Consider the following 230,686-nt stretch of genomic DNA (forward strand, 5'->3'; position numbering starts at 1 on the left):
GACGTTCGCCGTGTCGCTGACGCGCGTCGTTGCGGTGCTCGCGATGCTCGCGGTCGCGACCGCGGCATCCGTCGCCGAGCTGGCACCGGATCCGGTGGAGGTGACGGTGGCGGTCACGGTCGACGAGCTCGCGAGCCGCACGGCTCCGAGTGCGTCGAGCACGGCGGCGCCGATCACGGAGACGAGTGCTGTGGATGCCGCGCTCAGCACGTTCTGTCCGACGACCGGCGTTCCCGATGGAGTCTGAGTCGCCGTCGCCGTCAAGGTGATCGAGTTGCCGTGGATGGTTGCGCCGTCGACGACGACGGAAGCCGATGCCGGCGAGCCGGTCTCGGCATCCGTCGCGGCGAACATCACGTCGGCGGCGGATGCTCCTGAGCGGGTATCGATCGTGATGCCGGTTGCGACCGTGATCGTCGCGGCATCGATCTCGAGGCGGGCGCCCGGCAGGAACAGGTTGCCGGTGACCGTGACGGTGATGCCACTCGCCGTCGCCTGGATCGTAAGCGATCCGGTCGGGATGTCGATGGTCTGCGTTTCCATCGCCGGCGAGCTGACGATGATGTGGCCGGCGCCGTCCGAGGTGACCGTGACGGTGTCGTTCGCCGTCGACGGGTTGACCACCACGTCGGCGACGCCAGTGATGGTCACCGGCTCGAGTCCCGTGTAGCGGATCGTGCTTCCGCCGAGCGAGACGGCGCCGCTCGACGGGTCGCTCGGAGTGGACACCGCCCGACCGCCGCTCCCGTTCACGACGAGCGTGTCGTATCCGCCGGCGCCGCCGTCGACGATGCCGTCGACCGAGCCGGCGGATGAGAACACGAACGTGTCCTTGTTGCCGGATGCCCCACGCAGGTTCGTGAAGCCGCTGAAGCTCTGCACTCGGCCCGCCCCGCTACCTGAGCTGGTACCCGTCGCGGCGGTGCCCGTGGCCTGCGTTGCGATGGTGCCGGTGCCGTGACCCGTGACGTTCCAGGTCGTGTCGGCCGCCGGGCCGTGCAGGTTCGCGCCCTGTCCGGAAGCGACGATGGTCTGCGCCCCCGCGTAGCTGACTCCGGCGAGCCCCGACGATGCGACGGTGCCGGACGAGGTCGAGTCGGCGGTCCAGTCGAGGTTGTTCCCGATCACGGCGACGGTGTCGGCGCCCGAGCCGGTGAAGGTGATCGGCACCGTCACGGGATCTGCCGACGTGTCGATGGTCAGCGTCATGGCGTTGCCGCCTGCACTGCGGATGTTCGCCGACACGAGCGAGCTCAGCGGAACCCTGGTGAGCACCCCGCCGTCGTCGATCACGAAGTCGGCACCGTCGACGTAGACCCGAACGCTGTGTGCCGCGCTCGTCGTGTCGGCGGTGTACGTGTACGCGCCGGACGTGGTCGACGCAGCGGCCGCGGTCTGCGTCGCCGAGCCGGTCGCCGCCGCGCCGGCAGTTGCCGTGCCGTTCGCCGCCGTGCCCGTCTGCGCCGTGCTCGCCGCGTCGGCCGCGGTGCCGGTTGCTGCTGCGCCAGCGGATGCTCCGGCTGCGGAGCCCACCACATCGGGAGTACCCGAGTCAGCAGCGCCCGTGCTGGTCGCATCCGTTCCGGATGCGCTGGACCCGGCTGCACCGGTACCCGACGAAGCGTCGCTCGATGCCGGCGTCGATGCCGGCGAGGTCGACGTGTCGCTTCCGGAAGCCGCGGCGCCCGAGTCCGACGCACCCGAGTCAGACGTGCCCGAGTCCGAACTCGACGCGGCAGGTGCGGGGGCGCCCGTCGCGGAGCCGTCGGACGCCGGAGCCGACTGCGTGTCGGTCGCCCGGGCGGTGGTCGATTGGGTAGTGGTCGACTGGGTTCCGGCGTCTTGCGTCGCGGTGCCCTGAGATCCCGTGTCGTCGAAGGCGAAGCCTGTGCCGAGCGATGACCCCTGGCCGCCGTGGATGACGGTGCCGCTGTCGCCGGACGACGGAGTGGGTGTCGGAGTGCTGCTCGATCCGGGGTCGGGGGTGGACGTCGGGTCGGGAGTCGGCGTGGGGTCCGAAGTCTGCGTCGGAGTGGGGGTCGGCGTGGGCGTGGGCGTGGGGGTCGGCGTCGGCGTGGGCGTCGGCGTCGAGCCGCCTGTCTGCGTCGAACCGCCGACCGTCGCTGGTCCGGTGGTGCCAGGACCGCAGACGAGGGTGCTGCTCGAGGTGCTCGTCGACGACGAGCTCGTGACCGTGCCGGTTGCGGGATCCACCGTGGTCGTGGGTGTCTGCGTCGGTGCCGAGCCGTTGGTCATGTGGCAGTTCGAGCCGTACGGCGACGACGTCTGAGCCGGCTGCTGCGTGATGGTCGCGGTCACCGGCTGCCGCGCCTTCGCGAGTGCTGCGAGCAATGCGGCGAGGATCGACGGGTTGAGCTGCTGGCTCACGCTCGTGGTCTGCGGTGCCGGTGTGGAAGCATCCGCCGGTGCTGGTGCTTGCGAGGTGGATGCCTGTGCCTGGCCCGGCGCTGGCTCGGACACCTGCGGAAGCGTCACGCGCACGGTCACGGTGCGCTGCGTTGTCGGTGAAGACGCCTGTGCCGGCGCTCCGATCACGACGGATTGTGCAAGGGCGAGGGCGAATGCCGCGATCACGGCGGCGAAGACCAGGCCCAGTCGTCGGCGCAGTCGTGGAGGGCGCGCGAGAGAGCTTCTCGAACCAGAGACCCGGTTCGCTCTCGTTGGCATACCCCGTGCCACGCCTCAACCCCGAACTGCCCGTCCGTTCGCAGCGCCCCGAAACGCCTCGACCCGGACGGTCGACACGGGTGACGCTAGACCCGGGCAGCACCGGGTGCAACGAATATTCTGGGCGCCGTTCCGGCGACCGCCTGCCGCCGTCGGCTCCTCTGCCGCTCGTGGCGCGCGCTTGAGCGGATCTTGCGAAATCGCCGTCTCGTGGTCCAACCCCGAAGAGGGGGTGAGCGGTTCGGCTGCGTTCCGCACCCATACTGCTCATATGAGCACTCCGCCAAGACGGGCAAGAGTGCCCGACGGCAGTCGCCGTCCGCGGCCGAAAGCGCTTTCTCGCCCCTTTTCAGCGCAAGAAGTGCCCCCTTTTCAGTGGAAGAAGTGGCGCTCTCCCGTGAGGTACATGGTGACGCCCGCGGCCTTCGCAGCATCGATCGAGAGCTGGTCTCGAATGGATCCGCCCGGCTGCACGATGGCCTTCACGCCAGCCTGAATCAGGATCTCGGGGCCGTCCGGGAACGGGAAATAGGCATCCGATGCAGCGACCGATCCGACGGCCCGTTCGCCCGCGCGCTTGACCGCGAGGTCGCACGAATCGACGCGGTTCACCTGGCCCATCCCGACCCCGACGGATGCCTCCCCCGAGGCGAGCAGGATGGCGTTGGATTTCACCGCGCGGCACGCGGTCCAGGCGAACTCGAGGTCTGCCAGGGTGGCCGCGTCGGCCGGTTCGCCTGCCACGAGCGTCCACTCGGATGCCGGTGCGAAGTGGTGGTCCGCCACCTGCAGGAGCATGCCTCCGGAGAGCTGCTTGACCTCAGCGACCGGTGCCTGGAAGCCGGGCTGCAGCTTGAGGATGCGCAGGTCTTTCTTGGTCTGCAGCAGCTCGAGCGCTTCCGGCTCGTAGTCGGGTGCGACGATGACCTCGGTGAAGATCGGCTTGACGGACTGCGCCATGGCGAGTGTGACGGTGCGATTGGCCGCGATGACGCCGCCGAACGCGGAGGTGGGGTCGCACTCGTGTGCTTTGCGGTGGGCATCCGCTATGTCGTCGGAGACGGCGATGCCGCACGGGTTGGCGTGCTTGATGATGGCGACCGCGGGTCGTTCGAAGTCGAATGCGGCGCGTAGTGCGGCGTCGGCGTCGACGTAGTTGTTGTACGACATCTCTTTGCCGCCGAGCTGCTCCGCCTGAGCGATGCCGTTGCCTCCAGGCGATTCGAACAGTGCGGCGGGCTGATGGCTGTTCTCCCCGTAGCGGAGGGATGCCTTCCGCTGCCAGGTTGCTCCTACCCACGCGGGCAGTTGCGCGCCCTCGGCGTCGTCCGCATCGTCGGGCGCGAGCACGTTGCCGAGCCATGATGCGACGGCAACGTCGTAGCCGGCGGTGTGCCGGAATGCGTCGCGGGCGAGCTGTGTGCGGAGGGCGAGCGTCGTACCGCCCGAGGTGATGGCATCCGCCACGTCCTCGTACCGCGACGGGTCGACCACGACGGCGACGTTCGCGAAGTTCTTCGCCGATGCCCGCACCATCGCGGGACCCCCGATGTCGATCTGCTCGACGATCTCGATCGGCTCGGCTCCCGACGCCACGGTCTGTGCGAACGGGTAGAGGTTCACGACGACGAGCTCGAAGGGGCGGATGCCCAGCTCTGCCAGCTGCGTCTCGTGATCTTCGAGGCGCAGGTCGGCGAGCAGGCCTGCGTGCACTGCGGGATGCAGGGTCTTGACGCGTCCTCCGAGCGACTCGGGGAATCCCGTCAGCTCGGAAACGTCGGTCACGTCGATGCCGGCATCGCGGATGGTGCGCGCCGTGTTGCCTGTCGAGACGAGTTCGACGCCAGCCCTGTTCAGCACGGTGGCGAGCTCCACGATTCCGGTCTTATCCGTGACGGAGAGCAGAGCCCGACGCACCGGGATGACGTTGCGTTCGCGATAGAGGCTCGGGTCGGCTGCGTGGGCGGCGCTCATGCTGTTGCCAGTTCCTTCAGGTCGATGTGTCCGTTGGCGATGTCGAGAACGGCCTGTATGAGAAGGCGGCGCTCCACGATCTTGATGCGCTCGTGCAGCCCGGCTTCGGTGTCGTCGGACAGCACGGGTACGCGCTCCCGGGCGATGATCGGACCGGTGTCGACTCCGTTGTCGACGATGATCACGCTCGCCCCGGTCTGGCTGACGCCGGCTTCGACGGCATCCCGCACGGCGTGCGCACCAGGGAATTCGGGCAGGAACGCCGGATGCGTGTTGATCATGTTCGGGCTGAGCGCTTCGACGACCCGCGGTGGGAACAGCCGCATGAATCCGGAGAGAATGACCAGGTCAGGGGCCCATTGCGTGATCTGCTCGAGCATGGCGTCGCCCCACTCGGCCCGGTCGTCGAATGACGAGAACGCGACGGTGAACGTGGGGATGCCGAACTCCTCGGCGACCTCGAGGCCTCCCGCGTCGTCGCGGTCGCTACCTACGGCGACCACGCGTGCCGGGAACTGCGCATCTTCGGATGCCTCGAGCAGCGAACGCAGGTTGGATCCCTGGCCCGAGACCAGCACGACGAGCGACAGCACGCGTCAAGCCTACCGGCGGCGGGCGGCCGTTCCGCGCGGATGAGCGGAAGGTGCCGGGCGGCAGAGCGGGAGAGCGGGAGGTGCTGGGCAGGAGCGAGTGCGGGCGACGACGCGGCTGGAGAGATAAACACACACATCACGTGCGATGCGGGATGCGCCTCATGCTGCGCCGAGAGCGCTGCGCCGAGAGCGCTGCGCCGAGAGCGCTGCGCCGATCGCGCTGTGTCGATCGCAAGAGGAGAGCAGGGCGAGAGAAGGGCGAGAGCAGGGCGAGAGGATCCCCGAGGCGAGAAGACGGAGCGAGACGACCGAGACGACAAGAGCGAGACAAGCTGACCGAGACGACAAGACCGAGACAAGCTGACCGAGACGACAAGACCGAGACAAGCTGACCGAGACAAGCTGACCGAGAGGACAAGGCCAGACGCTCCCACCGTCATGTGCGCATGACGGTTGTGGTGGTCTTCTTTCCTGGTGGTGTGAGGGCGCGGGATTTGGTGGTGCGTCGCCATTGTCGTGTGCGGTCGATCCACACCGGTGGTCGTACGTAGGGGATGCCGTCGTGGATGGTGATCTGCCATCCGGAGGTGTCGATGGTGTGGTGGTGGTACCAACACAGCAGCACCCCGTTGTCGGTGTGGGTGGGTCCACCGCGGGACCATTCTTGGACGTGGTGGATTTCGCACCATCCGGCGGGAATTGCACAGCCGGGGATGGTGCAGCCGCCGTCGCGGAGGCTGATGCCGCGGCGTTGTTGTGGGGTGAACCCGCGTTCCGGGGACCCTAACGCGATCAGACGTCCGCCCGGGCTGAAGTACCCTTTCTGCACCCCGCCGGTGCAGATGAACTGCTTCACCGTACCGATCGAGACAGGTTCTGGGATTCCGTCGATCCACCCCGCACCGGTGCCTGAGGTGAGCTCGTCGGCGGATACGGACACCAGCACGGTGGGGGCAGCACCGCCGATGGTGGGCATGTCGGCGCTGCGGGAGGCGGCATCCAGGATGCTGATCAACGCGTCATGCCGTTGCTGCGCCGGGGTGCGGGGATCCCCGGACACCAGCGCTTCGGCGTGTTGTTCGGGGGTGAGGAAGCGGCCGGTGGTTTTCGGGGACAGGAACGCATCCAACAACCGGTCCAGTCTGCCGGCCAGTTCCGGAATTGCCGCCAACCGGTACACCGACACGTCCCCCCGGGTCCCGGTTTTGCTGAACCCGCGGTGCAGCATCGCTGCCGCCTCCCGCGGTGCCACACCATCCGGATCCAGGGCAACCTGCCATTGCAGGGCCTGCACTCGCGTCTGGTCCGCGGTGAACGGGGTGATGCGTTCCCCGGTAGCCGTGTCGACCCCGAGCACACATCCGACCAGGGCGTGTTCGGCCGCCTCGAGCAGCACTGGTTCTGCCCGGTTCTCCACCGCACCAAGGCAGCTGATGATCACAGCAGCGGCGTCAACACCGATTTCGCCGTCGCCCATCGCCTCGGCGACAGCTGGGAACTTCCCCGGCAGGGCGTCGCCCGTCAGCGTCTGCCGGCCGCGAACCCCAGCCCCAAGGCGGCATCGTTGCACGGCGGTGCGTTCGGCGACCTGCGTGACCCGGGCGATCAACTCGTAGGCGGTGCGGCAGCCATGCTTGGCCGACAACCGGTCGGACCCGAGCACGGGGCGGGAGCGTTCTGCTGCTTCGGCCGCCACCGCCACCCGCAGCGCATCCACGGTACGACCGAGGTTCTCGATCGCCGCCATCGCCGCCAACAACACCGCATCACTGAGGGCGGGAACCTCGTCAACGGTCACCGTGGCACGAGCAGCAGCAGTGACTGCTTCCAGCTGTTCGGTGATCTCGTTCATGGTTCCACCCAACCACCACCCACCGACAATCCCGCAAACAAACCCCAGATCAACCCCTGTTTCCTGTGGACAACGATGCGAGCCAGTGGGCTGTGGAGGACAAGACGTCGAGCGGTCGTGGGTGGACTGGACGTCGGCGGACTCGACGTCGGCGGACTCGCCGACACGACTTTCATGGACTCGAGATGCCACGAGGTTAGGCGGACGACCGCGCAAAGACGTTCTGGACGAAGGGCGCACAAACACTCAACCGCACTACCCGCACGCGTCGTCCAAGAACAACCGCGGGATCGTCACCGAGGGACCTGTCGGGACCAATCGGGACCCGAGGGACCCACCGGGACCTAAAGGATGCCCAGCTGACCGCACCCGTCGCATCGGTCATACGGCCCCGAGTCGCCTCGGTCGTACGGCCCCGATATCCAACCTGAACCACGCATCCGGCCCCACAGGCACCCAGCCCAAGGGCACGAGGTCGTCCTACCCGTCGTCCCCGTCAGACGTCTCGTGCCGGGCGAACTCGGGTTCCGCGAAGTCACGTTCCCGGTAAGCCCGCGGAAGTCGCCCTCGGGGAGTCGGCACGCGCGGCGCCGACGGACGAACCAGACCCCTCGCGCCTATGCGCGAGCCGCCATCCGGACCTGTCTCCCGGTCAGAAGGCTCAGCGGCGTTCCGCGACCTTCCCGACTCCGAGGTCCGCGACTTGCTGGGCTCTGGCCTCCCCGACTCCGCCTTCCCAGCCTTGGAGCTGCGCGCCTTCCGATCTTTCGTCGACGGCGCATCCTTCGCACCGCGAGCGTCGGCGGCAGACCTATTAGCCGTCGCCGCGCGGCCGTCCTCCCCGCCACGAGCATCCTCGGCGGCCCAAATGTCCTCAACACCACGGGCGTCCCTCGCGCCCTTCGACGACCCGGAACTCAGGTCAGACTCTCTCCCGTCGGCGGCAAAGGACCACACATCGTCGGCGTCGTCGTCCAGGTGCGCGAGCCATCCGGCCATGGCGCCGGTGCCAGCGGATGCCTGTCCACTCGTCGCCGCTCGCGTCGGCTCTGCAGCGAAACCGCCGATCCGACGCTCACGCAGACTCACGCGAGCCGCGGCTTCCGCGGGTTGTCTGCGCACCGCGATCCCGATCGCGGCACCGACCCCCACCTCGACCACGATGGCTGCACCGACCAGCAGCGGATTCGGTCCGGCATGCTGCAGACGTCCGGGACCAATCGCGCCCGCGGACCACCACGCGAACAGTCCGAGCACGATCCCGGAGCAGACCGCGCTCAGCACCACGACGAGCGCGAGGCGTCCAGCGCCCCACCCCGGCATCCGGTCGAGTCGGCGTCGCGACAGGATGCCCGCACCCACGCCGCACAACACGGGAATGAGTACCGCGACGAGCCCGAAGGCCGGGTCTGCCTGAGGCAGCACCCCGAACAACGGCACGTTCGGCAGCGGTCCGAGCGACGTCTGTGCGACGTCGACGGACGACCCGGTACCGATCGCGAATCCCGGTCCCGCCATCCACGACGCACTCCAGATCACGGCATTCGGCAGCAGCGCCAGCTGTGCAAGCGTGAGCACGATCGCTCCGAGCACTCCCGGCTGCAGCGCCTCGTAGAGGCCAACGATGCGGCCGTAGTTGAGGAGCATGAGAACGGCCAACAGCACAGCGGATGCCGCGACGACGAGAGCGGATGCCGCGACTCCCCCACGCAGGCCGGCCGCGATCACCGCGCGTACCACCGGACTCCACCCCCGCACCGGCCATGGCAGAGCGGGGGCACCAGATGGCCGCTCGCCCCGTGGCGGGTCCGAGCGCGCCCGATCCGCTCGATCCTGCAACTCGGCCGCCACGACGCCGATCCCGATCCCGAGTGCGAACACCATCGGGGGAAGCAGCGATCCCTGCAGAAGCGACGGCACCGCCGGCCCGGTGTGCACACTCAGCGTGACGAGCGCGGAGAGCACGGCGAAGGTGGCGACACCCGAGACGGCGGCCGAGAGCGGGTGCGGAGTGGCCCATGCGCGTCGGCCGGTGTGCAATCCGAAGACGACGGTCAGCAGGGCGATGCCCAGGGCTGCAACGCTCACCGTGAACACGTTCGTGCCGCTCAGCCCGAACGTCGCAGACGCCACGGGGTCGAGCGTGAGCGTGACGTCGGCACCGTGCCCGAGCAGCCAGATGTCTGCCCCAGCCCGCCAGAAGGGCGTCCAGTCGCTCGTCACATCGAACTGCAGGGCCCACGCGACGGTGAGCGGCACGAGCGGTATCGCCAGGCCGACGCCGAGCGCAATCACCGCGTCGAGCGCGGCGAGCAGGATGACGGTGATGCGGTTCATGCGGTGACGACCCTACCGGCGCCCGGCCCGGCCACGGGGCGGGCGCGCCCGCTCACAGGCATCCTTCATCGAAGGGGCTGCTCAGGATTACGCCGTCACGTGTAGCGGTGCTCCCGAATCCAGGGCACTGTTCGAGCCCTGGTCGTTGCGTGGCAACTCTACTGCGGGCAGCCGTGCTGGCTACGGATACCCTCGATCTCGATGGATTGGCGACAAGACCGGATCGGCTCGTGCGCACGCGGCGAGAACCCGACACTGCTGGCGGAACTCTCGAGCGGGTACGCCGTCATGGGCGACGTGCAGTTCCTTCCCGGGTACTGCGTTCTCCTCAGCAAGAACCCTGCAGCAAAGGCACTAGCCGAACTCCCCCGAGCCGAGCGGGTGGGCTTTCTCGCCGACGTGGACCTGCTCGCGACGGCCGTCGAGCGCGCGTGCCGACGCTTCGATCCCGCGTTCCGCAGAGTGAACATCGACATCCTCGGCAACGCGGATGCGTTCGTGCACGCACACGTCTGGCCGCGCTACGAGTGGGAGCCTCCCGAGCTCGTCTGGCGACCGGTGTGGCTCTACAACCTGGAGAACTGGCGTGATCCGGCGACCACCCTCGGGCCCGACCAGGATGCCCTGCGCGCCGCCATCGCAGACGAGTTGCGCTCGCTCGCGCAGCACGACCCGATTCACGTAACAAGCGCCTGAACCGGCGGCGATACTCGCACGATCCCTAAAACGGTTGCGTACCGCTCCCGACTCGCGAAGTCACGCCATCCCCAGATCGCCGGACGGCCCTCTTCTGCACAGAGGTGCAGAAGTCGGTCCCCCCAGACGACGGCCACATGAGCTCCCCACGGGTCGTCGGTGGCGTTGAACAACGCAAGATCCAGATCCTCACGTGCCTCAGGCGAGACGTGAACGAAAGCGGGGTCGGCCCAGAGCTCGCTCGAACGTTGCGGTGGAACCGATCGACCGAAAAGGGCCAACAGCCCGTACGCATACCGCTGGCAGTTTGCGCCTTCGCGTATAGGCCGAGGATGCCTTTGCCCGGGGTGCGCAGCGGTGACATAGGGAACCGCCGTCACCCACTCCGGCCAACCGCCGACGGGCCGCAACCGACTCAGGTCGTCGCTGGTGACTGCTGTGTCCGTGCTCATGTTCCGATTCCAGCACAGCCCCGACCCGTCGCCCGGCGCCCTTCGAGCTGCACCCGGCCCCGAAACGAAAAGCGCAGCCGCCTCCCGTCGCGCACCCCCCGCTCATGCGTGGTGCCCTCAGGGAAGCGGCTGCGCTCTGATCTCTCGGTGCGACGAAGCCGTTGCGTCGCGCGCCGCGGCATCCGCCGTTCCGGTCTACAGCCCTGCGACGACCTCGCGCAGCAACTGTGCCGTCTCGCTCGGGGTCTTTCCGACGCGCACGCCCGCTGCCTCGAGGGCTTCCTTCTTGGCCTGCGCAGTGCCAGCCGAACCGGACACGATTGCGCCGGCGTGGCCCATCGTCTTGCCTTCTGGCGCCGTGAATCCGGCGACGTAGCCGACGACCGGCTTTGTCACGTTCGCCTTGATGAAGTCGGCAGCACGCTCCTCGGCGTCGCCGCCGATCTCGCCGATCATCACGATCGCCTTGGTCTCGGGGTCGGCCTCGAACGCTTCGAGAGCATCGATGTGCGTGGTGCCGATGATCGGGTCACCGCCGATGCCGATAGCGGTCGAGAATCCGAGGTCACGCAGCTCGTACATCATCTGGTAGGTCAGCGTTCCGGACTTCGAGACCAGCCCGATGTTGCCTTTGCCCGTGATCGTGGCGGGCGTGATGCCCACGAGCGACTCGCCAGGCGTGATGATGCCAGGGCAGTTCGGTCCGATGATGCGGGTCTTGTTGCCCTTCTGCTTGGCGTACGCCCACGCCTCCGCGCTGTCCTGAACGGGGATGCCCTCCGTGATGACCACGAGCAGCGGGATCCCGGCGTCGATGGCCTCGACCATCGCATCCTTGGCGAAAGCCGGCGGCACGAAGATGATCGAGGCATCCGCCCCGGTCTTCTCGATGGCCTCGACGACGGTGCCGAAGACGGGCAGTTCGACCGCCGAACCGTCCGCAGCGGTGTGCGCGACAGTGGTGCCGGCCTTGCGCGCATTGACGCCGCCGACGACCTGCGTTCCGGCCTTGAGCATGAGCGCCGTGTGCTTGGTGCCTTCGCCGCCGGTGATGCCCTGGACGATGACCTTCGAGTCCTTGTTGAGGAAGATCGACATGAGTTCTGTGTTCCTTTCCGGCGCAGCTGCCGCTACGCGGCGGCCAGCTCGGCGGCCTTGTCGGCGCCCTGGTCCATGGTCTCGGCGAGCGTGACCAGCGGGTGGTTGTAGTCGGTGAGGATGCGACGACCCTCCACCACGTTGTTGCCGTCAAGGCGCACGACGAGCGGCTTCGACGCCTCCGGCCCGAGGATGTCCAGCGCACCGACGATCCCGTTGGCAACCGCATCGCAGGCGGTGATTCCACCGAACACGTTCACGAAGACGCTCTTCACCTGCGGGTCGTTCAGGATGACATCCAGGCCCGCAGCCATCACCTCGGCGGATGCTCCGCCTCCGATGTCGAGGAAGTTGGCCGGCTTCACGCCGCCGTGGTTCTCGCCTGCGTAGGCGACCACATCCAGCGTGCTCATGACAAGTCCTGCGCCGTTGCCGATGATGCCGACCTCGCCGTCGAGCTTGACGTAGTTGAGGTCGTGCTCCTTGGCCTTCGCCTCGAGGGGGTCGGCGGCCGCCTTGTCCTCGAGCGCGTCGTGCTCCGGATGCCTGAAGTCGGCATTGGCGTCGAGCGTCACCTTGCCGTCGAGGGCGATGATGTTTCCCTCACCGGTGAGCACCAGCGGGTTGACCTCGACGAGGGTGGCGTCCTCGCCCTTGTACACGTCGTACAACTTGATGAGCACTGGCGCGACGGCGTCGATCAGGTCATCGGGGAACCCGGCGGCCTTCGCGATGTGCTTGGCCTTCGCCTCGTCGATACCGGTGATGGGGTCGACCTCGACACGAGCGAGCGCTTCGGGCTTCTCCACCGCGAGCTGCTCGATCTCCATGCCGCCCTCTACGCTGGCCAGCGACAGGTACGAGCGGTTCGCACGGTCCAGCAGCACCGAGAAGTAGAACTCCCTGGCGATGCTCGCCCCCGCCGCCACCATGACCCGGCGCACCACGTGCCCCTTGATGTCGAGGCCGAGGATGGCCTTGGCTGCGGCCTCCGCGTCGTCCGGGGTCTTCGCCACCTTGACGCCGCCGGCCTTGCCGCGACCACCCGTCTTGACCTGCGCCTTGACGACGGTCACGCCGCCCAGCTTCTCGGATGCCGCGCGCACCTCTTCTGGAGTGTCCGCGACGATACCCGGCAGCACCGGGACCCCGTATTTCTCGAACAGGTCACGTGCCTGATACTCGTAAAGATCCACTGCTTCCCAATCCGTTTGCGGTGAAATGGCGGTCGGTGCGGGCCGGGCCGCAGACGACCTTCTGTCGCCGGCGGTGTGGGCTGATGGGCACTTCAGTCAGATAGCTCGACGCCGAGATAAATTGCCACCGACAGCCTACCCGAGCGCCGCGGCGGTTCTCTCTGCGGGCGGTTCAGCAAAAGCGGCTACGTTGCCGCCATGGCGGAGCGACACGGCGGCCCCATCGGGCTGCAGGATGTCGGCGGCGAGTGGATCGTGCTCGCCGGCGGCGGATGCGCCATCCTGCTGCAGCTCGCGCATCCTTCGGTCGGGCGGGGAGTCGCCGAGCACAGCGACTTCGCCTCACGTCCGTACGACCGTTTGGTCGGAACGCTCACCTACGTGACAGCGGTCGCGTGCGGAACGCAGGACGACGTGCGTGCGATGCGTCGCGTCGTCGACCGCGCTCACGGTCCCGTACACGGCGGACCGAACCGGGTGGAACCCGCCTACACCGCCTTCGATCCAGATCTGCAGCTCTGGGTCACGGCGACGCTGTACTGGACCGCGGTGCGCGTGTACGAGCGGGTTTTCGGGCGGCTCGACGAGGCATCCGCCGATCGCGTGTACCGAGAGTTCGCCGCGGTCGGCACGTCGCTTCAGCTGCCGACGGATGCCTGGCCGGCGACCCGTGCGGATTTCGACGAGTACTGGCGCGACGCGCTCGAGCACTTGAGCGTGCTTCCGGCGGCCCGACGCGTGTCCGGCGACCTGCTACGCGCTGAACGTGCTCCGCTGTGGATGCGCGCGCTCATGCCCTGGGCGAGACTCGCGACCGTTGCACTGCTGCCTGCGGAGTTGCGTGCGCAGTACGGGCTCGCGTTCACCGAACGCAACCGGCGGCGGTACGAACGGATGATGTCGCTCACTGCAGCGGTCTACCCACGTCTGCCCTTGCGCATCCGTCACGTCGTGCGGGATCGGCTGCTGCGGAGGCTGCGCTCCGAGGCGAGCCGACACGGTTGGATGCGCCGGGCATCCTCGCTCCCCTAGGCTTTCGCCGACGGGACGGCCGCCACCGGAGACCGCGGCGCTGTCGGATGAAAGGCGATCGGTGTCCTCCTATTACGACTGCTTCATCGCCGGCGATCACGAGGCAGCGAAGCACCTCATCGCGAGCGCCCTGAACTCTCAGGGATTCGTCGTCGAGGTGCAGTCCGATGGCAACTGGTATGCGCGCCGCGGCAACATGACCACCACGGTGTTCGTCGGTGCCCTCGCCGGCGACAACTTCCAGATCACGTTCGGCGTGCAGTTCTTCGTGGATGCCGCCGGCCAGCTGGTCGCGCGCCTCGATAAGAACCTCGCGGTCGGGTTCTTCAAGGGTGGCGTGCTCGGCCTGAACAAGATCGACACGGCGTTCGGCCAGACAGCGACGGCGATCTACAACACCCTGATGTCGGCCGGCGTGCTCACGAACACCGTCCAGGACTGAGGCCGCAGACCAGGCTGCGCTCAGCCGTCAGATTCCGGCCGGTCGATGCCGAAGAGAGAGCACGTGGTGTTGTAGTAGTCGTCCGTGATGCCCATGTCCTTCATTCCAATGCGCTGAGCGACACGCTGCGAGGCGGTGTTCATCGGGTGCGTCACGGCCAGGACCCTTTCGATGCCGCCGTCGAATGCGTGCCGCAGCACGCGCGACGCCGCCTCGCTCGCAAAGCCGCGCCCCCAGGCATCCGGGTGCAGGTGCCAGCCGATCTCGGTCTCCCCAGACGCCTCAAGAGGGGCGGATGGTCCCGATGCGGGAAGGTCTTTCAGTAGGAGGGCGCCGTATTGCCGCTCCGACGTCGCGTCGGTGATGGCCCAGACTCCGCGCACCGGATGCTCGAGCGCGGCCAGGCGCTCTGCCCGCGCGATCGCCTCGGTGCGATCTTCCATGACGCGCGGATCCCGCCCGATGAAACGCTGCACCTCCCAGCGGGAGTACATGTCGAAGAGGAAGTCGACGTCGTCGAGGGTGAACGGGCGCAGCACGAGGCGCTCGGTGCGGAGAACGACCATGCGTCAGGCGGCTCTGGCCGGTTCCGCCCGTTCAGCGGCCTGCTCCTCCTGCTCGCGCTCGTCTGCGCAGCCCGCACACAACCACAGCATCGCCCCGTCCGGCGTGAGCACCTCGAGAAATGCGTACTCCGCACAGTCGGCGCAACGGTGGGTGGCGAGCAGCAGGTCGAGGTCGTCGTCTGCCGCCGCGTTCTCGATGATGAACTGCTCGTCTTTCGTCATGCATCCATGGTGCGACCACCCACTGACATGCGATTGAGGCTTGCCGGGGAATGCTTGCATTCATCGGCAAGCCGATTGAGCATGTTGAGCGCGAAGCGCGATCACAGACGATTGAGGCTTGCCGGGGCAATGCTTGCATTGTCGGCAGGGCCGGTTAAACGCCTCGAGCAGCACCACCGCGTGCTGTCGGAGGTTCCGGGTAGAACCGGACCATGAGCGAACGAGTACAGAACTGGATCAACGGTTACGTCCGGGCGTGGCAATCGAATTCGCCTGACGACATCCGCACGCTCTTCACCGACGATGCCGCGTACTACACGGCGCCGTTCCGGGAGCCCTGGCGAGGCAGCGACGAGATCGTGCGGCAGTGGCTGGAGCGCAAAGACGAGCCAGGCGACGCATCCTTCACGTGGCAGCAGGTGGGAGAGGATGGGGACCGCGCGTTCGTGCAGGGCGAGACGGTCTATGCGGACACCACGTTCAGCAACCTCTGGGTGATCGACTTCGCGCCAGACGGACGCGCCGTTTCGTTCACCGAGTGGTGGATGGACCGGTCTGCCGGCTGACTTCCCGGCCCGGATTCCGAGGACGGCCGCCGCTCAGCCCGCCTGTGCTGCGCCGATCGCCTCGCGCAGCATTCCGTCGTGCTCATTCAGCAGACGCACGGCGGCATCGCCGTCGAGACCGGTGAGCACCACGAGGATCGCGGCCTTCACCCAGCCGTCGACCTCGGTGAGCGCGTCGGCGGCCGTACTGGCGTCGGTGCCCGTCGCCAGCATCACGATGCGCTCGGAGCGCGCTCGGAGCTTCTCATTCGTGGCCCGCACGTCGACCATGAGGTTTCCGTACACCTTGCCGAGACGCACCATTGCGAGCGTCGAGATGGTGTTGAGTACCATCTTCTGGGCGGTTCCGGCCTTGAGTCTCGTCGAACCGGTGACGACCTCGGGTCCCACCACGGTCTCGATCGCGACATCGGATGCCTCCCCGATCGCCGACCCCGCGTTGCACGCGAACCCGACAGTGCTCGCTCCGAGCTCACGGGCACGTTTCAGCGCACCGAGCACGTACGGGGTGCGACCGGATGCCGAGATCCCGACCACCGTGTCGTGCTCGCCCACCGAGAGATCGTCCATGGCGTCGGCACCGGCGACGTCGTCGTCTTCTGCGTTCTCCACCGCGGTGCGGATGGCCGCGTCCCCGCCCGCGATCACGCCCACCACCCGCGACGGATCCATGCCGTACGTGGGCGGTATCTCGCTCGCGTCGAGCACGCCGAGCCGTCCGGGCGTTCCGGCGCCGACGTAGATCAGCCGACCGCCAGCTCGCATCCCGTCGACCACGAGGGTGATGGCCGAGGCGAGCTGCGGGGCGCACGCGGCGACGGCATCCGCCACCGTCGCGTTCTGCCGGCACATCAGCGCAACCTGCTCATCCAGTGAGAGCCGGTCGAGATCGCGGGTTGCCTCGTTGACCGCCTCGGTGGCGAAGGATTTCAGGCTCTCGCGCAGCGCGCCGCGTCCGTCGGAATCGGGCGCGCTCGTGCTGTTCGTCATGTCTACACCGTACGAGACTTCAGGCATCCTCCCCTCCTCCGCAGTCGACTCCTACACAGTCGACTTCTCCACGGTCCCGTCCTCCACAGTGCCCCCCTCCACAGTCCCCACCTCCACAGTCCCCTCCTCCACAGTCGAGGCGGAACCTGCGTTGTGCACCTTCGGGCATCCGACCGGCTTCTGCCCGTCGCAGGACTGCCAACGTTCCTGGCATGACGAGCATCCATCACGGCCATTCACACCCTTACCCCAGACGCTCCCTTTTGGTCGCGCTGCTGGCGGTGCTGCTCGCCCTCACGGGCGTTCTCCTTCTGCCCTCCCCTGCCAGCGCCGTCGCGGCAGCCGGCACGGGTGTCGGCTTCAGGTCGCCGGACGGCTGGTGGATCGGCTCCTGGTCGCTGGCCGACGGCACCCGCGGCTTCTGCATCGATCTCGGCGGCCAGGCGCCGACCGGGCACGAGCTCGAGACCGTAGACGCCGCGGACCTCAGCCGATTCTCCGACGACGATCGTGCGCGACTGGCGTACATCTCGCGCACCTGGGCCGGAACCGACGACCAGGTGACGGCAGCGGCCGCGCAGCTGGCGACCTGGACGATCACAGGCCTCAACGGCCACAGCCTGGAGTCGCTCGCGGCGCGCGCGGGCGACCGAGCGGGTGCTGTCCTCGACACCGCCAATCGGATGCTCGCTGAGCTGAATGCACCGAAGGGGGCGTCCAGGTCCGTCGTCGCCCGACTCGCAATCGACCGCGATCCCACCGGTGCAAGTTCCCTCTTGGCCGGTCTCGAGGTCGAACACCTGGCGGGATCGGCGACCGCGGAGCCCGGTGCGTTCGAGGGAGTCGCGACGGTGCAGGGCGCCGTTTTCGCCGACGGCTCGCACGAGCACAAGGTGCGCAACGGCGTCGCCTACCCGCTGACGCCCGACACCGGAGACGGCGTCGTGAAGCTCACGGCGTCGGTGTCATTCGCGAACCTGCCCTTCGGCAACAGTGTCACCGTTGCACGGGCGCAACCCGGAGTACAGAGCGTGCTGACAGCCGGTCCCGGCCGGGCGTCCGCGCAGGCGGAGCTGTCGACGCAGCGCCCCTCCTCACTCCCGTTCCAGCCCGTGGTCGCCACGAAGGCAAGCGATGTCATCGCCGTCACCGGCGGGCAGGTGCACGACATCCTGCAGGTCGGCATCGGCGCTGCGCCCGGCACCACGTCGGAGTGGGGCGTGTACGGCGAAGACGGCGGACCATACGTCCCTGTCCCGGTCACGGTTCGGAGCACGCTGCTCGGACCGTTTGCTTCGCAGCCGATCCCGGCCGATACGCCGCCCGCCGATGCTCCCGTCGTGTGCGAGGTGACGACGCCGGTCGATCATGGACCAGGCGAGTACGTGACACCACCGTGCACACTCCCGACCGCCGGGTACTTCGTCTGGGTGGAGACGGTCACGCCAGACGACACCAAGCCGGAGGAGGGCCGTAGCCGAGTCAGACCGTGGACCTCACGATTCGGCGAAGCGTCGGAGACTGTGCTGGTGCAGGCGCCGGCCTCCCCTGCGGCCGAGATCGACCGGCTCGCGGCGACCGGCTCAACCGACGGTCCGGCACGTGCCGGCGTTGCGCTGGGCGCGACGTCAGCACTGCTATTCGGGATCTCGGCGCTGTTCGCACGGTGGGCTCGCCGCAACTCCCGTCAACCGAACGGCGGCGTGTAGTGCGGAGCCGACGCGCGCCGATGGCCGGACGATCAGAGCTTCTCGATCGGGGCGATCTTGATGAGCAGCTTCTTCGTGCCCGACGTGTCGAACTGAACGTGGGCAACTCGCTTCGCCCCCTCGCCCGTGACAGCGGTGACACGTCCATCACCGAAGTCGACGTGACGGATGCGATCGCCGGGCTCGAGCGTGAGATCGCCGTTGTCGCGCACCTGGGCCGTGACCCGGTTGGGCCAGGCGGCTGCGGGGATCTCCGGCTTGGCACCGAACGACCCGCCTGCTCCGGTGAGGCCCCGGTCCGGACCGCGCTCGGGACGGCGAGCGTTCAGCGCACGGGACTGGGTACCGCCGCGCGAGTTGGCGAAGCCGGGCGACTGCCTCCAGTCGATCAGCTCCCCGGGAATCTCCTGCAGGTACCGGCTCGGCAGCGCGACTGCCACATCTCCGAACTGGGCACGCGTCATGGCCAGCGAGAGGTACAGCCGCTTGCGCGCACGCGTGATTCCCACATAGAACAACCTGCGCTCCTCGGCTGGACCGCCCGGCTCGTTCGCAGACATGCGGTGCGGCAGCAGTTCCTCCTCGACGCCGGTGATGAAGACGACGTCGTACTCGAGGCCCTTGGCGGTGTGCAGCGTCATGAGCGAGACCGTTCCGCTCGCGTCGTCGATCTCGTCTGCGGCCGCCACGAGCGACACCTCGGTCAGGAACTCGACGAGTCCTCCGCTCGGGTTGTTGCGCTCGAACTCCTTGGTCACCGCCACGAGTTCCTCGACGTTCTCGGCCCTTGCCTCGTTCTGCGGGTCCCGGCTCGCGCGCAGGGCATCGACCAGGCCGGAGCCCTTCAGCAGGTGCACGAGAACGTCGCTGACCTTCGCCGCGCCGCTCGGGACATCCGGGTCGATCATCGCGGCGCCCTCGTCGAGCAGGGTGGCAAGGTCGACGATGGCTTTGGTGACCTTTGGACCGAGACCAAGGGATCCGGCATCCCGCATCGCCTGCCTGTACGTGAGGCCGTTCGCTTCCGCGTACGACGCGAGTTGAGTCTCGGTCGCCGGCCCTATGCCGCGCTTCGGTGTGTTCAGGATGCGCCGCAGCGCCATCTCGTCCGCGGGATTCGCTACCGCGATGAGGTAGGCCATCGCATCCTTGATCTCGGCACGCTCGTAGAACTTGGTGCCGCCCATGATGCGGTACGGCAGAGCAGATCGGATGAAGATCTCCTCGAGTGCACGCGTCTGGGAATTGGTGCGATAGAACACAGCGATCTCGTTGTAGGGCACGCCCGAGGAGTGCAGCTTCTCGATCTCGTCGGCGACGAACTGGGCCTCATCGTGACCGGAATACCCGGTGTAGCCGACGATCTTCTCGCCGTCGCCTCCCGACGACCACAGCTTCTTGTCCTTGCGGTCGAAGTTGTTGGCGATGACGGCGTTCGCCGCCGAGAGGATGTTCTGCGTCGAGCGGTAGTTCTGCTCGAGCAGCACGACCTTGGCGCCGGGGAAGTCGCGCTCGAACTCGGAGATGTTGCGGATGTCAGCACCACGGAACGCGTAGATCGACTGATCCGAGTCGCCCACCACGGTCAGCGAGGCCCCGGGTACCCGCCCAGACCCGTCGACCAGGCCTCGCATGGTGAAGTCCTTCGCCTCGAGCTCGGCGACCTCTTCAGGCTCGATGGGGCGCGTAAGCATGTGGATGAGCTCGTATTGCGCGTGATTGGTGTCCTGGTATTCGTCGACCAGGACGTGCCTGAACCGTCGCTGGTAGAGCGCCGCAACGTGCGGGAACGCGCGGAACAGGTAGACGGTCTGGCCGATCAAGTCGTCGAAGTCGAAGGCGTTGGCCCGCTCGAGGTCGCGGCTGTACTGCCGGAAGATCTCGAGGAAGATCGCCTCCTTGGGATCCGACCGGTTGGCGGTGCGAGCGAACGAGTCGGCGTCGGAAAGCTCGTTCTTCAGCTTGGAGATGCGAGCTGCCGCACTGCCGGGCGTGAACCCGTACGTGTCGGCCTCGAGGTCCTTGATGATGCGTTTGAGCAGAGCCCTCGTGTCGCCCGAGTCGTAGATCGTGAAGTTTCGGTTGTAGCCGAAGTGCTCGGCCTCCCTGCGCAGAATGCGCACGCACGCCGAGTGGAACGTCGAGATCCACATGCCCTGTGCGCTCTCGCCAACCAGGGCCTCGACGCGCTCCCGCATCTCGGCGGCCGCCTTATTGGTGAAGGTGATGGCGAGGATCTGGCTCGGCCACGCCTCCCGGTTGGCCAGCAGGCTCGCGATGCGGTGCGTCAGTACCCTCGTCTTGCCAGAGCCGGCCCCCGCAACGATGAGCAGGGCCTGGCCACGGTACTCGACGGCCACACGTTGCTGCGGGTTGAGACCGTCGAGCAACGAGTCGCCGCCTCCTCGCGGACGGAAGGAGTGCCCGTCTCCGACCACGTCGACCCCGTCGAGAATGATCGGCGCGGATGCCCGAAAGGCCTCGGGATCGCGCGTCGCGCCTTCCAGAGCAGCGTCGTCGAGAACAGGGGTATCGGGAGGCGTCGTCATGCTGCGACAAGTCTAGGCGGCGCCCCCGACAGGGAGCCTGGAGGCGTCCGACCGCACCCGCCGCTTCTCGCTGCACGCGGCGCCTGGCGCCGAAGGCGCAGCCACCGTCAATGTTGAGTAGCGCCGAAGGCGCGTATCGAGACCCCCAGGGCCTCACTCACAGCGAATCGCGCACCACGACGGCGAGGTCCGGCTGATCGGCGAACACGGCGTCGACACCGGTGGACATGATGGTCTCGAACTCGCGCTGCCAGTCTCCGAACTTGTCCGCACCCGCTCCGCGCCTGAAGCGTCTCGACAGGAACCGGTTCTCCGGCCGCAGCGTCCAGGCATAGATCTCGAGCCCGACGCCGTGCGCACGGTCGACCAGGTCCGTCGTTCCGTCACCGGCGGGATCCTGCAGCAGCGACTTGCTCACGCTGATGCCGTCTATGGCCTGCTCCCCCGTCGCCGTGGCCAGCGCGTACAGCCCGGCACCGTCGATCTCTTGGGCGTACCCGCGAGCGGCCGAGCCATCGCGGGCAACCGAGTCGTAGGGCGCGCCGCCCGCTTCGATCAGATAGACGTACTTCGCCCGCACTCCTCGTGCACGAACCTGGGACAGCACGGTCCGCTCGAACGACTCCACCACGAGCCGGCTCCGTGCGTCGTCCCATCCGGAGTCGCGCACGGATGCCGAGAGCAACTCGTCCACCGGCAAGCCCAGCCCTTCGAAGTACGTGGCGTGCTTGATCTCAACGACGAGACCCAGCCTCTCACCGCGGCGCTCGGACTCCCGATCGACGAGGTCGAACAACTGCGACAGGCGCATGACCGGATACCTTCCGTCGAAACTCGCGCTCGCCTGCCGGAGGGCGGGCATCCGCTCGACAGCCCGAAGTGAGGACAGCTGCGCCCACGTGAAGTCCTCGGTGAACCAGCCAGTTCGTTTGACGCCGTCGACGATCTTCGTGGTGCGGAGGTGCGCGAATTCGGTTCGCGACGCGACATCGGTAGTGGCCGAGATCTCGTTCTCGTGCCGAAGCACGAGAACGCCGTCCTTGGTCGGAACCACGTCCGGCTCGACCGCATCGGCGCCGAGAGCGAAGGCGAGCTCGTACGCTGCGCTCGTGTGCTCGGGCCGATACCCGGGCGCACCGCGATGGCCGATGATCAGCGGCGAGGGCTGGGAAGGCATGCGGCAGATCCTAGTCAGCCCGGGTTGCTGCATCGTGAGGCGCCACTTGCACAGCAGAACCCCAGCCGCGACATGAGCCTTCTTCGGTAACGTTTCATCATGGCTCTCTCGAACCCCGCCTTCTCGCGCAATCCGGCCTTCAGACCGAACAATGCCGCCGCGGTCGCCACGACGACCGAAACCGAGCCGCTCGCCACGGCAGGGGGCATCCAGTCGCTGTACGAGGCGCCCGCCGCGACATCGACCGACACCGGTCGCATGACCTACGAAGACACCATCGTGAAGACGGTGCTGCTCTTCGCGGTCATCCTCGCCGCCGCCGCCGTCGGCTGGTTCTTCCCCGTGCTCGCGCTGCCAGGAGCCATCGCCGGCCTCGTGCTCGGGCTCGTCAACTCGTTCAAGCGCACGCCGTCGCCCGCGCTCATCCTCCTGTACGGAGCAGCACAGGGTCTGTTCATCGGCGGCATCTCCGCCATATTCGAGCAGCTGTGGAACGGCGTCGTCATCCAGGCCGTGATCGCCACGCTCGCCGTGTTCGCGGTGACCCTCGTGTTGTTCGCGAGCGGCAAGGTGCGGGCATCCGCTCGCGCGACGAAGGTGTTCCTGGTCGCGCTCATCGGCTACGCGCTGTTCGGACTCGTGAACCTCGTCGTCATGCTCTTCGGCGGCTTCGGTCAGTCCGCGACCGGCGGGCCGTTCGGCATCTACTCCATGCACATCCCATGGCTGTTCAACCTGCCGCTCGGCGTCGTCATCGGTGTGGTCGCGGTGCTGCTTGCGGCCTACTCGCTCGTGCTCGACTTCGACTTCATCCAGAACGGCGTGAAGAACCGCGCACCCCGCGTCATGGGCTGGTACGGCGCGTTCGGCCTCGCGGTCACGCTCATCTGGCTGTACGTCGAGTTCCTGCGCCTCTTCGCCATCATCGCTGGCGGCAGTCGAAACTGATCGCCGAAAGCTGACGTAAGAGCGGGCCGCCCTTCGGGGCGGCCCGCTCTTCGTTACGGTGCAGGGGAGCCGAGCGGCCGCGCGCAGGCAAGCCGGCGGCTTCGTGCGGCACCGCGACCGAGACGGCCGCGGAGCAAGGCCGCGTGGAGGCCGGAAATGGCCGCCACCTCAAGCGACCTCACTCCCACTCGATGGTGCCCGGCGGCTTCGACGTGACGTCGAGCACCACCCGGTTCACGCCCTCGACCTCATTGGTGATGCGGTTCGAGATGCGGGCAAGCACGTCGTAGGGCAGCCTCGTCCAATCCGCGGTCATCGCGTCTTCGCTCGACACCGGACGCAAGACGATCGGATGCCCGTAGGTGCGCCCGTCCCCCTGCACGCCGACCGAACGCACATCGGCCAGCAGCACGACGGGGCACTGCCAGATCTGGGAATCGAGGCCGGCGGCGGTGAGCTCGTGCCGCGCAATGGCATCCGCTTTGCGCAGCAGTGCGAGACGCTCTCGCGTCACCTCGCCGACGATCCGGATGCCGAGCCCTGGACCCGGGAACGGCTGCCTCGCCACGATCTCCTCCGGGAGGCCGAGCTCGCGCCCGACGGCCCGAACCTCGTCTTTGAACAGTGTGCGCAGCGGCTCGATGAGCTCGAACTGCAGGTCCTCGGGCAGACCGCCGACGTTGTGGTGGCTCTTGATATTGGCGGTACCGGTACCGCCTCCGGACTCCACGACGTCTGGGTAGAGCGTGCCCTGCACGAGGAACCGGATCGGGTCGCCCGCAGCCTTCGCCTCGTCGACGAGTTCGCGCTGCACCTTCTCGAAGGCGCGGATGAACTCCCGGCCGATGATCTTGCGCTTCTGCTCCGGGTCGCTCACGCCCGCAAGAGCATCCAGGAACGTGTCGGCGGCATCCACTGTGATGAGCCGCACGCCCGTGGATGCCACGTAGTCCTTCTCGACCTGTTCCCGCTCGCCCTCGCGCAGCAGCCCGTGATCCACGAACACGGCCGTCAACTGGTCGCCGACCGCCTTGTGCACGAGCGCGGTCGAGACGGCGGAGTCGACTCCACCGGAGAGCGCGGAGATGACGCGGCCGCCTCCCACCTGCTCGCGGATCGCGGCGACCTGCGTCTCGATGACGTTCTCGCTGTTCCACTCCGCCGGAATGCCGGCGGCACGGTGCAGGAAGTTCTCCAGCACTGCCTGCCCGTAGGCGGTGTGCTTCACCTCCGGATGCCACTGCACCCCGTACAGTCGGCGCTCGTCACTCGCGAACGCCGCGACCGGGGTCGAGTCGGTCGAGGCGAGCACGTGGAATCCCTCTGGCGCCTTCGTCACGGAGTCGCCGTGGCTCATCCACGCAGTCTGGTCGGCCGGCTGATCGGCGAGCAGCGTGCCGGCATCCGCAACGCGCACGGCGGTCGACCCGTACTCCCGTGCTCCGGTCTTCGACACCTCGCCGCCCAGTGCGTTGGCCATCACCTGGAAGCCGTAGCAGATGCCGAGCGTGGGCACGCCGAGGTCGAAGATCTCGGAATCGAACGCGGGAGCGCCCTCCTCGTACACGCTGGACGGGCCGCCGGAGAGCACGATGCCTGCCGGCTTCTTCGCCGCGACCTCCTCGGCCGTGATGGTGTGCGGCACGATCTCGGAGTAGACGGATGCCTCGCGCACCCTACGCGCGATCAGCTGCGCATACTGCGCCCCGAAGTCGACCACGAGCACGGGGTGCTCGCCGACCGCCGCGTGCTGGTCGTCGACCTTCGTGCCTTCAGCTGCAGTGCCTTCAGCTCCATCGCCTTCCGCTGCCGTGCCTTCCGCTGCTGACCGAGCCTGCTCGCTAATGGGATGCCTCCACGGTGGTCGTTGCTGCCTTGGATGGGGCGGCGCTCTCGGCAAGGAACCGCCTCACCTGCCGCGTGATGAAGTGCTCGACGATGAACGACATGAACGGCACGACGCCACCGAGGGCGATCTGCACGAACTTCGTGAACGACATGCGCATGAGCGACCACAGGCGGAAGTCCGCAACGAGGTAGAGCACGTACAGCCATCCGTGCGCGATGAGGATGCCCGTCGAGACGTCGACCCCGGGCAGTTGCGCTTCGGGGTTGGCCGCGTTGTATGGGACCAACGACACCACGGCTTTGCCTGGCACGAACGCGTACACGGAGTAGCCCACCGCGTACTTGAGGATCATCTCTGCCACCAGGAGCAGAAGCATGACACCCGTGATGTAGGCGGTCACCCGGTAGAACCGCAGAGCGCCATGGATCTTCGGAATGTCCACGGCCCGTGGCCTGGCCGAATCCGCCGACCGCAACTGTTCGATCGTGCGCTTGAGGAGGCTTCCGCCGTCCTCGTTTCGGGGGGAGTTCGGCATGGGTTCAGTTTACGGGGCGGTCGCTGGAGGATTCCCACGCGGCCAGGGCCTGCTCGTACTCGGCCTCGGCGTCTTCGCGCTGCTTCTCCCAGGCATCCTTCACCAGCCGATACCAGAGGAAGATGGCGAAGCCGGCGAAGATCGCCCATTCGGCTGCGTAGAAGATGTTCAGCCAGTTGACTGTGGCCTGCTCGATGGGTGGCGGCGAGTAGATGGCATCGAGCCCCGCAGGCGGCGTCCCGTGTTCCACCAGGTACGAGCTGTAGATGTCGGAGTCACCGATCCCGTGCCAACGGTTCACCAGCGCAGCGACCGACATGTCCTTCATGGCGAAGGGATCGCCGCCGGCCTTCGGCGCCTCTGGCGCCTCGGACGGCAGCAGCCGTCCCACCAGCGTGACGGTGGTCGGCCGCTCGCTCTTCAGGCGCGCGATCGCCGCTTCCGCCTTCTGCTGCGTCGGCGCCCAGCCCCGGGCGACGGCGAGCTGCGCCGTTCGGCCTTCGCGGTCATCCGATGAGGGCGTGAACCTGGCGATCACCCAGTAGCCGGCGGTTCCGTTGTTGAGGCGACCGACGAGCGTCCCATAGTCCTGCTGCGCGAAGACGCCGTCGGCGCGCACGAGCTGGCCGACCCCGGCGGTGGTGGGCGGCGAGTTCACCGTTGCGATGTCGTCGAGCGGTTTGACCGTCTCCGTCGGATGCTCCACGACGTGCCCGGACTCGACCGCGCGTTCCAGCTGCCACTGTCCGAGCCAGGCGAACGCGGCGGCGACGGCGAGGGCGAGCAGAAGCGCGGCGATCCACTTCGGGCGCACCATGGTGCGCGGGAGCGATTCGGTCTGCGGCGGCGCCGGCTTGGCCGCCTGTCGGGTATCGCCGGAGATGTCAGTTCTACTTTCGTCTGTCGTCGGAATCCGTCTGCCGCATGGCCTGCTCGATGACGCTGTCGAGGTCGGCCCTGGCCGATGCTCCCTCTGCGTCTTCGGCCGGTCTCTGCCCGCTGCTGACGGCGTCGACGAGGTCGATCTCCTCGTCGAGCACTGGGTCGCGCTGCTTCGGTTTGACCCTACGTCGCGGCCGGATCAGTGCAGCACCGATCTTCTCAGAGTTGGCTGTGAGCACGGGCCCGAGGATCGCCATGATGAGCACGTAGAGTCCGGCGAACGGCTCGAGCTTCTGGTTGAGCCCGGCGGCCAGCGAGAGCGTCGCGAGGATCAGCGTGAACTCGCCGCGGTTCATCAGAACGGCTGCGATGTTCAGGCCGGCGCGGGCATCCAATCGGTTGAAGAACGCGATGAGTTCGCCGGAGAGCACGTTCAGGGCGACGGTGAGCACGATCGCGATGACGACGATCCATGCGACGCTGCCGAACTGCGCCACGTTCAGCGCGAGGCCGAAGTTGAGGAAGAAGAAGGCCGCGAAGACGTCGCGCAGTGGTATCGAGATGCGCTCGACCTTGCCCGAGAAGCGGGTGGCGCCGAGCACGAGACCGATGAGGAACGCGCCGATGGCATCCGTGACTCCGATGAGCTCGCCGATGCCCGCGAAGAGCAGCGCCAGCCCGAAGAACAGGATGGTGAACAACTCGTCGTCGCGAGTGCGGAAGAACCTGGAGACGACGCGTCCGCCCCATCTGGCGACCGTGAACATGGCCACGAGGAACGCCGCGGCTATCGCGAGCTGAAGCACGACTGGCCAGAACTGCGTCTGTCCGCTGAGCACCACCGAGACGATCGCGAGGTAGACGGCGATGAACACGTCGCCGATGACCGTTGCACCCAGGATGGCCGGCGTCTCGTTGTTAGCTAGGCGGCCGAGCTCGATGAGCATCTTGGTGATGATGGCGCTCGATGACGTTCCCACCATGCCCGCGATGATCAGAGCCTCGCGCGTGCCCCAGCCAACCAGTTCGCCGAACAGGAAGCCGACGCCCATGTTCAGCACGATGTACGTTCCGCCCGAGATGAGAAGGCGGCCAGCGTTGCCGAAGAACTCGTCCTGGTCGAACTCGAGCCCGAGGTTGAAGAGCAGCAGGATCAGCCCGAACACCGCGATGAGTCCGATGTCGGCGGAGTCGAAGTTGAGCGGGAAGAAGCCGGTGTGCGGGCTGGCAAGCAGTCCGACGATCATGTAGATCGGGATGGCGGGCAGCCTGATGAGCTTTCCGAGCCGGCCGAGGCCGTACGCGATGACGAACAGCGCGCCTAGCACCATCAGGTCGGTGGCGATGGAGTCGGTGTGCGCGGCCGCGGCGGCAAGGAGCGCAGTGGGGCGGGCATCCGCTCCTGAGGATGCCACTGCATGCACGGCGGTCCCATGGGAGGAGAGCCCCTGGGACAGGGGCGCGTGCGACGCGGCGAAACGAGCGACGACGTCGTCACCGAGGGTGGAGAGCAGGGCGGGCACGGCGGCGACGGACATGCGTCACACTCCGGGTGGCGCGTCAGCGAGGGCGGGCTTGCCTACCTCTCCAGTGCGGAAATAGGTGAACGCTTTTGCGACCTTCTCGGGCGATCCGGCGACCACGAGTGTGTCGCCTGGGAACACCTTGAAGTCGGCGGCGGGCGCGGGGTTCGTCGACTCACCGCGCACAACCGCGACGACAGTGAGTCCGACCATGCCGACCTCGGCCGGGCTGCCGAGCTTCTGGCCCGCGATGTAGTCCTCGTAGTCGACCGTGAACCAGTCGATCGACAGGCCGGGGATCTGGTCGAGCGCCGTGAGCGACTCCGTGATCTGCGTTCCGCCGAGCAGCTCGGCGAGAGTGTGCGCTTCGTCTTCATTCAGCCGAAGCGACACCTTGGTGACGTTGGTGGAATCTTCGTCGTCCGAGAACGTGATCAGGTCCGAGTGTCCGGAGCGGTGGGCGATCACGCCGACTTTGCCGCCGTCATCCGTCACGAATGTGTGCAGCACACCGACCCCGGGAAGCTTCACTCGTCGAACATCAACCATCGTCAAGGACTCCCGTGCATTTGCGTGATTCCAGTCTAGTCAGCGCGCCGCGGGGCACCGCCTGCCACCGCTCCGCCCTGGGTGAACGCGGCCGTGCGGGAGGTGCGGGATTCCCGTGTCCGTGGCGGCGTACGTGTCGGCGTCCACGTCCGTGTCGGCGTCCTCGTCGCCATCCGCGTCGGCGTCCGTGGCTGTTGCGCCAGGTTCGAGCAATTGCGCCACATTGCCTGGCGCAGACACGATGAAGTGGCGCAACTACGAATCGGGGAACCGCGTGGCCTTCCGTCCACAGGGTGTCGGCCTAGGAGTCCTCCACCGATCGCCACCTGGCGCCCGTTCAGTAGAGCGCTTCGGCTCAGCCTTGTCGCATGCCTTACGGATTCCGTTCGACCCCGGACTGCGATCTGGTTCTGGCGCGTGATCTGAGAGAGACCGGCATGTACGACCCTGCTCGCGCGGCCACAGGACCCGACGCGCTCACACGACTGAGATGGGGCGCATATGCGCCGGCGTCGGCATTCGATCGTCTCGGCCTTGCGGAAAAGCATGCGATGCTCGTGCTCGCCGCGGCTGCGACAAGGAAGAGCCCGGTTGTGAGCGGCGTCTCCGCGGCCATCCTGCATGACCTTCCGCTCGTCGCGCATACCCCTGACTCGGTTCACCTCCTGGCCCCGGCCTCGAGCGGGCGACGGCGAAACGGAATCATCGAAGTCGCACGGTGGTCTTCCGTGCACGTCGTCAGCGGCGAGCCGAGTGTGACAGCGCTTCCCGACACGCTCATCGAGGTGTGCCGCACGGCACCGTTCCTGACGGCTCTGACGATGGTCGATCACGCATTGAGGATCGACCGTTTCGGGCGACGTCAGCCGCTGATCACTATCGAGGCACTCCAGGAGACATTCGAGCGACGGATGCCGTTCCGCGGCTTCGCCCGCGTGCAGCGCGTGCTCTCCTTCGCCGTCACCGGAGCGGAGACTCCGTTCGAGACCATGAGCAGGGTCACGATTGGAGAGCTCGGCTTCCCAGAACCGCTCCTTCAGCATCCCGTCGTCCTGCCGAGCGGACGGATCGTCTACGCCGACTTCGGATGGCCGGAGTTCGGAGTACTCGGTGAAGCAGACGGATGGGGGAAGTACATCGACCCGCGTTACGGAACAGCATCACTCGAAGAGCGCGTGCGCGCTGAGAAGCAACGGGACAACGCCCTTCGAAGATTGGGTTGGACACCGGCGCATTGGGAATGGGATGACGCCTGGCAGCGCGACCCGCTGGAGACGATCCTTCTGGATGCCGGCCTTCGGCAGGTTGGTCGACGCAGGACCTGGCGGTGATCAGCATGCGTGATTGCGCCAGGTTGCCCGAATTGCGCCAGGAAGCGTGGCGCAATCACGACAAGGTGGCGCAATTGTGGGCGACGTGTGGCGCAGTCACGGCAAAGCGGCGCAATTGTGGGCGACGTGTGGCGCAGTCACGGCAAAGTGGCGCAATTGTGGGCGACGTGTGGCGTTGGGCCGCGCACGGGCCGGCGGCGGCGCGGCGGGCGCGCGGCGCGCCGGGTCAGCCCAGGTCTGGGGCCTCGAGGCGCACGCGGTCGGCGGATGTGTCGTCGGGCTGCTCCTGCGACGCCCGTTCGGCGGCGACGCGGCGCAGGTAGCCGGCGATCTCCCGTTCGATGCGCTCCTCGTCCCAGCCGAGCTCCTCGCCCATGAGTCTCGCAGCGACGGGCGCGGCAGAGACCCCCCGATCCCAGGCCTCGATCGAGATGCGTGTGCGCCTGGCCAGCACGTCGTCCACGTGCAGAGCGCCCTCGTACGATGCGGCGTACACGACCTCGGCTGCCAGATAGTCGTCGGCGCCGGGCAGGGGTTCGGCCAGCTCGGGCCTGTCCGCCATGAGGTCGATGACCTGTTGCGCCAGCGTGCCGTAGCGATTCAGCAGGTGCTCGACCCGCGAGACATGGATGCCTGCCTTGCGCGCGATCCGTGCCCTGCGGTTCCAGGCGGCCCGGTAGCCGACGGAACCGACGAGCGGTATCTCGGCCGTGGCAGACGCGGGAACCTTGCCGTCGAGAGCGCTCGCCGCCGCATCGATGGCATCCTTCGCCATGACGCGGTAGGTGGTCCACTTGCCGCCGGCAATCACGACGAGGCCTGGTACGGCGTGCGCGACGATGTGCTCACGGGAGAGCTTGGACGTCTCATCCGACTCGCCCGCCAGCAGCGGACGCAGACCGGCATACACACCCTCCACGTCTTCGCGCGTGAGCGGCACCGTGAGCACGCTGTTCACGTGCTGGAGCAGGTAGTCGATGTCGGCAGCGGTCGCCGCAGGGTGCGCCTTGTCGAGGTGCCAGTCGGTGTCCGTCGTGCCGATCAGCCAGTGCCTTCCCCATGGGATGACGAAAAGCACGCTCTTTTCGGTGCGCAGCAGCAGCCCGCTCGCCGATTGGAACCTGTCCCGCGGGACGACGAGATGGATGCCTTTGGATGCGCGCACCTTGAACTTGCCGCGTTCCCCCACCATCGACTGCGTGTCGTCGGTCCAGACGCCGGTCGCGTTGACGACCTGCTTCGCCCGAATGTCGAACAGCTCGCCCGTCTCGCGGTCCCTGGCGTGCACGCCCACGACGCGCTCGCCCACCTTGATGAACCCTTCGACCCGCACGCGATTGGCGACGTGAGCGCCGTAGTGCGCTGCAGTCCGAGCGACCGACGCCGTGTACCGGGCGTCGTCGACCTGCGCGTCGTAGTAGGTGATGCCGCCGATGTAGGCATCCGCCGCGAGGGAGGGCGACAGCCTGCGCACCTGCGCGCGTGTGAGGTGCCTGTGGTGCGGCACGCCCGGCGGCCGGAGCCCGGTGTAGCTGAACACGTCGTAGAGGAGCATGCCTGCTCCGATGTAGAGGCGCTCGAACACCGGACGGCGCAGCGGGTACAAGAACCGCACGGGTTTCACCAGGTGCGGAGCGAGTTGCTGCAGCAGGAGGCCGCGCTCCATCAGCGCCTCGCGAACCAGCCGGAAGTCGAGCTGCTCGAGATAGCGGATGCCGCCATGGACCAGCTTGGACGACCTGCTTGAGGTGCCGGATGCCCAGTCCCGCTGCTCGACGAGACCGACGGTGAGGCCGCGAGTCACGGCATCCAATGCGGATCCGGTGCCGACGATGCCTCCGCCGATGACGAGCACATCGAGTTCTTCGCCGCTGCGCATGGCTGCGATGGCGGCGGCGCGCTCGGCCGGTCCCAGCTTCGCCGCCTGCTCGTTCGGCTCCCTGACTCCCACGACGGCCTCAGTGCCCCTGGTACGGCGCGACGACGACCTCGACGCGCTGGAACTCCTTGAGGTCGGAGTATCCGGTCGTGGCCATGGATCGCCGCAGCGCTCCAACGAGATTCGCGGTGCCGTCCGCAACGCGTGCGGGGCCGTACAGGATCTCTTCGAGCGTCCCCGTCTGCCCGACCTCCATGCGGTACCCACGCGGCAGTTGCGGGTGATGCGCCTCTGCTCCCCAATGCCATCCGCGGCCTGGAGCATCGGTGGCGCGCGCGAGGGTCGTGCCGAGCATGACGGCATCCGCCCCGCAGGCGATCGCCTTGACGATGTCTCCTGATGATCCGAGCCCGCCATCGGCGATCACGTGCACGTATCGCCCGCCGGACTCGTCGAGGTAGTCGCGACGCGCGCCCGCCACATCGGCGACGGCCGTGGCCATCGGCGCATGGATGCCGAGGGTCGCCCTGGTCGTCGACGCCGCGCCTCCCCCGAATCCCACGAGCACGCCCGCCGCGCCGGTGCGCATGAGGTGCAGGGCGGCCGTGTAGGTGGCGGCGCCGCCCACGATGACCGGAACGTCGAGCTCGTAGATGAACTTCTTGAGGTTGAGGGGCTGCTGGTTCTTCGACACGTGCTCGGCCGAGACGGTCGTGCCGCGGATGACGAACAGGTCGACACCCGCGTCGACCACCGTCTGGTAGAACTCCTGGGTGCGCTGAGGCGAGAGGGATCCGGCGACCGTCACGCCCCCGGCGCGGATCTCTGCCAGCCGATCGCGGATCAGCTCGGCCTTGATCGGCTCGGAGTAGATCTGCTGCATGCGCGTGGTCGCCTCAGCGCTCGGCATCGAGCGGATCTCGGCAAGCACGGACTCGGGGTCTTCGTACCGCGTCCACACGCCCTCGAGGTCGAGCACCCCAAGGCCGCCGAGCTGCCCGATCATGATGGCCGTCGACGGTGAGACGACCGAGTCCATGGGCGCCGCGAGGATGGGCACCTCGAAGGTGTAGGCATCGATCGACCACGAGATCGAAACGTCTTCGGGGTCACGCGTGCGCCGGCTCGGCACCACGGCCACATCGTCGAACGCGTAGACGCGGCGGGCCCGCTTTGCGCGGCCGATCTCGATCTCCATGGTCACCGGCCCAGCCTAGATGAGTGATGTGGGCGGCATCCGAAAATCGGAGATCCGCGGCGACACGCGGTGCCCGGCGGGCGGCAGCCGTGCCTGCCGCCGTGTCTTCCGATTTTCGGACGGCCATTGGACAGGCAACGGGACGAGCAACCGGCCCGATCGCGATCACAACACGTCGGATGCCGATGGCAAGCTGGCAGGCATGGATCGCGTCGCCGCTCAGCCCCTCGACCTTCTCCGCACCCGCACCAGCGAGAAGTGGACCGCATACCCGTCCGACGTGCTTCCGCTGTTCGTGGCAGAGTCCGACTTTCCGCTCGCCGAGCCCGTTGCATCCGCTCTGCACGCCGCCATCGACCGTTCGGACACCGGCTACATCGGGCACGATGGCGGCGCCTCCGTCGGCGCGTTCACCGATTTCGCGCGGAGGCGCTGGGGATGGGACGTCGACCCCGAGCGCGTCAGCACGACGACCGACGTGAGCGTGGTCATCGTGGAGGCACTCCGCGCGCTCATCCGGCCTGGCGACGGCGTCGTCATCACGCCTCCCGTGTACCCGCCGTTCTTCGAGCTGATCCCGGAGGCCGGCGGACGCGTGGTGGAGGCTCCGCTCGCCCACACCGCCGATGGTGGTTACGAGCTCGATCTGGACGCGATCGATGCCGCACTGGCGGCCGGCGCGCGCGCCGTGCTCCTGTGCAATCCGCACAACCCGCTCGGACTCGTGCACTCCCGCGAGCGCCTCGCAGAGCTGAGCGAGGTGGTCGACCGCCACGGAGCCGTGGTCGTGAGCGATGAGATCCATGCGCCGCTCACGCACTCGGACGCATCCTTCACGCCGTATCTCACGGTGTCGGAGGCCGCGAGGAACCACACCATCGCGGCCCACTCGGCGAGCAAGGCGTTCAACCTCGCCGGGCTGAAATGCGCCATGTTCGTCACGGCATCCAACCGTATGAGCGACCTCGTGCGCGGGATGCCGCAGGAGGTCGAGGAGCGCACCAGCATCTTCGGGCGCATCGCGAGCACTGCCGCATTCGAGCACGGCGAAGAGTGGCTGAACGGCGTGCTGGCCTCGATCGAAGACAACCGGCGTCTGCTGACACACCTGCTTGCCGAGCGGATGCCCGCCGTGCGCTACCGGGAACCGCGCGCCAGCTACCTCACCTGGCTCGACCTCACCGACGTCGGCTGGGGCGCGGGCCCCGCCGCCGTCGCACTCGAGCGCGCCAAGGTGGCCGTGAACAGCGGGCTCACCTTCGGCGCGCAGGGTGCAGGGCACGTGCGCTTGAACATCGGATGCTCGCCGGAGGTGCTGACCGAGGCGATCGACCGACTGGCGCGCGCCGCCGGGTGACTGCGGCAGGGCGGCGCGCTGTGCTTGCTGAGCGAGGTGCGCCGCTGCCGCTCTTCCGCGGAAAGTGGCGCCGGGCGCGCCTCAGGCCGCTGAGCTGTCCGCCCGGCCGGTCGCGCCGTGGTCTCGGCCCGTGGCCGATGCCGCGGTGTCGGACGTCGCCATGCGCTCCATGATGTCGGCCGCGAGCTCGAGCACACCGCGTTCGGTGGCCGAGAGACTCATCATCGCCTGCTCCAGCCAGGCATCCCGCTGCGCGAGGTCGGCCCCGAGCGCCGCACGACCGGCATCCGTGATCGACAGGATGTGCTCGCGCCGGTCTGCTTCGCTCCGTTGACGCGATACCAAGCCCTCCAGCGCCAGCTCGGCGAAGACCCTGGTCAGCGACTGCGGTCTCTGCCGTTCCACCTCGGCGACGGCGCCGGCGGGAAGCGGCCCGAGCCGCGCGAGCGTGCCGAGCACACTCAGCTTGTTGCTGCTCAGGGCGCCCATCGTGCGCTCGCTCCTCAGCCGGCGCGCCAGACGCATCACGCCGCGGCGGACCGTCTGCGCAGGGGCGACCGCGCGCTCATCGTCAGCTCCGGCGTACGCCGGAGGGTCGGGGAGCGACGAGAGGTCTCGAGTGCGCGCTTGGTTCATTAAGGGATATCTTACTATCGATCCCGATCTTCCCGCGAACTCTTCAAAGACGTCCCTCGAATTGGTAACACCATGCGAACTTTCTTGGCCAGAGCGTTGCGCACGCTCGCGGACCCCGGCCTGCTGCGACTGCGGACCGCAGCTGTTCAGCACGTCATCGCGGTCGTCAGCGGCGTTGCCGCGTGCATTCCCGCCGTCGTCTTCGGCGCGGGACCGTCCGTCGTCGTGCTCGCCGTCATGCTCTCGATCAGCTTCACTGCCGAGCGTGCAGGGGCCACCGCAGCGCAGCGGTGGTCGTCGGTCGCGACCTTGCCCCTGGTCGGGATCGCCGCCGCGGGCGTCGGCTACCTGCTGGTCGCGGTTCCGCTCGTGGGCGACCCGCTCTTCGTGCTGGTGCTCTCCGCGGCGATCTGGGTTCGGCGCTTCGGGCCGCGCGCCAGGCGAATCGGAACCCTCATCGCACTGCCCTTCATCGCGGTGCTCGTCGTCCCAGTGCCCGTGCCGGCGAGTGCAGCGGAGCATCCTGGGCAGGGCTTCGTGTTGTGGGGCGCTGCGGTTGCACTTGTCGTCGCCATCGTGGCAACGGGTGTGCAGTGGGCCGCAAGGGCGAGCGGCGTCACCCCGCGGGCGAACAGCGCCGCTGCTGCCGTCGCGCCCACGACCCCCAAGCGGTCGAGCCTGAGGCCCATGGCAAGCACGCGCATGGCGGTGCAGATGGCGGTGACGCTGTCCGGCGCATTCCTCATCGGTCACGTCGTCTTCGGGGAGCACTGGTTCTGGGCCGTGCTCACCGGTTATGTCGTGGCCAGCGGCAACCGCGGGCGCGGTGACGTGCTGTACAAGGGCATCCACCGCACCATCGGGGCCCTGGGCGGAACCGTTCTCGCCGCCCTACTGTCGCTTGCGGCGCCGGCGACACCGCACGCGGCAGGAGGAGCAGGGATGCCCGTGCTCGCCATTGCCGTGATCCTGGCGCTCGGCCTGTGGCTGAGGCCCGCCGGCTATGGATGGTGGGCCGCAGCGATGACGGCCATGCTGTCCATCCTGACCGAGCTGGAAGGCACGTCGCCCGGTCCCGTCATGCTCGTGCGCCTGGCCGCCATCGCGGCATCCGGCGCCTTCGCGGTCGCCGTCGCATGGTGGGTGCTGCCCGTTCGAACGGGCGACTCGCTCCGGGCGAGGACCGCCGCAGCCCTCGCCGCGCTCGGAGACCTGCTCGTCGCGTGCATCCGTGAGCGCGAGGCGGTGCCGCAGCGAAGGGCATCCTTCGACGCGGCGCTCGCGGGCCTACGCCAGCTGGGGCCGACGATGAAACTGGATCGCCTTGCCCGGCTGCGCGAAAGGGGCAGCGCACAGCGAGCAGACGTCATCCCCGCCATCGAGGGGTGCTGGCAACCCGCTGACAGCATCGCAGCCCGGGTCGAACACGGGCATCGGCTCACCGGCCGGGAATCGCGTGAGCTCGGCGCGCTCGCCCGGCTGCTGGGAGAGTACAGACGGATGCTCGTCGGCGCGCCACCACCGCAGCCCGCCCGCGAAGCGGTCGAGTTCCCGGAACTCTCCGCCGCGATCGAGTGCCTGCTGCCCGCGCTGCGAACGGTCGCGCGCCCCGCGGTACTGGCATCCGGGCCGCCGACCGGGCACTCTTGAGGCATGGTCGACTACGCCAATCCGCTTCGCCCGCACGAACGCATCGCCGATCACGACAGGCAGGACGCGGTCTCGGCGCTCTCCCTGGCCCGCGACGAGGGGCGGTTGACGGCTGATGAGTTCGAGCAGCGCGCCGCCACCGCACGGTCCGCCGTCACCTGGAGCGACCTCGCTCCCCTGTTCTCCGACCTGCCGCGGCCGTCGTCGGTCATGGCGCCCGACGACTACCGGCAGTCCCGCGCGCTCGGCGGCAGGTGGGGCGCCACGATCATGGCGTTCGTGCCGTTCCTGGCCCTCGGGCTGTTCTTCATCGCGGGCTTCGTGTGGAACGGGTGGGCATGGGGTTGGCTGTTCTTCCTGCTGATTCCGGTGCTCGGCATCCTGATCTACGGGCCGGGAGCCGACAACCGGCGCCGACGGTACTGAGCCGACCGTTCCGTGACCATACCGAAGCGATGAACGTGGACAAGGTCGACCGCGCGATCATCGCGCAGCTCAGCGCGGATTCGCGCCTGTCAGTTCGAGCCCTGTCCGAACGCGTGCACGTCTCGCGCAGTGCCGTCGCCAGCCGGTTGCAGCGGCTCATCGCCGACGGCGTGATCGAGGGCTTCGGCGTGCGTGTCGATCGCAAAGCGATCGGTTTGCACGTCACGGCGCTCGTGATCGTCAAGGTGGAGCGCCAACCCGGCTGGAAGGATGTCGCGGCCTCGCTTTCGGCCCTCCCGTTCGTGGAGAGCGTGCTCGCGGTCAGCGGCGACATCGACTTCGTGGTCACCGTGAGCGCGCCAGACCATGAGCACCTGAGCGACGTGATCATGCGGCAGCTGCACGAGGTGGAGGGCGTGGCATCCACCCGCTCCTACATCGTGCTCGAGTCGTGGGACGGCACGGCGCCCGGCATCGCACGCGATCGCTGGGACGACGCGGAGTGACCGCGCAGCCCAACCGCTCTCGGACGGGCGACAGGCCGGCTGAGACGTGGGCTGAGCACTCGGCCGAGATAGCGCGGACAATCCGCCTCGACGCAGCTCTTGGCAGCTCTTTACGCGGCGGACGAATGGCACGACTGAGCGTGCGATTCGTGCCTAATTGACCGCGTACTACGGCCACAACTGCCGACTGAATCGACCTTGCCGCATTCCGGTGCGCCCCGGGCCGGCACATCGCACCATGGCAGTGTGAGTGACGACGAGGTCATGGCAGAGGCGCGCGCCGCAGGAGGCCGCCCGAGCGTGCGCGCGGCATCCGTTGCACTACCTACCGCCGAGCCCATCAGGCTCATCGACGAGCGCGGGAGGCCGGCCGCTGCCGAGCGGACCGCGGGATTCTCGCTGCCGGATGCGGGCATCCTTCTCGACCTGTACCGCCGCATGGTCGTCGCGCGGCGGTTCGACGTGCAGGTCAGTGCGCTCACGAGACAGGGACGGCTCGCCACCTACCCGAGTGCCCTCGGCCAGGAGGCGTGCGAAATCGGTGCGGCGGCGGCGCTGGCGGATGCCGACTGGTTGTTCCCGACCTACCGGGACTCGATAGCACTGCTCACCAGGGGCGTGCCGCCCGTTGGCATCCTGTCGTTCTTCCGCGGCGACTGGCACTCGGCGTTCGACCCGACTGAGCACCATGTCGCCCCGCAGACCACACCGCTCGCCACCCAGGCCCTGCACGCGGTCGGCTTCGCCATGGCGGCCAAGCTCAAGGGTGAGCAGACGGTGACCCTGACCTTTCTCGGCGACGGTGCGACGAGCGAGGGCGACGCTCACGAAGCGTTCAACTTCGCGGCCGTCTGGCAGACGCCGACCGTGTTCGTCATCCAGAACAACGGCTACGCGATCAGCGTGCCCTTCGCCAAGCAGTCGAGGGCACGCACGCTGGCCGACAAGGCGATCGGCTACGGGATGCCAGGGCATTTCGTCGACGGCAACGACGTCGCGGCGATGTATGCAGTTGTGGCGGATGCCCTCGAGCGCGCGCGGCGCGGCGAGGGTCCCACGTTGATCGAGGGCCTCACCTACCGCATGGAGGCGCACACCAACTCCGACGATCCCAGCCGGTACCGGGACGACGACGAGGTCGAGCGGTGGCGGGCTCTCGACCCCGTCACCCGGCTCGAGACGTACCTGACCGACGATGGAACGCTCACCGAGCAGCTGCGAGCCGAGATCGCGGATGCCGCTGAGCAGCTCGCCGCCACCACCCGCGAGGCCATGAACGAGTCGCCGCACCTGGACCCGCTCGAGCTGTTCGAGCATGTCTACGCAACACCGCGGGCATCCATGGCCGAGCAACGGGCGTACCTCGCCGACGAGCTGGCGGCATCCGGATCGCACGTGTATGCGGGCGGCACGGGGACGACGGGAACGGGTGTGACTGGCATGGGCGCGACTGGCACTGGCACGCCCAGCACGGGCACGACCGAGACGGGAAGGGCGTCATGACCATCGCGCATCACACGGACGCGCCGGCGCAGGGCAGTGCCGCGGCGCCGGCATCCCGCAGCCTCGCCGGAGCGCTCAACGCCGCACTCGCCGACGCGCTCGATGAGGAAGACTCGGTCGTCGTCTTCGGTGAGGACGTCGGCCCGCTGGGCGGCGTGTTCCGTGTCACCGACGGGCTGTCCGCCCGCTTCGGCGAGCAGCGCGTGTGGGACTCACCGCTTGCCGAGGCCGGCATCGTCGGCACGGCCATCGGCATGGCCATGAACGGCATGCGCCCGGTCGTCGAGCTTCAGTTCGACGCGTTCAGCTACCCGGCGTTCGAACAGATCACCTCGCACCTGGCCAAGATGCACAACCGCACGAAAGGACGCGTGAGCCTTCCCGTGGTCATCCGCATTCCGTACGCGGGTGGGATCGGCGGCGTCGAGCACCACTCGGACTCCTCCGAGGCGTACTGGACCCACACGCCCGGGCTCACGGTGGTGACGCCATCGAACCCGTCCGACGCGTACTGGATGCTCAGGCAGGCCATCGCGAGCGACGACCCGGTCGTCTTCCTCGAGCCGAAGAGCCGGTACTGGATGAAGGATGCCGTCGACCTCGCGCAGCCGGCGCGGCCGCTCGACCGCGCGCGTGTCATCCGCTCAGGGACCGACGTGACGCTGCTCGCGTACGGACCAACGGTGAAGACCGCGTTGGATGCCGCGGAGCTCGCCGAACTCGAGGACCTTTCCATCGAGGTCGTCGACCTGCGCTCGCTGTCTCCGTTCGACGACGAGACCGTTGGGGCATCCGTGCGAAAGACGTCGCGGGCGGCGGTGATCCACGAGGCGGCTCAGTTCGGAGGGTACGGTGCCGAGGTCGCGGCTCGGGTCACCGAACGCAACTTCTTCTACCTGGCCGCGCCCATCCTGCGCATCACGGGCTTCGACGTGCCGTACCCGTCGCCCAAGCTCGAGGAGTACTACCTGCCGACGGCCGAGCGCGTGCTCGCCGCGCTCGACACGTGGGAGTGGTGAGCGGCATGGCTCACGGCGACGAGCCCGGCGGGCAGCGCGAACGATTTCTGCTTCCCGATCTCGGTGAGGGGCTGACCGAGGCGACCATCGTGTCGTGGCTCGTGCAGCCTGGCGACACGGTGGCGGTCGATCAGCCGGTGGTCGAGGTGGAGTCGGCCAAGTCGATCGCCGAGCTGCCGTCGCCGTACGCGGGCAGGGTGCACGAACTTCACGCGGCGGTCGGGGACGTCGTGCACAAGGACGACCCGCTTGTCACGATCACGGTCGGCGCGGAGGCAGAGGAGCGCGACGAGCTCGTTCCCGGCACAGCGCTTTGGGCGGAGGGACACGCGGAGGCCGGTGAGGCGGCCCCGCAGCGCGTCGACGAGCAGCCGGAGGCATCCGGAGCCGTTCTCGTGGGTTACGGCGTCACCGAGTCCACCCGTCGGATCGGTCGCCCCGCGGGCGGACGCTTCGGCCGTGGACGCCGACACGTTGGCATCGCAACGCGGCAAGACGGCTCCGGCGGCTCACAAGACGAACGTGTCGCGGCCGCGACCCCGTTGCCGCACGATGGTGTGCGGTCGCCGGTGGTGTCGCCGATCGTGCGCAAGCTCGCCAGGGACAACGGCTTCGACGCAGCGGAACTCGAGGGAACGGGGCCCGGATCGCTCGTCATGCGGCAAGACGTGGAGGCCGCGATCGCCGCACGACGGGAGGCGCCCCGGCTTGCGGAAGACGGAGGCTCCGACACGCGCATCCCGATCGTGGGTGTGCGCAAGATCATCGCCGATCGCCTCACGAACTCGAGGCGGAGCATCCCCGACGCCACCATCTGGCTCGACGTCGACGCGACCGAGCTCGTGCGCGCGAAGGAGCGTCTCGCCGAGGCGACCGGCGAGCGGTACAGCGTCACGGCGCTCGTGGCGCGCTTCGTCGTCGCGGGCCTGCGACGGTATCCGGTGCTGAACTCGTCGGTCGACGAGGCGGCCGGCGAGATCGTGCAGCACTCCGCGGTGAACCTCGGACTCGCCGCACAGACCGGCAGAGGCCTCATGGTGCCTGTCGTGCGCGGCGCAGAGCGCTTGAGCCTCAGCGAGCTGCGGGATGCCCTCGCCACCCTGGTCGCGCACGCGCAGGCCGGCGATTACCCGCCCTCCGCGCTCTCCGGGGGCACGTTCACGCTGAACAACTACGGCGCGCTCGGCGTGGACGGCTCGTCGCCCATCATCAACCACCCCGAAGTGGCCATGCTCGGGCTGGGGCGGCTTATGGAGCGGCCCTGGGTGGTGAACGGGCAGCTCGCGGTTCGCACTGTGACGACGCTGTCGCTCGTGTTCGATCACCGCGTGTGCGACGGCGACGTGGCATCCGGGTTCATCACCTACGTTGCGCGGTGCATGCAGGAGCCGCTGCTCGCGCTGACCGAGTTGTAGAAACTGCTCCTACCGTGGGAGGAGCAACTTCGCCTCCCGCCGGAGGATGCGCAAGGCAGGCGTGCGCGGGAGGCTGGTGCCATGACATCCTTCCGATTCGGCGTGGTCAGCGGTTCGCACGGCGACGCTCGCGCCTGGGGCGAGACCGCGAGGCGGATGGAGGCCAGCGGCTACTCGGCTCTGCTCGTGCCCGACACGCTGTACACGCCGTCGCCGTTCCTCGCGCTCACGGCCGCCGCCGCTGCCACGACGGAGCTGCACCTCGGAACGTGGGTGCTCGCCGCGCCGCTGCGCAGCCCCTCGGAGGTGGTGCGCGAAACCAGGACGATCGTCGAGCTGTCGGCCGGACGGTTCGAGCTCGGCATCGGTGCCGGGCGGCCGCAGGGCGAGCAGGATGCCATGGCGCTCGGCAGGCACTGGGGCACCCCTCGGGAACGGGTCGACCTGGTTCAGGCGACGCTGGAAGCCGCACGCGCCGAACTCGGCGATGCGCTTCCGATCACGTTGGCCGGCAGCGGAGACCGGATGCTCCGTCTCGCCGGTCGACTGGCCGACACGGTGGCGCTTCCGCTGCCGCCGACCGCCACGATGTCCGACGTGGCGGCGCAGGCCGAGCGGGTGCGGGCATCCACTGCGGAGGGCAGAGCTCAGCTCGGGCTGGCCCTGCAGATCTCCGGCGTCGGCGACGATGTTCCTGAGTGGTTGCGACGCAGTTCAGGCGTGACGCCCGAGGGGTTGCGCGATGCGGGAGCAGTGGCGCTGCTGTCCGGCGATTCTGCCAGCGACGCCGACGCGCTGCTCGGGCTTCGCGAGACGACGGGCGTGTCGTTCATCACCGTCTCCGAGGAGTTCGCGGAACGCCTCGCCCCGCTCGCGGCGGCCCTCAGCGGCCGCTGAAGCGCGGCAGGCGCCACCGAACACGACACGTTTTCAGGACCTGAGCAGGGCCGTCGACATACTGGCCGCCGATGAGGCTCTGTCCTGAAATCGCGTTGGGGCGGCGGCCCTCAGCGGCCGCTGAAGCGCGGCGGGCGCTTGTCCTGGAACGCCGCGAAGCCCTCCGCATAGTCGATTGTGCTCGACAGCGCGACCTGAGCATCCGTCTCGTCGGCCATCGACTGCCACAGTCCGATCCTCTCGTCGCGGATGCGCGCGACGAGCCGCTTCTCCGCCACGAACGCGGCCGTCGGTCCCGCCGCGACCGCCGCCGCCTTCTCCCGCGTGAACGCCAGCACCTCGCCGGCCGGCAGAACGCGGCTGAAGAGGCCGGATGCCACGGCATCCGATCCGCTCATCAGCTCGCCCGTGTAGACGAGGTCGAGCGTGCGATGCGCGCCGAGACGCTCCACGAAGAGGGCGTGCCCGCCGGAGTCGAGCGCGGCACCCAGTCCCGCGAACGGCGAGCCGATCTTGGCGGTGTCGGCCACGTACACGACGTCGGTTGCGATGAGCAGCCCCAGACCGACGCCGAGGCACGCGCCGGTCGCAACGCCGAACGTCGGAGCAGGGAACTCGGTGAGCCGGTGCAGGAGCGTCGTGAGTCGATCGAGGTAGCCGCGCGGGTCATCCGTCGCGGGATCCACGTGCGACACATCACGACCCGCGCAGAACGCCCGGCCCTCGCCGCGCACCACCAGGGAGCGCGCCCCCTCGGCGGAGTCGAGTGCGGCATCCACCTCGTCGAGAGCGTCGCGATCGAGCGAGTTCAGCTTCTGCGGCCAGTCCAGCACCACTTCGGCGACATCGCCGTCGCGCTCAACGCGTACCGGCATGGTTCTCCCCTCCTCGATCACGTGTCGTAGTCGACGACGACCTTCTCACTCGTCGGAATCGACTGGCAGGTCAGCACGTATCCGCGGTCCAGCTCGTCCTGCTCGAGCGCGTAGTTCTCCACCATGTCCACGGTGCCCTCGCGCAGAACGGCTCTGCACGTGCCGCACACGCCGCCGGCACAGGCGAACGGCACATCCCCCCGCACCCGGAGCGCCGCGTTGAGGATGCTCTCCCGCGCGTGCGCGGCGCTCGTCACCGTCGACGTGGTGCCGTCGAGCCGGAACGAGATCGTGCACGTCTGCTCGCCCGGGTCCACGGCGATCGGCCTGCCGCGCTGGGGTGCCGGGCTTCCGGGCTCCCCCGTGGTGAAGAGCTCGTAACGGATGCTCTCCGCCGGCACCCCGCGCGCCCCAAGCACGTCTCTGCACAGCTGCACCAGCTCGAACGGCCCGCAGAGGAACCACTCGTCCACATCCGCAACCGGCAGCAGCCGGTCCAGGATCAGGTTCAGCTTGTCGGCGTCCAGCCGGCCGCTCAGCAGGTCGGAGCTGCGGCGCTCCCTCGTGAGCACGTGGTACAGCGCCAGTCGTGACGGGTAGCGGTCCTTCAGGTCGGCCAGCTCATCGACGAACATCGTGTCCATCGCGGTGCGATTCGAATAGACGAGCGAGAACCGGGTGTCGTCCGAGGCGGCGAGCACGCTCTGCGCGAGCGCGATGACGGGCGTGATGCCGCTGCCTGCCGCGATGGCCGCGCAGTGTGCCCGGCTGTCGTGAGCCGGGCTGTCGGCGACCACGCGCGACGTGAACCGGCCCTCCGGACTCATCACCTCGAGCGTCATCCCCGGTTGCAGCTTCTCCAGCGCCCAGGTCGAGAACACGCCGCCCAGGTCACGCTTGATCGCGACCCGCAGTTCGCCGAGCGGTTCGTCCGGGGTCGGCGCCTGGCAGATCGAGAAGCTGCGGCGCAGCATGTCGCCGCCGATCCGCGTGCGAATGGCGATGTACTGCCCGGGCTCGTAGTCGTACGCATGCGCCAACTCATCGGGGACGGCGAAAGCGACCTCGATGGCATCCGGGGTGAGCCTGCGCACCGCCGAGACCGTAAGCGTGTGGAACGCGCCTCGGCGCTTCGACTGGGAAGGGAGGGGGGATGATGCGGTGGTCGCAGCGCGCATCAGTGCGCCTTGAAGTGGTCGAACGGCTCGCCGCACCTCTGGCACACGTACAGTGCCTTGCACGAGGTCGACCCGAAGCGCGACACTTCGCGCGTGTGCAACGACCCGCAGTGCGGACAGCGGATGCCCAGCCCGAGCCCCACTCGACCCTCGCTTCGAGCGGCGGGCGGTGCGATGCCGAACGCCTCCAGCTTCGCCTTGGCGCTGTCGCTCATCCAGTCGGTGGTCCACGCCGGTGCGAGTACGGTGCGCACCTCAACGCGCGGATACCCGGCGGCGGCGAGCGCCGACACGATGTCGTCTCGGATCGCGTCGACCGCGGGACACCCTGAGTACGTGGGCGTGATCTCCACCCGCACGGTGGCGGCCTCGCCATCGCCGACGACCCGCACCGAGCGCAGCACGCCGAGGTCTTCGATCGTGAGCACCGGAACCTCCGGGTCGCACACCTCGGCCGCAAGCGCCCATGCGCGGCGCTCGGCGCTGTCCACCGGCTCCCGGCGCTCGGCCGCGTCCGCCGACTCCATCACCATGTCGCCCCCGGATGCCGCCTAGCGAGCACCTGCATCTCCGCCAGCAGGTGCCCGAACGCCTCGGTGTGCACGCCGTCGCGTCCGCCTCCCCTGGCACCCGGAAGCCCGGGCACCTCGAGTCCGGACTCTGCGATCACGGCGGGCACGGTGCGGTCGAACGCGTCTCGCAGGCTCTCCGGCGGCACCGCGATGCCGTCGAGCGTGGCGAGCGACGCATCCGAACGGAACAGCTCGTCGACGAACGGCCACATGGCATCCAGACCAGCCTGCATGCGCTCGTGGGAGACATCCGTTCCCAGGCCGAGGCGCCGGACCCACTGCACGCTGTGATCGACGTGGTACTCGACCTCCTTCGCGGCCTTGGCGGCGATCGCCGCGAGCGTCGGGTCGGCGGATGCCTGCAGCCGCCGGTACAGCGCGTCGAAGTACACGGAGGCGATGAGTTGTCTCGCGATGGTGTGGGCGAAGTCACCGTTGGGGCGCTCGAACAGCTGGTGGTTGCGGAATTCGGACTCGTCGCGGAAGTACGCCAGGTCATCCTCTGTCTTGCCCCACGCCGAGCCGGCGTAGGTGAGCAGCGACCTCGCGTGGCCGAGCAGGTCGAGGCCGATGTTCGCGAGCGCGACGTCTTCCTCCAGCTCGGGGGCGTGCGCGATCCACTCGCCGAGGCGCTGGGCCAGGATCAACGCGTCGTCGCCGAGCGCGAGTGCGTATCGGGCTACCTCGTCGCTCGGGCGGTCGAGGCCCTCGGCGAGTTCGCGCTCGATCGTTTCGGCCGAGACGGCGGTGGAGATGGGTCGGCTGGTGTGTCTCATGGCTAGAGGTGCGGCACCCCCTCTGAGTCGGTGTAGTACGTGGCGTGACGGAATTCCTTGCCCTCCGCTGACTCGAAGAACGCCCCGCGGGCATCCACGTCCGAAGCGGTGATCGCGCTCGAGGGCACCACCCAGACGGAGACGCCTTCGCCGCGCCGGGTGTAGACGTCGCGGGCGTTGCGCACGGCCATGACGGCATCGGGCGCGTGGAGGGATCCGGCGTGAACGTGCGAAAGGCCTCTCGCAGAGCGGATGAACACCTCCCACAGCGGCCACGTCTCCCGGCCGCCCGTCGTGCCTTGCGCCTGCTCGTCGGAGGCGGCCATCACGCGATCCTCACCAGGCGGGCCGAGCGGTCGGCATCCTGCCGTTCGGCATACGCCCTCGCGGCCTCGCGCACCCAGGCGCCGTCCTCGTGGGCCGCCCGGCGGTTCTCCAGTCGAACGGTGTTGGCCTGGCCGTGGCCGGCGAGCACGTCGTAGAACTCGTCCCAGTCGAGTTCGCCGAAGTCGTAGTGGCCGCGCTCCTCGTTCCACCTCAGATCCGGGTCGGGCAGCGTGACGCCGAGCACCTCGGCCTGAGGCACGATCATGTCGACGAACCGCTGCCGCAGGTCGTCGTTGCTGAAGCGCTTGATCTTCCACCCCATGCTGCGCTGCGAGTTCGGGGACTCGCCGTCGGGCGGCCCGAACATCATGAGTGCAGGTGCGTACCAGCGGTTCACGGATTCCTGCGCCATGCGCCGCTGTTCCTCGGTGCCGCGCATGAGCGTGAGCAGAATCTCGAAGCCCTGCCGCTGATGGAACGACTCCTCCTTGCAGATGCGCACCATCGCCCGGCCGTAAGGCCCGTAGGAACAGCGGCAGAGCGGCACCTGATTGCAGATCGCGGCGCCGTCGACCAGCCATCCGATCGACCCCATGTCGGCCCACGTGGGAGTGGTGTAGTTGAAGATCGACGAGTACTTCGCCTTGCCGCTCAGCAACTGCTCGTACATGGTCTCGCGATCGATGCCGAGCGTCTCAGTGGCCGAGTACAGGTAGAGCCCGTGGCCTGCCTCGTCCTGCACCTTGGCCATCAGGATCGCCTTCCGCTTGAGGCTCGGCGCCCGGGTGATCCAGTTGCCTTCCGGCTGCATGCCGATGATCTCGGAGTGGGCATGCTGCGACATCTGCCTGATGAGCGTCTTGCGGTACGCCTCCGGCATCCAGTCCGTGGGCTCGACGCGGGAGTCCTGCTCGATGAGCCGCTGGAACGTGAGCTCCTCCGCGGTCGGATGGGCCACCGGCGAGTCGGAGGCAGCGGTCCGCGAAACCGCCGTCCGTGATTCGGATGCGGCACCCGCGGCGGCCGGTCGCGTCTCATCCCCAGGCATCCCGCTTGCTGTCGTCATCGTTCACCCCTGTCGGTGCGGTCTTTCCTCCGGCCCATCTGGCGCCGGCACTTCGTCGTGCCCTGCCGCATTCGCACGTGAATCGCTCCATCCGCCGTTGGACTGCCGCATTAGCCCGTGAACTCCACCCACCATTAGCCCGTGAATTCCACCACCACAGAACCTTATACTGACCGAACGTTCAGTTAGTATATTGTGCCATGCGGGACACGGACAAGGTTCGTCCCCGAGCCGCCGGCCACGGGCATCCGCTGTTCCGCCGGCGCCTGCGGCGTTCGACGATGAGCGAGGAGCGTGCATGAGCAGCCAGACGATGATGCAGCGTGACAGGGCGTCCACGGGTCTCGGCATCGAGGTGATCACCGACGAAGCCGGCTACGCCGTCGTGCGGATGCCCGTGCGCGACGACATGCTCAACGGTTTCGACATCATCCACGGCGGCCTGGTCTTCGCGCTGGCAGACACCGCCTTCGCGATCGCGTGCAACGAGGACGACGACGTCACAGTGGCCGCCGGCGCAGACATCACCTTTCTCAAGTCCACGACCGCCGGCTCGGTTCTGACCGCGACGGCACGGCGAGTGGTACGGCGCGGTCGCACCGGTGTGTACGACGTCAGCGTCGTCGACGAGACGGGCGACGCCGTCGCCGAGTTCCGCGGGCGCTCGGTCACCACCCGCCGCACCGCACCGCCCACCACCCTCACCCCGGCCCCTACCCCCAGTCCCAGCCCCAGAGACCGCCACTGAGACTTGGCGTACGCCAAGTCAGGTGGGGAGACACCAGCACCACCGAACGCGGGAGACGTCGATGACGACGACACAGGCAGCGCCGCTGCGGATGACCCCGGCCGATCCGGACTCGCTCGATCCCGAGGAGCGGCTCGACGTCGATGCCCTGCGCGCGCTCCAGCTCGAGCGGCTGCAGTGGACGGTGCGCCACGCGTACGACAACGTGCCGCTGTACACGCGCAAACTCGACGAGGCGGGGGTGAAGCCATCAGACATCCGCTCGCTCGACGACATTCGGCTGCTGCCCTTCACCACCAAGGCCGACCTGCGCGAGACGTATCCGTTCGGCATGTTCGCCGTGCCGATGTCCCGGGTGGCGCGCATCCACGCGTCGAGCGGCACGACCGGCCGCCCCACCGTGGTGGGTTACACACTCGGCGACCTCGACCGCTGGGCGTCGCTGGTCGCGCGGAGCCTGCGGGCATCCGGCGTGCGGCCAGGCATGAAGGTGCACAACGCCTACGGTTACGGACTCTTCACCGGCGGACTCGGCGCGCACGCAGGCATCGAACGGCTCGGCGCCACCGTCATCCCGGTCTCCGGCGGGCAAACGGCACGGCAGGTGCAGCTCATCGCGGACTTCGAGCCCGACGTCATCATGTGTACGCCGAGCTATCTGCTCACGATCGCGGATGCCATGGAGCAGGCCGGAATCGATCCCCGCTCGACGAGTCTGAAGGTCGCGATCCTCGGCGCAGAGCCCTGGACGAACGAGCTTCGGCACGCCATCGAGCAGCGCATGGGCATCGACGCGGTCGACATCTACGGGCTCAGCGAGGTCATGGGACCGGGAGTCGCCAACGAGTGCGTGGAGACCAAAGACGGACCGCATATCTGGGAAGACCACTTCCTGCCGGAGGTGATCGGCGAGAACGGCGATCCGCTGCCAGACGGCGAGCGCGGCGAGCTCGTGTTCACCTCGCTCACGAAGGAGGCGTTCCCCGTGCTGCGCTACCGCACGCGCGACCTCACGCGCCTGCTGCCCGGCACGGCGAGGCCCGCCATGCGCCGCATCGAGAAGATCACCGGACGCAACGACGACATGATCATCCTGCGCGGGGTCAACCTGTTCCCCACGCAGATCGAGGAGCTCGTGCTCGGCATCGAGACGCTCACGCCGCACTTCGTGCTCGAGCTGACGAAGGCTGGGGCACTGGATGCCATGACGGTGCGCATCGAACGTCACCCCGGTCTTCCCCGCGAGACGTGCGAAGCAGCCGCCGTCGTGCTGGCCGAGCGCATCAAGAGCCGTCTCGGCTCCACTGTGGACGTCGAACTCGAGGAACCGGGCACGCTTCCGCGCAGCGAGGGCAAGTACAAGCGCGTGTACGACCTGCGATGAGCATCCGTTTCCACCCTCACGGCCCCGTGCGAAAACAGGCAGGAAAGCGCGTTCCTCGTGAGAGCAGGCAAGATGCTCCTGTCCTTGCGCGGTTTGCCTGTTTTCGGGTGATGCCGAGTTGTGCGCGGACGCCCACTCACAGGCTGGAAGACTGAGGATGATGACCGAGACGAAGCCAGAAACTGCGACGAGGCGCGGGCGTCCGGGGTACGACCAGCGGGGCATCCTCGAGGTCGCCGTCGCCGCGTTCAACGAGTTCGGTTACGACGCGACGTCGGTCGGGGTGCTGGCCGAGCGGCTGGGCCTGTCGAAGTCCGCGATCTACCACCACGTCGCATCCAAAGACGAGCTGCTGCGGCTGGCGCTTGACGAGGCGCTCGATGGGCTCGAGGGCGTTCTGCTCGAGCCCGGCGCACGCTCAGGTGCCGCCGCCGACCGCCTCGCACACGTGCTGCGCGGCGCCGTGCTGGTGCTGGTGGAGCGACTGCCCTACGTCACCCTGCTGCTGCGCGTACGCGGCAACACCGAGGTGGAGCGAGCCGCTCTCGCGAGGCGCCGGTCGTTCGACCGTTCGGTCGCCGCGCTCGTGGAGGATGCCCGCGACGAGGGATCCCTGCGCGCCGACATCGACCCAGGCGTCGTCACCCGGCTCCTGTTCGGCATGATCAACTCGATCGTCGAGTGGTACCGCCCAGGCGGCCCGGAGGGCGCGGAACAGCTCGCCGACGACGTACTCACCGTCGCCCTCGACGGACTGCGGGTCGCTACTCCTTCGCCACGAGCGTGAGCACGTCGTAGGTCGCCACGGCCTCGTCGCGCTGGTTCGTCAACACGGCGTCCCAGCGCACCTCGCCGTAGCCGTCGGTCTCGCGCGGCGTTATCTGCTTCGCCGTGAGATCCACGCGGATGCTGTCGCCAGGCGAGACGGGCGTGAGGAACCGCAGGTTCTCCAGGCCGTAGTTCGCCAGCACCGGGCCCGGATCCGGGTCGACGAAGAGCCCGGCCGCGAACGAGACCAGCAGGTATCCGTGCGCCACGCGCCCTGGGAAGAACGGGTTCGCCGCGGCCGCCTCTTCGTCCATGTGCGCGTAGAACGTGTCGCCTGTGAACTCTGCGAAGTGCTCGATGTCGGCAAGCGTCACCTCACGAGGCTGCGACGACACCCGGTCGCCGATGCGCAACTGGGCGAGCGACTTGCGGAACGGATGCCCGTCATCCGAGTTCGATGCGGCTCCCGGATGCCACTCTCCTGTGATGGCCGTGAGCATGTCGGGCGAGCCCTGGATGGCGGTGCGCTGCATGTGGTGCAGCACCGCACGGATGCCGCCAAGCTCCTCGCCCCCACCAGCGCGCCCCGGTCCGCCGTGCACGAGGTGCGAGACGGGCGAGCCGTGGCCCGTCGACGTGCGGGCATCGTCGCGGTCCAGCACCAGGACACGCCCGTTGTACGCCGCGATGCCGGTGACGAGCTCGGCCACCTCGGTCGCATCGTGCGATGCGACGCTCGTGACGAGCGAGCCCCGGCCCGCGGCGACCAGGTCGATGGCCTCCTGCGTGGTGTCGTAGCCGAGCACGCTGGCGGCAGGACCGAACGCCTCGATCGTGTGCACGGCATCCGTCCACGGATCGTCGAAGGCGAGCAGCACTGGCGCCACGAACGCACCGCTCGGATCGGCTGCCTCGGTTCCATCCGCCCGCCGCACGACCGGGTCGTCCAGGTCGCCGTACACGATGCGGCCGCCTGCGTCGACGAGCCGTCGGAGCTGACGCAGCACCTCGTCGCGTTGCTGCGCCGACACCAGCGGACCCATGGTCACACCCTCCGCGCGCGGGTCGCCGAGCACCACCTTGCTGTCGAGCCGCTCGCCGATCGCCGTCACCACGTCATCCCGCAGCGCGCTCGGCACGATCAGGCGCCGGATCGCCGTGCACTTCTGCCCGGCCTTCACGGTCAGCTCGATGACCACGCCCCGCACGAACGCGTCGAACTCGGGTGTGCCTGGACCGGCATCCCTGCCGAGCACCGACGCGTTGATCGAATCGGTCTCGCTTGTGAACCGCACCCCTCCGGTCTGCACCGAATCGTGTGCGCGCAGGCGCTCGGCTGTCGAAGCGGAGCCCGTGAACGACACGATGTCCCCCAGCCTCAGGTTGTCGAACAGGTCGGGCACGCCTCCGGTCACGAGCTGCAGCGAACCGTCTGGCAGCAGCCCGGAGTCGACGAGGATGCGCACGAACGCCTCGGTCACGTAGGCGGTCGGCGTCGCGGGCTTCACGAGCGACGGCACGCCCGCGAGGAACGCGGGGGCGAACTTCTCCAGCGGTCCCCACATCGGAAAGTTGAACGCGTTGATCTGCACAGCCGCGCCGGGCAGGCGCGTGTAGACGTGCCTGCCGAGGAACGACCCGTCCTTCGACAGCCGCTCCGGTGCACCGTCGACGACCAGCTGCGTGTTCGGCAGCTCGCGCCTGCCCTTCGAGGAGTAGGTGAAGAGCACGCCGATGCCGCCATCGACATCGACCATGGCATCCGTCTTCGTCGTACCGCTCACCGCACACAGCTCGTACAGCTCCTGCTTGCGCTCGGTGAGCGCCTGCGCCAACTGTTTCAGCAGGATCGCGCGCTGATGGAAGGTCAGGCGGCCGAGAGATGCCTGCCCCACCGTTCGTGCATACTCGAGCGCCCCTGCCAGATCGAGCCCGTTCGTGCCGACATGCGTCACCACCTCGCCGGTCGACGCGTCGCGCACGGCCACGACGTCGGTGTCGTCGCCTGGCGTCCACCAGGATCCCTGCACGTAGCTGGGCAGTATGTCGGTCATGCTGTGCCTCCCTTGCTGCTGATCACACTCGCGAATCGGCTCTCGTGCGCCCGGACTACGGGTGACGCCGACGGTCGCGGCACGAGGCTGTGGTCTCGCGGAATCGGACGGTGCTGATACCCTGCCGAACGTTCGGTCGGTCCCTGACGGACCGACTGCGGCTCACTCGGCCGACTCGCGGTCGGCAAGACGAACGGATCGGGGTGCACGGTGGCACACGCTGCAGACGACGAGGGCACGTGGCGCATCGTGCTCGGCGAGCTCGACGTGAAGATGGGCGTCGAGATCCTCGAGCAGTCGGCGGAGCGGGTCGTGGCGACCATGCCGGTCGAGGGCAATCGCCAGTCGTTCGGCCTCTTGCACGGCGGCGCATCCGTCGCGTTCGCGGAGGCTCTCGGATCGTGGGCCGCGGTCATCCATGCCGGGCCCGGCAGGTCCGCCGTGGGCCTCGACGTCAATGCCACGCACCACCGTTCGGCGAGGTCGGGGCTGGTCACGGGAGTCGCCGAGGCGATCAGCCTCGGACGGCGCGTCACCTCCCACGCCGTGACGATCACAGACGAGAACGGCCGGCTGCTCTGCACCGCACGCATCACCAACCTCATGGTGGACGCGCGCCCAGACGCCGGGTGACCCAAGGACTTGTTCACTCCGGCTGCTCCGGCCAGTCGAAGAAGCCGCGACCGCTCTTGCGGCCGAGCTCACCGGCATCCACCTTGTCGCGCAGCAGCTGCGGAGGTGCGAAACGGTCACCCAGTCGCCGCTGGAGGTACTCGGCGATGCCGAGCCGCACGTCGAGCCCCACGATGTCGGTGAGCCGCAGCGGCCCGACCGGATGCCGGTAGCCCAGCACCATCGCGCTGTCGATGTCGTCGGCGCTCGCGACGCCCTCCTCGAGCATGCGGATCGCCTCGAGGCCGAGCGCGACGCCGAGCCTGCTCGAGGCGAAACCGGGTGCATCGGCCACGGTGATCGCGGTCTTACCGATACCGGCCACCCAGTCCTGCGCTGCCCCCACGGTGTCGTCCGTCGTCGCCGACCCTCGCACGACCTCGACCAGCTTCGATGCCGGAACGGGGTTGAAGAAGTGCAGCCCGAGGAATCGCTCGGGCCGCGTCGCGGCCTCGGCAAGGTCGTCGATCGAGATCGCGGATGTGTTGCTGGCAACCACGGCGTGCGGTGCCGCCCGCTCGATGCGGTGCAGCGACTCGACCTTCAGCTCGAACTGCTCGGGCACCGCCTCGATCACCAGGGCGCACTCTGCGAACGCGTCGTCGGTCGCGCCTACGAGAAGCCGGGCGGCAAGGGCGTCCACGGTCTCCGCAGTGGTGCCGCGTTCGACGCTCGCCCGTACGGCGTGCATCACGCGAGCGGATGCCGCCGCGCACTGCTCGGCGTCGCGCTCGACGACGCGCACGAGGCATCCGGCGAGCAGGAAGGCGTGCGCGATGCCTGCACCCATCGTTCCCCCGCCGAGCACGCCGACGACTGGCGGAAGCGGGGTCGTCATGGCGTGCCTCCGTCCGCTTCGGCCCCTGCGGTCTGTGCCGCTCCGTCGGGGCCCGCGTGCGCGTTCCTCTTCCTGTGTTCGAGGAACTCCGTCATGCGCCTGTGCTTCTCCGGGGAGTCGAAGAGCACGGCCTGCTCGCGGAGCTCGGCCTCCGGGTGCGCCTCCGCAGGAGCGGCAAGCAGTGCCTTCGTCGCGATCGTGGCCGCGGCATCCATGGATGCGATGCGGTCGGCGAGCCTGTGTGCCGCAGGCAGCAGGTCGGCGGGCTCCACGATCTCGCTGAGCAGCCCGGCACGGAGCGCCTCCTCGGCGTTCAGCCGGCGTCCGGCCAGCAACAACTGCTTCGCCAGCGACTCCCCCACGAGCGCAGGCAGCCGCCAGGTGGCGCCGGCGGCCGCGACGATGCCGAGGCCGGTCTCCGGATTGCCGAACACCGTGCGTGGTGTGCCGATGCGGAAGTCCGCGGCGTAGGCGAGCTCTGCACCTCCGCCGAGAGCCCATCCGTCCACGGCCGCGATCACCGGCATGGGCAGCCGCGCGATGCGCAGGAACAGACGCGTGTTGATACCGGCGAGCGCATCCTGGGCCGTGCGGTCGCGCAACTCGGCGATGTCCGCACCCGAGGCGAAGACGCCATCGCCTCCCACGATGATCAGGATGCCCGGGTCCCGTTCCAGCTCGGCGCACAGCTCGTGCAGTTCGTCCACCATCGCCTGATCGATGGCGTTGCGGGTGTGAGGGCGATCGAGGGTGACGACCGTACGGTCTCCGGCGCGTTCGACGCGCAACGTCCGCTGCCGGGTCATGCGCTCTCCACGATGAGCGAGGTGCCCTGGCCGACGCCGACGCACATCGTGGCGAGGCCGTATCTCGTGCCCTCTCGAAGCATCCGGCCGAGCAGCGTGACCACGAGCCTGGATCCGCTGGAGCCGAGCGGATGCCCGAGCGCGATCGCCCCGCCGTCGGCGTTCACGATGGAGTCGTCGAGCTCGAGCTCGCGCATGACGGCGAGCGATTGCGTCGCGAAGGCCTCGTTCAACTCGACGCTCCCGATGTCGTGCATGCCGAGGCCGCTCCGCTGCAGCGCCTTGCGCGTGGCGGGCACGGGTCCGATGCCCATCACCTCGGGTGCGACTCCGGCGCTCGCGCCGGCAACGACTCGGGCAAGCGGAGTCAGCCCGTACCGCTCGACGGCAGAGGCGCTGGCGACGACGAGCGCGGACGCTCCGTCGTTGAGCGGGCTCGAGTTGCCGGCCGTCACCACGCGCCCGCCCGCAACCACGGGACGCAGCCGGGCGAGGGCATCCATGCTGGTGTCTCGGCGCGGACCCTCATCGACGATGACGGGACCGGCCTTGGTCGGCACGGAAACGAGCTCGTCGTCGAAACGTCCGGCATCGGCAGCCGCAACGGCACGGAAGTGGCTGCGCAGGGCGAACGCGTCGGCATCGCTCCTGCTCACGCCGTACACCCTGGCGACCTCCTCCGCCGTCTCCGGCATCGAGTACGTCGCCTTGTCGCGGGCAGCGAGCACGGGGTTGACGAAGCGCCATCCGATCGAGGTGTCGAACTGGTCGCCCGGCTTCGCGAACGCCCGCTCCGGCTTGGCCTGCACCCATGGTGCGCGACTCATCGACTCGACGCCGCCCGCCACCACGACATCCGCGTCCCCTGCGCGAATGGCCTGCGCGGCCATGGTCACCGCCGTGAGCCCAGATGCGCACAGCCGGTTCACCGTCACACCCGGCACCTCGTCGGGCAGACCGGACAGCAGCACGGACATCCTTGCAACGTTGCGATTGTCCTCGCCCGCCTGATTCGCCGCACCGAGGATGACCTCGTCGATCGCCTCGTCCGGCACCCCGGAGCGACGCACGGCCTCCCGCACCACGAGCGCCGCCAGATCGTCGGGACGCACGCCGGACAGCACGCCTCCGTAGCGGCCGACGGGCGTGCGCACGCGCGAGACGAGGTACGCGTCGGACATCGTCGCCCGCCCTTCATCGCGCCGGACCAGCCTGCAACGACGGTCGAATTAGTTACCGACCGTTCGGACAGTAATTCTGGCAGAGGCGCGCGGCCCGGTCAACCGGGCGGCGTCGACCGACCCGAACCGCTGAAACGGGCCAAGACCTCAGACGACGCTCAGCGCGTGTAGTTCGGCGCCTCGACGACCATCTGGATGTCGTGCGGGTGCGACTCCTTGAGACCAGCCGGCGTAATGCGCACGAACTTGCCGCGCTCCTTCAGCTCGGGAATGGTACGTGCACCGACGTAGAACATCGACTGGCGAAGGCCGCCGGTGAGCTGGTAGGCAACGGCGGACAGCGGGCCGCGGTAGGGGACGCGACCCTCGATGCCCTCAGGGATGAGCTGCTCGTCGCTCGGCACGTCGGCCTGGAAGTAGCGGTCGCGCGAGTACGAGGTCTTCTTGCCGCGGGTCTGGAGCGCGCCGAGCGACCCCATGCCGCGGTAGTTCTTGTACTGCTTGCCGTTCAGGAAGACCAGGTCGCCGGGGCTCTCGTCGCATCCGGCGAGCAGGGAACCGAGCATGACGGTGTCCGCGCCAGCGACGAGGGCCTTCGCGATGTCGCCGGAGTACTGCAGCCCGCCGTCCGCGATCACGGGAACGCCCGCCGGGCGAGCGGCGAGGGATGCCTCGTACACGGCGGTGATCTGCGGAACGCCCACGCCTGCAACGACGCGCGTGGTGCAGATGGACCCGGGCCCCACGCCGACCTTGATGGCGTCGGCACCTGCATCCACCAGGGCCTGGGCACCGGAGCGAGTGGCGACATTGCCGCCGATCACCTCGACGTGTCCTGCGCGAGGCTCGTGCTTGAGGCGGTGGATGATCTCCAGCACGCCCTTGCTGTCCCCGTTGGCCGTGTCGACGACGATCACGTCGACACCCGCGTCGACGAGCGTCATCGCGCGGTCCCATGCGTCGCCGAAGAAGCCGATCGCGGCGCCGACGCGAAGCCGGCCCTCGGCATCCTTCGTGGCGTTGGGGTACTTCTCGCTCTTGTCGAAGTCCTTGACGGTGATAAGCCCGCGGAGCTTGCCCTCCTCGTCGACGAGCGGCAGCTTCTCGATCTTGTGCTGCGCGAAGATGGCGATCGCGGAATCCGGGTCGATGCCGACGGGAGCCGTGATGAGCGGAGTCTTCGTCATCACGTCGCGCACGAGCGTCGTCGAGGTCTCGAACGGAGAGACGAAGCGCATGTCGCGGTTGGTGATGATGCCGACGAGCGTGCCGTCATCCTCCACCACGGGAAGGCCGGAGACGCGGAACTGGCCGCACAACGCATCCACCTCGGCAACAGTCGCGTCTGGGCGCGTCGTCACGGGGTTGGTCACCATGCCTGACTCGCTGCGCTTCACCTTGTCGACGTAGGTGGCCTGGTCTTCGATGGAGAGGTTGCGGTGCAGAACGCCGAGGCCGCCCTGGCGCGCCATGGCGATAGCCATGCGTGCCTCGGTGACCGTGTCCATCGCGCTGGAGAGCAGCGGCGTTGCCACCGTGATGCGCTTGGTCAGGCGCGACGACGTATCGGCCTCGCTCGGAATCACGTCGGTATGCCCCGGCAGGAGCATCACGTCGTCGTACGTCAGTCCCATGAAGCCGAACGGGTCCGCCTGGTCCATCTCTCCCCTGTCCTCGCTGTCGCCTTCACCCTCGGCGTCGGGAAGGCGGATCGCGGTGCAATCCCCCTGCACCAGCGCGACAAGGATGTTCCAGGATAACGCCGCGCACCTGCGAGGAATTCCCCGAGCGCGCGGCGGACGAGAGCGCCGCTCACGCAGGCACGGGCGCCGCTGCTCCTGGCCTCGGCGTCAACGCCGCCGCGAGCCGGCGAAGGCCGGAACGGATGCGCCGCCCCGCGCGCTTGAACCAGTCGTCATCGTCCTTGTCGCGGTTGAGTATCAGCACCACGACACGCATGGCCGCGATCGCGAGCCAGATGGCTGCGAAGAACGTGTCGCCTACCATCACGTCGGCGACGGCGATGATCGTGGCAAGCAGCGCAACGAGCGAGGCGAGCACGATGTAGCGGCTGCGCCACACGTACCGCTCGTGCGAGCCGCGCACAGCGCGCCGGTACAACGCCAGCGCGTACGACTCCGCGAAGCTCACCCCGAGCGCAGCGCTGACGAGCAGCAGCATGCCGATCGCCATGGTACAACTATGCGCTCTGCACCCGACGTCCGACCCCGTGAACCCTTACGTCGTGTGCGGAGCGCCCGGCGTGGGACGAACTCCGGGTCTCTTGTGCGCTACTCGGGAAGCGGGTCGGCGGACACGGCATCCTTCGACGCCCCGCGCGAGGTCGCTCCGGCCGCTGAAGAACGGCGGTCGCGGCGCACCGCGAGAACCATGTCGACGGTGAGCACGACCAGCGCAGCCCAGACCAGCGCGAACCCGATCCAGCGCTCGAACGTCATGGCCTCATGCAACAGCACGACGCCCACGATCAGCTGCAGGATGGGCGTGAAGTACTGGATGAACCCCATCACGATGAGGGGGAGGCGGCGGGATGCCGCAGCGAAGAACAGCAGTGGGATCGCCGTGATCACCCCGGCCCCGAGCAGGCCGATGGTGTGCAGCACGCTGACGTGCCCGAAGGTGATCCCGGTCGTCGCGCCCACGACGAAGAGCTGCACGATCGCCACCGGCGTGAGCCAGGCCGTTTCGAGGGTGAGGCCGCTGAGCGCGTCCACGTCCCGCCCGACCTGCTTCTTCACGAGGCCGTAGAGGCCGAACGAGAACGCCAGCGCCAGGGCGATCCACGGCAGGCGTGCGTAGCCGACCGTGAGCACGACGACGGCGACCACGGAGATGCCGATGGCGATCCATTGGGTGATGCGCAGGTGCTCGCGCAGCACGATCACGCCGAGCAGCACGGTGACGATCGGGTTGATGAAGTACCCGAGGGATGCCTCGACCACCTGGCCGGACGTCGTCGCGTACACGTACGTCTGCCAGTTCACGTAGATGAGCACGCCTGCCGCACCCATGACCAGAACGATGCGCGGCCGCTTCAGGATGACCGCGAACGGACGCCATGCGCGCGTCACGACTATCGCGATGCCGCAGAAGACCAGCGAGAACAGCACGCGCCACGCCACGATCTCGAACGGACCGGTCGGCGCGAGCGCGATGAAGTAGACGGGCAGGAAGCCCCAGATCAGATACGCGGCAAGTGCGAAGACGATGCCACGGCCGGCCCGAGAGGGAGCCGCGCCGGTGACGCGGCCGCCGGACGTTACAGAGGAGGCAGGCGCTGTCGCGGCGCCGTTCGCCGGCTCTTCGGCGGAATGGTTCACGGCTGGATCAGGCACCGATCCATCGTAGGTTCCACGACCGACGTCCGCGGCCGATCTGCGCATACAGCCGGGCCTTGCAGCCCGGGCCTGCAGCCGGGCATCCAGGCAGGCCTGCAGCCGGGCATTCAGGCAGGCCGGTACCCGAGACTCAACCACCCGTTTTCAGGACATGCGCCGAGCCGGCGTCACTATCCGGTCGCCCCGCCGCATGTCCTGAAAACGGATGGTCAAGGCCCGTTGACACCGAGCCGGGGCAGGAATGTCACCGTTCCGGGGCAGGCCAATGCCAGCGGGCATGCGAAAGGGGTCCGGATGCACAGGCATCCGGACCCCTCTCGAAGTGCTGCGGGTCACCGCAGCGACGCGAGCGTCAGCGCTCGATGACCGCCAGCACGTCGCGGGCAGAGAGCACCAGGAACTCGTCTCCGCCGAACTTCACCTCGGTGCCGCCGTACTTCGAGTAGAGCACCTTGTCGCCGACGCTCACATCGAGGGGCACGCGGTTGCCGTTGTCATCGATGCGGCCGGGTCCGACCGCGATGACCTCGCCCTCCTGCGGCTTCTCCTTGGCGGTGTCCGGGATGACCAGGCCGGACGCAGTGGTCTGCTCAGCCTCAACCTGCTTGATAACGATGCGATCCTCGAGCGGCTTGATGGAGACCGACACGGTTGACCTCTTTCTGTACTTTGTACTGAAGACGTAGTTAGCACACTGACAGTGAGAGTGCTAATCAGCAGTGTAGGCGCACGGCTGGCACTCGTGCAACGTGAGTGCAAGCAGCGGATGCTCGTCCGCGGCACCCGGCGGGAGCACGGCCGGCGTGGATGCCATGGCGATAGGTTGTCGCAGGTGGAACGCGCGGAACTGGTGGAGTTGCTGAGCCCGGAGGGCCTTCGGCTGCTCGACTCGTTGCCGAGGTACGAAAGCGCGGCAGACGTGGTGCGCATGGTGAGCGACTTGCGCAAGCAGGGGCATCCGCCCGGGCTGGTGGCGACCGTGCTCACCCAGTCGAAGCTGCGCGCGAAGGCCACCGCCAAGTTCGGGCCGTTCGCTTCCCGCATGCTCTTCACCGAGGCGGGGCTGGAGCAGGCGACGAGGCTGTCCGTGGGCGCGAGGCACGCCGGCAGGTACGCGCAGGCCGGGCTGGGCCGGGTTGCAGACCTGGGCTGCGGCATCGGCGGCGACGCCATGGCGCTGGCGGCACTCGACCTCGAAGTGACGGCCGTGGACGTCGACGAGGTGACCGCGGCCGTCGCCAGCTACAACCTCGCTCCGTTCTCGAACGCGCAGGTGCTGTGCTCGCGGGCGGAAGACATCGACCTCACCGCACAGGATGCCGTCTACCTCGACCCCGCGCGTCGCACGGCTGGGCATTCGGGCACCACGCGCCTCTCCGACCCCTCTGACTGGTCGCCAAGCCTGGACTTCGTGTTCGGCCTCGCCGAGCGGATGCCCGTCGGCGTCAAGCTCGGACCAGGCCTCGATCGCGCGCTGCTGCCCCAGAATGCCGAGGCGCAATGGGTCTCGGTCGACGGCCAGGTGGTCGAGGTGGGCGTCTGGACGGGGCCGCTGGCGAGGGACGGCATCCGCCGGGCAGCGCTCATCGTCCACGGAGACTCGGTCGCTGAGCTGACGGCTGCAGGCGACTCGGACGACGAGCCGACGGGGGCGCTCGGCGAGTACCTGTACGAACCCGACGGCGCCGTCATCCGAGCACGGCTGATCGGTGACGTGGCGCGCGGTCTGCAGGCCAGGATGCTGCGACACGACATCGCCTACCTCACCTCAGACAGACTCACGACGACACCGTTCGCAACGGCCTTCAGAGTCATCGAGGAGTTGCCCGGCAAGGAGGCGGAGCTGCGCGCGGCGCTCGCGAAACGCGGAGTCGGGACGCTCGAGATCAAGAAGCGCGGTGCAGACGTCGATCCGGCGGCGCTGCGGAAGCGGCTCAAGCTGAAGGGCGGGGCATCCGCCACGATCGTGCTCACCAGGATCGGCGCCAGGCACGCCACTCTGCTGGTCGAGCGGGTCGACGACGAGCAGCCGGCGTGACGTCGTCCGCTCGGGCGATACAGCGCGTGTGATGGGTGCGATCGCGGGCGACCGCCGTTCTGGCTGACGACCACGCACTCGCCGACAACGACCAAGGGCCGCCCCGCTCCGGGGACGGCCCTCGTACCGTGATGCCGGCGAGCCGCGCCGGCTCAGTAGTTGTAGCTGTAGTTCGCCGAGGCGATGGCGCTGATCACGATGATCAGGATCCAGAACAGGATCAGGGCGACGGATACGAAGCCGAGAATGATTCCCGTCAGCCAGAACCCCCTCGCCTGCGGCTCACGCGACTTGCCCAGGAATCCGAGCACGATGCCCGCGATGCCGAAGAGCGCGCCCCAGCCGAGCGAGATCACGCCGATGATGCCGCCGATCAGCGCGAGGATGCTCAGAATCGGCGACTTGGTCGGAGCTGGCGCGTACGGCTGGCCGTACTGCGGAGCACCGTAAGGCGGCTGCTGAGGAGGAGCCCCGTACTGCGGGCCAGGCTGCGCGCCATAAGGCTGCTGCGGCGCACCATACGGCTGCTGCGGCACGCCGTACGGTTGCTGCGGCGCACCCTGCGGCGCACCGTACGGCTGCTGAGGCTGCTGCTGTGGAGCCCCGTACCCGGGTTGCGGAGCCCCGTACGGCTGCTGCGGCGGCACCGGCTGCTGCGGCGGCACGGGCTGCTGTGGCGGCACCGGCTGCTGTGGCGGCACCGGCTGCTGTGGCGGCACCGGCTGCTGCGGCGCGCCGTACGGCTGCTGCGGCGCGCTCGGCGGCGGAGGCACCTGCTCCGGGTTCTGTGGAGCATTCGGGTCGGACATTGGTGCTTCCTTTCTCGAAGCCTGATGCACGAGCGAGGGGTGAGGAGCGGCAGCTGCCTGCTCCTCACCCCGAACGCGTCTGGGCGAACCTGATCAGTAGTTCTTGAGCGAGGTGCCCAGCGAGGCGAGCACGACCACGGCGATGATGATCACGATGATCTCGAGCGCGATCGCGACGAAGCCGAGGATGATACCGGTCAGCCAGAAGCCCCTGGCCTGCGGCTCCTTGCTGCGGCCGAGGAACCCTAGAACGACTGCAGCGATCGCAAACAGACCGCCGAAGTAGAAGAACGACCCGACGATGCCGATGATGCCGCCGATCAGCGACAGGATGCTCAGGATCGGCGTCTTCTGCGCCGGAGCTGCGTACGGCTGTCCGTAACCCGGGGCGGGCGCGCCGTACTGCGGAGGCGCGGGCTGCTGCGGTGCGCCGTACTGCGGAGGAGCCGGCTGCTGCGGGGCCCCGTAAGCAGGGGGCTGCTGCCCGCCCGCCGGCGGCTGCACAGGCTGCTCGGGGTTCTGTGGTGCGTTGGGATCAGTCATTGTTCAGTTCCTTTCGGCTTTCGGCCGTCTAACGATCGTCGGCTAGGAGTGCATGGACATCACGAGAACCACGCCGACGATCCAGAGGATGACGCCGAGCACGATTCCGATGAAGCCGAGGATGATGCCGGTGAGCCACAGACCCCTTGATGCGGTCTCCCTCGTCCTGCCGAGGAACCCGAGCACGACCGCGGCGATGCCGAGGATGATCGCGATCAGCGGAACCAGGAACGATACGACGCTGATGATGCCGGCGACCAACGAGATGATGCTCAAGACCTTGGACGAACCGCGCCCTGTCGTCCCTGCGTACTGGGGAGCGCTGGGCGCACCGTACTCCGGAGGGGCCGGCGGACGCGGCGTTCCCGACGGGTCCTGAGGAGCGTTGGGATCGGACATGAGCTGGATCCTTTCGAGTTGGCCGGCACGTGAGGCGCCGGTCGTGCGTCCGCTCCGGCTGAACCTGAACGAAAGCTGTGTATGCCAATGCTGGCATCCGCCTTGGGGAGTGTCAATGCACCCCGGTTGTGGCGTGTCGAAGTACGACGCGCCTGAGCGGACGCTCATGCCGCAACGCTAGGCCGGTCGGCTCGCCTCCGACATGGGGAGCGCTCCCCATTCGTGCGCTGCCGCAGACGAACGTCAGACCTGGATGTCTGTGACCGGCAGCGTGGAATCCGCTCCGAAGTCGAGACCACTCGCCTCGTGACCGGCCATGATGCGCTGAGCGGCAAGAGCCGCGATCATGGCGCCGTTGTCGGTGCACAGCGACAGCGCGGGGATGCGCAGGGTGATGCCCGCGGCATCCGCGCGTTCCTGCGCCAGCTGCCGCACCCGCGCGTTGGCGACGACGCCGCCCCCGAGGAGCAGGCGAGGCACGTCGCGGTCGATGCACGCGGCGATGGCCTTGCGCAGGAGCACGTCGGCGACAGCCTCCCGAAAGCTCGCAGCCACGTCGGCGACGGGAACGGGCTCGCCCGCGTCCTCCTTGCGCTCGACCCAGCGCGCGACGGCCGTCTTCAACCCCGAGAACGAGAAATCGTAGCGATGCTTGGCCATGTCTTTGGGGAGGGTGAGTCCGCGTGGGAAGCGGATGGCTTGCGGATCGCCGTCGGCCGCCACCCGGTCGATCTGCGGACCTCCTGGGTACGGCAGCCCGAGCACGCGCGCGACCTTGTCGAACGCCTCGCCTGCGGCGTCGTCGATCGTCTCGCCCAGCAGCTCGACATCGTCGGTGAGGCTGCGAACGTGCAAGAGGGACGTGTGGCCTCCCGAGACGAGGAGCGCGATGGTGGGAAGTTCGATGCTCCTGCCGGGTCCCCCGTCGGCGTCGAGCAGGTCGGCGCCGACGTGCCCCACCAGGTGGTTTACGCCGTACAGCGGCTTGCCGAGTGCGACGGCGAGTGCCTTCGCCGCGCCGACGCCGACCATGAGGGCGCCGGCGAGACCTGGACCGCTCGTCACGGCGACGGCGTCGAGGTCGGCGAGCCGGATGCCTGCCCGCGCGAGCGCCTCGGTGATGGTCGGCTCGAGAGCCTCGAGGTGTGCGCGTGCTGCGACCTCCGGCACCACTCCGCCGTAGCGCGCGTGCTCCTCCATGCTCGAGGCGATCACGTTGGCGAGCAGCCGAGTGCCGCGCACGATGCCGACGCCCGTCTCGTCGCACGACGTCTCGATGCCCAGCACGAGGGGTTCGGAGTTCACGGGCGGTTTGGGGTTCAGCTCGAGGCGCATGACGATCGCATCGACGTCGTCGGGCTGGTAGTAGTGCGGCCGCACGGCGATGGGCTCGAATCCGAGCGAGGTGTAGAGGCTCTGTGCTTGCGGGTTGTCGTCGCGCACCTCGAGGAACACCGTGCGGGCGCCTCGGCGTGCCGCCTCGTCGATCATGTCGTGCATGAGCGAGCGGCCGAGGCCGAGCCGTCTCGCCGACGGGGCGACCGCGATCGTCTGGATGTCGGCATCCGTCGCCCCGCTCACGCAGCGGAGGCCGGAGTACCCGACAACTGCTCCTTCCCGCTCCGCGACGAGGTAGTAGGAGTGGGGTGACGTGAGCTCGCCGTGCATGAGGTCGGGCGACCATGCGTCGCTGACGAAGACCGACGTCTCAAGCGCCATGATCGCGTCGAGATCGTGCACCGAGGCGCGGCGCAGCAAGGCATTCATGCCGTCACCCGCTTCGGGCCGCTCGACGGCGTGACGTCGGGCGAGCGCAGGTAGAGCGGACGGTCCTCGGCGAACGGCCGTCGCGCCGCATACAGCCTTTCGGCGAGCATGCCGAGCTGCCCGGCCGAGACGGATGCCGCGTCGAACCTGGGCACGTCTGCCCGCGTCGCTGCACCACCGTGTCCCGCTTCGCGCACCGCCATCTCGTACAGCTCGTCCGGCTTCGCGAGGCCCGGTCCTCCGGTTCGCAGTGGTAGGCCCAGCTCGTCCACGCCGCCGTACGTGCTCCAGTAGAGCTCTCGACGGCGGGCATCCGTCACCACGAGCAGTGGGCCGGAGTGCCCGGCGCCATAGCGCCCCAGTGCGACGGCGTCGTGACTCACGATCGGTACCAGGGGCTTCGCGATGCCCAGCGCGAAGGCCTTGGCGGCCGCGATGCCGACCCGGAGCCCGGTGAACGGGCCCGGGCCCATGCCCGCGACGACGCCGGAGAGCCGGCCCGGCGCGACGGATGCCTGTTCCAGGGCATCCAGGATCATGCGCCCGATCACTTCCGCGTGCCGCATGGTGTCGGTCGTCGTCACCTCGCTGAGCACGCCGCCCTCCAGGTCGACGACGGCGACGGACGTGCCTGCCGAGGTGTCGATGGCGAGGAGCATCCTTTCAGCGTAGCGATCGCCTATCCATCCAGGGTCGAGCTGCCCGTGCAGCGACAGCACCTACCGCGGGTCGAGTAGCCGCGAAGCGGCGTATCCACCGCGGGTCGAGTAGCCGCGAAGCCACCCATGCCGAGCTGATTCACGAGAACCCGACGTGTTTTGCGAGAGGATCCTCCGCTTGGCTGCTGCAGCCAGCGACTGTCCTAAATGCCTTCGGCGGTAATAGCTACGGCCAGCCGCTGATGGGCGTCGATCGTCATGCTCATTAGATTTTGCGGATCAAGGCTGAGTTCGGGGATCACCCCATCGAGCCAGCGCAGACCGGCCTTGGTGAGCAGTTGCTTTTCGTTCGTGACCCATTCGCCTCGGTGAGCGAGGATCGCATGAGCGGCGTAACAGGCGCCCTCGCTCAACAGGCCCGCGCACTGCGCGGTACGCCCGCGCCTGGCATGTCCCTCCTCGGCGTAGTGCAGGGTCGAATCGGCCCACCGCCACCAATTGCCGGGAGCCGCGCGGCGCAGCGCCTCGGGGTACTCCCACTGCGGCAGAAGCCCTCGCAAGGTTCTGTTGATCCCCAACTCAGCCAGCAGGATGTAGCTCGGGAGCCCCGCTTGATGGAAGAGGAGGCGTTCGACGGTGTACTTTCCCCGGCAGGCGTCGTCGTGGATCCGCTCGATCAGCTCCAGGTCGCGGTAGTGAATATCGATCAACTGCCCGTCCACGGTGAGCTTGCCGCCGCCGTTGAAGATCGGGCTCCACTCGCCGAGTTCGCTGATCTGACCAGACCAGCCGAGATCACGGATGTGTTGCGGGTCAAAGTCTCCCCGGTAATACACGGCGACATCCCAGTCGCTATCGGGACGACTTGTTCCCTGCGCACGAGAGCCGCCGAGCGCGACGGCTTCTACCCCAGGCAGATTCCGTAGCGAATCGGCGACGTAGTCGACAAAAGGCGCGAAAGCGTGGTCAAACGTAGACAAGGTGGGCTCCTGGCATGCCGGATCGATCAACTCGCACGCGAGAGCGGCGAGGACTGAAACAACAGCTAAAGGATCACGAACTACAGCTTTACACGGCCCTCGTCCCAAGCCAAGCGCCGTGTTCCGCGGCGAACCGACGGACAACCGGACTTGCCGGGTAGACCGTTGCCATCTCCTCGATGACGCGTCCGGTCGCCGCTGCGTTATTCAGGTTGCCTCCGAAGGAGTACGGCGAGCTCCGTGCTCTCCCGGCACAGCAAGTCGTTTCCTCCTGGCGCGAGCCGTACGAATAGCGACCACTCACCGAGCGATGCGCGTCGTGTCTGCTCAGCTCAGCTCAGCTCAGGACAGTTCGAAGTTCGGCTTCGGTGAGCGCGCGGCTCGAATAGATCAGGCGAACCGCAGTCGGGTCCGGATTGCCTGCATCGGGGCCGCGGTACGCGAGATCGAAGCCGAGTTTGACCGCGACGCGGGCCGAGGCGGTGTTGTGCTCGAGTAAGTAGGCCACTATCGGAAGGCCCGGGAGAGCGAGCGTGGCCTGGCCCACGGCTTCATGGGCGACTTCGCTCGCATAGCCCTGACCATGTTCCTCGGCGGCGAGCCGGTACCCGAGGCTCCAGACCGCGCCGCCGGTCATCAGCGTGCAACCGCCGTATCCGATCACGCGTGACGAACCGCGCGGGCGAACGATCCAGGGGCCGAGCCCGACCTGTTCCCAACTCTCCAGCCAGCGGGAGAGGACGGCGCGCGTCTGTGCGATGTCCCGGTGGCGGCCGCTCGGAAAGTGGCCCCACACTCGCGGGTCCTGGTTGATGGCGAACAGTTCCTCAGCATCGCGTTCCGCAGGACGCATCAGGTCGAGCCGGGCGGTTTCGACTGGCAGCATTCCGTCGAGGCTACGCGAGACCCATGACAGCCCCTCGGACGAGCGCGATGGTGCATCCCTGCACCGCGCAGAGCCACACTGCCCATCTGCCTTCCGCGAAGCTCGCAGACTTTGACATGGCCACGAGCGTCGGAGCGAACGACCTAACCGCTAGCCGCCCTACCCGGAATTCCGCAGCCCTAGACGCGGTTGGCACCAGAGGCCGCGGCTCTCGCGCCGATCATCAGTGAACGCATCCATAGGGGCAATATGACAACTCTCGGCATCATCGGAAGTGGCAACATCGGGACTGCTGTCGCGCGGCTCGCAGTCGCCTCGGGGATGAACGTCATCATCGCCAACTCTCGAGGACCGCAATCCCTGCAGGATCTCGTCGCTGAACTCGGAACGCACGCCTCTGCCGGGACGGTCGGGGACGCGGCTCGGGCCGACGCGGTCGTTCTCTCGATCCCACTCCTCGCAGTGAAGGATCTACCCGATGGACTGCTGCACGACAAGCTGGTGCTAGACACGAGCAACTACTACCCGTCTCGTGACGGTCGAATCCCGGAACTCGACAGCGGAGCCCTGACAACGAGTGAGCTCGTGCACAGCTGGCTCGGCGGCGCCCGCCATGTCAAGGCGTTCAACAACATCCTCGCTCACCACATCCCTGTCCTCGCCCGCCAAACCGGGGACCCGGACCGCTCGGCGTTGCCCGTGGCGTCCGATGACGCGGATGCAAAGACAGAAGCCGCCGCGATCCTGGATCGTCTCGGCTTCGATGTTGTCGACGCCGGACCACTCGCCGATTCCTGGAGGTTCGAACCTGAATCGGCTGGATACACGCCGATATATCTGGCCGACCCAGCCACGCGTCTCGACCGGCTCATGTCCGCCCCCGCCGGCCCCACCCCCGCCAGCGAGGTCAAGGCTGCATTGGCATCGGCCACCCGCGTGAACATCGCCGAGCGCGTGTAGCGAACCCCGGATGGGCCGATCTCTTGTGGTCAGGTTGTAGTGATGTTTTCTGCCGCGTCCCTGAGCTGATCCGCCGCTTCCCGAATCCGTGACGGCAATGTGCCTTCACGAGGGGCGGCCGCCCACCGATCGAAGCCTCTGCGGAAGATTGCGACACCGACGTCCGCGAATAGCTCAGCTGCTGATGGATCGGCGCCGCGTTCACGCAATCCCGCCGCGAGGGCAACCGCGACGGCGGCGAATTTCGCGTGCCCGCGCTCCTGTAGTTCAGGGCTGGCAGCAATGACCTCACGACGCTGCGATGCGTGCTCGGCGACGTGCTCGGCGAGCATCTCGCCGACGTCAGTCATGGCCTGGAGCATCGCCTGGAACGGCGCGAGCGTGGGGTCCACCCGCCGCATTGCGTCTGCGAGCGCGCCTGGCAGTTGTTCCGAGCCGGCGAAGAGCACGTCACGTTTGTCGGCGAAGTAGCGAGAGAATGTGCGCCGAGTCAGGCCTGCACGTTCCGCGATCTGCGCGACGGTGACGTTCTCGTAACCGCGCTCGAGGAACAGCTCGATGGCGGCCGTGCGCAAACGTTTCTCGGCGTCTGGCTCCCATCTGGTCATGAGCCCAACCTAGCAGTTATGTCGCAATGAGACATGACTGTGCTAGCGTCAATGACTCAATGAGACATCACCTTGGATGGAGCCAGACATGAGCATGGACGGACAGCGGGTCATCATCGTCGGAGGAAGCTCCGGCATGGGGTTGGCGACGGCGCGAGCGGCAGCACGTGAAGGTGCGAACGTGACCATCGCATCGAGCAGCCGGCAGCGCATCGACGCAGCGTTAGGCGAACTGCCCGAAGGATGCGCGGGTGCAGTACTCGACGTGCGAGACGAGGCCCAGGTCGCGGCCGTCATCGAGCAGTTCGATGAGATAGATCACCTGGTCTTCACCGCCGGCGATGAGTTCACGCCGCGGCCGCTGGCCGAGCTCGACCTCCGGGATGCGCACTCGATCCTCGACGTGCGATTCTGGGGAGCCGTGACCGTTATCAAGCATGCGATCGGGCGACTGCGGTCGACGGGCTCCATCTCGCTGACCACCGGCACGGTGGGGCAACGCCCGATGCCTGGCGCCGCGCTCGCGGCCGCAGGTGCCGGTGCGACGGAGGCACTCGTACGTGGCTTGGCCGTGGAGCTTGCCCCGATCCGCGTCAACGCCGTCCGGGCGGGCGCAGTCCGGACCCCGATGTGGGACCGCGTAGCCGCCCCGCAGAGAGACGCCATCCTCGCTCGCCTCTCGCAGCACACGCTTGTCGGAGCCGTCGGCGAGCCGGAACAGATCGCCTTGGCACACCTCTATCTGATGCACAACGGCTACGTCACCGGCACCACTCTCGCGGTCGACGGAGGCTCACTGCTTGCCCCGAGCTGAGACCAGTGCGACCGTGGCCAGTGCCTGCAAGTCCGTCCGCTAGCGCGCGATCCCCAAGCGCCCGCCGCCGATCGTGGAATCCGCCGCCTTCGCCGCGAACCTACAGCTGCCAGCGCGACCCGTGCGGCGTGACCGTGACGACGCGCGGCTCCTCCGGCACGTCTTCCGACTGTGCCGCGTCGTCCGCCGAACCGTCGTCCGCCGGACCTTCGCCCACGACATCATCGCCCGCGCCGCTCGGGCGCTCGATCGTGACATCCAGCCACGACTCGGCCACGCCGTCGAGCAACCCGCTTCCCCACTCCACGACCACGACGGAACCGGCGAAGTCGATGTCGAGGTCGTCGAGTTCGACGGCGGAACCGAGCCGGTAGGCATCCACGTGCACGAGAGGCGCACCGCCGGAGAGCGAAGGATGCGTGCGCGCCAGCACGAAGGTCGGGCTCGTCACCGGACCACGCACGTTCATCGCCTCGCCGACGCCCCTGGTCAGGGTGGTCTTGCCTGCACCGAGCGGGCCGGAGAGCACGACGAGGTCACCCGCCTTCAGCAGGCCGCCGAGGTCACGGCCGAACGCCTCCATCGCCTCCGACGTCGGCACCGTGTGAGTGCCGGCAACCGGCATCCCCCGTGGCACTCCGCCGCCTCGCCGCTCACTCGCCGACATAGCGCCTCGACACTCGCCTCCCCAGCCGTGTGACGATCTCGTAGCCGATCGTGTCAGCCGCACGCGCCCAGTCCTCGGCCGACGGCACGCCCGTCTGGGGGTCGCCGAACAGCGTGACCTCGTCGCCGACGTCGACTCGGCTGTCTCCCACGGCCACGACGATCTGGTCCATGGCCACGCGACCCGCGATCGGATGCCTCACCCCGCCGATCGAGACCTCAGCCCGCCCAGAAGCCTGCCTCGGAATTCCGTCGGCGTACCCAACGGGCACGAGCACTACCGTCGTCTCCCTCGGCGCGCGGTACGTGTGGCCGTAGGAGACGCCCTGCCCCTCTGGGATGCGCCGAACGGCCGCGACCCGGGACCTCAGCGTCATGGCGGGACGCAGACCGAATTCGGCCGGCTCCCGATCGGAGAACGGAGACAGCCCGTACACCGCGATGCCCAGCCGCACAGTGTTGTACCTGGTGCGGGGCAGCGTGAGCGCTGCGCCGCTTGCCGCGAGGTGCACGAACTCCGGGTCGAGACCGGCACGGGATGCCTCGGCCAAACCCCTGTCGAAGGCGGCGGCCTGCGCGGTGTCGGAGTCGGCATCGGTGCCCGACAGGTGGCTGAAGACTCCAGCGACGTGCACGAGGCCGGCCGCCTCGGCGGCGCGGGCGGCGCTGACGGCGGAGGGCCAGGCATCCGGGGTCACGCCGTTGCGGCTGAGTCCGGTGTCGAGCTTGAGGTGCACCACCGCCACGCGGCCGGCACGTTCAGCGGCGGCGGCGACGGCGTTGAGCTGCGCGACCGAGGAGACGCCCACCTCGATCTCTGCGGCGAGTGCGGCGTCGAAGTCCGGATCGGAGTCGTGCAGCCATGCGAGCACGGGTGCCGTGATGCCCGCCGCTCGCAGTTCGAGGGCTTCGGCGAGGTCGGCGACGCCCAGCCGGTCGGCACCTCCGGCCAGCGCTGCTCGCGCTGCCTGCTCCGCGCCGTGCCCGTAGCCGTTCGCCTTCACGACGGCGATGGTGTGCTCAGTGCCGATCGCGTTCCGCAGTGCTTGCACGTTGCCGCGGATCGCGCCGAGGTCGACGACCGCCTCGCGCAGCGGGGCCAGCTCGCTCACGCGCGCCCCTCCCCCGGTACGCCCCGCGACTGGGCGTGCGCTGCGCCTCCACCCGTCACGTCGTCGGTTTCCGCGACGACGAAAGCGCACGCCACTCCGCCGTCGTGCGTCATGCTGAGGTGCCAGCGACGGATGCCCCGCCCTGCCGCCACCTGCGCGACGGCACCGTGCAGCACGATATCCGGGTTACCGTGCTCATCGGAGACGACCTCGATGTCGACCGCGACCACCGAGTCGGCTCGGCCGAGCGCCTTGACGACCGCCTCCTTCGCCGCGAACCGGGCCGCGAGCGAATGGCTGGGCAACTCCCGTTCGGCCGCTGTGAAGAGACGCGTGAGGAGTTTCGGAGTGCGCGCTATCGCCCGCTCGAAGCGCTCGAGATCGACGATGTCGACGCCGATGCCCGCGATCACGGCGTTCCTTGCGCGCTGCTGCCAGGCATCCTGCCGCCCTATTCCACCGTGACCGATTTGGCCAGGTTGCGCGGCTGGTCGACGTCGAGACCCTTGGCCGTGGCCAGCTCCATGGCGAAGATCTGCAGCGGGATGACCGCCAGCAGCGGCTCGAAGAGCGGCGCCGCCAGCGGGATGCGCACGACCTCGTCGGCGAAGGGCAAGACGGATGCGTCGCCCTCCTCCGCGATCGCGAGCACGCGTGCGCCGCGGGCGCGGATCTCCTGGATGTTGGAGACCACCTTGCGGTGCATCTCGTCTGAGCCGCGGGGGCTCGGCACGACGACGAACACCGGCTGCCCTGGTTCGATGAGGGCGATCGGTCCGTGCTTGAGCTCACCCGCCGCGAATCCCTCGGCGTGGATGTACGCGAGTTCCTTGAGCTTGAGCGCACCCTCCAGCGCTATCGGATACCCGACGTGCCTGCCGAGGAACAGCACGGCACGCGTGTCGCTCATCCAGTGTGCGAGTTGTGCGACGGAATCGCTGGACTCCAGCACGCGCTCGAGCTTCTCCGGGATGGCCGCCAGTTCCTCGAGGTTCTCCGCCTGCTCGGCATCCGACAGCGTGCCGCGGAGTCTGGCCAGGTGCAGGCCGAGCAGGTAGAGGGCCGTGATCTGGGCGACGAACGCCTTGGTCGATGCCACCGCCACCTCCGGCCCGGCATGCGTGTACACGGCGCCGTCGGACTCGCGCGGGATGGTCGCACCCTGCGTGTTGCAGATCGACAGGGTCTTCGCCCCCGCCGCCCTGGCGAACTTGACAGCCATCAGCGTGTCCATGGTCTCGCCGGACTGGCTGATCGACACGACCAGGGTCGTCGGAGTAATCACGGGCTCCCGGTAGCGGAATTCGTGGCTGAGTTGCACCTCGACGGGAATTCGTGCCCACTTCTCGATGGCGTACGAACCCACCTGGCCCGCATACGACGCGGTGCCGCAGGCGATGATGACGATGCGGTCGATGTGCATCATCAGATCGTCGAGCGCGGCGAGCTCGGGGATGACCGCTTGTCCCTCGTGCACGCGCCCGCGCAGGGTGTTCGCGACGGCATCCGGCTCCTCGGCGATCTCCTTCGCCATGAAGCTCGACCATCCGCCCTTGTCGCTTGCCGCGGCATCCCAGGCCACCTCGAACGGCTCGACCTCGACGGTCTCGCCGTCGAAGTCCGTGACGACGACGTCGGTCGGCGTGATGACGACGATCTGGTCCTGGCCGATGGCCACGGCGCGCCTGGTGTGCTCCACGAAGGCCGCGACATCCGATCCGAGGAAGTTCTCCCCATCGCCGAGGCCGATCACGAGCGGCGAGTTGCGCCTGGCTCCCACGACGACGCCAGGCTGATCCTGGTGCACAGCGAGCAGCGTGAACGCGCCGTCGAGCCTGGCGACGACGCGACGGAACGCCTCGACGAGATCGCCGGTCTGCCGGTATTCGCGTCCGAGCAGCAGTGCAGCCACCTCGGTGTCGGTCTCGCTGGTGAACGAGAGCCCTTCCGCGGAGAGCTCATCACGCAGCCCAGCGAAGTTCTCGATGATGCCGTTGTGGATGACGGCAAGTCGACCATCGTCGCCGACGTGCGGGTGCGCATTGCGGTCGGTCGGCCCGCCGTGCGTGGCCCAGCGCGTGTGGCCGATTCCGGTCGCACCGTTACCGATCGGATGCCGCTCCAACTCGTCCTCGAGCACGCCCAGCTTGCCGGCGCGCTTGGCCACGTTCAGCTGCCCGTTCTGCGCATCGATGACGGCGACGCCGGCGGAGTCGTAGCCGCGGTACTCCAGCCGCTTCAGGCCGCCGAGCAGCACCTCGAGCGACCTGTCGCTGCCGACGTAACCGACGATTCCGCACATGAGGGTCGATTCTACCGGCGGGAGGTGCTCAGCCCGTCTGCCGGATCGTGCACGTGCCGCCAGGGTGGCCCTGCGGCGGGGCGGCGTGAATGCGGCCGGTAGGATTGTCAGCCATGGCGACGAACGGCGCGGCGCAGTCCGCGCGCATCACCCCGTTCGTCGAACTCGATCGCTCCGACTGGGCAGAACTGGCCCAGAGCACGCCGCAGCCCCTCTCCGAGTTCGAGGTCGCTCAGCTCCGCGGCCTTGGCGACCGCCTCGACATGCGCGAGGTGGCAGAGGTCTACCTGCCGGTCAGCCGGCTGCTGAGCATGTACGCCACCGGCACCCAGCAACTGCAGCGCGCGACCACCGAGTTCCTCGGCGAGCGCACCGCGCGCACGCCGTTCGTGATCGGCGTCGCTGGATCCGTCGCCGTCGGCAAATCCACGACGGCGAGGCTTCTGCGCGAGCTGCTGAGCCGCTGGCCCACCACTCCGAACGTGCAGCTGGTGACGACAGACGGATTCCTGCTGCCGAACGCCGAACTCGAGCGGCGCGGCCTGATGACCCGCAAGGGATTCCCCGAGTCGTACGATCGCCGCGCACTTCTACGCTTCGTCACCGCCGTGAAGAGCGGTGTCGAGGAAGTGCGTGCGCCGTTCTACTCGCACCTCAGCTACGACATCGTGCCCGATGCGCAGGTGGTGGTCAGGCATCCGGATGTGCTCATCGTCGAGGGCCTCAACGTGCTCCAGCCCGCCGGCGGGGGCAACCGTCTCGCCGTGAGCGACCTCTTCGATTTCAGCGTCTACGTGGATGCCCGTACCGCCGACATCGAGCGCTGGTACGTCGAGCGATTCCTGAAGCTGCAGCGCGGCGCGTTCGCGGATCCCCAGTCCTACTTCCACAGGTATGCCAGCCTCACGGAAGAGGAGGCGACCGCGCAGGCGCTGTCGATCTGGCACGCGATCAACGAGCCCAACCTGGTGCAGAACATCCGACCGACCAGGTCCCGAGCCAAGCTCGTGCTGCGCAAAGACAGCGACCACACCGTCTCGTCGGTACTACTGCGCAAGCTGTAGCCGCTGCACCCCGTCCGGCATCTGTAATTGCGCCAATTCGTGATGATTGCGCCCGGAAAAGTGGCGCAACCACGACGAAGTGGCGCAATTGCCGGAACGCCGGGTGGAGGTGGACGGCGCTACTGGGCGAGGCGGATGCGCACGACCTCGGCGAGCTCGTGCGCGTGCCGGTCTGCGGTCGCCTGGTCGGCGGCCTCGACCATGACCCGCACCATGGGCTCGGTGCCGGACGGGCGCAGCAGCACACGGCCGGTCGAACCAAGGGTGGCCTCCGCCGAGCGCACGGCTTCGGCGATGACGTCGTCCTCGTGCAGGCGGTGATGGTCGACTCCGCGCACGTTGACCAGGATCTGCGGGTACACCGTCATGCACTTCGCCAGCTCGGCGAGGGTCTTGCCCTTGCGTGCGATCTCGCTCACCAGGTGCAGCCCGGTGAGGATGCCGTCTCCTGTCGTCGCGAACTCGCGCATGATCACGTGTCCGGACTGCTCGCCGCCGAGCGAGAAGTCGTTCTCGTTCATCTGCTCGAGCACGTACCTGTCGCCGACGCTCGTCTGCACGACGTCGATGCCGTTCTCGGCCATGGCCAGACGCAGGCCCAGGTTGCTCATCACGGTCGTGACGAGCGTGTTCTTGTTGAGCACGCCACGCTCGGCCATGCTCAGGGCCAGGATCGCCATGATCTGGTCGCCGTCGACGATATTGCCGTCCGCATCGACGGCCAGGCAGCGGTCGGCGTCGCCGTCGTGCGCGATTCCGACGTCTGCGCCGTGCGCGACGACGGCCTCCGCCAGCTTGTCGATGTGTGTCGAGCCGACACCGTCATTGATGTTGATGCCGTCAGGATCGTCACCGATCACCGTGACGCGCGCGCCGGCATCCGTGAACGCCTCAGGCGAGATGCCCGCGGCCGCGCCGTTGGCGCAATCGAGGAGCACGTGGATGCCGTCGAGCCGGTGCGGCAGGCTCGCCAGCAGGTGCAGCACGTAACGGTCTTCGGCGTCGGCGAAGCGGCGGATGCGCCCGACCGCTGCGCCGGTCGGCGTCAGCTTGGGGAGTCCCAGCGCCGCCTCGATGCGGTCCTCGACCACGTCGGGCAGCTTGGCGCCGCCCCTGGCGAAGATCTTGATGCCGTTGTCTGGCGCCGGATTGTGCGATGCGGAGATCATCACGCCGAAGTCGGCGCCGATGTCGGCGATCAGGAATGCGGCGGCCGGAGTGGGGATGACCCCGGCGTCGAGTACGTCGACGCCGGAACTCGCCAGCCCGGCGGCCACCGCAGCCAGAAGGAACTCGCCGGACACCCGAGGGTCGCGCGCCACAACCGCGACGGGGCGTTTGCCCTGCGCGCGGCGTGCTTCGGCGCTGCGGCCCTGCCCGAGAACGACGGCGGTCGCCTGGGCGACGCCCAGGGCGAGGTCCGCCGTCAGTTCTCCGTTCGCCAGGCCGCGAACACCGTCCGTACCGAAAAGGCGTGCCATAGAAGGTCTGCCCGCTTTCGGCAGGATCAGCGCTTCGAGTACTGGGGAGCCTTGCGGGCCTTCTTGAGGCCGGCCTTCTTGCGCTCGATGACTCGAGCGTCACGGCTGAGGAAGCCGGCCTTCTTCAGCGTTGCTCGGTTGTTCTCGCGGTCGATCTCGTTCAGCGCACGAGCGATCGCCAGACGCAGCGCTCCGGCCTGACCGGAGGGGCCGCCGCCGGTGATGCGGGCGATGACGTCGTAGCTGCCGAGCAGGTCGAGCACCTTGAACGGGTCGGTGATGAGCTGCTGGTGCAGCTTGTTGGGGAAGTAGTCGGCGAACTCACGGCTGTTGACCGTGATGCTGCCTGAGCCCGGAACGAGGCGCACGCGGGCGATCGCCTGCTTGCGGCGGCCGACGGCCGCACCGGGAACGTTGAGAACCGGGCGGGGCGCCGCGGGCGCCTCGGTGGCCGGAGTTTCGGTCGTGAAGCTCTGCGGCACGTCCTGGGCCTCGAGCTGGTCGGAGATCTTCGCCACGATGGATTCAGTCCTTGTCTAAGTCGAGAAGAGTTCTTGTTTGACCGGTGCCTACTGGGCGACCTGGTCGAAGGTGTACGGCTTCGGCTGCTGAGCGGCGTGCGGGTGCTCGCTGCCCGTGTAGACCTTGAGCTTGCGCAGCTGCGCGCGCCCGATGGAGTTCTTCGGCAGCATGCCGCGGACGGCCTTCTCGACGGCGCGAACCGGGTTCTTCTCGAGAAGCTCGGAGTAGGAGACGGCCTTCAGACCACCCGGGTAGCCCGAGTGGCGGTATGCCTTCTTCTGCAACGCCTTCTGGCCGGTCAGGGCCACCTTGTCGGCGTTGATGATGACGACGAAGTCGCCGGTGTCGACGTGCGGAGCGAACGTCGGCTTGTTCTTGCCGCGCAGAATGGCGGCGGTGTGGCTGGCCAGGCGGCCGAGCACCACGTCGGTGGCGTCGATGACGACCCAGTTGCGCTGGATCTCGGATGCCTTGGGGCTGAAAGTGCGCGTCACAGTAGTGGCTGCTTTCTTATGTCGTGGTTGGGTTGGTCGTGAATCCCGCTCCGGTCGGGAGTTACCGCTTCGATGAACCGGGAACGCCGCAGGTGGAGGGCTCAACTACGGATGCCGCGCCGCAGTCGGCGGACACCAAAGGTCAACATTACCCGACGCGGGTCGGCCCGTCCAATCACGCCCACCGCCTCGTCTCTGGTGCTTCGCCGCGCGTTCACTTCAGCGCCACGCCGGGGTCGGATCCGCTGCCTAGCTTGGGCCCATGCGCAGCCCAGTCCGTGTCGTCGCCGTCATCCCAGCGCGAGCCGGTTCGGTCGGCGTGCCCGACAAGAACCTCCGCACCGTCGGCGGCGTTCCTCTCGTGCAGCGGGCGGTGCGCACGGCGCTTGCGACGGCATCCGTCGACCATGTCGTCGTGTCGACCGACGGACTCGAGATAGCGTCTCTCGCCGCGGAAGCCGGTGCCGGGGTCGTCATGCGGCCGGCCGCGCTCTCCACGGGTGTCGCCTCGAGCGAGAGCGCGATCACGCACACGCTCGACGTGCTCGAGGAGCGAGGCGCGGAGCCCGAGGTCGTCGTCTTCTTGCAGTCGACCAGCCCGTTCACGCGCCCCGAGGACGTCGATGCGGCGGTCGCGCGGGTGAGGTCAGGCGAGTGCGACTCCGTCTTTTCCGCCGCCCAGACGCACGCGTTCATCTGGGAGGTGGACGCACGAGGAGCGGCGTACGGCGTCAATCACGACCCGAACGTTCGGCGCATGCGGCAGGATCTCGCGCCGCAGTACCGGGAGACCGGCGCCTTCTACGTACTCGACGCTCAGGGCTACCGCCGGGCGGGCCACCGGTTCTTCGGTCGCGTGGGCGTGGCCGTCGTGGCCGAAGAGATCGACATCGACACCGAACGCGACCTCGCGGTCGCCGACGCGCTCGCTCCCCTGCTCTCCCCCGCTGTCACGGCCGCGGATGCCACGGCGCGCGAGGCCGCCCCGGCTGCAGTCGGTGCATCGCTGGCCGTTGGCGCCGCGGTGCAGGCCGCCGACGGAGCCCACGGGTCCGTCGGCCGAGCGCCCATGCCTGCGGCAAGCGGCGCGGCGACCATACCTGCAATGTGGAGTGCGAACGACATCGGCGCCGAACTGGATGCCGAACTCGAGTCCGCGGCGCGCGGGGCAGAAATGGACGGCCTGGCAGGCATTCAAGCCGTGGTGACCGACTTCGACGGCGTGCACACCGACGACACCGTGATCGTCGATCAGAACGGCATCGAGTCCGTTGCCGTCGATCGCAGGGACGGACTCGGGGTGCGCATGCTGCTCGAGGCGGGCATCCCCGTGGTCATCCTCTCCAGCGAGACCAACCCGGTCGTTGCGGCGCGGGCCGCCAAGCTCGGCGTCCCCGCCATCCAAGGCGTGCACGACAAGGGGTCTGCGCTGCGCGAATGGGCGGCGGATGCCGGGGTCGAGCTGGACCGGATCGCCTACCTGGGAAACGACGTCAACGACCTCGGCGCGCTACGCGCCGTCGGCTGGCCGTTCGTCGTGCGCAACGCGCATCCCATGGCGGTCGCCGTGTCCCGTCGAGTGCTCGACTCGGCCGGCGGCGCTGGCGCCGTGCGTGAACTGGCGGAACTCATCGTTCAGCACAAACGGAAGGCGCAATCATGACAGCATCGACCAACCACGTGCGCATCGGCGTGAACCTCATCGGCGACGGCCTCCCGGTGTACGTGATCGGCGAGATCGGCCTCAATCACAACGGCGATGTCGACATCGCCAAGCGGCTCATCGACGTCGCCGCCGATGCAGGCGCGCAGGCCGTGAAGTTCCAGAAGCGCACCCCGGCCGTCTCGACGCCTGAGCACATGAAGAACACTTCGCGGCAGACGCCGTGGGGCGAGATGACGTACCTCGAGTACCGCTACCGCGTGGAGTTCGGGCGGGAGCAGTACATCGAGCTCGGCGACCACGCGACGATGCGCGGCCTCGACTGGTTCGCATCGCCGTGGGACGTGCCGTCGGTCGAGTTCCTCGAAGACCTCAACGTGTGCGCATACAAAGTGGCGTCCGCGTCCGTGACCGACCTCGACCTGCTGTCCGCCATAGCAGCCACCGGGAAGCCGGTCATCCTCTCCACCGGCATGTCGACCATCGACCAGATCGACGCGGCCGTCGCAGCGCTCGACGGCTCACCGCTCGTGGTGCTGCACGCGACATCCACCTACCCTCTGCCGCCCGAGGAAGCGAACCTTCGCATGATCGGCACGCTGCGGGGCCGGTTCCCCGGCGTTCCCGTTGGGTACTCGGGCCACGAGCCGGGCCTGCAGATCTCGCTGGCGGCCGTCGCGCTCGGCGCGGTCGCGGTCGAGCGCCACATCACGCTGGATCGCACCATGTGGGGCAGCGACCACGCTGCGTCTCTCGAACCGCAGGGTCTGCAGCATCTCGTGCGGGACATCCGCGTGATCGAGCAGGCGATGGGCGACGGAGTGAAGCGGGTCTTTCCCGGCGAGCTCGCACCGCTGGCGAAGCTTCGCCGCGTGGAGGCCTGAGCCGTGCCAAGAAGCGTGCTCGCGATCGTCGACTCGGACTCGTTCGTCAAATGGGGTGCGAGCCTTGTGGGCACGCTGCCGGACGACTGGAAGACGTCGCTGATCGCCGTCAACACGGCCGCGACGGCGAGCGACGCGCAATTGGATGCCGCACTCGCGCACGCTCCCGTCGCTGCGGGCGGCCCCGAGTCCGATCCCGTCCGGCTCATCGGCCCTGGCGGCCGCAGCATCGAGCGACTGTCGCACACCGAGATCGTCGACCGCGTGCGCAGGCAACGCCCCGATGCCGTGCTGGTGGCGACCCGAGGACCCATCGCCGAGGTGCTCATCGACGAGATCATCCGCAGGGTCCCGAGAAGGCCCGTGATCGTGACGGGGCTCCCCGGTATCTCGACGCCGGCGAAGTGGAAGGGCCTGTTCCTGCGGGCCCGCGCCGACCTGTTCGTGCTGCACAGCCACCGCGAGATCCGCGAATATCGCGCGCTGGCGGCATCCCACGACCTGTCGCATCGCTTCGGACTCGCGACGCTTCCGTTCCTTCATGCCGCTCGAGGCATACATCCGCCGGTCGAACGCGACAGCATCGTGTTCGCCGCTCAGCCGACGGTGCCTGCCGGCGTGGAAGCGCGGCGGATGCTCATGGGCTGGCTAACAGAGACCGCGCGCGCACACCCGCAGCTGCGCATCGTGGTGAAGATCCGTGCATCGGGCGGCGAGGGGCAGACGCACAGGGAACCGCATCCGTACGCAGACCTCGTGCCGATGGATGCGCCTGCCAACCTGGTCGTGGAGGGAGGCCCCATGGGCGAGCATCTGGCTCGCGCCGTCGGCTTCGTGACCGTGAGCTCCACTGCCACGCTCGAGGCGATATCGCACGACGTTCCTTCGCTCGTGCTCGCCGACTTCGGCGTAAGCGGCAAACTCATCAACGAGGTCTTCATGGGGAGCGGGCTGCTCGGCACGTCTCGCGATCTCCTGGCCGCGCGGTTCAAGCACGTGGTCGACGGCTGGCGTGAGGACAACTACTTCCATCCGGCCGAGGACGACGACTGGGCAAGGCAGCTGCAGATGCTGGTCACGCTGCGCGAGACGTCCAGGCTGACGGTGCGGCCTGCGGTGCGCGTGAGCCGTGGCGGACCCCTGCGGCGAGCGTGGGAGCGCAAGCGAGCGTTCGGCAGGCACGACCACAGCGCTCTGGGCTACGTCGCGCTGGCGGTCGGCACCCCGTTGCGCGTCGCGCGAAACGCAGCGCTGGCCGCGCTGCCGGCTTCCGGACGCGAGGAGCGCGGCGACGCCACTGCGGCCGAGGACGCGCTCACGCCCGAGTACTCACCCGCCGGCTGAGCAATGCCCGCTGGCAATGCCCGCTGGCAGCGCCGGCTGTGCAATGCCGGCTGTGCAGTGCCGGCTGTACAGCCGAGATCAGAGCACGCGCCTCGCGCGGGTCTGCTCGGCGCGGGCGGCGAGCTCGGACCCGTGCGGGTATCCAACCTCGATGAGGGTCAGGCCCTTAGCCGGCATGACCTTGAACGCGCTCGTGCGCGTGCCGACGTCCCGTAGGAGCGCGAGGTCCTCGATCGCGAGTCTGCCCTCCCCCACCGCCACGCACGCGCCGACGAGCGCGCGCACCATGCTGTGGCAGAACGCGTCGGCACGCACCCCGGCGACGAGCACGCCGTCCGGCTCGCGCCGCCAGCCGAACTCCTGCAACGTGCGGATCGTGGTTGCGCCCTCGCGCGGTTTGCAGAACGCGGCGAAATCGTGGAGTCCGAGCAGCGTCTCGGCGGCCGCATGCATGGCCGCCACGTCGAGGAGAGCGGGATGCCACACCGTGCTCGTGCGCGTGAGCGGGTTCTTCTGCGCCGCGGCATCCGCCACTCGGTACTCGTACCTGCGCCACACGGCGGAGAAACGGGCGTCGAAGCCTGGCTCGGCGACCTCGGCCGAGGTGACGACGACATCGGAGCCCGCTGCGCCGAGGATGCCGGTCAGACGCCTGCGCAGCGCGGTCGCGGCATCCGGGTCACCCGCCTGATTCCTGGCCTTGCGCGGTCGCAGGAGTGAACGGAGCTGCTCGTCCGTGAGGTCGACGTGAGCGACCTGTCCCAGCGCGTGCACGCCGGCATCCGTCCGCCCAGCCACGGTGAGCGTCGGCGCGGGCTCGTGCGTGCGGAACAGCGTGCGCAGCGCCTCCTCGAGCACGCCCTGCACGGTGCGCAGGCCGGGCTGCCTGGTCCAGCCGCTGAACAGGGTGCCGTCGTAGGCGATGCCGAGCCGGATGCGAGTGCCCTTGTCTTCGCCCGCCGCACCCCCGACCGCCACCCGGTCATTCTATGTATGCCGGCTCGCGCTCATGATCGCCGGGTTGAGCTGCTGCCACTTCTGTGCGGTCTGTCCGAGCCAGAACACCATGAAGAAGATGATGAGGGCGAGCTCCCCGACCAGGACCCATGGCTGTCCGCGACCTGCGCCGTTCAGGTGCGAGACGAACACGACGGCGAGGTAGGCCAAGCTCATGCACATACCCACCGTCACGACGATGTACAGCGCGCGCCAGGGGCGGTGCGCGGTGACCGCGGAGATCACCGAGACGGCGATCATGATGCAGAAGAAGGCGGCTGTTGCCACAAGGTGTCCGAGCGCGAGCAAGGTCGACGCAGCGACGCCGAGCCAGAAGAGCCAGCCGATCGACACGAGGACGACGACGACCACGGGCGCCAAGACTCCGGGCGCCAGGGCGTGGCCCGCCGCCTGCCTGGCTGCCGGGAGGCACACGGCGGCGGCCGAGACGAGGATGCCCATGACAGCGACCACGATGACGCCCACGAACGCCCCGCGCGCGTCCGTCGCGGGCACGCACACGGTGCCGTCCGGGCACCGGCCACCCGTTCCCGGCGCGTCGTGGGCTCCGAGCGGGGTGGGCACCACCGCGATGAACGCCGCGAACACGGCAGCGACGTCGAGGAGAACCTGCTCAACGCTGTGGCCGGACAGGGCGACGAGCGCCAGGGCGATTCCGAACATGGCCCCGGTGAACATCGTGCGGCCCGGCGTGTAGTACAGCGCACTCAGGCTGGTGACGGGACCAACGACGACCGTCACCACGACGAGTGCCACCAGCACCATCGCCGCGGACGCGACGATCGCCAGACGCAGGTGCCGGTATGTGCGCTGCGTTGACGTACTCGACAGCTCCATGGTCCCGATCCTGCACCCGGAGTGTTCGCGGACACCCGTACTTCAGCGCGTGGTGGGCTGCAGCACCGCCAATACGGTGCGGCGGTCAGCGAGCGGGGAGTCCCACCCCGAACGCCGCCGCCAGCTCGAGGATCTTGCGGGCGCGCCCGAGTCGGGGTAGGTCGCTGCCGTCGCGGATGATGCGGCCACGGGCCTCGAAGTCGCCGAGGAACTCCTCCGCCCAGGCCACGTCGGTGGGGGTGGGGCTGATGACCTCGTTGATGACGGGAGCCTGGTCGGTCGACAGGCACAGCTTACCGGTCATGCCCATGGTCACGGTCACCTGGGACTGCTCTCGCAGCACCGGGTGACTCGTGCCTACGGTCGGACCGTCGATGGGCCCGGGAAGCTTGCCACAGCGGCTGGCGACCACGAGCTTTGCCCTCGGGTAGGCCATGGCCATGTTGTCCGCCGCCATGCCAGTGTCGCGCCGGAAGTCACCCGAGCCGAACGCGAGCCGGAACGCTCCCTCAGCACGCGCTATGTCGGGCGCGCACTCGATGCCTATCGCCGACTCGACGAGGGCGATCACCTGCGTGCGGGCCCCGAGCACGTGATAGGTGTTCGTCACCTGCGACGGGTCCTCCGTCTTGGCGAGCATGACCCCCTGCAGGCCGGGAAGCTCGCGCAGTGCGCGCAGATCATCGGCCCAGTACGGCGTGGTCACGTCGTTGACACGCACCCAGGCCTCGCCGCCTCCGACGAGCCAGCGGGCGACATCCTCGCGTGCCTCGTCTTTGTGCGACGGGTCGACTGCGTCTTCGATGTCGAGGATGACTGCGTCGGCCGATCCGTTCGCCGCCGCGTCGAACTCCTCCGGCTTCGTACCCGGCACGAGCAGCCACGAACGCGCATGCTCGGCCTGCGGCCGCGGAAGACGCTTCGCTGTCGAAGCGGAGGTCATGGACTCCTCCGCAATCATGTCGTCCACACTGGCTCCTTGGATTCGCAATTCGGTCATGAGGACTACTCGCTGGGTACCGGCGGAGTAAGTCGGCGTTCAGTGTTCTCGGCAGTCGGAACACTCATCGTCTGCTCGTCGAACGGCAACTCGCCGTCAAGCACGCGCTGCACGCGGTTCTTATCGATCTCTCGCGTCCACGTGCCGACCAGCACGGTCGCGACCGCGTTCCCCGTGAAGTTCGTCAGCGCACGTGCCTCTGACATGAACCTGTCGATGCCCACGATGAGACCGACGCCGTCGAGCAGCTGCGGCCGGTAGACCTGGAGACCGCCGGCCAGGGTCGCGAGGCCGGCACCGCTGACGCCTGCGGCACCCTTCGAGGCGATCATCATGAACAGCAGCAGGGCGATCTGCTCGCCGATGGACATCGGCTTGCCGACCGCGTTCGAGACGAAGATCGACGCCATCGTCAAATAGATCGCTGTGCCGTCGAGGTTGAACGAATAGCCGGTCGGCACGGTGATGCCGACGACCGGCTTGGAGACGCCCAGGTGCTCCATCTTCGCCATGAGACGTGGCAGTGCCGCTTCGGACGACGACGTCGAGAAGATGATGAGGTACTCCCGCGCCAGATACTTCATGAGACTGAAGATGCTGATGCCGCTCGCAAGGCGAAGCACGGTGCCTAGCACGAGCACGATGAACACGACGCACGTGATGTAGAAGCCGCCCATCATGGTCGCCATCCCGACGAGCGCCTTGCCGCCGCTGGCACCCACGACGCCTGCGATCGCTCCGAACGCGCCAAGGGGTGCTACCCACATGATCATCATGAGGATCCGGAACACCAGTGCCTGCGCCGTTTCGATCACCTTCAGCACGGGCCGGCCCTTCTCTCCCATCCGCTGCAGCGCGAACCCGGTGATGAGGGCGATCAGCAGTGCCTGCAGCACGTTCCCGCTCGTCAACGCCGAAAGCAGCGAGACGGGAATGATGCCGAGGATGAAGTCGGATGCCGTCGATTCACCAGTCGCAGCCACCTGATAGTGCGCGCCCGACAGATCGAGACCGCTGCCCGGGTTCAGCAGGTTTCCGACGACGAGCCCGATGGTCAACGCGAACGTCGACATGACGATGAAGTAACCGAGAGCAAGTCCGCCGATCTTGCCCACGGTGGCCGCTTTCGCGATGGAACCGACCCCGAGCACGATCGTGCAGAAGATCACCGGCGTGATCATCATCTTGATCAGATTGACGAACCCCGCGCCGATCGGCTGTAAACCGACTGCGAAGCCGGGGAAGATCAGCCCTACGGCGATGCCGGCGATCACGCCGATGATCACCAGCAGGTAGAGGAGATGCGATTTGTCCAACCGCTTCTGTCGTAGTGGCGCCGTTGCCATCTGAGGTTCCTTTGATCTGAGCCCGCACCTGCGCGGGCCATCGAGCAGGGTCGACCCATGCTCGCTCGGGGCGGACCCGTGTCGATGCTTGTGGTCATACTGTTCGCGCAGGGATCCACGCCAAGGCGGGAGAATGACGTGTGATCAAGAGGCTGATCGGGCGAGGAAGCGTCGCCTCGAGGCTCTTCGCTGCGCAATCGGTCTTCGTGCTCGCGCTCAGCGGCGTCGCATTGCTCGGCCTCTGGCTGGATGCGAACCAGCGCGTGGACCAGGATGCCCGAGCGCGCACGCAGTCGGTCGCGGCATCCGTCGCTGACGACCCCTACGTCGTGACAGCCGTGCAGAAACCGGATCCCTCGCGCCTCCTGCAGCCGTTCGCCGTGCGGCAGATGCGGGACTCCCATGTCGACTTCATCACGATCATGAGTACGTCCGGCATCCGCTACACACATCCGGATCCCGCCGAGATCGGTAAGACCTACATCGGCACCATCGCTCCGGCACAACGCGGCCACGCGCTGACCGAGACCTACACGGGCACCCTGGGGCCGTCGGTACGGTCTGTGTATCCGGTGTTCGGCACCGGCGGAAAGGTGGTGGCCCTCGTCTCCGCCGGCGTCACCGTGGGGAGCGTGGGGGCCACCGTGAACGCGCAGCTGCCGTTCGTGGTCGGTTCCGCGCTCGTGCTGCTTCTGCTCGGCGGGCTCGAGGCCCTGCTTCTGCACCGCTACCTGAATCGTGTGACGCACAGCATGGGTCCGGAGGAACTGGAGCGCATGTTCTCGTACTACGAGGCTGTGCTCTATTCGGTGCGCGAGGGGCTGCTTCTGGTGGACGCCGGCGGAATGGTCACGCTGTACAACCAGAGGGCTGCACAACTGCTGAACCTACCCACGCCCGATGTGAACGATCGCCGGGCGAGGATGCCCGTGGCAGAGATGCCGATTCCGGAGACGTTGCGCGCGCTGCTGGCCGGCGGGGACCGCGTTCACGATCTGGTGCAGCTCACTGACGATCGGGTGCTCGTCATCAACCAGGAGCCGGCGAAGGCTCCCGGCCGCTCGCGGCTGCCCGGCAGGCTCGGAACGGTGACCACGATCCGAGACCACACCGAGCTCCAGCAGTTGACCGGGGAATTGCAGACCATGCGCACGCTGGCCGACTCGCTGCGCTCTCAGACACACGAGTTCTCCAACAAGCTGCACACGATGGTGTCGCTGATCGAGCTCGATCGAACGGCGGAGGCTCTCGAGTTCGCTACAGAGGAGCTCGCGGTCAATCAGCTCTTGGCCGATCAGGTGGTCGGCTCGATCGACGAGCCCGTGCTGGCCGCTCTGGTTCTTGGCAAGACGAGCCAGGCCCAGGAACGCGGGGTGCAGCTCAGGGTGAGCACCGCCTCGACGAGCATGCGACCGGACGTGAACACGGCAGATCTGGTCACCATCGTCGGCAATCTGCTCGACAACGCCATCGACTCGGCCGCGGATTCAGCCGAGTCCTGGGTCTCTCTCGAACTCTCGACGGAAAGCGAAGAAGGCGGCACCGGCTTCGTGATCAGGGTGTCCGACAGCGGTCCGGGCGTCGCTCCGGAACACGAGGATGCCATCTTCGAGCGCGGCTACTCGACGAAGCAGTCGGGACATAACCGGGGATACGGCCTGGCTTTGGTCGCCCAGGCCGTCCGGCGCAGCGGAGGCTCGATCCGTCACCTGAACGGCGCACCGGGTGCTGTCTTCGTCGTGGCTCTGCCGCTGCCGACGACGGCCGAGCAGGCCGCGGGGGCAGCATCCCGCGGGTCAGGGTCTGGCGAAGCCGGGCCACCGCGGCGACTGGAACGGTTTCAAGATCTGGCGGCGTCCGATGATTAGCGTCCTCGTCGTCGAAGACGAGGAGATAGCCGCGGCCGCGCACGCGGAGTATGTGCGCCGAGTAGACGGGTTCCGGCTCGCGGGCATTGCCAGGACCGGCGAGGAAGCCGTGCGGATGCTGCGGGAAGCGCGTGCCGGCGGAATCGACCTCGTGCTGCTCGACATGAATCTTCCGGACATGCCGGGGCTGGTCGTCGCGGGGAGGGTCCGCGCGCTCGGCATTCCGGCAGACATCATCGCTGTCACCGCCGTGCGCGAGCTCGGAATGGTGCGCAACGCGCTCTCGCTCGGCGTCGTGCAGTACCTGATCAAGCCCTTCACGTTCTCCGCGTTGCGAGACAAGCTCGAGCACTATCTGCAGTTTCGGCAGTCGCTGCCGCGCGGAGCGATGCAGACGTCGCAGGCGGAAGTCGATCGGGCACTCGCGGCGCTGCGCACCCCCTCGGCGCCGTCGATGCCCAAGGGCCTGTCGTCTGACACGCTCGAACGGGTGACGGCGCTGCTGCGGGCCGAAGACCACGCCTTCTCGGCCGCGGAGGTCTCTTCAACGCTCGCCATCTCTCGAGTGACAGCGCGCCGATATCTGGAGCACCTGGCCGACAGCGGCCTCGTCTACAGGACGCCTCGGCACGGCACGCCTGGACGTCCCGAGCTCGAGTACCGCTGTCGCTGAACCACGCATCCCGGCACGCTCTCCGACGAGAGGCGTGCCAGGGCGTCACCCGGCGCGGTTCAGCCCTTCGCAGGCTTGTGAACCACGAACACGCGCTTCACGGATGCCGCAGGGGTGAACCCGCTGCCTCCAGCCTGCTCGGCCGTGATGTGGCACACACCCGTGCTGATCACGTGCACCGTGCTGCCGTCGATGGTGCATGATCCGGTCGCGGAGAACGAGACGGGCAGCCCCGAGCTCGCGGTCGCCTGCAGCGAGAAGTCGGGCGCCCCCAGGTCGACCGGTTCGGGTTTCGGGAACGAGATGGTCTGGGCGACCGGCGCGGCGTACACCTGCGCCTCGACGATGCCTGCGGCCCAGTCTGCCTCGTTGCCGTTGTGGTCGTTGACCACGTCGGCGACATCGACGCGAACGTACCGATACGAGCCGGTCAGGTCGTCGCTCGTGAATCCGGTGCTGCGGTTGGCGAGGCGGGCGACGATCCGCGTCCAGTTCGTGCCGTCTGCACTTCCGTACACCGCGTATCCGCTGTACGTCTCCGACCCGTTGTAACTGCGCCAGCTCAGGTCGATCCGGCTCACGTCGAACGCACGACCGAGATCCACCTGCCAGGAGTACGGAACGCTCGAGGGTTGGAAGTAGTTCGAGTCGTCGCCGCTCAGGTTCAGGTTGAAGACGTTCCCGTCGTTCGCAGCTGTTGCCGGATGTCCGTCGACTGCGCTGCTCGCCGTCGCAGGTTTGCCCTGCGAGACCAGTTGCACAGACGGCTGCTGAACCAACCCCGTCTTCTCAGCGAACGACACCGTCGGCTGGTACTGCATCGAGACGGACGGCGTGGCACCCTCGAGGCCGTCGAAGTCGAGCGGGAGCCATACGTAGGTCGACGTGCCCAGCGCCGCCGGGTTCCAGTGGTCGCCCTGGTAGAGGTACTGGGTTCCGCCTTTCGCCTGCAGGGTGAGGATACTCGTCGGCTGGCTGTAGAAGGTGCTGTTGTTCCCTACGGGCTGCAGCGCTGACCATCCGTTGGGGTCAGCGATGTTCTTCGTGTATGAATACATCGCCTGGTTGGGGTACCAGCCGGACTGACTGGAGGTGAACACGAAGTAGTAGTCGCCGGCCTTCACGAGCGCCGGCGCCTCACGGCGGCCGCCGGCGAACAGCACGTAGGAGTTCTGCCAGTCCACGTCGGTGTCGCCGTCGATCAGGCGGTACACGCGCATGTCGTTGCCGTTCTGGGCCGAGACGATGTAGGCGTCGCCGGTCGACGGGTCCTGATAGACGGTGAAATCGCGCGATCCGTACCCCCACAGCTTGTCCGTGCCGGTGTAGGTGGGGTCGGCGTCTGGGCTCGTGACGTGTCCGGCACCCGGCCGGAAGTCGCGCACGAAGGTGTAGTCGCCATCGATCGTCTTGCTGGTGGCGACCATGAGGTGCGACGCGGAGTAGTCGCTCGAACGTTCCCAGTGCGCCCACAGTACGAACGTCTTCGATGCCGCGTCGTAGACGATCTTGGGCCGTTCCACCTTGGAGTCGGTGAGTTCTGGGGAACTCGCACGGGTGAGCACGTCGTGATCGAACGCCCAGTTCTTCAGGTCGCTGGACTTGTAGAGGCTGAGTGTGGAGAAGTTCGAGGAGTTGTCCGACTTGTTCTCGCCGACCCAGTAGTACCAGGAGCCGACTTTGATGATGCCGCCGCCATGGGCCTGGATGGGCGAGCCTGAGGTGTCGTACCAGGTGTGGCTATTGGGGATCGCGGTGTAGGTGCCGGGGTCCGGCTCGATGTCGTAAGCGACCTGGGTGTCGGTGCTGGCCGTGCCGTCGCTGAAGGCGATCGTGTCGATCGTTTCGGAGTCGGAGACCGTGATCGCACCGGTGTACAGGGTGCCGTTGGTCGCGGAAGCCTTCGATCCGTCGGTCGTGTAGTAAATGGTCGAGCCGGGCGTCGTTGTCGCGAGTTCGACCTTCTGCGCGTCTTTGTACGTGCCACCCGCGACGCTCGCCGTCGGGGGCGCCACCACGAACGGGGTGGTGTCGACTTTCACCGCACCCGACGCGATGCCGAACCAGCTGATGACGGGTGCTCCGCTCTGGCCGCCGATCGTCACCTCCAGCTTCTCGGGCCCGGCGGCGGCCTGCGCCGCCGTCACCGTGAACCCGCCGGTGACCATGGTCTTCGACGGTCCCTGCTTGCCCGACGTGCTGATCATCACGCCGGTCGCGATGGGCGTCGACGTGCCGTCCGCCGCGACCATCGCGACGTTGAACTGCCGGTTGTTCCACCACTCCTGGAAGCCGGCGGTCACGGTGTAGGTTCCGGCCTGGAGAGGCAGGTCGTACACGATCGGCTTCGAAGTGCTTCCCGCGCCGAGCGCGTACAGGCCGTCGGCGTAGGGATCTGTACCGGTCGCCGAGCGCTTGGCGACGTACGCGTTCCCGTCGTTGAGGTATCCCCAGGTCGCGGAGCCGGTGAACTGCTGATCGGCCACCGTGTTCACCAGGCCTGTGCCGAGCGCCTTGGCGACGGCGTCGTATGCCGGTGTCGAGGCCGACATTCCGCTGTCGACGTAGTACAGCGTGCTCGCAGGCACGACCTGCACCTGTGCCGTGACGTTCAGACCGTTCACGTCTCCCACGACGGAGTAGCTCTGGTAGGTGCGTGCGAACGTGTACCCGGAAAGGTTCCAGCTCACCGCCTCGGTCTGCTGTCCCGTCGCCGTGTTCACGGCCACTTCCGACGGCAGCTTCGGGGTCTCCCTTGTTGTCGTCGCGACGACGATGGGCGAGACGAGCGAGGTGGGCACCGGCTCGGCCGCCTGCGCGCCACCCTGGGTCAGCAGTGTCGTCAGCACCGCGGATGCCGTCACCAGCGCCGCCCCCGCGACGCGACGTCGCGTTCGCCGCGTTCGTCCGGGTGAACTCGTCGACTTCTTCGTCATCGATGTGCCTCTCTGCATCATCACTGGGAGCATCTCAGCTCGGGCGGCGTCGTGATCGCGGACTTGGGCCCGGAATGTTTACGCAAACATTGTGACCTTATCGATCGAGGTCGCGCGACGTCAAGGAATCGAACACGCTCGAACGCGCGGGACATACCTGCGCGGTTTCGCGAACGCGGGGCGTTGTGACCGTCGTCGCCTCTGCCAGGTACGAGGCCGGCCACGACGAGCCCTCGCATGGGATGCCCCTCCTGCCCCGATCGTCTCGGTGGGGCCGGAGGGGCATCGTCATGGGGCCGCGCCGGCCGAGATCATCCCTTGACGGCGCCTGCCGCGATGTTGGCGATGAAGTGCCGCGAACCGATGATGAAGATCGCGATCAGCGGCAGCACGCTGATCAAAGCCCCCGCCATGACCCAGCCGTAGTTGGTCGAGTACAGGCTGTTCAAAGCAGCGAGCGCGGTCTGAACGGTTTGCGTTCCCGGATTCACCAGCACCACCAACGGCCACACGTAGTCGTTCCACGCGCCGATGAAGGTGAAGATGCCGAGGAAGGCGACGCCGCCACGCACCATGGGAAGTCCGATGCTCCAGTAAGTACGGAAGAATCCGGCCCCGTCCATCCGCGCCGACTCGACGAGCTCGTTCGGCAGTGACGACTCGAAGAACTGCCGCAGCAGGAAGATGCCGAAGGCGTTGGCCGCGCCAGGGATGATCAACGCCTGAAGCCCGCCGACCCACCCCAGCTTGCTCATGAGAACGAAGCTCGGCACCAGCGACAGGCTGCCCGGGATCAGGAACGTGGTGAGCAGGATGCCGAACAGCACCTTCTTTCCGGGGAACTCGAACTTGGCGAAGGTGAAAGCGGCCAGCGAGTCGAAGAACATCACCAAAAGGGCGCACGAGCCGGACACGATGAAGGAGTTCAGCACTGCCCGGAACAGGTCGATGCTTCCGAGCACGCCCTTGATGTTCGGCCACAGCTGGTTGCCCGGAAGCAGATCGGGCGGATAGCCGAAGATCTGCGCTGTGCTCTGGGTAGACATCGCGAACAGCCAATAGAACGGGAACAGCGAGAGGAGAACGCCGACCCAGATGCACGCGTGCGTGACGATACGCCAGACAAGCCGCTTCTTGCGCGCTGTTCGACCCTCGAACTCACTCACATTGCGCACGGCCGCCGGCTCAAGGGATGGAGTCATCGTGGTCACCGTGCCACCTCCTTCTTCGCCTTTGAGCGCTCGGACATCCGGGTGAACATCCCGGGGACCGCCGTTCCGAACTCGTTCTCTTTGCGTCCGTTCACAAGTCGCCAGTTCACGATCGCGAACAACAGCACGAGCACGAACAGCGCCCATGCGATGGCCGACCCGTAACCGAAGTCGAAGTGAGTGAACGCCTGGTTGTACTGGTAGAGCACGATCGTCATACCGGCGTTGTTGGTGCCTCCGTTGTTCCCGAGCAGCACCTGCGGCTCCGTGAACAGTGAGAGGCCGCCGATGGTGGACGTGATGACCGTGAAGAGGATCACGGGGCGCAGGAGCGGCACCGTGATGCGCGAGAAGATGCGCCACGTGCTCGCGCCGTCGACCCGTGCCGAGTCGTAGAGCTCGGTGGAGATCGCCTGCAGCCCGGCGAGATAGATGATCGCGTTGTACCCGGTGTAGCGCCAGATCACCATGATGGCGATGGTCACCTTGATGCCCCAAGGGTCCGACAACCACTGCACTCCGGCGTCCGTTCCCCCGAGCCATTTCAGGAACGAGTTGGCAAGGCCGAACTGGTCGGAGAACACCGAGCCGAACACGACCGCCATTGCGACCATCGAGGTGACGTTCGGAACGAAGAACGCGAGCCGGTAGAAGGACTTCAGCCGCAGGTTCTGGTGCAGCAGGAAGGCGATCACCAGTGCCATGAACAGCATGGGGACGGTCGAGAGAAACCAGATGATGAACGTGTTGCCGACGGACTGCCAGAAGATCGGGTCAGCCACAAGGTAGAGGTACTGGTGGAGGCCGACGAACTTCATCGCCCCCATGCCGTCCCAGTCCGTGAACGAGATCACGATCGAGAAAACGATGGGAAAGGCTCCGAACACGAGGAACAGGAGGTAGAACGGCGCGATGGCCACGTACTGCGGCCAGAACCGACGCGCGGGTGTCTTCTTGGCAACGGCGAGAGGAGTGTTACGGGGCTTGGGTCGTAGCGGGATCCCCGTCGTCTGTGCGGTCATACGTTCACCCCGTGCTTCTGAAGGACTCGGTTCGTCTGGGTCACGGCGTCATCCCATGCCCTGTCGGGGTCCTTACCCCCGGCCTCCACGTTGGTGATCTCCGTCGTGAAGAAGTTCGCGATCTGCTCGTACGGCGAGACGAAGGCCGTCGGCACCGTCGCTGCCTGCTTCTTGAAGAACTCGAGCGAGTTCTGCGATCCGAAGAACCCGCGGCTGGCATCCTTCATGATTCCGCTGGTCAGGGCGTCTGGTGCCGAAGGGAAGAGCTGCACCTCGTTGTACGTCTGCGCCTGATGAGTGGCGGTCTGCGACCAGGCGATGAACCTGTACGCGGCCTCCGGATCCTTGCAGGTGTCAGGGATGGCGAGGAAGGAGCCGCCGCTGTTTCCGGCCCTGACCGGCTGGGACGCCAGGCGCCACTTGCCCTTGGTGGCCGGCGCGGTGCTCAGCAGGATCTGTGCCCACCAGACAGCCTCGATATGGCCGGCGGTCTTGCCGCTGATCCACGCAGCGTTCTGATCCGTGGCCAGTTGCTGGTTGCCCAGCACGCCGGCCTTGATGGCCTTCACCGTGGTATTCCAGGCGTCCCGCACTGCGGAGGTCTCGTTCATGTACAGGGGCTTGCCCGTGCGGCTGAAGTAGCGCTCCGGCGACGCGTTGACGATCTGGCTGAACAACTGCACGGAGTCCATCAGCATGTGACTGCCGACGTTCGCCTTGAGCTTGCGGCCGAACTCGATCCATTCGTCCCAGGTACGGATCGAAGCAGACACAGCGTCGGGCTCGGAGGGAAGGCCGGCTTTGGCGAAGATGTCGTAGCGGTAATAGAACCCCGTCGGACCGCTGTCGATCGGGAAGAAGCACATGCGTCCGGTCGGTGTGATGCCGTAGTCCCATTTCCACGGGAAGTACCTGTTCTTCAGGTCTTGTGCGCCGAACTGGTTCAGGTCGACGAACATCGACTCATCGGGGAAGTACAGCGAGACGTTCGAGTTGATGGCGGTGATGTCGGGAACGTACGCGTGGCCGGCCAGGCTGGTGCGGAGCTTCGTGTCCCAGTTCGAATTCGGCGGTTGCTGCGAAATCAGGGACATGTTCGTGCCCGGAATGCCTGCCGCCGCTTGTTTGAGCACGCCTGGACCCATCGAGCGGTTCCAGTACCACAGCACCAGCTCTTTCGGATCGGTAGAAACGGATGTCTGAGATGCGCATCCGGTAAGGCCGCCGGCGAGGGCGAGAAGACTCACCCCCGCCGTTCCGGTCAGTAGCGATCTCCGTGAAAGTGCGGTCATAAGCCCCTCGCTTCTCGACTCTGAGTTCCTGGGGATGGGCCGGTCGGAGACCGAACCCGAACGATGCCGCGGGCTCCCGTTCTACTCGATCGGAAGCGGTACGGTGTCGCCCACCTTGGTTTCGTGAACGTTCACGATGCGGTCACACTGGCACCCCCCATATGGGGCTGTCAAGACTTCTGTCGCGATTCGCCGGCATCGACGCTTGTCGTTCACGGCGAAGCGCATGCGTGCGCCGGTGGCTCCGTCCACGTCGTTTCAGGAAACGAGAAGGGGCGATGGGCCGTGTCGCTGACACGGCAGCGTCGGTGGGGGCGATGGTCGCCGTCCCCGTACAATCGGCAGCCATGGAGATGAACCGCAGGGCGACGATCGTCGACATCGCGTCCGCTGTCGGTGTCTCCCGGCAGACCGTGAGCCGGGCCATGAATGACATGCCTGGAATCCGGGCGCAGACCAAGGAACGAGTTCTCGAGGCCGCGCGGACTCTCGGCTATCGACCATCCCGCTTTGGCAGAGGCCTCGTCAAGCGCGGACAACAGACGGTCGGCCTCATGGTGAACAACCTCACCAACCCGTACTTCCCAGAACTGGCAGCGGCCGTCGTGGCGAGCGCCGCGCGTCTGGACTGGTCCGTCGTACTCCTTGACACCAGCCTCATCGACGACCAGCGCGCGCTCCTGACGGCGCTCGCGCCGCAGATCGACGCGCTCCTCGGCTACGTGAGTCTGAGCAGGCGGGAGCTCGAGCCGATCCTCCCCGGCGTACCCGTGATCGGCATCGATGCGGGTTTTCAGCAGGGCGGACCGAACTGGGGCGGCGTCGAGTTCGATTTGGCGCCCGGCGTTCGCGAAGCGGTGGCGCATCTGCTCTCGCGGGGCGTCAAGCGTCCGCTCGTCCTCGACAGCTCCGAGGTTGGCGCACCGATGACGGGCCGGGCCAGGCTCATCGCGGACGAGTGGCGGGCCAGCGGCATCGAGGTCGCGCTGGTGCAGACGGGCAGAGACGACGTCAACTCCGCCGCCGAGTCCACCGCGTCGAACCTCGATCTCGTCCGCCGGGCCGACGCCATCATGGCGTTCAACGACTACTCAGCGTTCGGTGCGATGAAGACGATGCATCGCAACGGCATCCGGGTGCCCGAGGACGTACGCCTGGTCGGCATCGACGGCCTGGCGGCCGGCACGTACACGATCCCGGAGCTCACGACGCTAGGCGTCGACATGAGCGAAGCGGCCGAGGCTGCCATGTCGGTCGCCCGCTCCCTGCTCGATCCCGAGCAGCCGTCGACGGGACGCTGGCTGCGGGTGCGGCATCGGCTGATCCTGCGCGAATCCGCCTGAGTCGGCCTCGACTGGTCCCCGGCGTGCCCGCCAGACGACGGAACCCCCGGCATCCATGGATGCTCGGGGGTTCCGTTCGTGCGCTAGGTGTTACTTGGCTTCCGACTCACCGGCGTCGACGTTGTCGTCGTCGGTCTCGGTCGCCTCGACGGCCTCAGCCGCCTCATCGGCCGCCTCGGTCTCGGCGGCAGCCTCTACCGGCTCGCTCGCCGGAGTCTCCTCGACCTCGGTAGCCTCGGCATCCTTCGTGGACTCCTCGGCGGCCGCGGCCTCTTCGGCGGCTACCTTCGCGGCAGGCGAGGGCGGTGCGGCCGGGGTCTTGCGCTTCGGCGTCACGGGCTCGAGCACCAGTTCGATGACAGCCATGGGCGCGTTGTCGCCCTTGCGGTTGCCGATCTTGGTGATGCGCGTGTATCCGCCCTGGCGGTCCGCCACCTGGGGTGCGATCACGTCGAAGAGCTCGTACACCACGCCCTTGTCGTGGATGACGCCGAGCACGCGGCGGCGAGCGTGCAGGTCACCGCGCTTGGCGAAGGTCACCAGGCGTTCGGCGAGCGGACGCAGGCGCTTGGCCTTGGTCTCGGTGGTCGTGATTCGCTTGTGCGTGAACAGCGCAGCGGCCAGGTTCGCGAGCAGGAGTCGCTCGTGGGCAGGGCCGCCTCCGAGGCGAGGACCCTTGGTCGGCTTAGGCATTGTCGTATTTCTCCGTTGTCATTCGAGATGTGATGAGCGTGCGTGGCGACGAATCAGCGGTATTCGTCGTCACCGGCGCTGTAGAAGTGGGTGCCGTCGAACCCGGGAACCGAGTCCTTGAGCGACAGGCCCATCTCCGTCAGCTTGTCCTTGACCTCATCCACCGACTTCTGACCGAAGTTACGGATGTTCATGAGCTGCGTCTCGGAGAGCGAGACGAGTTCGCTGACGTTGTTGATGCCCTCGCGCTTGAGGCAGTTGTACGAGCGCACCGAGAGCTCGAGGTCCTCGATCGGCATGGACAGCTCCGAGCTGAGAACGGCGTCGACCGGCGCGGGGCCGATCTCGATGCCCTCGGCCTGCGTGTTGAGCTCGCGGGCCAGGCCGAAGAGCTCCGTCAGGGTGCGTCCCGCCGAGGCGATGGCATCCCTCGGGCTGATGGCCGGCTTGGTCTCCACGTCGACCACGAGGCGGTCGAAGTCGGTGCGCTCACCGGCACGCGTGGCCTCCACGCGGTAGGTGACCTTGAGAACCGGCGAGTAGATCGAGTCGATCGGGATCTGGCCCGCCTCTGAGTACTCGTTGCGGTTCTGCTGCGCCGAGACGTAGCCGCGGCCGCGCTCGATGGTCAGTTCGACCTCGAAGCGCGCGTTCTCGTTGAGCGTCGCGATGACGAGCTCGGGGTTGTGGATCTCCACGCCGGCCGGGGCGGAGATGTCCGCGGCCGTGACCTCACCAGAGCCGGTCTTGCGCAGGTACGCGGTGATCGGCTCGTCGTGCTCGCTCGAGACGACCAGACCCTTGATGTTGAGGATGATCTCGGTGACATCCTCCTTTACGCCCGGGATGGTCGTGAACTCGTGCAGCACACCGTCGATGCGGATGCTGGTCACCGCTGCGCCCGGAATGGACGACAGCAGCGTGCGGCGGAGCGAGTTCCCGAGCGTGTATCCGAAGCCCGGCTCGAGAGGCTCGATGACGAACCGTGAGCGGAATTCCGAGATGTTCTCTTCGGTGAGCGTGGGGCGCTGTGCGATGAGCACTATTGATTCCTTTCGGCTAAGCGTCCGCTATATGACGCTTGCTCTACGAGGTATTGAGTTGTGAAAAGGCGGATTCTTAGGCGAGGCGAGCCAAGGGCGCCGGTCGGCGGCGGCATCCCACCCGCCGACCGGCAGTGCTCGGATGCCTCAGACGCGGCGACGCTTCGGGGGACGGCAGCCGTTGTGCGCCTGCGGCGTCACATCGTTGATGGAGCCCACCTCGAGGCCGGCGGCCTGAAGCGAACGGATGGCCGTCTCACGACCGGAGCCCGGTCCCTTGACGAACACGTCGACCTTCTTCATGCCGTGCTCCTGCGCCTGGCGGGCGGCCGACTCGGCGGCCAGCTGAGCCGCGAACGGCGTGGACTTGCGGGAGCCCTTGAAGCCGACGCCGCCCGAGGACGCCCAGCTGATGACGGCGCCGTTGGTGTCGGTGATCGAGACGATCGTGTTGTTGAACGTCGACTTGATGTGGGCCTGGCCCACTGCGATGTTCTTCTTTTCCTTCTTGCGCGGCTTGCGTGCGGCCGTCTTGGGTGCTGCCATGTTTTCCTACTCCTGAGATCTCGAAGCGCTGGCCCAGGCCTAGCGGGCCTTCTTCTTGCCGGCGACGGTGCGCTTCGGTCCCTTGCGGGTGCGCGCGTTGGTCTTGGTGCGCTGGCCGCGCACGGGCAGGCCGCGACGGTGGCGCAGCCCCTGGTACGAACCGATCTCGACCTTGCGGCGGATGTCGGCTGCCACCTCGCGGCGCAGGTCACCCTCCACCTTGTAGGTGCCTTCGATGTGGTCGCGAAGGGCGACGAGCTGGTCGTCGGTGAGGTCCTTCACGCGGATGTCCCCCGAGATACCGGTGGCCTTGAGCGTTTCGAGCGCGCGGGTGCGGCCGATTCCGTAGATGTAGGTGAGGGAGACTTCCACGCGCTTCTCGCGCGGAATGTCGACGCCTGCCAGACGTGCCATGTGTGGCTTCTCCTGTTGTCAGGTGGAGGTGTGGAACACGCCCGGTGCCTCGGCCTCCAACCGAAGGTGTCCCCTCGAGGGATGCGGGGCATCCGGATCGAGGTTCTTGGGTGTGCTGTTCTTCGCTGTCTTCAGTTGTGTGCGCGGATGACTGGCATCCGCAAGTCTGTGCTGCTCTCGCTTGTCACGACGCAGCGGCGAGGCGTCAGCCTTGGCGCTGTTTGTGACGCGGGTTGCTGGAGCAGATGACCATGACGCGACCGTTGCGGCGGATGACGCGGCAGTGCTCGCACATGGTCTTGACGGAGGGCTTGACCTTCATGAGTTGTTCCTTATCGCTGTCCTCGTGCACCGCGACCGATGGATGCTTCGCGCATCCCGTCGCGGGCCGTTACTTTCCGGCGACCGATTACTTGTAGCGGTAGACGATGCGGCCACGGGTGAGGTCGTAGGGGCTCAGCTCGACGATCACGCGGTCCTCGGGGAGGATGCGGATGTAGTGCTGACGCATCTTGCCCGAGATGTGGGCGAGAACCTTGTGTCCGTTGGTGAGCTCAACACGGAACATCGCATTGGGCAGCGCCTCGATGACAGATCCCTCGATCTCGATTACGCCGTCTTTTTTGGCCATAGCCTCACTATCGCTTCAGGCACATCGGTGCCGGTCGTGCGGTGGATGGATGGTGTCGGATGAACCGAGCGGATCACCGCCGGCTGCACACCGCAAAACGGGTGCAAGACACCAAAGATCTATCTTAGGGGATCCCGGGCGTGTTCGCCACTCGGATGCCGCGTCGTGCCTGGTGCAACGCCGGCTCGCGTCGTAGAATTCCCGGCTGCGGCCTCGGCGGGCGCCCGGATTCCGTCGCGCTCGGAGTTCGGTTGGGCACGACAGCGCTGGTGGCAAGAGGTGGGACAGGGACCGCTGGTCAGTTCTCGCGGGCGAGGAGCGCGGCGTTCATGGCGCGGGTCAACTCGATGTCGACAGGCACCTCCGCACCGTCGATGTGGGTGATGGGAGCGGCGAGGCGCACGCTCGAGACCAGCCACGAGGCATCCGCTCGGGCGAGCTCGACCGCAGGGACCAGGGCCTCCTCGGTTCGCAGGCCCCGTGCCGCCGCGAAGGCGAACACGCTCAACTGGCTCGTTCCTGGCAGGATGCCGATATCGGTGCGCGGCGTGACGATGCGGTCCCCGAAGCGGAGGATGACCGTCGATGTCGGCGCCTCCATGACGTAACCGTCCGAGCTCAGGAAGATGACATCGTCTGCACCGCGCCTGCGCGCCTCGCGCAGCGCCGCCATGTTGACGGCGTAGGACAGGGTCTTGGCACCGGGCAGAAGCCAGGGAGCGCGCTGCGCGACGTCGCTGGAATAGCCGCGGTCGAGCGTGACGACGCGGATGCCCGTCTCCCGCTGCGCGAAGTCGCCATCGGCAGGTGAGGCGACGATCCAGCCCGTCGGCGTGCCGCTGCCCTCGACGCCGCGCGTCAGCACGACCTTGATGCCACCCTGGCGATCGACGGGAAGGGATGCCGCGGCCAGGGTGATCGCCTGCCGCCACTGCGCCTCGTGCGGGGCGGGCAGATCGAGCAGAGCCGCCGAATTCGCCAGACGCGCCAGATGAGCGTCGAGCGCCTGAGGATGTCCTGCCACGACGCCCAACGTCTCGAACACGCCGTCGCCGCGTGCGGCTCCGAGGTCGCGCACGTCGAGCGTCGCCACGCCCGCCTCCACGCGATGGACGGTGGAATCGAGGTCTTGGCTCGGGGCGTCGGCCGGCAGCACGTCGATCATGAACACAGGCACGGTTTCGAGCCTACGGGGTCGCCGACGCTGTACTAGGCGGGCCGGACAGGCGTGATGCCGAACGGCTTCAGGCCCTCGGCCCCGCCGTCGTGTGCGGTCAGAACCCAGATGCCGTCCTTGTGCACCGCCACAGAGTGCTCCCAGTGCGCGGCAGACGAGCCGTCTTCCGTTGCCACCGTCCAGCCGTCGTCCCGCACGTACGTGTCGGGCGACCCCGTGACGACCATCGGCTCGATCGCGACGACGAGCCCCGGACGCACCTCTGGGCCCTTCTGGCGAACGCTGTAGTTGAACACGGGAGGCGCCTCGTGCATGCGCCGCCCGATGCCGTGGCCGATGTAGTCGGTGAGGATGCCGTACTCCCCCCGCGACAGGATGTACTCCTCGATCGCGTCCCCCACCTGGTTGAGATGGGATGCCCGTGCGAGCGTCGCGATGCCGTGCCAGAGCGCCTGCTCCGTGACGGTGCTGAGCGCACGGCGCTCGGCGACGAGATCCGGACGCTCCGGGTCGTCGAGCACGACCGTGAACGCCGCGTCGCCGTTCCACCCGTCGAGGATTGCCCCCGAGTCGATCGAGAGGATGTCGCCCGGCTTCAGAACGCGGTCACCTGGGATGCCATGCACGACCTCATCGTTCACCGATGCGCAGATGGTGTGCCGGTATCCGGGCTCGAGCTTGAAATTGGACGAGCCGCCGCGGGCTTCGATGGCCCGCTCGGCGAGGCCGTCGAGGTGCAGCGTGGACACGCCCGGGTTTGCCGCGGCTCGCACCGCATCGAGACTGTCGGCGGTCGCAAGGCCGGGCTCGAGCATGAGCCTCAGTTGTGCTGGCGATTTGTAGATGGAACGCCGGATGCCTGGCACGGCCCTGCCTCAGGCCGCTGCGGTGTCGCCGGCGTCGCCGATGCCGTGAGCAGCAAGAGCCTCGCGGATGCGCGCGGCTACCTCGTCGACGCTGCCGATCCCGTCGACCTCGACAAGGAGTCCGCGCTCGCGGTACACGTCGACGATGGGCGCAGTCTGCTGCGTGTAGACGTTCTGGCGGTGACGGATGGCCTCTTCCGTGTCATCCGCACGCCCCTGCTCGTGAGCGCGGTGCGTGAGCCTGCGCACGAGCTCGTCCTGGTCCGCCGTGAGGCGCACCACGGCCTCGAGCTTCCCGTCGGAAGCCAGCAGCTCGTCGAGGAACCGCACCTGCTCGAGCGTGCGCGGATACCCGTCGAGCAGGAACCCCTTCGCGGCGTCTGGCTCGGAGAGCCGGTGCGCGACGAGCTCGTTGGTGAGGTCGTCTGGAACGTAGTCGCCGGCATCCACGATCTCCTTCACGCGCACACCGAGATCGGTCTTGTGCGTGATGTGGTAGCGGAAGATGTCACCGGTGGAGATGGCGGGGATGCCGAACGCGTCCGCGATGTACGTCGCCTGGGTGCCCTTGCCCGAGCCGGGCGGGCCGACGATCAGGAGGCGAGCACCCCGCTCCCGGTTGGACTCTTCGTGCGCGGTCAACGGAGCAACCCTTCGTAATGCCTCTGCTGCAACTGCGAGTCGATCTGCTTGACCGTCTCGAGTCCGACGCCGACGATGATCAGGATCGAGGTGCCACCGAACATGAAGTTCTGGCTGGTGCCGAGCAGCGAGAAGGCCACCAGCGGGATGAGCGCGACGATCGCCAGGTAGATCGACCCTGGCAGAGTGATGCGCGTCAGCACGTAGTCGAGGTATTCGGCAGTCGGCCGCCCGGCACGGATGCCTGGGATGAAGCCTCCGTACTTCTTCATGTTGTCGGCGACCTCTTCCGGGTTGAACGTGATGGCCACGTAGAAGTATGTGAAGCCGATGATGAGGAGCGCGTACAGCAGCATGTAGAGCGGGTGGTCGCCCTTTGTCAGGTAGTCGGTGATCCAGGAGACCCACGGTGCGGGAGCCTTGCCAGGCGCCGGCTGGTTGAACTGGGCGATCAGCGCCGGCAGGTAGAGCAGGCTGGAGGCGAAGATCACCGGGATGACACCGGCCATGTTGACCTTGATCGGGATGTAGGTGTTGTTGCCGCCGTAGGTGCGCCGCCCGACCATGCGTTTCGCGTACTGCACGGGGATGCGCCGCTGCGACTGCTCGACGAAGACCACGGCCGCCACGATGAACAGGCCGATCACGATCACGATGAGGAAGACCTCGAAGCTCTGCGTCTGCTCCACGGCCCACAACGAGGCGGGGAACTGCGCGGCGATCGAGGTGAAGATGAGCAGCGACATTCCGTTGCCGATGCCCTTCTCGGTCACCAGCTCGCCCATCCACATGATGAGGCCGGTGCCCGCGGTCATCGTGACGACCATCAGCAGAACGGCGTACCACGAGTCATCCGTGATCAGCTGCGAGCACTGCGACGTGCTGTTGGAGCCGAACAGGGCGCCGCTGCGCGCCACGGTGATGAGGGTCGTCGACTGCAGCACGCCCAGCGCGATCGTGAGGTAGCGCGTGTACTGCGTGAGCTTCGACTGCCCGGCCTGGCCCTCCTTGTAGAGCGCCTCGAAGTGCGGGATGACCACGCGCAGCAGCTGCACGATGATCGACGCCGTGATGTACGGCATGATGCCGAGCGCGAAGATGGAGAGCTTCAGCAGCGCACCGCCGCTGAACAGGTTCACCAACTCGTAGAGGCCCGTGGTGCCCTGGTTGGCCGACAGACACGCCTGAACGTTGCTGAAGTCGACGAACGGTGCCGGGATGAACGAGCCAAGACGGAACAGCGCGATGATCCCCAGCGAGAAGGCGATCTTCTTGCGGAGGTCAGGGGTGCGGAGAATCCGCCCGATGGCGTTGAACAAGTGAGGTCCTGCTTTCCGGTACAAGGCCCTGGCAGCAGTCGGAGTCGACCGGCTGGTGGCAGAACCCAAAGGAATCGGGCCGGGGGCCTGTGCGGCCACCCGACCCGACTACTTTACGGGGTGAATCCGGATGCATCGCATCCGTGGATTGCCGCCGACGAGGAGGCTACTTGACGGAGCCCCCCGCGGCGAGGATCTTCTGCTCGGCGGAGCCGGAGACCTTGTCGACCGCGACGTTCAGCTTCACGGCGATGTCTCCATCGCCGAGAACCTTCACCTTTTCGTTCTTGCGAACGGCACCCTTGGCGACCAGGTCGCTCACGGTGACGTCGCCGCCCGCCGGGTAGAGCTCGGCCAGCTTCTCCAGGTTGACCACCTGGTACTCGACGCGGAACGGGTTCTTGAACCCGCGCAGCTTCGGGGACCGCATGTGGAACGGCAGCTGACCGCCCTGGAATCCGGGACGCACCTGGTAACGAGCCTTCGTACCCTTGGTGCCTCGACCGGCCGTCTTGCCCTTCGAGCCCTCACCGCGTCCGACGCGGGTGCGGTCCTTCTTCGCGCCGGCGGCCGGGCGGAGGTGGTGCACCTTGAGAACCTGCGGGCGTGCGACCACGTCAGCGTCCTTCTTCGCGGCGGGCTTCTTCGCTGGGGCCTTCGCGGCCTTCGCGTCGTCGGCCTTGGCGGCTGAGGTCTCCGCCTTCTTGGGCTTGGCGTCTGAGCTCTTCTCGCCCTTGGCCGCTGTGCTCGCCTTCTTCGCAGCGCCGGCTTTCGCCGCCGTGCTCGACGCTTCGGCCGTGCCGGCCTCAGCTTTTGCCGTGGTCACCTTGTCGGAGTCGTCCGACTTCTTCTGTGTGGCCATTAGTCGATCTCCTCAACCTTCACCAGGTGAGCGACGGTCTTCACGTAGCCCCGGTTCTGCGGGGTGTCCTCGCGAACGACGACGTCCCCGATGCGCTTCAGCCCCAGGCTGCGCAGCGTGTCGCGCTGGTTCTGCTTCTCACTGACTTTGGACTTGATCTGGGTCACTTTGAGCTGCGCCATTACGCACCAGCCTTTGCGGTCCGTGCGGCCTCAGCCGCCTGTGCCTCTGCACGCAGCAGGCGCGCGGGGGCGACCTCGTCGAAGTCGAGCCCACGGCGGGCGGCGACGGCGCGAGGCTCTTCGAGCTGCTGAAGCGCCGTCACGGTCGCGTGCACGATGTTGATGGTGTTCGACGAACCGAGCGACTTGCTCAGAACGTCGTGGATGCCTGCACACTCCAGCACGGCACGCACCGGGCCACCGGCGATAACACCGGTACCGGCTGCGGCCGGACGAAGCAGCACCACACCGGCGGCGGCCTCACCCTGCACCGGGTGCGGGATGGTGTTGCCGACGCGCGGGACGCGGAAGAAGTTCTTCTTCGCCTCCTCGACACCCTTCGAGATCGCCAGCGGCACCTCACGGGCCTTGCCGTATCCGACGCCGACGAGACCGTTGCCGTCACCGACCACGACAAGCGCGGTGAAGCTGAAGCGACGACCGCCCTTGACCACCTTCGAGACGCGGTTGATGGTCACGACGCGCTCGAGGAACTGGCTCTTGTCTGCGTCGCGGCTGCCGCGGTCACGGCTCTGGTTGCGGTCACGGCCGCCGCGGCGGTTGTCACGCGCGTCACGGCTCGTGGTGTCCGTGCCTGCTGCAGTCTCAACGGGCTTGTCCGTAGTCGCCTGCTCCGCAGTCGTCTGCTCGGCCACGTCCTGCTCCTTCTTGTTCTCTGCGTCGCTCACAGGCTCAGCCCACCTTCCCGGGCTCCTTCTGCGATGGCCGCGACGCGGCCCGCGTACTTGTTGCCACCGCGGTCGAAGACGACCTCGGCGATGCCCGCCTGCTTCGCGCGCTCGGCGACCAGTTCGCCGACCTTGCGGGCCTTGGCGGTCTTGTCACCGTCGAACGTCCGCAGATCCGCCTCGAGGGTGGATGCCGACGCAAGGGTGTGGCCCTTGGAGTCGTCGACCACCTGCACGAAGACGTGCCGCGCGGAGCGGGTCACGACCAGGCGCGGACGCGTATCGGTACCGACGACCTTCTTGCGAAGTCGTGCGTGCCGGCGGTCGCGTGCCGCTGACTTGCTCTTGACGCTCATGCTTACTTACCAGCCTTTCCGGCCTTGCGGCGGACGACCTCGCCTGCGTAGCGGATGCCCTTGCCCTTGTACGGTTCCGGCTTCTTGATCTTGCGGATGTTCGCCGCCGTCTCGCCGACGGCCTGCTTGTCGATGCCGGACACCGTGATCTTGTTGTTGCCCTCGACGGTCAGCGTGATGCCGGCAGGCGGCTCAACCGTGACCGGGTGGGAGAAGCCGAGCGCGAACTCGACGGACGAGCCCTTCTGCGCGACGCGGTAACCCGTGCCGACGATCTCGAGGCCCTTGGTGTAACCCTCGGTGACGCCGATGATCTGGTTGTTGATCAGAGTGCGCGTGAGGCCGTGCAGCGAACGCGAGTTGCGCTCGTCGTCCGGACGCGTGACGAGAACCTGGTTCTCCTCGAGCTTCACCTGAATGGGCTGCGCCACGGTGAGCGACAGTTCGCCCTTCGGGCCTTTGACGGTCACATCCTGGCCAGCGACCTTGACGTCGACGCCTGCCGGGATGTCGATGGGGAGTCTTCCGATTCGGGACATCTTGCTACCACACGTAGGCGAGGACTTCCCCGCCGACGCCCTTCTTCTCGGCCTCGCGGTCGGTGAGCAGACCGGAGGAGGTGGACAGGATGGCGACGCCGAGGCCGCCGAGCACGCGAGGCAGCTCCGTCGACTTCGCGTACACGCGCAGTCCCGGCTTGGAGACGCGCTTGATGCCCGCGATGGAACGCTCGCGGTTCGGGCCGAACTTCAGGCTCAGCGTGAGGGTCTCGCCGACGCGGGCCTCGCTGATCTTCCAGTCCGAGATGTAGCCCTCGTTCTTCAGGATGTCGGCGATGTTGGTCTTCAGCTTCGAGCTCGGCATCGACACCGAATCGTGGTACGCCGAGTTCGCGTTGCGCAGTCTGGTCAGCATGTCTGCGACCGGATCTGTCATGGTCATGGGTTGTTTCCTTCGTTCACCAGGTTTCGGGGCCCTTTACAAGGGAACCGACCTGCGGTGGTCCCGCTGCCGGTCGGCAGCGGGTGGGTTGGGTCTCAGTCGTTCGACTTGAACGGGAAGCCGAGCGACTTGAGCAGCGCGCGGCCCTCGTCATCCGTCTTCGCGGTCGTCACGACGGTGATGTCGAATCCGCGAACCCGGTCGATCTTGTCCTGGTCGATCTCGTGGAAGATCGCCTGCTCCTGCACGCCGAACGTGTAGTTGCCGTGGCCGTCGAACTGGCGGTCAGACAGGCCGCGGAAGTCGCGGATGCGCGGCAGCGCCAGCGCGAGCAGGCGGTCGAGGAACTCCCAGGCGCGGTCGCCGCGCAGCGTGACGTGTGCGCCGATCGGCTGGCCCTCACGCAGCTTGAACTGCGCGATGGACTTGCGTGCCTTGGTGACCTGCGGCTTCTGACCGGTGATCTTGGTGAGGTCGGCGATGGCGCCGTCGATGATCTTGCCGTCGCGGGCGGCGTCGCCGACACCCGTGTTGACGACGACCTTCACGAGGCCAGGGACCTCGTGAACGTTGCCGTAACCGAACTGCTCCTTGAGCTGCGCGGCGATCTCGTTCTTGTACTTCTGCTTGAGGCGCGGCTGGATCTTGCCAGCCGGCGCGGCAGTTGCGGTGTCGGTCATTACAGGTCCTTACCTGACTTCTTGGCGTAGCGGACGCGAACGGTCTTGGTCACGCCGTTCTTCGTCACCTTCTCCTCGCGGAAACCCACGCGGGTCGGCTTCTTGGTCTCGGGGTCGACGAGCGCCACGTTCGACACGTGGATCGGCGCCTCGTGCGTCTCGATGCCACCGGTCTTGGATCCGCGCTGGGTCTGCCCGACCTTGACGTGCTTGGTGACGTAGTTCACGCCCTCGACGACGACACGGTTCTGCTCGACGAGCACCTCGATGACGCGTCCCTGCTTGCCGCGGTCTCCGCCGCGGGCCTGGGTCGCGCCCGAGATGACCTGTACCAGGTCGCCCTTCTTGATGTTCGCCATGGGTCAAATCACCTCCGGTGCCAGCGAGATGATCTTCATGAACTTCTTGTCGCGAAGCTCGCGACCGACCGGTCCGAAGATGCGGGTTCCACGGGGGTCGCCGTCGTTCTTCAAGATCACTGCTGCGTTCTCATCGAACTTGATGTACGAGCCGTCTGCACGGCGCGTCTGCTTCACGGTGCGGACGATGACCGCCTTGACGACGTCGCCCTTCTTCACGTTGCCGCCTGGGATGGCATCCTTCACGGTCGCCACGATGACGTCGCCGAGGCCGGCGTACCGGCGGTTGGAGCCACCGAGCACGCGGATCGTCAGCAACTCCTTGGCGCCGGTGTTGTCGGCGACCTTGAGTCGGGATTCCTGCTGAATCACTTCTTACAACTCCTTGTCACAAGCAAGCCGACGGCCTACTTGGCCTTCTCGAGGATCTCGACCAGGCGCCAGCGCTTCGTGGCGCTGTACGGGCGGGTCTCGTTGATGATGACGAGGTCGCCGATGCCGGCAGTGTTGTTCTCGTCGTGCGCCTTCACCTTGTTGGTGCGGCGGATGACCTTGCCGTACAGCGGGTGCTTCACGCGGTCCTCGACCTCGACGACGATGGTCTTGTCCATCTTGTCGCTGACGACGTAGCCGCGACGCGACTTGCGGTAACCGCGGGCGTTCACGTCCTTGACGTCGTGCGCCGCGTGCTCGTGGCCGGTGGCGGTGGTCTCAGCCTTCTCGGTCTCAGCCTTGGTGGCAGCCATTACTCCGCCTCCTCCTTCGTCTCGGTCGACGCCTCAGCGGCGTCGGCCTTCTTGCTGGTCTTCTTAGTGGCCTTCGCAGGAACCTCGGCCGGGGCCGGCGTCGCACGGATGCCGAGCTCACGCTCGCGGATCACGGTGTAGATGCGGGCGATGTCGCGCTTGACTGCACGCAGACGGCCGTGGCTCTCGAGCTGGCCGGTTGCCGACTGGAAGCGCAGGTTGAACAGCTCTTCCTTGGCCTTCTTGAGTTCGTCGACGAGCCTCTCGTCGTCGAACGTGTCGAGTTCAGAGGAGACAAGCTCCTTGGATCCGATCGCCATTACGCGTCGCCCTCCTCGCGCTTGATGATGCGTGCCTTGAGGGGCAGCTTGTGGATGGCACGGGTGAGTGCCTCGCGGGCCAGCGTCTCGTTGACGCCGGCGACCTCGAAGAGCACGCGGCCCGGCTTGACGTTCGCGACCCACCACTCCGGAGAACCCTTACCAGAACCCATGCGGGTCTCGGCGGGCTTCTTCGTGAGCGGACGGTCGGGGTAGATGTTGATCCACACCTTTCCGCCACGCTTGATGTGACGCGTCATGGCGATACGAGCTGACTCGATCTGACGGTTCGTCACGTAAGCGGGCGTGATGGCCTGGATGCCGAACTCGCCGAAGGTGACCTTCGTGCCACCGGTCGCCTGGCCGCTACGGCCGGGGTGGTGCTGCTTGCGGTGCTTGACTCTGCGGGGAATCAACATGGTTATGCACTGGCTCCTTCTTGCGCGGGCGCCTCGGCCTGTGCACGCGGGGCACGGCGCGGGCGGTCGCTGCGCTCCGGGCGGCCGGACTTGGCGGCAGCCTGCTCGCGAGCGAGTTCCTTGTTCGTGATGTCGCCCTTGTAGATCCAGACCTTCACGCCGATGCGGCCGAAGGTGGTCTTGGCCTCGTAGAACCCGTAGTCGATGTTCGCGCGCAGCGTGTGCAGCGGCACACGACCCTCGCGGTAGAACTCCGACCGGCTCATCTCCGCGCCACCGAGGCGACCGGAGACCTGGATGCGAACACCCTTGGCGCCTGCGCGCTGAGCACCCTGCAGACCCTTGCGCATCGCACGGCGGAATGCCACGCGAGCGGAGAGCTGCTCGGCGATGCCCTGAGCGACGAGCTGGGCATCCGCCTCCGGGTTCTTCACCTCGAGGATGTTGAGCTGGATCTGCTTGCCGGTGAGCTTCTCGAGGTCGGCGCGGATGCGCTCGGCCTCTGCCCCTCGGCGACCGATCACGATTCCGGGACGTGCGGTGTGGATGTCCACACGCACACGGTCACGGGTGCGCTCGATCTCGATGCGCGAGACGCCTGCTCGGTCGAGCTGCGTCTTCAGCAGCTTGCGGATCTTGACGTCTTCGGCGATGTAGTCGGCGTAACGCTGACCGGGCTTCGTGGAATCCGAGAACCAGCGCGACACGTGGTCCGTTGTGATTCCCAGACGGAAGCCGTAGGGGTTTACCTTCTGACCCATTACTTCGTCCCCTCGTCAGGAGTGGCCAGCACAACGGTGATGTGGCTGGTGCGCTTGTTGATGCGGAACGCGCGGCCCTGCGCACGGGGCTGGAAACGCTTCAGCGTGGTGCCCTCGTCGACGAAGGCGCGGCTCACGTAGAGGTCCCGCTCGTCCAGGTACTGATTCGAGGCGTCGGCCTTCACCCGGGCATTCGCGATTGCGGATGCTACGAGCTTGTAGACCGGCTCGCTCGCACCCTGCGGCGCGAACTTCAGGATGGCCAGGGCCTCCTGTGCCTGCTTGCCGCGGATCAGGTTGACGACGCGACGAGCCTTCTGAGGCGTAACGCGGATGTGTCGCACGCGTGCGATCGACTCCACCATTTCTTTCTCCTCCTTATGCCACCGCGTCAGCGGCGGCGACCCTTCTTGTCGTCCTTCACGTGTCCGCGGAAGGTGCGCGTCGGGGCGAACTCCCCGAGCTTGTGGCCGACCATCGTCTCTGTGACGAAGACGGGGATGTGCTTGCGACCGTCGTGAACGGCGATCGTGTGGCCGAGCATGGCCGGCACGATCATCGATCGACGCGACCACGTCTTGATGACGTTCTTGCTGCCGGACTCGTTCGCACGGACCACCTTGGTAAGCAGGTGCTCGTCGACGAAGGGGCCCTTCTTGAGACTGCGAGGCATCTTCTTCTAACTCCTACTTGCGCTTCTTGCCGGTGGTGCGGCGGCGGACGATCAGCTTGTCGCTTTCCTTGTTCGGGTGGCGCGTGCGGCCTTCCTTCTGACCCCACGGGCTGACCGGGTGGCGACCACCTGAGGTCTTGCCCTCACCACCACCGTGCGGGTGGTCGATCGGGTTCATCGCGACACCGCGGACGGTCGGGCGAACGCCCTTCCAGCGCTTGCGGCCGGCCTTGCCCCAGTTGATGTTCGACTGCTCGGCGTTGCCGACCTCGCCGATCGTGGCGCGGCAGCGGGCATCCACGTTGCGGATCTCGCCTGAGGGCATGCGCAGCTGTGCGTACGGGCCGTCCTTCGCCACGAGGCGAACGGATGCTCCCGCGGAGCGGGCGATCTTCGCGCCGCCACCCGGCTTCAGCTCGATCGCGTGCACGACGGTACCCGTAGGGATGTTGCGCAGCGGCAGGTTGTTGCCAGGCTTGATGTCAGCGCCGGCGCCCGACTCCACGATGTCGCCCTGCTTGAGCTTGTCGGGAGCGATGATGTAGCGCTTGGTGCCGTCCACGAAGTGCAGCAGCGCGATGCGCGCGGTGCGGTTCGGGTCGTACTCGATGTGCGCCACCTTGGCGTTGACGCCGTCCTTGTCATTGCGACGGAAGTCGATGACGCGGTACTGGCGCTTGTGGCCACCGCCGATGTGGCGAGTGGTGATGCGGCCCTGGTTGTTGCGGCCACCGGTCTTCGACAGGGGGCGCAGCAGCGACTTCTCGGGCGTCGACCTGGTGATCTCGGCGAAGTCGGCCACGGACGAGCCGCGACGACCCGGGGTCGTCGGCTTGTACTTGCGAATAGCCATGGTTGTTCCCTTGCTCCTTAGCCGACAGCCGTGAAGATGTCGATGGAACCGGACTTGAGGGTGACGATGGCGCGCTTGGTGTCCTTGCGCTTGCCTGCACCGAAACGGGTGCGGCGCGTCTTGCCCTGACGGTTCAGCGTGTTGACGGATGCGACCTCGACCTTGAAGATCTTCTCGATCGCGAGCTTGATCTCGGTCTTGTTCGAGCGGGGGTCGACGAGGAAGGTGTACTTGCCTTCGTCGATGAGCGAGTAGCTCTTCTCGGACACGACCGGAGCGATGATGACGTCGCGCGGGTCCTTGTTGATGCCGGCCATTACGCGTTCACCTCTTCCTTCTTCGTCGCTGCTGCCTTCTGCTTGGCTGCGACGAAGGAGTCGAAAGCAGCCTTGGTGAAGACGATGTCGTCGGAGACGAGCACGTCGTAGGCGTTGAGCTGGTCGAACGTGATGTTGTGCACCGTCGGGATGTTGCGCACGCTCTTGACACCCGTCTCGTCGCCGCGCTCGGTCACGACCAGCACGTGCTTGGAGGAGGAGATGGCCGAAAGCAGCGAGACGGCATCCTTCGTCGAGGGAGCGTCGCCTGCGATCAGCGACTCCACGACGTGGATGCGCTGACCGCGTGCGCGGTCGCTCAGAGAACCGAGCAGAGCGGCTGCGATCATCTTCTTCGGGGTGCGCTGGGCGTAGTCGCGCGGCGTCGGGCCGTGCACGATGCCACCACCGGTCATCTGCGGTGCGCGGATCGAACCCTGGCGGGCGCGTCCCGTGCCCTTCTGCTTGAACGGCTTGCGGCCGGCGCCGGAGACCTCTCCGCGGTTCTTGGTCTTGTGCGTGCCCTGTCGCGCTGCTGCGAGCTGCGCGACGACCACCTGGTGGATCAGCGGAACGTTGACCTGAACGTCGAAGATCTCCGCCGGCAGCTCGACGGTGCCGGTCTTCTTGCCGGCTGCGTCGAGAACGTCGATCGAGGTAGCCATGTGACTACGCTCCCTTCACTGCGTTGCGGACGAAGACGATGCGGCCGCGAGCGCCGGGAACCGCGCCCTTGACGAGCAGCAGGCCCTTGGCCGCGTCGACCGAGTGCACCGTGAGGTTGAGCACGGTGACGCGCTCTGCGCCCATGCGACCGGCCATGCGCATGCCCTTGAACACGCGGCTGGGCGTCGAGGACGCGCCGATCGAACCGGGCTTGCGGTGGTTGCGGTGCGAACCGTGCGAGGCGGAGACGCCCTTGAAGTTGTGGCGCTTCATGACGCCGGCGGTGCCCTTACCCTTCGAGGTTCCGACGACGTCGACCTTCTGGCCGGCCTCGAACGTGGCCTCGACGGTCAGCTCCTGGCCAGGGGCGTAGTCGGCGGCGTCCGCCGTGCGCACCTCGGTCAGGTGACGACGAGGCGTGACGCCCGCCTTGTCGAAGTGACCGGTGGCCGGCTTGTTCACCTTGCGCGGGTCGATGGCGCCCGTGGCGATCTGCACGGCGCTGTAGCCGTCGACCTCGGGCGAGCGCACCTGCGTGACGACGTTCGGCGCGATCTCGACGACGGTCACCGGAATGAGCTTGTTGTTCTCGTCCCACACCTGGGTCATGCCGAGCTTCTTGCCGAGCAGACCCTTGACGGTCTTGGTCTCAGTAGTAGACATGGATGGACCCCTACAGCTTGATCTCGATGTTGACGTCGGCCGGCAGGTCGAGACGCATGAGCGAGTCGACGGCCTTCGGAGTCGGGTCGATGATGTCGATCAGCCGCTTGTGCGTGCGCATCTCGAAGTGCTCGCGGCTGTCCTTGTACTTGTGGGGCGAACGGATGACGCACACCACGTTCTTCTCGGTGGGGAGCGGCACCGGCCCGACGACCTGAGCGCCGGCACGGGTCACCGTGTCGACGATCTTGCGCGCCGAGGTGTCGATGACCTCGTGGTCATACGACTTAAGCCGGATGCGGATCTTCTGTCCCGCCATATCTGACTCTCTCTCTACTGTTCAGGCGTCTTACGGCGGTCAGGGCCGCATTGGACGCGTTCGCGTGTCAACGCTGTGTTGTCAACGCTTATTTGGGGCGCCACGTGGTGCCGCACCGCTGTTCATCTGTCAAGGGCGAACGGATGCCTCTGCTTGCGCTCAGGCATCCCTCGCCTCTCACCGACCCCCGCTCCCGGGCGTGTCGCCCTGGAGGAAAGCACATGGATATCCCATGGGCTTGCGAATGTCGGTCAGCTTTTCGTTCTTCTACCCGCGGCCTAGCCTGAACTTCGAGGACACGATCCGCGGTCGGTACGACCCTCGGAATCAACCAGCTCGAAGCGGCTATGCACTGCCTGGCAGTGATCCGGTGAGCAGCGCGGGGGCGCGCAGCACCGAAATGTTGAACCCCAAAAGCTTGCCAGATTTCGGGGGTTCGTGCAACTCGGGCGTGTCGCGGTCGACGACGCGTCTGGCAGCAATCTTCCGCACGGTGAGAATGTGCGGTCAGAGGCACATTATCCTGGGGAGACGGTCGCGGCGCCGTCGGGGAGACAAAGTGACATTTCGGCAAGCTTTGAGCGTCATCTGGCAACGACGGCTTTTGATCATCGCCGTTGTCGTTCTGGCGGTGGCGGTGGCCGGCGTCTTCCTTGCGCGGCAGACGCCGGTGTACACGTCGTCCACGACGCTGCGCATGAGTGCGCTCGCGACGAGCGCGTCGTCCAGCGGCCAGATCGGCACGGCAGCTGTGGACTTCGATGCGGAGAGCATCACCTCTCCTGCCGTGCTCGACCCAGCGGCGAAGAAGCTCGGCGAGCCGCTGGCAGCCTCCGCCTCGTGGGGCGCGGCCTACAGCCTCGCCCAGGCATCGTCGCAGACGCAGGCGAACGTGATCACGGTCACGGTCAACGGAAGCAGCGCAGCGCAGTCGCAGGCCAGGGCGAGCGCCATCGCCACGTCGTACAACACCTACCTCAAGGGTCAGCTCGCGAAGGCGCGAGCTGCGGCACAGGCGCAGGCCGCCAAATGGAACGCGTCTGCCGAGGCCTACCAGGTGCAGGTCACGGCGAATCCGGCGAACTCGATAGCGCAGTCCAACCTCGCCAACGCCATCAGTTCGCTCGCCAGCGCGAACAACACGATCAACAAGATCGACAACGGCGGCGAGCCCCTCACCGTGACGAAGGCGGCAGCTCCTGGCGCGTTCCAGGGCACGAGCCCCGCGATCGCGTTGGCGGTCGCCATCATCGCCGGGCTTGTCGCCGGCATCGGCATCGCCCTCATCTGGGACGCGTTCGACGACCGGCTGCGCCCAGACGATGACCTCGAGGCACTGACCGGCGCACCGGCGCTCGGCGAGCTGAGCCTGGACAAGCGGATGCAGCGGCGCGGCGATTGGCTCCCGGCCGCCGGCAGGAAGCGCACGGCTCTGAACGAGGGCCTGCGCGCGCTGCGCACGACGCTCCAGGTGCTGCTGCCGCAGGGCAACGACGTCGTCGTGCTGACGAGCGTCGAGCCGGGGGACGGCAAGACGTTCATCTCCTCCAATCTCGCTCTCGCGTGGGCCAGGACCGGCAAGCGGGTCGTGCTCGTGGGCGGCGACCTGCGCAAGCCGGGGCTGGACGAGTATTTCGGCGAAGTGGCGAACGGTCCCGGCCTTACCGAGCTGCTGCAGGCCGCCGCCGTGCACGGGTCGGCGCCGAGCGTCGACGAGATCGCCGCCAATCTGAACCGCACCAAGTTCCGCGGCCTGAGCATCCTGCCCGCCGGATCGGAGCCCTGGGATCCCGCCGACCTGCTCGCCGTCGACGGACTTGGCGAGATCATCGCCGCGCTGCGCTCCCTGTGCGACATCGTCGTGATCGACTCGCCGCCGGCCCTTGCGCTGGTGGACGCGAGTCTTCTGGCCGCGCATGCCGACGGGGCCGTTCTCGTGGCATCCATCAGACGCACGAGGCGCAAGCTGCTCGGCGAGACGGTGCACGCCCTTGCTGGCAACGGCATCTCGGTGCTCGGCGTCGTGGCCAACCGCTCGAAGCGGCGCATCCCGAAGTCGTATTCCGCCTACTACGGCGGCTCGGGAGGAGCCGCGAAGCGCCGTCCGCCTGTCGCCACCACAGCCGAGGAGCAGGAGCCGGAAGCCGCGTTCGACTTCGACGAGGACTTCGTGAGTGAGCCGGCCGAGCCCGCAGAGCGGAACGTCGGCCGCGGGACGACGCGGAACGCTCAGCAGCACGACGACCGGTCGGATGCCCATCGCGGCTCCTCTGAGGACGAGAAGGTCTGACCATGCCAGGCTCGACGTCATCCGACGTGGGAAGCCCCGGCGTCGAACGCGATGTGACGAGCATGCTGTTCGTGTGCACCGCGAACCAGTGCAGGTCGGTCATGGCCGAGGCCATCGCCCGTCGCAGGTTCGCGGGAGCTCCGTTCGTCTTCGGATCGGCCGGTCTCATCGAGGGCGGCAGGCCCATGCCCCCTAACGGTCAGCTCGTGGCCAGGGAATCGGGCTTCGACATGTCTGCTCACGTCAGTAGGCGGGCCGCGGCGAGCGACCTCGGCGGGTGGGACGTCGTCCTCACCATGACGAGAAGTCACGCCCGTGAGCTCGTGGCCGCCGATCCGGGGCTGTGGCCCCGCGTCTTCACACTGCCGCAGTTCGTGCGGTGGCTCGACGAGCATCCACCCCGTAGGCATGTGCTGCTGAAGGAGTGGATCGAGCAGGAGGCCGAGGACCGCCCGCGCTCGGAGATGATCGGATCGAGTTCGGACGACGACATCGCCGACCCGGTCGACGGGCCACCCGATGCGTGGCGGGAACTCGTCGCCGAACTCAGCGATCACATCGACCGGCTGGCCGGGCACCTCATCCCGGGTGGCGGCTCTGCGCTCACGGGCACGGCAGCGGCGCGCAGCTCGAGGTCGCGGTAGGCGCCCTGCGGCACCACTGCTGCCACCGCTAGACGCCCATCCAGTCGGAGATGCGGGCACCGAATGTGGAGCCGTCGAAGACCTGGGCTCGCCGGCGGCAGGCATCCGCGTCGGCCTGAAGCGCCGTCTCGACCGCACGCCGCAGCTCGGCGGGGTCGGTGGAAGCGAACAGGGAACCGGTGACACCGTCGAGCACGGTTTCCGCTGCCCCGCCGATGGCATTCCCGACGACCGGCGTGCCTGCGGCCATCGCCTCGACCGGCATGATGCCGAAGTCTTCGATCGGGGCGAAGAAGAAGACCGCAGCCCTGCGGTACAGGGCGCGAAGCAACGCGTTCGACGGACGCGGCACGAACGTGACGCGCCCGGGATGCTCGGCCGCAAGAGCCGCCAGCCGCTCCCGTTCGGGTCCGTCGCCCGCGATCACGACGGGCAGGTCGGCCGCCACGCCCGCCGCGATCGCCAGGTCGAGGCGTTTGTAGGGCACGAAGCGGGAAGCGCCCAGCAGGAATCCGGCAGGCAACGCGTCGAGCACCGCCAGCTCGCTCGGCGTGAGTTCCTCGTCACCGCCTGGGAAGACGCTGAGGTCGACCGGCGGGTAGATCACCGTGCTTTCGCGGTCCCAGCACCGCTCGACCCTGGCGGCGATGAACCTGCTGTTCGCCGCGATCTTCACGGGCTCCTGGGCGCGTCTGCGGTCGATCGAACGCAGCGGGGCTGCGATCGCCCTGGCGAGCGCGCCGTCGCCGCGCTGGTCGATCTCGGGCTCCCAGATGTACCTGGCGGGACTGTAGGTGTAGACGAACTTCGGAACGTCTCGCTCCGGCCGTCGCATGCGCGCGTGATGTGCGAAGAGGTGGGTGCAGCACAGCAGCCAATCGGCATCCGCGACCGCGGGCAGCCTGCGCCACCACTCGAGCAGGAACGGCATCGACGCAGCCTTGTGCCTGCGCAGCGGGGTCTTCGCCAGCCAGCTCTCGCTGACCCGGCCCGCGCCGTACCTGTCTGGAACGTCGTCCCACGGGACGACGATGGGGGCGCCTGGGAAAGCCTCGGCGAGGGCATCCACAACGCGTTCGCCACCGCCCACCGACTCCATCCACTCGTGCACGATGACACCAGTCACTGACGCTCCCCCGATCGCGCTCCGCCGCGCGCGGAGTGCTGCAACGCGCGCCTCACCTCAGCGGCTCCTGCGCGCGCGCAAGCAACGGTGCCAGCACCGCGCGGTATTCGGCGACGCGATCCGCCCAATCCGGCACGTCGACGGGCGGCGCCGTCGGCTGCCAGTGCCCGAGACAGGCGGCGACGGCAGCGGGGAATGCGTCGGGCGCAGCGGTCGTCACCCGAGCCTCGTCGCGGAATCCCGCAACGGCCGTGCTCACGACCGGTCGCCCGACCGCCAGGTACTCGTACAGCTTGAGCGGGTCGAGGCTTTCGGTGAACTCGTCGACGACGTGCGGAACGATCAGTACGTTCGCGTGCTGCAGGTAGCCGGGCACCTCGTCGCGCGGTCTCGCACCCGCCAGCAGGATTCGCGGATGCCCGCTGAGCCTTCCGGTGTTCTCCTGCGTCAGCGCGTTCGGGCCGACGAGCACGACGGCGCCTTCGGTCAGCGCGTCGGCGGTTCGCACCACGAGGTCGACGTCGAGTCTGTCCTCATGCAGCGTACCGACGTAGAGCGCGATAGGGCCGGCTGGCAGGTCGGAGGGCCTTGGCACCTGGCGACGGTACCTGGCGACGTCGACCGCGTTGGGAATGAGCCGCACCGACCTATGGCTGCTCTTCGATCGTTGTAGACCGGGTGAGCAGACGACCACCTCGTTGCAGCGACGCAGCAGCTCGGCGTCGGCGTCAGCGATGCGCTCGTGTTCGCGTGCCCCGCGCTCGGCAAGCACCCAGTCGTCCGTCACGTCGTACAGGCTCGGCCAGCCGAAGGCATCCAGAAGCGGCGACTGCCCAGGGTCGTTGATCCACAGCACGCCGTGCCGCCACCCCGAGCGTGACACCGCCCGCCGGATGCCTGCGCTCACCAGCTCGTCAGCCATGCGTCCGACCCGGCGCGGAAGCACCTTCGTCGGCTGGTACAGCCGCAGCCGTCCGTCGTAGCCGTCGGCCACACGCAGGCCTCGGCCGATCGACGCACGCCTGTGCGACGCGAGCGCGTAGAGCGGGTCGGCGGCCGGCTCGACGAACAGCACCTCGAGCTCGTCGTCGGCCCTGAGCAGACCGTCGATGAGGTATTGGTTGCGACGCCACACGTCGTCCCAGGGCTCGAGCGATGCGACGACCACACGCTTCGATCCCCGCGAGGCGTGCGCTGCGTCGTCGACCGGACGCCTCAGTGCCGTGTCGTTCACGAGGCCGCCACTCGCGTCGCGGCAAAGCGGCGTCGTGAGGCGTCAGCGCGCGCAACCGAGTCGAGCAGCGCCACGGTCGCCGCCGTCTGGGCGGCCACTCCGAACTCCTGGCGCTGGCGCGACCTGAGCTCTCTGCCGTACTCGTGCCGCCGCTCCGGATCGGCGAGCAGACGGGAGATCTCGCGTGCCGCTTCGTCCGCGTCGCCCGGGGCGAAGAGCGCGGCATGCGGCACGGAGCCCACAGTTTCCAGGTGGCCCCCACCCGCCGCGGCGACCACTGGGAGACCGTGCGCCATGGCCTCGAGCACGGCGAGACCCAGTCCCTCTCTCGGGGTGGGTGCAACGAGCACCGACGCACGGCGCAACCAGTCGGACACGTCGTTCTGAAAGCCCGCGAACTCGACCGAATCGGCCACGCCGAGTTCTGCGGCGAGCGCGATCAGGGCATCCTTCTCGGCGCCGTCCCCCACGATCACGAGACGCCATCCGGGCGGCCGTTCCGCTGCCGCCCACGCGCGGACGGCGACATCGGTCGCCTTCTCGCGCTCGAGCCGTTGCAACACGAGCAGGAACGGCTCGCGCACGGCGTCGTCGACGTCGGGAACCTCGCTCACCCCGGTGTGCACGACGACGCTCTCACCCTCGATGCTGTCGGCGACGAAGCGCGAGATCGCCAGCTGGGCAGCGATCCGCCGGCGTGCAGCCGCCGCCAGGACTTTGTTGACGGCGTTGCTGCCCCTGCGCGCTGCGAAGTGCCGAACGCTCACGACCGGTGCACCGCCTGCGGCTCTGGCCGCGGCACCTGCCAGATCGGCGAGCGTCATGTGCGTGACGACGACATCCGCGTCGGTCAACCGCCGAAGGGTGCGGAACGCTGCAGCAGCCGTCGCCGCCGGATGCCAAGCGATGTCCGCTGAACCGAGCGCGGCGCCCATGGTGTCGGGGCCGCCCCCGATGACGGTGACGCGGCATCCCTCCGCGGTCAGGGCGAGGGCCGACTGCAGCACGTAGCGTTCGACTCCCGCGAACGCCTCGGAGCAGACGACATGCACCACGTGCATCGGCCCACCCGGAGGCCTCACCGTGCGTCGCGGCCCGACAGCCCCCGTCTCGACGGCCACCGGCCCGTGCCGGAACAGTGCCGCCCGCCTTCGCGCAGCCGCCCCGCGCTCCCCGGGCAGAACGGATCCGCGCACGGCGGCGCCGACGAGCGTTCCTGCCCGGTAGAGCTGCCATCCCGCCGGCCCGTAGTGCTTGCGGATGTATCGCTCGGCGCTTCCGTAGAAGTGGCGTTCGCGCTGGCGCGGGTCTCCACCCGTGCCCCCGCCCTCGTGCGTGGCGGCGACGTCGGCGACTGCTATGTCCCAGCCACGTGACCGAGCTCTGCGCTGCCAGTCGGTCTCCTCTGCGTAGAGGAAGAACCGCTCGTCGAGCCGTCCGACCTCCTGCAGCGCCTCGCGCCTGAGCAGGAGCGCGGAGCCGATGGCGAAGTCCCGCCTGCGCCGCAGCCCGCCGAGGCCGACGGCCTCGATCCATGCGCCGGCGGGGGTGGGGAAGGGCCACCACACTCGCACCCCGGCGCCCGTCTCGGGATCCGTCTGGGTCGCGCCGACTGCTGCCCGCCGCTGTGCAGAATGCAACAGCTCGTGCATCGTGCGCACGCCTTCAGGGGAGATCCTGGCATCCGGGTTCAGCAGGAGTACGTCGCGCGTGCCCTCTCCGCATGCCTCGATGGTTTCGAGTCCGAGGTTGACGCCGCCGGCGAACCCGAGGTTGCGCCCGGCGTCGACGTAGCGCGCACCGTGGCGTTCGGCGAGCGTGCGCGTCTCTGGAAGCGACGAGTTGTCCACGATGGTCACAGGCAGGCCGCTGCCCAGTTCGGCAAGACATCCCTCGAGCGGTGCGGGCGACCCGTACGCCACGATCAGCACGTGCGGATCCTGCGCGGCGCCGGCGTCCCCTCCACCCAGGACCGACTCGTACATCGCCTTCTGCATGCTTGCCACGTTCTCCCAGGTGAATCGCACAGAGCGCTGCAGCCCCCTCGCCCGCAGGTCGGCCCAGCACGTGGGCTCGAGAGCGCGCGCGATGGCGTCGGCGAGCCGACGCGGGTCGGCCGACGGCACCAGCAGGCCCGCGTCGCCCACCACATCGGGGATCGCGCCCGTGTCGCTCGCGACGACGGGCACGCCAGACGCCATCGCCTCCACCGCCACGCGGCAGAACTGCTCGAGCCACGTGGCGCGGGCCAGCGACGGCACGGCCAGCACGTCGAGTTCGCGGTACCGGTCTGCCAGTTCCGGCCCACTCGCGAAGCCGAGGAAGTGAACCCGGTGCGCCATGCCCAATTGCACGGACAGTGCCTCCAGCTCGGCGCGCTGCGGCCCGTCACCGGTCAGTCGCACCTGCCAGTCCTCGTGGCCGGCCGCGGCACGCAGCAGCACGTCGACGCCCTTGTGCGGCTCGAGTCGCCCGACATACCCGACGACCTTCGAACCGTCTGCGGGAGGCACGCGATCAGCAGGAGCGAACGTGCGAACGTCGACGCCGAGCGGGATGTGGACGGCCGGACCTCCGAGTCCTTTGGCCGTGAGGATCTCTCCGGCCTCGACATTGCAGACGTATGCACCTGAGGCACCATGGAGCGCTGCGCGTTCCAGCCATCTGAAGGGGATGGGAAAGCGCTTGCGGATGTTCTGCGCCGAGTAGAGGACGTACGGCGCGGTGGAGCGGCGCAGCCGCCCGATGAGCAGCACCTCGGCCGTGGCGAGAGAGTTGGGCTCCTCATGCAGGTCGATCAGGTCTGGCCGCTCGCCGATCGCTCGCCAGATGGGGCGAGGATCGTAGGCGAAGACACTCGGATGCCCGCCCACAGTGGCGGCGCCGCGCACGAAGTCGTCACCGCCCGGCTCGAGCGCGACGTCGCGGCCACCCTCGTTCCACACCTTCGACGACACGAGCTCGACATCGACGCCGAGGCGCCGCAGCTCCCGCTCGCGCTGCCGCCACGCGGACACTACCGCGTGGTGGGCGATGCGGAGCACCTTCATGGCTGGCCTGACGGTCGGGTGAGTGGTCCTCTTACCTTATGGGCGCCCTTGAAGTCTTCGGCACCTGAGCGGACCTCCCAATTGTGGTGGGTTTCGCGGCCGTGACCGGCCTGGCCACCGGCCGGCTCCACCTCGTGCGCGGCCGCTGCGGCGGAGGTAGCTCCCAGGAGACGGGCTCGCCGCGTTCCCTCTTGTCGTCGTCGAGCGCCTTCACGCCGTAACAGATGCCTGCCACGATCCAGAGCAGGGACGCCTGCCCGGCAACCCAGTAGAGATCGAACTGCGCCTGCGTGAAGCGCATGGCCACCACCGCGACGCCGACCGTGCCGTACACCGGGTCCATCTTCCACAGGTACCAGCCCGCCACGGCGAACAGCGCGAGGAATCCGATCAGCCCGAACACGCCGACGGTGGTCAGAACCTCGAGTTCAGCGTTCGGCGGCTGGAAGGCGTCGAACTGCCCGGCGAAGTGGTTGGTGTACCACCAGCGCATGCCGACACCGAAGACGGGCGACTTCAACCAGATCTCGAACGACTGCGCGTACCAGTCCACGCGCTGGTGCGCCGAGTTGAACTGGTTGTTGTCCGCCAGCTGCGAGGTCAGTTGACTGACGACCCACGCGACTCCTGGGATGGCAGCGAGCCACACGATGCGCACCCGCCTGCCCGTCTGCGGCCTGGCCCTGATGCTGACGATGAGGATGCCGACGATCTCGCCGACGAGGCCCTGCCTGGACTGCGCCGCGACCACACCGAGCGACGCGATGATGACGACGGCCCACGACCAGGCCGGAGACCAGCGCAACCACACCGGGCGGGCGAAGGCGATCACGGCGGCCGCGCCGAGCATCCCGCCGATCGTGTTCTTGTTCAGGTCGGGCAGGAACACGGGCTGGAACGACCTGGTGTGCAGGTAGGTCGTGAGCGACACGAAGATCGTGACGATGCCGATGCCGCAGCAGCCGAGTACGTAGAGCGTGAGCGCGAGTCTCGCCCGGTCGGCGCGGCCGATCACGAAGCCGACGACGAGGCTGCCAAGCACCAGGAAGACTTCGTGCACCCACTCGATGACGTTGGCGCTGTACGGGTTCAGCAGCTGCGTCGGGATTGCCGTGGCGAGGTAGAAGACGCCGGCCCACACCAAGGGCAGCAGCACGCCTGCTCCCCTGCCCCTGAGGGCGAACAGCGAGACGATGGATGCCAGCGCGAGCACGACATCCGAGACGCTGAGCGCCCCGCCCACCCTCGTGAGCACCAGTGTCGCCGGAACGGCGAGCACGGGGATGATCGTCGCGTCGCGCGCTGCGACGCCCGCCATCAGAACGACGACGCCGACCGCGAGCGCGATGAGACTGCTGTTGACGCTCAGCACGCCGAGCGCGACGCCGACGACCACCGCGAAGGCTCCGATGGCGACCAGCGAGGGCGCATTCACTGCGAACCTCGGCTTCACGCCATCCATGCACACATGCTAGGCGACACCCTTTGCCTCCGATCGGCCGGAGCTCGACCGCGCCCAGGCCCGGCGGCTGCCGCGGTCAGATGCTGATCTCGTCGAGCACGGCGGCGAGGTGCCGCCAGGTCCAGGTCCAGTCGCGTTCCGTAGCGCGAGCTCGCGCCGACGCCGCGTACTGCGACCGCAGGCTGGAGTCCGAGGCGAGCCGGCCGATAGCCTCCGCCAGGTCCTCTGGGCGCTCGTGGTGGAACAGCACTCCCGCGTCGCCCAGCAGTTCGGGGATGCCCCCGCTTTCAGCCGCGATGATCGGCAGCCCGGTCGCCATACCTTCGCCGACCGTGAGGGGGCACGGGTCGGGCCAGCGGGAGGGGATCACGAGAATGTCCGCGCGCCGCAGGAGTGCGGGCAGCTGCTGTCTGTCGACGAATGGCTCGAACCGTACATTCGCGCGAACCCGGCCCGCCAGCTCGCGCAGTCGCTGCTCGTACGGCGACAACGCCGCATCCGGATCGAAGCCGTGGCTGCCGACGATCTCGTACTCGAGCTCGTCGCCGCCGAGCTCGGTGCCATCGACCATGGCTGCCGCCTCGAGCAGGATGTCTGCGCCCTTCTCCGGGATCGCCCGCCCCAGGAACATGACGCGCAACGGTCCGGGCGACCGCAGGTCGGTTGGCGAGAACTGCGCGGCATCCACGCCGTTCACGACGGTTCGCACGCGCTCGTGCAGCGATGGCGGAAGGTGCTCGCGCAACTGAACGGCGAGCGAATCGCTCACGCTCACGATGCGCGCGGCATCCCCGAGCACACGCGACGCCTCGGCTTTCGTGTAGCTGCGCAGCACGTCGTTGTGCGCGTACAGCACGGAGGCATGCGGCTGGTCGCGCAGCAGCCAGGGCACGATCGGGGCGTTGTGTGCGAGCACGATGCCTGGCGGCTGGTCGCGCAGGCTCTCGGCTGCCTGGCGGAAGTAGGCGGCCGCCGATCGTCGTGGAAGGCCGATCCGGCCCAGCGCGGCGTCGATCGCGCGGGCGCGGGAACCGGGCGCTGCCACGCCGTCGTACTCGACGGCGGCCGCCGAGTCGTATCGGGGCGAGTAGGTGTCGCGCTGCAGCACCACATGCTGCGGATGCCGGCCGGCATCGCCGGCGACGGTGGCGCCCGTGGCCAGTCCGTGCACCACGGTGGGTATCGCCGAGCCCGTCCGCGGCGAGAAATGGTCGCCGGGCGTGATCAGGTGGTACACCGGCACGACGCCGCGGTCGATCTCGCCGTGTGCCGTCATGCGCTCATCGTAGGGGTTCGCGCAAGCGGCTCAGCCGGCCGCCTCGTTCCAGATCGCGGCGTGCTCTGCTGCACACCTCTCCCACGTGAACTCGGATGCCCGCAGCCTGCCGCGCTTCAGCAGGTCGCCCCGATCGACGGCATCCTCGAGCACCGCCGCGATGCCCTCGGCCAGCCCTTCGCCCGTCGGCGGCACCAGCACGGCCGCCCCGCCTGCGACCTCCGGCAGTGAGCTCGTCTCGGCGGCGACGACGACGGTGCCGGCGGCCATGGCCTCGAGCACGGGAAGCCCGAAGCCCTCGTGCAGCGATGGCACCACGACGGCCTCGGATCCCGCGATGAGCCCTGGCACGAGGGCGTCGTCGACTCGTCCGAGAAGTGCGACGCGCGGCAGTCCGCCGAAGAGCTCGGTGCGCCGCGGGTGAGGCGGCCCGGAGAGCGCGAGCGTGACATCCGGATGCCGGTCGGCCAGTCTCCGCCATGCCTCGGCGAGCGCAGGCAGGTTCTTGCGCTCGCTTGCACCCCCCGCGTGCAGGATGTACCTGCCCCGGATGCCGATGCGCTCGAGCGTCGCGGGAACCAGCGGCACCGGCTCGCGAAATCGATCGTCGACGCCCAGGTGCACGACACGCACGTTGTCGAGTGCGAACAGTTCGACGGCGTCTGAGGCGGTCGCTTGCGAGACGCACACCACGGCTGCGGCCGCGCGGAGTTCCGCTCCCGCGCTGGCGATCGGCGTGCCCTCGTCGGGAAAGCGCCACGCCACCACGTCGTGCAGTGTGACGACCTCGCGTGGCGCGGGGGGAAGCATGAGGCTCATGCGGTGCACGAGCGTTCGCCGTGGGTAGATGAGTCGGCCGGCTGCGCGACGGATGCCCGGTCCCGCCTTCTCCAGCAGCCCGACGGGAACGCGTCTGTCGCCCGGCAGGTCCGACCGCAACGACCGCGCCGCCAGCTGCCGCACGGACCACGGTCGCCCCGTGGATGCCAGGGCCGATACGGCGCGTGATGATACCTCGCGCTCGTACACCTGGGCCCCCATCGGGGCGGCTGTCGCCACGGTCGCGATCGCGAGCCTGTTCATCCGCTCTCCTACGCCCTTGGGCGACATGAGGCGCCAGTCTAGCCCCGGGCGGTCGGGACACCGCCAGCGGCGCGGTTAGGCTTACGCCCGTGGGGCACAGCGACTTCGCCGTCAAGGCGGAAAATATCGGCAAGACGTATCGTCTTGGCGTCAGCAACGCCAGCCATTCAACGCTGGCAGAGGCCGTGCTGTCGCGGCTGCGGCCGCAGCGCACGCCCGAGTTCAAGCGTTTCGACGCGCTCGATGAAATCGACTTCGAGATCCCGCAGGGCGAGGCGCTCGGCATCGTCGGCCGCAACGGAGCAGGCAAATCGACGCTGCTGAAGATCCTGACCCGGGTCACGGCGCCCACCAGGGGCCGCATCGAATTCCGGGGGCGCATGGGCAGCCTGCTCGAAGTGGGCACCGGTTTCCACCCAGAGCTGACCGGCAGGGAGAACATCTTCCTGAACGGCGCGCTCCTCGGCATGACACGGTCGGAGATCCTCAGGCAGTTCGACGCGATCGTCGAGTTCTCCGGCATGGAGCGGTTCCTCGACACGCCGGTGAAGCGGTACTCGTCCGGAATGTACGTGCGCCTCGCCTTCTCGGTCGCTGCGCACCTGGAGACCGAGATCCTCGCCATCGACGAAGTGCTGGCGGTCGGCGACGCCGAGTTCCAGCGACGCTCGCTCGACAAGATGCGGCAGGCCGCGCAAGAGGGCCGGACGGTGCTCTACGTCAGCCACATGCTGCAGACGGTCAAGACGCTCTGCACCTCGGCGATCCTGCTCGAGCGCGGGCGCCTGACCCATCACGGCACCGTCGACTCCACACTGCACGCGTACACCGCGAGCTTCGATCGCTACGCGCAGGACCAGGCCGACCCGGCCAACCGCCAGGGGTCTGGCGGTGTGCGGTTCAACCGTGTGTGGATGGACGACGATCATGTCGGATCCGGCGACGCGATCGCGGTGCACTTCGACGCCGCCGCGACGACGAAACCGCTCGGCGTGCGGGACTACTGGGTCTCGGCCCACATCGTCGACGAACAGGGCACGATCATCGTGCAGTGCGACTCCAGGTTGAACGGCACAACGCTGAGCGTCGACGAGCGGCACAACGGCCGCCTCGAGATCAAGAATCTCTGGCTCAAGCCCGGCACCTACTCGGTCGACGTGTTCGCCTGCCAAGCGGGGAACATCCTCGACGTCTGGGATGCCGCCTGGCGCTTCGAGGTCATGCCCGACCTGAGGTACGAATCCGGCGCGACGACCGACGCGACCTCGGCCGGTGTCGTGCTTTCCGACTTCCAGTACGAGGTGGAGTGACCCGATGAAGACGATGGTCATCGAGCCGCCACGGCGGCTCAATCTGCCGAGGTGGCGGGACCTCTGGCAGGCCCGCGAGGTCGTCGTGCGGCTCGCTCTGCGCGACATCATCGTGCGCTACCGGCAGACGATCCTCGGCATCGCGTGGGTCATCATCCAACCGGTTCTGTCGGCAGGTGTCTTCTCTCTCGTGTTCGGCACCGTCGCGGGCCTCTCGAGCGGAAAGCTGCCGTACTTCCTGTTCTCACTGGCCGGCATGCTGCCGTGGAACCTCTTCAACGGGGCGCTCACCAGGTCGTCCGCCTCGCTCATCGCCAACCAGGCGCTGGTCTCGAAGGTGTTCTTCCCGCGCATCCTGGTGCCGATTTCGACCATCGCGAGCGTGCTGCTCGACTTCGTGATCGGGCTCGCCGTTGCGGTGATCCTGCTCTTCGTCTACGGCGTGAACCCGGGCCTGCCCGTTCTGCTCATCCCGGTGTGGGTGGTGCTCATCGCGCTGATCGGCGAGGGCATCGGCATGGCGACGGCCGCCATGATGGTCAAGTACCGCGACGTCGGGTACATCCTGCCGTGGGTGCTGCAGATCCTGCTGTACGCGAGCCCGGTGGCGTATGCGATCTCGTCGGTTCCCGAGCGACTGAGGTGGGTCTTCGACATCAACCCCATCACCTGGTTCCTCGAGGCGTTCAGGTGGTCGTTGGTCGGAACCGAACCGCCGGCGGCATGGCAGGTCGTCGGACTCGTCGTCTTCGCGTTCGTGGTCTTCTTCCTCGGCACGCTGTACTTCCAGAGCCACGAACGGGAGTTCGCGGACATCATCTGACGCCCCGCAGCTGTGGCCCCTCTGTGGGTGACTTCTGACCGCTCGGCCTGTCGGCATCGCCAGAACCGGAATACTCTAGGGATCCTCAGGTTCTGGCGAATCGCCCCTACGAGACGCTCTGCGTTCGCCGCAGGGGCTATCGGCGAGAGGCACGACGATGACGCACATCTCCACGACCGGGTCAGCGGCAGCATCCGCGCCTGCCGCCACGGATCCCTCCGCGTCCGCTCCTCCGACATCGGCACCCGCCGCGGCCGACCTCATCCACTTCGTGGACGTCGTCGCCGATGTGATCCACCACCACGCCGATGATGTCGCGGTGGTGGGTCCGTCGATGCAGCTCACGTACGGCGAATTGGACAGCTGGTCGGATGAGATCGCCGCTGCCGTCTTCTCGGCTCTCGGTGGCGGCAAGGACCCCGTGCTGGTGCTGGCAGCACACGATTCGCCCGCGGTCGCCGCGTTTCTCGCCGTCGCCAAATGCGGTCGACCCGTCGTGATGCTCGACGGCACCACCCCAGTCGGCCGCATGCAGGGCATCGCTGACGTGGCCGCCCCCGCAGCGATCCTCTACACCTCGGAGTTCCGCGAGCAGGTCGGCCTTCTCGGCGCGATCGGCGGCATCCCCATCACGATGCCCGACCGCCCGAAGCATGAGGTTCCGCACTTCGATCGGGTGCCTCTCGACCACGACGACCCGCTCTCGATCGTCTTCACCTCCGGATCCACGGGCAAGCCCAAGGGAGTGATCATCGGATCGGTGGCGTTCACCGTTGCGCTGACGTCGGCCGGACTCGCCGAAGGAAGCGGCGAGAAGGTGCTGTGTCCTGTGCCGCTCGGATTCGTGTTCGGCCTCGGGCTGCTCGCCCGGACCCTCGCCGTCGGGAGCCAGCTGCACCTGCACGACCCACGCGTACTGGGAGTCGAAGGCCTCGCCGACCGCATCGACGCCGCCCGGATCACCGAGCTCGGAGCCACGCCGTTCGTGGTCCGCAGCCTTGCGAAGTCGGTTAAGGAGGGCCGCGTCTTCGACTCGATCCGCAGGGTGTTGCTGGGCGGTGAGGCGGTCCTGACCAGAGACGTCGTCGCTGTACGCGGATTCACGAACGAGGAATGCATCGTCGCCAACTCGCTCGGCTCCTCGGAGGCATGGGGAGTGGCGAGCCTCGTCATGGACCGCGATTTCGTGCTTCCGGACCAGACCTTCCTTCCTGTCGGGGTGCCGACCGCCGGGCGTGAGGTGGCCCTGATCGACGAGTCAGGTGAGGAGGTCACCGAGCCGATGCGGCCGGGCATCATCCACCTCACTGCCGAGCACATGTCCGGCGGGTATTGGCGCGACCCGGATTCGACGGCGGCGCGCTTCCGCACCCTTGGAGACGGACGCAAGTGCTACATCACGGGCGACCTCGGTCGGTGGAATGAGAGCGGGCAGCTGGAGTACCTCGGTCGCGCCGACAACATGGTGAAGGTGCGCGGCTACCTCGTGGAACCGGCGGAGGTCGAGTCGCACATCCGCGCCGCGGGCGAGGTGGAAGACGTCGTCGTGGTCGGGCGCCCATCGGCTCGGATGGACGGCACCACGGTGCTCGTCGCGTACGTCGTGCCCGCGCTCAACGCGTGGGTTTCCGGCGCCGCCGTCAGGCGCAGGCTCGCGACCGAGCTGCCCAGCTACATGGTGCCAGGACAGATCGTCGAGCTCACCTCGCTCCCCCGCAACCCGAACGGCAAGATCGACAGGCTGCGGCTGCCTGAGCCCCCTCGCTCCCCGGAGCCCAAGCGGGTGAGCAAATACGAGTACGAGGAGGCGATCGCCGATGTTGCAGCGGCGACGCTGGGCCTCGAAGCCGTCGGAGTCGACGACGATCTGTTCGAGCTCGGTCTCGACTCGCTCGCCGTGGAAGAGATGGTGGCGATCCTCGAAGATCAGCTCGATCTTCAGATCACATCGGCCACCATCATGCAGAATCCGACGGCGGCGCAGCTCGCGCGCCTGCCGCACGGCAAGGCGGATCACCTCGTCGACGGGATCATGACGATGATCGCCGCGGGCACCGGCACACCCGTCTTCGCCATCAGCGGCGCAGGAGGGCTCGCACTGCAACTGCGGGAGCTCGCCCAGCAGTTGAATTCGGGACGACCCGTGTACGGCATCCAAGGCCACGGGCTGGAGGGCAACGCACTCCCCGACGTGACCATCGCGCAGATGGCGCGTCGCGACCTGCGCACTATCCGCCGGGTGCAGCCCACCGGGCCGTACGCGATCATGGGTCACTCGCTCGGTACGTTGATCGCCTTCGAGGTGGCGAGAAGGCTTGTGGAAGCCGGCGAGGCGGTCACCTACCTCGGGCTCCTGGATCCGCCTGACCCGACGGCCATCGAACGCTCATCCGTGCTCGCTTCGCTCGTGCAGGAACACGAGTCCGAGCCGGTCGATCACAACGTGCTCGCCCGGCTGAGGAATGAGATCGCGGATGCCTACCCGTTTGCGACCCGGTCGTTCTGGCGTCGCGTGCAGTCCGACGGGCGTTTCCACGCCTGGTTCGAGGCGGGCGGCTCGGCCGCGCGACGCTACCAGCTGAAGCATCCGCTCGCCCTCGACAACACCTACGTCTACCTCGCTGAGGGGACTCCGGCCTCGGTCGCGGAGGGATGGTTCACCCAGCCGCCGCACATCGTGCCCGTGCCGGGCGACCACCTCTCGATGCTCCGGCGGCCTTACGTGACCGAACTGGCAGCCGCGGTCTCGCAACACATCGCCGTGCCTGCCTGAGGCATATGAGCGGCATCCGCTCACCGGCTCGGCTAGCCTGAACCGGGAGCGGGAGGGGCCGACGTGACGCGCATTCTGTGGGTGAGCGCCGAGACGCCGTCGCGCGACGGGCAAGGCGGGCAGCGCAGGCAGTTCCATCAGATCAACGCGCTCGTCTCGCGCGGGCACGAGGTCACGGTCATGGTCCCGACCGCGGGACAGAGCGACGCGAGCATCCGCACGATCGTTCCCGTGCTGCGACCGAGGCTGACCGTGTTGGGACGCATGTCCCGACGAATGGTCGAGCGGATGCGCCGCACCATCGCTGCCGGCGAGTGGGACGCGATCGTCGTGTCCCATCACGAGTCGTTCTGGCTGCTGCCCGAGCACGTCCGGGTTCCCGTGCTTCTCGACGTGCACAACGTGATGAGCCACTGGCACCACGCGGCGGGCAGGATCGAACTGGCCGACCAGGCTCGCGGCATGGAGGTGCATGCCGTTCGCAAGGCGGACGGCGTCATGACGTGCTCCGATGTCGAGACGCACCGGCTGCTCGCCGTGCACCCTGAGGCGGAGGGCAAGGCCTTCACCGCCCCGCTCGGGGTCGACCCTGCCGAATGGCCCGACCGCGGGTTCGACCGCAGCGAACCACGCGTTGCGCTGTTCGGGAGCTGGGGCTGGCATCCCAACCGGCTGGGGCTCGAGTGGTTCGCGGAAGAGGTATGGCCGCTCGTGCAGCAGCGGGTCTCCGATGCCGTCGCGCTCGTCGCAGGTACGGAGGCCGAGCCGAAACCGACGTGGCCGACGGGCATCCGCATCGTCGGCCGTGTTCCCGACCTTGCACAGTTCACATCCTCGGCGACGGTCGTCGCTGTGCCGGTCAAAGACGGGGTCGGGGCATCCGTCAAGTTCGCCGAGGCGCTTGCGACCGGGGCCGCGGTGATCGCGACAGCGGACGGCGCCAACGCCTTCGAACGTCCCCCCGCGTTCGTCTCCGACGAGCCTGCTCAGTGGGCGGAGTGGATCGCGGCGCGCCTCGAGCAGCGGGGTACCGAGCCCGCGCCGTCAGCGGCGAGGGCCGTGGCGCTGTCGAGCATGACCTGGGATGCCGCGGCGGCGCCCATCGACGTATGGCTGCGTGCCAACGCTCGGCAGCAGGCATCCGTTCCACCGCTATCGTCGTGACGTGGTGATCGCCAACGACAGTGCCGGCGCCGGGGAGAGTGCTCGACCCGACAGTGGTGCGCACGCACCTGCGAGGAGCCATGGGGGGAAGCGCGACCAGAACTCAACCGCCGAAGAGCAACCGAGCGTCGGCCCGGCGCCTGCTCCGTCCGTTTCGCTGATCGTGTGCACGACGGGAGCGCCCGGGCGACTGGCCGACGTGACCCAGCGGCTGTCGGCCGTGCTCGACGCGACGGACGATGTGGAGGTGCTCCTCATCGACAACTCCGCCGACGGCGGTGTCACGGTTGCGGACGAGCGCATCCGCGTCGAGCGCTGTGCGCTCCCCGGTCTCTCGCGAGCCCGCACGACGGCGAGCGCTCTCGCCCGCGGCACCGTGCTGGTGTTCACCGACGACGACGTGGAGTTCGGTCCTGAGTGGCCGACGTCGATGGCCGAGCTCGTGCTCGACGGGTCGTTCGATGCCGTCGCCGCGCCTGTTCGGCTGGGGCCGGAATTCGACGGACTCAGGTCGGTGCTGCTGAGGGAGTGGCTCGCCGAGGGGAATCTCGGAGATGAACCGCGCCTCATCGGCGCAGGCATGGCCATCCATCGCCGCGTGCTCGGCCTCGGCCTGTGGGACGAACGCATCGGTGCAGGGCGCCCGGACTTCGCCTTCGGCGAGGAGAGCCTCTTCGAGAACATGATCAGAGCTGGCGGCGGCACCGTCGGTCTCGCCCGCGACGCCACGGTCATCCACCACCCGGACCCTTCGCGCACGACCGCGCAGCACTTTCGCCGCATCGCGCGGCAGAAGGGTCTCTCCGGCGCCTATCTCGGCTACCACTGGTGGGGTGAGTCGATGAGGATGCCCCGGCTCCGCCAGGCGCGCCGCGTACTGCGGCTGCTGGGGCACCGGTTGGGCCGACGCGGTCGCGCCGGTATCGATGAGGACGAGCTGAGACTCGTGCAGTCCGTCGGGGAGGCGGCCGGCTACGCGATGCTGAGGGGCGAGACCAGGCTGTACGCGCGGGCATCCTGATCGCCGAACAACGACCTTCACCCCCGATCGGGAAACTGGGCAATCCTCACATTGCCGCGCATACTGGGATGAAGCCGCCGCGCCCAAGGCGTCGCGGACCGATCCGCAGTTGAATGGCGGCGACGAAACCCGATGCGCGCGCGACACTGGTGGGGCCTTGCGGCCGCCGGAACGACGACCGTGGTCGTCGTCGCCCTGACCTGGGCGGTGATCGGGCTGGGCTCGAGCGGCGACGCTGCTGCGCCGTCAGCTGCGAACGCGTCCGACGTACCCGTGTCGACGGCGTCGGCGTCGTCCTCCACGGCGGTCTGCGGTTTCGGCGGCACGCTCGTGAACAAGATCACGGCGAACCGGCCCGCAACGGTCGACGCCCCAGCTCTCACAACGTGGAAGATCGGCGGCCAGGGCACTCTCGGTGCTCTCGCGGTCGCCGGCGACACGGTCGTCGTGGACCGTGACCTCGACAACGGCACCTCCGACTTTCTGCGCTACTCCCTCTCCGGAAAGCTCAAGGGCACGACCAGCATCGCAGTGAAGCACGAGGGCAGGTGGGCGCTCGCCGACGACGGGTCGCTGTACGTGGTGGACGCATACCACGGCTCAACGCGACGGGTCGTGCACTTCGCCGCGGACGGCTCCAGGCTCGGCTCCTTCGACGTGCCCAAGAGCGACGAGAGCACAGGGCATCCGCTCGACCTGCAGTACCTCGTGTGGGTTCCCGCCTACGAGGGCTCACCCGCGCTGCTCGTCGGGGAGGGCACGCATACCGTGCACATCATGCGGCCATCCGGACAGAACCTCGGGCTGTTGAAGAACGGCCCGGACGTGATGGGCAACAGCCTGGGCGGCCCGCTGGTCTCCGGATACTCCACGTCGGGCGGCTCGTCACCCCTCACGACGCTGGACGTGATGGACCTGGGCTCGAGCAGCACGCCGTTGCACACCGTGTACCCCGCAGAGCAGAACGACGGCGGCACGGCCACCGACACCACGACCTCGACGACGCCCTCTCCGCACCGGCTGGCATCCGTCGAGCCTGGGCCGCACGGAGACGGCTTCGTGCTCAGCACGGCGTACGGCGTGCAGTGGGTCGACGGCGTCGGGGTGCGAAAGGGTGTGTGGCTGGCTGGCCAGGACGGCTTCTCGCCTGCAGACCCGGCGTCCATGGCGGAGTCGAACGGTCGTTATTGGATGCTCGTGAAAACGGGAGACGCCGCCGTGGAGAGCGTCGCGGCGCTCACCTCCGACCAGCTGGCCGCCCGTTTCGCCTCGCCCCTGCTGCCGACCGCCGACGTGGAACCCGACCTGGCGCAGCTGGGTCTCGGAATCGGCGCGATCACGCACGCGCCGTTCAATCACTTCGACTCCGGGCAGAGGCCGGCCGTCTACCTGCGCACGGAGAAGGGATGGGGTGCCGTGACCGGATCCGCGAAGCCGCCCATCGAGGTGCGCTACACGGTCACGGGAGACCCGACGCTTCCAGACCCCGTTTCATCAGACGAGAAGACCGCAGCCATACCGTGGGGCGGCGGTGAGACCGCCCTGGCGCTGCCCAAGACGAGACCAGGCCCTTACGAGGTGAGCCTCGAGGTGGTCGACACCTCGACGCACGCCGTGCTTTCCGGCTCGTGCCTGCACTACTCGGTGGGTGCACAGGGAGCCGACCTGAACCTCGGTTCGCTGGCGGCAGGAGACGACTGGGGCGGGCCGGCGCCACTGCGCGGAGCCGAGCTCGCCGCGACGCTCGGTGTCGGTAGCTCGCGTGTTCAGCTCGACTTCGGCAGCCTGGTGCCCGACCCCAAGTCGACGCCGAGCGAAGCATCCATTCAGTGGGCTGCCCTGCCGGGCGCGAACCTTTCGCCAGACAACGACCCGTTCCAGAACCTGCGCAAGGCGGGCGTGTATGCGGCGCATCACGGGGTGCGGCTCATCGTGCAGGTCGGCAGCGGGGGCGACGCGGAGAAGGCGGCAGCGGCATCCGGCACCTGGGCGGGCTGGACCGCGCTGATCGTGGCCACGTTCGCGCGCGAGGCGCCGGCCATCTCATCGTGGGAGGCGTTCAACGAGCCGAACAGCTTCTACGACTCCGCCGACGAGTATTGGAAGACGGTCGAGCTGCCGTTCGCCGAGGCGGCGCACGCGGCCAAGGCAGGCTCGTACGTCATCGCAGGCAACCTTCTCGGCTTCGAGACGGACTGGTGGAAGAAGGCGGCAGCCGACGGGGTGTGCTCGCACGTGGACGCGATAGGAGTGCATCCGTACACCGGTTGGAACAGATCGTGGGAGGAGGAGGGCTTCGACGCGAAGGGCGCCGGCTACGACGCCCTCCGCCAGGCGCTCGGATCCTCGTGCGCGCGGCTTCCGCTCTGGGACACCGAGTCGGGCTGGACGTCGGACAGCGCCACGGCGTACTGGGCCCAGGGCTCGAACATCGCCAGGAAGCTCATGTGGTACCAGCAGGACGGCATCGCGGGGTGGACGTACTTCTACAGCGAGGGCGGCTGGGGTGAGAACGACTCCAGCTGGTCGCTCATCCAGTACCGGGCGTATGTGAAGCCGGGCGGCCTTGCGTACGCGACGGTGTCGCGGATGCTGCACGGCCGGGGCGCGCCCGTAGAGGTGGCCACCGGCATCCCCTTCACCCACGCGATGCGTGTGCCAGGGAACGACACCATGCTCGTCGCGTGGACCGACGAGGCCCGCATCCAGGCAAGAGTGACAACAGGCGCGTCGTCGCTTCGCGTCACCGACGAGTACGGCGCGACGGATGCCGTGGGTCTCTCGGGCGGGTCGGCGCAGGTCACACTCACGGCAACGCCGCAGTTCTTCCGCGCACCGGCCGGCAGCACGATCGCCCTCGGCGCCACCGAGACGTTCGGCGCCGATCTGCTCAAGGGGCAGAGCGCGCAGGCCTCATCGACCTACAAGGACTCGAAGGCACAGACCGTGACCTCCGGCACGGCAGACCCGTACCGCCCGTGGCGTTCTGGCGAGGTGAAGGGTGGTGTCGACCCGCACCCGAGCATCACGGTTCCGCTGCGCTCTGCGACCACCATCGACCGGATAGCCGTCGCGACCACCAACATCGCGTGCTGCGAGGCGGGGCTGCGCTCCTACACCGTCTCCGTGCAGAAACCGGATGGCACGTGGCAGGTGGTCGCCCGACCCCAGGACCAGTTCTGGGAGCGGACCGTCGTCTTCCGGTTCGACCCGGTCGAGGCGAAAGCGGTGCGCGTCGAAGGCGTGTGGACCACGATCCGCGACGTCAAGATGCTCGCGATGAACTACACCGGGTTCGCAGGTGGTCTGCCGCCGCCGTTCATGGGCCTGCAGACGACGACCAACTATGTGATGTCGGTGTCGGCGGTCTCCGCGTGGGCGGCGGGAAGATCGCCGTAGACCGACTCGTAGGCATCCACCGCGCGCTCCCAGGTGAACGACCGCACACGCTCGGCGCCCGCCGCCGAGAGTTGTGCCGCGAGTCCGGGCTCGTCGGTCAGCGTGCGGAGCGCGCCGGCCAAGGCGTCGACGTCGAGCGGGTCGACGAGCAGCCCGTCCGAGGAATGCGTGACGAACTCGGGTGCTCCGCCGTGCGTTGTCGCCACGAGGGCCGACCTGCCGCGCCACACCTCGAGCGCTGCGATGCCGAACGCCTCGAACCGGCTCGGCATCACGCCGATGTACGCGCCCTCGCGCAGTGCGCCGACGGTCGGCCTGTCGAGTCGTCCTGGCAGCACGACACGTTCGCCGATACCGAGCCGGTCGGCCTGACGACGCAGCGCATCGAGCTCGGGCCCGGCCCCGCCTATGATCAGCCGGATGTCGGGCGGCAGTTCCGCGCGCGCGAACGCCTCGATCAGCAGGTCGAACCCCTTCATCTTCTGCACTCGGCCGACCGCGCAGATGTAGCGGCCGTCGACGCCGGCCGGCGGCACGCCGACGGGTTCGTCGAGGTCGATGCCGTTGAACACGACGACGCCGCGGCCGGGTGCCAGCCCGAAGCGCACCGTGAGGTCCTCGAGCACGACACGCGAGCATCCGGTGACGGCTGCTGCGGCGGCGAGTCCTTTCCGCAGGCTGTCGATCGCGAACCGGGAATGCGTGAACACCCCTGCATCGTCGGCGACGGTCTCGCCGTGCGATGTGATGACCAGTGGCGTTCCCGTGCGGGCCGCGAGCAGTCGTGCGTAGGTGCCGTTGGGGCCGAAGCAATGCACGTGGATGACGTCTGGCCGGTGAGAGCGGAACGCCCGGCGCCAATGCAGCGCGGCCTGCGGCATGCGGATGGCGAAGCGCAGCATCGACGGGACCGAGCGGGCGGGCAGCGGCGCAGGGAGATCCCAGACCTCGATGCCGTCGACCTCCCGCACGCCGAACCGCCCATCGCGTTCGATGGTCCAGACGACGACGTCGTGACCCCGGGCGCGCAGGATGCGGGCGACATTGCGCACGTGCTCCTCGACGCCGCCCACGTATGGGTCGTACGAGCTCGTCGCCAGCGCGATCCTCACGACGCGATCCTCCGTGCGAACCTCGGCGCCGCGGTGCTCGCGGCGCGACTCTCGTACCCAGCAGCCGCCACGCCCTAAAGCTAGCGTCTGGCTGCGGCGCCCACCGCACCGCCTACTGTTGTCTCGTCACGAGCGAAGGGGGAACGATGCCGCGACCGCGCGTGCTCGTGCTCGACCACACGGCTCAGGAGGGCGGCGCAGAGCTGGCTCTCGTCCGGCTCCTCGACGAGCTGCACGACGAGGGCGAGTTCGACCTGCGCGTGCTGCTCTTCGGGAACGGACCCCTGCAGGCGCGGTTGACGTCGGCCGGCGTGCAGGCCGCCGTGCTTGTGCTGGACGAGGACGTCGCGACTATGGCGCGAGACACCGCAGCGGGCGGGGCGGCACGGTCTGCGCTGAGCGCCGCCGCGTTCGTGCCAAGGCTCGTGCGAGCCATCCGCGGCTCGGGCGCCGACCTGGTCGTCGCGAACTCGCTCAAATCCGCGGTCTTCGCCTCCATCGCAGCACCCCTTGCGGGCCGCCGGTGGGTGTGGCACCTGCACGACCGCTTGGCGCCCGACTATCTGCCGCGTGCGCCACGAACCGCCATGCGCTGGCTCGCCGCGCTGGGTCCGCGAGCCATCGTCGCGAACTCGTTCGCCACGCTCGAGACGCTGCCAGCGCTCGCAATGCGCAAGGCGGTGGTGGCCTATCCGGGGCTGGCTCCCGAGGCATTCGAGGTCGACACGCGCGCGGAACGCGATGGGACCCCCCTCGTCGGCATCGTCGGCAGGGTCAGCCCGACCAAGGGGCAGCGCGAGTTCCTGCAGGCAGCGGCAGCGGTCGCCGTCGGGCATCCCGACGCGCGGTTCTCCGTCGTGGGTGGCGCACTGTTCGGCGAGCACGACTACGAGTCGCAGCTGCAGAGTCTCGCCGACCGGCTCGGCATCGCCGACCGAGTCGAGTTCACCGGGTGGGTCGCCGATGCCGCCGTGCGGGTCGCCTCCCTCTCCGTGCTCGTGCACGCATCGCCCGTGCCCGAGCCGTTCGGCCAGGTCATCGTCGAGGCCATGGCCGCCGGCGTGCCCGTCGTGGCGACGGCCGCAGGCGGAGTGCCCGAGATCCTCGATCCCGAGGCCGAAGGATCCGTCTGGACCGCAGGAACGCCCGACGCGACGGCCGGCTGGCGCGCGACGCCGAACGGGGTGCTGGTGCGACCTGGCGACCCGGACGCGCTCGCGGAGGCCATCGCGTACGTTCTCGACGACAAACAAGCAGCGGATGCCCGAGCCCTGGCCGCGCGCGCAGCCGCCGGCTCGCGCTTCACGATCGCGCGCACCGCATCCGTGGTCTCGGCAGCCTGGAACGGGGCACTCCCGGCCCGCCGACGCGTCCGATAGCCTGTGACGGCCCGAGGTGTCGGGCCGGCTGAGCGAGACGAGGGCCCGTCATGAAGATCATCGAGACAGACATCCAGGGACTCATCGTCCTCGAGCCGACGCCGCACCGCGACGAGCGTGGCTACTTCACGCGCACCATGGACGTGAACATCCTCGCCGATGCCGGCATCGACCCTGCGGGCTTCAAACAGGAGAACCAGTCCCGCTCCTATCAGGGCGTCGTTCGTGGGCTGCACGGGCGCACGAACAAGGGCGAGGCGAAGCTCGTGCGCTGCGCGCACGGCGCGGTGCTCGACATCGCCATCGACGCGCGGCCGGGTTCGCCGACGTTCGGCGAGGTGCGCACGTTCCTGCTCGACGACCAGGTGCACCGTCAGGTGTACATCCCGCGCGGATTCCTGCACGGCTACCAGGCGCTCACCTCGGTCACCGACTTCTGCTACCGCATCGACGACTTCTACGGTCCTGACGAAGACATCACGATCGCGTTCGACGATCCCGATCTCGCCGTCGTCTGGCCGGCGCCGATCACGATCGTGAGCGAGCGCGACCGCAACGGCATCTCCTGGCAGGAGTACAAGCGGGTCATCGGCGTCGACTGACTCCGAAACCCGCGCCGCCGCCTACTCCGGCTCGATCTCGGTGGGCTTCGGGTCGACGACGACCCATTTGCCGCCGTTCTGCTCGACGCCCGGCATGGCGCGCCTGACCTCGGGCAGCAGGTCGGAGATGAACAGCAGCACGCGGTCGGGGCTGGCGGCGACCAGTTGCTCTGGCGAGACGATGGGGATGCGCGTGCCCGGCATGGTGCGGCCGTGTTTCGCCGTCGAGGCGTCGGCGATCATCGCGACGTCGTCCGTCGTCACCTGCGCAGAGGTGAGCAAGGCCGCCGTGCGGGATGCTGCGCCGTACCCTGCGACCGTGAGCCCCTCGGCTTTGGCACCGTCGAGGTAGGCCCTGATGGCCGAGACGGACTCGAGGAGTGCAGTGTGCAGCGACTCGGTGATCCGCTGAGGGTCGAGCACGCCGAGCGCGTTCTCCTCCTCGATGAGCCGTGCGACGGACTCGGCCGTTGCCGAACCCCACTTGCCGCCCTTCTTCGCGAAGGCGAGCATCGTCGTGCCGTTGTTGTAGAGCGGATACGACCAGGCGCCGATGGCCACCATGTCGATCTCCTCGGCCATGCGAACCATGGCAGGCGTCGTGTAGTACGCGAAGTGCCCGTTCTTCAGAGCGTTCCACATGCCCTCGCGCACGATGGCAGAGGCGTTGTGGATCATGAAGAGGATGACCCCGTCGTCGGAGAGATGCCCTCGCCGCTCTAGGAATGCGGCCCGCTGATCGGCGGCGTGCATCATGCCGTGCACGTCGACGATGAGTTCGGCCTCGCCTTCGGTCACCTCGACGAGGTGGAACGGCTCGAGCTGTTTGTGCCACGATCCGCCGTGCGGGCTCGGGTAGTGCAGAACGCGCGATCCGGGCACGATCAAGCCTGCGGCATCCGCGTCGGCGACGCACAGCTCGGCCTGCCGGACAAGCGCCGCAGGCTCGACGCCCATCACTTCCTCCGGCGTCGTCGGGTCGTCTTCGAGCTGCAGCAGCCCGCTCACCGGGCTGAAGACCATGCGCATGCTGTAGCGCGGGTCGGGGCCAGGGTCGGTGGGCTTGGGGAAGAGATCGGATGCCGGCTGCTCGCCCAGGTCGAGAACGACGACGCCGTCCGGATCCTGCGACCAGCGATCACGCCAGCTGTCGATGGGTCGGGTTTGTGATGCGGTCATGATGCTTCCTTCGCTCGGGTGCGAGACAGATAACGATCCACCTGGTCGGATGTCACCGACAGCGGCGCTTCGCCACGACGCACGCGCTGCTCCCAGTCCACGGTGAAGGCGATGGCCTCGTTCACGCGAAGCCTCGGGCGCCATCCCAGTTCGGAGCGAGACTTCGCCGAGTCGACCATGAGCAGCCCAGCTTCGTGCGGTCCGCCGTCGTCCTCGTCGATCCACGAAGCGCCATCGTCCCACAGCCGGGCGGCCTCGTCGGCCAGAGCGCCCACCGTCCAGCCGTCCTCGGCCGCTGGGCCGAAGTTCCACGCCGAATCGTGCCGCCGGCCGTCGAGGTGCTCCGCCAGCGTCAGATAGCCGCTGAGCGGCTCGAGAACGTGCTGCCAGGGTCGCGTCGCCCTCGGCCGGCGCAGTCGCGCGGGGCGGTTCTGCGCGAAACCGGAGATGAGCTCGGGGATGAGTGCGTCCGGCGTGGCATCCCCTCCCCCGATGACGTTTCCCGCGCGAGCGGATGCCACGGCGAATCCGGCCCGCGGAAACGACACCGCGAACGAGTGGGTGGCGAGCTCCGCCGCCGCCTTGCTCGCGCTGTACGGATCGTCGCCGCCGAGGTGGTCGATCTCGCGATATCCCCAAGGCCACTCGTTGTTGCGGTACACCTTGTCGGTGGTCACGACCACAACGCGCTCCACCGACTCGGCGTCGCGCGCCGCCTGGAGCACCGAAAGGGTGCCGTCGACGTTCACCGAGAACGTCTCCCTAGGGGTCAGATACGACTCGCGCACGATGGACTGCGCGGCAAGGTGCAGAACGATATCCGCTCCGGACTGCCTCACCGCCGCTCCCAGCGCGTCGCCGTCGCGGATGTCGCCGCGTGCGTCGCTCTCCAGGAGATCGGCTACTCCAGCACGGTGATAGAGGAAATCCTGCGGGGTCTCCATCGCGTACCCGTGGATACGCGCACCCATCCGGTGAAGCAGAACACACAGCCACGCGCCCTTGAAGCCGGTATGGCCGGTGATGAAAACAGAGCGCTCTGCCCAGTACGCTGTGTCCATAGTCACACCGTAGGCCATAGCTGTCATACCGACACCGGCCAGGGGGTATGCAGTGAACGCACAAGGCGACGACATCCCGAACCGTTTCGCCCGATCGGCCGAGTTGCAGCGACGCCTGCACGAACTCGTGCCGGGCGGCGCGCACACGAACGCGCGCGGATCCGACCAGTATCCGGAAGACCTCGCTCCCGTGATCGTGCGCGGCGAGGGCGCCCGTGTGCTCGACGCGGACGGCAATTGGTTCGTCGAGTACGGCATGGGCCTGAAGGCGGTGACCCTCGGGCACGGCTATGCGCCGGTCGTCGACGCCGTGTGCCGGGCCGCAGCAGACGGCGTCAACTTCTCCAGGCCGACGGTGCTGGAGGTCGAGGCCGCCGAGCGGTTCCTGACGATGGTGCCGACGGCCGACATGGTGAAGTTCGCCAAGAACGGCTCGGATGTCACGACAGCGGCCGTGAAGCTGGCGCGCGCCGCCACCGGGCGCGACCTGGTCGCCGTCTGCCGTACGCAGCCGTTCTTCTCCGTCGACGACTGGTTCATGGGCGTGAGCGCCATGCCCGCGGGCGTTCCAAGGGCCGTGAGCGACCTGACGGTCAGCTTCGCGTACAACGACCTCGAGTCGTTGGAGGCCGTGGTGGCCGCGCATCCGGGTCAGATCGCGGCCGTCGTCATGGAGGCGGCCACGGGCACGGTCGAGCCCGCGCCCGGCTTCCTCGAGGGTGTGCGCGAACTGGCTGACCGAGACGGCTTCGTTCTGGTCTTCGACGAGATGATCTCGGGCATGCGCTGGTCGTCGGCAGGCGCCCAGTCGGTGTACGGCGTCACGCCCGACCTCTCCACCTGGGGCAAGGCGCTGGGCAACGGCTTCAGCGTTTCGGCCCTGGCCGGCAAGCGCGAGCTCATGGAGCTCGGCGGCCTGAACACGGATGCTTCGCGCGTCTTCCTGCTCTCCAACACGCACGGGGCGGAGACGACGGGTCTCGCCGCATACCTGGCGGTCGCCGAGGCATATGAGGAACGAGACATCGTCGGGATCATGGAGTCCCAGGGCGAGAAGCTGCGGGCAGGTCTGCTCGAGGCCGTCGCCGAAGCCGGCGTCGCCGATCACATCGCAATCCTCGGCAGGCCCTCGGCACTCGTCTTCGGCACGAAAGACCACGAGGGCAAGCCTTCGCAAGCGTTCCGCACGCTGTTCATCCAGGAGCTGCTCCGACACGGCGTGCTCGCGCAGTCCCTCGTGATCTCTGCTGCGCACACCGACGACGATCTCGAGACGACGATCACGGCGGTGCGAGAGGCATCCGCGGTCTACGCCCGCGCGATCGAGGCCTGCACCACCGACGGGTATCTGCGCGGCAGGCCAGTGGCTCCTGCCATCAGAGAGTTCGCCGCGCCGCGGCGGCTGGGGGTTTGACATGAAGGTCGTTCTGTTCTGCGGCGGCATGGGAATGCGCATCCGCGCCGACAACCAGTCGGCGCCCAAACCCATGACGCCGATCGGCGACCGGCCCATCCTGTGGCACATCATGAGGTACTACGCCTACTTCGGGCACACGGAGTTCATCCTGTGCCTCGGCTACGGCGCGAGCGTCATCAAGGACTACTTCCTCAACTACCGCGAGACGGCCTCCAACGACTTCGTGCTGGCGAACGGCGGCCAAGACGTCACGATGCTCGAGTCCGACATCTCGGACTGGAAGATCACGTTCGTCGACACGGGCCTCACCACGGCCATCGGCGAGCGCCTGCGACGGGTGCGCAAGTACCTCGGCGACGATGAGGTCTTCCTCGCCAACTACGGCGACGGCGTCTCCGACGTGGACATGAACGGCCTGATCGAGGCCCTTCCCGGCGACCACGTTGGCAGCCTCCTGGCCGTACCACCCCAGGACTCCTTCCACGTCGTCGGTCTCGACGGCGACGGCGGCATGACCGGCATCGTGCCGGTCGGCACCATGAACATGTGGATCAACGGCGGCTTCTTCGTGTTGCGGCAGGGCATCTTCGACTACATCGACGAGGGTCAAGACCTCGTGATGGACGGCTGCATCAGGGCAGCAGCAGACGGCAGGTTCAGCGCCAATCGTTACGAGGGCTTCTGGGCCTGCATGGACACACTGAAGGAACGCGCGTACCTCGAAGAACTGCACGCCACGGGCACCGCCCCATGGGAGCTGTGGCGGCAGAGGGAACGGGCATGAACCCGGCCCCGCTGTCGGGGCACCGATGATGCAAGCGGCGGCAGGCTCGAAGACGCGCCTCGGCATCTGGGGCGTGTTCGGCCGTGGGAACTTCGGCAACGAGGCCACGCTCACCGCGTTCCTCGAGCGGCTCGACGCCGACGTGTACGAGCCGGTGCTGTTCTGCGAGGATCCCGCCGTGGCATCCGCGCTGCACGGCATCCCGGCGACGAGCCTCGGCCGTCCCGTCGAAGGCAGAGCCAGGTCGGGCCTGCATCGCGTGCTTTCGGCCGGGCTCAACCGGCTGCACCTGTTGCGCGGGGCGATCTCCGCCGCGCGATCAGTCGACGTCGTCGTCGTCGCGGGTACTGGCGGACTCGAGCGTTACGGCTCGGGAGCCTTCGGCACCCCGTTCGAGATCTGGGCGCTCGCCAAGGGCAGCAGCCTGATGCGCCGCCCCTTCGTGCTGCTGGACATCGGCGTCGAGGTGCTCCCCCGACGTCTCGCGCGCTTCTTCGTGCGGGGCGCGGGAAGTGCGGCGAGCTATCGCTCCTATCGCGACGCTGTCGCCAGGTCGAGCATGGTCGTGAACGGACTGCACAAGGCGGCCTCCGACGCAGTGGTCACCGATCTCGCGTTCGGGCTGGAGCCCGCACGCTCTGCCGCGGCCGAACATCCGACGGTCGCCCTGGGCGTCATGGACTACTGGGGCCGCGACAGTTCGCATGAGACCAGCGAGGCCGTGCACAAGCGCTACGCGGCGCAGCTCACGGCTCTCACGCGCGAGTTCCAGAGCCGCGGCTATCAGGTGCGGCTCATCGGGGGCGACGACGGCGATCTCGAGTTCGCGCACGTGCTGTCCGCCGGTCTCGCCGACGGCACCCCCGTGGTGGAGGCCCGCAGCCCCGATGAACTCGTTGCCGAGATGTCGTCTGCGCACGTGGTCGTCGCGTCGCGCTACCACACGCTCATCATGGCCCTGTTGGCCGGCACACCCTCCCTCTCGATCGGGTACGCGGACAAGCACCGCGCGATCCTCGACCAGCTCGGACTGCCTGGGCAGCACCGCGACATCGAGAGCTTCGACGCCCACGAAGTGGCGGACGCCGCGACCGCGCTGGCCGCCGAGCGCACGACATGGACCGAACGGATCGACGCGGCGATCGACGCCGCTCGTGAACGGCTCGACCAGGAGTGGGATCAGGTCGCCCGGGTCCTGACGCCGAGCAGGAAGGCACGATGACCACCCTCACGCTTCCCTCCGGTCCCCTCGTCGTGCTCGCCGTCGGGGCGCATCCTGACGACATCGAGATCGGATGCGGCGGCACGCTTCTCGAGCTGGCCAGCCGACGCGAGGTCGACCTCCGCACCCTCGTTCTCACAGGCGTGCCCGAACGTCAGGCCGAGGCGGAAAGGGCGGCAGACGCATTCGGCGCCTCGCAGCCCCCGGTCTTCGCTGGTCTGCCGGATGCGAGGCTCCCTGAGCACTGGGGGGCGGTGAAGGATGCCGTGCACGCCTTCCGTGACGCCAGCCCGCGCCCAGACCTGGTCTTCGTGCCGCGCAGCGACGACGCCCACCAGGACCACCGACTGCTTGGCACCATGGCGCCGACGGTCTGGCGCGGTCCGCTCGTGCTGCAGTACGAGATCCCCAAGTGGGACGGCGATCTCGGACGGCCGAACCTCTACGTGCCGCTGCCCAAGCGGATCGCGAGGCGGAAGGTGGAACTGCTCCATTCGAGCTTCCCCTCGCAGCACGACCGGGATTGGTGGGACGATGAGTTCTTCCTGAGCATCATGCGGCTGCGGGGCGCCGAGACGCAGAGCAGGTACGCCGAGGCGTTCTTCGCCTCCAAGCTGACCATTTCGATGGAGTGACGATGACACGGCTGACGTTCGGCGTTCCGGTCTACAACGGCGAGCGCTACCTCCCGGCGGCGCTCGAGTCGTTGCAGAGCCAGACGCTCTCGGACATCCGCATCGTCATCTCGGACAACGGCTCGACGGATGCCACGCAGGACATCTGCCGCACGGCAGCATCGCACGACGACCGCATCAGCTACCACCGCTACGACGACAACCGGGGCGGCATCTGGAACTACCAGAACGTGATGGCACTCTGCGACACCGAGCTCTTCAGTTGGATGGCGGCAGACGACATCAAGCTCCCCGAGTTCACCGCCGCGACGATCGCCGCGCTCGACGACGGCGGCCCGGGAACCGTGTTCGCCTGTCCCCGGACCAGGCTCATCAACGGCGAGGGCGTGATCTACGAAGATCTCGACGACGTCGACCTGCGCATGGACGCCGCCACGGCGCACGAGCGCGTGCGCAACATGCTGCGGGCGCAGGCGTCGCATCCCATGTACGGGGTGATCAGGATGTCTGCACTGCGGAAGACCCGCGGCATCCGCTCGGTGCTCGGCGACGACATGGTGCTGCTCGTCGAGCTGCTGTGCGCAGGCAAGATGGCCACCGCCAAGGAGCAGGCGTTCCTTCAGCGCCGGCACGATGCGCAGGTGTCTGTTCAGGGCGCCGCAGCTTCATCGTGGTTCGCACCCGGCCAGCGGGGGGACCGGTCGTTCGCGGAGACCCGTACGAACATCGAGATGTACCGCGGGGTCGCCCACAGCGAACTCCCGTTCTCTGAGAAAGTACGCACCTGGTCGGTGCTCGGCCCGTCGTGGGTGTTCCCACGCTGGCGAGCGATGGCTCGTGACGTGGCGAACGCGGTGGGTATGAGCCCGGGAGCCGGCCGATTGCGGGCTCAACAGGCGGCGCAGGCCGCCGCCGCGACCAGGTCTGGCGAGGGTGGTTCCGGGGCGGAGTGACGCCGCCTGGCTCTTTCCGAGTGCAGTCAGCGAGCCGGAAGCTGCGGGCATGCTGAGTACAGCCCTGGGTGCAGCGCAGGATCTGCGCAAGATCCGCCCAAGACCTCCCTTCGGCTGGGAAGGGATACTCGCCGCTGAAGCATGCGGCGAGTAACATGAGCGTCGCTCATTCTGCGCAGGCGAATGGGTACGCGAGTACCGCCCGACAACGACAGCCCGCCGCCGTGTCGTGCACGCTCCTCGTGGGAATTCTCGAGGAAACGAGACACCATGGCAGCATCCAGCCTCGGCCAGGTGAGCGTCATCTGTGCACCGCCCAATGGGCGTAACCCCGGGATGACGTCGGTCGACCTAGCTTTCGAGAAGGTCGCGCACGCGGCCGGCGCAACGCAGGTGACGTACTGGCGGCTGTGGGACGTCAGTGAGTGGAGCGAGTTCCGCGGAGCCGGCGACCTCGTAGCATCCTCGTCGTACCGCGACCCCGACTCCCTCATCGCATACCAGTCGATTCGCGGACGGCTGGACGAGGCGTTCAGCGCAGACCGCATCGTGTTCTGGGGCGACTTCATGCACATGGCGGTGTACCAGCGCCACATGGCCGACGTGCTCGCGAGGCGAATCGGAGTCTGCTCGCGGGAAGAGGCAGACGAGCTCGTGGCGCGCACGCTGATGCTGCGCGACGCCGATGAAGGCACGCTCGGTCGCGTCTTCTCCTACGGCAGCACGCTGGGCATGAACACCGCTGCCGACTACGCGGGACGATACGGGCACGACCTCGACCGGTTCATGGCGGCGGCGCGCGATGTGTGGATGCGCGATCCGTACTCCGCCCAGGTCGTCAGAACGATCAGGGGGCCGGAGCGCGGGGCCGCGCAGGCACTGGATGCCGCATTCCTGCTTCACGACGGCACCCACCGCGGCGGAAAGGGACTCGGCGTCTTCATCGGCCGCTCGCAGGTGCGCCCGGAGGTCGTCGCATTGTTCGGCAAGCGGCTGGCCCAGCGCTTGGGCGCACGCGCCCGCTGGATCCCGTGGGGCGGGTCCCCCGCGTTCTGGCCCGTCGATTCCCGCCGCCGGTTCCGCGCCTCCTGGCCGGCCCTCGAGCACGAGAACGACGAGCCATCGCGCATCGATCTGCTCGGCACATCGCTCCGGTCTCTGCGCGGCGTCCCCAAAGAGCCGAGAAGGCCCGTCGACGCCGCCGAGTTGATTTACGGGCTCGGCGACCTGGACTTCGTTCTCACTGACACTTACCACCTCGCGATCAACGCGTGGGCGCAGGGCACTCCGACGATCTGCCTCGTCGACGGCGGGGGTGTCGACTGGAGCGTCAACTCGGGCGAGCCGAACATGCGGCGCGACAAGCGAGTCGACCTCTACTCCCAGCTCGAGGCGTTGGGCCTGATCGTGGATCTGGCCAAGCTCGGGCGCCGTATACCTCAGGAAGTGGACAGGCTGGCTGAGCTGCTGGCTCAGCCCGAGTCCCTCGCCGTCACGGCGGGCCGCATCGAGGCGCAGCGACGGCAGAGCATGGATGCCGTGCTGGCCGCACTGGGGCAGGCGCTTCCCAAGCCGCCTCGGCGCCAAGGCCAACTGCAACTCGGCCTCGGCTGACCGAAGGGCCGTGCAGACCACGTGCCCGGGTAAGGTGCCCTGGCCAGGTGTGCAGGTCAGGTGTGCAGAGCGTCGGCGACGAGCTCTGCGATGTCCGCCGGCCAGCCGTGGCCAGCACCGAGGAGTGTGCGCAGTTGCACTGACGCTCCTGCGCGGCATCCGCCGTACGAGGTGACGCGTACGCCATCGGACGGCTGCGTCGTCGTCGCCTGCGCGTTGCAACCGTCGAGTGCGGCCCAGCGCTGGGCGGCGGCCGGCGCCGACAGCACTGTGGTTCCACCTCCGATGCCCGCGAAAGGGCCGCCATCGTAAGGGATGGAGTCATCTGCCGTGCCGTGCACCTGCAGGACCGAGGCCGGCCTGCTCGGCGAACATGAGCTCGCGACCGACACAGGTAGCGGGCCCGCCACCGGGACGATGAGGTCGACGACGTCGGCCATCCGGCAGCCGAGAAGATCGACCATGAGCGCGCCGTTGGAGAAGCCGACCGCGGCCACGCGCTCCCGGTCGACGGGAAGCATCCCTTCGATGCGTTCCACGGCCGCGCGAGCGAAGGCGACGTCGTCGATTCCGGCGACTTCGGCCGGCGTGTGCCCGGCGCCCTCGTTCCACGTGTTCTGGTAGCCCTGCAGGAAGGCGACGATGAAGCCGCGCTGGTCGCCGACGTGCTCGAAGTCCGTGGCGGATGCCGTGCCCTCTGCCGTGTCTCCAGCGCCGTGGAACACGAGCACGAGGGGCAGCGCACCGGAATGCGCCGGCGCGTGCACGAGCATCGAGCGTTCGCGCCCGCCCACCTGCATGGTCACTTCGCGGTCGACGGGGCCGGTCGAGGCGGAGCTCGCCGGCGCGGAGCTCGACCCAGACGCGGCGTGCGTCTGCGGCGAGGACGGGGCACCGCCCTGTGGCGGACGGGCGGCGAAGACGACCGCGACCGTGCCTGCTACCAGGACGGCGGCCGCCACGACGACGGCGACCGCCACGAGGCGACGCCTGGGTCGTCGGCCGCCTTCAGACGCCATCGATGCGCACCAGCTCCGTCACCCGGCCGATCGCCGCCCGTAGCCCGTCGTGGTCCCCGGCTGTGCCGAGCACCGAGTACACGTGACCGTGGTTGCCGTCGCGCCAGTCCACGGCGTGGCCTGGCCCGCGATTGAGCACGACCTCCTGCACGCCTGGCATGACCCTGAGGTCGTCCAGCCCCGTGACGGCCGTGATGCGGTGGATGTCGTCGCGCGCCTGCACATAGAGCAGGTAGCCCAGACCGTTCGGCTGCACAGGCCCGACCTCCACCGACTCGCCGAGCGCGAGCCGCAGGGCGATGCCGAGGAAGTCGATGCCCGTCGTGAGGTCGAGCAGTTCGGGTACTCCTCCCCCGATGCGGCCGTTGACCTCGATGACGACCGGCCCCGTGGGGGTGAGCTTCACTTCCGTGTGCAGGCAGCCGACCGTGATGCCGAGCGCATGCGCCGCAGCCGTCGCGGCGTCGACGATGGGCCCGGCCTGCTCCTGCGAGATGGCGGCCGGGATGAAGAACCCGGTCTCTCGGAACGGCCGTGCCGGCGGGGTGCGACCCGTGATGGCCAGGGTTGTGACCTGGCCGGCCGCCACGAAGCTCTCGACCGAGACGTAGTTGGCGAAGCCTTCCCCGCAGAGCTCGGCATCGACATCCTCGATGTATTCCTCGAGCACCCATTCCCGTGCTTCGGACCCGTGCTCCGCTTCCCCGGACCCGGCGACGATCGAGCGCACCTCGGCGATCGAGCCCACCGCATTCGTGTTCCTGCTGCCCTCGCCCTGCCGCGGCTTGAGTACGCCGGGGAACGGCTCGTCCTCGGCCACACGCATCCACTCGTCCTCCGACAGGCGCCTGTGCAGCACCCAGCTGCGCGGCGCAGGGAGGCCTGCGGCTCGCAAGGCGGACCGTTGGGCGAACTTGTCCGTCAGCAGCCGTGCCGTCTGCACGCTGTGGAAGGGCAGGCCGAGCCGGTCGGCAAGCTCGGCCGTCCACTCGAGCAGATCGTCTGCGAGCGCCAGCACCCCGTCGAGCCGCTCGTCACGCACCATCTGTGCTGCCTCCGCCCCGGACACGCCGGCCACGTCCACGACGGTTCCCACGCGCGCGAGCAGCCGAGTCATGGAACCCAGGCGAGCGTCGGCCGTGTCGACCAGCCAGACGACGTCGCAGAGGTTGCGAGCGGCATCCACGATCGCAAGCGTGCCGAACGATCTGGGGTGGAAGACGAAGCCAAGGCGGGGCCGCCGCCGATCATCCGGCGACGCCACGTTAGAGCGCCTTGCGGGCGACGAGCAGCTGAGCGTTGTCGTTCATGAGGCGGTCGTTGCTCACCATGACGAGACCGCCGTGCGCGTCGCGAACGATGCGGTCGAGCGCGAACGGGGTGTCGCGGCGGAACCCCGCCATGCCGCAGATCGACAGGGCTGCGGTCGCCGTCTTGACCGCCAACTCGGACGTCGACACCTTCAGTCCGCGCAGTCCGACGACCAAGCCGGGGTCTTCACCGTTTCCCGCCCGGTCCAGCGCCTCGTACCGCAGCGCGGAGCCGACGAGCAGGCTTCGCACCGCCTGCAGTTCGCTGGCGAGCTCCGCGAGGCGCAGCGCGGACGGCGGCAGCGTTCCTATGCTCCTGCGAGCGGCCGCGTTCACGAACGAGTGCGCCTTCGCGCCGGCCGCCTCGGCAAGCCCCACCCATGCGGCGCTCAGAAGGATCTGCCGTGCCTGTCCGGCCCCGTCATTGGCGATGACGGAGAAGGGCACGGGAAACAGAGCATCCGAACTGATATCGGCGGACAGGTGGAACCCAGACGAACACGTTCCCCGCAGACCCATCGTGTTCCAGTCGCTGGTGCGCTCGAGGGTGGTGTCCTGCTTGCGGCAGATCATCATGACCTGATCGGTCTCCGCGGCATCTGTGTTCGGGCGCGCGATCGTCACGATCGCGTCGGCGTACTCGCCGTAGGAGATGGCGAGAGCATCCTTCTCCAGGTGCCAGCCGCCCTCGCGCGGCTCCAGTGCGCAACGGCTGCGCGACACGTCGCCGCCGATGCCGACCTCGCTGTTGGCGTTCGCCAGCAGAAGGCCGTCTGCCGCGACCTCGTGCAGCACTGCACGCAGTGCGGGCGTGGTGCCGTGCCTGACCAGGTTGAAGACCTCGATGCTGTGCATTCCGAGCACGAGCGCGCTCGAGGTGCAGTGCACAGCGAGCGCCCTGACGGCGCCGGCCACCTCTGCGAGCGAGGCGCCCCTGCCGCCCAGCTCGACCGGAATCAGCGCCGCGAGCAGGCCGGACTCGCGAAGGGCGGCCACCGCCTCCTCGGGGAATCGCGCCTCGGCATCCACCTCGTCTGCAACGGGCCCGGCAACCTCGACCCCGATGCGCCAGGCCTCCTGCTCCATCCACCCCGCAGACGTGGCGGGCGCGGAAAGACCGTCGAGCAGTACTTCGTCGAACCGGTCCGACCCTTGCGAAACGGTGTTCTCCATCACAACGACTCCTTTCGTCGCCACAACGACGGCATCCTTGTCGAAGCACTCGAACCGGGGTCGGGTCTCGGGCCGTTGATCGCGAGTGGAACTTGGCTCATGATCTCACGCGAAGGCGCGTTCGAACGCGCTCGCTCACCCGCTTCACAACCTCATCCTGACCAGCGCTCACACGGAGGGAGTGATCGGCATCGGGGGCCGGTTCCACCCGGAATCGACGCTCAGAGCTGAGCGGACGCCCCCACACGAGTCGCCACAGCGCACTGTGCCGCATCCTGGCGAGGTCTTCAGGGCCCCCGACAACCGTCAGGTCCACTCCGCGGGATACCGCCCGTGCCGTCGTCCACATCGGATCGCGTCGCGGGTCCACTACACCCCATGCCTTCCACAGCAGGGTCGCCTGGCGCTTGTGCCGAACGGCGAATCTCCGCAGCCAGCTCGGTTTGCGCGGGAACAGCGTCCACGCAGGGGGAAGCGCAGTGTTGAGGTCGGTGTCGAAGACCACGTTGACGACGATGGCTTCGCGCAGTGCACCGGTGACGGTTGCCTGCAGCACGCTCGTGCCCGACGAGCACAGGCCGACGCCGATCACCTCGTGCCTCCGGTTGTCGGAGAGCTCCTCTACGACATCGCGCACGTCGTCGATCCAGCCTTCGTCATAGACGGTGTCTGGCGTGTGTCCTGGGCGGGTGCCACTGTCCCCGACTCCTCCGTGGTCGACTCTGACCGATGTGGCGCCGTCGCGAGCGAGTGCCCTGGCGATCCTGACCCACGTGCGCCCCTCGCCAAGGTGCCGCTCGGCCGCGACGTTGAACATGGCGATCCTCGGGCCGGCCTGATGCTGTGGGATGCCCGTCGTCTTGACCCCGAAGAGCAGCCGGTCGGGGCCGAACAAGCAGGCCTCCTCCTCGAGCTCGACTCCGTCTTCGTTCCATCGAGCTCGCGGCTGCAGCCGCGGAAGGATGTCGACGGCCGGCTCTGGCGCCGATGCCGAGAGGCGAGCGACGATCGTGTCGACGGTCTGCTCGGGAACGCTCGCGTGAAGAGTGGGCACGTCGAGCAGTTCCGCCTGCCCGCCGGCATCGATCCACGATGCAGTCTCTGTGGGCAGCGCGGCCAGCAACGATGTCGCCCGCGGCCGGTCGACACGGGCGACGACCGTCGTGCGGCGAGCGAGGTCGTCCACGGACGCACGACCGTCGACGGCCAGCGCACGGATGCCTGACGCCGCCTCCGGCGTGAAGCGGTACGACGGCGTCTCCACCCAGCCCGAGGGAGCGGTGCGCCTGCCTTCCAGGAACACGCTGTGCACCAGCTGCAGTTCGCGCAGGAAGCCGCGGCCCGTGACGCACGGATCCCACAGCACCAAATCGTTCAGGTCGAGGCCGCCCTCGGCCGCCGCGACGTAGGCGAGCGTCGCTCCCATGCGCATCCCGATCACGCTCACGTTTTCGGTGCCCCACCTTCGTGCCTCGCACACGGCCTCCCGCACGGACGCGACCCACGCTTCGGCCCGATGCGTGTCTTCGAAGGATCCTGCGCTGTCACCTGTTCCGTCGTAGTCGAACCGAATGCTGAGGAAGCCGTCGGCCGCCAGCCGCTGGGCGAGGGTGCGGAACGTGCGGTACGCCATGTTGCCCTCTTCGGCGATCGGCTGGCACAGCACCACGGCACCACGCACGCGCTGCGAACGCGGGTACGTGAACCAGCCCAGCAGCGGGCGGTCTCCCGGGCCGAACCACGTCGGCGCCTCGATGACGCCGTCGTGCTCCAGCACCACCGGCTCGCTCACGCCTGCAGCGCCTCGCGCACGGGAGCCGGCCACCGTTCCTGGTCGGTGCCGTGACGCTTCACGAGCGCCAGCGCGATTCTCTCCAGCCCGAAACCTATGCATGCCGAGTGGGCGGCGAGGCCATCAGGGGTGCGGATCGCGAACGACTCGCCGAAATGCGATTCGTGGCAATTCGCCGACGCGATGGCGGTGCGCGCGCTCACCGAACTGACGGGCGCCGTGATTTCGAACTTGAGCGCCGTGGCCCGCTGATTGGCGGCGAGCATGCGTCCGGCCCGACCGAAGAAGGGGTCGTTCGCCTCCTCGACGGCCACGTCGAGGCCGAGCGAAGCCAGCAGCTCCGCCCCGCGCGCGAGCCATTCATCGCGATGCGCTCGCGCTGCATCCGGCTCGCCCACGTACACGAACTCGTGCTGCCTGAAGCTCTGCATGCGCACCGGATCGAGGCTGGGCTCGTGCCGGAAGCAGTAACCCTGCACCTCGTAGCGCACTCCGCCCTCTGGAAGCGTGCCGGTGAGGGTGGAATAGAGCGGATGACACGCGGCGGACGACAGCGCCACCTCGGCCACCGCGAGCAGCTCGGTCCAGTCCTCGGCCTGATCGAGGGCGAGGAGCAGCGCTGCGTGCTCGGCGTCGCCGCCGCGGAACACCTCGATGGCGCCCGCCAGGTCGGGGAACGAGCGCAGATAGTCGGTGCGTTCGAAGGCATCCCTCGCCATGATCGGCGGGAAGTACAGCTGTGTGCCGCCACGACCCGCAGCGGACCGGGATGCCAGCGCCTCCACCCCGCGCACGATACGTTCGAACGTGCCAGATCGTTGGTACAGCCCGTCGACGCCTGCGTGTACGAGCAGGCCGGACGCGAGCAGCTCCGCCCGGAATGCGGCCCGTTCCGTGTCGGGGTCGGGCGCGGACATCAGCCCTCTGCCACGCGGAGGCCGCTCACCGCGGCTTCGATGCTGGCGATGGAGCGGAAGGTGTCTTTGCGCAGAAGGTCGTCAGGGAACTCGACGCCAAGGGCATCCTCCAGCCCCAGCATCACGTTCACGCTGGCGTGCGACGTCAAACCGAGTGTGTACAGGTCGGCTTCACGGTCGACGCCCGTCAGGTCGACGCCCAACCTCGCGTACTCCGCGAGGACCTTGCGAATCGTCTCTTCCACGACATTCCTGTTCTCTCGTGGACCGCGTGCCTGCTCGCGCGTCAGCTCATTGTACGAGGTCATCGAGACGCCACCCGATGGCATGCAGTCACCCGTCCTGGGGGCGTCGACGCGCCGGAAGCCTGCGACCACACCACTTCGCTCACACTGCCACGACGACGGCGATCGCCGTCTCGCTCGTGTGCGTGAGCGATACTTCGAAGTCCACCAGCCCGGCAGCATCCGCCAGCTGCCGCGCCACACCGGTCAGCCGCAGAGACGTCCACCCGCCCTGCTCGCGAACCACTTCGATGTCGGTCAACGGCGGCACCACGTCGGTCACGCGCAGAACCTTGAGTACCGCCTCCTTCGCCGCGAACCGCGCGGCAAGGCTCTCGGCCGCTCCGAGCGCGTCGGCCCCCCAGCCGCCGCAGGATGCCACCTCCTGCTCCGTGAAGACGCGACGACGATAGTGGTCACCGTGCGCAGTGAGAGCCGCCAGCACGTCGGCGACCGGCTGTGCATCGACCCCAACGCGCATCAGGCAGCCGCGCCGATGGATCCGATCGCCCACTCGGTGCGAATCGCACTAGCCGGATGACCGCACTCGGACAGCATCTCGGCCACCGACTCGACGAAGGAGCCTGACCCGCAGACGAAGCACTCCGGGTTGCTCGCTGCGGGGAATCCGAACAATTCGAGATCGCGCCGGCTGATCCGACCGCGGGTTTCGCCACGCGAAAGCGCGCTGGCTCGAGTGATCACCGAGGTGACGCGGGCGCCGCATTCGATCTCCAGAAGCGCGATCTCCTCGTTGTACGGCTGCTGCCGCCTCGAGCGCACGGAATGGATCAGGCGAAGCGGGGCAGGGCCGGGCCGCGCCGCCCACGCGCACGCGATGGCGAGCAGCGGCACTATTCCGCTTCCCCCGCCGATCAGAAGGAGCGGCCGGTCGCCTGTCTGTTCCGGCTGCCACGCCATGCGATGACCCTTGGGCCCGTCGACCTCGAGACGCGCACCCTGCATGAGGTGGTCGCGAAGCTCGGCCGGCACCGCGAGCCGAAGCCAGGTCGCCGGCGTTCCGCCCGTGCCCGGCGCGTTGGCTATCGAGTAGCTGTGCGCACGATCCCACCGGCCGGCTCCTGGAACACGGATGTCCACGTGCTGGCCCGCCAGATGCCCCGGCCAGGCTTCCACGTCGATCGTGATCTCGCAGAGGCCCGGCACGAGCGGTGCCGTGGTGACGAGCCTGGCCTCGTGCCAGCGGCGGCCGATCGCGACGGCTTCCGACAGCTGCTCAACGGACATCCGATCCCCCCGCCGCATTCAATCGCGCGTCCACGGCGCTCCCCGAGACCATTGCTCCGCCGGACGGGCGGCAGGGGCGAAGAACACGACGGCCACGACGGGCGCGGCGCACAACACGAGCCAGCCCATCGCCTCGAGGGCGTCGCCCGGCGGGGCCGCAACCACAGACAAGGGCCGCCCCACCGCGATGAGCGCTGCCGACAGCAGCACGCACCACGCGAGCGCCGTTCGCAATGGTCGTGGAACCGAGTCGGGTGGCCGGTCCAAGGAAACCGCCGACATCACAACGGCCACGACCAGGCCTGCACCCATGACGTCGCTCGGCCGATGGGCGAATGAGATGGTGGATGCCCACCCCACCACGATCGTCAGGCCGAACGCGCACGCGACGACCTGGCGCCGCCATCGTGGCAGCGGATCCGTGATGGCGATCGCGAGCGCCGCCGAGAACGCCAATGCCATGTGTCCGCTGGGGAACGTGTTGTCGTCGTAGCCGATCACGCCGAGCGCCGGTCGCGGCAGCACAACCTTCAGCGCCTCGCAACTCAGCGTCGAGATCGCGACCACGAGTGCAGCGGTCAGAGCATCGCGCCACCGGCGACGCACCACTGCCGAGATCCAGGCCGCTATCGCGCCTGCGGCCAGTAGGAAGACGCCTCCCCATCGGATCGCCTCACTCTCCGAGCCGAACGGCACGCCGAGTATGCCGAGCGCGCCGAACGCGCCGCTGTCCAGCCACTGTCCCTGAGGGGTCAGAACGAGCACGACGTACACGAATGCGAGGGCTGCCAGAAAGACCGCGATCACGGTCGCCTGGCGACGAACGGCGGATCGAGACACCGCGGTGTTCGTCACATTCCATCCCGTTCTCCGCGACCCTATGGGACCGCAGCAGGAGCATCATCTCATCCGCGGGCATCCGCGACCCCGTCCCTCCCGCTCGCAGGGACGGGATCGCGTGCCCCGCGGTTGGCGCGTGCTTCATCAGTAGGCGCCGACCGGGTTCAGGAGCACTCGAACGGTGCGCCAAAGGATGATGAGGTCGCCGGTGAGAGACCAGTTCTCCACGTAGTAGAGGTCGAGACGCACACTCTCGTCCCAGTCCAGATCGCTTCTGCCGCCGATCTGCCACATCCCCGTGAGGCCTGGCTTGATGAAGAGCCGGCGGTGAACATGGTTCTCGTACGCCGCGACCTCGCGGGGCAGCGGCGGCCGCGGGCCGACCAGGCTCATGTCACCGACGAACACGTTCCAGAGCTGGGGAAGCTCATCAAGCGAGTACTTGCGGATGAAGCGCCCGACCCGAGTGACGCGCGGGTCCTCTTTCATCTTGAAGAGCACGCCTGAGCCCTCGTTCAGGGCGGCGAGCTGCCTGACGTCGGTCTCGGCGGTGGTGACCATGCTGCGGAACTTGTGCATGGTGAACGTCTCGCCGTTGCGGCCGACGCGTTTCTGGGAGAAGAACGCTCCACCCGAGCTGTCCATGCGAACGAGCACCGCGAGCATGAGGAACACCGGCGACAGCGCGGCCAAGGCGATGCCGGAAAGCACGACGTCGAGCGCCCGCTTGAGCGCGTGCTTGGTGCCGTCGAACTGCGGGATCTCCACGTGGATGAGTGGGAGGCCCTCGACCGGGCGGAAGTGGATCCTCGGGCCGGCGACATCGGTCAGACCCGCCGCGAGGACCAGGTCGGTCGCCGCCCCTTCCAGCTCCCAGCTCAGGGTGCGCACGAACCCGCGGTCATCGGTGGGCTGACCGGCGAGGATCACCGTATCCACCTGCAGATTGGCGGCGGCCATGGCGAGGTTGGCCAGATCTGCGACTACAGGAACGCCGAGTTCGGGGTACTCGGCGTTCCGCTCTGTACCATCGATGGCTGCACCGATGATGTGGTAAGTGGCACCCGTCTTCCGTTTGAGCTGGTCGACGACGTATGCCACGTCTGAGGCCGATCCGCCCACGAGAGCGCGGGAGAGGTACCGGTCGTTCGACCGCTGCCTGGTGAGCCAGCGCCGCCAGAACCACCGGCTGAGCGTCAACGCGATCAGGCCGATCGGGAGCGTCAGCACGAAGAATCCTCGCGCGATCTCCACCTTGCCGACCACGAAGACGATTGCCAGCGATCCGAACGTGAACGCGCTCGCGCTCGCAACCCTTCGGTACTCGGAGAATCCGACGCCGAGTGCCCTCGGGTCACGGGTGCGGCAGGCTGCGAGGAGCACGAGCCAGGTGGCGACGACGCCGAGCGAGATCAGCCAATAGAGCTCGTCGAGACCGCCCAGGTCGTCCGGCGCGATGCCGAAGCGGGCGAGGAAGGCGCCGCCGACCGAGGCGGTCACGATGATGAGATCGCTGATCACCAAACGGTTGCGGTAGCTGCGGCTCCAGCGCTGTTCAGGCGAGAGCTGGCCGGTTCGTCGAGCGCTACCGATCCGGCCGAGCGAGGGCCGTCCGAGGGCGATCGACCTGCGATCGTCGAGCCCGGTCATGCTGCACGCTCGCAGGCGGACGGCATGCAGGCGCGGCAGGAGAAGGCGCGACTGTGCTGGGAATCGGGGCGACGCGTGGTTCGGGTTCCACGCGCCGCCCCCGTGGATGAGGCCACTTCGGGCACCTCTGGTTCGGGTAAGCGGGTACCGGGTGTGGGATGCCGCCTTGGCTCCTTTTCGAAGCCATCGGAATAGGCGAACGACCCCAGCTATGCTGAGTCTATCGATTAATGAGGAATCCTCATGTCCCTAATAGAGGGGCTCTCCCAAAGTGGGGACATGCGGAATCAGTCGGGCGCGAGCAAGCTGCATCGCACCCGCTCAGCGGGTCGACTCGAGTTCGGGAATCAGGGAGTCAGTTGGAGTTGTGCGCGCGACGACGCGAAAGGGCGATGGCCCCTCCGCCGGCGAAAACCGCCACGCCGGCCAGGCCGACGATAGGCCACGCGATGGAACTGCCGGTGTCGGCTAGCGATGGGCCTGCGTCTCGTTGCGGGACGTTGACCACAGTGCTACTGCAACTGGTTTCGCAGGGATCTATGGGTACGTAACTGTCGGCTGCTGCGGCAAGGGGAGCGGAGAGAGTGACTGCTGCCACTACTGCGGTCCCGCCGAGGCACGCCAAAAGATGGCGTTTCATTGGGTGGCCTACCTTTTTCGGGTTCGGGAGGCAATTCGGGTAATACCCACTCTACCTAGACGCAGGTCTTGCGCCACACCCCCGATGGGGTGTATGTAGCTCAAGATTGCCGCAGAGGGCGCAGGTTCACCGCATTATGTCTGCACAGGAGAAGGGAACCGCCTGCACTCGGGTCGGCCAGACGCCGGGAGTCGCCTGAACCTGAGCTCCATGCGCCTTCTGAGAGGGCTGCTTCGCCTGCGCGCCCACGAACTGGAACGAGTAGACCGAGCTCTGACCAGGGTGGAGCTTCACCAGAAGCTGGGCTACGCCGTGCTTCGCATCGGTCACCCGTTGAATGGGGACCTGCTTTCCGGAGGTCGTGGCGCCGACCACGACGAAGCCGGGCGGCGCGTACACGGCGACCGTCGTATACGTGTCTCCGGCGGGAACCCCGGAAAGCCCGGCGCCGGTGACGTAGCCGGGGAGGGATTGCGCAGCGTCGGCCGGCGCGTCACTGGAGAGCGTCACCCGCACCAGGTAGTCGGGCCGGCCGTCCTTCCGGCAGCTCGCCGCGCCAAGTCCGATTCCGGTGTGCAGGTAGTAGTCCATCTTGGCGCCCGTTGCGTCGTTCAGGTACACACCGAATCCGGCGCTGCCGCCTGAGCTGCCCGGCAGGCCGCCTGCCAGGGGCGTGCCGGCCAGAATGGCCTGCTCCTTCTTGTCACCACTCCACACCAGCACCCGACGCTCTTCTCCGGCCTGCGTCAACGCCGACAGCATCGCCGTGCTGTCGAACTGGCCGCTTGCGACCTTGTTGAAGACGGCGGCGGCCGCCGAGGCGAAGAAGGCGTTCTGCTGCAGAGGATCACTGAAGCGCGCGTAGGAGGTGCTCAACAGCACCTGCACCGCGTTGTCGCTGGAAAGCTGCTCGCCATCGCCGAGGCCCACCGGGCCGGTCGCCTTGAGCAGGTAGCTCAGCGCCACGGGATCCATCGAAAGCACGCCATCGACCTTCGTACCGAACCGCTTCTGCCACATCGCCTGCACGACTGCGCCCGAAGTGGCGAAGTCGGGCGTCAGCGTGGCGTCTTGGATGTACTCGCCGACGATGGATCCGTACAGCTTCTGCGTCGCCGCAGGCAGCGGAATGACGGGGCTGTCGAGCGCAGGGAAGTCGGCAGCGGACGCCTGGCTCACGAGCGAGATTCGGCCGTCCTGTGCGCGCAGGAGCGCCAACGCGCCGACGATGCCCCCGGTCGCGCGAGCCTCGGCGTTGTTCTGGATGACGAGCACGTAGTCCCGCGGGCCGCTTGCGCCGAGCATCGCAGGGAGCAGCCTGACCCCGCGACTGGCGGCATCCGTCACCGCGGCCGCCTTGGCGAGAGCATCCGTCAGCTTCTGCACCGCGTTGCGAACGGGCGTGATGGTGGCGGACGCGTCGATGCCGCGCACCAGCGCGAGGTCCGATTGCAGCGCCGAGTCGGCGCGCGTCACGATGGGCGCCGCTTCGACGAGAGGCTTCAGCGGCACGGCCCCGTTCACCGGTTTGAAGCTCGCGAGATTGATCGTGCCCGCAAGCTTGGCGAGCGGTGCGACCGCGCGGTCGGTGACGTCGGACGTCGCCCACGCGATCTGCCGCACCGCCGAAAGGTTTGCGCCGATGCCGGGAATGAGCTCGGCGACACGCCAGATCGGGTCCCCCGTATCGTCGCGTGCCGCGTGAAGGTGCGCGGCGAGCACGCGCGTCGTGGCCGACGCCGCCGCCGAGTCACCCAAGGAGATCTGCGCCTGCGCCTTCTGAACGAGGGGAAGGGATGCCTCGAGCTGGTTCTTCGCGTCGAGCGCCCTCACCGTCACCCACGCCGCGCACGCGAGCACGAGCACGATGATGCCGACGATCGACCAGCCGATGACGCGCCGGCGCACGCGACGCGAAGCGCGCGGTGCGGCTGGCGAGTCGGACATGGGGGTATTCAACCAGACCCATGTCGAGCGGCTGTCAGGAAGAACAACTCCGCGGATGCGAAAAGGGGCCGGGCCCGAAGGCCCGACCCCTTGTCGAGATCGATACGCCGCCTTCGGCGGCTACTCGATCTGAGTCGTCCGGGCTCAACGCGCTTCGCGCATTGAGCCCTGCCGACTCACTTGATGATCTTGGTCACCGTTCCGGCGCCGACCGTGCGGCCACCCTCGCGGATGGCGAAGCCGAGGCCCTCCTCCATGGCGATGGGCTGGATCAGCTCAACCGTCATGTCGGTGGTGTCGCCGGGCATGACCATCTCGGTGCCCTCGGGCAGAGAGATGACGCCGGTGACGTCGGTGGTACGGAAGTAGAACTGCGGACGGTAGTTCGCGTAGAACGGGTTGTGACGCCCACCCTCGTCCTTGGACAGGATGTACGCCGTGCCCTCGAACTGCGTGTGCGGGGTGACCGAGCCGGGCTTGGCCACGACCTGGCCGCGCTCGACGTCCTCACGCTTGGTGCCGCGCAGCAGCAGACCACAGTTCTCGCCGGCCCACGCCTCGTCGAGCTGCTTGTGGAACATCTCGATACCCGTGACCGTGGTCTTCTGCGTCGGGCGGATGCCGACGATCTCGACCTCGGAGTTGATCGCGAGCGTGCCACGCTCGGCGCGGCCCGTCACGACGGTGCCACGACCGGTGATGGTGAAGACGTCCTCGATGGGCATGAGGAACGGCTTGTCACGGTCACGCACCGGGTCGGGGATCGAGTCGTCAACGGCCTCCATGAGGTCGAGGATGGACTGCGTCCACTTCTCGTCACCCTCGAGCGCCTTCAGACCGGACACGCGCACGACCGGCGCGTTGTCGCCGTCGAAGCCCTGGCTCGACAGGAGGTCGCGAACCTCGAGCTCGACGAGCTCCAGGATCTCCTCGTCGTCGACCATGTCGGTCTTGTTCAGCGCGACCAGCAGGTAGGGAACGCCGACCTGCTTGGCGAGCAGAACGTGCTCACGGGTCTGGGCCATCGGGCCGTCGGTCGCCGCGACCACGAGGATCGCGCCGTCCATCTGAGCGGCACCGGTGATCATGTTCTTGATGTAGTCCGCGTGACCCGGGGCGTCGACGTGCGCGTAGTGGCGCTTCGGAGTCTCGTACTCGACGTGCGAGATGTTGATCGTGATACCGCGCTGGCGCTCCTCAGGAGCCGAGTCGATGGACGCGAAGTCACGCGGGACGTTCACGTTCGACGGGTACTTGTCAGCGAGCACCTTGGAGATCGCCGCCGTGAGCGTCGTCTTTCCGTGGTCGACGTGACCGATCGTTCCGATGTTGACGTGCGGCTTGGTCCGCTCGAACTTGGCCTTAGCCACTGTGGGTCCTCCTCAGGACTCTCGTGTAGAAGCTGCGGACGGCGTGGACCGGCCGGACATTCTACGGGGATCTTGTATATGTTACGGGATGTTGAGTGCGGGTCGCGCGTCTGCGCTCTCCGACTGGAAGGACCCTTCGACTCGCTACGCTCGCTCAGGGACCCGGAAGGGTGCTACTCGCCCTTGCTCTTCTGGATGATCTCGTCGGCCACAGCCCTCGGGACCTCCGCATAGCTCTCGAACGACATCGAGTAGACGGCGCGACCTGAGGTCTTCGAACGAAGGTCTCCGATGTAGCCGAACATCTCCGACAGCGGCACGTGAGCACGCACGACCTTGACGCCCTGCGCATCCTCCATGGCCTGGATCTGACCACGGCGGGAGTTGAGGTCGCCGATGACGTCGCCCATGTACTCCTCGGGCGTGCGCACCTCGACGGCCATCAGCGGCTCGAGCAGCACGGGGTCCGCCTTGCGAGCGGCCTCCTTGTACGCCATCGAACCGGCGATCTTGAACGCCATCTCGGACGAGTCGACCTCGTGGTAAGCACCGTCGAGCAGGGTCGCCTTGACGCCCACCGTCGGGTAGCCGGCGAGAACGCCGACCTGCATGGCATCCTGGATGCCCGCGTCGACCGAGGGGATGTACTCGCGCGGAACGCGGCCACCCGTGACCTTGTTCTCGAACTCGTACGTGGTCTCGGCCGTGATCTCGAGCGGAGCCAGCGCGATCTGCACCTTCGCGAACTGACCGGAACCACCGGTCTGCTTCTTGTGGGTGTAGTCGTGCTTCTCGACCGTCCTGCGGATGGTCTCGCGGTACGCGACCTGCGGCTTGCCGACGTTTGCCTCGACCTTGAACTCGCGCTTCATGCGGTCCACCAGGATGTCCAGGTGAAGCTCGCCCATACCGCCGATGACGGTCTGACCGGTCTCCTGGTCCTGCTCGACGCGGAACGTCGGGTCTTCTTCGGCCAGCTTCTGGATGGCTGTACCCAGCTTCTCCTGGTCGGCCTTGGTCTTCGGCTCGATGGCGACCTTCAGCACGGGCTCGGGGAACGTCATCGACTCGAGCACGATCTGGTGCGTCGGGTCGCAGAGCGTGTCACCGGTCGTGGTGTCCTTGAGGCCGATCACGGCGTAGATGTGACCCGCGGTCACCGAGTCCACCGGGATCTCCTTGTTGGCGTGCATCTGGAAGATCTTCCCGATGCGCTCCTTCTTCTGCTTGGTCGAGTTGATGACCTGCGCGCCGGAGTCGAGGTGACCCGAGTAGACGCGGATGTACGTCAGACGACCGAAGAAGGGGTGAACGGCGATCTTCGAGACCAGCGCGGCGAAGGGTTCGGTGGCGTCGGCGTGACGCTCGAGCACCTTCTCCGGGTCGCGAACGTCGTGGCCCTGGACGGCAGGCACGTCGAGCGGGCTGGGCAGGAAGTCAACGACGGCGTCGAGCATGGGCTGAACGCCACGGTTCTTGAACGCGGAGCCGCACAGAACGGGGTAGATCTCGTTGTTCACCGTGAGCTTGCGGATGGCCGCCTTGATCTCGGGAACCGTGATCTCCTCGCCGCCGAAAAACTTCTCCAGCAGCTCGTCGCTCGTCTCTGCGACGATCTCGAGCAGCGCGTTGCGGTACTCCTGCGCCTTCTCCTTGAGGTCGGCCGGGATCTCCTGGATCTCGTACTTCGCCCCCATGGTCACGTCGCCCTTTGCGTCGCCGGGCCACACCAGTGCGCGCATCTCGATCAGGTCGACGACGCCGACGAAGTCGTTCTCGGATCCGATCGGCAGCTGCAGCACGAGCGGCTTGGCGCCGAGGCGGTTCACGATCGTGTCGACGGTGAAGTAGAAGTCGGCGCCCAGCTTGTCCATCTTGTTGACGAAGCAGATGCGCGGAACGTTGTACTTGTCGGCCTGACGCCACACGGTCTCGGACTGGGGCTCGACGCCCTCCTTGCCGTCGAAGACGGCGACGGCGCCATCGAGGATGCGCAGGCTGCGCTCCACCTCGACGGTGAAGTCCACGTGACCCGGCGTGTCGATGATGTTGATCTGGGTGCCGTTCCAGAAACAGGTGACCGCGGCGGACGTGATGGTGATGCCGCGCTCCTTCTCCTGCTCCATCCAGTCGGTGGTCGAGGCGCCGTCGTGCGTCTCGCCGATCTTGTGGTTGACGCCCGTGTAGAACAGGATGCGCTCGGTTGTGGTGGTCTTACCGGCATCGATGTGAGCCATGATGCCGATGTTGCGGACCTTTTTCAGGTCAGTGAGCACGTCTTGTGCCACGGGGATTCCTCCGGAGAAAGATTGGTGTGAGTGCCGGCTGATCGAGCCGGCGCGCGGGGCGGGGAAAGGCATCCAGCCGCCCCGTGCGTCTGACTGTTACAACCGGTTTCGGGCCGGAATTGTTCCGGCGGCGAGACGGATGCGCGGCGCCGGCTTTGCGGCCTGCGCTACTACCAGCGGTAGTGCGCGAATGCGCGGTTCGACTCGGCCATCTTGTGCGTGTCTTCACGACGCTTGACGGCAGCGCCCAGGCCGTTCGAGGCATCCAGGATCTCGTTGGTGAGACGCTCGGTCATCGTGCGCTCGCGACGGGCCTTGGCGTAGCTGGTGAGCCAGCGCAGGGCGAGCGTGTTGGCACGGTGCGGCTTGACCTCGACCGGAACCTGGTAGGTCGAACCGCCGACGCGGCGGCTCTTGACCTCGATGGTGGGGCGCACGTTGTCGAGCGCCTTCTTGAGCGTGGCGACGGCATCCTGACCGTTCTTGGCGGCAACACCCTCGAGCGCGTCGTAGACGATGCGCTCGGCGAGGGCCTTCTTGCCGTCCTTCAGGATCTTGTTGACGAGCTGGCTGACGATCGGTGCGCCGTAGACGGGGTCTGCGACGACGGGGCGCTTGGGAGCCGGACCCTTGCGAGGCATTACTTCTTCTCCATCTTCGCGCCGTAGCGGCTGCGAGCCTGCTTGCGGTTCTTCACGGCCTGGGTGTCGAGCGCGCCGCGGATGATCTTGTAGCGAACGCCGGGGAGGTCCTTCACACGACCGCCGCGCACGAGCACCATCGAGTGCTCCTGCAGGTTGTGACCCTCACCCGGGATGTACGCGGTGACCTCGGTGCCGTTGGAGAGCTTCACGCGGGCGACCTTGCGGAGCGCGGAGTTCGGCTTCTTCGGCGTGGTGGTGTAAACGCGCGTGCAAACGCCGCGCTGCTGCGGGTTGGCCTTCAGGGCCGGCGCCTTGGTCTTCGAGACCTTCGGCGAACGGCCCTTTCGGACCAACTGCTGAATGGTTGGCACTATTTCTCCTATTGATGCTGCACGGTGACAGCGTTGATGATCTGTTTCACATCACGACCCACCGGATGCCGCAGAGAAGCGGCCTCGTGAATATGGTGGGTATGCCGTGGGGGTGACCAGCGAATGCATGGTTCCCTGAAGCGCGCGCAGAGCGCACACCCGCAACAGCTTACCTGATACAGGCGTGTCGCGACAAACGGGACCGAGCCCGTGCGATACACGCCTTGAAGTGTCAATCGGATTGCGCCAGTTCGACACCTTTGCGCCACACTTTCGGGCGCAGTCAGCAGCACCTGGCGCAGACAAGGGAACTGGCTCCAGAACCGAGTCGGCGGGGGCGCGGCAATCCCCTGAGCGCCCGCGCCCCGGTCGCTAACGTGGTGCCATGCGCTTCGGAACCTTCCTCCCCCAAGGCTGGCGATTCGACCTCGTCGGCATCGATCCCGTCGACCACTGGTCCACCATGCGGGGCCTTGCCGAGGCCGCGGACGCCGGCCCATGGGAATCCCTCTGGGTCTACGACCACTTCCACACCACTCCGGTGCCGAGCGAAGAGGCGACGCACGAGGCATGGACGCTGATGTCTGCCTTCGGTGCGTCGACGTCGCGCATCCGCCTCGGGCAGATGTGCACGTGCATGGGCTACCGCAATCCGACCTATCTCGCCAAGGTCGCCGCGACGGTCGACCACGTCTCGGGCGGACGCATCGAGATGGGCATCGGCGGCGGCTGGTACGAGCACGAGTGGCGTGCGTACGGCTACGGGTTCCCGGAGGTGCCCGACCGGCTTCGGATGCTGCGCGAGGGCGTCGACATCATGAAGCAGGCGTGGACCACAGGCACCGCAACGCTCGACGGACAGCACTACAACGTGGACGGCGCGATCGTGCGGCCTCTTCCGCTGCAGGAGGGCGGCATCCCGATCTGGGTGGCCGGTGGCGGCGAGAAGGTCACGCTCAAGATCGCGGCTCAATACGCGAGCTACACGAACTTCGCCGGCTCCCTCGAGGAGTTCGACCACAAGGCGCAGGTGCTCCGCGGCCACTGCGAGCGCCTCGGCAGAGACGCCGCCGAGATCACGTTGTCGTCGAACTTCAACACCATCGTCGGCTCCACGGAGAAGGAGGCGAGGGAGCGGCTGGATGCCGTCGTCGCGCGAGTGCGCCCGCACGTGGGCGACGAGCGAGCCGACCGGATCGAGCAGGAGTACCTCAGCTCAGACGGATTCGGCACACCCGAGCAGGTGGCCGAGCGCCTCGCGACGCGAGCGGAGCACGGGCTGGGGTACAGCATCCATTACTTCCCCGAGCTCGCGTACGACACGTCGGGCTGGGAACTGTTCGAGCGCGAGGTGATTCCCGCGCTCTCGTAACCGGCGGGGGACGGCCAGCCATCGTCCTGGCGCTGGCGCAGCGACCGGCCGGACTGCACGGTGCCGGTAGTAGCGCCGGCCTAGCTGCCGGCGCTCAGAGCGGCCAGCCGCCGGAACGACGGTTCCCAAGGGGATGGTCCTCAGCAGGTCCTGTCGACGGGACCGCGCGGCCCTGCTCACTGCTCGAGCTTTGCGCCCATGACCGTCGCACCGAACTCGAACCCGTCGGCGCTCTTTCGCCTCAACGGCCTACTTGGTACTCGTATCCCCGGGCCAACGGTGTAGTGCTGCACGTCATTCTCATCGCCGGTCACTCGGAACCGGAACTCGCGTTCGTATTCCTCACGACCGCATGTGGCGGTAACCCGTAACGCGAAGCCGGACCCGATGGCTATGCCAGGCGAGAAAGGGCTGAATTCACCCATCCGCCGAGTCTTCGACACAGCCCGGTCTCCGACCCCGGAACGGACTTCGATGACGCCCCTACGCTCGACGCCGTCATCCGGCCAGTGGATGTCGTCCCGAGGATAGACCGCAACGATGAGAGCCTCCGGCTTCTGCGGCCGCCGACCTCCGGTTGTGGCTCCTGCGGTCGACGTTCTCTGACCGTGCCGATATGCCAGGAGAACCGTCGCACCGATCTCCAAACCCGCGACATAGACGAAGAAGGCCGACCCGAAGCGCGCCGGAACGGACCAACTCAGCAGCACTGCGACAAGCACCAAGCCGAGGAACAGCCACAGCACGAAGAATCGACGCGGAAGGAACGGGACGACGATGCCCATCGCGACGGCGATCCACAGCCAGGACAGATTCTGCGGGAATGTCGATCCCGGCCACGGAATGACAATTCCTAGCAGCAGGAAGACCACGGCGAGCGCACCACCGAGCAGGATCTTGCTGCGGACCTCCAGGTGAAGTTCCCCTTTGCGCCGCCCGACCCGTCCGGCCGTCATTGGCACCCTTGCCTTCACAAGACCATCAGAGCGGCCACGACGCGTCGGGAATCTGCAGGTCCGGGCGACGCGCGCGGAGGAACTCGATCAGTTGCTGATACCCCAGCAGGACACGGGATGCGTGGAACAGCCGCTTCGACGCCGAGCGTGCTACCACCCCGCCGTAGTTGTTAGAAGCGAGCGGTGCCAGCGCGCTGATGTCGCTAAGCGCAACCTGACGGGGCGCTCCGATTCCGGGGATGACCCACACGGTGTCGGCGGTCACCTCGAGGCGTGATCTCGCCATGCCATGCGCCAGCCAGACGAAGAGGGCTCCGCCGATCGCCATCGCAATGCCGGCGATACCCATAGCCAGGGTCTGGGAGTCATCCGTTGCGGTGAGTGCGACGAGAAGCAGGAATCCGCCGAGCACGATCGCGACGATGCCCACGGTTCGCACCAGCACACGCTGCCAGCGGCGGGAGCACACAACGAACAGCACGCCCGCGCGTGATGACTTCCACCTGGCCGTCGACGGCGTCCGGCGAACCAGGCTCGACACGATAGCGGTCACAAGGGACAGCACGACAGCACTGATGACCAGGCTCAAGATGACCGTGGCGACGGAACTCACGTGCGCGCGTTCTTCCGGTTCTTGCGCTGGAAGAGAAGCGAGCGCACGAACAGACCGAAGAAGAATCCCGCCAGAACACAGCAGATCATTGCGATCGCGTCGAATCCCGTGATCGTGGACACCCAGAGGAAGACCAGGATCGCGGCCAATGACGCGATCAGCGGGAACCTACCCGGAAGCGCGACCGTGAGAGCACCCACGACGAACGCCAGGACCACAGCCCACCAGTCCTGACGCAGCGCATCGCCGAGGTGCGCCTGTTGCAGGAACCCGAAGGCGATGAACGCCGCGGGAACGACCGTTCCCAACGGGATGGTCCTCAGCAGGTCTTGTCGACGGGACCGCACGGTTGAGCTCACTTGAACCATTCTGTAGCCTTGTCGATCGCTGGGCTCTCACTCGCCGCAACACTACTGCCGATCAGCGCACCTCCCCACAGTGCTTTCGTGTTCCGTCCAGCGAAGTTGAGAACCCCGTCGTTGCTCCGGACTCCGAAGTGGGACGCCTGCTCCAGACTGTTCATTCCCTTGGGATCCGGCGGAAGAACGTGGTCGGCACCCGGCACGCTGCTGGCATAGGGGAGCACCATGCTCGTGCCGCCAGCAACGGTGCCAGCCGTCGCGACGTGGGTCCAGTCGATCGGCTCTCCGGGGTGTGCGACGACCTGAGTCACGATGTCGCCGCCGGCTCCGCCCGCAGAGTTGATTCCGGCCGTGAGCAGGTGCGCTGTCACGCTCGTTGTCGCACCCCGAGTGCCGTCCTCGAGGAGGTTCCGCGCGATCGTGCCGCCGGCCGGCCCCGCACCGCCGCTGACCGCCCCCGCGAAGGTGCCGCCCGCGAACGCCCCTGCTGCGCCCTGCCAGGTGAGGTGGTTGTGGTTCAGGATGACATAGCTCGCCTCGCTACCCGCGCCGCCGATCGCTCCGTTGATTCCGACGGAATAGGCCAGAGCGGTCGCGCCGTTCGCGCCCGCGGACACTCCGGCGGCCCACGCCCCGGCCCCTCCCGTTGCGGCACCGATCGCCATAGTGACGCCGACCTGTGTCCAGTTGACCTTGCCGGTGGTGAACTTCTGGATCGCGGTGTCCGCGCCACCCGCGATGAGTGCACCGGCTCCTGCCATCAGCGCAATGCCCGCCGGGCCTCCGACACCGGTGCACATCAGCGCAACGCCGGCGACGATCGCCGCCCCTGCGGCGATGTACTCCCAGTTGTGGCTCACCCAGTTGGTCGTCGCGTCCCACGCCTCGGAGGCCCAGCCCCGCGTCTGCGCCCTCAGCTGAGCATCCGTGAGCGGATGAAGGCCGGTCGGGTCACTGAAGGCCAACGGGTTGTTCCCCGCGTAGCTGTACGGGTTTGCCGCCCAGCCAGCCCCGATGACCGGCGGAAGCGGGTCGGTGGCGAGGAACCCGTGCGTGGCGGGGTCGTACGTGCGCGCACCGAGCCACTCCAGCGGTGCCAGACCGTCAGGACGGCTCAGAGACAGGGTGCCTGTGGCGGTGAGACCGAACCCGTCAGGCAGCGAGACCACGGAGTCGACCCGCCATGGGTTCACCGCGTCTTGCCGGGTGCCGCGCCATCCGACGCTGGTCCACCCCTCGCCTATGCCGGTGACCGGGCCGAGCGGAAGAACCGGGGTGTCGCCGACGCCGACCAGGGTGGGGACCGCTGAAGCCGTGTCCCACCAGAGGCGGTTCGAGCCCGCCTGGGCGAGCTGGCCGAGGGCGTCGACGCGCAGTACGGTCGAATCGACCGCGCCGTGCCCTGCCGCGCCAGACATCCGCGTGAGCCAGCCGGTGGGCGTCCACTCGTACTCGAGCGTCGCGCCGTCCGGCCCTACGGTGCGGATGCGCCCACCGCTCCCGTCGTATTCGTGTGCGGTGGAGCTGCCGTCGTCGTGGTGCACCGCGACGAGCTGCCCGGCCGGGTCGTACCCGTACGACTCCTGAACACCGTTCACCGTCTGCTGGGCCACCCGCCCGGACAGATCGAAGGTCAGGGTCTGCGCGATCCCCTCGGAGACCACCTCGGTGAGCTGCTCGGCAAGGTCATAGCCGTACCGCGTGACCGAGCCGTCCCGGATGATCGAGGTGATGCGCCCGTCCGCGTCCCGCTCGATCTCTGTGGTGACCTCGTCTCGGTCCCTCGCGGTCGTGTGCACGGTGATCATGCCGTCTGCCCACGTCCACGACTGACGGGTGACGTTGCCGACGGCATCCGTTGCGACGGCCGTCGTCAGCTGCCCCACCTCATCGTGCGCCAGTACGACCGTTCCGAGACTCGGGTGCTCCACTCGTTCCAGCCGACCCGCCGCGTCGTACTCGTAGCGGGTGGTCCGGCCGAACGCGTCGACCATGCTCGTGCGACGCCCGGCCCTGTCGTAGCTCCAGGTGAGTCCGCTGGCGCCTTCGTCGCCGGATGCCTGGGTGTGGCGAATGAGACGGCCCGCGCGGTCCCACTCCTTCACGTGCCTCACCGCGGCGTCGCCCGTGTAGTCGTCGACGATCACGCGCCGGTGAGAGAGGTCGTACGTGTTGGATGCGATCACCCGCTCATCGACGCTGGTGGATACGGCTTGCCCCGACGCGTTGTAGGTAAAGCCCAGACGGTGCCCATCGCCATCCTGCTGCCACAGCAGGCGGCCTGCGGCGTCGTACCCCGCGGTCGTCGTGCGGCCGAGGGGATCGGTCTTGGTCACCAGGCGATCCATGCCGTCCCACGACTGCGACGTCACACCGCCGGCCGGATCGATGGTTCGCACCAGCCGACCGTTGTCGTCGTATTCGAACCGGGTGACGGCGCCCAGTCCGTTCGTGACGGATGTCAGCTGTCCCGCCAGGTCGTACCCGAAGCAGCGGGTGCCCCACCAGGTGTCGACCGCGGAGGTAACGCGCCCCGTCTTGTCGAACGTGTAGCTGGCGGTGCCGGATCCCGGCTGACGCACTTGCACGAGCCGCCCGCAGGCGTCGTACTTCGCCCAGGCCACGTCACCGTTCGGCAGGATCTGCCGCACCAGGAGCGAATCCTCGTCGTACTCTCTCGTCGTCACGTCACCGTCGGGGCCGATCACCTGAGCCAGTCGCCCGCACTCGTCGTAGACGTATCGAGTGGTCACACCGGTCGGGTCGGTTGTCTCCACCGGCCTGCCGGCGGCATCGCGGCGGATGACCGTCAGCGCACCCTCGGCATCCAGCACCTCGACCACACGGCCGCAGGCGTCGTACACGTACGTCAGCGAGTCCTCTTCGCTCGACCCGACGCTGCGCGGGCGCCCGAGAGCATCCAGTCGCAACGTGGTAGCGAGCAGACCCTCGTCTACGGTGACGGTGTTGTCGGCGTGGTTCGCCTGGACGCCGCTGACGACGCCAGTCGGGTCGATTGCCGCGGTGCGCGTCCCATCCTTGTCGTACCGGTTCTCCCAGACGCCGCCGGTCGGATCGATGGTCGTGACTAGACGGGACAAGGCGTCGTGGGTGTACGCCCAGGTGGACCCGTCGGGAAGCTGCAGCGTCTTCAGGTTGCCGAGGTCGTCCATGACTCGGGTCGTCGCCCGGCCGAGCGGGTCCACGATGCGGGACTGCGACCCATCCGCGCCGTATTCGAACTCGGTGCGGCCGCCGTCCGGGGCGATCTGCGCGGCGAGCCGGCCGGCGGCGGTGTGCTCGAACCGCCACACGCCGCCATCCGCATCGCGACGGCTCACCAGCACGCCGGTTTCATCGTAGGAATACGTGGTGCGATGACCCGACGGAGTCACGGCCGCAACCGCCCTGCCCGCAGCGTCGCGCTCCAGCCGGGCCACATCGCCGACCGCGTTCGTCGTCGATACGAGGTCACCGTGCTCGTCGTATCCGAACCGAAGGACCACCCCGGTCGGATCCGTCACCTGCGACAGCAGCCCGTGCTCCCAGACCATGACGGTGCGACCGCCGGCCGGATCGACGATGACCGAGGGGTTCCGCGTCTCGCCCTCGTACTCGTAGCTGGTGACGGCATCCGGAGTGCTGCCGTCGGTGGATCCGGTGACCACCGTGATCAGGCGGTCCAGGTCGTCGTACCCGTACTGCAGGTCCGCCCCGTCGGGAGTGATCTGATGGATCAGGCGCCCCCGGTCGTCGTACTCCTTGACGGTCTTGCGGCCGACGCGATCGGTCGCCTCGACCATGTCGCCGTGGTCGTCCCAGGCATACGATTGCTGGTTTCCGTCGGAATCGATCACGCCGATCAGGCGGCCGAAGCCGTCCGCGATCCAGGTGTTCGCTCGTTCGCCGTCTGTGTCAGCGACCTCGGTGACGCCACCGGGCAGGTACGTGTACCGGCTCGTGCGGCCGAACGGAGATCGCTGCCAGGTGACTCGGCCCTGCTCGTCGTATCCGTTCACCAGGAGGATCACGCCGTCGCCGTCGATCACCTGCTCGATGAGGCCCGGATTCTCGCCCCAGACATACCGGCGCACGCCCGACGGACCGGACGCGGAGACCAGACGGCCCGCCTCGTCATAGTCGTAGGCGACGCGACGACCATCCGATGCCTGAATCGCGGACACCTGGATGCCGTCCCACTCGATGGAGATCGAACGGCCGCGTTCGTGCACGAGGCCGATCAGCCGCCGGTTGCCGCCGTACATCAGGTCGACACGGGTGCCGGCTCCACGAGCGAACGACTCCAGACGACCGGATGCCGTGAACATCCAGGTGCCGCCCGCGTTGTCGAACACGACGAAGCCGTCGCCGAAAAGGTCCAGCCAGTACGAGGAGCCGGTCGCCCGGTCCCACCCGTCCTCGCCACGGGGGAACACGATGTGCCGCCCGTCCGGCTGGACCCAGTGCGCGGTCTCATCGACGAAGAGCAGTGCGCTCTCGGTCCACGACGACCAGCCGGGGCCGAAGGCCCCAGGCGTCGGGTCGACGGAGTTGTACATGCGCGTGAAGACGAGCTCGCTGCACGCCCCGTCGAACGCGAGGTCGGTCTCCGGCTCGATGAAGTTGCCGGTCGCGGTGTTCACCGGGTCGTCGGCGTAGCCGCTCGTGACCAGCCCGCCCTTGACGGTGGGCATGCTGATGGTGAGATCCTGGCGCGTTGCCGACACGTGAGCGGCGGCGAGCGCCGCGGTGAGGGCCGCGTTCGACAGGGTGCACACGCTGCCCGACCCGCCGGCCCGCTCGAACGCGGCGGCCACCACGTTCGCCCAGCTGACCTCCTGGGTGTTGCCCTGGATGAACTGCTGGAACGCGGTCAGCACGCTGCCGGCATCCAGGCTCCCCCAGCCGCACGACGAGGTGAACGCCGTGTACGCCTTCTGCACTGCGGAGTGCTGGGCGGTGAGTGTGGAGTCGTTCGTGCCGGTGGTGGTCGCGAACGACGTGAGGTTGTCCGGGATCGCCGAGGATGTTCCCGACGAGGCGCCGCCGCCGGACCCTGGTTGCGGGGTCTCCCTCGCTCCGACCGGGGGCTTAGGAGCAACGGGATTGAGCGGCGGAGCCGGAGGACCCACCGGAGGCGTGTCGCTCTGGCCGAGCACGTTGTGCTCCACCCAGCCCCACGCGGAGCTCAGCCCGCTCTGGTGCTTCTGGTCCTCTTCCCACTTCCTGGCCTTCAGGCGGCGCTGCTGCTCGGCGTCGGCGGCCTTCTGCAGCTCCCCGGTGAGCGTCGCGACGGCACGCAGCGCGGTGGACAGCTCGCCGGCATCCTTCACCTGTGTCGTGCCGTTCGATGCGAACACGGTGGAGAAGTAGCCCTTGAACTGCTCCTCGCCCTTCGTTCGCGCCGACTGCATCGAACCCTTCTGGCCGTCGATCACGCCCGCGGCGGTATTGCACGCGGTGATCAACGCCTGAGCATCCGAATCGGAGAACTTCACGTTCTCCTTGTACGCACCCAGATCAGCCATGGAAGCCGCCCACTCTCCTACGAAGTCCGAAACTCACCGATCATCGCGCCGAACCGGCGCGGTCGCAGACCGGTCCGGTTTCGGCCCCGGCCCTGTTTCGGGCCGACACTCCGCGATGACTCAGTTGCCGCCACCGGCAGTGAAGATGTTGGTCGAGATCGTCTTCAGCTCACGATGAAGCTCGTCCAGCTTCTGAATCGCGTTCTTCAGCGCCGTGTTCGTGCTCGGCCACGTGTCATTGCGGAACGTCTCGGCCAGAGGACCGTCCCAGTTGTTCGGCTCCGACAGGATCTTGCCCTGGGCGTCCAGAGCGCTGATCTGGTCCGTCAGCCCGCCGTTGATGATCGTCTGAATCTGCGAGATCGCCGCCTTCGCGGCCTCCGTCGACAAAACACGAGAAGACATGGATATCCCCTATTCCAAGTTGCCTGCTGAACGCAGGACGAAACGAAACTCCGTACCACCCGGGCACGAGGATGCACGAGCGACACGAAAACCTTCAAGCCATCAGCCCGCTCGATCCGAACCGACTGACAGGACCGATGCTAGCCAGCCAAGGCGACGGGCCGGAATGGGGAGGACTCCCCATGCTCACGGAAGAGGCAGCTGCACTCGTTCGAACGCGCCACGCGCCACGTACACGCCACGCCCGGGAGGGAACTCGCTGCGAGCCGCACGCGGCAATGGGGTATTCAGGATGATGTCGCCGTCTGTCGGCTCCGGCTGCAGCAGGAGACCGCGCCTACTCGACTTGGCCTCGCCGATCATCCCCCAGCTGGATGCCCACCCGCTTTGGTCGCCTTCGGCAAGAAGGAAATGGTCGCTGCGGTTGACCGCCTTGATGAGCTCGGTCAGGGATGAGTCGGCGGCCGACTGCGAGAAGTCGCCAATCGACTCGATGAAGACGCCGATGCGGGTGCCGCCCTCCTCACGCACGGATGCGCTCAGCCTGGCCGCGAGCGCGTCCGCGGCCTCCGCCGTGGTGGCACACTCGGCCCACATCGACTCGCGCGAGGCGACCGACCGCGCATTGCCGATGTAGTAAAGACGCGCCGCATGGTCGAAGCGTCGCAACGAGCGAGCCATCGCGATGAACGCGGTCGTTCGTCCGCTCGCCGGCGGACCGGAGAGCACCATGGCACCGACGGGGTCGAAGCCGACCGGCACGAGGTCGGTCTCACCGACGCCGAGGACAGGCGCATCCCCGACTCGGTCGGGCAGCGAGGATTGCGGGTACTCGACGGGCAGGGATCCGACCTCCGGAGCCAGCTTCACGCCGGCCCGGTTCATGGCCTCGGCGAGCTTGGCGACATTGGCGGACTGTTCGGACACCACGGAAGAGCCGCCGAGCACGGCGATCTGCGTCTCCAGGCCGTCCACGATCGCTCTGCCGGCGGGCGACGTTGAGGAGAGCACGTCGGCCGGGGCGTCGAGCATGCGGTACCCGTCATCGTCGGCGAGTCGCAGCACGACGTTCCGCTGCACGCTCGCGGAGACCGAGCTGGGTACCGCGCCGCCTCGATCGGCGGTGAACGCGACGTGTATGCCCAGCTGCCGTCCGTCGGTGAGGATGTCGCGGAAGATGTCGTACCACTGCGCGCGGTTGCCCATCGCCTCGAAGTCTTCACGGAAGCTCGGGAAGCCGTCGATCAGGAGCAGGATGCGCGCTTCATCTGGCTGTGCCGCGAGTGCGCGGTACTCGGTGATGTTGGATGCGTTGGCCGCGGCGAAGCGCGCCGATCGATCCTCCAGCTCCTTCCGCAGCATGCGGAACAGCCTCGCGACCCGTTCGATGTCGTCGCCCTTGACGACGGCGCCGACGTGCGGCAGCTGCTCGAGCATCCGCAGGCTTCCGGCGCCGAAATCCAGCGCGTAGACCTGCACCGGACCGCCCCGCGGCGTGATCGCCGCCGAGCAGGCGAGTGTGCGGAGCACCGTGGACTTGCCGGAGCCTCCCGTTCCGTAGACCGCGAGGTTGCCGTCGACATCCGGCTGGAAATAGATGGGCACCTGCTCCTGCAGCTCAGGCACGTCGGCGACGCCGAGCAGCAGCTCCGAGTCGGTCCGCTGCCGAAGCAGACTCAGGTCGTATGCCGGCGCCAGCTCGTCGAGCCATGGGCGCCGCGGAGCCGGGATCGCCGCAACCCGCTGCGCATCGATCATGGATGCCACGAGACGCTGCTGATCGGTCGGGCCCGGGTCGCGCTTCAGGTCGGCATCCGGATCCGGCGCCGCCGGGTCCTCCCAGCGCACCTCACCGCCGAACCGAAGCTCCGCAACGTCGATGCCCGCCCGCTCCGGTTCCCGGGTCGTCCACCCTCCCGCGTAGCCGGACTGGAACAGGGTGAGCCGGCCGGGACCGGTCTTCGCCATGCCCCTTCCCGGGATGCCTGGGTCGAAGTGGGCGGCATCCTTGATGCCGACGACGTCGGTGGAGTCCGATTCGTCCGCCATGCGCAGCGCGACGCGCAGGTTGGTGTTCGCGCGCAGGTTGTCCCTGATCACACCGGCCGGCCGCTGCGTGGCCATGATGAGGTGGATGCCGAGGGAGCGGCCGCGCTGGGCGATGTCGACGACACCGTCCACGAACTCCGGCACCTCGCCGACGAGCGCGGCGAACTCGTCGATCACGAGCACGAGCGCAGGCGGGCTGTCGGGGTCTCCGCGCCGCTCGAGCTCCAGAAGGTCTTTCGCCTTCTTACGGTTCAGCAGGTGCTCGCGGTGCCTGAGCTCCGCGCGCAGACTCGTCAGGGCCCTCCGCACGAGGTGCGGACTCAGATCGGTGACCAGGCCGACGCAGTGCGGCAGGTTCACGCAGTCGGCGAACGCGGATCCGCCCTTGTAGTCGACGAACAGGAAGGTGACCCTGTCTGGGCTGTATTCGGCGGCCATGCCGAGCACCCAGGCCTGCAGGAATTCGGACTTTCCGGATCCCGTCGTTCCGCCGACCAGCGCGTGCGGACCCTGGGTGCGCAGGTCGAGGTGCATGGCGTCGATGCCCCCCGACCCGACGGTCGCCCGCAGGGTTCCCGCCCGACGGGGAACGGGGGCTGCGCCGCTGCGGTCGTGCACCGAGTTGTTCTGTCTCCAGCGGTCGACCACCGCGTCGCTCGACTCGACGAGGTCGTGGCCGAGCAGCGTGACGAGCGAGATGGATCGAGGCAGGTCGCTGGAATCGGCCGTGACCGCGCCCGCGTCGATGACGGCGGCCATCCGACGGGCGAACTCGAGCGCTTGGCGGCCGTCGACGGCCTCGGTCACGATGTCGTCGATGACCTCGCCGAGACGCACGAAGCCGACGCGCCCAGTGCCCTGCTCGTCTCCCAGCTCGAGGTAGGTGCGGCAGACGGCGGGGAGGGCGGGCACGTCGTCGGCGATCCAGATGGGGTAGACACCGGCATCCGCCGCCCGCTCCGCCACCTGCACGAGGCGGGCGCGGTCGACCGCGGCGTCATCCGAGATCAGCACGACCATGGCGGGAATGGGGGCCTGGGTACCCTGCACCGTCTGCCCCTTGCCTACCTCTGAGCCGCGGTCGAGCTTCGCCTGGTCGGCCTCGATGGCGCCGCGGCGCTGGGCCGACCCCGGCTGTGAACGCGACTCGATCAGGCCCTCCAGTGCCGAGACGAGCGTGGCGCCACTGGAAGCGCTGTCGGCGAGATGACCGACCCCGATCGGCGATTGCGGGCTCGAGGTGTGCGGGATCCACTTCAGCCACTCCAGCTCGGCCGACCAGCGCGGAGAGACGACGGCGGCAACGGCGAGTTCGGCCGGCGAATGCAGCGACGTGAGCTGCACCATGATCGAGTTGAGGCTGCCGATGGCCTGGTGCGGCGATCCGGCGATGCCGAGCGCGCCGGAGTCGAAGAGGTTGTCGACGATCGGCACCTGACCGATCGTCTCGTGCTCGCCGACGACCTCGTCGAGGCGCTCCTGGTAGGCCTTGAGGATCTCGCCGCGTCCGCCCGTCTTGATCGCGTTGCGGCTCTTCATGCGCCCGACACCGAGGCGAACGTTGAGGAACGACCAGTGCTCGGGTCGGCGAGTCCAGAGCAGCGGTCCGCGCAGGATCGCCTGGTTGAAGGCATCCTCGGTCGACGGCGACTCCTTGGTGCGCAGCTCGTGCTCCTTCGCGAGCTCCGCGTCGAGTTCCTCGCCGAGACCGCTCAGGCGCTCGTCGAACTCCGCGACCGACTTCTTCAGCCGGCGCTTCGCGCGCGTCTTCTCCGTGAGCGAGTTGCCCACCATCATCACGGGCGACATGAGGATGAACAACAGCGACGTGATCTGCTGCGAGAACGCGAACATCAGGCCGCCGACGAGCAACGGCGCGATCATGGCCAGGAGCGGGAACGGCTGCGGCTCCGGCTCCGCTGGCACCTCGGGTGCCGCGAATTCCTGGCCGGCGTAGCGCACCTCCACCTTGGGCGAACGATTGAAGAAGACCGGGCCGGCCTTCGGCACCATGCCTGCCACGTCCGGATGCGTGACGGTGATCCTCACCTCGGAGTCGCCGATGAGCAGCGTCTCTTCGCGCTTGATGCGCAGCCGAGGGACGATGCCGCCGTCGACGACGATGCCATTCGCGCTGCCCAGATCGACGGCCTCCACGGCGTCCGAGGTCTCGAAGCGAACGTGACGCTTGGAGACCAGGTCGTCGTGCAGCACGATGTCGCAGCCCTGGTCGCGGCCGAGCACCGTCGTGCCGAGCATGAGCGGAAAGCTGTTGCCGGCATCCGGACCGCTCAGCACGGCGAGAGTCGCAACCTGGATGCGGCTGCCGACCTCCTTTGGCGCGTAATGGATGTCTGCTGGTGCCAACTGCACGACCGCCCCGCTGGCGATCCAAGCCTCCCCGACCGGCACGTCGGGCGGCAGCGGCACCGACTCGGACTGGCCAGGGAGCGTCGCGCGCAGCGTCAGCGGTACACCGTCGGCCGCTGGTGCACCGGATGCCTGCGCCGAGGAAGCGCCTTCGGGATCGAGGCGCGCGATCGCCGATGCGATCTCTGAGATGCTCGCGGCGGCATCCGCTGTGACGACGATGTCGGCCGGCGCGCCCGAAGGCCGCTTGAGCGTGAGCTTGAGGCGCATGCTGCTGGACTCCTGGGGCCTGGCCGCGCTGGACCACGGACGGGAAGCGTCGCGGAGCCCACGCCCCGCGACGCTTCCCTACCCTAACCGGCGCACAGGCGCCGAGGCGTTTACAGCGACCGTTGGTATGCCCGCAGCGCACGCACGGACCAGATGTAGGCCAGCACGCCGAGCACGAGCAGCCCCCCGACGTGCCACAACGCGGAGGCGTCGACGGTGCCCGCGAGGGTGTTGCGGGCGAGGTCGACCGACCACGTCATGGGGTTGTACTTCGACACGTTCTGCACCCACTCCGGCATGAGCGACGCCGGCATCATGGTGCTGGACAGGAACGTGGCAGGCAGCACGACGATCTGCGAGATGCCGATGAGAGCGACATGGCTGCGCGCGGTGAGCGCGACGGCCGTCGACAGCGAGCAGAAGATGGCGCCGAGCAGTAGTGCCACCAGCAGCGCGAGCGCCATGCCGCCGATGCCGCCCGGGTAGCTCGCCCCGCCCAGCCAGCCGATGAGGAGCACGACGATCGACTGCGCGAGGCAGATGACGAGCTGCTGCACCAGCTGACCCGTGATGATCGCCGTGCGGGCGACCGGCGCGGTGAGGAGCTGGTCCATCACACCCGACTTCATGTCATCGATGTAGCCGGTCCCCGCCCACGCGCCGCCGTAGAGCACGGTCATCATGAGCACTCCGGGCACCAGGAAGGTCGCGTAACCCGTGTCGCCGAAGCCGGGCAGCTTGCCGAGTGACGAGAAGACCTGGCCGAACAGCAGGATCCACACGATGGGCTGCACAAGCGAGAACGCTGCGCCCCACACCTGCCTCCTCGTGTTCGTGAGCCAGCGCCCGGTGATCTGCGCCGCCTGGGTGAGCCATCCGGCCCGCACCGGATGCGCCGGCACGCCGCGCGTTGCCGCGGCGATTGTCGTGGTGGTCATGCTGCTTCTCCGTTCGGGATGATGTCGTTGCGGCCGCCCGCTTGGGTTCCCGATGCCGCCTCGTCTGCGCTCGTCGAGGCATCCGCGGTGTCGAATGAGCGGCCCGCGTAGTGCAGGTACACATCGTCGAGGCTCGGGCGGGATGCCGACACGGCGCCGAACACGATGCCCGCGGCCTCGAGTGCCGCGATGGTGGGCGCGACGGCGGCCGATGCGTCGTCGGTGCGGGCGACCAGCTGGCCGCTCGTGCCCTGCGACTCGACGACGACGTCACGCAGCCCAGCAACCCGGGAGGTGGCGGCGCGTACCGACTCGACGTCCGGCTCGATCAAAGCCACCCGAAGGGTGTCACCGTTGAGGGATGCCTTCAGCTCGTCAGGACTGCCGCTCACGACCCTGGTGCCGTGGTCGATGATCATGACGTCGTCTGCCAGCCGGTCCGCCTCCTCGAGGTAGTGAGTGGTGAGGATGACCGTGATCGCGCGTTCGGCCGACAGCCGGCGGATCTCCGCCCACATCGCGGCCCTCGCCTCGGGGTCGAGGCCGGTCGTGGGCTCGTCGAGAAAGAGCACGCGAGGTGCGTGCACGAGCGCGGCCGCGACATCCAGCCTTCGGCGCATGCCCCCGGAGAACTTGCCGACCGGGCGGTGCGCTGCCTCGGCCAGGCCGAACTCGGTGAGCAGAGCGGATGCCCGCGCCCTGGCATCCGCGGAGCTCATGCCCCGCAGTCGGCCGGCGAGCACGAGGTTCTCCGTTCCGGTGAGCAGGGGGTCGGTGCTGGCGCCCTGCGACACGTAGCCGATGTGCTGACGCACCTCGGCCGGCCGCCGCACCACGTCGATGCCGTCGATGCGTGCGGATCCGCCGCTCGGGCGGCTGAGCGTCGTGAGGATCTTCGTCGTCGTGGACTTGCCTGCGCCGTTCGGGCCGAGCATCGAGAACACGATGCCCGCAGGCACCTGGAAGGTCAGTCCGCGCAGCGCGTGAACGGGTGCACGACGTGCGCCGCGGTAGGTCTTCGTGAGGTCTGCGACATCGACCGCGATGCGCGCGGCTGCCGCCTGATATGCCGTTACGTCGTTCATGACCGGCTCTCCTTGTCGTCTGAAGTGAAGTTGTGGGTGGAGCGCTGGGCGGTGGCGGAACCGTGTTCGGGAACGAAGAGCATCCGCGCAAGCACGAGGAAGAAGACGACGAACCCCGCGACGAGCGCCAGCCACGACCAGAGGAATCCGATAGTGAGGCTGAGCACGACGAACCCGGCGATCGACAGCACCATGATCACGACCGTGTAGATGCCGAACCTCGCGGCGGCTGCCGGGTCTTTGCTGAAGCGGTCGCCCCCGTCGTAACCGGCGTATTCGGTACGGAGTCTGGCCGCCCACGGCTTCTTGCGGTTCGTCTGCGTGGCTCCTAGATAGCTGAACCAGGCGATCGAGATCACGACGAGAGGCGCCGCGACCACGAGCAGCCACACGTCCCGCATGGTGCCGAAGAACAGACCGGCGAGGGCGAGCCCGGCCAGTCCGAGGAATGCGCCGGCGCCGTAGCCTACGGCACGCCGGCCGGGCAGCGGGTAGTTGGTGGTGGTCTCCTGGTGCGTTCCGTCCCCGACGATCACGCCCACGGGTGCGGCGAGCAGCACGACGGCTACTGCGACGGATGCGGCGAGCGGCCACCCGAGGATGCCCAGTGCCGCCAACACTGTCAGCGCGAGTCCCGCCGCGGCGACGACCGCGAGCACCACGGTGCGCACCACGAACAACGGCCGAGGACGCACCTTGTGGCGGCGGAGCAGCTCGAACGCGTCGCTCGCGCGGGAGGCGGCATCCGTCGGCTTTCGCGAGGCATCCGTTGGGGGTGCGGGGTCTGCTGCGGACACCGGCTCACCCGTCACCTCCGCGACGAGCTGGGCAAGATCGCCGAGCTCGTCGAAGGCTGCGGTCACGGCAGCGGTGGGGCCAGAACCGGATGCCTCCAACTCGGCGACGCGGGCCGCCAGGCTCGCCCGCAACTCGTCTTTAAGGTCGTGGAGCTCGTCGGTGTCGGGAAAGCGTCGGAACGCCTCATCGAGGCGCGCGTCGAGCTCTCCCTGGTCACGGGCGCTCATGAGCGGCCCCCTTTCAGATTCAGGAGTCTGTTGATGATCTGCTGCGTCGCCAGCCAGTCCTCGACGTTGCGTCGATAGACAGCGCGGCCGGCGTCGGTGATGCGGTAGTACTTGCGGCGACCGCCCTGGGTCTCGTCACCCCAGTACGGCTCGATGAGTCCGTCCTTTGTCAGACGGCGGAAGCTGGCGTACAGCGTCGCCTCCTTGATCTCGTACTCACCGCCCGCGGCGTCGCGGATCGCCTTGTGGATCTCGTAGCCGTAGCCGTCTCCGCGCTGCAACACGCCGAGCACGATCGTGTCGGTGTGCCCACGCAGCAGATCGGACGCGAACGCAGCGGATGCCCCGAGCGGCTCCCGTTGGCCGCCCCGCTGCCCGCCGCTCGCGTCTTCGGCGTCTGGGCCGCCGGAGGGATGCGCACCGGACGGGTGCCCGCCGGAGCCGGTGTTGTCTTCCATGTCGAGTACTGTAACAGATATAGTACTTGCGCTGTCAAGAGTGAGGGCAAATCCCTCTTCGAACGCTCGAAGCACCCGTTGCATCCGTTGCATCCGTTGCATCCGCTGCATCCGCTGCCGTCTACCGGCGTTCCGCTGTCACAAAATGCGGGTCCTCCTCCGCCGTACCCACGTTTTGTGACAGCGGAAGGGCAACACGAACGCGCGCGACTCCAACGGACGGGATGCGCGCTGGCCGGGCCTGCGGCGCCGGCGTGGGCTACCGCGCTGAGTCGCAGGCCGAGCGCACCCGCCGACCAGTTCCTCTGGGTGACGGAACAGCAGTCTGGGCGTGACCCTGATCACCCGCCACCCGCGCTCGGCCAGCCTGTCTATGCGGTCCACGTCTTTCGCCCACTGGGCCGGATCGCTCCGATGGTGATCGCCTTCGTACTCGATGGCAACCCGCAGCGCCGGGTAGGCCATGTCGACGCAGGCGAGGAAGGTTCCATGCGAATCGAACACATCGTGATCGAGCTCGGGCTCCGGCAGGCCGGCGGCGACAAGTGTGAGTCGCGTCCACGTCTCGGGTCGCGACGACGCGCCCGTACGAACCAAGGGCAACGCGGCGCGCAGCGCTGCGCCGCCGACCCGTCGCCCTGAGTTCGCGGCGTCATGCAGCTCCGCAATGGTGCCGAGCGGCGACGCGGGAGCCCGCGAAAACCCGCCGGGCATTCGTGGCACGCGCGCGACGGCATCCGCGACGGCGACGACGTCGTACGGATGCACGAGAATTGCGGCGACGCTGGCCCAGGTCGATGCCGGGCTCGACACACGCAGACCCGAGTCAGGATGCTCGCACACGGTCGTGCTTGCAGCTCGCGCTTGGTGCCTGACCACACCTCGAGCACGCGGAGCACGCCTCGGCGCCACAACGCTCACGTGCACCACGTTGGGATCGAGGGACCCAGGCGGCAGTGGCAGCCGCCAGATCGTCGCCGCCGTCAGGTGGCTGAAGAACTCGTGTTCGGCCATGCGCGCGGCATATCTGCGGGCCAGCTCCTCGACGTGAAGCTCGACCGAATCTGCTTTGTCGGGCAACGGGATGGCACGTACGCCGTGGAATGGTGAGTCGAGGTCGCGTGCGCGAAGACGGGATGCCGCTACGCCGGCATCCCGGGCCGCAGCGGACGTGAAGATGCGCCCCAACTCGGGCGGAATCGACGACCTGCGCATGTCAGGAACCATGCCGCATCCCGGGCGACGGCCTCGGTCCGTCTCCACAGGGCCGCCGCCCTCGCTGACACCGATGGGCTTCGCGGACCCGTCTCCGTCACTCCGCTGTCACATAATGCGGGTCGCAACCCGGGACATCCGCATTTTGTGACAGCGGAACGCGCGACGTCCGGCGAAGTGGAACGCGCGAGGCCCAGCGAAGCGGAACGCGCGAGGCCCAGCGAAGCGGAACGCGCGAGCAGCGACACGCCGCCGACGCTCAGTCGCCGCGTTTCTCCCAGGGCCATCGCGGCCGGCCACGCTCGTCGAAACGTGACGACAGCACGATCATGTCCAGCAGCACGACGACGACAGACAGGATGCCCGCCGCGGCCGCGAACGGACCGATGAGCTGCGCGACCGCGAAGGGAACGAATCGGTACGGATCGGCGACGGCCACGACCACGCCTCCCGCGACGGTGTACGCCACGTATGAGCCGATGCCGGCCAGCAGGGCGGGGCCGATCGCGATGTCATGCGCCCGCCGCTCGCTCCGCCGCGCGCGCACCAGGAGCACGACGAAGACCACCGCCGCCGCTGCACCCGCTGCGATGGGACCGGCGAGGGGACCGGCATCCGGTTCGTCGATCACGTCCCGATTCAGCAGCACGCTGAGCACACCGAGCGCCGCAATGAGCAGCGCGGCGTACAGGGCCGTCGCGAAGACGGCGAGAGTTGCTGCGTAACGACGGAATTCCATGATCGGATGCTGCTGCCTAGCCTGGAGACTACCGCCGATACTCACGCGCGCCGGTGCTCGCTCGACCGCCTGCTCCCCAGGCCGGCCCGCGATGGCGCGCGGTCGATGCAGGTGTTGCCTGACCCGCGGACGACCTTTGCCGGCTCAGGCCGCTGGTGTTGCCGGGCCTGCCGCCATCCGACGCTCGTGTTCGCGCTGAGCCTCGAGGTTTGCCGCGCGCACCCTGCGGCCACGGGCTGCGATCCAGGCGCCGAACCACATCGCCACTTCGCGCGCCACCACGGCAGCCGCGATGGTCAGCGGACTGACCCAGAGGGTCCCGAGGAACTGGTTCACCTCGCTCGTCTTCAGGGTCCACGCCTGCACCGTGACCAGCGCGCCGGCAACGTAGCCGAAGTACACGGCGACGCCGACGACGAACGACCCGATGACGTGCGCCCACCATCCGGCGCGGTTCACGATCGCGATGACGAGCGCGTAGACGAGGAAGAACACCACGACGGGAGCCCAGAAGCCGGCCGTCTGCAGGTAGCGCTCCCAGAGATTCACGGCCGTGTGCGGATTGCGAAGCGCGAAGATGCCGAGTGCTACGGCCGCGAACACGACGGCGTACACGACTGCGGCGATCACATCGATGAGGATGCCCACGAGCCGGTTGCCCCGCCTCCTCGGCGGCGTCGGAGCCGTGACATACATAGGCGTAGCGGCCGCGGCGGTCGCGGCGTACGGGACCGGCTCCGGTTCGGCATTCGTCTGTGTCGCTGCGGGTTCGGCCGCCGGCTCTTCGGTGACGGGAGCGGCCGCTGGTGCTCCGGCGGGAGCCGCCTGGGCTGGCGCACCGTACACCGGCGCCTGCTCGGCAGGCGGGTACCCTGCGGCGGTCTGTTCTGCGGGCGCGTAGCCGGCCGGAGCCGGCTCGCTCGGCGCATAGCCGGCCGGAGCTTGCTCGGCATATCCGGGCTCGGCGTCCCCATACCCGGTGGGCGCGGTCTCGCCTGCAGTGCTTCCGTACTGCGGCGTACCGGCATCGGCGGGCGTTGGCTCGCCGTACCGAGCGTGACTGCTCTCGTAGTCTGCGGGCGCGGAGTCGGCCGGTGCGGTGGCCGCCGCGGAATCGGCTGAGCCGATCCCCGTCCCGTCGTCGCTTGTGGTCGCGGCCCCGCCTGAGGGCTCGGGCGGCAATACGGTCGGCTCCGACCTCTCGGTGGCCGGCACGTCGTCGTTCCCACGGATCACGTCGAACGCGGCCGTGTCGTCGCCGACGTACGCCGGCTGTGCAGCGCCCGTCGGCTCTGCAGCGCTCTCCTCATCGAGGGGTGCGCCCGAAGCCGGCTCACCGGCATCCGTCGGCACCTCGTCGATGCGCCTCGTCTCGGCCGGCGCGGAATCGTCCAGCTCCCCACCGGCGGCATCGGTCGACTCCGGTGCGTCCTCGTCCACCGGTCGCTGCTCGACGGGCTTACGCGTCTCGTCCGCGCCTGACCCGTGCGGTGTCTCGTTGCTCATGGTGCCCCCTGCAATGTTCGCGGCTTCGCCGCCCATCAGGCTCAGTCACCTGTCGCGGTGCTCGCGGCTGAGCCGCTCGACAGCTTGCGCCACGGTAGCAGCGGCCGCAACGGGCTTGCGCTAGGCACACCGCAGGGGGCAGGAAGAGTGCGGATCCACCGTTGCGCAGGCATGCAGCGGAAATGACGAGGAGCCCCGCGCCGTGATGGCGCGGGGCTCCTCGTGTCCCGGTGAGGCGGTTGCCTCGCAGGGAAAGCAAGCAAGCTTGCTTTCCCCTCCCTCAATCAGTTGTATCGCCGCTTCGCGGCTCACAACTTCCCGCGGTTCGGCGAAACGAGCAAGCTCGTTTCGCTCTCACCTTGGTCAGTTGTAGGTACCGGGGGTGTAGTCGTCCGAGCTGAAGCTGTCGAAGTCGACGAAGCTCAGATCGTTCTCGTTGAACACGGTGTCGTCGGTGAAGATGCGGTTCGGGTAACGCTCCGCCTTCGCCTCCTCGGTGGGCTCGACCGTCACGTTGCGGTAACGGGTGAGACCCGTGCCCGCAGGGATCAGCTTTCCGATGATCACGTTCTCCTTGAGACCGATCAGCGGATCGCGCTTGCCCTCCATGGCGGCCTGCGTGAGCACACGCGTGGTCTCCTGGAACGACGCGGCCGACAACCACGACTCCGTCGCGAGCGAGGCCTTGGTGATACCCATGACCTCCTGGCGAGCGGATGCCGTCTTCTTGCCCTCGGCGAGCGCAGCACGGTTGATCTCGTTGTACTTCGCGCGGTCGACGAACTCACCTGGCAGCAGGTCGGTCTCGCCGTGATCCACCACGGTCACCTTGCGCAGCATCTGCCGCACGATGACCTCGATGTGCTTGTCGTGGATCGGCACGCCCTGCGAGCGGTACACGCCCTGCACGCCGCCCACGAGGTGCTCCTGCACCGCGCGGATGCCACGCACGCGCAGCACCTCCTTGGGGTCGACCGTGCCGACAATGAACTGCTGACCGAGCTCCACGTGGTCGCCGTCCTCGACGAGCAGCGTCGAGCGCTTGAGCACCTGGTAGCGGTGCTCCTCGTCGCCGTTGTCGGGGGTGAGCACGACGTAGCGGGCCTTCTCGGTGTCCTCGATGCGCACGCGGCCTGCGGCCTCGGCGATCGGGGACGCACCCTTCGGGGTGCGTGCCTCGAACAGCTCCTGCACGCGGGGAAGACCCTGCGTGATGTCGTCGGCGGATGCCGAGCCACCCGTGTGGAAGGTACGCATCGTCAGCTGCGTACCCGGCTCACCGATGGACTGCGCCGCGATGATGCCGACGGCCTCGCCGATGTCCACGAGCTTGCCCGTGGCCAGGGAGCGGCCGTAGCACTGCGCGCAGACGCCGACTGCGGACTCGCAGGTCAGCACGGAGCGCACCCGGATGGTCTCGACGCCCGCCCCGATCAGCTTTTCGATCAGAACGTCACCGACGTCCTCACCGGCCTCGGCCACGACCGTGCCCTTCTCGTCCACCACATCGGTGGACAGGCTGCGGCCGAACACGGAGTTCTCCACGTTCTCGTCGCGGATGAGCACGCCCTCGGAGTTGCGCGCGCCGATCGAGAGGTCAAGACCCTTCGTCGTTCCGCAGTTGTCTTCGCGGATGATGACATCCTGCGAGACGTCGACGAGACGACGCGTGAGGTAACCCGAGTCGGCGGTACGAAGAGCGGTGTCGGCCAGACCCTTGCGGGCACCGTGCGTCGCGATGAAGTACTCGGCCACCGAGAGACCCTCTGAGTAGCTCGAGATGATCGGACGCGGGATGATCTCACCCTTCGGGTTGTTCACCAGACCGCGCATACCTGCGATGTTGCGCACCTGCAGCCAGTTACCACGAGCCCCGGACGACACCATGCGGTTGATGGTGTTGTGCTCCGGGAAGTTCTCGCGCATGGCCTTGGCGACCTCGTCGGTGGCATCCGTCCAGATCTTGATGAGCTCCTGGCGGCGCTCAGCCTCGGTGGTCAGACCCTTCTCGTACTCGCTCTGAACCTTCGCCGCCTTCTTCTCGTAGGAGGCGATGATCTCCTTCTTCGAGGGCGGGGTGACGATGTCGCTCAGCGCGACGGTGACGCCCGAGCGCGCTGCCCAGTAGAAGCCGGCATCCTTCACGCGGTCAAGCGTGGCGGCGACCTCCACCTTCGGGTAACGCTCGGCCAGGTCGTTCACGATCGAGGAGAGCTTGCCCTTGTCGGCGACGGCCTCCACCCAGGGGTAGTCCTCCGGCAGCGTCTCGTTGAAGATCGCACGACCGAGCGTGGTCTCGCGAAGAGCGGTTCCGCCCTGCACGAAGCCTTCGGGGGCATCCTCTTCCGCCAGGTACAGACCCGTGAGACGGATGCGCACCTTGGCGTTCAGGTCGAGCGAGCCCTGGTCCTTGGCGAGGATCGCCTCGGAGACCGACGAGAACGCACGGCCCTCACCCGTCGCACCCTGCTTGACCGTGGTCAGGTGGTGCAGGCCGATGATCATGTCCTGTGCGGGCAGGGTCACCGGGCGGCCGTCGGACGGCTTCAGGATGTTGTTCGATGCGAGCATCAGGATGCGCGCCTCGGCCTGGGCCTCCACCGACAGCGGCAGGTGCACAGCCATCTGGTCGCCGTCGAAGTCCGCGTTGAACGCGGCGCAGACGAGCGGGTGCAGCTGGATGGCCTTACCCTCGACGAGCTGCGGCTCGAAGGCCTGGATGCCCAGACGGTGCAGCGTAGGCGCACGGTTCAGCAGTACGGGGCGCTCGCGGATGATCTCCTCGAGCACGTCCCACACCTGCGGGTTCGCGCGCTCCACCATGCGCTTGGCGGCCTTGATGTTCTGCGCGTGCTGCAGGTCGATCAGCCGCTTGATGACGAACGGCTTGAACAGCTCGAGCGCCATGTCCTTCGGCAGACCGCACTGGTGCAGCTTGAGCTGCGGGCCCACGATGATGACCGAACGGCCCGAGTAGTCGACGCGCTTGCCCAGCAGGTTCTGGCGGAAGCGACCCTGCTTTCCCTTGAGCATGTCGCTCAGGGACTTCAGGGCACGGTTGCCGGTCCCCGTGACGGGACGACCGCGGCGGCCGTTGTCGAACAGCGCGTCGACGGCCTCCTGCAGCATGCGCTTCTCGTTGTTCACGATGATCTCGGGAGCCCCGAGGTCGAGAAGGCGGCGCAGACGGTTGTTGCGGTTGATCACGCGACGGTACAGGTCGTTCAGGTCGCTCGTTGCGAAACGGCCACCGTCGAGCTGCACCATCGGGCGCAGCTCAGGCGGGATCACCGGAACGACGTCGAGCACCATGGCCGCGGGCGAGTTGCCCGTTGCGAGGAACGAGGAGACGACGCGCAGTCGCTTGATCGCGCGGATCTTCTTCTGTCCCTTGCCGTTCGCGATCTGGTCGCGGAGCAGCTCGGACTCGGCCTGCAGGTCGAACGCCTCGAGGCGACGCTTGATCGCCTCTGCCCCCATGTAGGCCGTGAAGTACAGGCCGTAACGGTCGACGAGCTCGTTGAAGTCGGCATCCTCTGGCTTGAGGTCGCCGACCTTGAGCGTGCGGAAGCCTTCCCACACGCGCTCGAGACGGGCGATGTCTTCGTCGAAGCCCTTGCGGACCTGCGACATCTCCTTCTCGGCGCCGTCGCGGGTGCGGCGCTTCTGGTCGGCCTTGGCGCCCTCTTCTTCCAGGGCGGCGAGGTCTGTCTCGAGCTTCGCCAGGCGCTCGGCAACACGGGCGTCGCGCTGGTCGGTGAGCGCCTTGATCTCGAGGCGCAGCTCGTTCTCGAGGCCGGGCAGGTCTTCGTGGCGAGCCTTCTCGTCCACGTCGATCACCATGTAGGCGGCGAAGTAGATGACCTTCTCGAGGTCCTTCGGCGCCATGTCGAGCAGGTAGCCGAGGCGCGAGGGCACGCCCTTGAAGTACCAGATGTGCGTGACGGGAGCGGCGAGCTCGATGTGGCCCATGCGCTCACGGCGCACCGAGGACTTCGTGACCTCGACACCGCACCTCTCGCACACGATGCCCTTGAAGCGCACTCGCTTGTACTTGCCGCACGCGCACTCCCAGTCGCGGGAGGGTCCGAAGATCTGCTCACCGAACAGACCGTCCTTCTCCGGCTTCAGGGTGCGGTAGTTGATCGTCTCGGGCTTCTTGACCTCACCGTGAGACCAACGACGAATGTCGTCTGCCGTGGCCAGGCCGATACGCAGCTCGTCAAAAGTTGTTACGTCGAGCAATTTCTCTCCTAGTAAGAAAAGTTCGTCAGAAGGTCTGGCTGGCTTCAGATGTCGTCAATGGACGACGACTCGAAGTGGCTGGACAGGTTGATGCCGAGCTCCTCCGCCGCACGGTATGCCTCGTCATCCGTGTCGCGAAGACTCACCGGGGTGCCGTCTGCCGAGAGCACCTCGACGTTCAGGCAGAGCGACTGCATCTCCTTGATCAGAACCTTGAAGGACTCCGGGATGCCCGGCTCCTGAATGTTCTCGCCCTTGACGATGGCCTCGTAGACCTTCACGCGGCCCAGGATGTCGTCGGACTTGACGGTGAGCAGCTCCTGAAGTGCGTAGGCAGCGCCGTACGCCTCGAGGGCCCACACCTCCATCTCGCCGAAACGCTGACCACCGAACTGCGCCTTACCACCGAGCGGCTGCTGGGTGATCATCGAGTACGGTCCGGTCGAACGCGCGTGGATCTTGTCGTCGACCAGGTGGTGCAGCTTCAGGATGTACATGTAGCCCACCGAGACCGGCTCGGGGAACGGCTCACCGCTCCTGCCGTCGAACAGCTGCGTCTTGCCGCTGTGGTCGATCAGACGCTCGCCATCGCGGTTCGGCAGCGTGGAATCGAGCAGACCTGCGATCTCCTCCTCCAGCGCACCGTCGAACACCGGCGTCGCCACCTTGGTGTTCGGCGCCGCCTCACGTGCGACCTCGGGAAGGCGTCCGGACCAGTCCGGGTTGCCCTCGACCTTCCAGCCCTGCTTGGCGGCCCACCCGAGGTGGATCTCCAGCACCTGGCCGAAGTTCATGCGGCCGGGAACGCCGAGCGGGTTGAGGATGACGTCGACCGGCGTGCCGTCCGCGAGGAACGGCATGTCTTCGACGGGCAGGATGCGCGAGATGACGCCCTTGTTGCCGTGGCGGCCCGCGAGCTTGTCACCCGCCGTGATCTTGCGCTTCTGAGCGATGTAGACCACGACACGCTGGTTGACGCCGCTTCCGAGCTCGTCGTCGCCATCCACCGCGTCGAACACCTTGACGCCGATGACCGTGCCCTCTTCACCGTGGGGAACCTTGAGCGAGGTGTCGCGCACCTCGCGGCTCTTCTCGTTGAAGATGGCGCGCAGCAGGCGCTCCTCGGCCGACAGCTCGGTCTCGCCCTTCGGGGTGACCTTGCCGACGAGGATGTCGCCGGGGCGCACCTCGGCACCGATCCGGATGATGCCGCGCTCGTCGAGGTCGGCCAGCAGTTCCTGGCTGACGTTCGGCAGGTCGCGCGTGATCTCTTCCTTGCCCAGCTTGGTGTCGCGGGCATCCACCTCGTACTCCTCGATGTGGATCGAGGAGAGGGTGTCGTCCTTCACCAGGTTCTGGCTGAGGATGATCGCGTCCTCGTAGTTGTAGCCCTCCCACGGCATGAACGCCACGAGAAGGTTCTTGCCGAGCGCGAGCTCGCCGTTCTCCGTCGCGGGACCGTCGGCGATGACCTCGCCTGCCTCGATGCGCTCACCGGCGTTGACGATCACGCGGTGGTTGTAGCTCGTGCCCTGGTTGGAGCGGTCGAACTTGCGCAGGTAGTAGGTCTGCGTTCCGCCCTCGTCGAGCTGGATGGTGACGGCATCCGCCGAGACCTCCGCGACGACGCCGGCCTTCTCGGCCGTGAGCACGTCCCCGGCGTCGATGGCTGCGTAACCCTCCATGCCGGTTCCGACGTTCGGCGACTCGCTGCGCAGCAGCGGCACCGCCTGACGCTGCATGTTCGCACCCATGAGGGCGCGGTTCGCGTCGTCGTGCTCGAGGAACGGGATGAGCGAGGTGCCCACCGAGACCATCTGGCGCGGCGAGACATCCATGTAGCCGATCTGGTCGGCCGGAACGAGGTCGACCTCGCCGCCCTTCTGGCGGGCCAGAACGCGGTCCTCGGCGAAGTGGCCGTCCGCCTTCAGCGGGGCGTTGGCCTGGGCGACGATGAAGTCGTCCTCCTCGAACGCGGTCAGGTAGTCGATCTGGTCGGTGACCTTGCCGTTCACGACCTTGCGGTACGGCGTCTCGATGAACCCGAACGAGTTGATGCGCGCGAAGGATGCCAGCGAGCCGATCAGACCGATGTTCGGGCCTTCAGGCGTCTCGATGGGGCACATGCGGCCGTAGTGCGACGGGTGAACGTCACGCACCTCGACACCTGCGCGATCACGGGACAGACCACCAGGGCCCAGCGCCGAAAGGCGACGCTTGTGGGTCAGACCCGCGAGCGGGTTGTTCTGGTCCATGAACTGCGACAGCTGGCTGGTTCCGAAGAACTCCTTGATCGCCGCGACCACGGGGCGCACGTTGATCAGGGTCTGCGGCGTGATCGCCTCGATGTCCTGCGTGGTCATGCGCTCGCGAACCACGCGCTCCATACGGCTGAGGCCGGTGCGCACCTGGTTCTGGATGAGCTCGCCGACCGCACGGATGCGGCGGTTTCCGAAGTGGTCGATGTCGTCGACATCCAGGCGGATGTCTGCGGGCTTGCCCGCACGAACGCCGTCGATCGCGTAGGTGTTCTCACCAAGCTGCTTGACGCTGGGAGCCGTCGGGTCGTGCAGGGCCACCAGGTACTTGATGGTCTTGATGATGTCCTGCGGGGTCAGCACGGAGTCCGACAGCGGGGCATCCAGGCCCAGCTTGCGGTTGATCTTGTACCGGCCGACCTTGGCGAGGTCGTAGCGCTTCGGGTTGAAGTAGTAGTTGTCGAGCAGTGCGCGGGCGGCCTCTGCTGCCACCTGCTCGCCCGGACGGAGCTTGCGGTAGATGTCCTTGAGGGCCTCTTCCTTGGTGAGGATGGTGTCCTTCTCCAAGGTGAGCTCGATGGACGTGAACCCCTTGAACTCCTGCAGGATCTCCTCGCTCGTCAGACCGAGGGCCTTCAGGAAGACCGTCACGGACTGCTTGCGCTTGCGGTCGATGCGCACACCCACCTGGTCGCGCTTGTCGACCTCGAACTCGAGCCATGCGCCACGGCTCGGGATGATGCGGGCCGAGTAGATGTCCTTGTCGCTCGTCTTCTCGGCAGTGCGCTCGAAGTACACGCCGGGGCTGCGGACGAGCTGGGACACGACGACACGCTCGGTGCCGTTGATGATGAACGTGCCCTTCTCGGTCATCAGCGGGAAGTCGCCCATGAACACCGTCTGAGTCTTGATCTCACCGGTGATGTGGTTCATGAACTCCGCTTCGACGTAGAGCGGTGCGGAGTAGGTCTTGCCCTTCTCCTTGCACTCGTCGATGGAGTACTTCTTCTCCTCGAGGAAGGGGTTGGTGAACGAGAGCTGCATGGTCTCGCTCAGGTCTTCGATGGGAGAGATCTCTTCGAAGATCTCCTCCAGACCGCTGTTGCCCGGCAGATCCTGACGACCTTGCGCCTCGGCTTCGGCGACGCGAGCCTTCCACGCGTCGCTTCCGACCAGCCAGTCGAAGCTCTCCGTCTGCAGTGCGAGGAGATCTGGAACGGTGAGGGTGTCGGTGATCTTGGCGAACGAGAGACGAGAGAAGTTTCGTCCGTTCTTGGGTGTGGTGGTGGAAGATGCGTTGCGCGCAGCAGCCAAGGAAATAACCTCCATGGGGTCCCTCATGGGGACCACGGGTGACTGTCGGTCAGGTTGTGGTGTGGACGAAGACTCCCGCTACAGTGGTGCCCTGCCGTTGTGCTCGTATCTGACCGGCCCATGGCCCTGTCGACGAAGCGGTCTGCAAGCAGAACCTCCGTGATCAGGACCCTTCGAGGACCCAGCCCATGCACACACCGGGGACACGCAGAGCCGACCGCAATATGAAGGCATGAGTGTGGGAGCGCAAAGAACAACTATATGTCAATGCGACGCGCCGTGTCCAGTTTTTTCTTGACCGATCGAGAATTCAGCAGTATAAGCGCCCGGACCAGCCGGTTTATTCCGCGCGCCGCCGTCGCGCAGCTCTGCTGAGCCGGCGTGTCGCGGCGGCGGATGCCGCCCCCCGCCGGCGCCGGCAGGCGGTTTTCAGGACATACTGCGAGGCATCCACACAGTGTCGACGGGTGCTCGTGCCGCCTGAAAACGTGTCTTTGCCGGCAGATGCCGCTCGCGGCGGCAGCAGCAGCCGGTTTTCAGGACGTGCCGCCAGGCATCCACACAGTGTCGACCGGTGCGCGCGTCGCCTGAAAACGTGTCTTTGCCGGCAGATGCCGCTCGCGGCGGCGCCAGCAGCCGGTTTTCAGGACGTGCCGCCAGGCATCCACACAGTGTCGACCGGTGCGCGCGTCGCCTGAAAACGTGTCGTTGCCGCTGGGCCGTGCCGGGCGAGGGTGTCGTTGCCGCTGGGCCGGCGCGAACGTGCCGTGCCCGCGGGCCTTCGGTGTGTGTGGTCGGAACGCCGGCCGAAACAGCGGTCGCGATTCCGGGCGTATTGATCACCAGGCGTTTTTCAGGACATGCCGCGACGCATCTCGATAGTGTCCACGACTGCGCGCGTGGCCTGAAAACGCGTCGCGTCGTCGGCGAGGCCCGCCGCTCCAGCTCGTCCTCCCCAAGCCCACAGCCTGAGCCCTCATCCACAATCCGCTTCGGCGCCCGTTCCGCCGGAGGCTTCTGCCGACATCCTGCAGTGCATGGATGAACCGCGACTCGGAGTCTTTCCCCTTGCCGAGCTTCGCTTACTGGGCCATTCTCGCTACGCCATAGCCGATGCGATAAGCAGTGGCCGCCTCGAGCGGGTGAGGCGAGGGTGGTACGCCGAGCCCGCAGCGGATGCTCACGCAAAACTCGCCGTGCACGTGGGCGGCGTGCTGACCAGTGCGTCGGCGGCGCGTCACTACTCGATGTGGACACCACTCGATTCCAGGCTTCACGTGCTCGTCCCGCGAAACGCGTCGCGGCTGCGGCCTCTGCCGCCGACGGCAGGGAATGTGCTCTGTTTGCACTGGGCTGCCGGAAGCACCAAGGCAACGGCCGTCGCCGCGCCTCTTCAGGTCGTGAAGGATGCGATCCAATGCCTTTCGTTCGACGCCGCCGTCGCCATGGCCGATTCGGCCCTGAATAGACACCTCTTCGAACTTCAGGATCTGCGGACCATCTCGGCGCGGATCGCCGAGTGGGCAGACCCTGCGTCTCAATCCGGCACCGAATCCCGGTGCCGGATTCTCCTGCGTCGCAAGGGCGTGCGCGCACGAACCCAGGTGTGGATCGATGGGGTGGGGTTCGTTGACCTGGTCGTCGGCCAACGCTTGGTGATCGAATGCGACAGCGCGACCTTCCACGATGGGTATCAGTCGACCCGTGACTACGACCGAGACATGGCACTCGTCGCGCAGGGCTACATCGTGCTCCGCCTGAAGTACAGCCACGTCATGTTCGAGTGGGACCGAGTGGAGGCGCTGATCCTTTCGATCGTGCGAGCCCGGCGCCATCTCTGGCGCGCCGGGGGCGCCGCGGGCACCGTGTACTCGCTGTGAGCAGAAGGGCCACCATTCCGCGTGCACCCCCGTGGGCCGCAGGCCGCAGAGCCTCTGTGGGCGGCCAGACCGCCCGGTTGAAGGGCGCCCATCGCTTGCCGCAGCAGTACTCCCCCCGCTTGTCGCAGCAGTATTTCAGGATGGTGAGGAAGCCACGCCAATAGTGGCGACGGCTCCGGGGATCTCCTGAAATCGGCAGAGAAGACGGGTGCTGGTCACCGGGAGAAGCAGGACGGCACGGCGCGTTCGGGCCGAGCAAGACGGGCACTGCCCGTTCGGGCCGAGCAAGACGGGCACTGCCCAGACGGGAATAGCCAGACGGACACTGCCAACTCGGGACAAGCAAGACGGTCACTGCCGGTTCGGGAGAAGCAAGACGGGTACCGCCCGGCGCTGCTCGCGGGGAGGGTGCGGCCGAGCTTTCGGACCGTCAGGGGCGGACGAGGGCGATCGCCTGCGCACGGTCGCGCAGGCCGAGCTTGGCGAAGATCGAGTTGATGTGGGTCTTCACCGTCGCCACGCTGACATAGAGGTTCGCAGCGATCTCGGTGTTGCTCAGCCCTTGGCCGACGAGCGCGAGCACTTCGGACTCGCGCACGGTCAACTGCGGATGTCCGTGGCGCAACTCCTCGGCGGACAAGGCGCCGCCCCTGGGCGACGCCGGCATCTGGGCCGACCGCTGCGTCCCTGACAACGCCGCGGGTTCCGGCAACGCCGCAGGCTCCGGCAGCGCCGCGAGCTCCGCGGATTCCGGTTCCCGTCCCGAGCCCCCCGAAGTGCCTGTGAGGCCGCCGATGAGACGGGCTCCGACTTCCCCGGCGAGCGTCGTCTGGCCACGCGCGACCGAACGCACGGCCGCCGCGACCTCGGCGCGGGAGGCATCCTTGGTGAGGTATCCGCGAGCGCCTGCGCGGAGCGCTCCCATCACCGAGGCGTCGTCGGCGAACGTGGTGAGCACGAGCACGGCCGTGTCCGGATGCTCCGCCGTGATACGCGCCGTCGCTGCGGCTCCGTCGAGCACGGGCATCCGCAAGTCCATGAGCACGACGTCCGGGTGCCGCTCTCCCACCATCGCCACCGCCTGCTCGCCGTCTGCGGCCTCGCCGACCACCTCTATGTCGGGCAGCAGGTCGAGCACGGTCACCAGGCCGTCGCGCACGATCGCCTGGTCGTCGGCGACCACAACACGGATGTGCGGCTCGTTCTCCTTGTCGGTCATGCCGTGCCCTTCGGGGTCAGCGAAGCCGAAGCGCGGACTTCGAACCTGCCATTCCGCACGCCGCACTCGACGACACCGCCCGGCAGCCCCGCGAAGCGTTCGCGCATACCCACAAGACCCTTCCCCGATCCCGTTGCCGCCAATCCGGTCGCTGCACGGTTCCCGGAAGCGGATGCCGGCGCAAACGCCCTGAGCGGATTCGCCACCTCGAGTTCGACGGCGTCAGGACGCCAGGAGATCCGCACCTCGACCGGCTCACCTGGGGCGTGCTTGCGGGCGTTGCTCAGCGACTCCTGCAGCGCACGTCGGAGCGCCGTCGCGACCGGCTCCGGTACATCGGTCGGACTGCCGAGCTGCTCGAATCGCAGCCGGCCGCCGAGCCGCTCGTGCGCGTCGACGAGATCGATGAGCTGCGCGCCGAGATCCGCGGTGCGAACGGATGCCGGCGCATCCGTCTCGGACCGCAGAGCCTCCACCGCCCGGCGCGCCTCTGCGAGCCCGGATGCCGCCATCGAGCGTGCGTCGTGCAGCCGGCTGAGCGCGGCATCCGTTTCGCCTGCCTCGAGCTGCGCCTCCACGGCGTCGAGCTGGATGACCAGACCGCCGAGGCTGTGCGCCAGCACGTCGTGCATGTCGCGCGCGAGAGTCTGGCGCGCGGCGAGCGCCGACGCTTTCGCCTGTTCCTCGCGCATCGCGGATGTCCGTTCGGCGAGTTCGACTGCGGCGGCCTGCCTGGCGCGAGCCTGCCTGCGGTTCGCGCCGCCCAGCAGCGCCACGAGCACCGTCGCTTCGAGTGACAGGATGCCCTCCGGCGTCACCGATCTGCTCCCGGTGAGGGTGACGATGAGGGGCACGACGAGGAGAAGTCCTCCTGCGATCAGAGCGCCGACATAAGTGAGCCACGGCGGATGTTCGATCGCCCCCAGCTGCATGACGCCGGCGATCACCGGTACGACGAGCAGCCCGTTGGTCGCCCATGCCGCAAGAGCCCCGCCGACGACCATGACGAGATACGTGGCACGTAGGAGGGTTAGCTTCCTGGCCGGCACGACCAGACTGCCGATCCAAGCCGCAATCGAGACGATCGCGGCCGGCACGGTCGCCAGCGGAAGCGAGACCGTTCCCTGCACGACCTGGGGCACGAGGTATCCCACGACGAAGGCCATGCCGAGCACGTTGAGCAGGATGCCGAAGGGCGTGCGCCGTGGCCCGAGAAACACCTCGGTCATCTCTGCGCTCCTCCCCGCCGCGTAGGTCCCGACTGCATCGACGCGGCCGACGGCGGTGGCACCGGAGCGGTCCCGCGGTCGATTCGGTGTCCATCCTGCCGCACGGCCCGCATGTCCTGCCGGGGCTCGGGCGGGGCAGCCGCCCGGCCAAGCCGAATGGGCCCGCCGCTGCTGGTCGATACCCTGCAGGTCAAGGCCCAGCAGGTCGATGCCCTGCTGGCGGATGCCCTGCCGATCGATCGTCAGACGCCGACCGGCTCGCTGATCCGTCCCGCGCGGTAGAGGATGACGCCGACTCGCGCAATGCGGTTCGCCGCGACCATGAGCAGGATCACCCCAGTGGATGCGGCCAGGTGCGAACCTGCCATGCCGGCGAGGGCATCCATGCCGACCCGCACGGCGATGAGCACGACCCAGAGCACGAGGCCCATCCAGCCGGTGCGAGTCTCGAGGCTGATGGGAGAGCTGGTGGGCCGGCGGTCGTTCGCGTGGGCCTCGCGGTAGAGACGGATGCCGTCCGCCGAAAGCGGCCGGAAGATCGCGATCGCCCCCATGACCGCCCCAAGCGCGAGGGAGACGACCAGCTCACCGAGCAACACAGCGATGTCGAGACCCGTGAGCGCCTTCACGTTGGTCATGCTTCCGAGGGTGGCCACACCGACGATGGCAAGGATCGCCGGCAGTCGCCACATGCGCCCTGGGTCGACGACGCGCCACGTCATCTGGCGGTAACCGACCCAGGCGACCAGAACGACGATGAGGATCACGTTGGTGACGAGCTGGAGGGAGATGGACACGGTGCTCCTTGTGTGATGGTTCGACCGGTGGTTCGCAATCGGCGCGGCTTCGGCGAACGAGGTGATGCATCCACTCTTCCCAGGGCGGAGGCGTGCGCCCACCGACCACGGGTGGAGAAACGGGTGGAGATTCCTAAGGAGCGGATGGCGCGGGTTGAGGGGGCGCGATCCTAGGCTGAAGGGGTGCAGGAGCATCCGTCGGTCGTTTTGAAGCACAGCGGCCTGCGCGCCGTGATCGAACCGGACCGCTGGGTGCCCGCCTCGTTCCAGCTGATCGTTGACGGAACGCCCCAATCCCACGTGGATCTCGACGATCCGACGAGACTGTTCTTCGAGTACGTGCAGCGCATGGGCAACGTGATCGACCTCTTGCGCGAGCCGGGCGAGCCGATCACGGCCGTCCACCTCGGCGCCGGCGCCATGACGCTGCCTCGCTACATCGCGGCGACGAGGCCGGGCTCGAGGCAGCAGGTGATCGAGCTGGAGAGCGAGCTCGTCGACCTGGTGCGGGCGGAGCTGCCGTTGCCGAGGTCGGCCCAGATCAGGGTGCGTCACGGGGATGCCCGCGAGGTCGTGCGCAAGCTGCCCGCCGGTCTGCGCGGCACCGTCGACCTGCTCATCGTCGACATCTTCAGCGGTGCGCGTACGCCTGCTCATGTCACGAGCGTCGAGTTCTATCGGGAGGCCGCCTCGCTGCTGAAGCCGGACGGCGTTGTTCTCGTCAACGTGGCGGACGGGCCGCCGCTGTCGTTCGCGCGCGGGCAGGCATCCACGCTCGCCTCGGTCGTCGAACACGTCGCGGCCCTTGCCGAGACGCAGGTGCTCAAGGGCAGGCGCTTCGGCAACATCGTGCTCGTCGGCTCGAACGCGCAGCTACCGCTCGACTGGCTGCCTCGATTGCTGGCCAGCGGACCGCACCCGGCGAAGGCCGTCGCAGGCGATGAACTCAGACAATTCGTGGCCGGCGCCGCCGTCGTGACCGACGAGACCGCCGTCGCCTCCCCGTTGCCAGGTCGGAGCGTGTTCCAGCTGAAGGGCTGACACGCACAGCGCCGAGGCTTGGCGCACTGCGTCGAGACTTCGCGTACACGACGATGCATGGCGCACGCACCCAGGCCTCGTCGCGTATACGAAGTCTCAGTGCCGGGTGGAAACGCGGGGGTGGCGCCGCCCGAGCGGCAGCGCGGGAGCGGCAGCCCGGGAGCGACAGCCCGGGAGCGACAGCGCGGGGTGGCAGCGCGCAGCGGCCGTACCCCGGAGCAGCAGCGCGGAAGTCAGCGCAGAGCGTGGCGGAAGCGGATGCGCTGCCCCGGCCGCAGCTGCGCGAACAGGTCGAGGTCGGCATCCGCGACCACGGCGATCACCGGATATCCCCCGGTGACCGGCCCGTCGGCGAGCAGCACCATCGGCTCTCCGGAAGGCGGCACCTGAATCGCGCCGGGCACCATGGGTTCGCTGGGCAGCTCGGCCGGGAGTCGCGGGTCGTGCGAGCGCTTCAGCACTACGCCCTCGGGCGAGCGCAGCCGCGCGCCAACGCGGTTCGACTCCTGCGTCACCTCCCACTCGATCTCGTAGAACGCGTCGACGGATGCCTGCGCGAACCAGTCCTCGCGGGGACCCGCGACCACGTGCACGTCCACCTCGTCGTCGGGCGGCGACGGCACCGTGAGTGCGTCGACCGCCGGAATCGCGCCAGCCACCTCGGCGGCGAGCGCGATCGCCTGACCGTCGGCCAGTGGAGCCGCACCGACCCGTGCGCCGACATCGGTAGAGGCCGAATCGAGTTCGTGCTGCGCGCTCACCCCGCCGCGCAGCGCCACGTAGTAGCGCAGACCGTGCAGAGCAGGGCCGAGCTCCAGCACATCCTCGGCGTGCGCGAGCACCGCGGCATCCGGCTCGATCGGATGCCCGTTCACGCGCAGCGCGCCCCCCGCCCCCGTCACTGCGAACCACGTCGGCCGATCGAACCGCAGTTCCGCTCCGATCAGCACCTCGAGTCCGGCCGCGTGTTCGAGGTTGCCCACCAGCCGATTGGCCAGCCTGAGGGCGCCCCTGTCGAGTGCGCCTGACCTGCCCGCGCCGATGGACGCCGAGGCTGGCCGGCCGAGGTCCTCGACCAGCAGTTGCGGACCCGAGCGCAGCACCGTCACGGAGTCCGACCCTGCCTGAATGTCGGCGTCCGATCCGCCGGGAATCGCAGGATCCGCCGCATCGGAGAACTGATTCTCGTCCGGTCGATCGTTCGATTTCCGGCCGATCGTGTCAGAGTCGCGGCCAACGGTGCTCGGCACTGTGCCGTCGGTGCGGCCGGTGCTGGCGCTGCTGCCCGTGCGATCGGCACGGCCTGCGCCGCCGGTGCGGCCGGTGCTGCTTGCACGGCCGGTGCTACCGGTGAGGCCCGCACCGTCGCGGCCGGCCGCGTCGAGGGCTTCCACCGGCCGGAACCTCACGACAGTGCCGGGGGTGAGTAGCGCGGGGTGCGGCTCCGTCGCGCGCCAGAGCGGGGCATCCGTTCGTCCGATCAGCTGCCATCCGCCGGGGCCCTCCCTCGGGTACGCACCGCTGAAGCGGCCGGCGAGGCCGACGGCCCCCGCGGGCACCCGCGTGCGCGGAGCGGTACGCCGAGGCACCTCGAACCAGTCGTCGTCGGTGACGAGGTAGCCGAAGCCGGGGGCGAACCCGCTGAAGGCCACGCGCCACAGGGCCGACGCATGCCTGCTGACCAGCTCGTCCACCGCGACGCCGGCGAGCCGGGCCACCTCGTCGAGGTCGTCGCCGTCGTACACCACGTCGAGCACCACGGCGGCGGGCACCCCCGATTCACCAGCCGCCGCGGCGGACGCGAGCGACGAGGAATCCTGCGCAGGAGGCATCCGCTCGACTGCACGCCCGAGCCAGGTGCGAACTGCGTCGGCGGGTATCTGCTTCGGGTCGAACAGCACGGCGAGCGTGCGCGCCGCGGGCACGACGTCGTCGACCCCGGCCGGGCGGGCCGACGACAGGCCGGCGTGCAGCGCCAGCACGGCACGCAGCCCGGGCAGGTCGACGATGAAGGCTCTGTCCCCGATCCGACTGATCGGCGGTAGGCGGTCAGTCGCGCCCATTAGGCGAAAGCCTCGATCCCGATTCCGGATTCGTGCAGCGCCTCCCGCACCACGATCGCCATCGCCACGGCATCACGGCTGTCGCCGTGCACGCACAGGGACGCGGCATCCAACTCGATCGTCTGCCCTTCGATCGTTTCGACGACGCCGTCGGATGCCATGCGCACCGCACGCTCGGCGATCCCGTCGTCCACGCCGAGCACGGCACCTGCCATGCTCCGCGGGGCGAGTGTGCCGTCGGCCAGGTAGGCCCGGTCGATGAACGCCTCCCGCACGAAGCGGACGCCGCGGCTCTCGCACGCCCGCTCGATGGCGCTGTTCGCCAGCCCGAGCAGTGCGAGGTCGGCCGGAAAGGATGCCACGGCGTCGGCCACCGCGGTGGCCTGCTGCTCGTCGCCGACGATGCGGTTGTAGAGAGCGCCGTGCGGTTTGACGTAGCGCACCTCGGCCCCGACGGATGCCGCCGTGCCGGCCAGCGCGCTCAACTGGTAGACCACGTCGGCGTGCAAGTCGGAGGGCGCAACGTCCATGTAGCGGCGGCCGAAGCCCGCGAGGTCCCGGTAGGAGACGTGCGCGCCGATCACGACCCCTCGGTCACGAGCCGCGCGGCAGGTGCGCAGCATGGTCGCCGGGTCGCCGCCGTGGAACCCGCACGCGACGTTTGCGCTCGAGACGACGTCGAGCATCGCCTCGTCGTCGCCCATGACCCACGCGCCGAAGGACTCGCCGAGGTCGCAGTTGAGGTCGATCACGCGCATCCATCTCATTCTGCCCGCCCCGCTCCGCTCGCCCCAGCCCCCTTACCTGGCCGGAACCGGATGCCCTCGACGACGTGGCGGCGCCAGCGAGCCCGTCAGCCGCTCATGACCTGCTGGAGCAGCCTGGAGAAGTCGTCGGGACCGACGCTGATGTCGCCCAGGTACGGACGATCCATGTCTGCCGTGACGAAGATGACGAGGCCGACGAACAGGGCGAGCATCCCAGCCATCGCGAGGTGGACACGCAGGCTTTTCACGTCGACACAGGCCAGCAGCACGGCGTTGACGAGGGCGCCCACCCAGATCAACGCCCACAACAGCGTCGGCAAGCCGAGCGAGGTCACGTTGATGCGTGTGCGCCGCGCCGTCACGAAGTCGTTGTACTGGTTGACCGTCGCCGTGTAGAGGCTCGAGGTTCCCGCAGAGGGACGGTAGTGCAGCAGCATGTGCTGGAACGTCAGCAGGGTGACGGAGCTGTCGGCCGGCGCCATCCCTGCGTGCTGAAGGGGCCAGTCCTCGCTGATGACCGTGCGCGTGTATGAGCGGAGCGCCTCCTGCAGAGGGCCGGCGATAGCTGCGGGAAAGCCCGAGACATCGCGGTACAGGGCGCCGAGCGCAGACGACTCCTGCAGCACATCGGTGCGCACCTCGACGTAGTTCTGATACGCCGCAACGGCGACGAGTGCGAGGAAGATCCCGAAGAAGACGCCGAAGGTGCCGATCGAATAGCCGACCACGCGGTCCCACTCCTTGGGCTGCGCGGCAGCACTCCTCACCCACGGCCGAAGTGCGAACACCAGCGCGAGGGAGCCCGCGACGAAGCCGATCAGGAAGATCGGAAGACTCACGAACAACGGCGCCGAGTAGAACCACGACATGGCGTCACCCTAATGTCGAGAAAGGTTCAACAACAGGGTCGGGGTCTGTTGGGCGTCCGCCCGTGAGCTGATCGAGCCCTCCCTCCCCATCCCGGCACGGGACCAGAGATGCACAGCCACGCGCGTGCGTCGCGCATCCGTCGGTGCCGCTGGTTAACCTCGAAGCGTGGCTGATTTGGTACGAGTGCGTCGCTGGGCCGAAGCGCTCATCGCGATGCATCTCGACGCGGATGCCTGGACATTCGGCTTCGACAACGCCAAGACCCGAGGCGGCCAGTGCAACCACTCCACGAAACGCATCACGGTCTCACGGCACCTGGCCGCGCGGTTCGACGATGACGAGATCCACCAGGTGCTGCTGCACGAGGTGGCGCACGCGGTCGCCGGTCCTGCCGCCGGGCACGGACCGAAGTGGAAGTCCATCGCGCGCGACCTCGGATATGTCGGAGAACGCACGCTCGACAAGCCGGTCGCCGAAGACCTCGCGCCGTGGGTCGGCAGGTGCCCGAGCGGCCATCTGCACTACCGCTATCGCAAGCCCACCCGCACCATGTCGTGTGCCCGATGTTCGCGCAGGTTCTCCCGTGACCACCTGATCGTGTGGGAGCGACGTGGCGGCTAGCCCCGGCACGGCAGGATTGGTGCGGCAGCCAACGCGGAACAGGTGAACCACAGCACATGACACTCACGGCATCGGAACGCGCGTCGGCGCACAACGGAACGACGCCCACGGCGCCCGCGCTGGAGACGCCGACGGAGCCGCCTGCCCCGGCCAGGCTCGGCGAGACGGGGCAGTGGTTCCACACGCCAGACGGCCAGCGATGGTGGTTCGACTCCGGATGCCTGTGCCTCGACTTCGCGTACACCGGCGGCATTCCGGAGCCGGGCGGAGGCGAACGCATCCCGAACGAGCCGTGGGAGCTGCTACGAGCGGCGACCGACCTCGCCGCCTGGCTACACGACAGGTTCCCGGCGATCGACCCGGCCTGTGCCGAGCACGAGCTGCGCGACGCGCTCACGCTGCGGGAGGCGATCGCGCACCTGGCGCTCGCGGCGCTCGGCGGGCATCCGTATGCAGCTCACGACGTCGACATCGTCAACCTCTACGCGTCGACGCCCGACCTGCCGCCTTCGTTGGCCGGCGGCAGCATGCAGCCGGGCCGCGGCAAAGCGAGGGCGACCCAAGCGCTCTCCGCCATCGCACGCGACGCGGTCGCCGTGTTCGGATCGGGTTGCCGCGACGGCATCCGCTCGTGCGGTGCCGACGACTGCGGGCTCGTCTACCTCGACGTGTCCCGCAGCCGCAACAGGCGCTGGTGCTCCATGCAGCGCTGCGGCAACCGGGCAAAGGTGCGTGCCCACCGCGCGCGACGCGCAGCCGCGCCTGCCGCATAGCTCTGCACCCGCGAACGAACGCTCGACGGGCCACCCGGCCGACGCAGGGGCGGTAGCGAGTGTCGATCATGGTTGTCGCAGGCGCGGTAGCGAGTGTCGATCGCGGTTGTCGCAGGCTCGTGGCAGAGTCGCAGAATGACCCGCATCGGTGCGATCTTCAACCCATATCCCAACCCGCCTGAAGCGCTCGTGGATGCCGCGGCTGCAGCCGAGCGGGCAGGGGTGGCCGAGCTGTGGCTGTGGGAGGACTGCTTTCGGCAATCCGCCTTCGCTGCGGCGTCCGCCGCGCTCGCAGCGACGTCGTCCCTGCGGGTCGGAATCGGCATCGCACCCATGCCGTTGAGAAACGTTGCCGCGACGGCCATGGAGATCGCAACGCTGGCGCGCATGTTCCCAGGCCGCCTGCTTCCCGGGGTCGGGCACGGTGTGCAGTCCTGGATGGAGCAGGTGGGCGCGCGCGTGGCTTCACCGCTGACTCTCATGCGCGAGCATGTTCCAGCGCTGCGGGCGCTGCTCGCGGATGAGACGGTCACCGTCGACGGGCGCTACGTCTCGCTCGACGCCGTGCGCCTCGACTGGCCGCCTGCCGACATCCCACTCGTCTACGCAGCGGCGGAGGGTCCGAAGACGCTGAGGCTGGCCGGGGAGGTGGCCGACGGCGCCGTGCTCGACAGTCGGCACACCATCGAGGAGATCGCGCACGCGATTTCGGAGGTGCGAGCCGGACGATCGGATGCCGGTCGCGACGGCGAGCCCGACATCGTGGCGTTCGTCGCCGTGGCGTTCGGCGCCGACGGCGTCGAGCGCTCGGTCGCGGACTGGGACGGCGAGATACCGGCGGATGCCGCCCAGCGCGTGCTCTCCGGAACCTTGGAAGAGGTCGTGCCCCGCGCGCAACGCTTCGCCGACCTCGGCGTTGACCACCTGGTGTTCCTGGCCCCGCGATCGGAGCCCGACCTCACCTCGTACTTCGAGAAGGTCGGAGAGGTGGCGCGAGCGGTCGAGTGACCGTCCACGCTCGTGCCGGCAGGTCAGTCGACGACCTGCACCTCTTTCCAGAAGGCCACGTAGTCGCTGAAGTCCTTGCCGACCCGATCGAAGGCCGTCGGGTAGGGCTCCGGATAGCTCCACGCTCGGTCTTGGAGTCGCTGTCCGTCCGCGTTCACGGTGAAGTACTGGCACTCACCCTTCCACGGGCAGGTGTACGGCGTCGGGCTCTTCTCGAGCAGTTCCGACCTGACGGCAGACGGCGGAAAGTACCAGTTGCCCTCGATCTTGATGAGGTCTTCGACGGGCGCCTCTGCGATGACGGTGTCGTTCACGATGGCTTTCACGGGATGGTCCTTCCCTCTTCCCTGCGTTCGGCGGGCTGCACTGCTCTGGGCCGGCACACTGCGTGCCGGGGCTCACGCTCCAAGACGTGGCAACGCCCGCCGCACTCGCGCCATTCCCGGTCTTCTCGTTCAGCGGTATGTCCGTGGTGCGGAACCTATACGACCGATAGGCTTTCCACGCTCGAGACCGTGCTCGCCCGCGGCCGCCGGGCCGCTCACGGGCAGCGCCGCCGTTCGACTGCCGCCATTCGACTCAGGAGTGCCCGATGACCGACACCGGCAAGCAGGACGACGACGCACAGCATGCGGCCGAGCAAGCGCGGTGGCCGCAGGTCGCCGGACCGGCGCACCAGCCGTATGCGGAGCAGCAGGGCCAAGGCGCCTCGGCCCCGACCCGCGGCGAAGCAGGGGAGACGGTGCAGTACGCGGCGGAGCCGTTCACCGCGGAGCAGCATCCGGAGCCATTCGCCGCGGAGCAGTACCCGACGCTTCCGGTCGACGCGGGGCAGGACCCCGATCAGCTCAGCGCTCCGCCGGAACCGAAGAAGAAGCGCACCGGGCTGCTCGCCGGCATCGTCGGCGGGGGTGTGCTCCTGGTGCTCCTCATCGCCGGTGGCGTCTGGTTCGCGTTCGAATCGAGCGCCCATACCCCTCAAGCAGCCGTCCAGCCGTTCATGGATGCCTTGGTGAAGGGCGACGTCGCTCAGATCGTCAAGACCGGCAACATCGACACGAACAGTCCGCTCGTCACCGAGAAGGCATACGCAGCGACGAAGGACCGAATCTCGGGCTACTCGATCAAGCCGGCGGGCTCACAGTCGAATACGGCGAGCGTGTTCGTCAGCTACAAGCAGGGGTCGGACCGCCACAGCGAGACCTTGGAGTTGAAGAAGAGCGGCACGGATCTGCTGTTCTTCACAAGGTGGACCCTCGTGCCGGTCACCCTTCCGACGGTGAAGGTCACGGCGAACGCCCCAGGCGACGCGTCCGTTCAGGTCAACGGAGTGGCTGTCGGCATCGACAACAGGGGCAACGCCGAACTCCAGGCGCTGCCGGGCCGCTACGACGTGACCCTCGCGACGTCGGCCAACTACACGGCTCAGAGTCAGACCGCCACGATCTCCGTGATCAACGCCTCCACGGATGCGGCGGGCAGCGCGGTGAAGCTCAACGCCAGCCTCACCGATGCCGGCAAAGCTGCGGCCGTCACCGCTGTGAACGCGTGGGTTTCGGCCTGTACAGCATCCACGGAGCTTCAGCCCGCTGGTTGCAGCTTCGGTCTGATCAACGACCTGCCGGGCGTGCACCTGTCGAATGCCAAGTGGACGCTCGTCACTCCGCCCACCTTCTCCGTCGGCGCGTGGGATGGTGCCGGCTGGGCAGTCGACACCGTGACGCCCGGGTCGGCGACATTCCTGGCCGACGGATCGGCCGACGACGGCAGCTCTGGACAGGTGACGTCGATTGCACCGGTGAACGTCGCCGTCGAAGGCGAGATCACCGGATTCGACAAGAGCGGCAACGCGATCTTCCAGTCGATCGACTGGACGGGCAAGGCGAGCCTGCCCACCGCCTGATGCCGCGGCGGCGCGGCACCGTCGGTACCGTCACTGCGTAGCGGCGACACGCTCCGCGATGGCCGACGTCGAGGCATCCACGTACGCGCCGTCGACCAGTACAGGAACGGCGGTCGAGACGTCGGTCTGGTAGGCGACGGCGATGTCGTCGCCCTGGTCGTCTTTCAGCAGCTCGCCGCCGCTCACCGATGCCGTGAACATGTGACGGATGCCGCGCTCGAGCCCCGTATACGCCGCACACGCCGCTGCCGCCTCCGGCGAGCACGCGTCGATTCCCAGCTTTCCGAGCGCGTCGATCACGGCGCCCGCCGTCAATAGATCCTCGACGGCGAAACGCACGCTCTCGTCACTGCGCACTTCCCCGGCCGCCACGATGGAGACCATGGCTCTGCGGCCGATGCGTTCCTGGTGGTCGAGGATCCACTTCGCCACAGCGGTGCGATTGCGGAGGGTGGCGGCGACGACCGGAACGCCGTAGGTGGAGGCGAGCGCGGTGAGGCGGGATCCGTTCAGCGAGGGCACCACGGCCCGCCGGGCCTCGAAGTCGGCGACGTTCTGTTCGGTCATGCTCGATGGCGACAACGAGACGCCACGATCGCCGCGGCGTCCGGCCAAGCCCGCCTCGCCGAACTCGCCGGCGTCGTGGGCCGCCTCCGCCTCGTGTCGCAGCCCGTCGTACGGTTGCACCTCGAGCCCGAGAGCCACGCCCATCTCGACCGTCGTGGTGAACGAGATGGCATCGACCACCACGATCACGCCCGCGCCATGTGCGATGCCGCGCAAGCCTTCTCGACCCCAGTCGAACCGCACCTCGTAGCGCTGTTGCGTCGGCTCGTCGGGGCTCAGCGGGGTCTTCACCTACGAAATCGTATCCGCGCGGACGAGGGTGAGTCGCTGCGTCGGACGCGTCATGGCGACGTAGAGAGCGGATGCCCCGCGCGGCGCCTCCGCAACGAGCGCCTCGGGATCCGCGATCACCACGGCGTCGAACTCCAGGCCCTTCGCGTCGTGCGCACTGAGCACGACGATGGGTTTCACGAGTCCGGATGCGCCGCGTCCGGCATCCGTTCCGTAACGGCCGCTGAGGGCATCAGCAACGTCGTCCACGAGCGCGGACGGCGCGATCACGGCGAGCGTTCCGCTGTCGTCGATGTCGCGGTCGTAGGCCACGGCATCGACCGTGGCCGCGACGAGGGAAGCTCCGGCCTCCCGTGCCTCGCGCACCGGCCAGTCTCCTTCGCGCACGGCTCGTGCCGGCGTTATGGGCAATCCGGCCTCGCGCGCCAACGCTTCGGCACGCCTCGCGATCTGTGCAGGCGTGCGGTAGTTGACCGTGAGCTCTTCGAGGCGCCAGTGGTTCTTGAAGAACGGGCCGACGGCATCCGCCCACGACCGTGCGCCCTGCGCCGACGACGACTGCGCGATGTCGCCGACGATGGTGAACGACCTCATGGGACAACGCCGCACCAACAGGCGCCACTGCATGGGGCTCAGCTCCTGCGCCTCGTCGACGACGACGTGTCCGTACGTCCACGTGCGATCGGATGCCGCCCTCTCGGCCGTCGTGAGCCCGTCGCCGTGCGCTCCCGCCTGGTCCACGAGCTGCTCTGCCGTGACGAACGACTGGGCGCCGGCATCCGCGATCGCAGCACGCGCCACCCGCAGGTCGCGCTTGCGCTGCTCCTTGGCCGCCTGCTGCTGTGCCTGGTCTTTGACGTCGGCGACCTCGCCGAGCACGTCCGCTGCCTCATCGAGCAACGGGATGTCGCTGATGGTGAATGCGGCATCCCGCTCCCGGTACAGCAGGGCTCGTTTCTCATCGCTCCATCTCGGCGTGAGCTCCGCCAGCCACCTCGGCCGGGCATACAGGTCGGCGAGCAGCTTCTGCGGTGTGAGCGGCAGCCAGGCCGTGTTGAGCAGCACGCGCGCGTCGTAGCTCGTGCGCACGTCTTCCCGCAGCACGGCCAGGTCCTCTTCGTCGAGCGTGTGGCCCTTGGCACGCAACTGCTCGGCCAAACGCGCGGTGAGGGCGGTGAGCGCATTCTTCACGAATGTGACGCGGGCCAGGTTGTGCGGCTTGCCGGTGCGCTGGGCGCGGCGAACGGCGTCCCCGATGAGCGCAGGCTCCACTACGATCCGCTCGTTGTCGACCTCGATCACCGACGCCTCCGCAGGCACCTTCTGTCGCGACTCGACGGCACGATGGATGAGGTTGACCATCTGCCTCGAGCCCTTGAGCTGGGCCGTCGCGGGACGGTCATCCGTGTCGGCCGATACCCCTGGGAACAGCTCGCCGAGGCTCTGCATCACCACCCCGGTCTCTCCGAGCGAGGGCAGCACCTCTTCGATGTAGGTGAGGAACGCCCTGGTCGGGCCGACGACGAGCACACCGGATGCCTCGAGCCGCTGCCGATGCGCGTACAGCAGGTAGGCGGCGCGGTGCAGCGCGACGGCGGTCTTGCCTGTGCCTGGGCCGCCCTGCACGACGAGGGCGTCGCGCAGTTCGGAGCGGATGATGCGGTCCTGTTCGGCCTGGATCGTCGCCACGATGTCGTTCATGCGCCCGGTCCGCTGCGACATGAGAGCCGCCATCAGAGCTGCATCGCCGGACACCTCCTCCGGCCTGGTGCCCGGGGTCTCGAGCAGACGCGCGTCGAACACCTCGTCGTCCACGCGCAGCACCTGCCGGTCGCGCATTGTGAGCCGCCTGCGCGCGGCCACGCCGAGCGGGTTGGCCGCCGTGGCCTGGTAGAACGCGCTCGCCTGCGGCGCTCGCCAATCCAGCAGCACCGTGTGCTCGTCGTCGTCACGCAGTCCGATGCGGCCCACGTAACGCAGCCGCGCATCGCGCAACGGATCGCCCGCGACCTGCGAGGCGGACGCATCCTTGCTCGGGCCGTCACTCGGCGAATCGTCGTCGGCCGGCACCTGGGCGAGTTGCAGCCTGCCGAACACCAGCCGCGGCTCGACCTCGCGCAGCTGAAGGATGCGGTCCTCGTAGAGCCTGGCGTAGGCATCCCGTTCGCCGCGCGCCTGATGCGTGCCGCCGCCGGTCTGCCTTCGCACGTCGGCGAGACGCTGCACGGTGTCCTCGCGGAGCGCATCGAGCCTGGCGTAGAGGTCGGCGACGACGCGGCGTTCCCGGACGAGTTCCGATTCGTGCACGCATCCCCCAGCGGTAGGTCAGGACCGTCTAGTTTACTGGGCGGTGCCCCGCCTCGCTGGTTGCGTAGCCGGCGAAGCCGACACCGCCCACGCCGCCGGATGACCACGTGACCTGGTAGGCTTGAGCATCTTGCGATCCCGACGCCGGGAATCGCCTGCGTCGTTTGAGCGCATCAGCTCGCGAGACACCACCGCATTCTGTTGCGGTGCTGCTCGCTTCGATTCCTTCTCACGGCGAACGGATGCGCCCACTGGCGCCTTCGCCACTTTCGTCCCCCGTCCCTAACGGATGGGGTGGCACCCTGCCCTGAAAGGCACCCATGACTTCCTTCTCCGACCTCGGCGTGCCCGCGCCCCTCGCCGACGTGCTTCGTCGCGACGGCAAGACCGAGCCGTTCCCGATCCAGGCCGACACGCTCCCCGACACGCTCGCCGGACGCGACGTCCTCGGCCGCGGCAAGACCGGCTCTGGCAAGACCATCGCGTTCGCCTTGCCCATCGCCGCGCGTCTGGGCACGCGGCTCGCCGGCGGCAAGCGCAGGGCGGGGCATCCGCTCGCGCTCGTGCTCGCGCCGACCCGCGAGCTCGCCACACAGATCGCCTCGACGATCGAGCCGCTCGCTGCCGCCTACCGTCTGACCACCACCACCGTGTTCGGCGGCGTGAACCAGAAGCGCCAGGTGGACGCGCTGCGCGCTGGCGTCGACATCCTCGTCGCCTGCCCCGGCCGTCTCGAAGACCTCATGCAGCAGGGCTTCGTCTCGCTCGACGCCGTGGAGATCACAGTGCTCGACGAGGCCGACCACATGGCCGACCTGGGATTCCTGCCCGTCGTCACACGCATCCTCGACAAGACCCCTGGCTCCGGTCAGCGCCTGCTGTTCTCCGCGACGCTCGATAACGGCGTCGACAAGCTGGTCAAGCGTTTCCTGCACTCCCCCGTGCTGCACTCCGTCGACGACGAGACCAGCCACGTCGACCGCATGACGCACCACGTGTTCGAGGTCGACTCGGTCGACACGAAGAACGACCTGGTGCACACGCTCGCTTCCGGCAAGGGCAGGAGCATCCTGTTCATGCGCACCAAGCATCACGCGAAGCGACTCGCGAAGAAGCTGACCGACTCGGGCATCCCTGCTGTGGATCTGCACGGCAACCTGTCGCAGCCGCAGCGCGACCGCAACCTCGCCGCGTTCGGCGACGGCAGCGTGCGCGTGCTCGTTGCCACGGATGTCGCTGCACGCGGCGTGCACGTCGACGACGTGCAGCTCGTGGTGCACGTCGACCCGCCGACCGAGCACAAGGCCTACCTGCACCGCTCGGGTCGCACGGCCCGCGCTGGAGCTACGGGCGACGTGGTCACCATCACGCTGCCGACGCAGCGGGATGACGTGCGCACCGTGCTGCGCAAGGCAGCCATCGCCGCGACTCCGACACCGGTGACTCCTCGCTCGCCTGAGGTTGCCCGCTTGGTCGGCGAGGTGGCGGCCTACGTGACGCCGTCACAGCAGCCGGCCCAGAGCGGCCAGCGTGGCGGCGCCCCCCGGGCGCGCTCGAACGGCGGCAGGAGCCGAGGAGAAGGCGCGGGATCGCGCACCCGCGGCGACGGCAACGCAGTGTCCGGCCGCACGCGCGGCGCGGCCAGCGGCGCCGGCTCCCAGCGCGGCAACGGAGGCGCTGGCCAGGCCGGTGGCAAGCGCGGTCAAGGCGCAACCGAGGCGCGGCCGGCGAGCTCGACTCGCGGGAACGCGACGCGTGGGAACGGCGCACGCACGGGCATCCGTGTCGGCGACGTGGTGCGAGGCAACTCGGGCACCGCGCGCGGACGCGGCAGCCGCCGCGCTCAGGGCTGAGTCGCTCAGGGGCTGACACAAGTCAGCCCCTGAGGCGTCAGACCTGTACCTATCGGGCTCGCACCGGTCAGCCCTGTGCTCGCTCGGCGACGGGCTGCCACTTCTCCCACTCCGCGATGCGGGAATCGTAGTCCGCTTTCGCAATGGACAGCGGGCCGTTGCCGAAGAACACGCGCAGCGGCGGCTGGGGCGAGTCGACGACCTCCAGGAGCGCTGCGGCGGATGCCTCGGCACTCCCAGGAGCGCCGTTGCGCTTCGCCCTCGACGCCTGCACCTGCTCGTGCACCTCTGCATAATCGGGCAGCGCTGCCGAGCGCTTCGCCGATGCGCCCGCCCAGTCGGTGTCGAAGGCGGCCGGCTCGACGAGCGTGACATGGATGCCGAACGGCGCCACCTCCTGCGCCAGCGCCTGGCTGAATCCCTCGAGCGCCCATTTCGAGGCGTTATAGATGCCGACGAGCGGGAACGCCGAGATACCGCCGATGGACGAGACCTGGATGATGTGCCCGCCGCCCTGCTTCCTCAGAATGGGCAGCGCGGCCTGAGTGATCCACAGCGCACCGAAGACGTTCGTCTCCAGCTGCGCTCGCGCCTCGTCCTCGCTGATCTCCTCGATGAAGCCGAAGTGGCCGTATCCCGCGTTGTTCACGACGATATCCAGCCGTCCGAACCGTTCGTTCGCGGCGTTCACCGCCTCGAAGTCCGCGTTGCGATCGGTCACATCGAGCTGGATGGGGAGGATCAGGTCGCCGTATTCGGCCACGAGATCGTCGAGCGACGCTACGTCCCTCGCGGTCGCCGCGACTCTGTCGCCCCTGCTCAGCGCCGCCTCTGCCCAGGCGCGACCGAAGCCGCGCGATGTGCCAGTGATGAACCAGACCTTGCCGTTGTTCTCTTCAGCCATGCATCCCACGTTATGACCGAAGCCCCGTGGGTGCCGAACGCCCGAGTGGCGATACCGCTCAGGCGGTCTTCATCACGGTCGCGGTGAAGTTGTGCACGCGCGAGAGCAGGGCATCCGCCTTCTCCGCAATGTGCTCGGATGACTGGGCGTGCGGCGGCGTGATGCGGATCAGGAGCGAGCACGCCAGGTCGTCGCAGATGTAGGAGCCGATCGTGTTGCCGTTTCGACCGGACTCGCCCGCCCTCGGCGCGCTGAACATGCGCACCTGCGTGGCCGGCTGCGCGGAGTGGCAGAACGAGCACATTGCGGCGATCCCCGGCCGCAGACCGCCGCTGGCCGCACGCAGCACGATGCCGGTCGGCGCGTCGTTCATCCAGTGCACGATGTAGCCAAGGTGGGATGCCTGCGGGTCACGCCAACCAAGGAACTCCCGCTCTTCCCACAGGGTCTCGTGGATGCCGGGAATGGGTAGCCTGGCCAGCTGCTCCGGCGTCGCGTTCACGAACGACGAACGGATCTCTTCCTCGGTCAACGGCTTCACGCGGCTTCCCTCCCCATCACGTGACGACCCTCGCGGCGGGCCGGACGACCGCAACAGACTAACCGCGCTGACACGTTGCTGCGATGCCCGTGCATGCTCACTATCGTCCTCGTATGGCCGACACGCAGGGAGGGGAGCAGGCATCCGTGAGCATCCGTCGCGCGACTCCTGCTGATGCCCTCGGCATAGCGCGAGTGCACGTGCGGTCGTGGCGCGAGGCGTACGGGCACGTCTTCTCGCCGTTCCTGCTCGGCCGCCTCAGCGTCGAGTCGCGCGCGGAACGATGGCGGCGGATGATCATCGCGGGCGCCGAAGTGTGGGTGGCGGAACTAGTTGCGCAGCCGGTTGAATCCGCGGCGCATGCAGTGAGGGCGGCGCCTGCGAAGGCGTCGGCCCTGAAGGCGGCGCCCACGGCGAAGGCGGCGCCGGGAGCCGTGAGTCGGATCGTCGGGTGGGCGTCGGCCGGCCCGGCGCGCGATGAGGACGGGCCCGTGCAACGGGAGCTGCATGGCATCTACGTGCTGCGCGACCACCACGGAACCGGTGCGGCCCAACGGCTGCTGGATGCCGCGCTCGGCAACTCCCCCGCGTTTCTGTGGGTGCTGGTCGACAATCCCCGGGCTCGGGCGTTCTACCGGCGCAACGGTTTCGTTCCTGACGGCACCACGAAGGTGGACACGTTCGGCGGGGAGCCGGCGGCAGAGCTGCGCATGGTGCGCCGGTAGCGCGCGCGGTGGTGTGCAAGCTATGAAGCGTTGATCAGCCTCTGAACGGAGGCGGCGATCCAGCCGGTGAGGGCATCCGCGTCGCCCAGGTCGTCACGGAGCACCCGGAGTCTCGCGGACACGCCGAGCACGAATACGTCCACGGCTTTGGCACGGTCGGATGCCTCGTCCTCACTCAGGCCGTAATCCAGCAATCTTCGCCGCAGCGGCTCGAGCGATTGGGCGTCGAGAAATGCGGCGAGTGTCTCGGCGGCCTCGCGCCGTTCTCCCGACGCCCGGAGAAGCACAAGGAGTGGGTCCTCGCCCTTCATGCTCGTCCACCTCGACACGATGCTCTCGGCCAGGCGCCGGCCCAGTGATTCGCGCGGACCCTCGAACACCCGGTCGAGCTCGAGCTGCACGTTCGTCGTCGCGACGAACAGGCCCTCCTTGCCACCGAAGTATCGAGTGATCAGGTTCGGCGAGACCTGTGCCGCGTCGGCTATCCCCCTCACCGTCGTTCGAGCGAAACCGCTGCGCCCGAACTCGCGCCTTGCCGCGATCAGGATGCGCTGACGCGTCTGTTCGGCGTCCTTCTTCGTGGTCGTCACGCTCGAACCATACTGTTCGTCGGCCGCATGTGTACAGTCGCACACATCAATGTGTATGGTCGTACACATGACTTTCGTGCTCGAGCCCGTGCCGGCATCCGACCTCGACGACCTTCGGCGTCGCCTGCAGTCCACGCGACCTCCGCGTCTGCCGCTCGGCGTTGCCGGATGGGAGCGCGGAACCAATGCTGAGGCGCTCTCCGCCCTGCTGGAACACTGGCGCGACGGCTACGACTGGCGCGTCCACGAGGCGCGCATCCTTGGCCTGCCGTGGAAGACGATCCGAGACGGCGACCTCGAGGTTCGAGCAATCCACCGACGTGCCGAGATCTCCGGCGACGCGCCGGCCGTGCTTCTGCTGCATGGCTGGCCGGATTCGGTCCTCCGGTTCGAACGCGTACTTCCGTTGCTGACCGATCTGAACGTCGTCGTGCCAGCTCTCCCCGGATTTCCCTTCGCACCCGAGCTCACCAAGCCGGGGATGAGCGTCGTCGCGATGGCGTCGGCTGTTGCCGAATGTATGCGATCTCTCGGTTACCGGCGTTACATCGTCTCAGGCGGTGACGTAGGCGCCGATGTTGCCGAGCAGCTCGCGGTCATGCATCCCGAACGGGTGGCCGCACTGCACCTGACCAACATCTCCCCGTTGCACGCCGTCTTCGCCGAGCGGTCGACATTGGATGCCCACCACCTCCGCTACCTGGATGCCGTTGCGGCCTGGCAACGGTCAGAGGGCGGATACATCGCCGAGCAGTCGACGAAGCCGCACACCCTCGCGCCGGGCCTCGCCGACTCACCGGCTGGGCTCGCGGCGTGGTTGCTCGAAAAGTTGCAGGGCTGGTCGGATGCCCCCTTCTCCAACGACGATCTGCTCACCTGGATCAGCGCCTACTGGTTCACCAATGCGATCGGCACCTCGTTCGCGCCCTACGTGGAGTTCGCCAAACCCGTGCCCTACGTGCCGACGCCCACGGTGCTCAGCGCCTTCGCACACGACACGAAGCCGGCGCCGCGCAGCTTCGCGTCGCTCTTCGTCAACGTGCAGGAGTTCATCGAGCACGAGCACGGCGGCCACTTCGCCGCGTGGGAACAGCCGGATGCCTACGCCCGCGACCTGCGCGCGGCCATCGCGCTCGCAGAGGGCCCTTGAGGCATCGCCCACTCCACCACAGGACCGTGAGGTCGCTCGCTCAGGGCAGCACGCCGACGGATGCCAGCGCCGCGCGCACCAGGGAGCCCCTGCCGCCCTCGAGCTCGGCCACGACCTGCGGCTCGCATGCCTCGGCAGGCGACATCCAGGTGAGCTCCAAGGCATCCTGTCGTGGTTCGCACGTGCCCGTCACGGGGACCACGAACGCGAGGGAGACCGCGTGCTGGCGATCGTCGTGGTACTGCGACACCCCGGGGATCGGGAAGTACTCGGCCACCATGAACGGCACGGGGCTCGCGGGTAGCTGGGGGAACGCCATCGGCCCGAGGTCCTTCTCGAGGTGGCGGAACAGCGCATCGCGCAGCGTTTCGCCGTACATCACGCGGCCCGAGACGACGGTGCGCGTGATCTCGCCAACGGCATTCGCGCGAAGCAGCAGCCCGACCTCGGTCACTTGACCGAGCCCGTCGACGCGCACAGGCACCGCCTCGACGTACAGGATGGGCATCCTCCGCCGCACCTGCTCCAGTTCTAGGTCGCTCAGCCAGCCGGGTCCGACGCCGGGCAGCGCACCGTCGCCGTCGTCGGGAACCGAGGCATCCGGGTCGGGATCGGGAGTGCGCACCGCCATGGGTCGATCTTACGGATGCAGGTGGCCGCGCCCGTCCAGCGCCTCACGACCCGCTGGTCGCACCACGGTCGAGTGCTTGAAGATCCGACCGCAGCAGGCGGAATTCCTTGCGCCGCAGCATCCTGAGCAGCGCGGCAGCGGGAAATCCGAAGGCGGCGCGTCCAGGCTCCACGGGGTACGGTTCGACCCGGGTCACCGCGTAGCCCTTACCGCGGTAGACGACCTCGCAACCAGCCGCGGCGACGATGTTGCGATACCACTGCACCTCGGGACCGTAGGTGAGCTCCGCCACGAAGCCATCCTCGACCCGGGCAAGGATCACGGGAGTCTCGTACACCTTTCCACTCTTGCGACCCACATTGCGCACCAGTGAGAACGGCCCGATGCCGCGCCGGGCGAGCCTGCGCGTGAGCCGGTTCAGAGTGTTGTTCAGCACGGCGAGGTAACCCCGCTTGGAACGACTCATCGCTGCCATCTGCCGTCCTCCCCTTCCCGCCATTCCGTGACAGCGCCGGCGACCTCAGGTAGATCGACGAACCAGTAGGTGACGTCGGGATCCCAGCCCGCCAGTATCGTCGCCATTGTGCTGCCCGATGGGTCGGCAGCCGACGGGCCCTCGACGACGAGCGCGCGACCCGCGGTCGAGAGGTATCCGGCGACCGTCAGGTGAACGCCGTCGTACTCGCGACCCACGGCGGCCCAGTCAGGGATGATCCACGGCCCGTTGCGGCCCGTCGTGCGGTACCACTCGTGCCGGCGCGAAGCGGTGAGCACCGAACTGGACTCGTGAGCCCAGTAGTCCGCCCAGAAGAGCGCCGTGCTCAACCGCGTCGGAAAACCGGCGCATGCCGTTGCGACCTCGAGGCTCAGCCGTCGACCTCGCGGGCCGGCGAGCAAGGCATCGGCTTCGATGGACACCATTGCAATCTAGCCAGGACCGTTCGAGCCGGGTACGGGTCGCGACGGCAGGAGATCGAGGAGCCTCAGTCGGCGAGCGCCTCGACGATGAGTTCGCTCAGCTCGCGCGGCTTCGTGAACTGCGGCCAGTGCCCGGTGGGGAGCTCGGCGATGTGCAGCGACGACAGCCGGGTGGTGTCACCGAGCCATGCCACCCCCTGGTCGATAAGGCCGTTCAACTGCTCGGCCGACATGGTGCAGATCACGATCGTGGCGGGCACGTCGAAGCGGCGCTCGTCGGTGAGATGGAGCGGATCGATCGCCGCGTGCGACGGCGAAGGATGCGTGTGGGCTGCGATCTGCTCGCCCAGCTGCGGCGTGATGTCGCGCACGTCGGCCTCCTCGAACGCGTCCCAGCCGGGGAACGGCATGTCCGCGTCGTCGTACGGCACTTCATCGTTCACGATGGCGCCCTCGCCGCCTGGCCAGCTGTCGACGTAGACGACGCGATCGACGCGATCGGGGCGGCGGTCGATCGCTCCGAACGCGACGAGCGCTCCCCCGCTATGCGCCACCAGAGCGATCTTCTCGTCGTCCGGCACCTCGTCGATCAGGCGCACGACGCGGTCGATGTGCGTGTCGAGCGTGATCGAGCTCCGATCTGCGTCGTCGGCTTCAAGGCCTGGCATGGTGAGGGGATGCGCGAGGTGGCCGGCCGATTCGATAGCCGGCACGACGGCATCCCACGACGAGGCGTCGAGCCAGAGTCCTGGTATGAGGAAGGTCTGCATGTGGCGACGCTAGCCGGTGGCTGCGACATCGGCCAAAGTGTCGAACGGCCGTGCCTCAGGCGGGGTCAGGCCCGTTCGGTCGGCTCCCCGGCCACCTCACCCGACCATCGCATGCGCCGCCATGGCCGCGACGGCAAGACCGCCTGCCACGAATTCGATCCGCTCCCAACGAGCCGGTCGGTGTCCGGCGACGCCGGCCGCGGCGAGCGCCGAATAGCCGACGAACGCGAGGCATCCGATCACGACCACAGCGCCGAGCACTCCGTTGGCGTGCTCGTGGGCGGATGCGGGCGCATGAGCGTGCCCGGTCGTGGCTCCCGCGATCAGCGCGGCCATCGCGAGGCATTGCAAGGCTCGATGCACGTCCATCACCGTGGCTCGTGCTCTTGGCGCGGTTCTCGCCGCGACAGGTTGTCCGCCCACCGGCACCGAAACACCTGCGCCCGCACTCCTAGCGGTTCGGAATGCTGGATGCGGAATGACGATCAGCATCGCCGATGCCACGAAGACAGCGATCCACAGGATGCTCGGTACGCCGCCTGGAACCAGTAGGCCCCCTGGAATCATGACGTCGAGCATTCCGACGAGCATGATCCACATTGCGGCACGGCTGCGACATGATGCGCTGCCCGTCAGCGTGCAGCAGGTGCTGACGGCCAGGGGCAGCATGCCTGCGGCTTGCATGATCGCTGTCGTCATCGTTCCCTCTTCGTGCATCGTCGACGGCGGCAGCCGGGGTCGGCCGCGATACCGATGTATCGGCGGCCGACCGGGCGCGGCCGAACGCTCAGAGCGGCGACCTCACTCGCAGTGGCACTCGTGCGATGCGGCGTGCGTGTGGCAGTGCGCGGCCTCGGATGCCGGCACGTTGAGGACGGGATTGCGTCCGAAGAAGCCGTACGGCTTGAGTGTGAACTTCGCGTGATCGACGGGCATGACGGGCCAGTCCTCCGGTCGCGGAAAGTGGGTCGGCCCGAAGGTGTGCCACAACACGATGTCTTCGCCGTCGAGCGGCCGATCGGCGGCCATGTAGGTAGGCAGACCATCGCCGCCCGGGTTCTGGTTCACGAACTCGCCCGCTGGGTACCGCTCCTCGGGCGCATACTGCGTCACCCAGAGCTGTTTCGTCGTGAATGCCGCCCGAGACGCGACCGACGATGCGGCATCCGCGAGCAACGTCGGCGACTGCTCGGGATACAGCACGTATCCGGTGGAGCGACCAAGCCGGTTGGTCTTCTCGGTGTTCACGATGCGCCACGCGCGTCCGACGGAGGAATCTGCCGCCCTTCCGCCCTCGGCTTCGGTACGCACACGGGTCACGCGCTGGGTGAAACCGTTGCCGTGCGGGTTCTCGTCCGAGTAGGGCATCCGAACCGCTTCGACCTCGTCGACGGCGTTCGACAGCCCGTCGACCATCATGTCGAGCCTTGCGCTGAAGAGGTGCTGGTGCACGGGAGCGCCGAGGCCGGGTGCCACCTCGGTCGCGTAGGGGTAGTCCTCCCCCCGATACGACGAGGTGAAGAGGATGCCCGTGAGCTTCGCCTCGCACTCGATCGTTCCGTCGAGGTAGAGGTACCAGTAGAAGCCATAGTCGTAGTTGCCGACCGTGGTGAAGAACGAGATCACCAAGCGGCGCTGCCTTCTAACCTCGCTGGAGCCCGCGAACAGGTCGGTGTGCTTCCAGAGGGTTCCGACGTCTTCCTCGTGCACGCAGATCGCGTTCTTGATGACCCGGGGATTGCCGAACTCGTCGCTCAGCGTGGCATCGAAGTAGCGAATCTCACCCAGGCAGTCGCAGCCGAGGGTCAGCGAGTTGGCGAAGCGGCCGAACAGGTACTCCCCTGTGTCGAAATAGTTCTGCCAGAACCGCGTCGGAGATGGGTCGCCGTACGGCACGACCATCTCTGCGATCGACGCCCGGTAGATGACTGGCCTCACTTCGCCGTCCTGGTCTGGGTCGGCGTAGCCGATCGTGTGCAGCACGAGCCCCTCGCGAGCGTCGAATCCGAGACGGAAGCTCCAGTTCGCCCACGTCACCGCGTCGCCGTCGACCGAGAAGCTCGGCCCTTCGGGCTGGCGGATCTCGATCGGCTTCAGGTCGGTGGGCGTTGAAGGACGGCCGGACTCGAGCTGGAAGTTCCCGGCTTCTTCGGGAACCGGCAGAGGCAGGAGATCGACGAGTTCGATGAGCGACTTGCCGATGATGTCCACGTAAGCGCACAGCCCGTCCACTGGGTGAGCCCACGGATGATCCTCCGGGTGGTCCTGCCGGAAGGCGAAGACCCGGATGATCCGTTTGCCGGCCTCCCCAGGGAGGTCGTAGTACCCCGGCGAGAGCGGCGCGTACACGACGGCATCAGGATCGAGGCCACGGGCGACCAGGGCGGAGGTCCACCGCTCGTCGGCTTTGAGGATCGGCTCGATGGCGCCGAATTCCTCTTCCAGGATCGGCAGACGCCCCTTAGTGCCGTCCACTTCGGTGACCGACGTCACGAGCCCAGCGTCGATCGAGACCGTGGCGTCGAGCTCCAGGCCGCTCACCGTGTCGAGCAGCAGCGCGCGAGCCATCCGTTCCGGCCGCTCGCCTACCCCAGCCAGGTGGGCGAGCACGTCCGACTTGTGCGGCTCGAGCAGCCCGACATACACGAACCGGGTGGTCTCGGGTGCGTGACCGGCGTCTCGGAGGATCGCCGCGACCCGGTCGATCTCCGACGTCGTGAGGCTCGAGACGGGACTCGCGGCGGATGCCGTGCCATCCGACATCCGATCGGGTTGCGTCATGGTCATTGTTGGTCCTTTCGAGAAGGGCAGGAATCGATGGATCGGTAGTTGATGAATCAGGGCTCAAGCGCCGGGCTCAAGCGCCGGGCTCAGGCGACTCGCTCAGGTGGCGTCGCTGATGGTGTCGATGATCGTGTCGTACCGCTCGGGCCTGGTTCGACGGAGGATGGCGGCTTGCACCAGCCCGATCACCGGGAACGCGAGCATCACGGCGAAGAACGCCGTCGTGAGCCACCCGAACACGGGCGAGCCCTTCGCGTCGACGTCGCCGATAAGGAGCGGGAAATTCGTCGCGATCACCCAGCAAATGGCGAGCAGGCCGAGAAAGCCGATGGCGGGCGCTATCCACGTGCGCCACGCGCCGGCACGAACCCGCTTGCGAGCGAAGTAGACGATCACGGCAAGGCACGTAAGCGCCATGAGCACGACGATCGCGAACGTCGACACCCCGCTGAACCAGGTGAAGACCTGCAGCACGGGGTCGAGCCGGAAGAGCGCGAAGACGACGATGAGCACGAGTGCCGTGGCGCTCTGAACGAGAGAGGAGACGTGAGGAGAGGCGTGCCTGTCATGCACCTGGCCGAGCTTGGCCGGCAGTACCGAGGCGTTCGCCATCGAGTGCTGGTAACGGGTGACCACGTTGTGAAACGACAGGACGCAGGCGAACAGGCTCGTGAGCAAGAGCACGTTGATCGCGATCTCGCCACCGCTTCCCAGGTAGCGCTGAGCCGTCTCCATGATGAAGCCCGCGGTGTTATTCGCGACGGCCTTCACCAACTTGCCTGGCCCCCAACCCATGACCAGCGCCCAGGACGCGAACGTGTAGAACACGGCGATCGCGATGACCGCCACGTAGGTCGCGCGAGGAATGGTCTTCTCCGGATTCCGCGCCTCGTCGCGGAAGATCGCCGTCGACTCGAACCCGATGAACCCGGCAAGCGCGAACATCAGACCGAGGGCAGGCGAACCGGAGAGAACGTTCGACGGTGCGAACGGTGCGAGCGACAGACCCTCGGGGCCGCCCGTTCCGATGATGACGGCTGCCAGAACGACGACGATGCCCACCTCGGCGACGAGCAGAACACCGAGCACCTTCGAGCTCAGCTCGATGTGCCGGTAACCGAGCACGCCGACCAGCACGATTGCAGCGAGCGAGTACAGCCACCACGGCAGAGCAGGCCCGTGCAGTGACTGAACCGTTCCTGCAAGCGTCTGGCCCAGGTATCCGTACACCGCCACCTGCACCGCCGTGTAACAGAGAAGTGCGAGATAGGCCGCTGCGAGCCCCAGTGGACGCCCGAGGCCATACCCGACGTAGGTGAAGAAGGCGCCCGGTCTCGGCAGGTAGCTCGACATCGTGGAGAGGCCCACCGCGAAGAAGAGGAGGATCACCCCACCCACGAGGTACATGCTGGGCGCGCCTACGCCGTTGCCCAGGAGCACTCCGACGGGGAAGCCGCCGCCGACGACCGTGAGAGGCGCCGCGGCTGCCACCACCATGAAGACGATGGCACCGACTCCGAGCTTGCCCGTCAACGCACGCCGGGGCTCCCGGATGCCTGCAAGCGGCGAGCCGATGAGGGTGGCCGGTTCGTCTGATGTTGTCATGAGCATCTCCAATGGGTGGGCCGTAGGGATGCCGCTCAGTCTGGGAGGTCGCCGTTGCCGCCCGATCTCCTCCCGGTAACCGAAGTTTCCTCGGGAATGAGACGGCCGGTCTCGCTCCGAGTGACGGCCGCGGCACGCGATCGAAACGTGCGCGCAACGGTCGAGGGCTTATCTGGTGCGATGGTCACGGAACTGAGCAGAGCCATCGCCCGCCCGCCGCGTGTGCGCGGCATCGCAGGACAGTCGGCGATGCACGGCCTCCAGCGCAGAAGCCTCGGCTTCGTGGAGGTACTCGGCCAATCCATCGGAGCCATTGCCCCGTCGGCTGTCGCCGGAACCGTCCCCGCGCTGCTCGCGGCGCGAACCGGTGGTGGGGTGCTCCTGGCGCTGGCCGCCGGCTGGCTCCTCGCAGCCTTGGTGGCGTCGGCGATCGGGCAGTACACGCGACGAATGGCCGCCCCTGGCTCGCTGTACACATTCGCCACCAAGGGACTGGGTGCCGGTGCCGGGTTCACCTCGGCCATCGGCCTCATGTGCGGCTACGGATTCGTGGCCATGGCGGCGCTGCTCGGCGCCGCCCACTATCTGCAGACGTTGTTCCAACTGCCGACGGGAACGATTCCATCGATCGTTCTCATCGCGGCGATCACGGGCGTCGTCGTGGCCGTGTTGTGGGCGGGCATCCGCATCTCTGCTCGGGTCACGATCGCGATCGAGTGCGTTGCGATCGCGGCGGTGATCGTGCTCATGGCCATCGTGCTCGCGCATACTCCCGTGGGATCGCTGTCCGCACCGTTCACCCAACCATTTCCCCAGCTCGGTGACCTGTTCGCGGGGATCGCCTTCGCCATGACGGCGTTCGTCGGGTTCGAGTCGTCCGCGTCGCTCGGCGTGGAATCCACGCGGCCGTTCGCGACGATCCCGAGGGTGATGCGCTGGAGCATTCTGGGAACGGGTTTCTTCTATCTCCTGTCCGCATACACACAGCTGGCTGCTTTTCACGCGGCTCATATCTCGCTGGAGAGTGTCCAAACGCCTGTCAACGTGCTCGCTTCGAACGCTGACATCGGCTGGATCGGCACGATTCTCGACGCGGGACTCGCCGCAAGCTTCATGGCATGCGCGATCGCGTCGCTCACCGCGTTGAGCCGGGTGCTGTTCTCGCTCGGCCGCGAGGGCGTTCTGCCGTCGCGCCTTGGGCTCGCAGACCCAGGCAGCAAAGCTCCTCGGGTTGCATTCGCACTGGTCGCGCCCGTGGTCGCCTTGGTGCCGATCCTGCTGCTTGCCGTCGGATGGTCCCCCGAGGTACTGATGCCCGTGCTGTTGTCGGCCGCAGTGCCCGGCTACCTCGTGTCGTACTGCCTGGTATGCGCGTCGGTTCCCTTGTTTCTGCGCAGAATCGGTGAGCCATCGAGACGCGCAGCGTGGAGCGCAGTAATGGCATCCGCTTTCATCGTGACCGTGTTCGTGACGTACCTCATCATCACGGGCACCGGTCGTCTCGCATTCGCCGACGCGCTCGTCGCGATCGTCGCGCTCGGCGCGGGAGCTGGATACCTCCTGGTGCGTGCGAATCGTGGTCGTGCCTTGAGAAGAATGGGCCTGTTCGACCAGACGACCGCTTCAGACCTGCTCGGCGGCCCACCGTGACTGCCGGCGCTGCACAGGGCCTGAGTGGACGACAACCCCACGCAGTGTTGAGCGCGTTATCACTGCTCGAGGAGGTTGCACGGATCGGGCCTGGCGCGACGGCCCAGCAGATCTCGGAGTCGCTGCGCATGCCCCGTGCAACGGCGTACCGTCTGCTGAACCTCCTCGTCCAGGAGGAATACCTCGTGCGACTGCCGGATCTCAGCGGGTTCGCCCTCGGAGCTCGCGTGGCGCAGCTGGGTGGCGGGTCATCCGCCGAAGGCATGGACAGGCAGGTGGACGACATCCTCGCCGTTCTTCGGGGCCGCATCCGCGGCGGGGTGCATCTTGTGGCCTACGCCGAGTCGGGGATCATCTTGCGGGACGTCGATCCGGACTTTCCCCTCAGCGACCCAGAACGCATCGTTCAGGACCTCGCCGTCTCTGCCCTCGGTCGCTTGCTCTTAGCAGAGCGCGAGGGACGCACACCCGTCTTCGCAGTCCAGGAGAACGGCCTCATCGTCGGTTACGGATGCTTGGCCGCGGCCGTGCGAAACGCCTCAGGCGCGCTCGTCGCGGGTATCGCCCTGTCGCTGCCGGCCGGTCGGCTCTTGGACACGGCGTCCTTGCTCGGCCAGATCGAACAGGAGCGCCGGCGGCTGGAATCCGCACTGGTGTGATCCGCACCGTTTTCCGGCGCATTGACTCCGTCGCTCGGCTGTCGGACGCATGTGTTGGGATGGAGCGATGAGCGACGTGCTCGAGCGTTTCTCCCCCGCCACCCGCGCGTGGTTCGAGGGGGCGTTCGACGCGCCCACCTCGGCCCAGATCGGCGCGTGGGATGCCATCTCCCGCGGCGAGAACACACTCGTGATCGCGCCGACCGGTTCGGGCAAGACGCTCGCGTCGTTCCTCTGGTCTATCGACCGACTGATGCACGAGGGCGCGCAGGATGCTGCCGCAGAGGTCTCGAAGGCCGACGGGTCGAAGGCCGAGGCGTCGAAGGCCGAGGCGAAGCGCGCGCGAGGGACGCGCATCCTCTATATCTCGCCCCTGAAGGCACTCGGCGTCGATGTTGAGCGCAACCTTCGGTCGCCACTGGTCGGCATCACCCAGACCACGAAGCGCCTCGGTGCGGAGCCACCGCACGTCACGGTCGGAGTGCGCAGCGGCGACACGCCGGCGAGCGACAGGCGGGCGCTGCTGACCAAGCCGCCCGACATCCTGATCACAACGCCCGAGTCGCTCTTCCTCATGCTCACTTCCCAGGCGCGGGAGACGCTGGCGACGGTGCAGACCGTGATCGTCGACGAGGTGCACGCCGTGGCGGCGACGAAACGCGGAGCCCATTTGGCCGTGTCGCTCGAACGGCTGGATGCAATGCTGCCGAAGCCCGCGCAGAGGGTGGGCCTCTCGGCGACAGTGCGTCCAGCTGAGGAGGTCGCTCGTTTCCTCGGCGGCCGCAGTCCCGTGACGATCGTCTCCCCGCCTTCGCAGAAGCGGTTCGACCTGAAGGTGGTCGTGCCGGTCGAGGACATGACGGCTCTGAGTCCTGCGGCGCACGACGACGATCAGGCGCCGCAGGGCGGCTCGATCTGGCCGCACGTCGAGCAGGCCATCGTGGATCGGGTGCTCGAGCACCGGTCGTCGATCGTGTTCGCCAACTCACGTCGGCTGGCCGAGCGCCTCACCGCCCGGATGAACGAGATCTACGAGGAGCGGCTGGCGGATGCCGCGGAGAGCGGCAGGACGGATTCGCCGAGCGAAGCCGGCCCTGCACTTGAGACGGGCAGCACCGAGCAGACGAACGCGGCGACCCGCCGCAGACCCCGCCGACCTCCGGCCGAACTGATCGGCGGTTCGGGACAGACGCGCGGAAGCAGCGCGGCGGCATCCATGGAGCCTTGGGCCGTCAGCACGATCGTCGAAGAGCGAAGGCAGCCCAGGGAGTGGACGAGCGGCTCACACGAGGCGACGCATTCCGAATCGGGCATATTGGCAAGGGCCCACCACGGGTCCGTGAGCAAAGAGCAGCGCGCCGTCATCGAGGATGACCTGAAGACCGGCCGCCTGCGCTGTGTGGTCGCCACGAGCAGCCTCGAACTCGGCATCGACATGGGCGAGGTCGACCTCGTGGTTCAGGTCGAGGCTCCGCCGTCCGTCGCCAGTGGACTGCAGAGGGTCGGCCGAGCGGGCCACCAGGTAGGCGAGGTGTCGAAGGGGGTGATGTTCCCGAAGCATCGCTCCGACCTGATCAACTCGGCTGTCGCGAGCGAGCGCATGGTCGCAGGGTTGATCGAGGAGCTGAAGATTCCGGCGAACCCGCTCGACATCCTCGCGCAGCAGACCATCGCGGCAACCGCCCTCGACCCTGAGGATGTCGACGGTTGGTTCGACACCGTGCGCCGCAGTGCCCCGTTCGCCACACTCCCGCGCAGCGCGTTCGACGCCACGCTCGACCTCATCTCCGGCCGCTACCCCAGTGACGAGTTCGCCGAACTGCGGCCGCGCGTGGTGTGGGACAGGGACCGGGGCATCCTCACAGCCCGCCCCGGCGCCCAGCGTCTGGCCGTCACGAGCGGGGGCACCATCCCCGACCGCGGCCTCTTCGGTGTGTACATGGTCGGCACGGGCGACGAGACGAACCCTGCGAAGGGCGGCCGGCGGGTCGGCGAGCTCGACGAGGAGATGGTGTACGAGTCCCGGGTGGGCGACGTCTTCGCTCTCGGAGCGACGAGCTGGCGCATCCAGGAGATCACGCACGACCGGGTGCTCGTCAGTCCGGCATTCGGCGAGCCCGGGCGGCTGCCGTTCTGGAAGGGCGACGGTATCGGACGTCCCTCCGAACTGGGCGAGGCGGTCGGCGGGTTCGTGCGCGAGGTGTCGCAGGCATCCGAGAAGGATGCGCGTGCGCGCGCAACGGCAGCGGGTCTCGACCCGCTCGCGACGGCCAACCTGCTCGCCTACCTGGACGATCAGAAGAAGGCGACGGGTCACCTGCCGACGGACCGCACGCTCGTCGCCGAACGCTTCAGGGACGAGCTGGGCGACTGGCGCATCGTGTTGCATTCCCCTTACGGCATGCAAGTGCACGCGCCGTGGGCGCTGGCCGTCGCGGCCCGGGTGCGCGAGCGACTGGGCATCGATGGTTCCTGCATCGCAAGCGACGACGGCGTCATCGTGCGCATCCCCGATACGGAGTCCGAACCTCCTGGCGCCGATCTGTTCGTGTTCGAGCCCGACGAGCTCGAACAGCTGGTCACCGACGAGGTCGGCGGCTCGGCCTTGTTCGCGTCTCGCTTCCGTGAGTGCGCCGCTCGTGCGCTGCTTCTTCCGAAGTACAACCCGGGCAAGCGGTCGCCGCTGTGGCAGCAGCGGCAGAAGGCGGCGCAGCTGCTGGATGTCGCGCGCAAGCATCCGCAGTTCCCGATCATCCTCGAGACCATGCGCGAGTGCCTCCAGGATGTCTACGATCTACCATCGCTGCGCCGCATCGCCGCGCGGATCGGGTCCAGAGACATCCACATAGTGGAGGTGGGCACCGAGGAGGCGTCGCCGTTCGCCCGCTCGCTCATGTTCGGCTACGTGGCGGCGTTCATGTACGAGGGCGACACACCGTTGGCCGAGCGGCGCGCTGCTGCGCTTTCGGTGGATGCCTCGCTGCTGTCCGAACTGCTCGGGCGCGCGGAACTGCGGGAACTGCTCGACCCGGCGGTGATCGAACGCGTCGAGCGCGAGGTGCAGCGGCTCACACCGGAGCGGCGCATGTCAGGGCTCGAGGGCGCCGCAGACCTGCTTCGCCTGCTCGGGCCGCTCACCGTCGACGAGGTGGCGGAGCGCTGGTCCCGCCGCCGCGGGTCGAGTAGCGACGCCGAAGGCGCCACCCCCCACCGCGGGTTGAGTAGCGACGCCGAAGGTCCCTCGGCTCCGCCGCCCACTCAACCCGCAGAAGCACACCCGGACCCCGCCGATGCCCGCGCCGTTCTCGACGAGCTCGTCGCCGCAAAACGTGCCCTGCGCGTGACCATCGCCGGCGCCGAGCGATACGCGGCCATCGAAGACGCGTCGCGGCTGCGCGATGCTCTCGGCGTTCCGTTGCCGATCGGCGTGCCGACCGCGTTCGTCGAGCCCGTCGCCGATCCGCTCGGCGACCTGATCGGCCGCTTCGCCCGCACGCACGGTCCGTTCGTGGTCAGCGACGCCGCGTCCCGCTTCGGTCTCGGCGCAGCCGTTGTTCACGATGCCCTGCGCCGCCTCTCCCAGGACAGGCGCATCACCGAGGGCGAGTTCCGCCCGAACGCGAGCGGAACCGAATGGTGCGACGCGGAGGTGCTGCGCCGCATCCGGCGCCTGTCGCTCGCTGCACTGCGGCACGAGGTCGAGCCCGTCGACCAGAAGACGTTCGCGCGGTTCCTTCCGGACTGGCAGCACGTGGGTGGTGGGCTTCGCGGCGTGGATGGCGTGGCATCCGTCATCGAGCAGCTCGCGGGGACACGCATCCCGGCCTCCGCGTGGGAGAGCCTGATCCTGCCCTCGCGCGTTGCCGACTATCAGCCGGCCATGCTCGACGAGCTGACGGCGAGCGGCGAGGTGTTGTGGACGGGAGGCGGCTCGCTCCCCGGAAACGACGGCTGGGTGAGCCTGCATCTCGCAGACAGCGCGCCGCTCACCATGGCGCCGCCGCCCGAGCACGCCACCGACGAGCTGGAGCGCGAGGTGCTCGCGGCGCTGGGTGCGGGCGGCGCATTCTTCTTCCGGCAGCTCTCGGATGCCGTCGGTTCGCTCGACGACGCGGCGCTTGCGACCGCTCTCTGGGATCTCGTCTGGTCGGGCCTGATCACGAACGACACGTTCGCCCCTCTTCGCGCCCTCACCGGGGGCAGTGGGGCGCACAAGCCGCAACGGTCGGCTCCGCGCGGCCGCACCCACGTGCCGCGTGCGTACGGCCGCCCTGCCGCATCGTTCCGGCCGGCACCCGTTCGCTCCGGACCGCCGACCACGGCCGGGCGCTGGTCGATCCTTCCGCTCGCCGAGACGGATGCGACGGTGCGCGCCAAGGCCGTCGCCGAGACGCTCCTCGAGCGCTACGGCGTCGTGACCCGCGGCAGCGTGATGTCTGAGAACCAGCCCGGCGGATTCGCGCTCGCATACCGCGTGCTCAGCGGCTTCGAGGAGTCCGGCCGCGCCCGGCGTGGATACTTCGTCGAGACTCTCGGCGCGGCGCAGTTCTCCACGAGCGCGACCGTGGACCGCCTGCGCACGTTCACGCTCGACTCGACACTCGAGCCGCCACGCAAAGCCGTCGCACTCGCCGCGACCGACCCCGCGAACCCGTACGGGGCCGCGCTGCCGTGGCCGCAGGCATCCGCAGCGGGCGGTGCCGTCTCGGCAACGGGCCATCGCCCGGGGCGCAAGGCAGGGGCCATCGTGGTGCTGGTGGATGGGGCGCTCGTGCTCTACGTCGAACGCGGAGGCAAGACGACGCTGTTGTTCGACCGGGACGAAGACGTCGTGCTGCCCGCCGCGCGCGCTCTGGCCGACGTCATCCGCCGCGGCCGCATCAGCACCCTCACCATCGAGACGGTCGGTGGCGACTTCGTGCTCGGTACGCCGTTCGGCGAGGCGCTCGTCGCGGCCGGGTTCGGTGCAACGCCGCGCGGTTTGAGGTTGCGGTCATGACCATCGAGGCCACGCGCAGGCCCACTGCCGATCAGTTGCGCCACATTGCTGGGACTGCGCCACGTTACCTGGCGCAGTCGCGACGAAGTGGCGCAAGCGCACGGTCACGGATGCGAAGCCGGCCGGATGCCTGAGGGCGACTCCGTCTATCGCCAGGCCCGCATGCTGAACGACGCTCTCGCGGGTGCCGTGCT

204 protein-coding genes (2 of these 204 running past the window's edge) are annotated in these 230,686 nt (G+C 67.9%); 59 read left to right on the forward strand and 145 right to left on the reverse strand.

The genetic code is table 11. From position 1 onward, the window contains the following. From ACO2Q7_RS06740 to ACO2Q7_RS06760, 5 genes are all read right to left on the reverse strand, one after another. Positions 1-2,688, reverse strand: partial view of a beta strand repeat-containing protein gene (locus ACO2Q7_RS06740; RefSeq protein ID WP_423354838.1) — the start only. 30,501 nt of this gene lie to the left of the window's left edge; the window shows 2,688 of its 33,189 coding nt (coding positions 1-2,688); it begins with the start codon at positions 2,686-2,688; its stop codon lies off the left edge, out of view. Between the two features lie 372 nt (positions 2,689-3,060). After that, positions 3,061-4,662 carry a bifunctional phosphoribosylaminoimidazolecarboxamide formyltransferase/IMP cyclohydrolase gene (gene purH / locus ACO2Q7_RS06745; protein ID WP_423354839.1) on the reverse strand — a complete coding sequence of 534 codons (1,602 nt, stop codon included), beginning with the start codon at positions 4,660-4,662 and terminating at the stop codon, positions 3,061-3,063. After that, positions 4,659-5,255 (reverse strand): phosphoribosylglycinamide formyltransferase, encoded by a 597-nt coding sequence (gene purN / locus ACO2Q7_RS06750; protein WP_423354840.1) that lies wholly within the window; start codon positions 5,253-5,255, stop codon positions 4,659-4,661. Before purN ends, purH begins: the two co-directional genes overlap by 4 nt. A 436-nt stretch (positions 5,256-5,691) precedes the next feature. Further along, positions 5,692-7,107 carry a DUF222 domain-containing protein gene (locus tag ACO2Q7_RS06755; protein ID WP_423354841.1) on the reverse strand — a complete coding sequence of 472 codons (1,416 nt, stop codon included), beginning with the start codon at positions 7,105-7,107 and terminating at the stop codon, positions 5,692-5,694. Between the two features lie 480 nt (positions 7,108-7,587). Next, positions 7,588-9,444 (reverse strand): DUF6350 family protein, encoded by a 1,857-nt coding sequence (locus ACO2Q7_RS06760; RefSeq protein WP_423354842.1) that lies wholly within the window; start codon positions 9,442-9,444, stop codon positions 7,588-7,590. A 201-nt stretch (positions 9,445-9,645) separates the two neighbouring features. Here ACO2Q7_RS06760 and ACO2Q7_RS06765 point away from each other — a divergent pair, with 201 nt between their 5' ends. Next, on the forward strand, positions 9,646-10,140 hold the full coding sequence (locus ACO2Q7_RS06765) for an HIT family protein (protein WP_423354843.1): 495 nt from the start codon (positions 9,646-9,648) through the stop codon (positions 10,138-10,140). A 647-nt stretch (positions 10,141-10,787) separates the two neighbouring features. On the opposite strand, the gene sucD is transcribed toward ACO2Q7_RS06765, so the two are convergent. Next, the gene (gene sucD / locus ACO2Q7_RS06770) at positions 10,788-11,690 is read right to left on the reverse strand and encodes a succinate--CoA ligase subunit alpha (protein ID WP_423354844.1); all 903 of its coding nucleotides are present in this window, start codon (positions 11,688-11,690) and stop codon (positions 10,788-10,790) included. A gap of 32 nt (positions 11,691-11,722) precedes the next feature. Next, on the reverse strand, positions 11,723-12,886 hold the full coding sequence (sucC, locus tag ACO2Q7_RS06775) for an ADP-forming succinate--CoA ligase subunit beta (RefSeq protein WP_423354845.1): 1,164 nt from the start codon (positions 12,884-12,886) through the stop codon (positions 11,723-11,725). Positions 12,887-13,084: 198 nt separating this feature from the next. Between sucC and ACO2Q7_RS06780 the strand changes: the two genes are divergently transcribed. Both ACO2Q7_RS06780 and ACO2Q7_RS06785 read left to right on the forward strand, forming a co-directional pair. Continuing rightward, positions 13,085-13,918 (forward strand): oxygenase MpaB family protein, encoded by an 834-nt coding sequence (locus tag ACO2Q7_RS06780; RefSeq protein ID WP_423354846.1) that lies wholly within the window; start codon positions 13,085-13,087, stop codon positions 13,916-13,918. A 61-nt stretch (positions 13,919-13,979) separates the two neighbouring features. After that, positions 13,980-14,360, forward strand: a complete 381-nt coding sequence (locus ACO2Q7_RS06785) for a hypothetical protein (protein ID WP_423354847.1) — start codon at positions 13,980-13,982, stop codon at positions 14,358-14,360. A 20-nt stretch (positions 14,361-14,380) separates the two neighbouring features. Here the strand turns inward: ACO2Q7_RS06785 and ACO2Q7_RS06790 are convergent, their stop codons facing one another. Next, positions 14,381-14,926 (reverse strand): GNAT family N-acetyltransferase, encoded by a 546-nt coding sequence (locus ACO2Q7_RS06790; protein ID WP_423354848.1) that lies wholly within the window; start codon positions 14,924-14,926, stop codon positions 14,381-14,383. Positions 14,927-14,929: 3 nt separating this feature from the next. After that, positions 14,930-15,148 (reverse strand): hypothetical protein, encoded by a 219-nt coding sequence (locus tag ACO2Q7_RS06795; protein ID WP_423354849.1) that lies wholly within the window; start codon positions 15,146-15,148, stop codon positions 14,930-14,932. A 212-nt stretch (positions 15,149-15,360) separates the two neighbouring features. Between ACO2Q7_RS06795 and ACO2Q7_RS06800 the strand changes: the two genes are divergently transcribed. Beyond that, the gene (locus tag ACO2Q7_RS06800) at positions 15,361-15,714 is read left to right on the forward strand and encodes a nuclear transport factor 2 family protein (RefSeq protein ID WP_423354850.1); all 354 of its coding nucleotides are present in this window, start codon (positions 15,361-15,363) and stop codon (positions 15,712-15,714) included. A gap of 33 nt (positions 15,715-15,747) precedes the next feature. Here ACO2Q7_RS06800 and murQ read toward each other — a convergent pair whose 3' ends face one another. Next, positions 15,748-16,731, reverse strand: a complete 984-nt coding sequence (gene murQ, locus ACO2Q7_RS06805) for an N-acetylmuramic acid 6-phosphate etherase (RefSeq protein WP_423354851.1) — start codon at positions 16,729-16,731, stop codon at positions 15,748-15,750. Between the two features lie 185 nt (positions 16,732-16,916). Between murQ and ACO2Q7_RS06810 the strand changes: the two genes are divergently transcribed. Further along, on the forward strand, positions 16,917-18,413 hold the full coding sequence (locus ACO2Q7_RS06810; protein ID WP_423354852.1) for a hypothetical protein: 1,497 nt from the start codon (positions 16,917-16,919) through the stop codon (positions 18,411-18,413). A gap of 32 nt (positions 18,414-18,445) precedes the next feature. Here ACO2Q7_RS06810 and ACO2Q7_RS06815 read toward each other — a convergent pair whose 3' ends face one another. Both ACO2Q7_RS06815 and ACO2Q7_RS06820 read right to left on the reverse strand, forming a co-directional pair. After that, positions 18,446-20,962, reverse strand: a complete 2,517-nt coding sequence (locus ACO2Q7_RS06815) for an ATP-dependent helicase (RefSeq protein WP_423354853.1) — start codon at positions 20,960-20,962, stop codon at positions 18,446-18,448. A 157-nt stretch (positions 20,963-21,119) separates the two neighbouring features. Beyond that, positions 21,120-22,139: a glycerophosphodiester phosphodiesterase family protein gene (locus tag ACO2Q7_RS06820; protein ID WP_423354854.1), complete on the reverse strand. Its 1,020-nt coding sequence runs from the start codon at positions 22,137-22,139 to the stop codon at positions 21,120-21,122. Positions 22,140-22,238: 99 nt separating this feature from the next. Here ACO2Q7_RS06820 and ACO2Q7_RS06825 point away from each other — a divergent pair, with 99 nt between their 5' ends. Further along, complete coding sequence (locus ACO2Q7_RS06825) at positions 22,239-23,087, forward strand: Bax inhibitor-1/YccA family protein (RefSeq protein ID WP_423354855.1); 849 nt, start codon at positions 22,239-22,241, stop codon at positions 23,085-23,087. A gap of 178 nt (positions 23,088-23,265) precedes the next feature. Here ACO2Q7_RS06825 and guaA read toward each other — a convergent pair whose 3' ends face one another. From guaA to ACO2Q7_RS06850, 5 genes are all read right to left on the reverse strand, one after another. Then, positions 23,266-24,813: a glutamine-hydrolyzing GMP synthase gene (gene guaA / locus ACO2Q7_RS06830; RefSeq protein ID WP_423354856.1), complete on the reverse strand. Its 1,548-nt coding sequence runs from the start codon at positions 24,811-24,813 to the stop codon at positions 23,266-23,268. 115 nt (positions 24,814-24,928) lie between these two features. Further along, entirely contained in the window at positions 24,929-25,471 is a 543-nt protein-coding gene (locus ACO2Q7_RS06835; protein ID WP_423354857.1) for a DUF3817 domain-containing protein, read from the reverse strand. A 4-nt stretch (positions 25,472-25,475) separates the two neighbouring features. Further along, the gene (locus tag ACO2Q7_RS06840) at positions 25,476-26,288 is read right to left on the reverse strand and encodes an SURF1 family cytochrome oxidase biogenesis protein (RefSeq protein WP_423354858.1); all 813 of its coding nucleotides are present in this window, start codon (positions 26,286-26,288) and stop codon (positions 25,476-25,478) included. 73 nt (positions 26,289-26,361) lie between these two features. Then, positions 26,362-27,891, reverse strand: a complete 1,530-nt coding sequence (locus ACO2Q7_RS06845) for a cation:proton antiporter (RefSeq protein WP_423354859.1) — start codon at positions 27,889-27,891, stop codon at positions 26,362-26,364. 3 nt (positions 27,892-27,894) lie between these two features. Further along, positions 27,895-28,407 (reverse strand): cation:proton antiporter regulatory subunit, encoded by a 513-nt coding sequence (locus tag ACO2Q7_RS06850; RefSeq protein WP_423354860.1) that lies wholly within the window; start codon positions 28,405-28,407, stop codon positions 27,895-27,897. A 386-nt stretch (positions 28,408-28,793) separates the two neighbouring features. Here ACO2Q7_RS06850 and ACO2Q7_RS06855 point away from each other — a divergent pair, with 386 nt between their 5' ends. Further along, positions 28,794-29,756, forward strand: a complete 963-nt coding sequence (locus ACO2Q7_RS06855; protein ID WP_423354861.1) for a hypothetical protein — start codon at positions 28,794-28,796, stop codon at positions 29,754-29,756. Positions 29,757-29,982: 226 nt separating this feature from the next. Here the strand turns inward: ACO2Q7_RS06855 and ACO2Q7_RS06860 are convergent, their stop codons facing one another. Both ACO2Q7_RS06860 and ACO2Q7_RS06865 read right to left on the reverse strand, forming a co-directional pair. Beyond that, the gene (locus ACO2Q7_RS06860) at positions 29,983-31,635 is read right to left on the reverse strand and encodes a glycerol-3-phosphate dehydrogenase/oxidase (protein ID WP_423355984.1); all 1,653 of its coding nucleotides are present in this window, start codon (positions 31,633-31,635) and stop codon (positions 29,983-29,985) included. A 79-nt stretch (positions 31,636-31,714) separates the two neighbouring features. Next, positions 31,715-32,833: a GuaB3 family IMP dehydrogenase-related protein gene (locus ACO2Q7_RS06865; RefSeq protein WP_423355985.1), complete on the reverse strand. Its 1,119-nt coding sequence runs from the start codon at positions 32,831-32,833 to the stop codon at positions 31,715-31,717. 202 nt (positions 32,834-33,035) lie between these two features. Between ACO2Q7_RS06865 and ACO2Q7_RS06870 the strand changes: the two genes are divergently transcribed. Then, a complete protein-coding gene (locus tag ACO2Q7_RS06870) occupies positions 33,036-34,190 on the forward strand; it encodes a MalY/PatB family protein (protein ID WP_423354862.1) in 1,155 nt (384 codons plus the stop codon). 81 nt (positions 34,191-34,271) lie between these two features. Here the strand turns inward: ACO2Q7_RS06870 and ACO2Q7_RS06875 are convergent, their stop codons facing one another. Then, positions 34,272-34,826, reverse strand: a complete 555-nt coding sequence (locus tag ACO2Q7_RS06875; protein ID WP_423354863.1) for a MarR family winged helix-turn-helix transcriptional regulator — start codon at positions 34,824-34,826, stop codon at positions 34,272-34,274. Positions 34,827-34,898: 72 nt separating this feature from the next. On the opposite strand from ACO2Q7_RS06875, the gene ACO2Q7_RS06880 reads away from it, so the two are divergent. The 7 genes from ACO2Q7_RS06880 (at position 34,899) to ACO2Q7_RS06910 (ending at position 42,242) form a co-directional block, all read left to right on the forward strand. Continuing rightward, positions 34,899-36,476 (forward strand): FUSC family protein, encoded by a 1,578-nt coding sequence (locus ACO2Q7_RS06880; RefSeq protein WP_423354864.1) that lies wholly within the window; start codon positions 34,899-34,901, stop codon positions 36,474-36,476. A gap of 3 nt (positions 36,477-36,479) precedes the next feature. Next, positions 36,480-36,902, forward strand: coding sequence for a DUF1707 domain-containing protein (locus ACO2Q7_RS06885; RefSeq protein WP_423354865.1), 423 nt, complete (start codon positions 36,480-36,482; stop codon positions 36,900-36,902). A 29-nt stretch (positions 36,903-36,931) separates the two neighbouring features. Beyond that, positions 36,932-37,408: an Lrp/AsnC family transcriptional regulator gene (locus tag ACO2Q7_RS06890; protein ID WP_423354866.1), complete on the forward strand. Its 477-nt coding sequence runs from the start codon at positions 36,932-36,934 to the stop codon at positions 37,406-37,408. Positions 37,409-37,672: 264 nt separating this feature from the next. Beyond that, on the forward strand, positions 37,673-38,911 hold the full coding sequence (pdhA, locus tag ACO2Q7_RS06895; RefSeq protein ID WP_423355986.1) for a pyruvate dehydrogenase (acetyl-transferring) E1 component subunit alpha: 1,239 nt from the start codon (positions 37,673-37,675) through the stop codon (positions 38,909-38,911). Then, positions 38,908-39,930 carry an alpha-ketoacid dehydrogenase subunit beta gene (locus ACO2Q7_RS06900; RefSeq protein WP_423354867.1) on the forward strand — a complete coding sequence of 341 codons (1,023 nt, stop codon included), beginning with the start codon at positions 38,908-38,910 and terminating at the stop codon, positions 39,928-39,930. Before pdhA ends, ACO2Q7_RS06900 begins: the two co-directional genes overlap by 4 nt. 5 nt (positions 39,931-39,935) lie before the next feature. Further along, positions 39,936-41,345, forward strand: a complete 1,410-nt coding sequence (locus ACO2Q7_RS06905) for a dihydrolipoamide acetyltransferase family protein (protein WP_423354868.1) — start codon at positions 39,936-39,938, stop codon at positions 41,343-41,345. 81 nt (positions 41,346-41,426) lie between these two features. After that, positions 41,427-42,242 carry an LLM class flavin-dependent oxidoreductase gene (locus ACO2Q7_RS06910; protein WP_423354869.1) on the forward strand — a complete coding sequence of 272 codons (816 nt, stop codon included), beginning with the start codon at positions 41,427-41,429 and terminating at the stop codon, positions 42,240-42,242. A gap of 110 nt (positions 42,243-42,352) precedes the next feature. Here the strand turns inward: ACO2Q7_RS06910 and ACO2Q7_RS06915 are convergent, their stop codons facing one another. Genes ACO2Q7_RS06915 through paaA form a run of 6 tightly spaced genes read right to left on the reverse strand, consistent with a single transcriptional unit; the run spans position 42,353 to position 47,036 of the window. Further along, the gene (locus tag ACO2Q7_RS06915) at positions 42,353-43,117 is read right to left on the reverse strand and encodes an enoyl-CoA hydratase/isomerase family protein (RefSeq protein ID WP_423354870.1); all 765 of its coding nucleotides are present in this window, start codon (positions 43,115-43,117) and stop codon (positions 42,353-42,355) included. Between the two features lie 17 nt (positions 43,118-43,134). After that, the gene (paaE, locus tag ACO2Q7_RS06920; RefSeq protein ID WP_423354871.1) at positions 43,135-44,295 is read right to left on the reverse strand and encodes a 1,2-phenylacetyl-CoA epoxidase subunit PaaE; all 1,161 of its coding nucleotides are present in this window, start codon (positions 44,293-44,295) and stop codon (positions 43,135-43,137) included. After that, positions 44,295-44,828 carry a 1,2-phenylacetyl-CoA epoxidase subunit PaaD gene (gene paaD / locus ACO2Q7_RS06925; RefSeq protein WP_423354872.1) on the reverse strand — a complete coding sequence of 178 codons (534 nt, stop codon included), beginning with the start codon at positions 44,826-44,828 and terminating at the stop codon, positions 44,295-44,297. Before paaD ends, paaE begins: the two co-directional genes overlap by 1 nt. Continuing rightward, positions 44,822-45,643: a 1,2-phenylacetyl-CoA epoxidase subunit PaaC gene (paaC, locus tag ACO2Q7_RS06930; protein WP_423354873.1), complete on the reverse strand. Its 822-nt coding sequence runs from the start codon at positions 45,641-45,643 to the stop codon at positions 44,822-44,824. Before paaC ends, paaD begins: the two co-directional genes overlap by 7 nt. A 2-nt stretch (positions 45,644-45,645) precedes the next feature. Further along, positions 45,646-45,969 carry a 1,2-phenylacetyl-CoA epoxidase subunit PaaB gene (gene paaB, locus ACO2Q7_RS06935; protein ID WP_423354874.1) on the reverse strand — a complete coding sequence of 108 codons (324 nt, stop codon included), beginning with the start codon at positions 45,967-45,969 and terminating at the stop codon, positions 45,646-45,648. Next, entirely contained in the window at positions 45,969-47,036 is a 1,068-nt protein-coding gene (paaA, locus tag ACO2Q7_RS06940; RefSeq protein ID WP_423354875.1) for a 1,2-phenylacetyl-CoA epoxidase subunit PaaA, read from the reverse strand. The genes paaB and paaA overlap by 1 nt, the downstream gene beginning before the upstream one ends. 298 nt (positions 47,037-47,334) lie before the next feature. Between paaA and paaI the strand changes: the two genes are divergently transcribed. From paaI to ACO2Q7_RS06955, 3 genes are all read left to right on the forward strand, one after another. Further along, entirely contained in the window at positions 47,335-47,784 is a 450-nt protein-coding gene (paaI, locus tag ACO2Q7_RS06945; RefSeq protein ID WP_423354876.1) for a hydroxyphenylacetyl-CoA thioesterase PaaI, read from the forward strand. Between the two features lie 61 nt (positions 47,785-47,845). After that, a complete protein-coding gene (paaK, locus tag ACO2Q7_RS06950) occupies positions 47,846-49,168 on the forward strand; it encodes a phenylacetate--CoA ligase PaaK (RefSeq protein WP_423354877.1) in 1,323 nt (440 codons plus the stop codon). A 160-nt stretch (positions 49,169-49,328) separates the two neighbouring features. After that, the gene (locus tag ACO2Q7_RS06955) at positions 49,329-49,955 is read left to right on the forward strand and encodes a TetR/AcrR family transcriptional regulator (RefSeq protein WP_423354878.1); all 627 of its coding nucleotides are present in this window, start codon (positions 49,329-49,331) and stop codon (positions 49,953-49,955) included. On the opposite strand, the gene paaZ is transcribed toward ACO2Q7_RS06955, so the two are convergent. Then, positions 49,933-51,990, reverse strand: coding sequence for a phenylacetic acid degradation bifunctional protein PaaZ (gene paaZ / locus ACO2Q7_RS06960; RefSeq protein WP_423354879.1), 2,058 nt, complete (start codon positions 51,988-51,990; stop codon positions 49,933-49,935). The genes ACO2Q7_RS06955 and paaZ overlap by 23 nt on opposite strands. 273 nt (positions 51,991-52,263) lie before the next feature. Here paaZ and ACO2Q7_RS06965 point away from each other — a divergent pair, with 273 nt between their 5' ends. Further along, positions 52,264-52,623 (forward strand): PaaI family thioesterase, encoded by a 360-nt coding sequence (locus tag ACO2Q7_RS06965; protein WP_423355987.1) that lies wholly within the window; start codon positions 52,264-52,266, stop codon positions 52,621-52,623. Between the two features lie 13 nt (positions 52,624-52,636). On the opposite strand, the gene ACO2Q7_RS06970 is transcribed toward ACO2Q7_RS06965, so the two are convergent. From ACO2Q7_RS06970 to groES, 7 genes are all read right to left on the reverse strand, one after another. Beyond that, complete coding sequence (locus ACO2Q7_RS06970; RefSeq protein ID WP_423354880.1) at positions 52,637-53,500, reverse strand: 3-hydroxyacyl-CoA dehydrogenase family protein; 864 nt, start codon at positions 53,498-53,500, stop codon at positions 52,637-52,639. Next, entirely contained in the window at positions 53,497-54,306 is an 810-nt protein-coding gene (locus tag ACO2Q7_RS06975; RefSeq protein WP_423354881.1) for an enoyl-CoA hydratase/isomerase family protein, read from the reverse strand. Before ACO2Q7_RS06975 ends, ACO2Q7_RS06970 begins: the two co-directional genes overlap by 4 nt. After that, positions 54,303-55,487 (reverse strand): thiolase family protein, encoded by a 1,185-nt coding sequence (locus ACO2Q7_RS06980; RefSeq protein ID WP_423354882.1) that lies wholly within the window; start codon positions 55,485-55,487, stop codon positions 54,303-54,305. Before ACO2Q7_RS06980 ends, ACO2Q7_RS06975 begins: the two co-directional genes overlap by 4 nt. Positions 55,488-55,645: 158 nt before the next feature. Beyond that, a complete protein-coding gene (gene guaB / locus ACO2Q7_RS06985) occupies positions 55,646-57,148 on the reverse strand; it encodes an IMP dehydrogenase (protein ID WP_423354883.1) in 1,503 nt (500 codons plus the stop codon). Positions 57,149-57,299: 151 nt separating this feature from the next. Further along, on the reverse strand, positions 57,300-57,680 hold the full coding sequence (locus ACO2Q7_RS06990) for a hypothetical protein (protein WP_423354884.1): 381 nt from the start codon (positions 57,678-57,680) through the stop codon (positions 57,300-57,302). 98 nt (positions 57,681-57,778) lie between these two features. Next, positions 57,779-58,843 (reverse strand): EamA family transporter RarD, encoded by a 1,065-nt coding sequence (gene rarD / locus ACO2Q7_RS06995; protein ID WP_423354885.1) that lies wholly within the window; start codon positions 58,841-58,843, stop codon positions 57,779-57,781. Between the two features lie 355 nt (positions 58,844-59,198). Next, the gene (gene groES / locus ACO2Q7_RS07000; RefSeq protein WP_423354886.1) at positions 59,199-59,495 is read right to left on the reverse strand and encodes a co-chaperone GroES; all 297 of its coding nucleotides are present in this window, start codon (positions 59,493-59,495) and stop codon (positions 59,199-59,201) included. 183 nt (positions 59,496-59,678) lie between these two features. Here groES and ACO2Q7_RS07005 point away from each other — a divergent pair, with 183 nt between their 5' ends. Further along, positions 59,679-60,884 carry a class I SAM-dependent methyltransferase gene (locus tag ACO2Q7_RS07005; protein WP_423354887.1) on the forward strand — a complete coding sequence of 402 codons (1,206 nt, stop codon included), beginning with the start codon at positions 59,679-59,681 and terminating at the stop codon, positions 60,882-60,884. 152 nt (positions 60,885-61,036) lie between these two features. On the opposite strand, the gene ACO2Q7_RS07010 is transcribed toward ACO2Q7_RS07005, so the two are convergent. From ACO2Q7_RS07010 to ACO2Q7_RS07040, 7 genes are all read right to left on the reverse strand, one after another. Next, on the reverse strand, positions 61,037-61,693 hold the full coding sequence (locus ACO2Q7_RS07010; RefSeq protein ID WP_423354888.1) for a hypothetical protein: 657 nt from the start codon (positions 61,691-61,693) through the stop codon (positions 61,037-61,039). Between the two features lie 93 nt (positions 61,694-61,786). Then, entirely contained in the window at positions 61,787-62,236 is a 450-nt protein-coding gene (locus ACO2Q7_RS07015) for a hypothetical protein (protein WP_423354889.1), read from the reverse strand. 42 nt (positions 62,237-62,278) lie between these two features. Next, on the reverse strand, positions 62,279-62,635 hold the full coding sequence (locus ACO2Q7_RS07020; RefSeq protein WP_423354890.1) for a DUF4190 domain-containing protein: 357 nt from the start codon (positions 62,633-62,635) through the stop codon (positions 62,279-62,281). 243 nt (positions 62,636-62,878) lie between these two features. Then, a complete protein-coding gene (gene tsaD / locus ACO2Q7_RS07025; protein ID WP_423354891.1) occupies positions 62,879-64,402 on the reverse strand; it encodes a tRNA (adenosine(37)-N6)-threonylcarbamoyltransferase complex transferase subunit TsaD in 1,524 nt (507 codons plus the stop codon). Then, on the reverse strand, positions 64,399-65,061 hold the full coding sequence (gene tsaB / locus ACO2Q7_RS07030) for a tRNA (adenosine(37)-N6)-threonylcarbamoyltransferase complex dimerization subunit type 1 TsaB (protein ID WP_423354892.1): 663 nt from the start codon (positions 65,059-65,061) through the stop codon (positions 64,399-64,401). The genes tsaD and tsaB overlap by 4 nt, the downstream gene beginning before the upstream one ends. A gap of 203 nt (positions 65,062-65,264) precedes the next feature. Beyond that, positions 65,265-66,041 carry a nucleotidyltransferase domain-containing protein gene (locus ACO2Q7_RS07035; protein ID WP_423354893.1) on the reverse strand — a complete coding sequence of 259 codons (777 nt, stop codon included), beginning with the start codon at positions 66,039-66,041 and terminating at the stop codon, positions 65,265-65,267. Between the two features lie 337 nt (positions 66,042-66,378). Then, positions 66,379-66,927: a GNAT family N-acetyltransferase gene (locus ACO2Q7_RS07040; RefSeq protein ID WP_423354894.1), complete on the reverse strand. Its 549-nt coding sequence runs from the start codon at positions 66,925-66,927 to the stop codon at positions 66,379-66,381. Between the two features lie 249 nt (positions 66,928-67,176). On the opposite strand from ACO2Q7_RS07040, the gene ACO2Q7_RS07045 reads away from it, so the two are divergent. After that, positions 67,177-67,887: an NADPH-dependent F420 reductase gene (locus ACO2Q7_RS07045; RefSeq protein ID WP_423354895.1), complete on the forward strand. Its 711-nt coding sequence runs from the start codon at positions 67,177-67,179 to the stop codon at positions 67,885-67,887. A 29-nt stretch (positions 67,888-67,916) separates the two neighbouring features. Here ACO2Q7_RS07045 and ACO2Q7_RS07050 read toward each other — a convergent pair whose 3' ends face one another. Then, positions 67,917-68,495, reverse strand: coding sequence for a TetR family transcriptional regulator (locus tag ACO2Q7_RS07050; protein WP_423354896.1), 579 nt, complete (start codon positions 68,493-68,495; stop codon positions 67,917-67,919). 88 nt (positions 68,496-68,583) lie between these two features. Here ACO2Q7_RS07050 and ACO2Q7_RS07055 point away from each other — a divergent pair, with 88 nt between their 5' ends. Next, a complete protein-coding gene (locus ACO2Q7_RS07055; protein WP_423354897.1) occupies positions 68,584-69,309 on the forward strand; it encodes an SDR family oxidoreductase in 726 nt (241 codons plus the stop codon). Positions 69,310-69,409: 100 nt separating this feature from the next. On the opposite strand, the gene tsaE is transcribed toward ACO2Q7_RS07055, so the two are convergent. The 4 genes from tsaE to glmS are packed head-to-tail and all read right to left on the reverse strand — an operon-like array spanning position 69,410 to position 73,389. Beyond that, complete coding sequence (gene tsaE, locus ACO2Q7_RS07060) at positions 69,410-69,934, reverse strand: tRNA (adenosine(37)-N6)-threonylcarbamoyltransferase complex ATPase subunit type 1 TsaE (RefSeq protein ID WP_423355988.1); 525 nt, start codon at positions 69,932-69,934, stop codon at positions 69,410-69,412. A 28-nt stretch (positions 69,935-69,962) separates the two neighbouring features. Next, positions 69,963-71,087, reverse strand: coding sequence for an alanine racemase (gene alr / locus ACO2Q7_RS07065; protein WP_423354898.1), 1,125 nt, complete (start codon positions 71,085-71,087; stop codon positions 69,963-69,965). After that, entirely contained in the window at positions 71,084-71,500 is a 417-nt protein-coding gene (locus ACO2Q7_RS07070) for a holo-ACP synthase (protein ID WP_423354899.1), read from the reverse strand. Before ACO2Q7_RS07070 ends, alr begins: the two co-directional genes overlap by 4 nt. A gap of 38 nt (positions 71,501-71,538) precedes the next feature. Further along, complete coding sequence (gene glmS / locus ACO2Q7_RS07075) at positions 71,539-73,389, reverse strand: glutamine--fructose-6-phosphate transaminase (isomerizing) (protein WP_423354900.1); 1,851 nt, start codon at positions 73,387-73,389, stop codon at positions 71,539-71,541. Between the two features lie 113 nt (positions 73,390-73,502). Between glmS and coaA the strand changes: the two genes are divergently transcribed. After that, positions 73,503-74,453: a type I pantothenate kinase gene (coaA, locus tag ACO2Q7_RS07080; RefSeq protein WP_423354901.1), complete on the forward strand. Its 951-nt coding sequence runs from the start codon at positions 73,503-73,505 to the stop codon at positions 74,451-74,453. Positions 74,454-74,572: 119 nt separating this feature from the next. Here coaA and glmM read toward each other — a convergent pair whose 3' ends face one another. The 3 genes from glmM to rplM are packed head-to-tail and all read right to left on the reverse strand — an operon-like array spanning position 74,573 to position 76,950. Continuing rightward, on the reverse strand, positions 74,573-75,934 hold the full coding sequence (glmM, locus tag ACO2Q7_RS07085) for a phosphoglucosamine mutase (RefSeq protein ID WP_423354902.1): 1,362 nt from the start codon (positions 75,932-75,934) through the stop codon (positions 74,573-74,575). Positions 75,935-75,960: 26 nt separating this feature from the next. Continuing rightward, entirely contained in the window at positions 75,961-76,452 is a 492-nt protein-coding gene (rpsI, locus tag ACO2Q7_RS07090) for a 30S ribosomal protein S9 (RefSeq protein WP_423354903.1), read from the reverse strand. A 51-nt stretch (positions 76,453-76,503) separates the two neighbouring features. Then, positions 76,504-76,950, reverse strand: coding sequence for a 50S ribosomal protein L13 (rplM, locus tag ACO2Q7_RS07095; protein ID WP_423354904.1), 447 nt, complete (start codon positions 76,948-76,950; stop codon positions 76,504-76,506). A 262-nt stretch (positions 76,951-77,212) separates the two neighbouring features. Here rplM and ACO2Q7_RS07100 point away from each other — a divergent pair, with 262 nt between their 5' ends. From ACO2Q7_RS07100 to ACO2Q7_RS07110, 3 genes are read left to right on the forward strand one after another with little or no spacing between them, the layout of a single operon-like run. Beyond that, on the forward strand, positions 77,213-78,613 hold the full coding sequence (locus tag ACO2Q7_RS07100; protein ID WP_423354905.1) for a cytidylyltransferase domain-containing protein: 1,401 nt from the start codon (positions 77,213-77,215) through the stop codon (positions 78,611-78,613). Then, on the forward strand, positions 78,610-79,497 hold the full coding sequence (locus tag ACO2Q7_RS07105) for an N-acetylneuraminate synthase family protein (protein WP_423354906.1): 888 nt from the start codon (positions 78,610-78,612) through the stop codon (positions 79,495-79,497). Before ACO2Q7_RS07100 ends, ACO2Q7_RS07105 begins: the two co-directional genes overlap by 4 nt. 3 nt (positions 79,498-79,500) lie before the next feature. Beyond that, positions 79,501-80,841 (forward strand): DUF6716 putative glycosyltransferase, encoded by a 1,341-nt coding sequence (locus ACO2Q7_RS07110; RefSeq protein WP_423354907.1) that lies wholly within the window; start codon positions 79,501-79,503, stop codon positions 80,839-80,841. A 78-nt stretch (positions 80,842-80,919) separates the two neighbouring features. Here ACO2Q7_RS07110 and truA read toward each other — a convergent pair whose 3' ends face one another. From truA to ACO2Q7_RS07130, 4 genes are all read right to left on the reverse strand, one after another. Beyond that, entirely contained in the window at positions 80,920-81,819 is a 900-nt protein-coding gene (gene truA / locus ACO2Q7_RS07115; protein ID WP_423354908.1) for a tRNA pseudouridine(38-40) synthase TruA, read from the reverse strand. A gap of 9 nt (positions 81,820-81,828) precedes the next feature. Next, positions 81,829-82,695, reverse strand: coding sequence for a hypothetical protein (locus tag ACO2Q7_RS07120; RefSeq protein ID WP_423354909.1), 867 nt, complete (start codon positions 82,693-82,695; stop codon positions 81,829-81,831). Positions 82,696-82,780: 85 nt separating this feature from the next. Then, positions 82,781-83,638 carry an HpcH/HpaI aldolase/citrate lyase family protein gene (locus ACO2Q7_RS07125; protein WP_423355989.1) on the reverse strand — a complete coding sequence of 286 codons (858 nt, stop codon included), beginning with the start codon at positions 83,636-83,638 and terminating at the stop codon, positions 82,781-82,783. A 62-nt stretch (positions 83,639-83,700) separates the two neighbouring features. Next, positions 83,701-85,041 carry a cation:dicarboxylate symporter family transporter gene (locus ACO2Q7_RS07130; protein WP_423354910.1) on the reverse strand — a complete coding sequence of 447 codons (1,341 nt, stop codon included), beginning with the start codon at positions 85,039-85,041 and terminating at the stop codon, positions 83,701-83,703. A gap of 140 nt (positions 85,042-85,181) precedes the next feature. Here ACO2Q7_RS07130 and ACO2Q7_RS07135 point away from each other — a divergent pair, with 140 nt between their 5' ends. Next, on the forward strand, positions 85,182-86,909 hold the full coding sequence (locus ACO2Q7_RS07135) for a sensor histidine kinase (protein ID WP_423354911.1): 1,728 nt from the start codon (positions 85,182-85,184) through the stop codon (positions 86,907-86,909). After that, positions 86,902-87,582: a response regulator gene (locus tag ACO2Q7_RS07140; RefSeq protein WP_423354912.1), complete on the forward strand. Its 681-nt coding sequence runs from the start codon at positions 86,902-86,904 to the stop codon at positions 87,580-87,582. The genes ACO2Q7_RS07135 and ACO2Q7_RS07140 overlap by 8 nt, the downstream gene beginning before the upstream one ends. Before the next feature lie 59 nt (positions 87,583-87,641). Here the strand turns inward: ACO2Q7_RS07140 and ACO2Q7_RS07145 are convergent, their stop codons facing one another. The 4 genes from ACO2Q7_RS07145 to ACO2Q7_RS07160 all read right to left on the reverse strand — a co-directional run bounded on the left by ACO2Q7_RS07145 (position 87,642) and on the right by ACO2Q7_RS07160 (position 93,998). Continuing rightward, the gene (locus ACO2Q7_RS07145; RefSeq protein ID WP_423354913.1) at positions 87,642-90,518 is read right to left on the reverse strand and encodes a chitobiase/beta-hexosaminidase C-terminal domain-containing protein; all 2,877 of its coding nucleotides are present in this window, start codon (positions 90,516-90,518) and stop codon (positions 87,642-87,644) included. A 311-nt stretch (positions 90,519-90,829) separates the two neighbouring features. Beyond that, on the reverse strand, positions 90,830-91,720 hold the full coding sequence (locus ACO2Q7_RS07150) for a carbohydrate ABC transporter permease (protein WP_423355990.1): 891 nt from the start codon (positions 91,718-91,720) through the stop codon (positions 90,830-90,832). Positions 91,721-91,725: 5 nt separating this feature from the next. Further along, the gene (locus tag ACO2Q7_RS07155; RefSeq protein ID WP_423354914.1) at positions 91,726-92,751 is read right to left on the reverse strand and encodes a carbohydrate ABC transporter permease; all 1,026 of its coding nucleotides are present in this window, start codon (positions 92,749-92,751) and stop codon (positions 91,726-91,728) included. Continuing rightward, positions 92,748-93,998 (reverse strand): ABC transporter substrate-binding protein, encoded by a 1,251-nt coding sequence (locus ACO2Q7_RS07160; RefSeq protein ID WP_423354915.1) that lies wholly within the window; start codon positions 93,996-93,998, stop codon positions 92,748-92,750. Before ACO2Q7_RS07160 ends, ACO2Q7_RS07155 begins: the two co-directional genes overlap by 4 nt. 323 nt (positions 93,999-94,321) lie before the next feature. On the opposite strand from ACO2Q7_RS07160, the gene ACO2Q7_RS07165 reads away from it, so the two are divergent. Next, positions 94,322-95,386 carry a LacI family DNA-binding transcriptional regulator gene (locus tag ACO2Q7_RS07165; protein ID WP_423354916.1) on the forward strand — a complete coding sequence of 355 codons (1,065 nt, stop codon included), beginning with the start codon at positions 94,322-94,324 and terminating at the stop codon, positions 95,384-95,386. Positions 95,387-95,476: 90 nt separating this feature from the next. On the opposite strand, the gene rplQ is transcribed toward ACO2Q7_RS07165, so the two are convergent. From rplQ to rpsJ, 30 genes are all read right to left on the reverse strand, one after another. Beyond that, positions 95,477-96,079 (reverse strand): 50S ribosomal protein L17, encoded by a 603-nt coding sequence (gene rplQ, locus ACO2Q7_RS07170; protein WP_423354917.1) that lies wholly within the window; start codon positions 96,077-96,079, stop codon positions 95,477-95,479. A gap of 53 nt (positions 96,080-96,132) precedes the next feature. Continuing rightward, positions 96,133-97,122, reverse strand: coding sequence for a DNA-directed RNA polymerase subunit alpha (locus ACO2Q7_RS07175; RefSeq protein ID WP_423354918.1), 990 nt, complete (start codon positions 97,120-97,122; stop codon positions 96,133-96,135). Between the two features lie 147 nt (positions 97,123-97,269). Then, a complete protein-coding gene (gene rpsK, locus ACO2Q7_RS07180; RefSeq protein WP_170024924.1) occupies positions 97,270-97,668 on the reverse strand; it encodes a 30S ribosomal protein S11 in 399 nt (132 codons plus the stop codon). A 39-nt stretch (positions 97,669-97,707) separates the two neighbouring features. Next, positions 97,708-98,082 (reverse strand): 30S ribosomal protein S13, encoded by a 375-nt coding sequence (gene rpsM, locus ACO2Q7_RS07185; protein WP_423354919.1) that lies wholly within the window; start codon positions 98,080-98,082, stop codon positions 97,708-97,710. A 205-nt stretch (positions 98,083-98,287) separates the two neighbouring features. Next, entirely contained in the window at positions 98,288-98,404 is a 117-nt protein-coding gene (rpmJ, locus tag ACO2Q7_RS07190; protein ID WP_423354920.1) for a 50S ribosomal protein L36, read from the reverse strand. A gap of 87 nt (positions 98,405-98,491) precedes the next feature. After that, entirely contained in the window at positions 98,492-98,713 is a 222-nt protein-coding gene (infA, locus tag ACO2Q7_RS07195) for a translation initiation factor IF-1 (RefSeq protein ID WP_011186713.1), read from the reverse strand. A 298-nt stretch (positions 98,714-99,011) separates the two neighbouring features. Then, the gene (locus ACO2Q7_RS07200) at positions 99,012-99,890 is read right to left on the reverse strand and encodes an aminodeoxychorismate lyase (RefSeq protein ID WP_423354921.1); all 879 of its coding nucleotides are present in this window, start codon (positions 99,888-99,890) and stop codon (positions 99,012-99,014) included. A gap of 32 nt (positions 99,891-99,922) precedes the next feature. Further along, complete coding sequence (gene map, locus ACO2Q7_RS07205; protein ID WP_423354922.1) at positions 99,923-100,756, reverse strand: type I methionyl aminopeptidase; 834 nt, start codon at positions 100,754-100,756, stop codon at positions 99,923-99,925. Positions 100,757-100,765: 9 nt separating this feature from the next. Further along, entirely contained in the window at positions 100,766-101,398 is a 633-nt protein-coding gene (locus tag ACO2Q7_RS07210; RefSeq protein ID WP_423354923.1) for an adenylate kinase, read from the reverse strand. Then, positions 101,395-102,717, reverse strand: coding sequence for a preprotein translocase subunit SecY (gene secY, locus ACO2Q7_RS07215; protein WP_423354924.1), 1,323 nt, complete (start codon positions 102,715-102,717; stop codon positions 101,395-101,397). Before secY ends, ACO2Q7_RS07210 begins: the two co-directional genes overlap by 4 nt. 166 nt (positions 102,718-102,883) lie before the next feature. After that, positions 102,884-103,579 (reverse strand): 50S ribosomal protein L15, encoded by a 696-nt coding sequence (gene rplO / locus ACO2Q7_RS07220; RefSeq protein ID WP_423354925.1) that lies wholly within the window; start codon positions 103,577-103,579, stop codon positions 102,884-102,886. Continuing rightward, the gene (rpmD, locus tag ACO2Q7_RS07225; RefSeq protein ID WP_210416002.1) at positions 103,579-103,761 is read right to left on the reverse strand and encodes a 50S ribosomal protein L30; all 183 of its coding nucleotides are present in this window, start codon (positions 103,759-103,761) and stop codon (positions 103,579-103,581) included. The genes rplO and rpmD overlap by 1 nt, the downstream gene beginning before the upstream one ends. Continuing rightward, on the reverse strand, positions 103,761-104,489 hold the full coding sequence (gene rpsE / locus ACO2Q7_RS07230; RefSeq protein ID WP_423354926.1) for a 30S ribosomal protein S5: 729 nt from the start codon (positions 104,487-104,489) through the stop codon (positions 103,761-103,763). Before rpsE ends, rpmD begins: the two co-directional genes overlap by 1 nt. Continuing rightward, complete coding sequence (gene rplR / locus ACO2Q7_RS07235) at positions 104,486-104,845, reverse strand: 50S ribosomal protein L18 (RefSeq protein ID WP_423354927.1); 360 nt, start codon at positions 104,843-104,845, stop codon at positions 104,486-104,488. Before rplR ends, rpsE begins: the two co-directional genes overlap by 4 nt. A 2-nt stretch (positions 104,846-104,847) precedes the next feature. Beyond that, positions 104,848-105,384, reverse strand: a complete 537-nt coding sequence (gene rplF / locus ACO2Q7_RS07240) for a 50S ribosomal protein L6 (RefSeq protein WP_423354928.1) — start codon at positions 105,382-105,384, stop codon at positions 104,848-104,850. A 4-nt stretch (positions 105,385-105,388) separates the two neighbouring features. Next, on the reverse strand, positions 105,389-105,787 hold the full coding sequence (gene rpsH / locus ACO2Q7_RS07245; protein WP_423354929.1) for a 30S ribosomal protein S8: 399 nt from the start codon (positions 105,785-105,787) through the stop codon (positions 105,389-105,391). Between the two features lie 95 nt (positions 105,788-105,882). Beyond that, positions 105,883-106,467 carry a 50S ribosomal protein L5 gene (gene rplE, locus ACO2Q7_RS07250; RefSeq protein ID WP_423354930.1) on the reverse strand — a complete coding sequence of 195 codons (585 nt, stop codon included), beginning with the start codon at positions 106,465-106,467 and terminating at the stop codon, positions 105,883-105,885. After that, entirely contained in the window at positions 106,467-106,826 is a 360-nt protein-coding gene (rplX, locus tag ACO2Q7_RS07255; RefSeq protein WP_423354931.1) for a 50S ribosomal protein L24, read from the reverse strand. Before rplX ends, rplE begins: the two co-directional genes overlap by 1 nt. Positions 106,827-106,829: 3 nt before the next feature. Next, complete coding sequence (gene rplN, locus ACO2Q7_RS07260) at positions 106,830-107,198, reverse strand: 50S ribosomal protein L14 (protein WP_423354932.1); 369 nt, start codon at positions 107,196-107,198, stop codon at positions 106,830-106,832. 35 nt (positions 107,199-107,233) lie between these two features. Continuing rightward, positions 107,234-107,572, reverse strand: a complete 339-nt coding sequence (gene rpsQ / locus ACO2Q7_RS07265; protein WP_423354933.1) for a 30S ribosomal protein S17 — start codon at positions 107,570-107,572, stop codon at positions 107,234-107,236. Then, positions 107,572-107,892, reverse strand: coding sequence for a 50S ribosomal protein L29 (gene rpmC, locus ACO2Q7_RS07270; RefSeq protein ID WP_423354934.1), 321 nt, complete (start codon positions 107,890-107,892; stop codon positions 107,572-107,574). The genes rpsQ and rpmC overlap by 1 nt, the downstream gene beginning before the upstream one ends. Next, positions 107,892-108,311 (reverse strand): 50S ribosomal protein L16, encoded by a 420-nt coding sequence (gene rplP, locus ACO2Q7_RS07275; protein WP_423354935.1) that lies wholly within the window; start codon positions 108,309-108,311, stop codon positions 107,892-107,894. Before rplP ends, rpmC begins: the two co-directional genes overlap by 1 nt. 2 nt (positions 108,312-108,313) lie before the next feature. Continuing rightward, the gene (rpsC, locus tag ACO2Q7_RS07280; RefSeq protein ID WP_423354936.1) at positions 108,314-109,072 is read right to left on the reverse strand and encodes a 30S ribosomal protein S3; all 759 of its coding nucleotides are present in this window, start codon (positions 109,070-109,072) and stop codon (positions 108,314-108,316) included. Further along, the gene (gene rplV / locus ACO2Q7_RS07285; RefSeq protein WP_325454887.1) at positions 109,072-109,437 is read right to left on the reverse strand and encodes a 50S ribosomal protein L22; all 366 of its coding nucleotides are present in this window, start codon (positions 109,435-109,437) and stop codon (positions 109,072-109,074) included. The genes rpsC and rplV overlap by 1 nt, the downstream gene beginning before the upstream one ends. A gap of 26 nt (positions 109,438-109,463) precedes the next feature. Further along, positions 109,464-109,745, reverse strand: coding sequence for a 30S ribosomal protein S19 (gene rpsS, locus ACO2Q7_RS07290; protein ID WP_022900930.1), 282 nt, complete (start codon positions 109,743-109,745; stop codon positions 109,464-109,466). A gap of 13 nt (positions 109,746-109,758) precedes the next feature. Next, positions 109,759-110,598, reverse strand: a complete 840-nt coding sequence (rplB, locus tag ACO2Q7_RS07295) for a 50S ribosomal protein L2 (RefSeq protein ID WP_423354937.1) — start codon at positions 110,596-110,598, stop codon at positions 109,759-109,761. A 17-nt stretch (positions 110,599-110,615) separates the two neighbouring features. Further along, complete coding sequence (gene rplW / locus ACO2Q7_RS07300) at positions 110,616-110,915, reverse strand: 50S ribosomal protein L23 (protein ID WP_423354938.1); 300 nt, start codon at positions 110,913-110,915, stop codon at positions 110,616-110,618. Next, entirely contained in the window at positions 110,915-111,580 is a 666-nt protein-coding gene (rplD, locus tag ACO2Q7_RS07305) for a 50S ribosomal protein L4 (RefSeq protein ID WP_423354939.1), read from the reverse strand. The genes rplW and rplD overlap by 1 nt, the downstream gene beginning before the upstream one ends. A 4-nt stretch (positions 111,581-111,584) precedes the next feature. After that, on the reverse strand, positions 111,585-112,244 hold the full coding sequence (rplC, locus tag ACO2Q7_RS07310) for a 50S ribosomal protein L3 (RefSeq protein WP_423354940.1): 660 nt from the start codon (positions 112,242-112,244) through the stop codon (positions 111,585-111,587). A 10-nt stretch (positions 112,245-112,254) separates the two neighbouring features. Next, positions 112,255-112,563, reverse strand: coding sequence for a 30S ribosomal protein S10 (gene rpsJ, locus ACO2Q7_RS07315; protein ID WP_022900935.1), 309 nt, complete (start codon positions 112,561-112,563; stop codon positions 112,255-112,257). Positions 112,564-113,122: 559 nt separating this feature from the next. On the opposite strand from rpsJ, the gene ACO2Q7_RS07320 reads away from it, so the two are divergent. Then, positions 113,123-114,853 carry a polysaccharide biosynthesis tyrosine autokinase gene (locus ACO2Q7_RS07320; RefSeq protein WP_423354941.1) on the forward strand — a complete coding sequence of 577 codons (1,731 nt, stop codon included), beginning with the start codon at positions 113,123-113,125 and terminating at the stop codon, positions 114,851-114,853. 2 nt (positions 114,854-114,855) lie between these two features. Then, positions 114,856-115,497, forward strand: coding sequence for a hypothetical protein (locus ACO2Q7_RS07325; RefSeq protein ID WP_423354942.1), 642 nt, complete (start codon positions 114,856-114,858; stop codon positions 115,495-115,497). Positions 115,498-115,525: 28 nt separating this feature from the next. Here the strand turns inward: ACO2Q7_RS07325 and ACO2Q7_RS07330 are convergent, their stop codons facing one another. From ACO2Q7_RS07330 to ACO2Q7_RS07355, 6 genes are all read right to left on the reverse strand, one after another. Beyond that, positions 115,526-116,623, reverse strand: coding sequence for a glycosyltransferase (locus tag ACO2Q7_RS07330; protein ID WP_423354943.1), 1,098 nt, complete (start codon positions 116,621-116,623; stop codon positions 115,526-115,528). 52 nt (positions 116,624-116,675) lie between these two features. Next, positions 116,676-117,857, reverse strand: a complete 1,182-nt coding sequence (locus ACO2Q7_RS07335; RefSeq protein WP_423354944.1) for a glycosyltransferase — start codon at positions 117,855-117,857, stop codon at positions 116,676-116,678. Beyond that, positions 117,854-120,907, reverse strand: coding sequence for a glycosyltransferase (locus ACO2Q7_RS07340; protein ID WP_423354945.1), 3,054 nt, complete (start codon positions 120,905-120,907; stop codon positions 117,854-117,856). Before ACO2Q7_RS07340 ends, ACO2Q7_RS07335 begins: the two co-directional genes overlap by 4 nt. A 31-nt stretch (positions 120,908-120,938) precedes the next feature. Then, positions 120,939-122,369, reverse strand: coding sequence for an O-antigen ligase family protein (locus tag ACO2Q7_RS07345; protein ID WP_423354946.1), 1,431 nt, complete (start codon positions 122,367-122,369; stop codon positions 120,939-120,941). A gap of 76 nt (positions 122,370-122,445) precedes the next feature. Continuing rightward, positions 122,446-123,645 carry a glycosyltransferase family 4 protein gene (locus ACO2Q7_RS07350; RefSeq protein WP_423354947.1) on the reverse strand — a complete coding sequence of 400 codons (1,200 nt, stop codon included), beginning with the start codon at positions 123,643-123,645 and terminating at the stop codon, positions 122,446-122,448. Positions 123,646-123,675: 30 nt separating this feature from the next. Beyond that, positions 123,676-124,728: a glycosyltransferase family 4 protein gene (locus ACO2Q7_RS07355; protein ID WP_423354948.1), complete on the reverse strand. Its 1,053-nt coding sequence runs from the start codon at positions 124,726-124,728 to the stop codon at positions 123,676-123,678. A gap of 89 nt (positions 124,729-124,817) precedes the next feature. Between ACO2Q7_RS07355 and ACO2Q7_RS07360 the strand changes: the two genes are divergently transcribed. From ACO2Q7_RS07360 to ACO2Q7_RS07385, 6 genes are all read left to right on the forward strand, one after another. Further along, positions 124,818-126,038, forward strand: coding sequence for an ABC transporter ATP-binding protein (locus ACO2Q7_RS07360; protein WP_423354949.1), 1,221 nt, complete (start codon positions 124,818-124,820; stop codon positions 126,036-126,038). A gap of 4 nt (positions 126,039-126,042) precedes the next feature. Then, entirely contained in the window at positions 126,043-126,861 is an 819-nt protein-coding gene (locus ACO2Q7_RS07365) for an ABC transporter permease (RefSeq protein WP_423354950.1), read from the forward strand. Positions 126,862-127,018: 157 nt separating this feature from the next. Beyond that, positions 127,019-129,634: an AMP-binding protein gene (locus tag ACO2Q7_RS07370; RefSeq protein WP_423354951.1), complete on the forward strand. Its 2,616-nt coding sequence runs from the start codon at positions 127,019-127,021 to the stop codon at positions 129,632-129,634. Between the two features lie 63 nt (positions 129,635-129,697). After that, positions 129,698-130,798, forward strand: coding sequence for a glycosyltransferase family 4 protein (locus tag ACO2Q7_RS07375; protein WP_423354952.1), 1,101 nt, complete (start codon positions 129,698-129,700; stop codon positions 130,796-130,798). Further along, positions 130,719-131,819, forward strand: a complete 1,101-nt coding sequence (locus tag ACO2Q7_RS07380; protein WP_423354953.1) for a glycosyltransferase family 2 protein — start codon at positions 130,719-130,721, stop codon at positions 131,817-131,819. The genes ACO2Q7_RS07375 and ACO2Q7_RS07380 overlap by 80 nt, the downstream gene beginning before the upstream one ends. A 132-nt stretch (positions 131,820-131,951) precedes the next feature. After that, the gene (locus tag ACO2Q7_RS07385; protein WP_423354954.1) at positions 131,952-135,218 is read left to right on the forward strand and encodes a hypothetical protein; all 3,267 of its coding nucleotides are present in this window, start codon (positions 131,952-131,954) and stop codon (positions 135,216-135,218) included. Here the strand turns inward: ACO2Q7_RS07385 and ACO2Q7_RS07390 are convergent. Continuing rightward, complete coding sequence (locus ACO2Q7_RS07390) at positions 135,164-136,330, reverse strand: glycosyltransferase family 4 protein (protein WP_423354955.1); 1,167 nt, start codon at positions 136,328-136,330, stop codon at positions 135,164-135,166. The two genes, ACO2Q7_RS07385 and ACO2Q7_RS07390, sit on opposite strands and share 55 nt — an antisense overlap. Positions 136,331-136,476: 146 nt before the next feature. Between ACO2Q7_RS07390 and ACO2Q7_RS07395 the strand changes: the two genes are divergently transcribed. Together ACO2Q7_RS07395 and rfbC are read left to right on the forward strand one after the other, a co-directional pair. Beyond that, a complete protein-coding gene (locus ACO2Q7_RS07395) occupies positions 136,477-137,709 on the forward strand; it encodes a glycosyltransferase (RefSeq protein ID WP_423354956.1) in 1,233 nt (410 codons plus the stop codon). A 50-nt stretch (positions 137,710-137,759) separates the two neighbouring features. After that, positions 137,760-138,311, forward strand: a complete 552-nt coding sequence (gene rfbC, locus ACO2Q7_RS07400; protein ID WP_423354957.1) for a dTDP-4-dehydrorhamnose 3,5-epimerase — start codon at positions 137,760-137,762, stop codon at positions 138,309-138,311. A 21-nt stretch (positions 138,312-138,332) separates the two neighbouring features. Here rfbC and ACO2Q7_RS07405 read toward each other — a convergent pair whose 3' ends face one another. Together ACO2Q7_RS07405 and rfbG are read right to left on the reverse strand one after the other, a co-directional pair. Next, positions 138,333-139,490, reverse strand: coding sequence for a transferase (locus ACO2Q7_RS07405; protein WP_423354958.1), 1,158 nt, complete (start codon positions 139,488-139,490; stop codon positions 138,333-138,335). Further along, positions 139,487-140,551, reverse strand: coding sequence for a CDP-glucose 4,6-dehydratase (rfbG, locus tag ACO2Q7_RS07410; RefSeq protein WP_423354959.1), 1,065 nt, complete (start codon positions 140,549-140,551; stop codon positions 139,487-139,489). Before rfbG ends, ACO2Q7_RS07405 begins: the two co-directional genes overlap by 4 nt. Before the next feature lie 52 nt (positions 140,552-140,603). Here rfbG and ACO2Q7_RS07415 point away from each other — a divergent pair, with 52 nt between their 5' ends. The 6 genes from ACO2Q7_RS07415 (at position 140,604) to ACO2Q7_RS07440 (ending at position 147,176) form a co-directional block, all read left to right on the forward strand. Continuing rightward, the gene (locus ACO2Q7_RS07415; RefSeq protein WP_423354960.1) at positions 140,604-141,965 is read left to right on the forward strand and encodes a glutamate-1-semialdehyde 2,1-aminomutase; all 1,362 of its coding nucleotides are present in this window, start codon (positions 140,604-140,606) and stop codon (positions 141,963-141,965) included. Position 141,966: 1 nt separating this feature from the next. Continuing rightward, the gene (locus tag ACO2Q7_RS07420) at positions 141,967-142,752 is read left to right on the forward strand and encodes a glucose-1-phosphate cytidylyltransferase (RefSeq protein WP_423354961.1); all 786 of its coding nucleotides are present in this window, start codon (positions 141,967-141,969) and stop codon (positions 142,750-142,752) included. A 25-nt stretch (positions 142,753-142,777) separates the two neighbouring features. Beyond that, entirely contained in the window at positions 142,778-143,974 is a 1,197-nt protein-coding gene (locus ACO2Q7_RS07425) for a polysaccharide pyruvyl transferase family protein (RefSeq protein ID WP_423354962.1), read from the forward strand. Next, a complete protein-coding gene (locus tag ACO2Q7_RS07430; RefSeq protein ID WP_423354963.1) occupies positions 143,971-144,609 on the forward strand; it encodes a PIG-L deacetylase family protein in 639 nt (212 codons plus the stop codon). The genes ACO2Q7_RS07425 and ACO2Q7_RS07430 overlap by 4 nt, the downstream gene beginning before the upstream one ends. A gap of 2 nt (positions 144,610-144,611) precedes the next feature. Then, positions 144,612-145,562: a glycosyltransferase family 2 protein gene (locus tag ACO2Q7_RS07435; RefSeq protein WP_423354964.1), complete on the forward strand. Its 951-nt coding sequence runs from the start codon at positions 144,612-144,614 to the stop codon at positions 145,560-145,562. 270 nt (positions 145,563-145,832) lie between these two features. Beyond that, on the forward strand, positions 145,833-147,176 hold the full coding sequence (locus ACO2Q7_RS07440; RefSeq protein WP_423354965.1) for a hypothetical protein: 1,344 nt from the start codon (positions 145,833-145,835) through the stop codon (positions 147,174-147,176). Positions 147,177-147,232: 56 nt separating this feature from the next. Here ACO2Q7_RS07440 and ACO2Q7_RS07445 read toward each other — a convergent pair whose 3' ends face one another. The 15 genes from ACO2Q7_RS07445 to rpsL form a co-directional block, all read right to left on the reverse strand. Further along, positions 147,233-148,156, reverse strand: coding sequence for an alpha/beta hydrolase family esterase (locus ACO2Q7_RS07445; protein ID WP_423354966.1), 924 nt, complete (start codon positions 148,154-148,156; stop codon positions 147,233-147,235). A 28-nt stretch (positions 148,157-148,184) separates the two neighbouring features. Continuing rightward, positions 148,185-149,459 carry an ATP-grasp domain-containing protein gene (locus ACO2Q7_RS07450; protein ID WP_423354967.1) on the reverse strand — a complete coding sequence of 425 codons (1,275 nt, stop codon included), beginning with the start codon at positions 149,457-149,459 and terminating at the stop codon, positions 148,185-148,187. 1 nt (position 149,460) lies between these two features. Then, a complete protein-coding gene (locus ACO2Q7_RS07455; protein ID WP_423354968.1) occupies positions 149,461-150,702 on the reverse strand; it encodes an acyl-CoA dehydrogenase family protein in 1,242 nt (413 codons plus the stop codon). Between the two features lie 73 nt (positions 150,703-150,775). Further along, positions 150,776-152,470, reverse strand: coding sequence for a serine aminopeptidase domain-containing protein (locus ACO2Q7_RS07460; protein WP_423354969.1), 1,695 nt, complete (start codon positions 152,468-152,470; stop codon positions 150,776-150,778). Further along, on the reverse strand, positions 152,467-153,387 hold the full coding sequence (locus ACO2Q7_RS07465; protein ID WP_423354970.1) for an amino acid--[acyl-carrier-protein] ligase: 921 nt from the start codon (positions 153,385-153,387) through the stop codon (positions 152,467-152,469). Before ACO2Q7_RS07465 ends, ACO2Q7_RS07460 begins: the two co-directional genes overlap by 4 nt. Next, complete coding sequence (locus ACO2Q7_RS07470) at positions 153,387-153,695, reverse strand: acyl carrier protein (RefSeq protein ID WP_423354971.1); 309 nt, start codon at positions 153,693-153,695, stop codon at positions 153,387-153,389. Before ACO2Q7_RS07470 ends, ACO2Q7_RS07465 begins: the two co-directional genes overlap by 1 nt. A gap of 79 nt (positions 153,696-153,774) precedes the next feature. Continuing rightward, positions 153,775-154,152: a holo-ACP synthase gene (locus tag ACO2Q7_RS07475; RefSeq protein WP_423354972.1), complete on the reverse strand. Its 378-nt coding sequence runs from the start codon at positions 154,150-154,152 to the stop codon at positions 153,775-153,777. Beyond that, a complete protein-coding gene (locus tag ACO2Q7_RS07480; RefSeq protein ID WP_423354973.1) occupies positions 154,152-154,919 on the reverse strand; it encodes a ferredoxin--NADP reductase in 768 nt (255 codons plus the stop codon). Before ACO2Q7_RS07480 ends, ACO2Q7_RS07475 begins: the two co-directional genes overlap by 1 nt. Positions 154,920-154,937: 18 nt before the next feature. Then, positions 154,938-155,774, reverse strand: coding sequence for a phosphatase PAP2 family protein (locus tag ACO2Q7_RS07485; protein WP_423354974.1), 837 nt, complete (start codon positions 155,772-155,774; stop codon positions 154,938-154,940). Positions 155,775-155,903: 129 nt separating this feature from the next. Then, complete coding sequence (locus tag ACO2Q7_RS07490) at positions 155,904-157,409, reverse strand: sugar transferase (RefSeq protein WP_423354975.1); 1,506 nt, start codon at positions 157,407-157,409, stop codon at positions 155,904-155,906. Between the two features lie 766 nt (positions 157,410-158,175). Next, complete coding sequence (locus tag ACO2Q7_RS07495) at positions 158,176-159,996, reverse strand: DUF4012 domain-containing protein (protein ID WP_423354976.1); 1,821 nt, start codon at positions 159,994-159,996, stop codon at positions 158,176-158,178. 176 nt (positions 159,997-160,172) lie between these two features. Next, complete coding sequence (gene tuf / locus ACO2Q7_RS07500) at positions 160,173-161,366, reverse strand: elongation factor Tu (protein ID WP_423354977.1); 1,194 nt, start codon at positions 161,364-161,366, stop codon at positions 160,173-160,175. A gap of 173 nt (positions 161,367-161,539) precedes the next feature. Then, positions 161,540-163,654 carry an elongation factor G gene (gene fusA / locus ACO2Q7_RS07505; RefSeq protein ID WP_423354978.1) on the reverse strand — a complete coding sequence of 705 codons (2,115 nt, stop codon included), beginning with the start codon at positions 163,652-163,654 and terminating at the stop codon, positions 161,540-161,542. A gap of 170 nt (positions 163,655-163,824) precedes the next feature. Next, on the reverse strand, positions 163,825-164,295 hold the full coding sequence (rpsG, locus tag ACO2Q7_RS07510; protein ID WP_423354979.1) for a 30S ribosomal protein S7: 471 nt from the start codon (positions 164,293-164,295) through the stop codon (positions 163,825-163,827). After that, positions 164,295-164,669, reverse strand: a complete 375-nt coding sequence (gene rpsL, locus ACO2Q7_RS07515; protein WP_121477587.1) for a 30S ribosomal protein S12 — start codon at positions 164,667-164,669, stop codon at positions 164,295-164,297. The genes rpsG and rpsL overlap by 1 nt, the downstream gene beginning before the upstream one ends. 385 nt (positions 164,670-165,054) lie before the next feature. Between rpsL and ACO2Q7_RS07520 the strand changes: the two genes are divergently transcribed. Beyond that, positions 165,055-166,041 carry an LLM class F420-dependent oxidoreductase gene (locus tag ACO2Q7_RS07520; RefSeq protein WP_423354980.1) on the forward strand — a complete coding sequence of 329 codons (987 nt, stop codon included), beginning with the start codon at positions 165,055-165,057 and terminating at the stop codon, positions 166,039-166,041. A gap of 176 nt (positions 166,042-166,217) precedes the next feature. Here the strand turns inward: ACO2Q7_RS07520 and ACO2Q7_RS07525 are convergent, their stop codons facing one another. The 15 genes from ACO2Q7_RS07525 to rpoB form a co-directional block, all read right to left on the reverse strand. Further along, positions 166,218-166,997, reverse strand: coding sequence for a hypothetical protein (locus tag ACO2Q7_RS07525; RefSeq protein WP_423354981.1), 780 nt, complete (start codon positions 166,995-166,997; stop codon positions 166,218-166,220). Positions 166,998-167,022: 25 nt separating this feature from the next. After that, the gene (locus tag ACO2Q7_RS07530) at positions 167,023-167,610 is read right to left on the reverse strand and encodes a hypothetical protein (RefSeq protein ID WP_423354982.1); all 588 of its coding nucleotides are present in this window, start codon (positions 167,608-167,610) and stop codon (positions 167,023-167,025) included. After that, on the reverse strand, positions 167,607-167,969 hold the full coding sequence (locus ACO2Q7_RS07535) for a hypothetical protein (protein ID WP_423354983.1): 363 nt from the start codon (positions 167,967-167,969) through the stop codon (positions 167,607-167,609). Before ACO2Q7_RS07535 ends, ACO2Q7_RS07530 begins: the two co-directional genes overlap by 4 nt. Continuing rightward, a complete protein-coding gene (locus ACO2Q7_RS07540) occupies positions 167,966-173,500 on the reverse strand; it encodes a DUF6531 domain-containing protein (protein ID WP_423354984.1) in 5,535 nt (1,844 codons plus the stop codon). Before ACO2Q7_RS07540 ends, ACO2Q7_RS07535 begins: the two co-directional genes overlap by 4 nt. A 120-nt stretch (positions 173,501-173,620) precedes the next feature. Further along, complete coding sequence (locus tag ACO2Q7_RS07545; RefSeq protein WP_423354985.1) at positions 173,621-173,905, reverse strand: pyrophosphorylase; 285 nt, start codon at positions 173,903-173,905, stop codon at positions 173,621-173,623. A gap of 186 nt (positions 173,906-174,091) precedes the next feature. Next, on the reverse strand, positions 174,092-178,594 hold the full coding sequence (locus tag ACO2Q7_RS07550) for an FtsK/SpoIIIE domain-containing protein (protein ID WP_423354986.1): 4,503 nt from the start codon (positions 178,592-178,594) through the stop codon (positions 174,092-174,094). 110 nt (positions 178,595-178,704) lie between these two features. Next, positions 178,705-179,532, reverse strand: coding sequence for an ABC transporter permease (locus ACO2Q7_RS07555; protein WP_423354987.1), 828 nt, complete (start codon positions 179,530-179,532; stop codon positions 178,705-178,707). Beyond that, the gene (locus ACO2Q7_RS07560) at positions 179,529-180,617 is read right to left on the reverse strand and encodes an ABC transporter ATP-binding protein (RefSeq protein WP_423354988.1); all 1,089 of its coding nucleotides are present in this window, start codon (positions 180,615-180,617) and stop codon (positions 179,529-179,531) included. Before ACO2Q7_RS07560 ends, ACO2Q7_RS07555 begins: the two co-directional genes overlap by 4 nt. Further along, entirely contained in the window at positions 180,614-181,642 is a 1,029-nt protein-coding gene (locus ACO2Q7_RS07565) for a permease prefix domain 1-containing protein (protein ID WP_423354989.1), read from the reverse strand. The genes ACO2Q7_RS07560 and ACO2Q7_RS07565 overlap by 4 nt, the downstream gene beginning before the upstream one ends. Next, positions 181,639-182,100 carry a PadR family transcriptional regulator gene (locus ACO2Q7_RS07570; protein WP_423354990.1) on the reverse strand — a complete coding sequence of 154 codons (462 nt, stop codon included), beginning with the start codon at positions 182,098-182,100 and terminating at the stop codon, positions 181,639-181,641. Before ACO2Q7_RS07570 ends, ACO2Q7_RS07565 begins: the two co-directional genes overlap by 4 nt. Positions 182,101-182,238: 138 nt before the next feature. Next, positions 182,239-183,315 (reverse strand): endonuclease domain-containing protein, encoded by a 1,077-nt coding sequence (locus ACO2Q7_RS07575; protein WP_423354991.1) that lies wholly within the window; start codon positions 183,313-183,315, stop codon positions 182,239-182,241. Positions 183,316-183,574: 259 nt separating this feature from the next. Continuing rightward, positions 183,575-184,054, reverse strand: coding sequence for a DUF6121 family protein (locus ACO2Q7_RS07580; protein WP_423354992.1), 480 nt, complete (start codon positions 184,052-184,054; stop codon positions 183,575-183,577). A gap of 144 nt (positions 184,055-184,198) precedes the next feature. After that, positions 184,199-185,560: a hypothetical protein gene (locus ACO2Q7_RS07585; RefSeq protein ID WP_423354993.1), complete on the reverse strand. Its 1,362-nt coding sequence runs from the start codon at positions 185,558-185,560 to the stop codon at positions 184,199-184,201. Positions 185,561-185,923: 363 nt separating this feature from the next. Then, positions 185,924-189,805 carry a DNA-directed RNA polymerase subunit beta' gene (locus ACO2Q7_RS07590; protein WP_423354994.1) on the reverse strand — a complete coding sequence of 1,294 codons (3,882 nt, stop codon included), beginning with the start codon at positions 189,803-189,805 and terminating at the stop codon, positions 185,924-185,926. Between the two features lie 44 nt (positions 189,806-189,849). Continuing rightward, on the reverse strand, positions 189,850-193,377 hold the full coding sequence (rpoB, locus tag ACO2Q7_RS07595; protein WP_423354995.1) for a DNA-directed RNA polymerase subunit beta: 3,528 nt from the start codon (positions 193,375-193,377) through the stop codon (positions 189,850-189,852). Positions 193,378-194,414: 1,037 nt separating this feature from the next. Between rpoB and ACO2Q7_RS07600 the strand changes: the two genes are divergently transcribed. Continuing rightward, positions 194,415-195,257 (forward strand): DUF559 domain-containing protein, encoded by an 843-nt coding sequence (locus ACO2Q7_RS07600; protein ID WP_423354996.1) that lies wholly within the window; start codon positions 194,415-194,417, stop codon positions 195,255-195,257. A 430-nt stretch (positions 195,258-195,687) separates the two neighbouring features. Here ACO2Q7_RS07600 and ACO2Q7_RS07605 read toward each other — a convergent pair whose 3' ends face one another. The 3 genes from ACO2Q7_RS07605 to ACO2Q7_RS07615 form a co-directional block, all read right to left on the reverse strand. Beyond that, complete coding sequence (locus tag ACO2Q7_RS07605; protein ID WP_423354997.1) at positions 195,688-196,476, reverse strand: response regulator; 789 nt, start codon at positions 196,474-196,476, stop codon at positions 195,688-195,690. Next, entirely contained in the window at positions 196,473-197,705 is a 1,233-nt protein-coding gene (locus ACO2Q7_RS07610) for a sensor histidine kinase (RefSeq protein ID WP_423354998.1), read from the reverse strand. Before ACO2Q7_RS07610 ends, ACO2Q7_RS07605 begins: the two co-directional genes overlap by 4 nt. Before the next feature lie 242 nt (positions 197,706-197,947). After that, the gene (locus ACO2Q7_RS07615; protein ID WP_423354999.1) at positions 197,948-198,502 is read right to left on the reverse strand and encodes a hypothetical protein; all 555 of its coding nucleotides are present in this window, start codon (positions 198,500-198,502) and stop codon (positions 197,948-197,950) included. Between the two features lie 183 nt (positions 198,503-198,685). Between ACO2Q7_RS07615 and ACO2Q7_RS07620 the strand changes: the two genes are divergently transcribed. Then, positions 198,686-199,543 (forward strand): spermidine synthase, encoded by an 858-nt coding sequence (locus ACO2Q7_RS07620; protein ID WP_423355000.1) that lies wholly within the window; start codon positions 198,686-198,688, stop codon positions 199,541-199,543. A gap of 233 nt (positions 199,544-199,776) precedes the next feature. On the opposite strand, the gene ACO2Q7_RS07625 is transcribed toward ACO2Q7_RS07620, so the two are convergent. The 3 genes from ACO2Q7_RS07625 to ACO2Q7_RS07635 all read right to left on the reverse strand — a co-directional run bounded on the left by ACO2Q7_RS07625 (position 199,777) and on the right by ACO2Q7_RS07635 (position 203,242). Then, positions 199,777-201,606 carry a 5-oxoprolinase/urea amidolyase family protein gene (locus tag ACO2Q7_RS07625; RefSeq protein WP_423355001.1) on the reverse strand — a complete coding sequence of 610 codons (1,830 nt, stop codon included), beginning with the start codon at positions 201,604-201,606 and terminating at the stop codon, positions 199,777-199,779. Then, a complete protein-coding gene (locus tag ACO2Q7_RS07630; protein WP_423355002.1) occupies positions 201,606-202,364 on the reverse strand; it encodes a LamB/YcsF family protein in 759 nt (252 codons plus the stop codon). Before ACO2Q7_RS07630 ends, ACO2Q7_RS07625 begins: the two co-directional genes overlap by 1 nt. 95 nt (positions 202,365-202,459) lie before the next feature. Continuing rightward, positions 202,460-203,242 carry a hypothetical protein gene (locus ACO2Q7_RS07635; protein ID WP_423355003.1) on the reverse strand — a complete coding sequence of 261 codons (783 nt, stop codon included), beginning with the start codon at positions 203,240-203,242 and terminating at the stop codon, positions 202,460-202,462. A gap of 166 nt (positions 203,243-203,408) precedes the next feature. Here ACO2Q7_RS07635 and ACO2Q7_RS07640 point away from each other — a divergent pair, with 166 nt between their 5' ends. From ACO2Q7_RS07640 to ACO2Q7_RS07650, 3 genes are all read left to right on the forward strand, one after another. Continuing rightward, positions 203,409-203,864: a SprT-like domain-containing protein gene (locus ACO2Q7_RS07640; protein WP_423355004.1), complete on the forward strand. Its 456-nt coding sequence runs from the start codon at positions 203,409-203,411 to the stop codon at positions 203,862-203,864. Positions 203,865-203,920: 56 nt separating this feature from the next. After that, positions 203,921-204,637, forward strand: a complete 717-nt coding sequence (locus ACO2Q7_RS07645; RefSeq protein WP_423355005.1) for a CGNR zinc finger domain-containing protein — start codon at positions 203,921-203,923, stop codon at positions 204,635-204,637. Positions 204,638-204,772: 135 nt separating this feature from the next. After that, positions 204,773-205,645, forward strand: a complete 873-nt coding sequence (locus tag ACO2Q7_RS07650; protein ID WP_423355006.1) for an LLM class flavin-dependent oxidoreductase — start codon at positions 204,773-204,775, stop codon at positions 205,643-205,645. 23 nt (positions 205,646-205,668) lie between these two features. Here ACO2Q7_RS07650 and ACO2Q7_RS07655 read toward each other — a convergent pair whose 3' ends face one another. Further along, a complete protein-coding gene (locus ACO2Q7_RS07655; protein WP_423355007.1) occupies positions 205,669-205,971 on the reverse strand; it encodes a DUF427 domain-containing protein in 303 nt (100 codons plus the stop codon). A gap of 266 nt (positions 205,972-206,237) precedes the next feature. On the opposite strand from ACO2Q7_RS07655, the gene ACO2Q7_RS07660 reads away from it, so the two are divergent. Then, on the forward strand, positions 206,238-207,548 hold the full coding sequence (locus ACO2Q7_RS07660) for a hypothetical protein (protein ID WP_423355008.1): 1,311 nt from the start codon (positions 206,238-206,240) through the stop codon (positions 207,546-207,548). A 30-nt stretch (positions 207,549-207,578) separates the two neighbouring features. Here ACO2Q7_RS07660 and ACO2Q7_RS07665 read toward each other — a convergent pair whose 3' ends face one another. Next, positions 207,579-208,406 carry a 2-phosphosulfolactate phosphatase gene (locus ACO2Q7_RS07665; RefSeq protein WP_423355009.1) on the reverse strand — a complete coding sequence of 276 codons (828 nt, stop codon included), beginning with the start codon at positions 208,404-208,406 and terminating at the stop codon, positions 207,579-207,581. Continuing rightward, on the reverse strand, positions 208,407-210,713 hold the full coding sequence (locus ACO2Q7_RS07670; RefSeq protein ID WP_423355010.1) for a HelD family protein: 2,307 nt from the start codon (positions 210,711-210,713) through the stop codon (positions 208,407-208,409). A gap of 320 nt (positions 210,714-211,033) precedes the next feature. On the opposite strand from ACO2Q7_RS07670, the gene ACO2Q7_RS07675 reads away from it, so the two are divergent. Further along, positions 211,034-212,566, forward strand: a complete 1,533-nt coding sequence (locus tag ACO2Q7_RS07675; RefSeq protein WP_423355011.1) for a DEAD/DEAH box helicase — start codon at positions 211,034-211,036, stop codon at positions 212,564-212,566. A 67-nt stretch (positions 212,567-212,633) separates the two neighbouring features. Here the strand turns inward: ACO2Q7_RS07675 and ACO2Q7_RS07680 are convergent, their stop codons facing one another. Together ACO2Q7_RS07680 and ACO2Q7_RS07685 are read right to left on the reverse strand one after the other, a co-directional pair. Continuing rightward, on the reverse strand, positions 212,634-213,470 hold the full coding sequence (locus tag ACO2Q7_RS07680) for an SDR family oxidoreductase (RefSeq protein WP_423355012.1): 837 nt from the start codon (positions 213,468-213,470) through the stop codon (positions 212,634-212,636). 58 nt (positions 213,471-213,528) lie between these two features. Then, positions 213,529-214,011, reverse strand: a complete 483-nt coding sequence (locus ACO2Q7_RS07685) for an FBP domain-containing protein (protein ID WP_423355013.1) — start codon at positions 214,009-214,011, stop codon at positions 213,529-213,531. Between the two features lie 113 nt (positions 214,012-214,124). Here ACO2Q7_RS07685 and ACO2Q7_RS07690 point away from each other — a divergent pair, with 113 nt between their 5' ends. Next, a complete protein-coding gene (locus ACO2Q7_RS07690) occupies positions 214,125-214,736 on the forward strand; it encodes a GNAT family N-acetyltransferase (protein ID WP_423355014.1) in 612 nt (203 codons plus the stop codon). 20 nt (positions 214,737-214,756) lie between these two features. Here ACO2Q7_RS07690 and ACO2Q7_RS07695 read toward each other — a convergent pair whose 3' ends face one another. Continuing rightward, positions 214,757-215,326 (reverse strand): TetR/AcrR family transcriptional regulator, encoded by a 570-nt coding sequence (locus ACO2Q7_RS07695; protein WP_423355015.1) that lies wholly within the window; start codon positions 215,324-215,326, stop codon positions 214,757-214,759. A gap of 67 nt (positions 215,327-215,393) precedes the next feature. Here ACO2Q7_RS07695 and ACO2Q7_RS07700 point away from each other — a divergent pair, with 67 nt between their 5' ends. Next, positions 215,394-216,476, forward strand: a complete 1,083-nt coding sequence (locus ACO2Q7_RS07700; RefSeq protein WP_423355016.1) for an epoxide hydrolase family protein — start codon at positions 215,394-215,396, stop codon at positions 216,474-216,476. A gap of 40 nt (positions 216,477-216,516) precedes the next feature. Here ACO2Q7_RS07700 and ACO2Q7_RS07705 read toward each other — a convergent pair whose 3' ends face one another. From ACO2Q7_RS07705 to ACO2Q7_RS07735, 7 genes are all read right to left on the reverse strand, one after another. Beyond that, positions 216,517-217,107, reverse strand: a complete 591-nt coding sequence (locus ACO2Q7_RS07705; protein WP_423355017.1) for an NUDIX hydrolase family protein — start codon at positions 217,105-217,107, stop codon at positions 216,517-216,519. 43 nt (positions 217,108-217,150) lie between these two features. After that, positions 217,151-217,582, reverse strand: coding sequence for a nitroreductase/quinone reductase family protein (locus ACO2Q7_RS07710; RefSeq protein ID WP_423355018.1), 432 nt, complete (start codon positions 217,580-217,582; stop codon positions 217,151-217,153). Then, positions 217,570-218,025 carry a hypothetical protein gene (locus ACO2Q7_RS07715; RefSeq protein WP_423355019.1) on the reverse strand — a complete coding sequence of 152 codons (456 nt, stop codon included), beginning with the start codon at positions 218,023-218,025 and terminating at the stop codon, positions 217,570-217,572. Before ACO2Q7_RS07715 ends, ACO2Q7_RS07710 begins: the two co-directional genes overlap by 13 nt. A gap of 65 nt (positions 218,026-218,090) precedes the next feature. Continuing rightward, positions 218,091-218,795 carry an alpha/beta fold hydrolase gene (locus ACO2Q7_RS07720; protein ID WP_423355020.1) on the reverse strand — a complete coding sequence of 235 codons (705 nt, stop codon included), beginning with the start codon at positions 218,793-218,795 and terminating at the stop codon, positions 218,091-218,093. Positions 218,796-218,891: 96 nt separating this feature from the next. Continuing rightward, a complete protein-coding gene (locus ACO2Q7_RS07725) occupies positions 218,892-219,494 on the reverse strand; it encodes a hypothetical protein (protein WP_423355021.1) in 603 nt (200 codons plus the stop codon). A 102-nt stretch (positions 219,495-219,596) separates the two neighbouring features. Next, positions 219,597-221,582, reverse strand: coding sequence for a primary-amine oxidase (locus ACO2Q7_RS07730; protein ID WP_423355022.1), 1,986 nt, complete (start codon positions 221,580-221,582; stop codon positions 219,597-219,599). A 96-nt stretch (positions 221,583-221,678) separates the two neighbouring features. Then, positions 221,679-223,184 (reverse strand): APC family permease, encoded by a 1,506-nt coding sequence (locus ACO2Q7_RS07735; RefSeq protein WP_423355023.1) that lies wholly within the window; start codon positions 223,182-223,184, stop codon positions 221,679-221,681. Positions 223,185-223,364: 180 nt separating this feature from the next. On the opposite strand from ACO2Q7_RS07735, the gene ACO2Q7_RS07740 reads away from it, so the two are divergent. From ACO2Q7_RS07740 to ACO2Q7_RS07755, 4 genes are all read left to right on the forward strand, one after another. Beyond that, entirely contained in the window at positions 223,365-224,834 is a 1,470-nt protein-coding gene (locus tag ACO2Q7_RS07740) for an APC family permease (protein WP_423355024.1), read from the forward strand. A 44-nt stretch (positions 224,835-224,878) separates the two neighbouring features. Continuing rightward, positions 224,879-225,493 carry a helix-turn-helix domain-containing protein gene (locus ACO2Q7_RS07745; RefSeq protein WP_423355991.1) on the forward strand — a complete coding sequence of 205 codons (615 nt, stop codon included), beginning with the start codon at positions 224,879-224,881 and terminating at the stop codon, positions 225,491-225,493. A 67-nt stretch (positions 225,494-225,560) separates the two neighbouring features. Then, on the forward strand, positions 225,561-230,492 hold the full coding sequence (locus ACO2Q7_RS07750) for an Lhr family ATP-dependent helicase (RefSeq protein ID WP_423355025.1): 4,932 nt from the start codon (positions 225,561-225,563) through the stop codon (positions 230,490-230,492). Positions 230,493-230,618: 126 nt separating this feature from the next. After that, on the forward strand, positions 230,619-230,686 hold the 5' end (the start) of the coding sequence (locus ACO2Q7_RS07755) for a DNA-formamidopyrimidine glycosylase family protein (RefSeq protein WP_423355026.1). 709 nt of this gene lie beyond the right edge of the window; 68 of the gene's 777 nt are visible here — the first part of the coding sequence; its start codon is at positions 230,619-230,621; its stop codon lies beyond the right edge, outside the window.

The sequence above is a fragment of the Rathayibacter sp. KR2-224 genome, from assembly GCF_049446075.1.
Classification (GTDB): domain Bacteria; phylum Actinomycetota; class Actinomycetes; order Actinomycetales; family Microbacteriaceae; genus Humibacter.

Excerpts from the sequence above, each read along its gene's own strand:
- ACO2Q7_RS07050 (WP_423354896.1), bottom strand. The coding sequence starts at position 68,495 with ATGACCAGATGGGAGCCAGACGCCGAGAAACGTTTGCGCACGGCCGCC.
- ACO2Q7_RS07385 (WP_423354954.1), top strand. The coding sequence starts at position 131,952 with ATGCGCGCGCGACACTGGTGGGGCCTTGCGGCCGCCGGAACGACGACC.
- rfbC (WP_423354957.1), top strand. The coding sequence starts at position 137,760 with ATGAAGATCATCGAGACAGACATCCAGGGACTCATCGTCCTCGAGCCG.
- ACO2Q7_RS07700 (WP_423355016.1), top strand. The coding sequence starts at position 215,394 with ATGACTTTCGTGCTCGAGCCCGTGCCGGCATCCGACCTCGACGACCTT.
- ACO2Q7_RS07355 (WP_423354948.1), bottom strand. The coding sequence starts at position 124,728 with ATGAACAGGCTCGCGATCGCGACCGTGGCGACAGCCGCCCCGATGGGG.
- ACO2Q7_RS06870 (WP_423354862.1), top strand. The coding sequence starts at position 33,036 with ATGGATCGCGTCGCCGCTCAGCCCCTCGACCTTCTCCGCACCCGCACC.
- ACO2Q7_RS07555 (WP_423354987.1), bottom strand. The coding sequence starts at position 179,532 with ATGACCACCACGACAATCGCCGCGGCAACGCGCGGCGTGCCGGCGCAT.
- ACO2Q7_RS07585 (WP_423354993.1), bottom strand. The coding sequence starts at position 185,560 with ATGAGCAACGAGACACCGCACGGGTCAGGCGCGGACGAGACGCGTAAG.
- ACO2Q7_RS06800 (WP_423354850.1), top strand. The coding sequence starts at position 15,361 with ATGAGCGAACGAGTACAGAACTGGATCAACGGTTACGTCCGGGCGTGG.
- ACO2Q7_RS07650 (WP_423355006.1), top strand. The coding sequence starts at position 204,773 with ATGACCCGCATCGGTGCGATCTTCAACCCATATCCCAACCCGCCTGAA.
- rpsC (WP_423354936.1), bottom strand. The coding sequence starts at position 109,072 with ATGGGTCAGAAGGTAAACCCCTACGGCTTCCGTCTGGGAATCACAACG.
- ACO2Q7_RS07470 (WP_423354971.1), bottom strand. The coding sequence starts at position 153,695 with ATGACCTCGTACAATGAGCTGACGCGCGAGCAGGCACGCGGTCCACGA.
- ACO2Q7_RS07420 (WP_423354961.1), top strand. The coding sequence starts at position 141,967 with ATGAAGGTCGTTCTGTTCTGCGGCGGCATGGGAATGCGCATCCGCGCC.
- ACO2Q7_RS07325 (WP_423354942.1), top strand. The coding sequence starts at position 114,856 with ATGCCAGGCTCGACGTCATCCGACGTGGGAAGCCCCGGCGTCGAACGC.
- ACO2Q7_RS07430 (WP_423354963.1), top strand. The coding sequence starts at position 143,971 with ATGACCACCCTCACGCTTCCCTCCGGTCCCCTCGTCGTGCTCGCCGTC.
- ACO2Q7_RS07550 (WP_423354986.1), bottom strand. The coding sequence starts at position 178,594 with ATGCGCCTCAAGCTCACGCTCAAGCGGCCTTCGGGCGCGCCGGCCGAC.
- ACO2Q7_RS07750 (WP_423355025.1), top strand. The coding sequence starts at position 225,561 with ATGAGCGACGTGCTCGAGCGTTTCTCCCCCGCCACCCGCGCGTGGTTC.
- rfbG (WP_423354959.1), bottom strand. The coding sequence starts at position 140,551 with ATGGACACAGCGTACTGGGCAGAGCGCTCTGTTTTCATCACCGGCCAT.
- ACO2Q7_RS06965 (WP_423355987.1), top strand. The coding sequence starts at position 52,264 with ATGGGCGTCGAGATCCTCGAGCAGTCGGCGGAGCGGGTCGTGGCGACC.
- rplP (WP_423354935.1), bottom strand. The coding sequence starts at position 108,311 with ATGTTGATTCCCCGCAGAGTCAAGCACCGCAAGCAGCACCACCCCGGC.
- ACO2Q7_RS07440 (WP_423354965.1), top strand. The coding sequence starts at position 145,833 with ATGGCAGCATCCAGCCTCGGCCAGGTGAGCGTCATCTGTGCACCGCCC.
- ACO2Q7_RS07010 (WP_423354888.1), bottom strand. The coding sequence starts at position 61,693 with ATGTCCGACCCGAATGCTCCACAGAACCCGGAGCAGGTGCCTCCGCCG.
- rpsJ (WP_022900935.1), bottom strand. The coding sequence starts at position 112,563 with ATGGCGGGACAGAAGATCCGCATCCGGCTTAAGTCGTATGACCACGAG.
- rplX (WP_423354931.1), bottom strand. The coding sequence starts at position 106,826 with ATGGCGAACATCAAGAAGGGCGACCTGGTACAGGTCATCTCGGGCGCG.
- rpmD (WP_210416002.1), bottom strand. The coding sequence starts at position 103,761 with ATGGCGCAGCTCAAAGTGACCCAGATCAAGTCCAAAGTCAGTGAGAAG.
- ACO2Q7_RS07545 (WP_423354985.1), bottom strand. The coding sequence starts at position 173,905 with ATGTCTTCTCGTGTTTTGTCGACGGAGGCCGCGAAGGCGGCGATCTCG.
- ACO2Q7_RS07125 (WP_423355989.1), bottom strand. The coding sequence starts at position 83,638 with ATGACCTCCGCTTCGACAGCGAAGCGTCTTCCGCGGCCGCAGGCCGAG.
- infA (WP_011186713.1), bottom strand. The coding sequence starts at position 98,713 with ATGGCCAAAAAAGACGGCGTAATCGAGATCGAGGGATCTGTCATCGAG.
- ACO2Q7_RS07475 (WP_423354972.1), bottom strand. The coding sequence starts at position 154,152 with ATGCGCGTTGGGGTCGATGCACAGCCGGTCGCCGACGTGCTGGCGGCT.
- ACO2Q7_RS07575 (WP_423354991.1), bottom strand. The coding sequence starts at position 183,315 with ATGCGCAGGTCGTCGATTCCGCCCGAGTTGGGGCGCATCTTCACGTCC.
- ACO2Q7_RS06765 (WP_423354843.1), top strand. The coding sequence starts at position 9,646 with ATGGATTGGCGACAAGACCGGATCGGCTCGTGCGCACGCGGCGAGAAC.
- paaK (WP_423354877.1), top strand. The coding sequence starts at position 47,846 with ATGACGACGACACAGGCAGCGCCGCTGCGGATGACCCCGGCCGATCCG.
- ACO2Q7_RS06900 (WP_423354867.1), top strand. The coding sequence starts at position 38,908 with ATGACCATCGCGCATCACACGGACGCGCCGGCGCAGGGCAGTGCCGCG.
- ACO2Q7_RS07610 (WP_423354998.1), bottom strand. The coding sequence starts at position 197,705 with ATGACCGAGGTGTTTCTCGGGCCACGGCGCACGCCCTTCGGCATCCTG.
- rplC (WP_423354940.1), bottom strand. The coding sequence starts at position 112,244 with ATGTCTACTACTGAGACCAAGACCGTCAAGGGTCTGCTCGGCAAGAAG.
- ACO2Q7_RS07130 (WP_423354910.1), bottom strand. The coding sequence starts at position 85,041 with ATGGCAACGGCGCCACTACGACAGAAGCGGTTGGACAAATCGCATCTC.
- ACO2Q7_RS06820 (WP_423354854.1), bottom strand. The coding sequence starts at position 22,139 with ATGCCTTCCCAGCCCTCGCCGCTGATCATCGGCCATCGCGGTGCGCCC.
- paaC (WP_423354873.1), bottom strand. The coding sequence starts at position 45,643 with ATGAGACACACCAGCCGACCCATCTCCACCGCCGTCTCGGCCGAAACG.
- rpsM (WP_423354919.1), bottom strand. The coding sequence starts at position 98,082 with ATGGCACGTCTGGCAGGCGTCGACATTCCGCGCGAGAAGCGCGTGGAA.
- rpmJ (WP_423354920.1), bottom strand. The coding sequence starts at position 98,404 with ATGAAGGTCAAGCCCTCCGTCAAGACCATGTGCGAGCACTGCCGCGTC.
- rpmC (WP_423354934.1), bottom strand. The coding sequence starts at position 107,892 with ATGGCGATCGGATCCAAGGAGCTTGTCTCCTCTGAACTCGACACGTTC.
- ACO2Q7_RS06855 (WP_423354861.1), top strand. The coding sequence starts at position 28,794 with ATGCCTTACGGATTCCGTTCGACCCCGGACTGCGATCTGGTTCTGGCG.
- pdhA (WP_423355986.1), top strand. The coding sequence starts at position 37,673 with ATGGCAGAGGCGCGCGCCGCAGGAGGCCGCCCGAGCGTGCGCGCGGCA.
- ACO2Q7_RS07425 (WP_423354962.1), top strand. The coding sequence starts at position 142,778 with ATGATGCAAGCGGCGGCAGGCTCGAAGACGCGCCTCGGCATCTGGGGC.
- ACO2Q7_RS07580 (WP_423354992.1), bottom strand. The coding sequence starts at position 184,054 with ATGGAATTCCGTCGTTACGCAGCAACTCTCGCCGTCTTCGCGACGGCC.
- ACO2Q7_RS06910 (WP_423354869.1), top strand. The coding sequence starts at position 41,427 with ATGACATCCTTCCGATTCGGCGTGGTCAGCGGTTCGCACGGCGACGCT.
- ACO2Q7_RS07040 (WP_423354894.1), bottom strand. The coding sequence starts at position 66,927 with ATGCTGCCAGTCGAAACCGCCCGGCTCGACCTGATGCGTCCTGCGGAA.
- ACO2Q7_RS07045 (WP_423354895.1), top strand. The coding sequence starts at position 67,177 with ATGACAACTCTCGGCATCATCGGAAGTGGCAACATCGGGACTGCTGTC.
- ACO2Q7_RS06955 (WP_423354878.1), top strand. The coding sequence starts at position 49,329 with ATGACCGAGACGAAGCCAGAAACTGCGACGAGGCGCGGGCGTCCGGGG.
- sucD (WP_423354844.1), bottom strand. The coding sequence starts at position 11,690 with ATGTCGATCTTCCTCAACAAGGACTCGAAGGTCATCGTCCAGGGCATC.
- ACO2Q7_RS06840 (WP_423354858.1), bottom strand. The coding sequence starts at position 26,288 with ATGGTGCGCCCGAAGTGGATCGCCGCGCTTCTGCTCGCCCTCGCCGTC.
- ACO2Q7_RS07340 (WP_423354945.1), bottom strand. The coding sequence starts at position 120,907 with ATGAAGGTGCTCCGCATCGCCCACCACGCGGTAGTGTCCGCGTGGCGG.
- ACO2Q7_RS07405 (WP_423354958.1), bottom strand. The coding sequence starts at position 139,490 with ATGACCGCATCACAAACCCGACCCATCGACAGCTGGCGTGATCGCTGG.
- ACO2Q7_RS07570 (WP_423354990.1), bottom strand. The coding sequence starts at position 182,100 with ATGGAAGACAACACCGGCTCCGGCGGGCACCCGTCCGGTGCGCATCCC.
- ACO2Q7_RS07730 (WP_423355022.1), bottom strand. The coding sequence starts at position 221,582 with ATGACCATGACGCAACCCGATCGGATGTCGGATGGCACGGCATCCGCC.
- paaD (WP_423354872.1), bottom strand. The coding sequence starts at position 44,828 with ATGGTGATGGAGTCGGCGGACGCGGCCGAGCGCCGGGAGCCGGTGGAC.
- rpsG (WP_423354979.1), bottom strand. The coding sequence starts at position 164,295 with ATGCCTCGCAAGGGTCCGGCTCCCAAGCGCCCCGTCGTCGCAGACCCC.
- ACO2Q7_RS07105 (WP_423354906.1), top strand. The coding sequence starts at position 78,610 with ATGACAGCATCGACCAACCACGTGCGCATCGGCGTGAACCTCATCGGC.
- rplV (WP_325454887.1), bottom strand. The coding sequence starts at position 109,437 with ATGGTGGAGTCGATCGCACGCGTGCGACACATCCGCGTTACGCCTCAG.
- ACO2Q7_RS07490 (WP_423354975.1), bottom strand. The coding sequence starts at position 157,409 with ATGACCGGGCTCGACGATCGCAGGTCGATCGCCCTCGGACGGCCCTCG.
- ACO2Q7_RS06810 (WP_423354852.1), top strand. The coding sequence starts at position 16,917 with ATGACGAGCATCCATCACGGCCATTCACACCCTTACCCCAGACGCTCC.
- ACO2Q7_RS06835 (WP_423354857.1), bottom strand. The coding sequence starts at position 25,471 with ATGCCGAACTCCCCCCGAAACGAGGACGGCGGAAGCCTCCTCAAGCGC.
- tsaB (WP_423354892.1), bottom strand. The coding sequence starts at position 65,061 with ATGCTCCTCGCCATCGACACCTCGGCAGGCACGTCCGTCGCCGTCGTC.
- ACO2Q7_RS07625 (WP_423355001.1), bottom strand. The coding sequence starts at position 201,606 with ATGGGCGCGACTGACCGCCTACCGCCGATCAGTCGGATCGGGGACAGA.
- rplR (WP_423354927.1), bottom strand. The coding sequence starts at position 104,845 with ATGAGCGTCAAGAGCAAGTCAGCGGCACGCGACCGCCGGCACGCACGA.
- guaB (WP_423354883.1), bottom strand. The coding sequence starts at position 57,148 with ATGGACCAGGCGGACCCGTTCGGCTTCATGGGACTGACGTACGACGAC.
- ACO2Q7_RS06885 (WP_423354865.1), top strand. The coding sequence starts at position 36,480 with ATGGTCGACTACGCCAATCCGCTTCGCCCGCACGAACGCATCGCCGAT.
- ACO2Q7_RS06760 (WP_423354842.1), bottom strand. The coding sequence starts at position 9,444 with ATGAACCGCATCACCGTCATCCTGCTCGCCGCGCTCGACGCGGTGATT.
- ACO2Q7_RS07600 (WP_423354996.1), top strand. The coding sequence starts at position 194,415 with ATGGATGAACCGCGACTCGGAGTCTTTCCCCTTGCCGAGCTTCGCTTA.
- murQ (WP_423354851.1), bottom strand. The coding sequence starts at position 16,731 with ATGCCTGAAGTCTCGTACGGTGTAGACATGACGAACAGCACGAGCGCG.
- ACO2Q7_RS06790 (WP_423354848.1), bottom strand. The coding sequence starts at position 14,926 with ATGGTCGTTCTCCGCACCGAGCGCCTCGTGCTGCGCCCGTTCACCCTC.
- ACO2Q7_RS06880 (WP_423354864.1), top strand. The coding sequence starts at position 34,899 with ATGCGAACTTTCTTGGCCAGAGCGTTGCGCACGCTCGCGGACCCCGGC.
- ACO2Q7_RS06845 (WP_423354859.1), bottom strand. The coding sequence starts at position 27,891 with ATGTCCGTCGCCGCCGTGCCCGCCCTGCTCTCCACCCTCGGTGACGAC.
- rpsQ (WP_423354933.1), bottom strand. The coding sequence starts at position 107,572 with ATGGCTGCCACCAAGGCTGAGACCGAGAAGGCTGAGACCACCGCCACC.
- ACO2Q7_RS06865 (WP_423355985.1), bottom strand. The coding sequence starts at position 32,833 with ATGGAGATCGAGATCGGCCGCGCAAAGCGGGCCCGCCGCGTCTACGCG.
- ACO2Q7_RS07540 (WP_423354984.1), bottom strand. The coding sequence starts at position 173,500 with ATGGCTGATCTGGGTGCGTACAAGGAGAACGTGAAGTTCTCCGATTCG.
- ACO2Q7_RS06990 (WP_423354884.1), bottom strand. The coding sequence starts at position 57,680 with ATGGCGATCGGCATGCTGCTGCTCGTCAGCGCTGCGCTCGGGGTGAGC.
- ACO2Q7_RS07675 (WP_423355011.1), top strand. The coding sequence starts at position 211,034 with ATGACTTCCTTCTCCGACCTCGGCGTGCCCGCGCCCCTCGCCGACGTG.
- ACO2Q7_RS07690 (WP_423355014.1), top strand. The coding sequence starts at position 214,125 with ATGGCCGACACGCAGGGAGGGGAGCAGGCATCCGTGAGCATCCGTCGC.
- ACO2Q7_RS07165 (WP_423354916.1), top strand. The coding sequence starts at position 94,322 with ATGGGCCGTGTCGCTGACACGGCAGCGTCGGTGGGGGCGATGGTCGCC.
- ACO2Q7_RS07725 (WP_423355021.1), bottom strand. The coding sequence starts at position 219,494 with ATGACGACAGCGATCATGCAAGCCGCAGGCATGCTGCCCCTGGCCGTC.
- ACO2Q7_RS07635 (WP_423355003.1), bottom strand. The coding sequence starts at position 203,242 with ATGTCGTGGTTCTACTCGGCGCCGTTGTTCGTGAGTCTTCCGATCTTC.
- ACO2Q7_RS07155 (WP_423354914.1), bottom strand. The coding sequence starts at position 92,751 with ATGACCGCACAGACGACGGGGATCCCGCTACGACCCAAGCCCCGTAAC.
- ACO2Q7_RS07020 (WP_423354890.1), bottom strand. The coding sequence starts at position 62,635 with ATGTCCGATCCCAACGCTCCTCAGGACCCGTCGGGAACGCCGCGTCCG.
- ACO2Q7_RS07645 (WP_423355005.1), top strand. The coding sequence starts at position 203,921 with ATGACACTCACGGCATCGGAACGCGCGTCGGCGCACAACGGAACGACG.
- ACO2Q7_RS07480 (WP_423354973.1), bottom strand. The coding sequence starts at position 154,919 with ATGTCCGTTGAGCAGCTGTCGGAAGCCGTCGCGATCGGCCGCCGCTGG.
- ACO2Q7_RS07145 (WP_423354913.1), bottom strand. The coding sequence starts at position 90,518 with ATGACGAAGAAGTCGACGAGTTCACCCGGACGAACGCGGCGAACGCGA.
- ACO2Q7_RS07680 (WP_423355012.1), bottom strand. The coding sequence starts at position 213,470 with ATGGCTGAAGAGAACAACGGCAAGGTCTGGTTCATCACTGGCACATCG.
- rplE (WP_423354930.1), bottom strand. The coding sequence starts at position 106,467 with ATGACCGACACCGCAACTGCCGCGCCGGCTGGCAAGATCCAGCCGCGC.
- ACO2Q7_RS07560 (WP_423354988.1), bottom strand. The coding sequence starts at position 180,617 with ATGAACGACGTAACGGCATATCAGGCGGCAGCCGCGCGCATCGCGGTC.
- rplD (WP_423354939.1), bottom strand. The coding sequence starts at position 111,580 with ATGGCTACCTCGATCGACGTTCTCGACGCAGCCGGCAAGAAGACCGGC.
- ACO2Q7_RS07120 (WP_423354909.1), bottom strand. The coding sequence starts at position 82,695 with ATGGAGCTGTCGAGTACGTCAACGCAGCGCACATACCGGCACCTGCGT.
- rplF (WP_423354928.1), bottom strand. The coding sequence starts at position 105,384 with ATGTCCCGAATCGGAAGACTCCCCATCGACATCCCGGCAGGCGTCGAC.
- ACO2Q7_RS07350 (WP_423354947.1), bottom strand. The coding sequence starts at position 123,645 with ATGACGGCACACGGCGAGATCGACCGCGGCGTCGTGCCGGTGTACCAC.
- ACO2Q7_RS06860 (WP_423355984.1), bottom strand. The coding sequence starts at position 31,635 with ATGCGCAGCGGCGAAGAACTCGATGTGCTCGTCATCGGCGGAGGCATC.
- ACO2Q7_RS07720 (WP_423355020.1), bottom strand. The coding sequence starts at position 218,795 with ATGCAGACCTTCCTCATACCAGGACTCTGGCTCGACGCCTCGTCGTGG.
- ACO2Q7_RS07740 (WP_423355024.1), top strand. The coding sequence starts at position 223,365 with ATGGTCACGGAACTGAGCAGAGCCATCGCCCGCCCGCCGCGTGTGCGC.
- glmS (WP_423354900.1), bottom strand. The coding sequence starts at position 73,389 with ATGTGCGGAATCGTCGGTTACGTCGGCAGCGACAGGTCGCTCGAGGTG.
- ACO2Q7_RS07055 (WP_423354897.1), top strand. The coding sequence starts at position 68,584 with ATGAGCATGGACGGACAGCGGGTCATCATCGTCGGAGGAAGCTCCGGC.
- ACO2Q7_RS07705 (WP_423355017.1), bottom strand. The coding sequence starts at position 217,107 with ATGGCGGTGCGCACTCCCGATCCCGACCCGGATGCCTCGGTTCCCGAC.
- ACO2Q7_RS07140 (WP_423354912.1), top strand. The coding sequence starts at position 86,902 with ATGATTAGCGTCCTCGTCGTCGAAGACGAGGAGATAGCCGCGGCCGCG.
- rplQ (WP_423354917.1), bottom strand. The coding sequence starts at position 96,079 with ATGCCTAAGCCGACCAAGGGTCCTCGCCTCGGAGGCGGCCCTGCCCAC.
- ACO2Q7_RS06975 (WP_423354881.1), bottom strand. The coding sequence starts at position 54,306 with ATGACCCGGCAGCGGACGTTGCGCGTCGAACGCGCCGGAGACCGTACG.
- ACO2Q7_RS07345 (WP_423354946.1), bottom strand. The coding sequence starts at position 122,369 with ATGGATGGCGTGAAGCCGAGGTTCGCAGTGAATGCGCCCTCGCTGGTC.
- rplW (WP_423354938.1), bottom strand. The coding sequence starts at position 110,915 with ATGGCCGGCATCAACAAGGACCCGCGCGACGTCATCATCGCTCCGGTC.
- coaA (WP_423354901.1), top strand. The coding sequence starts at position 73,503 with ATGGCGACGAACGGCGCGGCGCAGTCCGCGCGCATCACCCCGTTCGTC.
- ACO2Q7_RS07735 (WP_423355023.1), bottom strand. The coding sequence starts at position 223,184 with ATGACAACATCAGACGAACCGGCCACCCTCATCGGCTCGCCGCTTGCA.
- tsaD (WP_423354891.1), bottom strand. The coding sequence starts at position 64,402 with ATGAATGCCTTGCTGCGCCGCGCCTCGGTGCACGATCTCGACGCGATC.
- ACO2Q7_RS07380 (WP_423354953.1), top strand. The coding sequence starts at position 130,719 with ATGCCGCGGCGGCGCCCATCGACGTATGGCTGCGTGCCAACGCTCGGC.
- paaZ (WP_423354879.1), bottom strand. The coding sequence starts at position 51,990 with ATGACCGACATACTGCCCAGCTACGTGCAGGGATCCTGGTGGACGCCA.
- ACO2Q7_RS07710 (WP_423355018.1), bottom strand. The coding sequence starts at position 217,582 with ATGGCAGCGATGAGTCGTTCCAAGCGGGGTTACCTCGCCGTGCTGAAC.
- ACO2Q7_RS07525 (WP_423354981.1), bottom strand. The coding sequence starts at position 166,997 with ATGACGGCCGGACGGGTCGGGCGGCGCAAAGGGGAACTTCACCTGGAG.
- ACO2Q7_RS07370 (WP_423354951.1), top strand. The coding sequence starts at position 127,019 with ATGACGCACATCTCCACGACCGGGTCAGCGGCAGCATCCGCGCCTGCC.
- ACO2Q7_RS07605 (WP_423354997.1), bottom strand. The coding sequence starts at position 196,476 with ATGACCGACAAGGAGAACGAGCCGCACATCCGTGTTGTGGTCGCCGAC.
- ACO2Q7_RS06875 (WP_423354863.1), bottom strand. The coding sequence starts at position 34,826 with ATGAACCAAGCGCGCACTCGAGACCTCTCGTCGCTCCCCGACCCTCCG.
- ACO2Q7_RS06915 (WP_423354870.1), bottom strand. The coding sequence starts at position 43,117 with ATGCCGGTACGCGTTGAGCGCGACGGCGATGTCGCCGAAGTGGTGCTG.
- rplO (WP_423354925.1), bottom strand. The coding sequence starts at position 103,579 with ATGGCCACACAGAAGAAGTCGGACGACTCCGACAAGGTGACCACGGCA.
- ACO2Q7_RS06780 (WP_423354846.1), top strand. The coding sequence starts at position 13,085 with ATGGCGGAGCGACACGGCGGCCCCATCGGGCTGCAGGATGTCGGCGGC.
- rplB (WP_423354937.1), bottom strand. The coding sequence starts at position 110,598 with ATGGCTATTCGCAAGTACAAGCCGACGACCCCGGGTCGTCGCGGCTCG.
- ACO2Q7_RS06980 (WP_423354882.1), bottom strand. The coding sequence starts at position 55,487 with ATGTCCGACGCGTACCTCGTCTCGCGCGTGCGCACGCCCGTCGGCCGC.
- ACO2Q7_RS07435 (WP_423354964.1), top strand. The coding sequence starts at position 144,612 with ATGACACGGCTGACGTTCGGCGTTCCGGTCTACAACGGCGAGCGCTAC.
- paaE (WP_423354871.1), bottom strand. The coding sequence starts at position 44,295 with ATGCGCGCTGCGACCACCGCATCATCCCCCCTCCCTTCCCAGTCGAAG.
- ACO2Q7_RS07150 (WP_423355990.1), bottom strand. The coding sequence starts at position 91,720 with ATGACTCCATCCCTTGAGCCGGCGGCCGTGCGCAATGTGAGTGAGTTC.
- paaA (WP_423354875.1), bottom strand. The coding sequence starts at position 47,036 with ATGACGACAGCAAGCGGGATGCCTGGGGATGAGACGCGACCGGCCGCC.
- ACO2Q7_RS07565 (WP_423354989.1), bottom strand. The coding sequence starts at position 181,642 with ATGAGCGCCCGTGACCAGGGAGAGCTCGACGCGCGCCTCGATGAGGCG.
- rpsH (WP_423354929.1), bottom strand. The coding sequence starts at position 105,787 with ATGACCATGACAGATCCGGTCGCAGACATGCTGACCAGACTGCGCAAC.
- ACO2Q7_RS07015 (WP_423354889.1), bottom strand. The coding sequence starts at position 62,236 with ATGACTGATCCCAACGCACCACAGAACCCCGAGCAGCCTGTGCAGCCG.
- rpsK (WP_170024924.1), bottom strand. The coding sequence starts at position 97,668 with ATGGCAGCACCCAAGACGGCCGCACGCAAGCCGCGCAAGAAGGAAAAG.
- ACO2Q7_RS07630 (WP_423355002.1), bottom strand. The coding sequence starts at position 202,364 with ATGCGCGTGATCGACCTCAACTGCGACCTCGGCGAGTCCTTCGGCGCG.
- ACO2Q7_RS07660 (WP_423355008.1), top strand. The coding sequence starts at position 206,238 with ATGACCGACACCGGCAAGCAGGACGACGACGCACAGCATGCGGCCGAG.
- ACO2Q7_RS06905 (WP_423354868.1), top strand. The coding sequence starts at position 39,936 with ATGGCTCACGGCGACGAGCCCGGCGGGCAGCGCGAACGATTTCTGCTT.
- purH (WP_423354839.1), bottom strand. The coding sequence starts at position 4,662 with ATGAGCGCCGCCCACGCAGCCGACCCGAGCCTCTATCGCGAACGCAAC.
- glmM (WP_423354902.1), bottom strand. The coding sequence starts at position 75,934 with ATGGCACGCCTTTTCGGTACGGACGGTGTTCGCGGCCTGGCGAACGGA.
- ACO2Q7_RS07100 (WP_423354905.1), top strand. The coding sequence starts at position 77,213 with ATGCGCAGCCCAGTCCGTGTCGTCGCCGTCATCCCAGCGCGAGCCGGT.
- ACO2Q7_RS06795 (WP_423354849.1), bottom strand. The coding sequence starts at position 15,148 with ATGACGAAAGACGAGCAGTTCATCATCGAGAACGCGGCGGCAGACGAC.
- ACO2Q7_RS07520 (WP_423354980.1), top strand. The coding sequence starts at position 165,055 with ATGCGCTTCGGAACCTTCCTCCCCCAAGGCTGGCGATTCGACCTCGTC.
- ACO2Q7_RS06825 (WP_423354855.1), top strand. The coding sequence starts at position 22,239 with ATGGCTCTCTCGAACCCCGCCTTCTCGCGCAATCCGGCCTTCAGACCG.
- ACO2Q7_RS06755 (WP_423354841.1), bottom strand. The coding sequence starts at position 7,107 with ATGAACGAGATCACCGAACAGCTGGAAGCAGTCACTGCTGCTGCTCGT.
- paaB (WP_423354874.1), bottom strand. The coding sequence starts at position 45,969 with ATGGCCGCCTCCGACGAGCAGGCGCAAGGCACGACGGGCGGCCGGGAG.
- ACO2Q7_RS06970 (WP_423354880.1), bottom strand. The coding sequence starts at position 53,500 with ATGACGACCCCGCTTCCGCCAGTCGTCGGCGTGCTCGGCGGGGGAACG.
- ACO2Q7_RS06890 (WP_423354866.1), top strand. The coding sequence starts at position 36,932 with ATGAACGTGGACAAGGTCGACCGCGCGATCATCGCGCAGCTCAGCGCG.
- ACO2Q7_RS06815 (WP_423354853.1), bottom strand. The coding sequence starts at position 20,962 with ATGACGACGCCTCCCGATACCCCTGTTCTCGACGACGCTGCTCTGGAA.
- ACO2Q7_RS07365 (WP_423354950.1), top strand. The coding sequence starts at position 126,043 with ATGAAGACGATGGTCATCGAGCCGCCACGGCGGCTCAATCTGCCGAGG.
- ACO2Q7_RS07465 (WP_423354970.1), bottom strand. The coding sequence starts at position 153,387 with ATGTCCGCGCCCGACCCCGACACGGAACGGGCCGCATTCCGGGCGGAG.
- ACO2Q7_RS07495 (WP_423354976.1), bottom strand. The coding sequence starts at position 159,996 with ATGTCCGACTCGCCAGCCGCACCGCGCGCTTCGCGTCGCGTGCGCCGG.
- ACO2Q7_RS07395 (WP_423354956.1), top strand. The coding sequence starts at position 136,477 with ATGCCGCGACCGCGCGTGCTCGTGCTCGACCACACGGCTCAGGAGGGC.
- tsaE (WP_423355988.1), bottom strand. The coding sequence starts at position 69,934 with ATGCCGGTTGCCGGCACTCACACGGTGCCGACGTCGGAGGCGATGGAG.
- paaI (WP_423354876.1), top strand. The coding sequence starts at position 47,335 with ATGAGCAGCCAGACGATGATGCAGCGTGACAGGGCGTCCACGGGTCTC.
- rpsS (WP_022900930.1), bottom strand. The coding sequence starts at position 109,745 with ATGCCTCGCAGTCTCAAGAAGGGCCCCTTCGTCGACGAGCACCTGCTT.